This is a genomic window from Bradyrhizobium sp. NBAIM08 (assembly GCF_020193935.1).
Lineage (GTDB): Bacteria > Pseudomonadota > Alphaproteobacteria > Rhizobiales > Xanthobacteraceae > Bradyrhizobium > Bradyrhizobium yuanmingense.
On sequence record NZ_JADYVR010000006.1, the window covers coordinates 1 to 229,075 of the forward strand.

Consider the following 229,075-nt stretch of genomic DNA (forward strand, 5'->3'; position numbering starts at 1 on the left):
AGCCAGATCTCCCGCCCCGCCTGAAATCACCCACGAAACCGGCCTGGCTGGGGAGCTGCTGCGCAGCTCTGCGCTGCACAGGGTGTTTCTCGGCAAAGATTCCGCCGACCGGGCCTTCCCCATGCGAACTATGACCCGCCGCGACAAAGATGGCGACGTTGAGGGGCGAACGGTCTACGACGGTGAGGTCATCTCATGAACGCCACCTAAAACGAGAACAACGTCATGCCGCACTTGGTGATCGAATATTCGGAAGGGGCGCTCGCTCGCGACGACGTAACAGGCTTGATGGAAGCGCTCTTTGAAGCCGCTTGGCGAACGGGCATCATGAAGGCGGAGGACGTCAAGGTGCGCGCGTGCGTCTACAACCATTTCCTGGTTGCCGGGAAGCGTGACAGCTTCGTGCATCTGTCTGTCTATTTGCTCGAAGGTCGATCGCCCGACCAGAAGGTCGAGCTGAGTACGAGCCTTCGACGGACGATGACAGAGCGATGCCCGGATGTGGCCAGCATAAGCGTGGATGTCCGTGACATGGACCCGGTCGCCTACAAGAAACGGCTAGAATGACGGGTGCTCGCCAAAAGACGGCAGCTTCTCAGACGAGCAGGGGCTGCGCGGCGAGGGACATCTCCTTGAGGAGAGGCAGGAAGCGATCGATCATCTCACCGGTCGTGATGCGATCGACATGAGCGCCGATATTTGCGGCCGCGATGACGGCGCCATCGTAGCGGCGAATTGGCACCGATATCGACCGAAAGCCCTCTTCGGCTTCCTGATCGACAAGGCTATACCCTTTGGTGCGGTCGGCGATGATCGTCGCAATCACTGCCGATTTGTCGACCAGCGTCGACTGGGTCAGAGCCGCCAGCTTCATGCCGTCGACCGTTCTCGTCAGCTCGTCGTTTGCCAATCTGCCCAGCAGAACGCGTCCCACCGACGTGCAGAAAGCCGGCAGCCGATATCCTATGTCCAGTCCGGTCGAAAATACCCGCGCCGGACTCGAGCGGGCGATGAAAACGACCTCTTCGCCATCCAGGACCGCAAGGGAGCAGACCTCCCTGGCCTTGCCGGCGACCTCGTCCATCAACGGTTGCATCACGGTGCTGATTTGGTTCGACGTCAAATAGGCCGAAGCCAAAAGCAGCACTCTGGGCGTTAGCGAAAACAACCGCTCGTTGCCCGCGACGAATCCGGATTTTACGAGGGTCATCAGAATCCGGCGCACCGTCGCCCGCGGAAGATTCGCGCTCTTGGAGAGGTCGCTGAGGGTCATTGGACGGCGATCGATACCGAACGACTGTATCACGCGAAGACCCCGGTCCAGGGTCTCGATGAACTCGCTGCCCTCCCGTGCCTTTTCCTCTTCTTCCGTACGCTTCAGCCTCGGCATTCTATTGGGCGGTCCCTCTCAGTGGCCTCTTGAAAGCGAGAACCATCACAAATCCGCGCGCTAGGCGCCAGCCTTGTCTCCGGCTGTCACCAGGGATTTGAGGTCAAAGGAAGGGTCTGCGGCTTGCTCCGGTGCGGGGGAGATCCCCGCCGCAATCAGGCGTCGGGCTGCCATTTGCTCGCCTGGCCGGTTGACGCTGTCCACCGCGACCAATCGGCCCTGGCGATAGTAGAAGACCGAGAATCTTCCGTCGTCGACCGAACCTCGGACCGCCTGCCGATCATATCGTCCGGCCAGCCCGACGATCTGCAGCTTGACGTCGTATTGGTCGGACCAGAACCTCGGCACATTCTCATAGGGCGCGCGAGCGCCGGCGATCGCCAGTCCAGCGGCCCTCGCTTGATCCTGGGCGTTTTGCACCGATTCCAATCTCACCCAGCTTTCGCAAAAGCGGTTGAAGTGGTTGGTGCAGTCACCGGCCGCGAAAATGTCCGATGTTTCGCATTGTCCGTGCGCGTCAACGACAATTCCATTCGTGCATCTAAGCCCCGCCGAGCGCGCGATCTCGTCATTGGCGACACCACCAATCCCCACCAGCACCAGGTCGGCGTGGACAACGGCACCGTTGCCCAGCACGACAGCGGAAACTTTTCGATTGTTTCCTTTGAAGGAAGCAACCGTTTCGTCGAGCATCACGTCGACGCCAGCCCGCAAATGCGTATCAAGAAGAAAGGTCGACAAGACCGGCGAGACGGCACGTTCAAGCAGGCGGCTGCTCGCTTCCACGACGGTGACCTTCTTGCCCAGCTTTGCCGCGGAGGCCGCAACTTCCAGCCCTATGAAGCCGCCGCCGACGATGACAATCTCCGCAGCATTGGCCAGACCTGCCTTCAGGTCGATCGCATCGGTCACCGAACGCAGATAGAAAATTCCATCGAAGTCCGCGCCCTCAACCGCGATGCGCCGCGCGCGCGAGCCTGTGGCGAAGAGGAGTTTTTCAAACTTCAAAGCGTTGCCGCCGGCCAGAGTGACCTGTCGCGCGTGCAAATCGAGCAGCGTGGCGCGCTGCCCAAGAACGAGATTGATCTGCTTGCCTTCGAAGAAAGTCTCGTCGCGCAAGATCAGATTTTGCTCGCTGATGCGCCCGAGAAGGAAGTCCTTGGATAGCGGCGGCCTCTGATAGGGCAGCCACTCTTCGTCGCACACAATGGTGATGGGCTGAGAATAGCCGGCGTCACGAGCCGTGAGAGCGGCTTGAACCCCGGCATATGATGCGCCGATGATGACCAGCCCTGTCATGATTGCCTCGCCGGCACATGGACCGCCAGCTCGTCGAGAGGGGCGGGCACCTTCAGCTGGCAACTCAGCCGACTGTTCGGCTTTCGCTCTCCCGAGACGGCGGACAGCAACTCGAGCTCTTCTTCGCTCGGCTGAGGGAGAGAGCTTGCTTGTTCTTCATCGACGTAGACGTGACAGGTCGCGCAATCGAGGCAGCCGCCGCATTCGCCGTCGATGCCGTGAATACCGTTGCGGACGGCCGCGAGCATCACGCTCACGTCGCGTCCGACCTCGATGGATTTTCCGCTGCCGTCCTGCTGGACAAATCTCACTCGCGGCATCCGACCTCCGTTTCCTAAGTTTGTTCGATCTGAGAACATAAGTTCGTTAAACGGTTACAGCAGCTCTGGCGGACCCTCAATCCCGACTTGCTGGCCGCCGCTGCGGTTCCATTAGGCAAGTTATGCGGAAATATTTTGCTTGCTTGCGCGTCACATTGGAGTCATTCTGAACGATATCGAACTAATGTTCGACTACCGAACGACAGGGCAGGATGCAATGAAGCTGACGACAGCGATCGTGGGAGTGGTGCTGACATCAGGCGCGGCGTTTGCCCAGCAGCAGGAGGCCAATGCTCCCTCGCTTGCCTTGATCAACGGCAAGATTCTCACCATGGACGGTCAGTCAAAGGTTGCGGAAGCGCTTGCCGTTCGCGACGGACGAATCTTGGCCGTAGGAGACGCGGCGACGATCAAGGCGTTGGCCGGAAATCGCACCCGCACGATCGACTTGCAGGGCAAGACTGTCGTTCCCGGGCTGATCGACACGCACGCGCATTTCAAGGCTGCCGGTCTGTCCGACTACGTCGTCAACATGAGCGGCGCCAAGACTGTTGCGGATGCCCTCGCAAGCATCAAGCAGTTCGTGGCGAAGAAAAAGCCCGGCGAGTGGATCATCGGAAGCGCCTGGCATCCCCCGTCACAGCTCGCGGAAAAGCGTTACCTGACACGCCAGGAAATCGACGGCGTCGCGCCGAACAATCCGGTCTATCTCCGGACCGTTGGCCACTTCTCGATGGCCAATTCGATGGCGCTCGAGAAGGCCGGCGTAAACAAGGCCACGCCAAACCCAAGCGGCGGATCGTTTGAGCGCGACAGTGCCGGTGACCTGACCGGCGTTCTGGTCGAGACGGCGATCGATCAGGTCGAAAAGACCGTTCCGGAGTGGACGGCGGACGACGAGTTTCGCCAATTCAAGCTCGCGGAAGGTGTGCTGAACTCGTTCGGGATCACCAGCGCCGTAGAAGGGGCCACCTCGCCCAGGGACATCGCGGCCCTGCAGCGCGTGGCGCAGGCCGGTGAAGCAACGCTACGGGTCGGTCTCATGTGGCGCCCGGAACCCCCCGCCGAGAACGCGGCCTGGGAGGCCATCATGCGAGGCAACGGCGCCTCCTCCGGCTTTGGCGATGACTGGCTGAAGTTCGCCGGAATCAAGATCCTTTACGATGGCGGCATGACGCTCAAGACGGCGCTCATGCGCGAGGCCTATCCAGACTCGCATGATGGCTACCACGGCATTGCCCAGCAATCGCCGCAACGCCTCAAGGAGCTGGTGTCCATTTGCAATCGCCACAATTGGCGCGTGGGTGTCCATGCCGTCGGCGACAAGGGCATCGACCACGTCCTTGATGCATTCGAAGCGGCCGACAAGGAGAAATCGATCAAGGATCGGCGTTTCGTCCTGATCCATGGAAGCTTGATAGTGCCCGAGCAAATGGAGCGCGCAAAGCGCCTCGGTGTCAGAGTCGACCTCCAGAACGTTTTCATGTGGGACAAGGCGGCCACCGTCGAGCGCTTCCTGGGTGCGGCGGTCGCCAATCGGGCCGTGCCCACGAAAACTCTCATCGAGAAGGTGGGGCTGAACAGCCTCGGCGCAGGCACCGACTTCCCGGTGAACACGATCAATCCCTTCATCAACATCTACGTCATGGTAACCCGCAAGGATCTCGCCGGACGCGTTTATGGAGCGAACGAAGCCGTCAGCCGCGAGCAGGCGCTGCGCCTCTACACCAGCGCGGCATCGCACTATATGTTCGAAGAGAACGAGAAGGGGACGATCGAGGCCGGAAAACTCGCGGACCTGACCGTGTTGTCGGCGGACCTCATGACGGTCCCCGAGGAGCAGATCAAAGACATCAAAGCCGACCTGACGATCGTCGGCGGCAAGATCGTGTTTCAGCGTTAGTCCGCGTCCCGATAGCATGAGGACGCATCTCGAAGCCGAGAGAGGAGATCCAAGTCATGATGAGCCAAGAGCAGAACGACCTCATTACCCGCATCGGACCGAAGGCGCCTGCGGGAAAGCTGATGCGGATGTATTGGCAGCCTGCTGCGCTCGTCGACGAACTCGCGGAGGGGCGCCCCATCAAGGCCGTCAAGCTTCTCGGCGAGAACTTCGTTCTGTTCAAGGACGAAACGGGGCGCTATGGCCTGCTCGATCGCGACTGCCCGCATCGGGGCGCCGACCTTGCCTTCGGCCGGCTCGAGAACGGTGGCCTGCGCTGCGCCTTCCACGGGTGGCTGTTCGACGTCACGGGACAGTGTCTCGAGACGCCCGCCGAGCCTGCAAACTCCTCGCTCTGCAAAAATATCAAGCAGCGGTCCTACCCCGTCGTGGAGAAGGGTGGAATCCTGTGGGCGTATTTGGGTGAAGGCGAGCCGCCCGCGTTTCCGGAGATCGACTGCTTCGCGGCGCCGGACGAATACACCTTCGCCTTCAAGGGCCTGATCGAATGCAATTGGCTGCAGGCGCTGGAAGTCGGCATCGACCCGGCCCACGCATCGTTCCTTCACCGGTTCTTCGAGGATGAGGATACATCGGCGGCCTACGGCAAGCAGTTTCGCGGTGCGTCGGCCGACTCGGAAATGCCCATGACGAAGGTCCTGCGCGAGTACGACCGGCCGATCATCAACGTCGAGCACACCGAATACGGCCTGCGGCTCATCGCCTTGCGAGAAATCGACGAGCAGCGCACCCACGTTCGCGTCACCAACCAGCTATTCCCGCATGCGTTCGTCATTCCGATGAGCACGGAGATGACGATTACCCAGTGGCACGTGCCCGTCGACGACGTGAATTGCTATTGGTATGCGATTTTCACCAGCTACGCCGCGCCCGTCGACAAGGCGAAAATGCGCGCGCAGCGCCTCGAGCTTTACGAGTTGCCGGAATACCGCTCGCGGAAGAACAAGTCGAACGACTACGGCTTCGACCCGCACGAGCAGGCGACCGAGACTTACACCGGCATGGGCGCGGACATCAACGTCCACGACCAGTGGGCCGTCGAGTCGATGGGCGCTATTCAGGATCGGACGCGTGAGCATCTCGGCCAATCCGACAAGGCGATCATTCAGTACCGCCGGCTGCTTCGCCAGGAGATCGAGAAGGTGGCCTCCGGGGGCAAGCCGCTGTTGTTCCTCGACGCTGCCAGCGCGCGCAGCATCCAGGGGCCGGCCACAATGGACGGCATCGGTCCGACGAAGGGCTGGGAAACCTACTGGATGGAAGTGGACGTCAAGCGTCGTCGGGGCGCTCCCTGGGCCGCGCCGGTGCCCGCCGAGCTCGCCAAGAAGGTGCCTCACCTGACCGCCGCCGAATAAGCCAGGCCGCCCAGCTCAGCAAAGGAGATGTCGTTGAGTTTCGTCGAAAAGCACGGTCTCTGGTCGTCCGAACAGAAGGAGGCTGCCATCCGCATGCGGCGGATGGCGGAGGAGCAGGAGTTGCATACGATCCGGCTCTCCTTTCCGGACCAGCACGGCATCTTGCGCGGCAAGGCGCTGGTCGCTTCCGAGGCGCTCTCGTCGATCGAGAGCGGCTGCTCGATAACGACGACATTGCTCGCGAAAGATACCTCTCACCGCACGGTGTTTCCCGTCTTCACCGCTGGCGGCGGGTTCGGGATGCACGAGATGCAGGGGGGAGGCGACATCTTGATGGTCGCCGATCCCACCACCTTCAAGCTTCTCCCCTGGGCACCAAAAACCGGGTGGGTGCTTTGCGACCTCTACTTCTCCGACGGACGACCCGTGCCCTTCGCCTCCAGGGGCCTGTACCAATCCGTGCTGGGGCAGCTCAAGGACCGGGGCTATGATTTCAAAGCGGGCCTCGAGGTCGAATGCCACATCTTCAGAGTCGAGAATCCCCGACTGGCGCCTTGGGACGCCGGCAGTCCCGGCCAACCGGGTGAGCCTCCGGAGGTCAGCCTGCTTTCGCAGGGCTATCAGTACCTGACGGAGCAACGTTACGACCAGATGGAGCCTGCGCTCGAGCTGATCAGGCAAAACATCGTGGCGCTGGGCTTGCCGCTTCGGTCGATCGAGTTGGAATACGGGCCGAGCCAGTGCGAGTTCGTGTTCCAGCCCACCGTCGGCATTGAGCCGGCGGACACCATGGTGCTGTTTCGTACGGCAGTGAAGCAGATCTGCAACCGCCACGGCTATCACGCGACCTTCATGTGCCGGCCGCGGATACCGAACGTGATGTCATCGGGGTGGCACCTTCACCAATCGCTGGTCTCCCGAACAGACGGCGTCAACGCGTTCATGACCAGCGAACCGGCCGGCCTGTCGAACCTTGGCAAGCACTATATGGCCGGGCTGCTGGAGCATGCCAGGGCATCCGCGGTCTTCTCGACGCCGACGATCAATGGCTACAAGCGCTACCGTTCCTATTCGCTGGCTCCGGATCGGGCGATCTGGGGACGCGACAACAGGGGCGTCATGATCCGCGTGCTGGGCGGTCCCGACGATAAAGCCACCCGGCTCGAAAACAGGATCGGCGAGCCGGCCGCAAACCCCTATCTTTACATGGCGTCGCAGATTCTGGCCGGCCTCAACGGCATTGATCGCCAGCTCGATCCCGGTCCGTCGGCGGACACTCCCTACGAGACCAAGGCGAACCTCCTGCCGACCTCCTTGCGCGAGGCGGTGTTCGCGTTGCGCGATGACCCCTTCTTCCGCGAGGCTCTGGGAGAGAAATTCGTCGACTACTACGTTTTCATCAAGAACGCGGAAATCGAGCGCTTCCAATCGACGGTCACCGAGTGGGAGCAGCGAGAATATTTCGAAATGTTCTGAAACAGCATCACCGAAGCGGGAGAAGAGAGATATGAGCTTGAGGTTTGGACTTGTTGGGGCCGTCGCGATTGCCACTGCCTGGATGTCGCCGGCGCAGTGCGACACCATCAAGGTGGGGATCATCGGCACCATGTCCGGTCCGTATGCCTTGTTCGGTCAGAACTTCAAGTACGGCATCGACGCCTGGGTGGCCAAGCATGGATCGAAAGTCGGCGATCATCAGATCGAGTTTGTCTATCGCGACGAAGAATCGCCGAACCCCGCCAAGTCGAAATCATTGGCTCAGGAGTTGATCGTCAAGGAGAAGGTTCAGTACATCGCGGGACTGTACTTCACTCCGGACGCCCTGGCCGTCGCTCCGCTTCTCGAGGAAGCGAAGGTGCCTATGATCGTCATGAACGCAGCGACGTCCGCGATCGTGGAGAAGAGCCCCTACATCGTGCGGACGTCCTTTACGATGTGGCAGAACACGGTCCCCGCGGCGAAGGTGGCGAAGGCCAGAGCGGCCAAGAAGGTGGCGATCGCCGTCAGCGATTACGGCCCCGGCATCGATGCCGAATCGGCCTTCAAAAAGACGTTCGAGGCAGATGGAGGCACCATCGTCCAATCGATCAGGATGCCGCTCAATACGACCGACTTCGGCCCGATCATGCAAAGGATCAAGGATTCCGGCGCAGACATGATCTTCACATTCTTGCCGGCCGGTCCACCAACCCTGGGGTTCGTCAAGGCCTATATCGACAACGGGCTGAAAGCGTCTGGCGTGAAGTTGTTGTCCACGGGTGATGTCGTGACCGAGCCCGATCTTCCGACTATCGGTGACAGCGGCGTAGGCATCCTGTCGACCTACCACTACGCGGTCTCGCACGACTCTCCAGAGAACAAAACCTTCCTGGCCGATCTGATCAAGGCCGGCGCCAAGCCTGACGACATCACCATGGCGTCGGTCGCGGCCTATGACGGTGCTCGGCTTATCTACAAGATGGTTGAGGCCACCAACGGTCAAAAGGATCCGGACAAAGCCCTTGCGGCCGTGAAGGGCATGAAATGGGTCAGTCCGCGCGGACCCGTTTCGATCGACCCGGATACCCGGCATATTCGTCAGAACGTTTATCTGCGCGAAGTCGTGAAGCAGGACGGCAAGCTCCTCAACAAGGAACTGCAAACGTTCGATGCGCAGCCGGACTGGGGCCTGGCGAAGAACTAGAGCGGATCGCTCGCGATGTAGATCTCGCGAGCGATCTCTTCATCGTGTCGGAGAAGGGCCCGGAATGAGTGGTCGGTCGCAGTCTATTCGCTTCGTCAACGGTCGCATCTATCGCGATGCCAGCGACCGGATGATACCCGGCTTGACGGACGCGCACATCCACCTGTTCGGGCTGGCTGCCGAGCGGCTCCAGATCCGAAAAGCCGCGGAAGCATTCAACTAATGGCGTGGACGGGTCTCAGCATCGGGCTAGATGCCCTCTCGTACGGCATGGTGCTTTTCATCATCTCCATCGGCCTATCCATTATGATGGGCCTGATGAGGGTAGTGAACCTCGCTCATGGCGCATTTGCGATGATCGGGGGATATCTCGCGTCTTTTGCGCTCAAGAACGCGGGAGTTGGATATCCACTCGCGATTGTCCTGGCGGTCCTCGGCACCATCGCGATCGCCTTTCCGCTCGAATTTCTTCTCTACCGCCGGATTTATCGCAAGTCCGATGAGCTGACCCAGATATTGCTCACGATCGGCATCGCGTTCGTCATCATTGGCGTTGCCAACTACATTCTTGGCCCGACAACCAAATCCATTCCGCTGCCTCCGCTGCTGAGCGGTCCCGTCGATCTCGGCTTCCGAATGATCCCGGCTCATCGGATTTTCGTGATGATTTGCGGAGTGTGCACCGCGGGCTTGCTCTGGCTACTGATCGACCGCACCGAGTTTGGGATCCGGCTGCGTGCCGCGGTCGACAACGGTGACATGGCCGAGTCGCTCGGAATCAAGACGCAGATCCTTTTTTCCGCGACCTTCGCGCTTGCGGTCGGCCTGGCGGCGTTCGGGGGCGTGGTGGGCGCCGAACTGTTGCCCGTCGAACCTTTTTACGCGCTCAGATATATGGTGACGTTCCTTGTCGTCGTCTCGGTCGGCGGGGCAGGATCGATCCCGGGCGCCGTGGCGGCATCGATATTGCTTGGCCTCGCGGACACGACCGGCAAGTATCTTGCACCCGAATATGGCGAGTTCTTCTTCTATCTTGCGGTCATCCTGGTCGTGTTTCTGTTCCCGAACGGCCTTTTGGGCAGGAGGCACTGACGTGACCGATCGAGCCATGGTCGATGGCGTGAGCCCGCCGCGTTTTTCCGTGCCGCTTGAGCTGCGCGCTGTCGCAATCACGCTGGCGCTCGGAGTGCTCGGCTACACGCTGTTTCCGGATGACCTCGCGTTTCTGACGCGACTGATCAGCATCACGCTTCTGGTGCTGTCGCTCGATCTGGTCACGGGGTATTGCGGTGTCGCCACCCTTGGACATGCTGCGATCTACGGTGTGAGCGCCTACGTCGTGGGTAACGCCTGCCTTGCCGGACATTCCGACCCCCTGCTGTTGTTGCTCGTGGGGGCGGTGGCCGGTGCCGTGATGGGGCTGGTCTCAGGCGTCCTTGTCACGAGGTTCAAGGGTCTCCCCCAGCTCGTGCTATCCATTGCCGTCGGACAGCTCGTCGCGGCGCTAGCCAACAAACTGTCCAGCCTGACGGGCGGAAGCGACGGATTGTCCGGCATTTCGCCTGGACGAGTCTTCGGGGTGTATGCGTTCGACATGTACGGTCGCACCGGCTACGTGTTCTCCGTTGCGGTGCTCATGGTCGTGTTCGTGGTGCTGCTTCGAATCGTGCACTCTCCGTTCGGCCTGCTTTGTCAGGCAATCAAGGATGACAGCCTGCGAGCTCGGATGATCGGTGCCCGCGTGTATCCCCGGCTCGTGCTGATGTATGGCGTGTCGGGGGTTGTTGGCGGAATTGGTGGTGCTCTCAATGCCATCAATACGGGCGTCGTGGGACTGGATAGCATCGGATTTGAGCGGTCGGCTGAAGCTCTCGTCATGCTGGTCCTGGGTGGCGCAGGCAGTCTCTGGGGCGCGCTGATCGGATCCATCGTCTTTCAAGTGTTCGAGCACTACGTCTCGGCTGCGAATCCATTCCATTGGATGACCATGGTCGGTGCGTTGCTGATCGCGGTCGTTTTGTTCGCCCCGAAAGGCCTGGTGTCCCTTGGAGGCTTGCTTGCTGGTCGCACCGCCTCGGTGATGAGGAGGCGCCCGTGAGCCGGCCGCTGCTCGAACTGCGAAACGTTTCGATGTCCTTCGGCGGGATGCGGGTCAACGATGATATTTCCTTCAGTATCGGGAAGGGAGAAAGGGTCGCGTTGATTGGCCCGAACGGCGCCGGCAAAACCACGCTCGTCAACGTCATCTCCGGCGACTTGACCCCTTCACAGGGCGCCGTCCACCTCGCCGGGGTTGATGTGACCGCACTACCGATTTCCGATCGCGTCGACGCCGGCTTGATCCGGACATTTCAGATTACGAGGCTCTTCAAGAGCCTGACGGTCGCACAAAACGTCGCGCTCGCCGTGATGCAACGAAAGGGGCTCACGAGAAGCATGTTTTCCTCCCCGATGGATCGGCCGGACGTTCGTCGGGAGTGGGAGCGGGCCCTTGGAACGCTCGGTATCGCCCATCTGGCCGACAGGCAGGTCTCGCAACTGGCGTACGGTCAGCAGCGCCTTCTTGACCTGGCAATCGGGCTTGCTCTCGAGCCGAAGGTCCTGCTCCTGGACGAGCCCGCGGCAGGGGTTCCGTCAGAGGAGTCCTCCAAGATCATCGAGGCGATCGACAGATTGCCATCTGATATCGCGGTCTTGATGATCGAGCATGACATGGACCTGGTGTTCAAATTTGCCCGCCGTGTGCTCGTTCTCGCCAACGGAAAGCTGATCTTCCAGGGCGATCCGGCAGAAGTCACGCACCATCAGGAAGTCCGTCGAGCTTATCTAGGTAGCTACGCAGATGCCCGCCACGCGTCTTGAAGTCAAAGGTCTCAGTGCCGGGTATGGCCCCACCCGTATCATCGATCACATGTCGTTCGAGGTCTTGCCAGGAGGCCGTCTCAGCGTCCTTGGTCGAAACGGAGCCGGCAAGACGACCTTGCTCGCATCGCTGATGGGTCTGACGACCCATCATGGGGGAAAAGTATTCCTGGGCGAGGCTGATCTCACGGATACCAAGGCATCGACACGCGCTCAACGAGGTCTCGGTTACGTACCGCAGACACGCGACATATTTCGGTCGCTGACGGTGGAAGAAAACCTGGTCGCGGGTCTCAAGGATCGAGGTCGAGAGGCACTTGAAGAGGTCTACGTGATGTTTCCGAGGTTGGCCGAACGTCGACGCCATTTCGGGACGCAATTATCGGGCGGCGAGCAGCAGATGCTCTCGCTCGCCAGGACGCTGCTGGGAAGGCCTTCAGTTCTCCTCTTGGATGAGCCGCTCGAGGGGCTCGCGCCGGTGATCTGCGATCAGATCATGGAAATCATCACCGCGCTGGCGAGTTCTGGTGAAATGACCATCGTTTTGGTCGAGCAGCAGATCGAACGAGCGCTGCGCTTTGCCGATCATGTCATGGTGGTTGAACGCGGCAAAGCGGTCTGGAGTGGTGAATGCTCGCACTTGCGCGACGACCCCAAAATGGTCGAGCGCCTGCTCGGTGTTGGGGTGCACTGAGGCATGCGGCGTCCTTGTCATTGAGACAATGGGCAAGCTCGTATCACCCTTGCCCCGTCGGGGCGGCGGGGTTTGGCCGTAGCGCTCGCCCGGAAAGGCGAACCGGCAGCACGATCGCACGCCAAAGGGCCGGACAAGTTGATCCCTTGCCGCAAAGCGCTCAAGGACGACCGCAAGCGCTGTCAGTTCAGCCTTCCAAGCAGTCTTCGGATGATCTTCCGCAAGTTTTCGGCGTACTCATCGACGACCTGACGCCTCTCGGCCGATGGCGGCAGCTGACATTCGTCGTTCCCGTCCGGCGACGGAGGATCCGTCTTGGAACTCCCGCGCATGATCGAGGCGATCGGCTTTGTCACTTTCACGGGAAGTCTGACCTCTGATGCACGACGCGCGTCGTTCAGGCTAGGTGCCAATTCCATCTGCGGCCTTCACACAAGTTAAGTCGCCGGAGCGGGTCGATCTGCATGGCTCGTCGCCGACGCGTGGCGCCGCAACATTTTGCAAATCGCGGCGCGCTAGGTGCACGAGGCGGTCGGATCGCACTTCGGGCAGCGGCCGTCGGCGGCTGCGCCGAGCTGACGGCCGAGCTCGGCCCTGAGAGCCTCCTTGTCCCATTCGGCGCCGTCGCATCTGACGATTCGCTTGGCGCGCTCGAAGGCGTGACTCTCGGCGGCGTCATCGCCGATGCGGACGATCACGTCCCGATGGAACGGGCAGGCCGTCGTCGCGCGGGTCGTCTCCAGGGCGTAGCGCACGACCTCGGTGAGATCGTCGGTGTCAATGTCGGCAAGCATGTCGGTTCTCCTGATCGGCGTCCTCCCTTGTCCAGACCATGCACTGCCTTCGACGAAAACCGGCCTCGGGCTCGATGGGAGCGCCGAGGCCGATTGTTCGCGTCGCTCTTCCATCCAGGGTCTGAACTCGTCCAGCAAACCCGCGCTGCCGATCTTCGTTCCATCGAACTCTTCGGCGGAGCCGCTCTCCGGCCTGCTCCATGTTCGCGGTCTTCTGCACTCTCCGTGAAAGCGGCGCCGGGAAGGCCTCGAAATCCAAACGTCGCTCCGGCAAAGGGGACCTCGAAAAAGCGTCCCCGATGCCGACACAAGACTATCGTCGGCGTCGCAAACATGTCTTGATCCAGCTCAAAGGAGGCGGCGGTATTCGACCGAACGCTTCTCGATCGGCAGCCCGCCCACAAGCGCTGCGCGATGTCTTCACCGCTTCCCGCGTCAATCCGTTCAGGACATCTGCGTAAGTATTGGCCCGCAATTTCTAGCTCGCCGCGCCGGGCGCATATCTCCAGCATGGAGCGCAACGTCATCTTCAAATGCCCCCGCACGGGCATGAACGTGCAGCACTGGCTTCCCGGCACGGCGTCCGACGCTGCGGACACGCACGTTCCCGTCCGGTGTCCCGCTTGCGCTTCGCTGCACTTCGTCAATGTCGCCAGCGGCAAGACCTTGAGCGAGGGCATCGGTCCGCCTCGCGCGACCACGGCGCCAGCCCGTCTCGGCCAGCCTGATCCATCGCGTCCTTGACCTCGTGAGCTTCGCGCGGCCGCGCCCGGATCAGATTTTCCGACTGGATCCTCAAGGCATCTCAGACCCAGCCGCCATCGACGATGTAGTGCTGGGCGGTGCAGGCGGAGGCCTCGTCGGAGGCGAGGAAGACGGTGAACTTCGCAACTTCGTCCGGCATGAGCCGGCGCTTCAGGCATTGTCGCTGCTGCAGCTCGATCTCGCCGGCCGGCGTCATCCATTTCTCGAGCTGCCGCTCGGTCATGATCCAGCCTGGTGCGATCGCATTGACGCGGATGTTGTAGGGGCCGTAGTCGCGCGCCAGCGAGCGCGTCAGCCCGATCACGCCTGACTTGCTCGCGGTGTAGGCGGCCATGCCGCCTTGTCCTGCGATCCACGACACCGAGCCGAAATTGACGATGGCGCCGGCATTGGCCGCCTTCATGTCCGGCAACACGGCCTGCGATGCGAAGAACTGGTGCTTCAGGTTCACCGCGATGCGGTCGTCCCAATAGTCCGGCGTCATCTCCTCGGTGTTGTGCCGCTCGTCATGCGCGGCATTGTTGATCAGGATGTTGATCGGGCCATGAGCCTTGCGTGCCTCGCCGACGCCGGCTCGCAGCGCGGGGATGTCGGTGAGATCGAGGTGCTGGAAATGCGCTGCCAATCCCTGCTCGGACAGCTCACGCGCCAGGCGCTGTCCCTCCTCGACCTTGATGTCGAAGAACACGACCTTGGATTTCTGCTCCGCAAAGCGCCGCACGATCGCAGCGCCGATGCCGGCTGCGCCACCGGTGACGAGCACGACCTTGCCGGCGAGGTCGGAATAGATGGCAGCCATTGGGCACCTCGGTTTGTTGCGGCCGGCGCGGCAGGCCGCGTCGACTCTTTCGCGAACCATAGCCATTCCATTGGTGAGGTGCATAGATCAGAAATTGTGTTGCGCACCTCAAAAATTGAGGGCAGGATTGCGTCAAAGAATAAAAGACGGTCGGGAGGATGTGATGAGATTGCTCGGGAAACTGGGACTCGCCGCTGCCGCATGCCTGCTTTGGGCCAGTTCCGCGTCAGCCGACACCACGGTCAAATGGTTGCACATCGAGGTCAATCCGGCCCAGGTGAAGATCTGGGAGGAGGTCGCACGCAGCTATGAGGCGTCGCACCCAGGTGTGAAGGTCGAGATGCAGTTCCTCGAGAACGAGGCCTACAAGGCCAAGCTGCCGACCATCCTGCAATCGAAGGATCGGCCGCACATCATCTATAGCTGGGCCGGCGGAGTGCTGAAGACCCAGATCGAGGCCGACGTCCTGGCAGACATCACCGATTCCGTGAAAAGCGGCGGCTACAGCGACACGATCGCACCGGCAGCGCTCGCGGCTTTCACCAGCAACGGCAAGGTCTATGGCCTGCCGACCGCGCTCTCGCAGGTCGGCTTCCTCTATAACAAGGACTTGATGGCCAAGGGCAATGTCGACGCGAGCAAGATCAAGACATGGGACGATCTGCTCGGCGCAGTGAAAACGCTGAGGGCCGCGGGCGTGACGCCGATTGTGGTTGGCGGTGCCGACAAATGGCCGCTGCATTTTTACTGGACGCATCTCGCAGTGCGCATCGGCGGCAAGCCGGCCTTCGATGCAGCACTGAAGGGTGAGAATGGCGGGTTCGCCGGCGAGACCTTCCAGAAATCCGGTGAGCTGTTCAAGCAGCTGGTCGATCTCCAGCCCTTCCAGAACGGCTTCCTCGGGTTCAAGAATCCGCAGGCCGTCGGCTATTTCGGCGACGGCAAGGCCGCGATGATCCTGGCGATCTCGTCCTTCTATCACACCCAGCGCGCGCTTGCCGCCGACAAGGTCGGTCTCAGCGACGACAAGCTTGGCTGGTTCGATTTTCCGGTCGTACCCGGCGGCAAGGGCGAGCCGTCAGACACGCTCGGCGGCATCACCGGCTGGTTGATCACCAAGGGGGCGCCCAAGGAAGCCACCGACTTCCTCAAGTTCTTTATCTCCAAGGACGTGCAGACGCGGCTTGCCGCCGGCAACTTCATCGTTCCCGTCGTCAAGGGCGGCGAGGCCGGTCTCAACAGCGCCTTCATGAAGCAGATCGCGGCCAATCTGGCGAAGTCCAACTATCACCAGAACTTCTATGACCAGAGCCTCGGCCCGTCGGTCGGTCGCGTCGTCAACGACGTCACCGCGGAGATCGCCGGCGGCAGCATGAGCCCGCAGAACGCTGCGAAAGCCATCGAAGCGGCGTACAAGCAGGGTAACTGACCGGTGGCGCGACGGATCGCGATGTCGTCGCCGATCGGCGTTGCCGGTGAGGCGGCCCCCCAGGTCGGGACTCGTGGCGCGGTTCGTGGCCCGGGCTGGGATGGCCGCTTCACGGTCCTGATCCTGTTCCTGCCGCCCGCGCTGCTGCTGTTCACGCTGTTCGTGGTGCTGCCGATCGGCGAGGCCGCCTGGTACTCGGGCTTCAACTGGAACGGGTTCGGCAGGCCGACGAACTGGATCGGCTTCGACAATTACCGCTTCGTGCTGGAGACGCGGGCCTTCTGGCTCGCGCTGCGCAACAACGGGCTGATCATCGCCGTTTCGCTCGCCATCCAGCTGCCGCTTGCGCTGACGCTCGCCCTCATGCTGGCCGAAAAGTTTCGTGGCGCCGTGGCGCTGCGCATGCTGTTCTTCATGCCCTATATCCTCGCCGAGATCGCAACCGGGCTGATCTTCAGCTTCGTCTATGACGGCGATTACGGCCTCGTCGCCTCGATCTGGCGCACGTTCGGCGCCGAGCCTCCGCATCTGTTGGCCTCGACCGACACGGCGATGCTGGCGGTGCTGATCGTGGTGGTTTGGAAATATTTCGGCTTCCACATGATGCTGTTCATCGCCGCGCTCCAGAGCCTCGACAAAAACCTGGTCGAGGCCGCCCGTATCGACGGCGCGACGCGGACGCAGACGCTGCGCCACGTCGTGATCCCCTTGCTCTATCCGACGATCCGCCTGTCGGTGTTCTTCGCCATCATCGGATCGCTGCAGCTGTTCGATCTCGTCATGCCGCTGACGCGCGGCGGACCGGCCGATTCCTCCAACACGTTGGTGAGCTTTCTCTACAACAATGGCATCTCGCGCATGCGCGTCGGCTATGGCAGCGCCATCGGCGTCATCCTGTTCGCGATCTGCGTGACCTTTGCCTTCACCTACAAGCGATGGTTCATGCGCGATGAATAGTGTCGGGGCTAGACGCGCATTCGATCCCGCAGCGCTGTTCAAGGCGCTGTTCCTCGGCCTGGTCGCGATCTTCGTCCTGGTGCCGTTGCTCGCGACCCTGCTCGGCGGCTTCAAGTCGCTCGGCGAGCTCCGTGTCAATCCGTTCGGCCTGCCCGCACAATGGGAGTGGCAGAACTACGCAGACATCCTGTTCTCGGCGCGCTACTGGCAGCTCCTGCGCAACTCGTTGATCATCTCGACGCTGGCGGTGGCGCTGACCCTGATCACGGCTTCGATGGCCGCGTTCACCTTCGCCCATGTCAGGTTCTTCGGTTCATCGATGCTGCTCAGCTATCTGACGCTGGGCCTGCTGTTCCCCGCCGCGACCGCCGTGCTGCCTCTGTTCATCAAGGTGCGGGATCTCGGCCTGCTCGATACCTATTTCGGCGTCGCGCTGCCGCAGGTGGCGTTCAGCCTCGCCATGAGCGTGCTGCTGCTGCGCCGCTTCTTCAAGGACATTCCATATGAGCTGCTCGAGGCCGCGCTGGTCGACGGCTGCAGCTACATCAAGTTCTTCCGCTACGTGACGCTGCCCTTGTCGCGGCCGATCCTGGCGACCGTCGGCACCATCACCTTCGTCAACAGCTGGAACGCCTATCTGCTGCCGCTGGTGATGCTGAACACCGACGCGCTGTATCCCTGGCCGCTCGGCATCATGGTCTACCAGGGCGAATATTCGTCCGAATGGCACCTGATCCTGGCCTTCATCACGCTCACCATCCTGCCCACGATCATTCTGTTCCTGCTGGCGCAGAAGCACATCGTGGCCGGCCTCACCGCAGGCGCGGTCAAGGGATGAGCCGTATTCTGAGGAGATAACATGAGAAAAGTCGGCATCGGAATCATCGGCTGCGGGGTGATCAGCACCGCCTATCTCAAGGCGGCCCAGCGCTTTCCGGTCATGGAGGTCAGGGCGCTCGCCGACATGCGCAGCGAGATTGCGGAACGCCAGGGCGCGGCCTTCGGCTTGCCGGGAATGCGGGTCGACCAATTGTTGAAGCGAGACGATGTCGAAATCATCGTCAATCTCACGGTGCCGCTCGCCCACACCGATGTCAGCCTGGCGGTGCTGAACGCCGGCAAGCACGTCCATTCGGAGAAGCCGCTCGGCATCAATGTCGCTGAAGCGCGCAAGGTCATGGAGCTTGCCGCGCAGAAGAACCTGCGCGTCGGCTGCGCGCCCGACACGTTCCTTGGCGGCGGCCATCAGACCGCGCGCAAGCTGATCGACGACGGCGCGATCGGCACGCCCGTCGCGGGCAGCGTTTTCTTCGGCTGCCCCGGCCACGAGCGCTGGCATCCGGCGCCCGGCTTCTATTACCTGCGCGGCGGCGGGCCGATGCTCGACATGGGGCCGTATTACATCACCGACCTCGTGCAATTGCTCGGTCCGGTCGCCAGCGTGATGGGCTCGACCGCGCGCCCTAGGAACGAGCGCCTCGTTACCAGCCAGCCGATGAACGGCGCGCTGATTCCGGTCGAGGTCGCGACCCATGTCGCGGGGACGCTGGAGTTCGAAAGCGGGGCGGTCGTGTCGATCACGATGAGCTTCGACGTGCCGAAACATCGGCATGCGCCGATCGAGATCTACGGCGACAAGGGCAGCATGCTGGTGCCGGATCCAAATCGCTTCGGCGGCGAGGTTCAGGTGGCCAAAACCGGCGGCGAATGGGAGGTGATGCCGCTGACGCACGGCCACGTCGAGGGCGAGTTCCGCTCGATCGGCGTCGCCGACATGGCTGGCGCGATCCTGAACGACCGACCGCATCGCGCCAGCGGCGCGCTCGCCCTCCACGTGCTGGAGGTGATGGAGGCGTTCCAGACTTCCGCCGACGAGGGCCGCCGCGTCAAGATCGAGAGCCGCGTCGAGCGGCCGGCGATGCTGCCGGCGGGACGCGAAACCGGACAGATCGATTGAGGGAATGACCATGCGCAAGGCAATGATTGTATGGGGCGGCTGGCCGGGACACGATCCCGATCTCTGCGCGTCGATGATCCGTGGCTGGCTGAAGGCCGAAGGTTTCGAGGTGCGGATCGAAACCACGACGGCAGCCTTCGCCGATCCCGCGATCCACGATCTGTCGCTGATCATACCGATCTACACGATGTCGAAGATCGAGAAGGCGGAAGCGCTCAACCTCTGCGATGCGGTGCGCAGCGGCGTCGGGCTTGCCGGCCATCATGGCGGCATGTGCGATGCCTTCCGCGAATCGGTCGATTACCAGTTCCTGTGCGGCGGGCAATGGGTCGCCCATCCCGGCAACATCATCGACTACAAGGTCGACTTGACGAAGCCGGACGATCCGATCATGACGGGTCTGAAGAGCTTCGAGCATCGGTCCGAGCAATATTATATGCATGTCGATCCCGCCATCGAGGTCCTGGCAACGACGACCTTCACCGGTGAGCACGCGCCCTGGATCGAGGGCGTGGTGATGCCGGTGGTGTGGAAGAAGCGCTATGGCGCGGGGAGGGTATTCTATTCCTCGCTGGGCCACCGCGCCTACGAGCTCGACGTGCCGGAGATCCGGACGTTGATGACCCGCGGCATGCTGTGGGCCGCGCGCGAATGACTGAAGGCGCGACCCAGCCGGTGATTCGGGCCACGCTCGAGGACGTCGCGCGCGCGGCGGGCGTTTCGCTCGCCACCGTCGATCGCGTCGTCAACCGGCGCGAGGGTGTCCGCGCCAAGACCGTCGCGCGTGTCGAGGCCGCGGTGGCGAAGCTCGGCTATCGCGCCGATGTTGCCGCGGCGCGGCTCGCCCGCGGGCAGACCTTCCGCTTCGCTTTCGTGCTGCCGACCGGCAGCAACAGCTTCATGACCAACCTCAGCGAGCAGGTCGCGCGCACCGCGGACTGGCTCGCCGGCCATCGCGGCTTCATCGACATCCACCATGTCGACGTGTTCGACCCCGATGTCCTTGCCCGTGCGCTGGAGAACCTCTCGCCGGCCTATCAGGGCGTCGCCGTCATCGCGCTCGATCATCCCCGGGTGCGCGCCGCGATCGACGAGCTCGTCGCGCGCGGGGTTGCCGTGGTCACCCTGGTGTCGGACGCGCCGAGTTCGTCCCGGGTGCATTATGTCGGGATCGACAATCCGGCCGCGGGCCGCACCGCCGCCACGCTGATGGGACGCTTCCTTGCCGGGCGCGAGGGCACCGTCGCCGTGATTGCGGGATCGTTGTCGCTGCGCGACCACACCGAACGGCAGTTCGGCTTCCACCAGATCCTGTCGAGCGAGTATGCGAGCCTGTCCGCACTGCCTGTCATCGAGGGGCGCGACGACAGTGACCGCACCCGGGACCTCACGGCCGCGCTGCTCGCCCGCCACGCCGATCTCCGCGGCATCTATTGTTGCGGCGCCGGAAACCGCGGCATCGCCGATGCGCTCGAGGCCTCGGGCCGCGCGCGCGAGGTGGTCTGGATCACCCATGAGCTGACCGAGCACACCAGGCGGTTCCTGGTGCGCGGCACGCTCGACGCCGTCATCAACCAGGATGCCGGCCATGAGGCGCGGTCTGCGGCGCGAGTCCTGCTCGCGCATTGTTCGGGCGAGCCGATCAGCCCCGACCAGGAGCGCATCCGCATCGACATCTTCCTGCGGGACAATTTGCCGTAGCGTGAAGCGCACGGAAGCGCCGCGTGAGGATTATCCCTCGTACTGATCCGGCCCCATCGCCCAGGACGACTCGTCGTGGCCGAAGGCGTAGTTGCGGTTGTTGAGCGCCGGATTGCGATTGACCATCGGCCGCATGAACATCGGATGGGTCGCTGAGCGCACCTCGTGCTCGACCGTGAACAGCGGCTTGCCGCTGTCGAGATCGACGATGTCGCAGAACCGGTACTGGTATTGATTGTCCTCGCGGGAGATCAGCTTGCGCGCGAGCAGCTTGCGGTAGGGGCCGGAGAAGTCGGTGATGTACATCTGCACGTGGTGGCCGTCATAGTCGGCCTGCGGCCGGTCGGTCTCGCGGAACAGCAGATGCTGGTTGCGGCCCGTCTTCACGGCGGCCACAGTGCCATCGCCGTTCCGCAGGCTCGCGGGCATGCCCATGACTTCAGGGTAGAAGGCGCAGATGCCGGCTGCCGATCCCTTGGCACGTCGAACTCGACATAGGGAATGCCGAGCGCGATCCGGCCAAACCGCGCCGCGTCGGGCTCGTAGCAGCGCACGCGGTTACCCCAGGGGCAAACCGCCTCGACATGGTCGTTATGCTCGGTGAATGCGAACGCGGTGCCCTCGAGTTTCTTCGCGACCGTTGCAAGCCGCGCCAGCAGCGCCTCGCGGCCTTCGATGACGAGGCCAATATGTCCGCGCAGCACCTGCGGCCGGCCGCTCGGCAGATGAAACTGGCTCCGCCCGGCATTGATCCACATGTTGGTGTCGGACACCATCAGATAGGGATCGCGGGTGAGCCCGAGCCCGGCGACGTAGAACAGCGTGGCGAGGCGCTGGTCCGGGACCTGGATGTTGACGTGCTCGAAATGGATGGCGTTGCCGAGATCTTCTGCGGACCGATCAAATTGCTGCGGCATGGGTGTGCACTTCTCGCTGGGGACGAACGGGTGCATCTTAGAGCATAGTTTCCGGCCGTCGAGTTTCCGTAGGTGACCGCGCCGCTTCCTCCGCACGGGGCGGGGTGAAAAACCTGGCCCACCAGCCGCCTTTTTGATTTGGCTCAAGATAATTCCGATGACGTTCGGCAAGCTCGTCGGACCGACATCAAGGCCGGAGGAAGCGTCATGCTAGGTCGAACCGTTGCTGCAGCGTTGCTGCTCGCCATCCTGGGCCAGCCAGCTCTGGCTCAATCGCCAGCGGACCATCAAGGTCATCATCCCGGACAGGAGCAGACGCAGGCATCCCCGCAGTCGAGTTCTCCTGCCAACCCATCCGCCGAGCGGCAGAGCCCGATGCGCGGTGGAGACATGATGGGAATGATGGGGCGCGGGATGATGGGACAGGGAATGATGGGACAAGGAATGAAAGGGCATGGCGCGATGGGCGGTACCGCCATGGAGCCGCCGGTCGTCTTCCGCATCGTCTACGCGCTGATGGATGCTGATGGAGACGGGAACGTCTCGCTGCCCGAGTTTCAGGTCGCTCATGAACGCATTTTCAAGGCAATGGATCGCGACAAGGACGGCAAGCTCACTTTCGAGGAGATGATGGCGTTCATGCACAGGAGCAAGGGCTCCGCCCCGCAGCAATAGCGAGCGGGAACCTCAAGGCGGGCACACGAACTGCGGCTTCATCGGGGCCGTTCGCGATGTGACGATGAAAATCGCATGCGCGCTTCCCAACTTGCCCTGGCGGCCAGTCCCTGTAATCTGCAAAAAAACAGGGAAGGGTGTGATGGGAGGAGTCTTGGAGGGCGTGCGCGTGCTCGATTTCGGGCGCTATATCGCCGGGCCCTATTGCGCCACCTTGCTGGCCGAGTTCGGAGCCGAGGTCATCCGGGTCGAGAAGCGCGACGGCAGCGAGGATCGGTTCGTCGCGCCGGTGGGTGAAGGCGGCGAGGGCGCGCTGTTCCTCCAGATCAATCGCAACAAGAAGGGCATCACGCTCGATCCGATGAAGCCGGAAGGCCAGGAGGTGATGCGCCGCCTGATCGCGACCGCTGATGTCGTGGTCGCCAATCTGCCGCCGCAGACCCTGCGCGCGATGAAGCTCGACTACGAATCGCTGAAGGCGATCAAGCCGGACATCATCCTGACCACGGCGACCGCGTTCGGCGGGCCGGGCCCGTGGTCCGACCGCGTCGGCTTCGACGGCGTCGGCCAGGTGATGTCGGGCTCGGTCTACATGACCGGCAGCGGGGATCCGCCGTACCGCGCCGCGGTGAACTGGGTCGATTTCGGCACTGCGCTGCACTGCGCGTTCGGCACGCTCGCGGCGCTGATCGAGCGCGGCAAGTCCGGGCGGGGGCAGATCGTCGAGGGTGCGCTGCTCGCAACCGCTTTGTCCTTCACCAATGCCACGCTGATCGAGCAGGCCGTCATCGACGTCAACCGCGTGCCGACCGGCAATCTCGGCCAGACCGCCGCGCCCGCCGACATCTACCGCACCAAAGACGGCTGGGTGCTGTGCCAGGTCACCGGCCATCCGCTGTTCAAGCGCTGGGCGCGGCTGATGGGCGAGGAGGAGGTGTGGCTGAACGATCCGCGCTTTGCCGACGACATCAGCCGCGGCAATAACGGCCGCATCATCAGCGAGCGGATGGCGCGCTGGTGCGCCGAGCGCACCACGCAGGAGGCCGTCGACACGCTGGGCCAGGCGATGATTCCGACCGGTCCCGTGCTCTCGCCGCAACAGGCGTTGGATCATCCGCACATCCGCGCCGGCGGCTTCATGCAGGACGTCGACTATCCGGGCTTGCCGAAGCAGGCGCCGGTCGCCCGCGCCGCGGTGCGGCTGTCGGAAACGCCGGGGGAGATCGCGCACCGTCCGCCGACGCTCGGCGAGCACACCGACCGCGTCCTCGCCGACCTCGGCTACAATGCAGACGAGATCGCGGCGCTCCGGCAAGGCGGCATCATCTAACTCACAGCAGCTGCTTCAGCGCCTTGGCATCGGCCGGTGCTGCGCTCTTCTGGTCGTTGTCGAAATAGACGTAGACGTCGCAGCCCTGCCGCTTCCACGACTTGATGCGCCTAGCCCATTGCGCCAGCGTGGGTTTGGTATAGTGCCCGTGATAGCGCCCGCTTGGCCCGTGTCCGCGCACATAGACGAAATCCGCCGTGCGCTTCCACGGCGCCGGCGCGTCGTGATGATCGGACAGGCACAGCGAGATGTTCTCCTCAGCCAGCATGCGCAGGATGCGCGGCTGATACCAGCTCGGATGGCGGAATTCGAAACTGTAACGCCGCTTTCGCGACAGCAGCTTGAAGAACGAGGCGAGCCGGTCCGCATTCGCCTCGAATTGCGGCGGCAACTGGAACAGGATCGGGCCGGCCTTGCCGCCGAGCCGGGAGATGCGCTCCTCCAAGAGCTCCAGACTGTTGACGGAGCGGTCCGACAGGCGCTTCCAGTGCGTGATGAACTTGGACGCCTTCCAGGCGAACACGAAATCGCGGCCGGTCTGCTCCCGCCATCCCTTCACCGCCTCCGGCGTCGGCGTGCGGTAGAACACCCCGTTCAGCTCCGTGGTGTCGAACTGCCCGGCATAGTAGCTGAGCTGCTGCTTCAGCGTCACGCCCTCGGGGAAGAACGGGCCGCGCCAGGAGGCGTAGTGCCAGCCCGAAGTTCCGATCAGAACGCGCGCCATGTTTCACGTACCATCCGTTGCCATTTGCCAGAGGGAACGTCCGTGCGGCCGATACGTTTCTCGTGAGCATCAACGGTGAGGACCGGAACCGATGTACGCGCTGTTCGAAGGCGACAAGCAGATCGGCAATCCCTTTCCGACCGAGAAGGAAGTGTGGGAAGCCGCCTTGATCGAGGGCCTCGTCACCGACGTGCCCGTTGCCGACGAGGAGGGCGGCCACCTTCTGCCAGCCGGATATCACGTCGAGCGCGTGGACGAGACATTCGCGCCGCGGCCGGACTGGAAGCTGCCGCGCGAAATCTCCTGAGTTAATTCGTCGCCAGCGCCGCCTTGGCGACTTCGGCCATCCAGCGCGAGGCGACGGGCAGGATCGCGTCGTTGAAATCGTAGCGCGGGCCGTGCAGCTCGGCTCCATCGCGCAACTCGCCATTGCCGATCCAGACGAAGGCGCCGGGCCGCTGCTGCAGATAATGGGCAAAATCCTCGCCGGCCATGCTCGGCGCGAGATCACGCCGCACCGGCGCCTGCACCTTCTCTGCGGCGATGCGCGCGAGGTCGGCCTCATCAGGCGTGTTGATCACGACGCCGACACCCCAGACGATCTCGGGCGTGACCTTGACGCCGAAGCTGGTCGCGATCCCGGCGCAGGTACGCGTGATGCCGTCGAGGATGACGTCCTTGACCGCCTCGCGGTGGTAGCGCAGCGTGCCGCGGATGGTGACGCGTCCGGCGATCTGGTTCGGCGCGGTGCCGCCTTCGATCGTGCAGAGCGACAGCACGGCGGTGTCGAGCGGATCGACGCCGCGCGAGGTGACCGATTGCAGCGCGACGATGAGGTGCCCGGCCGCCACCACGGGATCGCGCGTCAGATGCGGCATGCCGGCGTGCCCGGCGTGGCCCTCGATCGTGATGTTGATGCGCCCGCCGGAGGCCATGACGACGCCGTCGTGCACGGCGATGGTGCCGGCGGCAAGGCCCGGCCAGTTGTGGAAGCCGAATATCCGCTCCATCGGAAAGCGGTCGAACAGCCCGGCCGCGACCATCGCCCGCGAGCCGCCAAAGCCTTCCTCGGCCGGCTGGAAGATGAAATCGACCGTGCCGCTCCAATCGGTATCAGTGGCGAGCAGCGCCGCAGCGCCCAGCAGCGCGGCGGTATGGCCGTCATGGCCGCACGCATGCATCACGCCGGATGTCTTTGAAGCATAGGGCAGGCCGGTATCCTCGGTGATCGGCAGCGCATCCATGTCGGCGCGCAGGCCGACCCGCCTCTGCGCGTGGCCGCGCCTCAAGGTCGCGACGATGCCGTGGCCGCCGATGCCAGCCTGGAAGGGAATGCCGAGCTCTGTGAGCTTGTCCTGCACGAAGGCAGAGGTCTCTTTCTCCTGGAGCGACAGCTCCGGGTGGGCATGCAGATGCCGGCGCCACACGGTCAGTTTCTGGTGCAGTTCGGGGGACAAGGCAGGGGTCTTTCGCAAGGTGTCGGTTGCCGTCAGCATAAAGGATTATCACCGCCATGCACCCTGCGCCTTGGAATGCCTCGCGTGCAGCAATGTGCGCTTTTTCCGTCATTCCGGGGCGCGCCTCTTGGCGCGAACCCGGAATCCATCGTGCAGCGAGCTCCGCGGCCCAACAGATTCCGGGTTCGCGACTTCGTCGCGCCCCGGAATGACGAGCAATGGGTGTTACGCCAGCTTCGCCAGCCCCTTCCAATCGAACCCAATCCCATGACCCGGCCGATCGGGCGCCAGCGCCAGCCCGTCCTTCAGCACCAGCGGATGCTCGATATACTTGTCGAGCCCGAAGCCGTGCGCCTCCAGATAGGATCGGTTCGGGCAGGCCGCGAGCAGGTGCACGGTGATGTCATGCGCGCCATGGCTGGTGACGGGCAGGTTGAACGCCTCCGCCAGCCGCGCGATCTTCATGAAGGCGGAAACGCCGCCGCAATTGGTGACGTCGGGCTCCGGGTAGGACACCGCGCCACTGGCGATGTAGTTCTTGAACTCCCACAGCGAGCGCAGATTCTCGCCCGCTGCGATCGGCACGCCGCCCGCCTGCATGATACGCACATGGCCCGCGACGTCGTCGGGGATGATCGGCTCCTCGAGCCAGGTGAGGTCGAAAGGAACGAAAGCACGCGCGGCGCGGATCGCCTCCTCGACCGTCCATTTCATGTTGGCATCCGCCATTAGCGGAAAGCCGTCGCCGAGATGCTGCCGCATCGCGGAGATGCGCGCGACATCGGACTTGAGGTCGGGCCGGCCGACCTTCATCTTGATGGCGCGAAAACCCTTGGCGAGGTTGCCATCGGTCTGCTTGAGCAGCGCATCGACGGAGAGATCGAGGTCGATGCCGCCGGCGTAGCACGGCACGTGCGCATCGAAGCCGCCGAGCAGGCGGTACAGCGGCAGCTTGGCGCGCCGCGCCTTCAGATCCCACAGCGCGATGTCGAGTGCCGAGAGCGCCAGCACCGCCGGCCCGCCGCGCCCGCCATAATGCAGCCCCCACCAGACATGATGCCAGATCGCCTCGGTATCGTCGGCCTCGCGTCCTTCGACCAGCGGCGGGATCTCGCGCTTGAGAATGTCGGCCACAGCCCCGCCGTTGCGCCCGACCGTATAGGTGTAGCCGACGCCCTCGGCGCCATCGGCATCGCGGATGCGGCAGGTGATCAGCTCGAACGCCGTCATGTCGCCATGCGTGGAGTCCGACAGCGTGATGGGGAGGGGGATCCGGTAGAGCCCGGTCTCGATGTTTGCGATGCGCGGCATGGTGCCTCCCTGTCTTTGGTTCTTCTTCTTCGTAGGGTGGGTTAGCTAGCGGATGCGCGAAGCGCAGTCCGCTGGCGTAACCCACCTCTTCTGTCTCTGCGGATACGAACAGTGGTGGGTTACGCCTAGCGGTTTGCGCTTCGCGCAATCCGCGGGGCTAACCCACCTTACGCTAGACTATGAAGTCCGTCGCCTCCAGCGAGGCCGCATGCACTCCGCTCAGGGTGATGGTGTCATTGGCAGTGAGGTGAATCACCGCATTGCCCGAGCTGTCATCGCTGATGAGGCCGGACAGGGTCGCCCAGTCGGCAAAACCGTAGTCGTGCAGGTTGATCACGTCGAGTTCCCCCGCGGTGCTGCCGACCGCCATGTTGCCTTGATTGAAGTCGTTGATGACGTCGTTGCCGGAGCCGGCCGTGAAGACGAAGACATCGTTGTTCGGCCCGCCCCACAGCTGATCATTACCCGCGCCGCCGTTGAGCGTGTCCGTGCCGCCAGTGATGGAGCCAGGGGTAGATGGCGCATAAGTCCGCGCATCGCCGTAGAGATGATCAGTGAACTCTCCGCCATTGAGGATGTCATTGCCGCCACGCGCACTGCCGGACATGTTCATGGCGTCGCCAATCAGCTGGGAGCCGTAGACGGCCGGCGGCGGCTCGCCGCCATTCGTCACGAAGGTCAGGGTATCGTTGCCACCCTGGGCATTGTCGGTCAATGACGTGAGCGAATCGCCGGCCAGCGTTCCACCTCCGATCGCCATGCCACTGCTGATGCCGAGCGTGAGGTCGTCGTTGCCACCGATTGTATTGCCGGTCATGGCACCGATGGCATCCCCACTGAGGGTCGCCGTGCTTTCGTATGCATATTCGAATACGTTCAGCGTGTCGTTGCCGCCATGCGCGTTGTCGCTCATGGATCCCCCGGCATCGCCACTGAACACGTTCTCGAAGGCCCGCCCACCGGTCACGCCTGTGAGCGTGTCATTGCCGCCTTGCGTGTTGCCCGACATGTCGCCTCCGGCATCTCCGTAAATGGAGATGTTGGAGCGGAAATTGCCGCCGGCGTCGGCGGTGAGCGTGTCGCTGCCGCCTGCAGCATTGCCCAACATGGTCTCGGCGTCGCCCATAATGGTGGCGCCGCTGAAGGGATAATCCACGTTCGCCGTGAGCGTGTCGTTGCCGCCGTGGGAATTGCCCTGCATGACCGTGTCTTCGCCGATCAGCGTAACGAACACGTCCGCGTTGAGGATGGTTGCCGTCACCGTGTCGTTCCCGCCCCAGCCGTCGATCGGGAAGTTGGGATCCCCGACGATGGTCGCGGTTTGGCTGAAGTCCGGAAAGGTGAGAATCAGGGTGTCGTTCGGCATCGTGCGCATGGCGCATCACTCCCATTTCATGTCAGTCACGTGACTCTGAAAACAGCGGAGGTCTCGGCGAGACGCACTGCGGTCACGCTTGGATCTGAATCTACTTGGAGTTGATGGCGGAGGTTTGCTCCTGACTCGGTTTGATTGCGGCCGAGGAACCGCGTGACGGTGCTCGCCATCGATGGCAGCACGGGACAGGCGCGGACTTCACGGAAGCCGCGATCGACCCGTTAGATCAGAGCCGTGTTAAAGCGCTATGACGTGCCGTTTGCCATCTCACCGCATCGTCGCGAGCTGCACCGCCAGCGCGCAGGCGCGGTCGTATTCGTCGAGATTGATCCATTCGTCGACCGTGTGCGCCTCGTTCTGGCCGGCACCGAAGGTCACGGTCGGAACGCCGTGGCGGACCATCCAGTTGGCGTCCAGGCCGCCATTGGCGGCGCGCACGTTCGCCGTTCCGCCCACGGCAGACACCGCCTCGATCGCGCGTTTGACCACCGGCAGGTTCTCCTTCATGCGGAACGGATAATAGTCGGTCTCGGCCTTGAATTTGACCTTGCCGGACTCGCCTTGCGCGTTGGTGACCTTCTTGGCCGCCTTCTCGAACGCGGCCTTGTAGGCCTTGGTGATCTCCTTGAAGAATTTTCCGTCGTGGCTGCGGCTCTCGCCGCGCACATGCACGTAGTCGGTGACGACATTGGTGGCATCGCCCGCGGGGCGGCCTTCGCCGCCGGTGACCGGGCCGACATTGCTGGTGCCTTGCCTCTTGCCCTTCACGACCTTGCCGAACCAGCCGCCGGCCTTCACGTCCGCAAGCGCCAGCGCCATGATCATGGTCGAGGAGATGCCGCGCTCGGGTGCGACGCCGGCATGCGAGGCGCGGCCGAAGATCTCGACGGTCCAGCGGTCGGCGCCGACGGCCCCGATCACGACGTTGGAGGCCGAGCCGCCGTCATAGTTGAACGCCATCACGGGCTTGCCGAGCTCGTCGAGCTTGACGTGCCGCGCGCCATAGAGCCCGCTCTCCTCGCGCACGCAGAACAACAGCGTGATCGGCGGATGATCGAGCTTCTGCTTTTGGAGCTCGGCGGCCAGCGTCACCAGCACGCCGCAGCCGCAGCGATTGTCGCCGCCGAGCGCGGTCTTGGCGTCGTTGACGATCTTGCGCCCCGTCAACTTTGGCTTGGCACCGGCGCACAGCGGCACCGTGTCCATGTGGGTCATGAACATGATGCGTGGATGGTTGTGCAGCGCGCCGCGGCCGGGCAGGTCGACGATGAGGTTGCCGGTCTCGGTCGGCACCGGAATGCGCGTGTTGGCGTCATCGAGCCGGATCGCCTTCGCCGGCACACCGCTCTCCTTCAGCGCAGCCGTGAGCTCCCGCCCGATCGCCGCCTCCTGCCCGGTGACGCCCTCCACGGCGAGGAAGCGCATGAGACGATCGGTGGCGGCTTTGGTGTCGACAGGCATGGACTCGAATTCCCTTGATGCGGATGGCGGCGCAGCATCTCCTGCGCTTCCGTATTTCGCAAGGGGCTCAGACGCGCTGCGTGTAGATCAAGAAAATCAGCACGCCGACCGCCAGTGCCGCCGCCATGAACAGCAGCACCGCCGGCAGCCCCGCGAGTGCGGCCACCGCGCCGGTGACGGATTGCATCAGCGCAGTGCCGAGAAAGAAGGCGAGATTGACGGCCGCAAGCGCCTTGCCGGCGACCTGCGCATCGACGAGTTGCCTGGACATGCCGAACAGCAGCGGCTGCGCCGAGGTGAAGAGCCCGATGAGCACGAACAATGCCAGATCGTAGGAGGGCGGCATGACGTTCACGCCGAACAGCCATGCAACGGCAAAGTGCGGCGCTCCCAGCGCCATCAGCGCGAGCAGTAGCGCCGCGATCGCATGCGTGCCGGCGACCAGCTCGCGGCGGCGGCCGAGCCTGCGGTCGATCATGCCGACGAGCAGCGGGCCTGCGATCATCGCCAGCGTGAACGCGCCGAGCTGGTTGCCGGCCTCGATCCGCGTCAGGCCCTTGATCTCCATCAGCCAGGGTCCTCCCCACAGGCCGCGCAGCACCAGCGTGCTCGCCAGCGACACCATCGCCAGCGCGATCACGCCGCGCAGCGGCCGTGACAGGCCGAGCCTGACCACATCGATCATCTGCGACAGCGGCGAGGACTCGTCCTTGTGCTCGGCCGGCTGGTGCGGCACCAGTACGAACACCGCCAGCGCGACGAGGATGCCGCCGATTGCGGAGATCCAGAACCCGGCGCGCCAGCCGTAAGTATCGATCACGAAAGCGAGCGGGCTCGCCGACAGCAGCATGCCGATATTGCCGATCGAGAGGATGGCGCCCGACCACAATCCGAATCGCGCCGCCGACAATTGCTTGGCTGCGAGCGTCATCGGGCACATCAGCATGCCCGAGGTGGCGACGCCGAGCAGCAGTTGCCCGACGGCGAAGCTCTCGGGCCCCGTCGCAAACCCCGAGGCCATCGCGCCGAACACGGTTCCCGCCAGCAGGGCGAGCGACACCGGCCGCACGCCTAACCGGTCCATCGCCGCGCCGACCGGGATCTGCGAGGCTGCAAAGGCAAAGTGGTAGACCGACGTGAGGCTCGCCAGCGCCTGCGGCTCGATGTGGAAATCCGCCGCCATCAGGTCGAGGCTCACCGCCGGAATGGTGCGCAGCAGGGTCGACAGCATGTGGCCGCAGGCGAGCGCGACCAGCGCGAAGATCAGCGCGCGGGTGGCGGTGCCCGCGTCGTCGTCGGCATTGGTCATGAGCGTCCCGTCCCGAGAAGGTTTTAGGGTGGGTTACAGGATTGAGGGGGCGGGTGCCAATGGCGGCAGCGCGCCCCCCTCATGCCGGAATGTGACCTCGGGCTGGTACTCGACCTCTCGAGCAATGCCATTGCCGAGAGGTTAGCCGCATTGCAACGCACCACCTTTGAGACGGCACGCAGCCTGGTAGGGAGTCATGGCGTTGCGCCGCGGGGATAAAGTGTTGTGGGCGTCTCCGCGGTGCGCGCGACGGTTGCATCATCTTCGCTCTTGGGAGCTTCCGTTGGCGAACGTAGGAACAAAGGAGACATCGTCTCTCTTACCTAGGTTAGGGAGACCTGATCATGCTGTCCTCGAGACCGCCACGGCCCATTCGCACGACGCTCGATCTTGCGAACGCTGAGCAGGTCAAGTCGGTCCGCAGGCGGCTTCGCATCTCCAATGCCGATCTGGTCAGGATCGTCGACAAGATCGGCAACTCTCTGGCGGCCATCGAGAAGGAAGTGGAGCTCGAAAAGCTGGCCGTTCAGCAAGGTAGTGCCAGGGACGCAGCGACGACCCTCGAATGAATCCAACCCATCACGTGGGAAAGGAGAATTGCGATGAACAGTCTGATCTACCTCATAGGGCTCATCGTTGTGATCGCCGTCATTCTTTCGTTCTTCGGCTTGCGATGACCCGCCACGGCCCGGCAGGCGACCGCCGCGCCGGTGAAGTCATTCTTAATGTCGCGTGCAGCAAATGGTTGATGCGCACCAGGTCAATACCATCATAGCGACGACGCTTTGTGCGTTCTTCGAGCGGCTTCCCGACGCTCAAATCGGCACTGAGGAAGCCAAGCTGCTGGCCAAGCAAATCACTGAAGCGCTGAACGCAGCTGGGCTGCAGATTGTCCCTGTGGCTCCGGCGAGCACACGGCCCTAGTTCTATGGCTGCGGCACCGAGCTTTCTGGCTTAAGGCTCCATCAGAGCTTCGTTTTCTTGAGGTCATGTCTCGCGCCGGAATGGCGTCATCCGCGTCGCTCCTGGGCCGCAATCTATTTCAACTCGATCAGCAGCTTCCAAGCGTCCTCCAGCAAGGCCTTCATCCGGTGTCGCTCGGCGCGGGCGTCCGGTGTGCACATTCCATGTTGATATGCATTCCGGTTGCCCTTCGGAGCGCCCGATCTTGGCGCGCCGCCATGCATGCGGCAGCGGCGCTTGCCGTGCACGGCTGGCGCGCGGCACGCGAGACCGCGGCGCGTCTGCGCCCCGCAGCGCGGGCTCGACTGCATTGCATCGGTATGACGGATGTGATCGCCGGTCATACGCAGGCGCCACTCGTATGGACCTCGCGGCCTGCGCCCGTTTCTACATTCGAAGTCGTCTCCATTGCGCCAGCCTCCGCAATGATCATGCTGGCATGCTGCGTGACGTTGCCCACGATCGCCCGTCCGCCGTCCTGCACCGACAAATTCTGCACCGTGATCGCGCGCTCGTCGCTGTTGCGGTGGCGGTTCAGCGCTTCGACCTGGGCGGCGAAGGTGCGGGAGAGCCGGGTCAAGGCGCGGGCGATGCCCTCCTGCTGCGTCAGATCGTCGGTGCAGGCGAGACGGCAGGCACAGCGCATCGCCGCCATGTGCACCGACACCATCTGGGAGACCAGCAAGGCCTCGATGGAATCCTTCGGCGCGATGCTCCTGATGGTCGAGATCATGAAGGCGAGATTGGCCTCATCCGGCTTCTGCCCGACCACGCTGGCCTTGACCAATTGCCTCAATATGCCGTGCATCGCGTCGCGGTCGGCGGCGCCGAGCGCCTCGGCCAGCAGCCGCTCGCCGGTGTGCGGGTCGGGATGGCGGATCGCAATGCGCCGCTTGTAGAGTTTTACGCGCGGGGTCGCGGCGGGAACGCTGCGATCGGATGCCGCGAGCGGCGAGGGGATGTGGCGTTCGAGAGCTGTCGTCATGGGCATGTGTCCTTTGAGCGCGCAAGCGCGAACGGCCGTTCGCCGCTGCGCGCGAATGCGGATTTCGGAATGTCGATGAAGGGTTTAGACGCAACCGCGTCGGCACGGGTCCGGACCGGCAGGCCGTGACGCTCGCGACTGTTGCGATGATGGCATTATGGCACTGTTTTGCCCGACGCGACAGAATTTATTTCGTAAATCCGAAAAATTTCCTCGGCCCTGCGCAAGCCTTTGTTCTGAAAGGGGCGGTCTACTGTGCATGGGGTTGTTTTCGCACTTTTGTATTGGAAGCGGCACGCACGTGCCGTGCGGCGGAATGCCGGCGCTCAAACGCGATTGCGAAATCCGGCACGGCCGCTATTCATGACTTCTACGGCGTCGCACCAACAAGCATGCACAAGCGACGCCAAGAGGTCTGGGAGAGAACGAATGCAACGAACCGCCCGCCTGCTGGCAGTCATCGCAGCTCTATGCGCCTTGGCGCCGGCGACAGAGGCTCTCGCGCAGAAATATCCGTCGCGGCCGGTCAAGATCATGGTCGGCTTCAGTGCGGGCGGCCCGGTCGACGTCGTCGCGCGCATCATTGGCGACCGCTTGAGCAACAAGCTCGGCCAGCCCTTCGTGGTCGAGAACCGCGCCGGCGCCAACGGCATGATCGCGGCCGAAGCCGTCGCGCGCGCCGAGGCGGACGGCTACACCATGCTCGCCTGCAACTCGTCGACGATCACGCTGAACAAGACGCTGTTCAAGGACATCCGCTACGATCCGCAAGTCGACTTTGCGTCGCTCACCACGGTGGTCTCGGCGCCGCTCGTCCTCGTCGTCAATCCCGAGAATCCCAAGACGGCGAACGTCAAGTCGGTGGCCGATCTCGTCGCTGCGGCGAAGGCCGCGCCCGGCGCGCTCGCCTACGGCTCGGGCGGCAACGGCAATCTCGCCCATCTCGCCATGGAGCTGCTCAGCCAGAAGGCCGGCATCAAGCTGATCCATGTGCCCTATCGCGGCGGCTCGGCCGCCGAGGTCGGCATTCTCGCGCAGGAGGTGCTGGCGGTGTTCGATCCGCTCTCCGCCGTGCCGCTGGTCAAGGCCGGCAAGCTGCGCGCGCTGGCGGTGTCCTCGGCCGAGCGGCTGCCGGCGCTGCCCGACGTGCCGACCGTGGCGGAAGCCGGCTATCCCGGATTCGACATCTCGTTCTGGGTCGGCTTCTTCATGCCCAAGGCAACACCCGCGCCGATCCTGGAAACCCTGCACCGGGAGATCGTCGCCGCCGCCAAGGATCCCTCGGCCGAGGAGAAGCTCGGCGCGCAAGGCGTCGTCAGCGTGCTCAGCCCGGCCGACTACGCCGCGAAGATCGCCAAGGAGACCAAGGAGCTCGCAGAGGTGGTCGCGGCGGCGAACATCAAGGCGGAATAGGGCGCGACGCGCTATCTGCCGATCAGCAGCTTAAGCCGGTCGAGCAGCGGACGCTGTCCTGCATTGATCTTCTCCTGCGCCGCGTCGAGCGTGAACCATTCGGCGCGGTCGACTTCCGGAAAGGCCTGCCGCTTGCCGCTGCGCGGCGGCCATTCCATCTCGAACGTGTTGCTGCGAATGCTGCGCACGTCGAGATCGAGCTCGGCCGCGAACGCGGTGACGAGCTTGCCCCCGCGCTGCCTGACCTGGCCCAGCGGGGTCAGCGGCAGGGAAAGCTCCTGTCCCAGCTCCTCGGCGAACTCACGTCGCGCCGCGATCTCCGCGTCGTCCGTGTATTCACCCTTCGGGATCGACCATGCGCCGAGATCCTTGTTGCGCCAGAACGGCCCTCCGGGATGGACCAGGAGCACCTCGATGTTCCCACGCTTGCGATAGGCGATGATCCCGGCACTCTTCGATGGCATTGCAGGTTCCGCAAAAAGAGCCGCGGCCTTCCCTCGGGAAAAAGTGGAACTGCGCGTCCTAGCGCAGGTTAGTAGCCAATGTTCATTTGATGAAAGGGAGTGAACCATGATCCGCCTGTTGGCAACCACCGCATTGGGGGTGGTGCTGGCGAGCGCCGCGTTTGCGCAATCGCCCAGCACGAATCCGCCGTCTCAGCAGACGCCGCAGTCCCAGTCGAACTCGACCGCGCCATCCACGAGCTCGCAGTCGAGCGCGACCGACAAGCAGCAGACCACATCGCAACCGCAGCAATCCCCGTCGTCGGGAACGCCGGCCCAGACCACGCAGACCAACCCACCATCGTCCGGCTCCGGCACCGCCAATACGGGCTCGACTGCGCAGTCGCAGAGCGGTGCGACAAATTCCAATGCAACCGGCAACCAGCCTGCAACGCAGCAGAGCGCCAATCCGCCAGCTGCGAACACCAACCAGGCACAGGACCGGTCCAATCCGCCGCCGGCCAGCAATCAAGCCCAGCAGGCACCGGCCGCATCTGGAACCAACCAGGCCCAGCAGGCACCGACTGCGCCGACGAGCAACCAGGCGGCCGCCCAGGCCGACGTCAACCTCAACAAGCAGCAGGAGACCAAGATCAGCGCGTCGATCTCGCACCTCAACGTGCGGCCGCTGACCAACGTCAATTTCGCGCTGAACGTCGGCACGGTGGTGCCGCGCGACGTGCACCTCTCGACGCTGCCGCCCGACGTCGTCGAGATCGTGCCGCAATATCGCGGCTACAGCTTTGCGCTGGTGAAAGATCAGATCGTCGTGGTCGATCCGGCGACCTACAAGATTGTGACGGTGCTGCCATACTCAGGCCAGTCCACGGCGACAACGACCACGCGCGAGCGCAGCGCCAGCAAGTTCTCGGATCGCGATCGCGAGGTGATCCGCAAGCATGCGAAAACCCGTACCGAGGGGCGCAAGGAAGTGCGGACCACCGGCAGCACGGCGCGCAGTGAGATCCGCGTCGGTGACCGTCTTCCCGAGAGCGTCGAGGTCGAGGAGTTCCCGACCACGGTCTACCGCGATGCGCCGGGCTTGCGTGAATATCGCTACATCCACCGCGACACCCGGACCTATGTCATCGAGCCGCGCGAGCGGCGGGTGATCGAGGAGATCGACTAGGTCGATTTAGGTCGGAGCCGCCGCAAGCGAGCGGCTCCGATCGTTAGCCTGACGTCCGTTCGCGCGATGCGAGACGAACGGCGCGAGCCTTCGCGCTCTTTCCGGCCGCGCGTGCCGCGATCATGCTGCGGGCCTTGGCGGGAGCCGTGACATTCTTCCGCAACAGTGTGGCGAGCCGCTTGCGGGCGCCCTTCGTCGTCACGCGCGCCGCGACTTGCTCCGCCTTGCGAATGATGTTCGCAACCGAAGGCGTCAGGTTCACCGGAACCCAGGCGACGTCCTTGGCCTTCGAAAGACTGCCGATGCCTTCGCATGGCGCTTCGCGCGGCAGGTCGATGCGGATCGCGAGTGCCTCCGACCGTTCGGTCCAGTCTTCGGCCTTGGTGCCGGTGATGATCCGGACATAGTCGCGCGTCTCACGCGGCAGCTCGCTCTGCCTGGCAAGCCATTTCTGGATGCGGCCGGGACCGGCATTGTACGCCGCGGCAGCAAGGCCGAGATTGCCGAAATCGTCGCGCAGCTTGCGCAGGAATTTTGCCGACGCCGGCAGCGCCTTCATCGGATCGAAGGGATCGTCGAGCCCGACCTCGGCGGCCGTCCCCGGCATGAACTGCGCGACGCCCTGCGCGCCAGCATGGCTGACCTCGTTGGACTTGAAGCGGCTCTCCTGCCAGATCAGGCGCGCGAAGAACGGCACCGGAATGCCGCTGGATTCGGCGGCCTCGCGCAGCGCGTGACAAAATCGTTCGGTTGGCGAGGGCTCCGCCTGCACCACCGGCTCGACCGCGCGCGGTGGCTCGATCACCTGCTCGTAAGCCGCGTGCGCGTTGGCAAGCTCGATCGCCTGCACGCTGGCGACGAAGAGCTCGACCACCGGAACAAGTGACGAGGCATGATTGTTCTTGAGAACAGTGGTGTCGAAACGTGATGCTTGGCGGGATGCCGACGGATCGAGATCGCACATCAGAAGCAGAAACGCGGCGCAAGCCGCGACGACAAATCGCATTTGCTGGGAGAACCTCGAACTGTGGGATGAACGGCCAGCGATGCGCCGGCGACAGGAAGTTCTTAACCGTCCGATTGCGGCAAAGCTGCGGTCTCTCGGGTTCCTTCGGTGTTACTACGGTGTTCCCGAAGAGAAACTCTCCGCGGCTTTGCGGGCTGTTTGCGAGTGGGATGCGCGATGACGATGCGATGGATACTAGGCGCGGTGATGTCGCTGTGGCTCGTCGCTCCGGCGCTCGCAGGCAATCTCGAGCCTGCTGCGGTGAATGACGCTGCGCGTCCTGCGAAGCCACCGGCCACCGACAAGCTGAATGCAGCCGTGGTGAAGCTTCAGGTGCTGCTCGATCGCGCGCATTATTCGCCCGGCGAGATTGACGGCAAGCTCGGCGAGAACGCGCAGAAGGCGCTCAAGGCGTTCGCGGAGCAGAACGGCATCGCATCCGACAAGGTTGTGGCGCCGGAGCTCTGGGACAAGCTGACCGCGGCGAGCGAGGGCCCGATCCTCGTCGACTACAAGATCACCGACGCCGACGTGAAGGGACCGTTCTTAAAGAAGCTGCCGGCCAAGCTCGATGACATGAAGTCGCTGGACGCGCTGAGCTACACCAGCCCGCTCGAAGGACTTGCCGAGAAATTCCACATGAGCGCGGATCTGCTCAAGGCGCTCAATCCGGGCAAGACCTTCGACAAGGCCGGAGAGACGATCGTCGTTGCCAATGTTCCGGCGCGGCGCGAGCTGCCGCGCATTGCCCGGCTCGAAGTCGATAAGACCAACGGGACCTTGAAAGCGTTCGACGCAAGCGGCGCTCTGCTGGCGTTCTATCCGGCGTCAGTCGGCAGTCCGGATCGCCCGACGCCAACGGGAACGCTGAAGGTCACCGCCAGCCATGAACTGCCGACCTACCGCTACAATCCCGAGTACAAGTTCAAGAGCGTCAAGTCCAAGAGACCGTTCGACATCAAGCCGGGTCCGAACAATCCGGTGGGCGCATACTGGATCGGCCTGTCGGCGCAGGGCTACGGCATCCACGGAACGGCAGAGCCCGACAAGGTCAGCAAGTCGGCGTCGCACGGCTGCGTTCGCCTCACCAATTGGGATGCGCGGGTGCTCGGCGAGAACGTGAAGCGCGGCATGCCCGTCGTCTTCCTCGATGCGCCGACGGAATCCTCATCGAGGCGGCAGGGTGCGCCCGCTGCGAAGCGTGCCGCGAACTAGTCCTTCGGAAAATCCTTGCGCATCGCGATCTCCGCGGCGTCGCCGGGCGACAGCACGTTTTGATCGAAGGCGGCCTGCGGCGTCGTCATGATGTCGTAGAGCGAGATGCCCTTGATCGGCTTGCCCATGAGCTCGCGGACGCATTCGGCGAGCGTGCCGTTGTAGACGAGATAGGGCGGCCCGCGATCCTTCTGCCGCTCGCCCTTCAGCGACGGCCATTTCTTCAGCTCGGCCGGCGCGTCATAGGCGATCGGCGATCCCTCTTTGAACATGCGTTTGGCCCCGGTGGCTTGATGGCCGGGAAGTCTACAGCCGCCGGGTAAACGCCCGTTAAAGAATTGGTTCAAATCAGCCGGCAATGAAGGCGAGCAGGGTGCCGTTGGCCTTGGCCGGCGGCACGCAGATCGCAGCTGCGCTCCGCACGGCGGCTGGCCCCAGCGCCTTCTCGGTCGCCGCGAGGTCGCCGCTGACCAGCACCAGCGCGGCGCCACCGCGCTCTGAGAGGCCATTCAGCGACACGCCGGGATAGCGCTTGGCGAGCTGGTCCAGCGTCAAATAGACGAAGTCGGCGCGATCGCCGCCGGAAGGCACGATGACGGCGCCGTCCGCGTCGGCCTTCGCCTCGCGGTCGATCAGGCGGGCGAGATGCGCGGCCTCCTTGGCGGGCTCTGGCGTTGCGATCAGCGTCTGCTTGATCCGCTTGGCCGCATTGGCGTGGGTCATCAGCTCGGGGATCCACACGGTCTCGGGGGTCTTGTGCTGGCAGGCGAAGATGCGCACGCCGCCCGGCGCTTCAGCCGTCGGCCACATGAAGGTGCGGAATTTCGCCGCCGAGATCGTGCCATCAGGCAGCGTGACGGGACGTTCGAAATCGGTCGGGCCGATCGGCTCCAGGCCGCGTGCACGGATTTCCCCGGCGCCGGCGGCGCTATCGACTGCGGTGAAAGCGATGCGCTCGATGCCCTCGCCATGGCGCTCGACGAAGGCGCGGGCCGGCGCATTGTGCTCGGTTGCCACGAGCACGCCGAGCAGCTCCATGTAATCGGGGTCGAACATGATGGTGTAATTGCCGGTGCCCATATGCGCGCTGTGGGTGCCGCGCGGCGAGACCGTGAAGCCGAGTTGTCTGTAGTTCTCGGCGGCCTTGTCGAGGTCCTTCACCATGACGACGGCGTGGTCGATACCGATGACGTTCTTGAGGGCCACTGTTGCTATTCCCCGATTGCAAGCTGATTTTGCGCCGCGCCGGCGGCTGCCGGCCATGTCTACGCCGGATGGGCCGTCAAGTCATTTTCAATTCGGCGAGAGATGCGGAATTTCATTCCGCGCGATGCATCCTCCGACGCGCTTCAGCGCGCCTGCTCGAGGTAAGCCGCGAGGACGGCGCGCTCCTCGCCGGTCATTTCCGTGATGTTGCCCGGCGGCATCGCATTCGACCAGGCCGCGACCCGTCCGATCAGGCGGATGTTGCGATGGATGTGCTCGGGCGTGTCGAGCACAATGCCCTTCGGCGCGGTGACGATGCCGGCCCAGACCGGCTCGGCCGCGTGGCACATGCTGCAGCGGGACATCACGATCTCCTCGACATTGGCGGCCGTGACCGGCGCCGACAATGCGCCCGTCTTCACCTCGCGCGGTCCGGCGGCGGAGAGGAGGAGGATCGCAATCACGCCGGCCGCGGCCACGCCCCACACCCACCAGGGTGATTGGCGCCTGGCATGACGCTCGTTGAAGAAGTGGCGGATCACCGGCCCGAGCGCCAGGACGATCGCGACGATGATCCAGTTGAACCGCGTGGCGTAGAGCAGGGGATAGTGGTTGCTGATCATCAGCACGACGACGGGAAGCGTCAGGTAATTGTTGTGGACCGAGCGTTCCTTGCTGGCCTTGCCGAGCTTGGGGTCAGGCGCTTGTCCGGCGATCAGGCTGGCCACGATCTTCTTCTGGTTCGGAATGATCAGCGTGAAGACGTTGGCGACCATGATGGTGCCGATGATCGCGCCGATCTGGTTGAAGGCGCCGCGTCCGCTCAGCACATGGGTGAAGGCGTAAGTGAGTGCGACCAGGAACAGATAGCCGCCGATGGCGAAAGGCAGTTCGCGCTGGGCGAGCCCGGTGCGGCAGGCGGCCTCATAGAGCAGCCACGCCAGCGCCAGGCTGCAGAAGCTGAACAGTCCGGCCTGGAATGATGTGAGGTCGAGGATCGACTTGTCGACCAGGAACAAGTCGGCCTCGAGATAATACACCACCACCATCAGCGCGAAGCCGGACAGCCAGGTGGTGTAGGCCTCCCATTTGAACCAGGTCAGCTCGTCCGGCATCTGGCTGGGCGCGACCAGGTATTTCATGATCCGGTAGAAGCCGCCGCCATGGACCTGCCAGGCCTCGCCCTGCACGCCGCCCGGCAGGTCGGCCTTCGGCTTCAGGCTGAGGTCGAGGGCGATGAAATAGAAGGAACTGCCGATCCAGGCGATTGCGGCCACCACGTGCAGCCAGCGCAGCAGCAGGCTCGCCCATTCCGATATGACGGATCCCCACATGATCTCCTCATCCGGCGCGACCTGGATGCCGTAGCCTCCATGACCGTAACCGGCGATCGCCGCCCTCACAATGTGTCGCACCGTTCAACCGCATTTTCCAGTATGATGGACTGCGGCTGATGCACATCGTGCGGGCATGAACTGACGTGGGATTCGGCAGGCGCCAAACTCGCCGAGAGACCTTTTGCGGGTGATCGGCGTTGACGCACGACACGCCCAAGGCGGAGGACGACGAATTGAGCGACAGGATAAGGTTCGTGGCGATGCTCGCAGCGCTGCTGGCTGCTGCTGCGGCCGGCGCACACGCCGAGCCCGTGTTGCAGGGCAAGGATGCCTATGGCGATTGGCGCGCCGACAAGCCCGGCACGGTCAGGCTGATCCGGCCGCAGGATCTGGTCAGGCCCGGCGCCACGCGATCGGTTGCGAGCTCGTCGCGCGTGGTGCCGCGTCCGCCGGAAGCCCAGCTCCAGGTGCCGGCCGGCTTCAAGATCGAGCTGTTCGCCGAAGGCCTGCGTGCGCCGCGCATCATCCGCGCGGCGCCGAATGGCGATGTGTTCGTCGCGGAAACACGCGCCGGCACCGTTCGGGTGCTGCGCGCGGGCGAGGGCGGCAAGGTCGCGACCAACGAGATCTTCGCCAGCGGCCTGCGGCAGCCGTTCGGCATCGCTTTCTTTCCGAACGGCGACAATCCGCAATGGGTCTATGTCGCCAACACCGACAGCGTCGTTCGCTTTCCCTACAAGGCCGGCGATGTGAAGGCGCGCGGCAAAGCGGAGACGGTTGTCGCAAGCCTGCCGGATGGGGGCCATTCCACCCGCGATATCGTCTTCACGCCCGACAACAAGCGTATGCTGGTGTCGGTGGGTTCGCTCAGCAACGTCGCCGAAGGCATGGGCACGCCGCCCGGCGGGATGGAGGCGTGGGCGAAGACGCAGCCGCTCGGCGCCACATGGGCCAGCGAGCTCGAGCGCGGCGCGGTGCTGGCCTTCAACCCTGACGGCAAGGAGCGAAAGATCCATGCCACCGGTATCCGCAACTGCGTCGGCCTCGCGATCCAGCCGCAGACCGGTCTGCCCTGGTGCTCGACCAATGAGCGCGACGGTCTCGGCGACGACCTCGTGCCCGATTACGTCACGAGCGTGAAGGAAGGCGCGTTCTACGGCTGGCCATGGTTCTATATCGGTGGCAATGAAGACCCGCGCCATGCCGGCGCGCGGCCGGATCTAAAGGACAAGGTGACTGTGCCCGATGTGCTGATCCAGCCGCACTCGGCCTCACTCGGCATGACCTTCTACCAGGGCGCGCAGTTTCCGCCCGAATACCAGGGCGACGCCTTCGCCGCCCAGCACGGCTCCTGGAACAGGTCGAAACGCACCGGCTACAAGGTGATCCGCATCCGCATGAAGGACGGCAAGCCGACCGGCGAGTACGAGGATTTCGTCACCGGGTTCGTCGTGAACGATACGGAAGTGTGGGGCAGGCCGGTGGGAGTGGCGGTGGCGAAGGATGGATCGCTGCTGATCTCGGAAGATGGCAACGGCACGATCTGGCGGGTGACAAGCGCGCCGCGGTGACGCTGCACCCTCTCCCCTTGTGGGAGAGGGTGGCTTCGCGAACGCGAAGCCGGGTGAGGGGTATCTATCGTCACGAGCAGTCTCAGGTGTAGAGAGAACCCCTCATCCGGCGCTTTGCGCCACCTTCTCCCACAAGGGGAGAAGGAAGAAGAGCACCTCATCCCCGTCTCACGCTCGCACCACCATCCACCGGCAGCGTCACACCGGTGATGAAATTCGCCTCATCGCTCGCCAGGAACAGCGCGGCGTTGGCGACGTCCCAGCCCGTACCCATCTTTCTGCGCAGCGGCACCTTGCTGTCGCGTTCGGCTTCGACCTCGGCGCGGGTCTTGTGCCATTCGCGGGCGCGGGTGTCGACGGCCATCGGCGTGTTCATCAGGCCGGGCAGGATGACGTTGGCGCGGATGCCGTATTCGGCGTTCTGGTAGGCGAGCTGTTCGGTGAAGGCGATCATCGCCGACTTCGTCGCTTTGTAGGCGACGTAAGGATAGGTGGTGATCGCGGCCATCGACGAGATGTTGATGATGGCGCCGCTTCTCTGCGCGCGCATGATCGGGATCACTTCCTTCGCGGTGAGGATGCAGCTCTTCAGATTGATCGCGACGACGCGATCGAACGCCTCCTCGGTTATTTGCAGCAGCTCGGCATCGCCACCGGCGAGGCTGACGCCGACATTGTTGTGCAGCACGTCGATACGCTCCCAGCGCGATTGCGCGTCCGCAACCATCGCCTTGATGTCCGCAGCTTTGGTCACGTCCGCCTTGAAGGCCGCCGCCGTGCCGCCTTTCGCGGTGATCATCGTGACCGTCTCCTGCGCCGATTCCAGATGGTGGTCGACACACAAGACCTTGGCGCCCTCGCGCGCGAAGGTGAGCGCGGTCGCGCGGCCGTTCCCCATGCCTTCGCCGGGGCTTTGCCCGGCGCCGACGACGATCGCGACCTTGTCCTTCAAGCGCATCTCGGTTCACTCCCGTCCTTGTCATTATTTTCGTGCAGACTAGCAATCGCGCTCCTGGGAGAGAAGAGCGCGCTTTCCGCGTTCATGTCATTGACATCGCACGGAATTGCATGTGGCGGCCGGTCCATCGCGCATGGCTGGCCGTTGCGGTCGAGGAACCGTTCCGGCCTCGCAGCGTTTGTCGCGGAGCCTTTCCCGCGCTAGGCTCAGTCTCGGGGCTTCCCAACCACCAGTGGCTTGCCGATGAATCTGCTCGATCCGCAAGGGCCCGTGGCTGCGGCCAATAGAACTATTTTGGTCGATTCGGTCTTCATCATGCTCGTGATCGTGGTGCCGACCATTTTCGCGATTCTGGCTTTCGCGTTCTGGTTTCGCGCCTCGAATCCGAGGGCGCGCTACCAGCCGGAGTTCGTCTATTCCGGCCGCGTCGAGATGGTGGTGTGGTCTATTCCGGCGCTCACCGTGATCCTGCTCGGCGGCGTCGCCTGGATCGGCTCGCATCAGCTCGATCCCGCCGCGCCCGTGCCGGGCACCGGCAGCCCAGTGCGGATCCAGGCGGTCTCGCTCGACTGGAAATGGCTGTTCATCTATCCGGACCAGCGCATCGCCACCGTCAACACGCTGACGGTGCCGGCCGGCGCCGAGCTGAATTTCCAGCTGACGTCATCGAGCGTGATGAACACGTTCTTCATCCCGCAGCTCGGCAGCATGATCTACACCATGAACGGCATGGTGACGAAGCTGAACCTGCGCGCCGACAACGAAGGCAAGCTTCAGGGCCTGTCCGCGCATTTCTCCGGCGACGGTTTCCCGGACATGATGTTCGACGTCAACGTGATCTCGCCGCTCGCCTTCCCGGACTGGGTGGCGAATACGGCGAAGACGGACGCGGTGCTGAACGAGGACAGCTACAAGAAGCTGATGCAGCAGGGCATTGAGAAGGGCAGGCCGGTCTACCGCCTCGACGATCCGCGCCTATTCGATTTGATCGCGACCCAGCACATTCCGCCGGGACCCGGGCCGGCCCTCGCGTCCGAAGCAGGCCGGTCGCACAGTGGAGGCCATGATGCTCGGTAAGCTCGATTGGTCGGCCATCCCGCTCGACCAGCCGATTCCGCTCGTCGCCGGCGCGGTGGTGCTGGTCGCGATCCTCGGCGTGCTGGGCTGGGTCGTGGTGAAGGGACATCTGCCCTATCTCTGGCACGAATGGATCACCAGCGTCGACCACAAGCGCATCGGTGTCATGTACATCCTGCTCGCCTCGGTCATGCTGCTGCGCGGCGGCAGCGACGCCATCATGATGCGGATCCAGCAGGCTGTGGCGTATCAATCGCAGGGCTATCTGCCGCCGGAGCACTACAACCAGATATTCTCCGCGCACGGCACCATCATGATCTTCTTCGTGGCGATGCCGTTCGTGATCGGGCTGATGAACCTCATCGTACCGCTCCAGCTCGGCGTGCGCGACGTCGCCTTCCCGACGCTCAATTCGGTCGGCTTCTGGCTGACGGCGACGGGTGCGCTCTTGGTCAATATCTCGCTCGTGGTCGGCGAATTCGCGCGCACCGGCTGGCTCGCCTTTCCGCCGCTGTCGGAACTGTCCTATTCGCCCGGCGTCGGCGTCGACTATTACGCCTGGTCGCTGCAGATCTCCGGCGTCGGCACGCTGGTGGCCGGCATCAATCTCGTCACCACCGTGCTGAAGCTGCGCACCAAGGGCATGAACTACCTGCGCATGCCGATGTTCTGCTGGACCACGCTGGCCTCGAACCTCCTCATCGTCGCGGCGTTCCCGATCCTTACCGCGACGCTGGCGATGCTGCTGCTCGACCGCTATCTCGGCTTCCACTTCTTCACCAACGAGGCCGGCGGCAACGTCATGATGTTCATGAACCTGATCTGGGCCTGGGGCCATCCCGAGGTCTACATCCTGGTGCTGCCCGCCTTCGGCATCTTCTCCGAGGTGGTCTCGACATTCTCCGGCAAGGCGCTATTCGGCTACCGCTCCATGGTGCTCGCGACCATGGCGATCTGTGTCGTCTCCTTCATGGTCTGGCTGCACCACTTCTTCACGATGGGCGCAGGTCCCAACGTCAATGCCATCTTCGGCATCGCCAGCATGATCATTGCGATACCGACCGGCGTGAAGATCTACAATTGGCTGTTCACGATGTATGGCGGCCGCATCCGTTTTGCGACACCAATGTTGTGGTCGGTCGGCTTCATGGTGACGTTTCTCATCGGCGGACTGACCGGCGTGCTGCTCGCGGTGCCGCCGGCCGACTTCATGCTCCACAACAGCATGTTCCTGGTGGCGCACTTCCACAACGTGATCATCGGCGGCGTGCTGTTCGGTGTTTTTGCCGGCTTCGAGTACTGGTTCCCGAAGGCGTTCGGGTTCCGTCTCGACGAACGCTGGGGCAAGGCCGCGTTCTGGTTCACCTTCATCGGTTTCTTCATAACCTTCATGCCGCTCTACATTGCCGGCATGCTCGGCATGACCCGGCGCATGCAGCACTACGACGTCGCGGCCTGGCGGCCCTGGATGATCGTTGCGGCGGTCGGCGTGGCGGTGCTGACGATCGGGGTGATCTGCCAGATCGTGCAGCTCGTCGTCAGCATCCGCAATCGCGAGGCGTTGCGCGACCGCACCGGCGATCCCTGGGACGGGCGCTCGCTGGAATGGGCAACCTCGTCGCCGCCGCCGGCGTTCAACTTCGCCTTCAATCCCGATGTGCGCGGCGAGGACGCCTATTGGGATATGAAGGCGCGCGCGAGGCAGCAATCGCTCGCGCATAAGACGCCGGATTATCAGGATATCGAGATGCCCCGGAATTCCCCGACCGGATTCGTCTGTGCCTTCTTCGCCACCATCATGGGATTCGCGCTGATCTGGCACATCTGGTGGATGGTGATCCTGGGCGGCTTGGGCGCTTGGGCGACCTTCGTCGTGTTCGCCTGGCGCGACCATGACGAATACGTCATCCCGGCCGAGGAGGTCGCCCGCATCGACCGCAGCAACATCGAGGAACGGCGCAACCTCGTCAGCATGGCGGGAGCAGTCTGATGGCGATGACCGCGACCGCAAGCCACGCGCACGCCGATCCCCATCATATCGGCCTCGTCATCGAGCATCCCGGCCCCGCGCCGAAGCGGATCGTGACCGCCTACGGCTTCTGGATCTTCCTGCTCTCCGACATCGTGATGTTCTCCTGCTTCTTCGCGGCCTATGCGGTGCTGTCAGGCCAGACCGCCGGCGGCCCCAAGGGCGCGGAGATCTTCGAGCAGAGGAACGTGGCGATCGAGACGGTCTGCCTGCTGTTGTCGAGCTTCACCTGCGGCATGGCCAGCATCGCCGCCGACGTGCGCAACCGGTTCTGGTTTTATCTTAGCATGACCGTGACCTGCGTGCTCGGGCTGATATTCCTCGTTCTCGAGTTTCGCGAATTTGCCGACCTCATCGCGCGCGGCTATGGCCCGTCACGCAGTGCGTTCCTGACCGCGTTCTTCTCGCTGGTCGGCTGCCATGGCCTTCACGTCTCCGCCGGCGTGCTGTGGCTTCTCACCATGATGGCCCAGGTGTTCGCCAAGGGCTTTCGCGCAGACATCTTGCGCCGGATGACGTGCTTTGCGCTGTTCTGGCACGCGCTCGACATCGTCTGGGTCGCAGTGTTCTCCGTCGTTTACCTGCTCGGGAGCGCGCCATGAGTGAGCAGACGCATGGGATGGTCAAACGCGACCTCGCGCCGGGCGAGGAAGAAGAGCATAGCGTCGGCGCAAGGATCCTCGGTTACGTCGTCGGGCTCGTGCTCGCGCTGCTGCTCACGGCGACGTCGTTCTTCATCGCCGGCACGGACCTGGTCTGGCAGCCCTCGATTCCCGTCGCGCTGATCGTGCTCGCGATCGCACAGATGGGCGTGCATCTGGTGTTCTTCCTGCACATCACTACCGGCCCCGACAACACCAACAACGTGCTGGCGCTCGCCTTCGGGCTGCTGGTGGTGTTCCTGGTGGTCGGCGGCACGGTCTGGATCATGGCGAATCTCAACGCCAACATGCCGCCGATGGACCAGATCATGCGGATGCAGTGACAGCCGCGCAAAAAGAGAGAGCCGCTTGCTAGTGACAAGCGGCCCAAGTCTAGGGAGGAAACGCCCAAGCAAAGACAATCGGCCGGAGCCGGATTGCTGCCAAGGAAACGCTCGCGCAAGGGCGCTTGCGTTGGCATACAAATGCAGCAACCGCCGACGAAGTTCAATTCCGGATCAATACGGTCTCGGATTACCACTCACGGGTGCGTGAGGGAGCTTGCTCACCTTGGCCGGCGGCAATTGTAGGCCATGCGGAAGCCGGCCGCCTGGGCGTCGTCCTCCGAGCAGAACCAGCGATCCGGTGTCGTGGTCGCGGGATAGCTCGGGCATCCCCGCAGATGGTAGATGCCGATATTGCCGGTGACGCGGGCGCGCACCGCGAGCTTGCCCTTGATGCTGCAGTTGGGGGGCATGGTCAGCTCCTCCGGAAACAGCACGGCGCGGATTTCCTTGTCGCGGTCCGGGCGGCAGGCGGTGCCCAGCAGCGCGCCGTCCTTCTTGCCGCTGCGGAAATCTTGCGGTGCAACAAAACAGCCCTTCCAGATCCCCGCCGCCGTCGTCTTGGCCTCGGTGGCTGCCGGCTTGACGTTGGCCTTCATCGGCTCGCGTGCGAGGGCAAAGCCGAGCTTGATCAGCTGCTCGTTCAGGCTGGCCTTGTCGCCTTCGGCCGTGCAGATGGCGCGGTGCCGCTTGCCAAAGCTCTTCTCGGGTCCGACATCGTCGCAGCGCACCGTTCGTTTGTTGATGAGCTTCGCGAGCTGGTCGCGGGCCTCGATGCCGCAGGTCCAGGCATCGGCTTTATTGTCGATGCAGACCTGGTCGAGCTCCGGCGCGTCGACGCCGTCGAGCCGGTAGGTGACGTCGCCGAGCTGGACCGAGTTGCCGTCACGGGCCGTCGCGGCGCCGGTCAGCGCGGAAACTGGTCCGGACGAGGCCAGAAATCCGGACCAGGCGAGAAACGAAACGAGCGCAAAAGCGCGGGTGGCGGCAACGAATTTCTGGAAGGACATACGGTCTCGCTTATCGATGGCTCGTGCGCCCCGTTCCTAGCATCCGGATGTGGCGAGACCAATGGTCTGCGCCTCGCGAAGTGCGACATTCCGGCCCCGCCGCTTTACTCCGCCGGCGCTCTGCCCGTATCGTTTCGCCGGCCTCGCTGACCGCGCAAGGCCGAATCGCCCGGTAAGCGGCGAGGGGGAGGACAAGGTTGCGATGAAAGACCCCGTGGATGTCCTGATCATCGGCGCCGGCGCTTCGGGCGCGGCGGTGGCGTGGTCGCTGGCCGAGACCAAGATGCACATCCTCTGCCTGGAGCAGGGCGGCTGGATGAACCCGGCGGAATATCCCAGCACGGGCCGCGACTGGGAGGCCAAGTTCTACGGCGAATGGTCGTCGAGCCCGAACGTGCGCGGCCGTCCCGAGGACTACCCGATCAACGACGACAACTCTCCGATCAAGGTCGTGAACTACAACGCGGTCGGCGGCTCGACGGTGATGTACACCGCGCACTGGCCGCGGCTGCATCCCTCCGATTTCAAGGTGAAGACGCTCGACGGCGTCGCCGACGACTGGCCGATCGACTACGAGGCATTGACTCCGTTCTTCGAAGAGAACGACCGCATGATGGGCACGTCGGGCCTGTCAGGCGATCCGCTGTCGCCGCTGACGCATCCGCCGATGCCGCAGCAGCCGATGGGCCTGTCCGGCGCCATCATCGCCAAGGCCATGAACAAGCTCGGCTGGCACTGGTGGCCGTCGGACACCACGGTCGCGACGATGGACTACGAGGGCCGGGCGCGCTGCATTAATCTCGGCCATTGCACGCCGGCCTGCGCGCAAGGCGCAAAATCCTCCACCGACATCACCTATTGGCCGCATGCGATCCGTGCCGGCGTCGAGCTGCGCACGCATTGCCGGGTGCGCGAGATCACCACCGATGAGAACGGCATGGCCTCGGGCGTGGTCTATTACGACAAAGACGGCATCGAGCAGTTTCAGCCCGCGCATGTCGTCGTCATCGCCTGCAACGGCGTCGGCACGCCGCGGCTGCTGCTCAACTCGGCATCGGGCCGCTTCCCCAACGGGCTTGCCAATTCGTCGGGTCTCGTCGGCAAGAATTTGATGTTCCATCCCTATGCGCAGATCTACGGCTATGTGAAGGAGCCGACTGACTCCAACCGCGCGCCGCCGACCTGCCTGTGGAGCAAGCAATGGTATGACACCGACCTGTCGCGCGGTTTCGTGCGCGGCTATGGCGTTCAGTTCGTGCGCGGGGCCGGGCCGGTGTTCGAGGCCGTAGTCAGCGAGCAGAAGGGCATCTTGCCGTGGGGCGAGGATCACCACCGCGTGTTCCGCAAGCTGAACGGCCACCGGCTTGGTTTCTCCGCAATCTGCGAGGATTTGCCGGAGGAGCACAATCGTGTCACGCTCGATCCGGTGCTGAAGGACAGTCACGGCATTCCCGCGCCGAAGGTCGACTACACCATCAGCGAGAACAGCCGGAAGATGATGGAGCACGCGCTGGCGCGCGGCCGCGAGTTTCTCGAGACGGCCGGCGCGAGCGACATCTGCGTCAACTCGCCGATCCCCTGGGGCGGCTGGCACCTGCTCGGCACCGCGCGCATGGGCACCGACCCCGAGCGTTCCGTCGTCAACGAATGGGGCCGCGCGCACGACGTGAAGAACCTCTTCATCGTCGACGGCAGCATCTTCGTCACCTCGGGCGGCGTGAACCCGACCTCCACCATCCAGGCCCTCGCGCTCTACATCGCCGACCAGATGAAGCAGCGCCTCGCCAATCTGTTCGATTGAGGGTGTGATGTCCGCAGACAACCAACTGACACGCAGGCAGCGCGACGACCTCCGCGCTGTCGCCGCGATGATCATCCCGGCCAGTGACGAGTACAAGGTGCCGGGCGCCGATGATCCCGCGATCCAGGCCGACATGCTGGCAACGCTCGGTCGCGATACCAAATTGGTGGCGGCGGCGCTGGATCACCTGGCGCGGCTCGCCGGGGGCCCGCTCGCCGAGCTCGATGCCGCCAGACGCGATGCGGTGGTGCAGGAGTTTCGGAAGAGCGGCGGTGCCGCCGCCGCAACCCTCGTCCGTGTCGTGCTGCAATGCTATTACCGCGACGACCGCGTGCTGGGCTCGCTCGGGCTCGAGCTGCGCGCGCCATTCCCAAAGGGCCATGTGCTCCCAGAGGGGGACTGGTCGCTGCTCGATCCGGTTAAGGCAAGAGGTGGCTCGCTGAGGCGCCCGCCCTAGCCATCTGGGCAGTCCGGCCCTGCGCTCCAGGCGGGCCACTTGCGTCGGCGGGTGCAGGCCACCATCTGTGTGAGCCTCAAGGACTCTTGCCATGTTGGACTTCACCTCAGATATCGCCGATGACGCACCGTCATCGCGGACGACGGCGCCTGGCCCGGCCGATGACCGGGCGCTGCTGGACGCCTATTCCAATGCCGTGATCGACGTCACCGATCGCGTCGGCCCTGCGGTCGTGCGCGTCGAGACCGGCCCCAAGGTGCCGAACGGTCGCGAGCGCGGCGGGCTCGGCTCTGGCATCGTGATCTCGCCGGATGGGCTCGTGCTCACCAACAGCCATGTCGTCGGCACGTCGAAGGAGATCCGGCTGCGCGACGTCGAAGGCCATGTCGGCGACGCCCAGGTGCTCGGCGTCGATCCCGACACGGATCTGGCGCTGCTGCGCGCCAATGGCGTGCGGCACTTGCCCTATGCTGCGCTCGGCAATTCCAAGAGCCTGCGGCGCGGCCAGCTCGTGATCGCGATCGGCAATCCGCTCGGCTTCGAATCGACCGTGACGGCCGGCGTGGTCTCCGCGCTCGGCCGCTCGATCCGCTCGGTGAGCGGGCGCACCATCGAGGACGTGATCCAGACCGATGCCGCCCTCAATCCCGGCAATTCCGGCGGGCCGCTGGTGTCGTCGCATGCCGAGGTGATCGGCATCAACACCGCGATCATCAATGGCGCGCAGGGAATCTGTTTTGCGGTCGCCAGCAACACCGCGCAATTCGTGCTGTCGGAGATCATCCGCCACGGCTATGTCCGCCGCGCCTATATCGGTGTCGCCGGGCAGACCGCGCCGGTCCCGCGGCGGCACGCGGTGCTGGCCGGGGTCGAGAACAAGATGGGCGCGCTTCTGATGCAGATCGAGCCGGATGGACCAGCGGCGAAGGCAGGCCTGTTGCCCGGCGACGTCGTGATCAGGCTCGACGGCGTCGAGATCAATGGCGTCGACGATCTGATCCGCGTGCTCGACCGCGACCGGATCGGCCGCCGGCTCGCCATGGACGTGCTGCGCCTCGGCCGCCTCCGGGCGATCGATATCGACCCGATCGAGCGCAAGCCGGCGCGCTGAACCGGGCGATGACAGCGAGTGTGTGGCTGACGCGGAGAGGGGCTGGCGCCTAGCCTCTACTCCGCCGCGGCGGCAAAGCGGCTGTTCTCCAGCTCCGCTTCCAGCCGCGCCGTCTCGGCCGCCGCCAGCCTGATGTTGGCGTCCTTGACGTAGCCGAAGCCGCGGATGGTCTCCGGCACGCGCGCAAGCCTTGCCAGCAGCGGGATTTGATCCGGCTTCAGCCCTGTGATCCGCTGGTCGATCATCGCCAGATAATCCGCGATCAATTTCCGCTCAGTCCGGCGCTCCTCGGTGCGGCCGAACGGATCGAACACGCTGCCGCGCAGGAACTTGAGCCTGGCGAGCACGTGGAAGGCGTGGATCATCCAGCTGCCGAACTCCTGCTTCTGCAGATGTCCGGTCGTCTTGTCGCGCTTGGCGAAGATCGGCGGCGCCAAATGGTACTTCAGCGTGAAATCGCCGTCGAACTTCTCAGACACTTTCTTGGCGAAGCTGCCGTCGGTGTAGAGCCGGGCGACCTCATATTCGTCCTTGTAGGACATCAGCTTGAACAGGTTCTTTGCGACCGCTTCGGTGAGCTCGGTTGACCCGGGCAAAGCCGCGCTCTCCGCCTTGCGCACCTTCGCGACGGCTGCGAGGTAGCGGTCGGCATAGGCCTTGTCCTGATAGAAGGTCAGGAATTCGGCGCGCGTCGCGATGATATCGTCGAGCGATTTCGCAGGCGCGGACGCTCTTGCCTTGAACTGGAGCACGCTGCGCACGCGCGACATGTCGTGGGCAGCGAGCCGGCCCCAGGTGAAGGCGAGCTTGTTCATCTCGATCGCGGCGCCGTTGATCTCGATGGCGCGAAGCAGGGCTTCCAGCGACAGCGGGATCGCGCCCTTCTGGAACGCAAAGCCGAGCATGAAGGGGTTGGTCGCGATGGAATCGCCCATCAGTGCCGCGGCAATGCCTGTCGCGTCGATGATGTCGAGGTTGTTGTCGCCGATAGCGTCGCGGAGCACGGTCTGCATCGCGCCCATCTCGAAATCGAGATCGGGGTTTTGCACGAAGCTCGCGGTCGGCTGCAGATCAGCGTTGATGTAGGCCTTGGTCACACCGCGCTCGGCGCGGCTCAGCGCCGTCGAGCCCGCGGAAACGATCATGTCGCAGCCGAGGATGACGTCGGCGCCGCCCGTGGTGATGCGGACGGCGGAGATGTCCTCCGGCTTTGGGGCGATGCGGACATGGCTCATCACCGCGCCGTTCTTCTGCGACAGGCCGGTGAAGTCGAGCGCCGAGCAGCCGCGGCCGTCGACATGGGCAGCCATGCCGAGCAGGGCACCGATGGTGATGACGCCGGTGCCGCCGATGCCGGTGACGAGGATGTTGTAGGGCCCGTCCAGCTCACGCGCCGGCGGCAGCGGCAGATCCGCGAACAGCTGGCCGGAATCCACAGCCGAGGTCTTCATCCGCTTCAGCGAGCCGCCATGGACGGTGACGAAGCTCGGGCAAAAGCCCTCGACGCAGGAAAAGTCCTTGTTGCAGTTCGACTGGTCGATCTGGCGCTTGCGGCCGAATTCGGTCTCCAGCGGCTGCACCGAGACGCAGTTCGAGGCCTGCGAGCAATCGCCGCAACCTTCGCAAACGAGCTCGTTGATGAAGGCGCGCTTGGCGGGATCGGGATAGAGCCCGCGCTTACGGCGGCGGCGCTTCTCGGCGGCGCAGGTCTGGTCGTAGATGATGACCGTTAGGCCCTTGATATCGCGCAGCTCGCGCTGCACGGCATCGAGCTCGCGGCGGTGGTGGATGGTCGCGCCTTGCGGGAAGTATCCGCCTTGCGGATACTTTGTGGGATCGTCGGAGACGATCGCAAGCCGCTTGACGCCTTCGGCCCAGACTTGATGGGCGATCTGCGCGACGTTGAAGGCGCCTTCGGCGGGCTGGCCGCCGGTCATCGCCACGGCGTCGTTGTAGAGGATCTTGTAGGTGATGTTGATGCCGGCGGCCGAAGCCGCACGAAGGGCGAGCAGGCCGGAATGCGTGTAGGTGCCGTCGCCGAGATTCTGGAAGATGTGATTCTCGTTCGTGAAGGGCGACTGGCCGATCCAGTTCACGCCCTCGGCGCCCATATGCGAGATCAGATCCGTGCGGCGGGTCGGCATGCTCAGCGCCATGCCGTGGCAGCCGATGCCGGCCATGGCGCGGCTGCCCTCGGGCACCCGCGTCGAGGTGTTGTGCGGGCAGCCCGAGCAGAAGAACGGCGTGCGCGCGAGCTTGATCGGCGTGCTGGTCGTCACCGGGTTGTCGAAGGCCTCGAGCCTGGCGAGGCGCTGCTCCAGCACGGGACTGTGATGGCCGAGCTTACGCAAGCGCGCCACCAGCGCGCCAGCGACGATGGTCGGCGTCAGCTCGCCCTCGCTCGGCAACAGCCGTGCGCCGCGCTCATCGCGCTTGCCGGTGACGGTCGGGCGCTTTGAGGCATCGACGTTGTAGAGGATCCGCATCAGCTGGTCTTCGATGAAGCCGCGCTTCTCCTCGACCACCAGCACGTCCTGAAGACCTTCAGCGAAACGTTTCGCGCCGCTTTCCTCCAGCGGCCAGGTCAAGGCAACCTTGTAGATGCGAAGGCCCAGGTCCTGCGCGTCCTTGTCGGTGATGCCGAGATCAACGAGCGCCTGGCGCAGGTCGAGATAGGCTTTTCCAGTCGCGACGATGCCGAGCCGCGCAGGCTTGGAATCGAGCACCATGCGGTCGAGCTGGTTGGCGCGGGCGAAGGCCTGCACCGCGGCCATCTTGGGGCCGAACAGGCGCTTCTCAGCCTCGAGCGGCGGATCGGGCCAGCGGATGTTGAGGCCGCCGGGCGGCATCTCGAAATCGTCGGGCACCACGATCTGGATGCGTTCAGGGTCGCTATAGATCGACGCGGAGCTCTCCACGGTCTCGCTGATCGCCTTGAAGCCGACCCAGCAGCCCGAGAAGCGCGACAGTGCAAAACCGTAGAGGCCGAGGTCGAGATAGTCCTGGAGCGTGGCAGGATTGATCACGGGAATCAGCGCCGCCGCGAACACCTGCTCGCTCTGATGCGCCAGCGTCGAGGACTGGCAGCCGTGGTCGTCGCCAGCGAGCGCCAGCACGCCGCCGTTGCGCGAGGTGCCGGCGGCATTGGCGTGCTTGAGCGCATCGACCGAGCGGTCGACGCCCGGGCCCTTGCCGTACCAGATTCCGAACACGCCATCGACCTTGGCTCCGGGAAACAGGCCGACCTGCTGGCTGCCCCAGACCGCAGTTGCGGCGAGGTCCTCGTTCAAACCAGGGACGAAAGCGACGTCGTGCTGCTGAAGGTGCGACTTCGCCCGCCACAACGCGTGGTCGTACATGCCGAGCGGGGAACCGCGATAGCCCGAGATGAAGCCGCCGGTGTTGAGGCCCTGAAGCCGGTCGCGTTCGCGCTGCAACATGGGCAGGCGGACCAGGGCCTGTGTGCCGGACAAGAAGATCCGCTTCGATTCGAGCCGGTATTTGTCGTCCAGCTCGACCTGCAACAGCGTCATTCGGAAGTCCTCGTCTTTCGTCCGGCGGGAGGTTTGCGCTGCGGGAGGAATCGCGGCTGCGCGATGCGAATTGTGACAGTCAAAAGGATGGGCCAGCGAAGTCAATATCGCTGGCCGCATCCGTGGCGCTCCTGCTAGTCATGGCTTGCACGCGGAGAGCGCCATGACTGCAAACGCATTCGACACCGAGATCACGGAGACGGGCGAGGCCCTGATCGGGCCGTGGCGTCAGCCACGCCAGATGCTGCAGGCGCAGACCTATGACGCGCACGCCTCGATCCATGACGACGCCACCGCGCAGAAGCTCGGCTTCAAGGGCGGCACGATCGAGGGCCCGACGCATTTCAGCCAGTTCGCTCCGCTCGGCGAGCGGCTGTGGGGGCAGGCTTGGTTCGAGATAGGCTGCCTTTCAGCACATTACCGCAGCGTCTGCTATGCGGGCGAAGAGGTGCAGGCGATCCTGGCGAAGCCATTGCCCGGCACCCGCCAGTGCCAGATCCAGATGGTCAAGCGCGACGGCACTGAGGTGCTGCGCGGCACGGCATCAGTCGGCGATTTGCCGGTTGCAACGGCGCTCGAGGCGCGCCTTGGCGAGCTCAAGCCGCTCACTGATCCCGTGATCTTGCGCGATGTGAAGGTGGCGCAGACCAGCAAGCGGCAGTCGGTGCGCATGGCGTTCGACCAGAACATGGGCGACCTCTATCCGTTCTCGCTGAGGCAGAAGCTCGCCGTCATCACCGAAAGCTCGCCGTACTATTCGGGCGCGGATAATCCGTGGGGCAAGCCCATCATCCCGATGGAGATGCTGAGCGTGCTGTTCCAGTACCGCTCCAAGGACGATCCGCTGCCGACCAAGGGCCCGGCCGTCGGCCTGTTCGCCGACCAGGAGATCCGCCTGCTGAAGGGTCCACTTTTCGAGGGCGAGGAATACGAGGTCGAGCGCGAAGTGGTCGCGCTGTCCGGCAGCCGCCGCACCGAAAGCGCCTGGGTCAAGACGCGCGTGTTCGACAAGGCGGGCACGATGGTGGCGGCCATGCTGCTGAACATGGCGACGCTGAAGGAGTCTTACGCCCCGTATGAGGAAGAGCATCGGCAGTTGTATGGGGCGGGGCGGTAGCCTCTGCTCGTCATTCCGGGGCGCGCGTAGCGCGAACCCGGAATCCATTTCACCTCGCGTACCGCGGCCCGATGGATTCCGGGCTCGACGCTGGCGCGTCGCCCCGGAATGACGGAGGAAGCCGCTTATCTCTTAGGCAAATGCACGGCGCGAAGCCGTCGCACAGGGAATAAGCAGACGCCGATCGCCGGCGTAACCTTCTGACCAGACGACAAATTCCCTCGCTACCCGCGCTCAACCGCAATTGTACACAATGGCACGGCGCTTGCAGAACTCCCGGTCAGGAGAGTTCTCGCGGGGCCGTCATGTTGAACTCAGCCAAGCCGACAAGGGGCGTCGTCAGCGCCGAGCCTGAGCCGATCACGCTCGACTGGCCCGCCACCGCGCTCCTCATCATCGACATGCAGCGCGACTTCATGGAGCCCGGCGGCTTCGGCGAGACGCTGGGCAACGACGTCAGCCAGCTCGCGCGCGCGGTGAAGCCGATCGGCGCGGTGCTGACGGCCGCGCGCGACACCGGCATGCTGGTCATCCACACGCGGGAGGGGCATCTGCCCGATCTCTCCGATGCGCCGCCGGCCAAGGTCGAGCGCGGCGCGCCGAGCCTTCGCATCGGCGATCCCGGTCCGATGGGCCGCATCCTCATTCGCGGCGAGGCCGGCCACGACATCATTCCCGAGCTCTATCCGCTCGACAGCGAAATCGTGATCGACAAGCCCGGCAAGGGGGCGTTCTACGCGACCGAGCTCGGCGAGGTCCTGGAAAAATACGGCATCGAGAATTTGCTGGTGTGCGGCGTCACCACCGAAGTGTGCGTCAACACCACGGTGCGCGAGGCCAACGACCGCGGCTATCGCTGCGTCGTCATCGCCGACGGCTGCGCGTCCTACTTCCCCGAGTTTCACGAGATGGGCCTGAAGATGATCAAGGCCCAGGGCGGCATCTTCGGTTGGGTCGCGGATTCAGCCGCAGTTCTGGAGGCAATGAAGGTTTCGACCACATAGGGGTATATCATGAGCACATTGACGGGGGCGGCCGGCAGTTCTGATCTGAACAAGTTCGACTTCAAGCCGGCGCTATGGACGTCGGGCGACTGGAACGCGTTGTTCGGCTTCGGCACCAACATCCTCGTCAACATGTTGGTGCTCACGGGCCTGTTGCGCTTCGTGCTGAAGATGCCCGACAGCCTCGTGTTCGGCCGCATCCTGCCCGCGCTCGGGCTGATGATGTGTCTCTCCACCTTCTATTACGCCTATCTCGCCTATCGCCTGGCCCAGAAGACCGGCCGCAACGACGTCTGCGCGCTGCCGTCGGGCGTCAGCGTGCCGCACATGTTCATCGTGACCTTCGTGATCATGCTGCCGATCACGCTCAAGACCGGCGATCCGCTCAAGGGGTGGTCGGCGGGCCTCGTCTGGGTATTCTTCCAGAGCTTCATCCTGATGATCGGCGGCTTCATCGCGCCGTTCATCCGCAAGATCACGCCGCGCGCGGCGCTGCTCGGCACGCTCGCAGGGGTCTCCGTCACCTTCATCTCGATGCGGCCAGCGTTAGAGATGTACATGACGCCGCAGATCGGTCTCGTCTGCTTCGCCATCATCCTGGTGAGCTGGTTCGGCGGCGTGAAGTATTGGCGCGGCATTCCCGCGGGCCTCGTCGCAATCGCGGCCGGCATGATCATCGCCTGGGGCTCGAACCTGTTCGGGCTCGGCCTCGGCGGCCTGAGCATCGCGGGCGTCGGTGCGGCCTTCGCCAATTTCGGCTTCTCGGTGCCGATCCCGGCGTTTGGCTACGTCTTCTCCGGCTTCGAATTCCTCGGCATCATCCTGGTCACGGCCATTCCGTTCGGCATCTACGACCTCGTCGAGGCCATGGACAATGTCGAGAGCGCGGAAGCGGCCGGCGACGACTATCCGACCACGCGCGTGCTCACCGCCGACGGCGTCGTCAGCCTGATCGGCTGCCTGATGGGCAATCCTTTCATCAACGCGGTCTATATCGGCCATCCCGGCTGGAAGGCGATGGGCGGCCGAATCGGCTATTCGGCTGCGACCGGCATCATGGTGGTGGTGCTGTCCTGGTTCGGCATCATCTCGGTGCTGCTGGCGCTGGTGCCCGTGGTCGCGATCTCTCCGATCCTGCTCTACATCGGCATGCTGATCGGCGCGCAGGCGTTCCAGACCACGCCGGTCAAGCACGCGCCTGCGATCGTGCTGGCACTGACCCCGCACCTTGCCGCCTGGGCCAAGCTCCAGATCGATACGATGCTGGTCTCGACCATGACTGCGGCAGCAACCGTCGGCGGGATGGCGGCCGACAAGGCCGACGCGGTCAAGACCGCAGCGGTGGCGGCGCTGCCGCAGCAGGGCGTGTTCTATCACGGCCTCGAAGTCATGGGCGGCGGCTCCATCCTCGGCGGCCTCATCCTCGGCGCTATCGGTGTCTTCATCATCGAGCGCGATTTCGAGAAGGCCTCCGCCTTTGCGCTGGTCGGGGCGATCCTGACCTATTTCGGCTTCATGCATGGCGAGGCCGTCGGCATCGGCGGCGGCTTTGGCGTGACCCCCGCGGTCGCGCTGGCCTACGCCGTGATGGCCGCCGGCCTGTTCGCGGCCAGCAAGCTCGGCGCCAGCGAACACTATGCCGCGCATCCGGAGATGTCGGCCGCACCGGCGGAGTAGGCCCGGCTTCATTGTTGCGGAACGGCCGGGCGGATGGTCCGGCCGTTGCTGTTTCAGGGCCGCACCGCCGGCGTTTCCATCGGCAGGCCGCGCGCGCGCGACATCAGATAGAGCTCGAGCGCGACCAGCTCGGGCGAGCCGTAATCATAGGCCTGGGCGCGGACACCGCTCATGCAGCTGCGCAGCCGTCGCTCCAGCGACCCCAGCGTCTGCCATTCCAGTCGATACAGCGGATAGCCGGTCGGCTGTCCTTGCGTGATCGGGGCGCCCGCGAGGCGTTTGTCGAAATTGTCGTCATGGCAGTTGGTGCAGGCAAGGTTGAGCTGGCCTTCGCGCTGCATGAAGAGCTCGCGGCCTTGGTCGACAAACGGCTTGAGCTGCGGATCGTCGCCGGCCGTGATCGGATTGCCACGCGACTGGTGGGCGATGAAGGCGGATAATGCCAGCAGGTCGCGGCTCTCGTTAGGTAGCGGCGTTGCCTGCTGATGATTGGCCCGGCAGAGATTGATGCGCTGGTCGAGCGTGACGGGGCGCGCGAGTGCCTTGTCGAAGGCGGGATAACGCGCCGCGACGCCCTTCATGCTGGTGCGCGCATCGCCATGACAATCGGCGCATGCCCTGTCGGCGCTGCCGGTCTTCTTCTTCCACAGCTGCTCGCCGTCGAGCACGAACAGCATGCCGGGATTGGCGGTGTCGTCGTCCTGCATCGCCCGGGTGTCCGGGCCCATGAAGGCATAGCCGGAGCGGCGCGCATCGGGCGGGATCTCTGCGGCGAGCAGGGCTGGGCCCGTGACGAGGAATATCGCCGCCGCCGCTATCGCGCGCCAAGCGATCATTCGACCCTGATCGATGCGGATGCGGTGGACGAATAGCCGTTGTCGCCAATCCACTCGAACTCGAACTTGCCGCTCTCCTTGGCCACCGTGAAGAACGACAAATATGGGTTCGCCGCGATCGCCGGAAACAGGTCGGCACGAAAGATTTCGGCGCCGTTGTAGCGGCAGATGAAGCTCGTGATGATGTCGCGCGGCACGAGCTTGCCGTCCGCGGTATGGCGGAATCCTGTTTCCATGATGTGCGAGGTCAGCGTGCGGATCTCGATGATCTCGCCGCGTTTTGCTTTCGAGGGAACGTTGATGAGGGCGGCCATCAGTTCATCTCCTCGGTGCAGGCCGCCAGCGTCACGACGACATCGGCGGCAACCTGCCAGAACGTGTCGTCGGACAGGCGCGCGATCGCGACCACCTTCTGGGTGTCGGCGAGCCGGATCCGGGTCGAGACCTGGGCGCGGCCGGAGGAGGGACCAAGATAGAAATTGCCGATGTTCGGCTGCGGGTTCTTCTCGTTGAAGACGTGGATGCTCTTGACGTGGTCGTCCGCCGTCATCGGGCTTGCAACGCTGACCGTTATCGGCACCGTATTGCCGTTCTCGACCAGCGGCGGAATGTCGAGCCTGATCCTGCCGCTGCGAAGCTGGGCTTCGCCGACGAGGTTACGGATCGCAGCGTTGAGCATCGCCGGCGTCGCTTGAAGCGGCCGCAGCGTCACGATCGGGACCGTGCCGGCGACTGTCACGCATCCGGCGAGGTTCAAGAATTGTCGTCGCGTGGTTGGCATGAAACCTAGTCCCGAAGCGTTGCAAGAAAAGCCACGATGTCCTCGATCTCCGCAGCCGACAGGATCGGCTTGCCGGCGAAGTTGCGTCCGACGCGGACGAGGCCGTCGTTGCGATAATAGGACGGCATGATGGTGTCCGGATTGAAGCGCGAGGCATCGACCAGTCGAAGCCGCAACTGGCTCGCGGACCACCGGTTCCCGGCACCGGCAAGATCAGGCGCGAGGTCGCCCTGGAACCGCGTTTCCGGAAATGGGCCGGAATGGCAGAGGATGCAGGTCGTCGTGCGTGCGAGCACCAGCGCGCGCCCACGCGTGGCATCGCTGGGCGAGCCGGTGAGCGAGGCGGGAATGCCGTCGCCGACGATTGTGTAGGGCACGAGCTCGTCCGCGCTCGCGCTGCAGGCGAGGCTGGCAGAGATCAGCGCTGCGATATGGATCGGTGCTCTAGCCAAAGGTGTCCGCCGTGATGGTTTCAAACCAGCGCTCGGCCTCGTCCGCCTCGCGGGCGCGCAATTCGCGCGGCGCGTCGACCGGGCTCGTGGTGCCGCCCTCGACCTCGGCGAAGATGTCGCCCCTGGGCTCGTAGTTGCCGGCCAGCGAAAAGCCGTAACCGGGCGCGACGACGTTGTAACAGACGCCTGTCAGGCGTGGCGTCTCCGGCGCGCGGCCTGCAAAGAGATTCACGATCGCTCCAGCACAGGCCTTGCCTTGCGCGCTCGCAGCGGATGCTGATTTGGGAATGCCGCCGCCGAGGCAGGCATCGCCGATGACGTGGACGTTCGAAACGAGTTTCGACTCGAACGTGACGGGATCGATCGGGCACCAGCCCGTCGCGTCCGCAGCGCCCGCGATGGCAGCGATGCGCCCCGCGCGCTGCGGCGGGATGACGTTGGCGACATCAGGGGTGTAGTTGCCGAACTCGGTGACGATGGTTCGCGTCGTCGGATCGACCGAGGTGACGCGGCCGCCTTGCGACAGTGCGATGCGCTCGATCATGTCGCCGTAGAGCTCCTTCCACGCCTTCTCGAACAGCCGCTGCTGCGAGAACGCGTCCTTGGCGTCGAGGATCAGAACTTTCGACCGCGGCTTTCTCGACTTCAGGTAATGCGCGATCAGGCTCGCGCGCTCGTAGGGCGCTGGCGGGCACCGGGAAGGATTGGCCGGGATTGCAATGGCGATCGTGCCGCCGTCCGCCATCGCTTCCAATTGCCGGCGCAGCAAAAGCGTTTGCGCGCCGGCCTTCCAGCCGTGCGGCATCGTCTCCGATGCGGCGTCGTCGTAGCCGGGCAGGGCTTCGAAATGGAAGTCGATGCCGGGCGAGAGCACGAGGCGGTCATAGCCGAACGTGGTGCCATCCCCCGTCGTCACACGACGCGTTTGCGTGTCGATGCCCGTCGCAGCCTGGATGACGATGCGGATGCCCCCGGCGGCAAGCTTGTCATAGCCGAACTGCTGCGCCTCGATCTCGCGCAGGCCCGCGATCACCTCGTTGCTGAAGGGACAGGAGATGTAAGTCTTGTTCGGCTCAATCAGGGTGACCTGCAATTTAGCATCGGCGCGCTTGAGCGCGCGGGCGCAAGCGGCGCCGCCAAAGCCGCCGCCGACCACGACGACGCGGCCCGCCGATTGTGCGCGCAGGATCGAAGGGGCGGCGAGCGATGTGGCTGCGACGGCGATGCCGAGGACGGCATTCCGCCGCGTCACCGGCGCATTCATGAGACCTGTCCGGAAAATGCTGCGGCGGCCGATACGGCCGCCGCGATTTGTCCTTTGAGCATGATCTTTTCGGACAACCGCTCCACACTTCTCCGGATCATGCTTTACGCGAAGGTGATGTTCTGGTCGCGCAGCGGCACATGGCGGATGCGCTTGCCGGTCGCGGCGAAATACGCGTTCAGCACCGCCGGCGCCGCGATGCCGATGGTCGGCTCGCCGACGCCACCCCAGAACCCGCCGCTCGGCACCATCACCGCCTCCACCTTCGGCATCTCGTTGATGCGCATCGAGTTGTAGGTGTCGAAGTTGGTCTGCTCGATCTTGCCGTCCTTCACCGTGCAGCCGCCGTAGAACAGCGCGGAGAGGCCATAGACGAAGGAGCCGGCGACCTGTCGCTCCACCTGCGCCGGATTGACGACGTAGCCGGGATCGGTGGAGGCGACGATGCGATGCACCTTGATCTTGTTGGCGTCGGTCACCGAGATCTCGGCGGCGCCGGCGACATAGCTGCCATAGCCCATCACCTGCGCGATGCCGCGATAGACGCCTTGCGGCGCCGGCGTGGTCCAGCCGATCTTCTCGGCCACCGCATTGAGCACCGCGAGGTGCTTGGGGTGGTTGCCCATCAGCTTGCGACGGAATTCGAGGGGGTCCTGGCCTGCGGCATGGGCGAGCTCGTCCATGAAGCATTCCATGTAGATCGCGTTGTGGTTGACGTTGACGCCGCGCCAGAAGCCGGGCGGGACGTGCGGGTTGCGCATCGCATGCTCGACCAGAAGGTTCGGCACCGAATAGCCGAATGCGGCTTCGCCGGATTGGGCGACGCCCTGGAATGCCGCGGGATCCATGCCGTTCTGCAACGCTTCGGGGCGGAGCGAGAACAGGATCGATTGCCCGGACAGGCGGTAGTGCAGCGCGATCAGGTTGTTGTTGGCATCGAACGCGCCGGTCATCTTGCACTGGGTGATCGGGTGATACCTGCCGTGCGCCATGTCCTCTTCGCGCGACCACAGCAGCTTGATCGGCGTGCCCGGCATCTGCTTGGCGATCATAACCGCCTGGCGGACATAGTCGGTCTGGCCGCGCCGGCCGAAGCCGCCGCCTAACATCACCTTGTGCACGTCGCACTTCTCCGGCGGCAGGCCGGACGCTTCCAGCACCGCTGCAAACGCCGCCTCGCCGTTCTGCGTGCCGCACCAGACCTCGCATCGGTCCGCCGTGTAGAGCGCGGTGGCATTCATCGGCTCCATCGTGGCGTGGTTCTGGTAGGGATAGGAGTAGACGGCCTCGACCTTCTTGGCGGCGCCGGCAATCGCGGCCTTCGCGTCGCCGTTCTTGTTGCCGACATAGGCCGGCTGCGCATTGTCGAGGCCCTCGGCCAGCCATTTCGCAATCGACTCGCTGGAGACCTTGGCGTTGTCGCCTTCGTCCCAGACGATCGGCAGCGCCTCCAGCGCGGTCTTGGCGTGCCACCAGGTGTCGGCAACGACCGCGACCGCGGTATCGCCCACCTTGACCACCTTCTTGACGCCTTTCATGTTGGCGATCTTGGCTTCGTCAAAGCTCTTCAGCTTGCCGCCGAACACCGGGCAGTCCTTGATCGCGGCGTTCAGCATGCCCGGCAGCTTGACGTCGACGCCGTAGATCATCGCGCCGGTGGTCTTGTCGGCGGTGTCGAGCCGATTGACGCCCTTGCCGATCAGCTTCCAGTCCTTCGGATCTTTCAGCTTGACGTCCGCCGGCGGCGTCAGCTTCGCCGCAGCTTCGGCGACCTTGCCATAGGTCGTGGTCCGGCCCGAGGGCGTATGGGTGATGACGCTGTTCTGGGCCCTGCATTCGGAGGCCGGCACCTTCCAGGCGTCGGCTGCGGCCTGGATCAGCATCACGCGCGCGGTGGCGCCGCCCTTGCGGACATAGTCCTGCGAGGAGCGGATGCCGCGGCTGCCGCCAGTCGAGAAATCGCCCCAGACGCGCTTGCGCGCGACGCTCTGGCCGGGCGTCGGATATTCGGTCGTGACCTTGGTCCAGTCGCATTCGAGCTCCTCGGCAACGAGCTGGGCGAGGCCGGTCAGCGAGCCCTGGCCCATCTCCGAGCGGGCGATGCGGATCACCACGGTGTCGTCGGGCCTGACCACGACCCAGGCGCCGATCTCCGGCGAGCCGTCGGCGGCGCGGACCACGGCGGGGCCGCCGAAGGGCAGGTCGAGGCCAATGGCAAGGCCAGCACCGACCGCAGCGGTGCCGATGACGAAGGCGCGGCGGTTGAGCCGCGGCGATATATGCTTGTTCATGTGGGGATTTCCTTACGCGCTCGCGATCGTGTGGATCGCCTCGCGCACCTGCTGGAAGGTGCCGCAGCGGCAGATATTCGTGATGGCCTCGTCGATGTCGGCGTCGGTCGGCTTCGGCTTCTCGTTCAAGAGCGCGGCCACCGCCATGATCATGCCGCTCTGGCAATAGCCGCATTGCGGCACGTCCTGGGCGATCCAGGCCTCCTGCACCTTGTGCAGCGTATTGCCCGAGGCGAGCCCCTCGATGGTGGTGATCTGCTTGCCCTCGGCCTCGCTGACCGAGATGCCGCAGGAGCGCATCGCAACGCCATCGAGGTGAACCGTGCAGGCACCGCATTGTGCAATGCCGCAACCGTATTTGGTGCCGGTCAGGCCGGCATTCTCGCGGATTGCCCAAAGCAGCGGCGTATCCGGCTCGACGTCGAGCGTGAAGGGTTTTCCGTTGATTGTTAGGTTTGCCATCGCAAGTCCCCTGATTGGCCCAATCCACCGATTGAACTCAGGGGCGCAATGTGTGCGGCAAACTGGAACGGTTCAAATCAATAGTCCGAGGTTCAAATCAACAAACCGAGCGCGACCAGGGCGCATGGCCCCCGCTCTGGGTATGGACCGGGACGCCGTTTTGGCTCATCCCTTCGCAATCGATTCGGGTTGAGGGTTCCGAGGGCGCCAATCCGCGGCTTGAGGCGACGTCCGGCTGTGAATGCCGGTTCCAGGGCCCCGCGCGGCTTGCGCTGCGGCGACAGTTTGTCCCTATTGCCGGGGTGCAAGTCGCGGGCGCTTTGGTACACTGCGCCGACGCAAAAGGAGTTCCATGAACGTGCCGAGTCCCTGCAACGTACTGATGCTCTACCCGCTGTTCTCGGCAGAGTCCTTCTGGACCTTCGGCGAATCCTGCAAAGTGCTGGGCGTCAAGCGCCCGGCCGCCCCCCTGGGCCTGATCACCGTCGCCGCGATGCTGCCCGAGAGCTGGACCGTCCGGCTGATCGATTGCAACACCGCGCCGTTCGGGGAGGAGGATCTCGCCTGGGCCGACGTCGTGTTCACCGGCGGAATGTTGCCCCAGCAGGCCGACACCTTGCGTCTGATCGAGCGCTGCCGCGCTGCCGGCAAGCCGGTCGTGGTCGGCGGACCCGACCCCACCTCGAGCCCCCATATCTATGAACGGGCCGATTTCCGGGTGCTCGGCGAGGCCGAGAGCGTCATGAACGAATTCATCGCGGCCTGGGAGAGCGGCGCGCGATCCGGCCTCTTCACCGCACCGAAGTTCCAGGCCGACGTCACCAAGACGCCGGTGCCGCGTTTCGACCTGCTCAAGTTCGAGGACTATCTCTATCTCGGTGTGCAATATTCGCGCGGCTGTCCCTTCACCTGCGAGTTCTGCGACATCATCGAGCTCTACGGGCGCGTGCCGCGGACCAAGACGATCGAGCAGATGTTCGTCGAGCTCGAGACGCTCTACAAGATGGGCTATCGCGGTCATCTCGACTTCGTCGACGACAATTTCATCGGCAACAAGAAGTCGCTACGGCAGTTCCTGCCGAAGCTCGCCGAATGGCAGCGCACGCACGGCTATCCGTTCGAATTCTCCACGGAAGCCTCGGTCAATCTCGCCGACGACCCGGAGCTGTTGGAGCTGATGGGTGCGGCCAATTTCTTCGGCATCTTCGTCGGCATCGAAAGTCCGGACCCGGCGACGCTGGTCGCGATGCGCAAGAAGCAGAACACGCGGCGCAACATCGCCGAGAGCATCCACAAGATCTACGCCGCCGGCATGCTCGTCACCGCGGGCTTCATCGTTGGCTTCGACAACGAGAAGGTCTCGATGGCGGAGGCGATGATCGACTTCATCGAGGAGGCGGCAATCCCCGTCGCCATGGTCGGCCTGCTCTATGCCTTGCCCAACACGCAGCTCACGCGCCGGCTGGAGCGCGAAGGCCGGCTGCATTCCGGGCACGACGTGGCGCCGACGATTGGCGCCGATCAGTGCACGGCGGGCATCAATTTCGATCCGGTCCGCCCGTTGCGCGACATTCTGACGGACTACAAGCGGGTGCTGGAACACATCTACAGCCCGGCGGCCTATGCAGCACGTGTCGACCGCCTGATGACGCTGCTCGACCGGTCGAGGCAGCGTTCCGAGCTTGCCGAAGGCGATATCCGCTCCAAGCTCGGAGCCATGGAGACCGTGCACAAGGTGGTGTCCGCGCTTCCTGAGGCGCGGGGGCCGCTCTGGCAGACCTTCATGAACTGCGCCAAGCGCGACACGTCATCGGCGCGCATCGCCGTGCAGATGATCGCGGCCTATGCACATCTCGGCCCGTACTCCCGCAAGGTCATCGCGGCGATCGACGAGCGCCTGGCCGCGCTGGACAACGAGACCGTCGCTCCGGTGGCTGTCGGCGTGACGGCGGCCTGACAGCTTACTTCACCGCGAGCCGCAGGAAGCTCATCACGCTGCCGAGCGCGGCAAAGCCCGCGCCGAGCGCCAGCGCCAGCGTCGCGCCCTCGTGGCCAGCGAGAGCGAAGCAGGCGGCGGCGAGCGCCGCGCCAGTGGTCTGCCCAGTTAGGCGCGCGGTCGCGACGATGCCGGAGGCGCTGCCGCTGCGGTGCGGCGGCGCGCTTGCCATCACCGCCTTCATGTTCGGCGCCTGGAAGAAGCCGAAGCCCATGCCGCAGATCACCATTCGCCAGATGATGTCGGCAATGGCGGGATTGGGCGGCAGTGTCGCGAGCAGCGCCATGCCGAGACCGAGCAGCACGAGCCCAATGCCGCCGAGCAGGCCGACCGCGTGCCGGTCGGAGAGGCGGCCTGCGATCGGCGCCATGATGCCGACCACCAGCGGCCAGGGCGTCATGAAGAAGCCGGTCTCGACCTGCGAGCGGCCGAGCACATCCTCGAAATAGAACGGCAGCGAGACGAAGGCGAGGCCCTGGACGGCGAAGGCGCACACCGCCGTCGCCGCCGACAGGGCGAACATAGGCCTGGCGAACAGGTCGATCGGCAGCATCGGCGCGGGATGATCGGCGTGGCGGCGGGTCAGGATCACGCCGAGCACGAGGGCGGTGACCAGCTCGATGCCGACCACGAATGGCGACAGATTGTGCGCGGCGCTGCCGATGCCGGTGATGAACAGGCCGAGGCAGGCGGTGGCCAGGATCGCGCCGAGCAAGTCGAAGCCGTGATCGGCGCGCGGAGTCTTCGGCAGCATGGCAAAGCCAATGCCGATCGCGATGAGGCCGAACGGGATGTTGACGGCGAACAGCCACGGCCACGGGCCGAAGGCGAGGATGGCGGAGGCGATCGAGGGTCCGAAGGTGAAGGCGGTCGCGACCACGAGCGCGTTGTGACCGAAACCGCGGCCGAGCATGCGGCCGGGATAGACGAAGCGCACCAGCGCGGTGTTGACGCTCATGATGCCGCTCGCGCCCAGCCCTTGCAGCGCGCGCGCCAGCAACAGGCTGTCGAGCGACCATGCCACCGCGCAAAACAGCGAGGCAATGGTGAATAGGATCAGTCCGCCGAGATAGATGCGCTGGTGCCCGACGATCTCGCCGAGCGCTCCCAGCGGCAAGAGCGTCGCCACCAGCGCGATCTGGTAGACGTTGACGACCCAGACCGACTGCTCCGGCGTGACGTGCAGGTCGGCGGCGATGGCCGGCAGGGCGATGTTGGCAATGGCAGTGTCGAGCGAGGCCATCGCGAGCGCAGTGAAGATCGCGGCAACAGCCCAGCGCCGCTGCGTCGACGGAAGACCGTCGGCGGTGGGATGGTCGGGCTCGCGCGCGGCGGCAGGTAACGTGATCGTCATTTTTGTTGGCGCGCTGCTCCGGCGGCGTAGCCATGGGGGACGTTCGGCATGTACTACGGAGGCGCCGGCTTCCACAGGCGCAAGCTTGCATGCTGTGTATGCGCGAAGGTCGGGCGACGCGCTTGCGCTGCGGGCGCAAGAGCGAGGCCAAAAGAAAAGTCGAAAAACAACCCCATGCACAGTAGGAGGCCCTTTGATCGACAAGGCATTTTCCCGCCAGTCGCAAACGGCGGTCGCAGCCGTGATCAACTTGACCCGTCGGGCAAAACACTGGCAGGATGCCAGCGTGGCAGCGATCAGGCCGGGAGCAGGCCGCATGCGCGTCCTGCGCGCGCCGCCTCCACCACGCCGACGTTGAGACAGATCAACACTCGACCTGCGCGGCCGCCCGAACTTTCCATCAGCGCATCGATGGAAGGGCGGCTACATGCAGATTCTGCTCAGGGAAATCCGGAATACCCCTTTGCTCTGGATGCTGGCCTTCGTGCCCATCGTGCTGGTGGCCGAGGCGGTGGCGCCGCATTCCCACACGCTGCTGTTCGTGCTCGCGGTGCTGGCCATCGTTCCGCTGGCGGCGCTGCTCAGCCACGCCACCGAGGCGGTCGCCGCCAAGACTGGCGATGCCGTGGGCGGATTGCTCAATGCAACGCTCGGCAATCTGACCGAGCTGATCATCGCCATCACGGCGCTGCGCGCCGGCCAGTACATGCTGGTGAAGGCCTCGATCGCGGGCGCGATCGTCACCAACGCGGTGTTCATGCTGGGCGCCTGCCTGTTGCTGGGCGGCCTGCGCTATCATGTGCAGGAATATAACCGCGCCGGTGCGCGGCTCTCGTCCGGCCTGTTGCTGATGGCGACCGTCGCGCTGCTTGCGCCTTCGGCGGTCGCCGATCTCGACCACCTGCCGCAGGGCGAGGGCATCCTCAACAAGCTCAGCCTCGGCATTTCGGTCCTGCTCATCACAGCTTACGGGCTCGGCCTGTTGTTCTCGCTTCGAACGCACAAGGAATTGTTCGCAAGCGCCGGTCACGGCGACGACGACAAGGAGGCGCACTGGCCGATCGGAACGGCCGTCGGCACGCTGCTGGTCGTCACCGTGCTGGTCGCGCTGGTCAGCGAGATCTTCGTGGAATCGGTGCAGAAGGCGGCGGAAACCTTCGGAATGAGCCCGGCCTTCGTCGGCTTCATCGTCGTCTCGCTGGTCGGCGCCGCCGCGGAATTCGCGGTGGCCTTCGCCGCGGCACGCAAGGACCGGCTCGACATGGCCGTCAGCATTGCGCTCGGCAGCGCCTCGCAGATCGCGTTGTTCGTCGCACCCGCTTTGGTGCTGCTCAGCTATGTCGTGGGGCCGAAGCCGATGGACCTGCAGTTCTGGCCGGGCGCGGTCACCATGATGATGATCGCGACGGTGACGTCGGCCTTCATCACGGCCAGCGGGCGCTCGGCCTGGTTCGTCGGCGCCCTGCTGATCTTCATCTATGCCGTGTTCGCGCTGACGCTGTACGTGGTCCCGCCGGCGGGGCAGGGGTGAAGTTCGGTGCCCCTCGATCTCGCTCCGGCAGGCTATTGGTCGTACGAGAAAATGTCGGCTCCAGGCCGCGATCGTCGGCGTCAGCTCGGGTGCATGGCGGCGCGATGCGCAGGGATCAGCAAACCGCGAAGGTTAGGCGTGCCTCGTCGAACCCACCTTACGGCACAAACGTGCTGAGCTCGTAGACGACGACCGCAGCGCCGAGGCAGCGCCGCCAGGGATTCACGCCGCGGATAATCTCATCGGCGCCCCAAATCACTAGTCCGCTTTTAAAGACGATTGTCAGGGCGACGCTGGCTCTTCCCGCGGAAGGCCAGATCCAAAGCAGAAGGCCCGCGACGATCACGATCCATAGAATGAGGTTGGGCCATTGCGCGATGGTGATGGCACCGGTTTCGCGGCTCCTGAAGAACCAATCGAGGAATCGGCGCACGATCACCGCGTCAGTCAGATCACGACCTCACCCTCTTCGCGGCCCGTCCAATAAGTGATGCGCTTGGCTTTGACCTTGATCAGGACGATGCCCGGCGTATCGATTCCGTTTTCGAACCACTTGTCGAGGTCGCTGGTCCAATGCTGTTGGAAGGCGGCCTTGTCGCGGATCAGCTCGGCAGTCCCTTCGACCGCGAGGTAGATTCCCTTCGAGAATAGGCCCGCCTCCGATGAGAATCCGAGCGCTACCTTGGGATTTCGTTGGATGTCCGACACCGTTCGCGCCTGTTCGTAGGTGAAGTAGTACGAGGTGCCGTCGTAGGCGACGTCGCCGTTGTTGCTCATCGGACGGTTGGCAATCTCGCCGTTCTCGGTGTGCGTCGAGAGAATGGCGATGTCGATGCCGGCCATTTCCTTTGAGATTTCGGCGAGCGATTTCTTGGGCATGAACTTTCCTCCAGTGGAGCGGAGGCAACGATTGGATTGGGCCCATGTTCCCCGAAGCCGGGCACGAAGTGCGCGCCCGCGGTTCAGCAATGACTCGCTTATTGCCGGCGGCGGTCTGGCGGTTGGCCGCCATGCTCGCCGAAAATGGCCGCAGGTGCGGCCCTGCGCTGGTTGCCGCGCTCGCCGGCTCGTCAAGACCCGACGTGACGACCGACCTCGACCTGATCCTCCCAGTCCTCCCATTCGACATTGTTGATGTGGAGGTAGCTCGAGACGGCCGAGCCGATGGTCGGAAAGAACTGGGCTTCGCCGACCTGCGCATACAACCCGAACCGCTTCAGCTTGTCCTTCACGGGATCCTTCAGCTCGGCAAAGCAAAGTTCGATGCTCCTGACGTGGAGCGCCTCGTCCAGTTCGGCAATTGTGTCGCAGGCGGTGACGTCGACGCTCGTGACCGGTTCGGCGGCGACGACCAGCCAGCGCACGGGTGTCGGCGATTGCTCGACCGCGGCCAGAATACGTTCCTTGAAGAACTCGGCATTGGCGAAGAACAGCGGCGCGTCCCAGCGGAACAGCACCAGTCCGGGTATCAGGCGGGCATCGGGATATCTCGTGATGTCGTGATAGCCCTTGACGCCCTGCGCCCGCCCGAGAATTGCGGAGTGCGGACGCCAGCCGTCCCACAGAAACTCGGCAATGGCGACCGCGATGGCGAGGCCGATTCCGGGAATTGCGCCGAGCACGGCTACGCCCACGAAGCACAGCACGGTCAACCAGAATTCCCAGCGCTGGATACGGTAGATTCGTTTGAGATCACTGATCTCGATCAGGCCGATTGCGGCTGCGATCACCACGGCGGCCAATGCGGCATTCGGCAGGTGCTGCAACAGGTTTGGCGCAGCCAACAGAAGGAACGCGATCGCAAACGCGCCGACGACACATGTGAGCTGGGTGCGGGCGCCGGCGGCTTCGGCAACGGGCGTGCGCGAGGAACTGCTGCTGATCGGGAAGCCCTGGAAAAAGCCGGTCGCCAAATTGGCCGCGCCGAGGCCCACCATCTCCTGGTTCGGATCGACCTTGTCGCCCAGACGAGCAGCATAGGTTCGCGACAACACGCTGGTATCGGCGAACGAGACCAGAGCGATGGCGCAGCCGCCGGCCAGCACGGGGATCAGATCGCCATAGCCGATCCTGGGAATGGAGAAGGCCGGCAGACCTTGTGGAAGTGGCCCCAAGACTTTCACACCATAACCAGTTCCCAGATCAAGGAGTGAGACGACAAGGGTCGCTCCGACGACGGCAATCAGGATTCCCGGCAGTCGCTTGCTGTCCTTGAGCAGCAGGATGACGATCAACGTACCAAGTCCGACTGCGAATGCGGCCCAATTGATCTTGCCATCACCGATCCCAACGGCGATCGCCCATAGGTCTCTCAGCGGTCCTTCGCTTTCGATCGAGAAGCCGAGCAGCTTTGGCAACTGGCTGATCAAAACGGTCAGCGCGATCCCGTTCATGTAGCCGTACCGTATCGGCTTGGACAGCAGCTCCGTCACGAACCCTAACCGTGCGATGCCGGCCACAATGAGCACCGTTCCCGAAACGAGCGCCATCATGGCGGCAAGCATTGCGGCGCGGACCGGATCGCCGCCGGACAGGGGAACGATGACGCCGAGGATGACAGCTGCCAGCGCCGAGTCCGGTCCGAGCACGATGATGCGGCTCGGACCGAACATCGCGTAGGCCAGAAGCGGGACGATGGTCGCGTAGAGGCCGTGGATGCCCGGCAGACCGGACGCCACGGCATAGGCAATTCCGACCGGGACAAGCATGGTCGCCAGCACGAGACCTGCGAAGACATCATGCCGAAGCCAGGCCGCTTCGTAGTACCGAAGCGTATCGATCCCGAGCACCCAACGCGTCCAAACGTTCACCGCGCGCACTCCAAAGGCCGGTCGCCATGCGAAGCGATCGCCGGTCAACAGACGATCAACACGGATATCTGCAGTCACGTGTCGGCTCGCCGATAGCGCGCGACGATCTCGCAACGACTCGACCACTCGCTTGACGCAAATCAACGTTGCCGTAACCCCGACTATTCCGCGGCGCAGCAATCCTTGGGACGAGAGCCTTCGCTCCTAGACCTGATACCGCAACCCGCCATCCACCGAAGGGCCGAGAGCCTTTTTCTGTGCCATCCTTCGCGACGCCCGCTCAGGCGGGCTCCTGAGCAGGGAGTGTGTGGCTGCAGTCTCGGAAGACACTGACGCCGATTAGCCTCATCCTGAGGAGGCGCGTAAGCGCCGTCTCGAAGGACGAGGCGTGCGCACCGGCCAAGTCATGTGCGATAACCTGGCCATCCCTCACGTTCGTCCTCACCGCACGATCATCGACTCCGGCCAGTTCGGTGCTTGCCACACCGTCGACCACGGCTGGTCACCCCCACAGCCGCGCGCCGTGACATCCACGCGGACGAGCACGAAGCTGCTGGTGCCACTGGTATAGCCTTCGGTCGTTCCCAGGCGGTAGACGTGACGAAGGCGAGAGCTCGGACACATGTCTGTTCCGGTCTCAGCCTCGAACACGCCGGCCTCCTTTCGCCAGGTGATGAGGCCCGGCCGCGGCGTGGTGCCGAACCCGGTGTTCTGTGCGAAGAATGGAAACGCGACGAGCTTCGGATGGCGCGCGTCCTTAAGGTCGAAGACGAGATGACTTCCCACGATCCACTGACAATATACGAGGACGAAACGGCGCTCTCTCTCGACCAAGAAGCGAAGCGGAATCTCTTTCATGCCTTTTTCGACGTCGCAGTTTTCGCGTTGTGCTGCGCGCGCCACCTGCCGTGGGACCTCGGCGAGGGCTGAGACCTGGAAATCCGTTCTGCCTCCAAACCGGATGGGATCGAAGGCGGCAGTCTCATCTCGACTGCCGGCGCTCTGCTTGTCCTCGCCGAACGCGGCGGAGGTCAAGTGAACTGCGGCGAGGAGCATCAAGAGACCGACCCCAACCCTCACGCTCTTCAATGTCGAACGCATCGCATGAATTCCTAGAACTGATACCGCAAACCCCCCATCCACCGGGATCACCGCTCCCGTGATGTATCGCACCCGCGAGGCCCAAAACACTACGAGCGCACTCATGCGGTCAAGCCGGGCCGTTTCGGCGATCTCGAGCCAGCTGTGGTGGCACGAGAACAACTGAAGGGACACGCCTGGGTGTGTAACGGGCATGGGCGCGATGAGGCAAGTGAAGGACCCGCATCCGGGAGTTACGATCCTCGAAATTTGAGGCGCTCCCAACGTGGGCTTGGGCTGTCGACTCGCCTACTGCCAAGATCGGCGCCGCATCGCCAAGCTACCAGTAACTTTTGAACGTTTGCGCATTCGTCGTTCCTCAGCCTTTTCCAGGCGGGTACGAAGGTTCTGAAGCTCCGTCAGTTGAGAGCTGAGCGACAAAACACGTTGACGCAGAATCGCAATACGGTCGCACTGACCACGAGTACTCATGACGCGCCCTAAACTATGACTGTCAGGAAATGAACAGCTGGGCCAAGAAACAGAATGGACTTAAACCTATGGGTGTTGATGACCATAGCAAAGGTTCATGAAATTTGGTTGACACGCGCGGCAGGGACGTCGCCGACCGCGATCGGAACATGCCAAAGATCAAAGCGCCGTTGGATCGGTGATTTTGCGCGACCACCCCAGTTCGATTCCGAGTTCTTACGGAAAACCGCTGCTAGAGCACAAGCCCGAGCACCAACCAGCTGGCAACAGACAAACAGACGCCAATTCCCAAATACGGCAATGCAATGCGCATGGTCATTCCTCCATGCCTAGACGCGACGAGAACATGGTCAGATACGCAGATTCGGGGCGCCAGCCCTATATTCCATGCGATGTATGAGCTGTTTAACGGCATCCGACGAGCATATTTAATTTGACTTTTGAATATGGTCAAAATTATATGTATTTGAGTTAATTGCTATATTTAATTTGGGCGTGTCGCCGCGCCGCAACACATTATCTACGCGTGTTCTGATCGGGTGCCGAAACCATGCGAACAGGCTGGGCGATCGCTCCATTGGAGTTGCTCTTGAGAGAGGCGTGATGCATGCGCCAATCAATCGATACTGCACCCAGGGACCGAGAAAGCACCCGAATAGAAGATGCGGCGGAGGAGCTCGGTCACGGGTCGCCCGAGACGGGCAGATTGGGCGCAAAGGACGGCTCAGCGCTCCGCTCTTCACGGACCCATTGGTGGGGTGAGACCGAGGATATCGATCCGGAGGAGACGGGTAGTTCGCTCATTGCAGCTGTCGTTCTGGTCGCCCTTATCTTCGCTGGGGTGACCCTGCTCGGTGCTTTCGACCCGTTCAACGCACAACCGACTGCCGAAACAACTCGAATCGACGGCGGGAGCGCCGCCGGCCTCGACCAGCGGCCTGACTTCGCGACCGGATCGCCAGCACTCCTTCAGAGCGAAATGTCCGAGGCCCCGATTCAGGCGGTCTCCGCAAGCGCGGCGGGCCCGCCACCACGGCTCGACGCCGACGGGCGCAGTGACGCGCTCTCCGGTGAACTGGCCGGCGCGCGCAGGGAGCTCGAAGAGGCGGTCCAGCGCACGCATGCAGCGGAAATTGCCACGGAGGAGCTGCGGCAGTCTCTTCAAATTGAGCGAGCCCGCAGCGCCGCCTTCGCGGACGAACTTGCCGGAACCCGCCGCGAAGTAGAGGCTCGTATCGCGCAGGCGCGCGAGGCGGACGAGGTGGCCGCACAGCAGAGGGATGCGGCGGCGTGGGAGATCGCTGAACTGCGGCAGTCCCTGCAGCAGGAGCGGGAAAAGAGCGCCGTCCTGGCGAAGCGAGTGAGCGCCGCGCAGGCGATAGCGGCAAGCGCTGAGCAAGAACGCTACGAGGCGCAGTCACGCGCCGCCGCCCTCGCGAGCGAGCTTGCCGGCATGACTGGCGGATCGGCTACGGCCGACGGTGCGACGGCGGAACAAAGCGAGGCGGTGGGCGGGGAGATCGCGGAATTGCGGCAGTCCTTGCAGCAGGAGCGCGAAAGGAACGCAGCCCTCGCGCAACAAGAGGACGCCGCGCGGTCGGCAACGGCGAACGCCGAGCAACAACGCCGTGCCCTCGAAGAGGCCCAGGCTCATGCTGCCGCGCTGGAGAGCAAGCTTGCGCAAACGCGCGGCGTCATCGAATCGCTGAACGGGCATCTGCGCGAGGCGAACGATGCAGCCTCGCAGCAGAGACAGGCAGCGAACCGGGAGATCGCCGAACTGCGACAGTCGCTGGAGCGGGAGCGGAGCAGGACTGAAGCCAGGGAGAGCGAGATCGCCTCGGTATCGCGCCTTATCGATCAGCACGCCCCGGCGGCGCAAAGAAACGGCGGCCCGACCTTGTCGACGGCGCAGAACGTGACCGCAACGGAGCCGCCGACGAATCCAGGCCAGGACGAGGTGGAGGCCCGATTGATCCCGCGTGCCAGAGCGTTGCTCGATCAGGGCAATATCGGTGCAGCGCGGATTGTGCTCGAGCTTGCGGCTGAGAAGAACAGTGCGCAGGCGACCTTCATGCTCGCGGAGACATATGATCCGGCGGTTCTGTCGGCTTGGGGTGCCTATGGAACGCGCGGCGAGGCGGCCAAGGCGCGCGAGCTCTACGCGAAGGCACAGAGGAGCGGCATTCGCGGAGCCAAGGAACGACTGGATGCTTTGCATCACTGAGAGTGGGCTTTGCATTCATGCCGGGAAGAGTGGTGACGGTGGGCAATCCGGAAAGGAACGACATGAACAAGCTGCCAAGGTCGCTCTCGTCGCTCGTGCTCGCCGCGCTGGTGCCGATTGCCGTGCTGCTTCAAACGACTTGCCTGGAAGCACAAACCGCAAGATCCGCCAAGGCCGATGCACAAATGCTCCGACGGCCGCTCCCTCAGGAGAGCGAAAAGGGCCGGATGAACGCCTGGACCGTCGGGCTCGCCGGCGGCCTGCTCGAGGGCGCGCCGATCCGCCTCGCGGCAGAAATGGCCCGTGTCGTCGACGACGGAGCAGAGCTGCATCTCCTGCCGATCGTCACCCGGGGCGCCACCGACAATCTGAATGCGCTGCTCTATCTGCGTGGTGTCGATACCGCGATCATCAATTCCGACGCGCTCGAGGAGTACAAGCTTCAGGTTCCGCAGATCCAAAGCCGCATCACTTATCTGCTCAATCTGTTTCCGTCCGAGTTGCACATCTTCGTGCGGCCGGAGATCACCGGCCTGCAGGACCTTGCCGGCAAGAAGGTCAACTTCAATACTCAGGGCACCGCAGCCGCCTATTCCGGTCCGCTGATCTTCAGCCGCCTCGGCATCGACGTCGACAAGACGTTCATTCCGCATCAGCTTGCCCTGGAACAGATGCGCAAGGGGGAGATGTCGGCCGTCGTGTTCATCACGTCGAAGCCCGTGGACGCCTTCGTGCGAGGCCGCTGGGAAGCTGGATTCAAGTTCCTGCCGGTCCATTACGACAGGAAGTTCGAGGACTATTATCTGCCGGCGACCTTGAACGCCAACGAGTATCCCAATCTGATCAAACAGGGTGAGCGGGTTGCGACTCTTGCCGTGCCGACGGCTCTCGTTGCATTCAACTGGCCGCCACGCTCAAACCGCTATCAACGCGTGGCGCGCCTCGTCGAGTACCTGTTCTCGCGGATTGACCGCCTGCAGGCACCAGGCTTCGATCCGAAATGGCAGTCCATCAATCTCGCGGCGTCCGTCCCCGGGCTCACCCGCTTCCCGGCTGCGCAGGAATGGCTGGATCGCAAGGCACGCAGCGTACAGGCGAGGCCATGAAGAGTGCCGTTCCTCCGTTCGCCGTCGCCTTGAACGTAGCCTGCGGAATCGCTTACGCGCAAGACACGGGCGATGCCGTCGAATCACTTCGGGCTTGTTCGGCGATGGAAGGGCGGGGCCGGCTGGAATGCCTGCAAGAACTGTCACGTAAGATTCCGCCGCCCGGGCGGCGGGCGTCAGACGGCGGCTGGCTGATCAGCGAGACCACCTCGCCGGTCGACTATTCACCCGTCGTCACCGCCACCACCTTTTCGGTTGGCGGCTCGGATGGAGCCACGATGCAACTCGCAATCCACTGCCGCAAAGGCCGAACGGAAGTCACGGTCGTCGGACCGGCGCTGTCACGGAGCGCCAACGAATACGTCATCTCCTTTCGGCTGAATGCGGACACGCCGATGCAACTCGCGGCGGCGTCGCCGTCATTCGGCTCCGGCGTCGCTTTCGGGGGCGACGTCGTAAAGTTGCTGAACGCGCTACCCGACGAGGGTCACATCGTCGTGCGCCTTTTCGCCCGCACTGGTCAGGTGCAAGACGGACAGTTCCTGCTCAGCGGATTCGAGAACGTGCGCAAGAGAATGGCGGCTGCATGCAAATGGCCACATAGCGTCGCCAGACCGGGAAGGTGATGGTCAAGGAACGGGAGACACGAGATGATCAATCCGAAGTTGACGATAGCAATCATCGGCGGCCTGGCGATGGTGCTTCTGGTAGAACCAAGCGCGCAGGCGCAACAGGACAACCAGTTGATCCCGCAGATGAGCGAGAAGAATCAAGCACGCGATCCGAAGCAACCGACTAGACGGATGCACGTGAGCAAGCCGGGGCAGACTCACACGAGCAAGCAAACCGCTGCGACACGGGCGGCGATGGCTCAGGCGACAAAACCCGAGATCGTCAAAAAGCCGCACCAGCTGATATTGCAGGTCAATTCCAACGAACCTGCGATGATGAACCTCACGCTCAACAATGCCACCAATGTCGCGCAATATTACCGCGATCTCGGTGAACCAGTCTCAATCGAGATTGTCACCTTTGGTCCCGGTCTTCATATGCTGCGCGATGATACCTCGCCGGTAAAGCCACGCATCGAGGTGCTCGCGATGAGCAATCCCGAAATCTCCTTCAAGGCCTGCGGCAACACCCAGGAAAATATGCGGAAGGCGGAGAACAAGGACATCAATCTGATTCCGCAGGCGACGGTGGTCAAATCGGGTGTCGTCCGCGTCATGGAGCTGCAGGAACAGGGCTGGAGCTACGTCAAACCGTGAGGTCCGGCGACAATGAGGCTGTCGGATGCGCAGTGAGAGCGGAATGGCTTTAGGTTGAATCGATTGCCACGGGCTCGGTGCAACCTCTCCCGCTCTTGTCAGCCGAAGCCTTGGCGAAGGCGGATGCGGGAGAGGTCACGCCACCGGCTCGCGCCGACGGCGCGCCCGACGACAGGCTCCGGCGCGGGTCAGGGCTTTCTCCTCTCGGGGCTATCCCATTGCGGAAACATTCCCCAGCCCTCTCTCACAAGCGGGAGAGGGAGTGTACTTGCCTTGTAGCAATCTCCTTCACCAGCTCGGCGAGGAGATCGGTACGGCGCGCCACGCCGACGACGCGCACGCCTTCGGCGGCGAGGCCCCTGGCGATGGCGCGGCCGATGCCGATGCTCGCGCCGGCGATGACAGCGGTTTTCGATTTGAGCCCGAGGTCCATGGCCGCACGCTCCCTTGGTCCTGCCTGCTTTTTGTTGTTCGTTTGCCGCTCTGTCCCGCGGGCTTGCGAATTGCCCGACCGGGACGAGCAGTGGTAACCAAGAGGCTTGCCGAAGGACAAGAGCCTTGGCGAGGGAAATACGAAGAACAAAGGCGTCGAAGGATGGTCTGGGATCCGCAGCAATATCTGAAGTTCTCCGGCCATCGGCTCCGGCCGGCCGTCGACCTGTTGATGCGGATTCCCGATTTTGCCCCGCGCGCGATCGCCGATCTCGGCGCCGGCGCCGGCAACGTCACCAAATTGATCAGGGAGCGCTGGCCGGAGGCACGCGTGACCGGTGTCGAGGGCTCGGCGGAGATGGTCGCGGCAGGACGCAAGGCCGCGCCTGACGTGGAATGGTCACATGAGGATCTCGGCCATTGGAGTCCCGCTGGGCAGTACGACTTGATCTATTCCAATGCCGCACTGCATTGGCTGCCCAATCATGCGGCACTGTTTCCCTCGCTGATGGAGAAGGTGACGCCCGGGGGCATGCTCGCGGTGCAGATGCCGCGCAATTTCCTCGCGCCTTCGCATGTGCTGATCGGCGAGACTGCGCTCGACGGCCCATGGCGGTCCAAGGTGGAGCATCTCGTCACCCGGCCGCCGGTGGAAGGGCCGGCCTTCTATCACGATCTGCTCGCGCCGATGTCGGCCAACATCGACATCTGGGAGACCGAATATCTGCAGGTGCTCGAAGGCGACAATCCCGTGAAGGAATGGACCAAGGGCACCTGGCTGACGCGCTATCTCGACGTGCTCCAAGGCGAGGAGAAGGCCGCGTTCGAAGCTGCCTACGGGGTGCGCGTCGCAAAGGCCTATCCGAAGAATGCGGCGGGGCAGACGCTGTTCCCGTTCCGGCGCCTCTTCATGGTCGCGCAACGGAAAGGCTGATGGCGCTGCCGCAACGCGGCATAGCACGCGTTGCCTTGGACACGCGCGGATGCCGGCTTGCGCATCCGGCGGTCATCACGTTAGCTTGGCAGCGCTTAGCTCTCGTTGTTACCGACGGCTGCGGCCCAATAACAACAATACCAACGGTCGGGGGCAATTGCGCTCCCGGCCGTTGCGCTTGAATGATCCAATCCGGGGGGACCAAGTTGCTGCGTGTGCTGAATCGTTTTCTCGATCATCTCGAGGAATGGCTGATCGCGACGATGATCGCGGCTGCGACGTCGCTCATCTTCGTCGCGGTGGTGCACCGTTACGGCGCCGGGCTGTCGATCGACCTCGCCAAATGGGCGGAAGCCCGCAACCTCACCGTCCTCGCCGTGCCCGCGCGCGCGACGTTCGCCTGGCTTGCCGCCCTCGATTTGTCATGGGCGCAGGAGCTCTGCATCTACATGTTCATCTGGATGGCGAAGTTCGGCGCCGCCTATGGCGTGCGGACCGGCATCCATGTCGGCGTCGACGTGCTGGTCAACATCCTGCCCGGCGGCTCGCGCCGCCGCATCATCACCTTCGGCCTCCTGTGCGGCGCGCTGTTCACCGCCATCGTGGGCTATTTCGGAGCCGCCTTCGTCAGCCACATGTGGCACAGCGGCCAACAGTCCAACGACCTCGAGGCGCCGATGTGGGTGGTGTATCTCACCATTCCGATCGGCTCCGGCCTGATGTGCTTCCGCTTCCTGCAGGTCGCCTGGTCGTTCTACCGCACCGGCGAGCTGCCGCATCATGATATGGCGGGCGTCGAGGGCGTCGAGGCGGATCCGGTGCATCCTGCGCCGGTCACGCCCACCCAGGTGGTCCGGGACGAGCGCAGCCCGCTCGGCTGGATCCTGATGCTGCTGCCGGTCCTGATCGTCGCGCTGTGCTTCGCGCATGCGGCCCATGTCATCACCTTGCCGCAGGGCCTGCGCGTCTTCATCGTGTTCGCGCTGCTGCTCTCGCTGATGCTGACGGGCATGCCGATCTCGATCGCGCTGGGTCTGACCGTGCTCAGCTTCATGTTCACGCTGACCGACGTGCGAACCGAATCGGTGGCGCTGAAGCTGTTCACCGGCATCGAGAATTTCGAGATCATGGCGATCCCGTTCTTTATCCTCGCCGGCAACTTCCTGACCCATGGCGGTGTGGCGCGGCGGATGATCACCTTCGCAACCTCGCTGGTCGGCCATTGGTACGGCGGGCTCGCGCTGTCGGGCGTGGTCGCCTGCGCGCTGTTCGCCGCGATCTCCGGCTCCTCGCCGGCGACCGTGGTGGCGATCGGCTCAGTGATCCTGCCCGCGATGGTCGCGCAAGGCTTTCCGAAGCGGTTCGGCGCCGGCGTGATCACGACGTCGGGCTCGCTCGGCATTCTGATTCCGCCATCGATCCCGATGGTGCTCTACGCCGTCTCCACCAACAGCTCGGTAGGCAAGCTCTTCATCGCCGGCATCGTGCCGGGGCTTGCGCTCGCCACGCTGCTCGGCATGACGACGTTCTATCGCGCCTGGCGCAACGACTATCCGCGGATGCCGAAGGCGACCTTCATGGAGCGTCTCGATGCGTTCCGCAAGTCGATCTGGGGCATCCTCCTGATCGTGATCGTGATCGGCGGCATCTACAGCGGCCTGTTCACGCCGACTGAAGCTGCCGCCGTCAGCGCGGTCTACGCCTTCATCGTCGCGGTGTTCATCTACAAGGACCTGAAGCTGCGCGACGTGCCGCGCGTGCTGCTGTCGTCGGCCAACCTTTCGGCGATGCTGCTCTACATCATCACCAATGCCGTGCTGTTCTCGTTCCTGATGACCTACGAGAACGTGCCGCAGGCGCTGGCGCAATGGATGATCGACCAGGGCCTGGGCTGGATCGGTTTCCTGCTGCTCGTCAACATCCTGCTGCTGCTCGCAGGCAATGTGATGGAGCCGTCCTCGATCATCCTGATCATGGCGCCGATCCTGTTTCCGGTCGCGGTCAAGCTCGGCATCGACCCGATTCATTTCGGCATCCTGATGACGGTCAACATGGAGGTCGGCCTGTGCCATCCGCCGGTCGGCCTCAATCTCTACGTCGCCTCGGGCATCGCCAAGATGGGGATCACCGAGCTCACGGTCGCAGTGTGGCCGTGGCTGCTGACGATGCTGGGCTTCCTCGTGGTGGTGACCTATTGGCCGGGCCTGTCGCTGTGGCTGCCGCGGCTATTGGGGATGTAGCGGTGCGACAGGTGTACCCTCTCCCCTTGTGGGAGAGGGTGGCTTCGCGAAGCGAAGCCGGGTGAGAGGTTTCTCTCCTCACGAACAGTTCTGCGAGCGGAGACATACCCCTCATCCGGCGCTTCGCGCCACCTTCTCCCACAAGGGGAGAAGGGAAGAGACCGGCAGCGATGTAGAAAGTCTACTCTGCGCTGCTCACCAGCTTGATCCGCGGTGCCTGCGCCTCGGTCAGGCTGCGATATGCGGCGAGGTAGTCCAGGGCCATGCGCCGCGCGGTGAAGCGCGTTTCGAACTGCTTGCGGATCGCGGCGCGGTCGAGTTGCGGAAGCCGGGTCACCACGCCCGCGGCGCTGATGACGTCCTCGACGATGAAGCCGGTGAGGCCCTCGTCGATGATCTCCGGCACCGAGCCCCGGTTGAAGGCGACGACCGGCGTTCCGCACGCCATGGCCTCGATCATGACGAGGCCGAACGGCTCCGGCCAGTCGATCGGCAGCAAGAGGCCGAGCGCGCCGCTGAGGAAATCCGACTTCTCGTGATCGCTGATCTCGCCGATGAAATCGACCAACGGATTGTTCTCGATCATCGGCCGGATCAGCTCGTCGTAATAATCCTGGTCGGCACGGTCGACCTTGGCCGCGATCTTGAGCGGAATCCCGCAATGGGTCGCGATCTTGATGGCGCGATCGACGCCCTTCTCGGGCGCGATGCGGCCGAGCACGGCGAGGTATTCCTGTTTCGCCGGCTTCGGCGTCAGCAGCTTCTCCGGCAGGCCGTGGTGGATCGTCGTCACCCAGTTCGCCTGCGGCACCGGCCGCCGCTGCGCATTGGAGATCGAGATGACCGGCATCTTGGTGAAGGTGTTGAAGACCGGCTGATGCTCGGGAAGATCGAGCCGGCCGTGCAACGTCGTCACGAACGGGGTCGGCTGGCGGTGGAACAACGACCAGGGATAATAGTCGAGATGGAAGTGGAGGAAATCGAACTCCTCGTCGTCACATTTTTGCCGCACGCGCTCCAGCAGCACCATGTGCAGCGCGTTGGGATCGCGCACGGAACCGTCGAGCCGAAGCGCCCGCGGCCATAATGCATCGAGCTTGGCCGATGTCCGCGAGTCGCCGCTGGCGAAAAGCGTCACGTCATGGCCCAGGGCCACCAGCTCTTCCGTCAACCAATGCACCACCCGCTCGGTGCCGCCATACAGCTTGGGTGGAACAGCCTCCGTCAACGGAGCTACCTGCGCGATGCGCATCTCACCATCTCCTCTGCGATCATGAAGTTTGAAACCCCCGCCTTAACGGCACCGGCAATGCCAGACGAGGGAACGTTCCCGCACCTGCGAAGTTCCTTCCCCCGAACGTTACATATTCGACACGTCGGCGGAGCGTCGCGATGCTGCCACTACATCTTCGCACATCGTCCGCATCCGCATGTCGTGATGGGATTGCCCGGGAACCGAGGCGAAGCGGTCGATGTTCACTCGACCAGTAACGAAACGAAAAATCAGCATAACGGGGCGACAGCCATATGGATCAGCTTTCTGGGTACGCGCGTAGGCCATTTGCCTTTGTCCTGCGCTATCTCCGGCGTCGTCTCGCGTCGCATTTGGTGATCCTGACCGCGGTCGTGGGGGCCGTTGCCTGCTCCGTAGGCACCCAGTATGGCGTCAAAGCTCTGGTTGACGCCTTGTCGGCCGGTCCCTCGTATGGCGGTGGCGTATGGCTGGCATTCATTCTGCTCATGTCACTGATTGCCGCCGACAACTTCCTGTGGCGGATCGCAAGCTGGACGGCGAGCTTCACCTTCGTCCGGGTCACCGGCGATTTACGGCGTGACATATTTCGTCATCTGACCGGGCACGCCCCGAGCTACTTCTCGGACCGGATGCCCGGCATGCTGACGAGCCGCATCACCGCGACCTCGAACGCGGTGTTCACCGTCGAGAACATGTTCGTCTGGAATGTGTTGCCGCCGTGCATTGCCACAATTGCGGCAATCATCCTGATTGGAACCGTCAGTCCCTACATGGCGCTCGGCCTGATCGCGATCGCGGGCGGCATGGTGGTTGCGATGTTTCGTCTGGCCGCGGCCGGCAAGCCGCTGCATGACGATTTCGCCGACAAGGCCGCATTGGTCGACGGCGAGATGATCGACGTCATCAGCAACATGCCGCTGGTGCGCGCCTTCTGCGGCATCAGCCACGAGCATGAGCGGTTCGACGCGACCGTGAACCAGGAGCTGACCGCGCGCAGCCGCAGCCTGCGTTATCTGGAGAAGCTGCGGCTGTTGCATGCCGTCATCACCGTGCTTCTGACCATTGCGCTGATGGCCTGGGCGATCTCGCTCTGGCAGAAGGGCCAAGCGACGACCGGCGACGTCGTGCTGGTCTGTACGCTCGGCATCTCGATCCTGAGCGCGACGCGCGATCTCGCGGTGGCGCTGGTCGACGTCACCCAGCACGTCGCGCGTCTGACAGAGGCGATCGCCACGCTGCTGGTGCCGCACGAGCTCCGCGATCATCCCGAGGCCGAGCCCCTGGTCAAGAGCGGCGCGGCCATCGCGTACAACAACGTCACCTTCGGCTATCCCGGCAGCGACAAGATCTTCGAGCGCTTCAGCCTGCGCCTCCAGCCCGGCCAGCGCGTCGGACTGGTCGGCCAGTCCGGCGGCGGCAAGTCGACGCTGTTCACGCTGCTGCAGCGCTTCTACGACGTCGACGAGGGCAATATCACCATTGACGGCCAGGACATCTCGAAGGTGACGCAGCTGAGCCTGCGCGAGGCGATTTCCGTCGTGCCGCAGGACATTTCCTTGTTTCATCGCTCCATTCGCGAGAACATCCGCTATGGCCGGCCGAACGCGACCGACGACGAGGTGCTGCGCGCGGCGATCGCAGCGCGCTGCGACTTCGTCGAGACCCTGCCCGAGGGCCTCGACACCATGGTCGGCGACCGCGGCGTCAAGATGTCGGGCGGCCAGCGCCAGCGCATCGCGATCGCGCGCGCCTTCCTGAAGGACGCGCCGATCCTGCTGCTGGACGAGGCGACCGCCGCGCTCGACAGCGAATCCGAGGAGGCGATCCGCGAGGCGCTGTCCCGCCTGATGCGCGGCCGCACCGTGATCGCGATCGCTCATCGCCTTGCGACGCTGCGCAATTTCGATCGTGTCGTGGTGTTGAGGAATGGTAAGATCATCGAGGACGGCTCGCCCGAGCGCCTGATGCAGGGTCACGGGCCGTATCGTGAGCTGGTCACGCAGGAAATGAGCCGGCTCGCGCAAGCCGCCGCGTAAACCAACAGTCGCGTTCTCGAGTCGGTCGCGTTTCGAATCAAGCGCAGGGGAGCAGCTCATGTCGGCAGAAGCCGTAACCCAGTTCGTCTCCGTGACGCGGACCCCGGAACAGGTCGCGGAACAGCCCTTCTACATTCCGATGACCGGGCCCTCTGCCCGGCCGCGGCGTTCGCTCAAGCACGACGACACCTTCATCGTGCTCGACAGCCACGGCGACATCGGCGCGTCCGCTGGCGGGCCGGACGGACTGTTCCATCACGACACGCGCTATCTTGCGCGGCTGGAGCTCGTGCTCGACGATCTCCAGCCGCTGCTGCTCGGCTCGAATCTGCGCGACGACAATTCGGCGTTAACCGTCGATCTCACCAATCCGGACATCTACCGGCAGGGCAACCTCGTTCTGCAAAAGGACCTGTTGCACGTCGTGCGCACCATCTTCCTGTGGCGCGGCACCGCCTACCAGCGCATCGGCGTGCAGAACCATGGCGACCGGCGCACCAGCTTCGAGCTGACGCTGCTGTTCGGCAACGACTTCGCCGATCTGTTCGAGGTTCGCGGCGAGCGGCGGCCGCGCCGCGGCGTCGGAACCGGCCGGCTGCTCGGGCCGACCGACGTCCTGTTCGAGTATCGCGGCCTTGACGACGCCGAGCGGACCACCGGCCTGCATTTCGATCCGCGTCCGACGCGGCTCTCGGTCAACGCTGCGACCTGGGAACTCGACCTTGAGCCGCACCAGGCCAAATCGCTGTTCGTGGCCGTGTCCTGCAACCGGCCGCTGACGGAGAAGCCGGTGCGGTTCTTCCCGGGTCTGCTGGCGCACCGCCGCGAGATGCGGCAGTCGACCATGGGCGCGGCCAGCATCGAGACCTCCAACAACATCTTCAACGAGGTGCTGTGCCAGGCCATGGCCGACCTCAACATGCTGATGACCGAGACGCCGCAGGGACGCTATCCCTATGCCGGCATTCCCTGGTACTCGACGACGTTCGGGCGCGACGGCCTCATCACCGCGCTGCAGATGCTCTGGGTCGATCCGCGCATTGCCAAGGGCGTCCTGCGCCGGCTCGCGCATTTCCAGGCCGCGGCGGTCGATCCGCTCGCGGACGCCGCGCCCGGCAAGATCCTGCACGAGATGCGCGGCGGCGAGATGGCGGCGCTCGGGGAAGTCCCGTTCGCGCATTACTACGGCAGCGTCGATTCGACCGCGCTGTTCGTGCTGCTCGCAGGCAGCTATTTCGAGCGCACCGGCGACGAGGCCACGTTGATCGAGCTGTGGCCCGCGATCGAGGCGGGGCTCGCCTGGATCGACGGTCCGGGCGATCCCGATCAGGACGGCTTCGTCGAGTACCAGCGCGCGACCGAGAAAGGGCTGGCGAACCAGGGCTGGAAGGATTCCTATGACGCGATCTTCCATGCCGACGGCCGGCTTGCCGAGGGCAATATCGCGCTCGCGGAGGTCCAGGGCTACGTCTTTGCCGCCAAGCAGCTCGCGGCGCGTTGCGCGCTGCGGCTCGGCAAGCCGGACCGCGTGCGCAAGCTCGAGGCCGAAGCCAGGGCGCTCGCCGAGCGCTTCGAGCAGGCGTTCTGGTGCGAGGAGCTCGGCACCTATGCGCTCGCGCTCGACGGCAAGAAGCGGCCCTGCAAGGTGAGGACCTCGAATGCCGGGCAGATCCTGTTCAGCGGCATGGTCCGCGAGGACCGCGCGCGTCTCGTCGCCGCCGATCTGATGCGGCCGCATTTCTTCTCGGGCTGGGGCATCCGCACCGTCGCGCAAGGCGAGGTGCGCTACAACCCGATGTCCTACCATGACGGATCGATCTGGCCGCACGACAACGCGCTGATCGCGCTGGGGCTGGCGCGCTACGGCCTCAAGCATTCGGTGGCGCATGTCTTCAAGGGTCTGTTCGATGCCGCGACCTACATGGATTTGCGCCGGTTGCCCGAATTGTTCTGCGGCTTCCGGCGCGAGAAGCGGCGCGGGCCGACGCTGTACCCGGTCGCCTGCGCGCCGCAGGCCTGGGCCAGCGCGACGCCGTTCACGCTGCTGGAGGCGGCGCTCGGCCTCGAGTTCGACGTCGCGCGCGGCGAGATTCGCCTGCGCAACCCGCATCTGCCGGCGTTCCTCAACGAGGTGATCCTGCGCGATCTGCGCCTTGGCGAATCCAGCGTCGATCTTCGCGTCAGCCGTCACGGCGACGACGTGGCGCTGGAAGTGTTGCGCACGCGCGGTCAGATCCAGGTCTCGATCGTGCTGGCGCGCTAGAGGCGCGAGGAGGAAGTCATGCGTGCGATCGGAAGGTTGATCTTGGGCGTGGCGATCGTCACGGGCTTGACGGTCGCCGGATCGCGCGCGGCCGAGGAGCCGCCTGCATCCCCGAGCGAAGCAAAGGCACCGGCAAATGTGCAGCCGCCGGCTTCCACGGTGCCCGTCACGCCCAAGGACGCCGCGCCGCCGCCATCGGTGACCATCATCGGCGCGAGCGAGGCCCACGGCGTTCTCGGCCGCGACGTTCGCAGCGCCGCCGGCGAGGACATGGGTCGCATCGTCGACGTCATCGTCGATCGCACCGGTCATGTCCGCGCTGCGGCGATCGATTTCGGCGGCTTCCTCGGCGTCGGCAGCCGCAAGATCGTCGTGGACTGGAACGCGCTGCGCTTCGGCAAGATCGCCAACAAGAAGGACAGCATCACGCTGGAATTGACCAAGGCGCAGGTCGCGGCCGCACCGGAATACAAGGAGGACACGCCGATCGTCGTGCTCGGCGCGTCCGGCAGCCTTCAGCCGCTGCAGGCGATCCAGTGAGGTGCAGGGAGGGCTGACCGCCCGTGCTGTTATCGAGGAAGCCGAACCATGCAGATCGCGGCGGCGTCGTCGAGCAGGACAACGTCGTGGAGCCGGCGGCTGCGGACATTCCGGCGCCCTCGCGGCAGAGCCTGCGCGGCCTCGACTGGTTCATCTTCTTCCTCGCCGACGTGCAGACCGGATTCGGTCCATTCATCGCGGTCTATCTGACGACGCAGAAATGGACCCAGGTCGAGATCGGGTTCGTGCTGTCGATCGGCGGCATCGTCGCCCTGATCGGCCAGATGCCGGGCGGCGCGATCATCGATGCCGCGAAATCGGAGCGCCTCGTCGCTGCCCTCGCGATCGCGACCATCGGCGCCTGCGCGCTGGCCTATGCGGCGATGCCGATCTTCGCCGTCGTGGTGACCGCCGCCACGCTGCATGCGATGGCGAGCTGCGTGCTCGGGCCGGCGATCGCCGCGATCAGCCTCGGCCTCGTCGGCCCGCTCGCGATCGGCGAGCGGCTCGGGCGCAACGCGCGCTTCGCCTCGCTCGGCAACGGCGTCGCGGCGGCGGTGATGGGCACCGCGGGCTACCTGTTATCGAGCCGCTCGGTCTTCCTGGTCACCTTCCTGCTCGTGATTCCAACCCTGATCGCTCTGTCGCGCATCCGCGAGAACGAGGTCGACATCAGGCGCTGTCACGGCGAGCTGCCGCCTGAAGCCGCCGACCGCGGCGATCCCAATATCTGGCACCTGATCCGGCAGCGCCCGCTCATCGTGTTCGCGCTCAGCGTGCTGCTGCTGCAGCTCGCGAACGCCGCGATGATGCCGCTGATGGCGAGCGCGGTGACGGCGCGATCGAGCCAATGGGCGACCGTGCTCGTCGCCTTTTGCATCGTCGTTCCGCAAGCGATCGTGGCGCTGCTGTCGCCGACGGTCGGGCGCAAGGCGCAAGCGTGGGGCCGGCGCCCGCTGCTGCTGATCGGATTCGGTGCTCTGGCGATTCGCGGCCTGTTGTTTGCGACCGTGCGCGATCCGTATCTGTTGGTGCTGGTGCAGGTGTTCGACGGCATCACCGCGGCGGTCTTCGCGGTGATGATCCCGCTGATCGTCGCCGACGTCGCGTTCGGCAGCGGGCATTTCAACCTGGCGCAGGGGATCGTCGGCACCGCAACGGGCATCGGCGCGTCGCTGAGCACGGTGCTTGGCGGCTATGTCAGCGACAAGTTCGGCAATGCCACCGCATTCATCGGGCTGTCCGGCGTTGCCGCAGCGGGGCTCCTGCTGATCTTCTTTGTGATGCCGGAGACGCGGCGCACGGGTCTGACCGCCACCAAAGAAATGGCCGGCTGAACGTATTCAGCCGGCCAAAGTGGGTCGGGAGGAAGATGGAGGATCAGGCGTCGAGATTGTGCAGACGCTGGCGGTTGCGCAGCACGATCTGGCGGGCACCGGAGAAACCGAGAATGCCCTGAGCGTGAAGCTGCGACAGCGCGCGCGACACGGTCTCCAAGGTGAGGCCGAGATAGTCGCCGATGTCGCGGCGGCACATCGGCAGTGCCATCATGCCGGCGACGGCGAGGCGGCGGTCCATTTCGAGCAGGAAGGTCGCGACGCGCTCCATCGCAGTCTTGCGGCCCAGCAGCAGCATGTGGTCCTCGGCATGGCGCAACTCGCCGGCGGTCATGGCCCAGAGCTTGCGGGCGACCTGCACGTCGGTGCCGGCGGCCTTTTCCAGGCTGGCGCGCTTCACGAGGCGGACGGTGGTATCGATGATGGCTTCAGCGGCGAGGCGGTGAGTGGGACCGGATTCGAGGCCGAACACGTCGCCGGGAAGATGGAAGGCGCCGATCTGGCGGCGGCCGTCGGAGAGAAGCTTGTAGCTGCGCACCGCGCCGGTCACGACCTGATAGACATATTCGGCCGCCTCCTCCTCGCCATAGATCTCCTCGTCCTTGCCGTAGGAGAACTCGGTGGCGACCAGGCCGACATGGCCCGCGATCGCGCCGAACTGGTCGGTAACGGGGTGGGCAGGAGCAATCTTGCCACCGATTTGGGTGTTGATCGCCTGGGTGTTGAGCGTCTGGGTCAGCATCTGCGCCATCTCCGTTGTGATGGAGCACTGCTACGATGAAACACGCAATCCGGAAATTTCGCGCGTTATCTTAGGGATGTTTACCTACGTAGAGTCCCTAGGTCACGCTCCGGGGCGGTCCTGGATGGCGTGGCGGATGCACTTGACCAGGTTTTCGTCGAGAAGCGGCTTCAAAACCACGTCCTTGATGCCCGCCATCGCGGCCCGGGCCGAGATGTTCTCGTCGGGATAGCCGGTGATCAGGATCACGGGCGCGTCGCGGTGGGATTTGCGAAGCCGGCCGGTCAAATCGATGCCGTTGATGTCGGGCATCTTGTAGTCGATGACGTAGCAGTCCGGCCCGGGCGCGGCGCCGAGATTGAGCAGCGCCGTGCCACTCCTGAAGGTCCGCACGGCGAAGCCGTCGGTCTCCAGCAGGAACCGCAGGGATCCGAGAACTGCGGCATCATCGTCGACCACAAAGACGGTGGGTTGTGGGGAGGACGACGGCCGCGCACGATGTGGGCTGACCTCAACCATGCTGCCTGGCTAGCACTGCGCCGTGAAGTCGCCTTGACCTGCCTCAATCGTTGAGCATGCCGGCGCGCATCGCGAGGCGAACAAGTTCCGAAAGGCTGCTCGCCTGCATCTTGGTCATGACGTTGGCCCGGTAGACTTCGATGGTCCGTGGGCTGATGTCGTATTCGCGGGCGATCAGCTTGTTGGAGAGGCCCGCGACCAGCCCCTCCATGACCTGGCGCTCCCGCGGACTCAAGGACGCGACGCGGGCGGCGATGTCGTGCGTGACGGCCTCGTTCTTGGCGGCGGGCTCGGCCTGGCGGAGCGCCGACTCGATCATGGCGGTGAGTCGGTCGTCATCGAATGGTTTCTCCAGGAAGTCGACCGCCCCGAGCTTCATCGCCTCGACCGCCAGCGGCACGTCGCCATGACCGGTCATGATCACGATCGGGAACGGGCTTTGCTGCGCCTTCATCCGCTTCAAGAGCTCGATGCCGTCGAGGCCGGGCATGCGCACGTCGGAGACGACGCAGCCGAAACCGAGGCCGGGCAGGGCTTCGAGAAAGGCGAGCGCGTCGTCGAACAGGGTGACGGCGAAGCCGGCGGAATCCAGCAGGAAGTTCAGCGAGTCCCGCATCGCGGCGTCGTCGTCGATGACGTAAACGTTTCCCTTGATCGTCATGGTCAGCTCTCGTCGGTTGCCGGCAGGGTGAAGCGGAACGTCGCTCCGCCCGTTGCGTTGCTCTCGGCCCACATGCGGCCGCCATGGGCCTCGATGATCGAGCGGCTGATGGAGAGTCCCACGCCCATGCCGGTGTCCTTGGTGGTGAAGAAGGTCTGGAACAGGTTTGGAATGATGTCTTCCCGGAAGCCGATGCCGGTGTCGGAGACCTCCACCTCGATCATGCCGTCGGCGACACGGGTGTTGGCGACAACGAGTTCGCGCCGCTGCGATTGCGCCATCGCCTCGAGCGCGTTGCGGAACAGGTTGACCAGCACCTGCTGAATCTGCACCCGGTCGGCGAGAACGAGGTCGGCGTCGGGATCGAGGCTGAAGCGGAGCTGCACGTTCTGCTCGCGCGCGCCGGCGAGCCCGAGCGCGCCGGCTTCCTCGATAAGCTTGGACAGGCTCTCGACCCGCTTCTCGGATTCGCCGCGGGAGACGAAGTCGCGCAGGCGGCGGATGATCTGGCCGGCGCGCAATGCCTGTTCCGCCGCGCGGTCCAGCGCGCTTTCGACCTTCGGCATGTTGGGATCGGTGCTGCCGGCGAGGAGGCGCCGCGATCCCTTCATGTAATTGCTGATCGCCGCCAGCGGCTGGTTGAGCTCGTGGGCGAGCGCGGAAGCCATCTCGCCCATCGCGGTCAGCCGCGACACGTGCACGAGCTCGGATTGCAGCTCCTGGAGCCGCGCCTGGGTCTGCTGGTGCTCGGTGAGGTCGCGGACGAAGCCGGTGAAATGGGGCTCGCCCGCGCGTTGCGTCTTCCCGACGGACAGGTGCATCGGGAAGGTCGTGCCGTCGCGGCGTTTGCCCGTCACGATCCGGCCGATGCCGATGATGTGCGGATCATTGGTCCTGAGATAGCGCGTGAGATAGCTGTCGTGACGCGACTGATCGGGTTCCGGCATGAGAATGCTCACGTTCCGGCCGATCGCTTCCTGCTTGCTGTAGCCGAACAGCCGCTCCGCCGCGCTGCTGAAGAGCTGCATGATGCCGCGTGAATCGATGACGATCATGGCATCGGGCACCGTTTCGAGAATCGAGCGAAGATGATTCTCCTGGGACCGCAGGGCCTCTTCGAGCTGCTTCTCCTCGTTGATGTCGAGGAATATCCCGCTGAGATGACGCGGCATGCCCGCATCGTCCCGGATCACGCCGGCCCTGGCCCGGATCCATTGGCCGTTTCCGGACGCGCCGCTGACCTTGAAGGACAAGTCGAGGCCCCCGCCACCTTCCGATGTGCGCCCGATCGCCTTCAGGAGGTGGTCCCGATCGCCCGGCTCCAACAGGGAAAGAAAGAGATCGTAGCTGACGGCCTGGTCCGGCTGCAGGCCGAACAGCCGTCTGGCCGTGTCCGACCAGTCGAGCTCGCGAGTCTGCAGGTCGAGGTCCCAGGTGCCGACCCCGAATCCCTCGATGCGGACTCGGAAATGCTCGCCCCGACCATCGTCTGCCGGATGGTTCCCGCGGGTCGGCGCCAAGGTTCTGCTCCTATTCTCGGCGGACCGGCAGGATGCCGTTACCGCTTCAGCAATGTCGCCCAAGGCTCGGCCGGAGGCAAGCGCGGACGTTGAATCCACTGCCGGACTCCCCATTCCGGGAGAGTGGGCAGCCAGAGACCTCGATTTGATCTATCTCAGCCTGTTGCGCGGCAGCAGGTCTAGGATTCAAAAAATTCTGTAATGCTGGAGATTTCCCGATGACATACGCCACCGTCATGGTCAGCCTGGCGCTCGATCAACTCAACGAAGCGCGTCTTCAGGTCGCAGGCGAGCTCGCCGAACGATTCGAGGCGGCCATCGTCGGGGTCGCCGCAGCGCAGTTCGCCCCGCCGCTCTATTTCACCGACGGCGCAGAGGCGCAAGCGCTGATCGACGAGGGCGAAGCTTCGATCAAGCGACGGCTGGCCGGCCTCGAAGCGCAATTCCGCGCCGCCGTGAAGAATCGCGGTGGGCATGCGGAGTGGCGCAGCGCGATGGATTATCCGGCCCGCTTCGTCACGGCGCAGGCGCGTTGCGCCGACATCGTCGTCAGCGGCGGGCAGAGCCCGGCCTTCTCCGATGCTTTCTCGCTGGCGAGTCCCAAGGACCTGGTGATGCAGACCGGCCGCCCGCTGCTCGTCGTTCCCGACCGGGCCAACTGGCTCGACCTGCGCAGCGTGCTGGTGGCGTGGAAGGACACGCCGGAAGCGCGGCGGGCGGTGGCGGGCGCGCTGCCGATGCTGCACAAGGCGAAGGACGTCACCATCGTGGAAATCCCGGAGCGGGGCGACGACCGTTCGGCCGTGATGGCCGGTGTCAGCGACGTTGCCGCCTGGCTCGGCCGCCACGGCATCACCGCGACTGCGCGGGTCCTCGAGGCCGCAGGAAACGAAACCCCAGCTGCGCGGTTGGAGAAAGTCGCCGGCGACACCGGCGCGGGCCTGATCGTCGCGGGCGCCTATGGTCATTCGAGATTTCGCGAACTGATCCTCGGAGGCGTCACGCAATATCTGGTGACGCAAACCGTCCGCAGCGTGCTGCTGTCGCACTGACCATCGTCCGGCCAGTTTGAGGAATCGAGGAGGACGCGCCGTGTACCAATTTCTTGAACAGACCGTCGACGGCTACATGACGCGCAACGTCAAGACGGTGCAGCGCGACCTCGATTTGTTCCAGCTCAGCGAGATGTTCGAGACCGACGATTTCAATTCCTATCCGGTCGAAGACGACGGGCAGGTGGTCGGCATCGTGACCAAGTTCGACATCCTGAAGTGCTTCGCCTTTACGCCGAGCCAGATGTTGCCGCGCTACGACGACCTGATGAGCCGCAAGATCGGCGACGTCATGACGCCCGAGTTCATCTATGTCAGCCCCGACACGCGGCTGACGCGCGTGCTCCAGATCATGGTCGAGCACCGCATCAGGAGCATCATCGTGCTGGACGGCACACAGAAGCTGGTCGGCATCATCGCGCGCGAGGACGTCATTGCGGCGCTCAAGGCGACGGCGCGGGGGTGACGTCTGGATCCTTCTGTTCCAACCTCCGTGATTTCACGGAGGTTATCTATCTTTCTTCCCTTCTCCCCTTGCGGGAGAAGGTGGCGCGAAGCGCCGAATGAGGGGTCCGCTTCAACGAAAAAACTTTTCGTGCGGAACCAACCCCTCACCCAAGTGAGTTTGCCGCACCTTTCTCGCTGCCCTCTCCCACAAGGGGAGAGGGCATTTCAACCGGCACTGCATCGGCTCACATTAACAGAAATCCATCTATCTTGATTTCAATCAATTCGCCGCGAGGGTGGATGTGGTTTCTGGCAGCGTGTTCTTTCAGAGAGAATCCGCATGAGCCAGCCCTCCATCTCAAAATCCATGACCATCGGTGAAAGCGGCTTGGCTGTCGTATTCGCAGTCACCGCTTTCCTCTGCGTGATCGCCTCGGCCAAGGCGCTCGATGCGCCCTTCGCGTTCCACGCTGCGCTCAGCGCGGCGGCGAGCCTCGCTGCGGTGTTCTTCATCGTCAACCGCTACTTCGAGCGGCCGGCGGCGCTGCCGGCCCAGGAGATCAACGGCCGCCCGAACTACAGCATGGGGCCGATCAAGTTCTCGGCCTTCATGGCGATGTTCTGGGGCATTGCCGGATTCCTCGTCGGCCTCATCATCGCCTCGCAGCTGGCCTGGCCCGCGCTGAACTTCGATCTGCCCTGGATCAGCTTCGGCCGCCTGCGTCCGCTGCACACCTCCGCCGTGATCTTCGCCTTCGGCGGCAACGTCTTGATCGCAACCTCGTTCTATGTCGTGCAGAAGTCCTGCCGCGCGCGCCTTGCCGGTGACCTCGCGCCGTGGTTCGTCGTGCTCGGCTACAACTTCTTCATCCTGATCGCCGGCACTGGCTATCTGCTCGGCGTCACCCAGTCGAAGGAATATGCCGAGCCGGAATGGTACGCCGATCTGTGGCTGACCATCGTCTGGGTCGTCTATCTGCTCGTCTTCCTTGCCACCATCTTCAAGCGCAAGGAGCCGCACATCTTCGTTGCGAACTGGTTCTATCTCGCCTTCATCGTGACGATCGCGGTGCTGCATCTCGGCAACAACCCGGCGCTGCCCGTTTCGGTGTTCGGCTCGAAGTCCTACGTCGCCTGGGGCGGCATCCAGGACGCCATGTTCCAGTGGTGGTACGGCCACAACGCGGTCGGCTTCTTCCTGACCGCCGGCTTCCTCGCCATCATGTACTACTTCATCCCGAAGCGTGCCGAGCGGCCGATCTATTCCTACCGGCTCTCGATCATCCACTTCTGGGCGCTGATCTTCCTCTACATCTGGGCAGGTCCCCACCATCTGCACTACACGGCGCTGCCGGACTGGACGCAGACGCTCGGCATGACCTTCTCGATCATGCTGTGGATGCCCTCCTGGGGCGGCATGATCAACGGCCTGATGACGCTGTCGGGTGCCTGGGACAAGCTGCGCACCGATCCCGTGCTGCGCATGCTCGTGGTCTCCGTCGCCTTCTACGGCATGTCGACCTTCGAAGGCCCGATGATGTCGATCAAGGTGGTCAATTCGCTCAGTCATTACACCGACTGGACCATCGGCCACGTGCATTCCGGCGCGCTCGGCTGGGTCGGCTTCGTCTCCTTCGGCGCGCTGTACTGCCTGGTGCCGTGGGCCTGGAATCGCAAGGGCCTCTACAGCCTCAAGCTCGTCAACTGGCACTTCTGGGTCGCTACCCTCGGCATCGTTCTCTACATCTCGGCGATGTGGGTGTCCGGCATCCTCCAGGGCCTGATGTGGCGCGCCTACACCTCGCTCGGCTTCCTCGAATATTCCTTTATCGAGACCGTCGAGGCGATGCATCCCTTCTACATCATCCGCGCAGCAGGCGGCGGCCTGTTCCTGATCGGCTCGCTGATCATGGCCTACAATCTCTGGATGACGGTTCGCGTCGGCGAACAGGAAGTCCAGATGCCCGTCGCTCTTCAGCCGGCGGAATGAGGAGCTCAAGCAATGTCGTTCTGGACACGTCACCAAATCTTCGAAAAGAACTCGATCATCCTGATTGTCGGCATCCTGCTGGTGGTCGCGGTCGGTGGTCTCGTCGAGATCACTCCGCTGTTCTACCTCAAGAGCACGATCGAGAAGGTCGATGGGGTCAGGCCCTACACGCCGCTGGAGCTGGCGGGGCGCAATGTCTATGTCCGCGAGGGCTGCTATCTCTGCCATTCGCAGATGGTCCGGCCCTTGCGCGACGAGGTCGAGCGCTACGGCCATTTCTCGCTCGCCGCCGAGAGCATGTACGATCACCCGTTCCAGTGGGGCTCCAAGCGCACAGGCCCGGATCTCGCCCGTGTCGGCGCCAAATATTCCGACGAGTGGCACGTCACCCATCTGGCCAACCCGCGCGCGATCGTGCCGCAGTCGGTGATGCCCGGCTATCCGTTCCTCAGCAAGGCCGAGATCGACCCGGATGCGATCGCCGGCGACATGCGCGCCCTCAGGACCGTCGGCGTCCCCTATAGCGACGAGCAGATCGCCAATGCCGCCGGCGACCTGAAGGCCCAGGCCGATCCGGACAATGCCGGCACCGACGCCTTCACCAAGCGCTACGCCAAGGCCGTCGTACGCAATTTCGACGGCAAGACCGGCACGCCGACCGAGATGGACGCGCTGGTCGCGTACCTGCAGATGCTCGGCACGCTGGTCGACTTCAAGATCTACAACGAGAAAGCCAATCTTCGCTGAGAAGGCATGAACGATGAAAGCCATCCTGACCGTCCATAATCTTGCGTCCGATCTCGTGACGACGATCTGGACACCGGTGTTCGTCGCGATCTTTCTCGCGATCATCGCCTACGCATTTTGGCCCCGTAACAAGGCTGCGTTCGACAAGGCAGCGCACCTGCCCTTGCGGGAGGAGTGAGAAACCATGACCGATCATTCTAGCGACATCGATTCCGTCTCCGGCAAGTCCACGACCGGACACGAGTGGGACGGCATCAAGGAGCTCAACACGCCGCTGCCGCGGTGGTGGGTGATCACCTTCTATCTCACCATCGTCTGGTCGATCGGCTACTGGATCGTCTATCCGGCCTGGCCGCTGATCCAAAGCAACACCACCGGCCTGTTCGGCTACTCCTCGCGCGCCGACGTCGCGGTCGAGCTCGCCAACCTCGAAAAGATCCGGGGTGACAAGATGGCGGCGCTGGGCTCGGCGTCGCTCGCCGACATCCAGAAGGATCCGGCTCTGCTGGCGCTTGCGCGCGCCAAGGGCAAGACGGTGTTCGGCGACAATTGCGCGCCGTGCCACGGCACGGGTGCGACGGGGTCCAAGGGCTATCCCAACCTGAACGATGACGAATGGCTGTGGGGCGGCTCGCTCGACCAGATCATGCAGACCATCCAGTTCGGCGTGCGGTCGGGCCATGCCAAGACCCATGAGGGGCAGATGCTCGCCTTCGGCAAGGATGGCGTGCTGAAGGGCGACGAGATCGTCACCGCCGCCAATTACGTGCGGTCGCTGTCGGGCCTGTCGACCCGCAACGGCTATGACGCCGCCAAGGGCCAGAAGATCTTCGCGGAGAATTGCGCCGCCTGCCACGGCGACGCCGGCAAGGGCAACCAGGAGATGGGCGCACCTGATCTGACCGACAAGATCTGGCTCTACGGCTCCGACGAGGCGAGCCTGATCGAGACCATCGGCCAGGGCCGCGCCGGCGTGATGCCGGCCTGGGAAGGCCGGCTCGATCCCGCCACCATTAAGGCGATGGCGGTCTACGTCCACTCGCTCGGCGGCGGCAAATAGGCCGATCCGCGACCGACGACTTCCGGCGGGGGCGAAGAAAAGCGCCCCCGTTTGCGTTGGATCAACCTGCGCGGCGGTGCCGGGTCTAGGTTTAATCGCACCTTTGAAGAAACTCGAGGCGATGAACAAGACCGTCAATCCGAACGAACTGAAGCCCGCGGACGACGTCGGGCCGCTCTATGCGGCCCGCAAGAAGGTCTATCCCCAGAGCGTCTCCGGTACTTTCCGCCGGATCAAATGGGGCCTGATGGCATTCTGCCTCGGCGTCTACTACTTCCTGCCCTTCGTGCGCTGGAATCGCGGTCTCGGCGCGCCGAGCCAGGCGGTGCTGATCGATCTTCCCAACAGCCGCTTCTATTTCTTCTTCATCGAGCTGTGGCCGCAGGAGGTCTATTACTTCACGGGCCTGTTGATCGTCGCCGCGGTGGCGCTGTTCCTGATGAACTCCATCGGCGGGCGGATCTGGTGCGGCTATCTCTGTCCGCAGACGGTGTGGACCGACCTGTTCTACGCGGTCGAACGCCTGATCGAGGGCGACCGGCGCGAGCGGATGAAGAAGGACAAATCGTCCGATCCGATGAAGCTGGAGCGCATCTCCGAGATCGTGCTCAAGCATTCGATCTGGCTCATGATCGCCTGGTGGACCGGCGGCGCCTGGGTGCTCTATTTCAACGACGCGCCGACCCTGGTGAAGGAGCTCGTCACCTTCCAGGGGCCGATGCTCGCCTATATCTGGATCGGCATCCTCACCGCGACGACCTATCTGCTCGCCGGCTTCATGCGCGAGCAGGTCTGCACCTATATGTGTCCGTGGCCGCGCATTCAGGCCGCACTCACCGACGAATGGGCGCTCAACGTCACCTATCGCTATGACCGCGGCGAGAAGCGCACCTCGGTGAAAAAGGCCGCCGAGCTGCGCGCCCTCGGCCAGCAGGTCGGCGATTGCGTCGACTGCTACCAATGCGTCGCGGTCTGCCCGACCGGCATCGACATCCGCAACGGACCGCAGATGGAATGCATCCAGTGCGGCCTCTGCATCGACGCATGCGACAACGTGATGACAAAGATCGGCCGGCCGAAGCGGCTGATCGGCTACGACAACGACATCAACATCCATCGCCGCCAGGAAGGCAAGGCGCCGATCTACCGGATCGTCCGGCCTCGCACCGTCGTCTATAGTGCCATTATCGCGGCCGTCGGCGGCTTCATGATCTATACGCTGGCGACCCGCAGCCTGCTCGACGTCAACGTGCTGCACGACCGCAACCCGGTCGCGGTCAAGCTGAGCGACGGCTCGATCCGCAACGCCTATACGGTGCGGCTGCTGAACAAGAGCGGCTACGACCGCGTCATCGCGATCGACGTCGAGGGGCCCGTGAACCCCACGATGCACGTCGTCGGCATCGATTCGGTCACGCCGGACCGTCCGATCATCGTGATCCCGCGCGATGCGACCAGCGAGCTGCGGCTGCTGGTCACCGCGCCGGCCGAAAACAATCCGGAGAAATCGATTCCGGTCCGCTTCCACGTCATGGACATCGGGCTCGGCGTCGCCGCGAGTGCCACCGACAATTTTGTCGCGCCGTAAGATCAGGAGACCACCATGTCATCCAAGCCGCTGACCGGAACCAAGGTCTTCCTGATGCTGGTCGCTTTCTTCGGCCTCGTTATCGGCGTCAACGCCACCATGATGAAGCTCGCCATCGCAACGCTGCCCGGCACCGACGTCGACAGCCCCTATGCCGCGGGCCTCGTCTACGATCGCGAGATCTCGGCGGCGCAGGACCAGGCCGCGCGGAAGTGGAAGGTCAACGCCCATGTCGAGCGCCGCAACGACGGCGGCGCCTCGGTCCAGGTCGAGGCCCGCGACGCCGGCGGCCAGCCGATCTCCGGGCTGAAGTTCGGCGGCCGGCTGGAGCGGCCGACCGACAAGCGCGCCGACCTCGCCGTCGAGCTCAGCGAAGCCGGCATCGGCCTCTATCGCGGCAATGCGGCGTCCGTCGCGCCAGGCCAATGGGACCTGGTGATCGAGGGCGAGGCGCGGGGGACGCGCGTGTTCATGTCGCGCAACCGCGTGATCCTGAACTGAAGGATTCCGTCATGCAGGTCACGCGCGATTTCTCTCATTACGTCCGCGATGCGGGCGAGGGCCTCCGGCACATCGATCTCGCCGTCGAGGGCGTTCACTGCGCCGGCTGCATGGCCAAGATCGAGCGCGGGCTCTCGGCCATCCCCGACGTCACCCTGGCGCGCGTCAACCTCACCGACCGCCGCGTCGCGCTGGAATGGAAGGCGGGCACGCTCGACCCCGGCCGTTTCATCGACCGGCTCGAAGAGCTCGGCTACAAGGCCTATCCGTTCGAGACCGAGAGTGCGGAAGTGGCCGAGGTCGCCGAATCCCGCTTCCTGCTGCGCTGCCTCGGGGTCGCCGCGTTCGCCACCATGAACGTGATGATGCTGTCGATCCCAGTGTGGTCCGGCAACGTCTCGGACATGCTGCCGGAGCAGCGCGATTTCTTCCACTGGCTGTCGGCGCTGATCGCGCTGCCGGCGGCGGCCTATGCCGGCCAGCCGTTCTTTCGCTCGGCCTGGCGCGCTCTGTCGGCCAAGACCACCAACATGGACGTGCCGATTTCGATCGGCGTGATCCTGGCGCTCGGCATGTCCGTGGTCGAGACCATCCACCACGCCGAGCATGCCTATTTCGACGCCGCGATCATGCTGCTGACCTTCCTCCTGGTCGGCCGCTTCCTCGACCAGAACATGCGGCGGCGGACCCGCGCGGTCGCCGGCAATCTCGCCGCGCTGAAGGCTGAGACGGCCGCGAAGTTCATCGGGCCCGACGAGATCTCGCAGGTGCCGGTGGCGGCGATCAATCCGGGCGACATCGTGCTGCTCCGGCCCGGCGAGCGCTGCGCGGTCGACGGCACCGTGATCGAAGGGCGTTCCGAGATCGACCAGAGCCTGATCACCGGCGAGACGCTCTATGTCACGGCCGAGCAGGGCACGCCGGTCTATGCGGGATCGATGAACATCTCCGGCAGCTTGCGGGTGCGAGTCTCGGCCGCCTCCGAGGCGACGCTGCTCGCCGAGATCACGCGGCTGCTCGACAACGCGCTCCAGGCGCGCTCGCGCTACATGCGCCTTGCCGACCGGGCCTCGCGGCTCTATGCGCCGGTGGTGCATGCGACCGCGCTCCTGACCATTCTCGGATGGGTCCTCGCCGGTGCGAGCTGGCACGATGCGATCGTGACCGGCGTCGCCGTGCTGATCATCACCTGTCCCTGCGCCCTAGGGCTTGCGATCCCGACGGTGCAGACGGTGGCCTCGGGCGCGATGTTCAAGGCCGGTGTGCTGCTCAATGCGGGCGATGCGATCGAGCGGCTGGCTGAAGCCGACCATGTGATCTTTGACAAGACCGGCACGCTGACGCTGCCCGAGCTCGAAGTGATGAATGCCTCCGACATTCCCGCCGATGTCTTCGAGCTCGCCGGCCGGCTCGCACTGTCGAGCCATCACCCCGTGGCTGCCGCCGTCGCTCAAGCTGCCGGTGCGAAGTCTCCGATCCTCAGTGCGGTGGAGGAGGCCGGGCAGGGCGTCCGTGCGACCGTCGACAGCGTCGAGCTTCGCCTCGGCCGTCCCTCCTTCTGCGGCGCCGAGGCGCTGGTCGCCAGCGCCTTGGTCGATCCCGAAGCTTCCATCGTCGCGTTCAGCAAGGGCAGCGAAAAATTCATCCTCTCGGTTCGCCAAGGCCTGCGACCCGATGCCAAGGCGGTGATCGCGGCTCTGAAGGCGCGCAACATCGGCATCGAGATCCTGTCCGGCGATCGCGAGCCGGCCGTGAAGGCCGCGGCCCAATCGCTCGACATCCCCGAGTGGCGCGCCGGCGTCACCCCGGCCGACAAGATCGCGCGGATCGAGGAGCTGAAACGGCGCGGTGCGAAAGTGCTGATGGTCGGCGACGGCATGAACGATGCGCCATCGCTCGCGGCGGCCCATGTCTCGATGTCGCCGATCTCGGCCGCGCATCTCAGCCAGGCCACCGCCGATCTCGTCTTCCTCGGCCGGCCGCTGGCTCCCGTCGTCGCCGCCATCGACGCCTCGCGCAAGGCGCTGCATTTGATGCGGCAGAACCTCTGGCTTGCGATCGGCTACAATGTGCTCGCGGTGCCGGTTGCGATCAGCGGCGTCGTGACGCCCCTGATCGCCGCTGCCGCCATGAGCGGATCGTCGATCCTGGTGATGCTGAACTCGCTGCGCGCCCGCAGCGCCTCGCGGGAGATCGTGTAATGGAGATACTGGTCATCCTGGTCCCGCTAGCATTGATGCTCGGAGGTGCCGGTCTCGTCGCTTTCCTGTGGTCGCTCAGGAGCGGCCAGTACGACGATCTCGACGGCGCCGCCTGGCGCGCGATCGCCGACGACGAGCCGCCGCAGGAAGCGCCGGCCAAGCGCTAGCGTTTCAGGGCGAATGTAAGCAGGGCTGCGGCAGCGAGCGCCGCGCCCACGCCGAATACGCACGCCTGCCATCCGAAAGCGTCGAACAGGCGCCCGAGCACGGCGGTGCCGACCAGTCCGCCGCAGAAGTAACACGTAAGATAGATCCCGCTGGCGATGCCGCGATTGTCGGCTGCGGCCTGTCCGACGAAACCCGTCGCGGCGGCCTGTGCGAAGAATGTGCCGACCCCGACCAGGACCATGCCGGCGAGCACTTCGCCCAGACGCGGCGACAGCATCAAGGGCAGGCCGAGCCCGGCAACAGCGAGCGCGCCCCAAATCGTCGGCCGCGTTCCCAGCCGCGCGGCCACCCTGCCGGCCAGAAGCGTCGTGACGATCGACGGCAGGAAGACGAAATAGACGAGGCCGAGATCCATCATGCCGAGCGACAGCGGCGGCCGCACCAACACGAAATTGACGTAGGTGAAGGTGCCGATGAAGGCGAACAGGATGCAGAAGCCGATGCCGAAAGAGGCGCGCAGCTGCGGATTGCGCCAATGCGCGATGGTGGCGGCGAGCGGCGAAGCCGCCGGCGTCATCGCATGCATCGGCGGCACGCGGTTGACGGTGAAATAGACCAGCGCCGCGCCGGCAAGATTGAGCGCCGCGAAGAAGTAGAAGTTCCAGGCGAGGCCGAGGCCATCGGCCAATGCGGCCGAGATCAGCCGGCCGACGAGATTGCTGGCGACATTGCCGGTGATGTAGGCGGCAAAGGCGCCGCCGGCGTCCATGGCGCTGCATTGCTCGCCGAGATAGGCGAGGGTGAGCGCGAAGGCGGACGCCATGCACAGGCCCTGCGCGACCCGCAACGCGGTGAAGACGGCAAGAGTGGGCGCGACAGCTAGCAGGCTGGTGGGGACCGCAAGCAGGGCCAGGCTGAGCAGGATGCCCGTTCGCCGGTCGATGCGCGGGCTGAAGAAGCCGACGACGAGGCTGGCTGCGGCCATGCCGAAGGTGCTGGCATTGACGGCAAAGCCCATTGCCGCGGGTGTGACGCCGTAGTGCCGTGTCAGCGAGGGCAGGATCGCCTGCGTCGCGAAGAGATCGACGACCGTCAGGAATGCGGTGAGGCCGATCACGAGCGAGCGAAACGCGAAGCCAGGGGAATGCGCATTCATCGTCGTCGCGATCGGTTTGATCGATGCGGAAAGATCGGTCATGTCGTTGCGCTCCCTCATGCCCCGAGCGCGCGCCTCGTCCTTCGAGACGACCGCGGAGCCTGTCATCGGGCCGCGCTCTGCGCCGACCCGGTGGCGGTCTCCTCAGGATGAGGCTAAGCGACATCGTGGCCGCCGAGGCTGCTGCCGCACACTCCGTCCTCATCCTGAGGAGCCTGCCTGAAGCGGGCGTCTCGAAGTATGGCCGCAGGGAATTACATATGGCGGTCGTTGGGATCCTTGCGGACGTCGCCGACATAGAGAATGACGGTCTCCTTGCCGAGGTTCTTCCACCAGTGCGAGGTGCCGTGGACTTCGGGGCGGATGTCGCCGGCCTTGTGCACGATCGGGTCGACGCAGTTGGAGGCGTATTCGACGATCTCGCCCTGCTGCACGAAGATCAGGGCCGGACGGTCGTCATGGCTGTGCCAGGGCACGATGCCGCCGGGCTCGATGGTCAGCTTGCGGAAGCGCAGCTCGCGGCCCTCAATACGGGCGGGCTGCTTGCCGAGATCGATCGCGCCGAGCGTCACGTCGGTAACGCCGACAGGCTTGTAGTCGACCATCGGCTGCGCATTCGGCTTGGTCTTGCCGGCCGGACATTCGCCGGCGAAAACCGGCGTCGCAAATGTCAGCGCGCCGAGAACGGCAACGCCTGTCCGAACCACGCGCGACATTGTGAGATGGTTAGACATGGAAAGTCTCCTCTGTTGGCCGCGAGCCCTGATGGCCGCAGGCTATGGCAGGAGCTTCGTCGAGACCTTTTCCATGTTGAAATGCCGGCTTGCTTTCGATGCGATAGCCCCGCGCTATGCCGATAGGCGGCAGCTATCGAACCGATTGGGCATCGGCATTTCCGCTTTCGCAGCATCCGGCGTCCGATGCCAGCACGCCCGATTGCGGTCGCCCCTTGCGGGCGGGCGAACCGGGAAACTAATATTCGCCCGCAAGGAAGCCGGAGCAGGAAGATGACGTCTCTCTCGCCAGCCGATGCCGAACAGCTCAGGCTCGCGTTCCAGCGCTGCCGCGACATGGACAGCACGCTGAACGAACAGCTCCGCGCCTATGCAGATGCCAGCCGCGAGGTCTTTCCGGCCTATGGCGAGGCGGTCGATCGCCTGGTCGCGCGATTGAGCGACAACGGCGGCGGCGAGACCGCGCCGCGGCCGGGCGACCCGATGCCGCCGTTCATGCTGCCCGACGAGGGTGGCCGTCTCGTGTCGCTGCCCTCGCTGCTGGAGGGCGGCCCCGTCGCGGTGATGTTCTTCCGCGGCCATTGGTGTCCCTATTGCCGGCTCAATGTCCGCGCCGTGGTCCAGGCGCTGGACCGCATCAAGGCGATGGGGGCGCAGGTCGTCGCGATCGTGCCGGAGACGCAGGAATATACCGGGCAGCTCAAGGCCGAATCCGGCGCGCCGTTTCCGATCCTGACGGATCTCGACAACGGCTATGCGCTGTCGCTCGACCTCGCGATCTGGCTCGGCCCCGAGATCCAGCAATTGCTGTCCTATCAGGACATGGCGAAATTCCACGGCAATGACGGCTGGATGCTGCCGATCCCGGCCGTGTTCGTGGTCGGACGCGACGGCATCGTGAAAGCCCGCTTCGTCGATCCGGATTTCCGCAAGCGCATGGAGATCGACGATCTGATCGAAGCGCTGGAGCGCGCGAGCCAGGAGAATTGAGCTACGCTCTCTTCCTTCTCCCCTTGTGGGAGAAGGTGGCGCGAAGCGCCGGATGAGGGGGGGTACCTCCGCAATCACAAATGAGGATTGGAGTCGCGGAGAGATACCCCTCACCCGTCTCGCCGCTATGCGGCGAGCCACCCTCTCCCACAGGGGGAGAGGGGAAGGGCGGTCGACACTGTAAAGACTACCCCGCGATCTTGCGCCAGTCGGCGCCGCGCAGCATCCGCATGACGGCGTTGCCCACGGCGGTGCGTTGCCGGCCGGCGACCCCATAGAGATTGACGGTGCGGCGGGCGTCCAGCCCCGTGACCGCGGCGCGGGTCAGCCGCTCCGGCACTGGCGAGGTGTGCGGCACCATGGCGATGCCCATCTCGGCCTCGACCAGCTCGATCAAGTCGCGCTCGTTCGAGACCTCATGGCCCTGTTCGATGTCGATGCCGTGCTCGCGCAGGCTCGCGGAGATGCGGCGCGCGTGCTCGCAGAAAGTTCGGCTCAGCAGCAGCTCCGATCGCAGATCGTCCAGTTCGACCGAGCTGCGGCCGGCCAGCCGGTGCCCATCGCCGACGACGAGCTCGAAGCTCTCGGTGAACAGCGGCCAGACATCCAGCCGGTCCCAGGCCTCGTCGATCTCGGCCGCAATGCCGAGCTCGGCTTCGCCCTTCTTCAGGAAGTCGCCGACCTCCCGGCCCGAGCCGCGCACGAAGCGGAATTCGAGCCGGTTGAACTGCCGCTTGATCTCGTTGAGATGCGGAATCAGCAAAGCGAGGTCGATCGAATGCGTCAGCGCAATGCGGAGCGCACCGATCTCTCCGCTCCTGAACGAGGAGGCGAGCGAGCGCGCGCCGATGGCCGCGTCATAGCACTGCTTCAGGAGTGGATGCATGCGCTGGCCGAGCTCAGTCAATTGCGCGGCGGGGCGTTCGCGGCGGAACAGGTCGCCGCCCAGCTCGGCCTCGAGCTGCTTGATCGCTCGCGTCAGCGAGGGCTGCGTGACGTTGCATTCCTCGGCCGCGCGCGTGAAGTTCAAGAGCTGCGCCACCGCGAGGAAATAGCGGACCTGGTGCATTTCCATGGATCGGCTCCCAGCAAAAATCGACCGGAAATCTAGCCGATCAGGGCGAAAAATGACATCCCGCCTGCGATAGCGCGGACGTATCGACTCGGAAGCCAACCGGCATTTCCGCAAATCCCGGAGATCCCGCACATTTCGCTCCAGCCTGGCGCGGTGTCGCGCTGAGAAGAGGTCTGGATCATGAATATTCCCATCAAGACGCAGACGTCCGCTTCATCACGCGTGCTTGCCGGCAAGGTGGCGCTTGTCACCGGGTCGACCAGCGGCATCGGTCTCGGTATCGCGCGGGCCCTCGCCGCCTCGGGCGCCGACATCGTGCTCAATGGCCTTGGTGTCGCCAGCGAGATCGGCCGGACGCGCGAGCAGATCGCCGCCGAGTTCGGCGTCAAGGCCAGCTATTCGCCGGCGGACATGACGAGGCCGAAATCGATCGCCGAGATGATCGCGGCGACGGTGGCCCAATCCGGCCGGCTGGACATCCTGGTCAACAACGCCGGCATCCAGCATGTCGCGCCGCTCGACCAGTTTCCGGTCGAGAAGTGGGACCAGATCCTCGCAATCAACCTGTCCTCGGCCTTCCACACCACGCGGTTGGCCTTGCCGGCAATGCGGCAGCACGGTTTCGGCCGGATCATCAACATTGCCTCCACGCACGGCCTGGTCGGTTCGCCGTTCAAGGCAGCCTATGTCACCGCCAAGCATGGCATCGTCGGCCTCACCAAGGTGACGGCGCTGGAGACGGCGGAGCAGGGCATCACCTGCAACGCAATCTGCCCTGGTTATGTCCATACGCCGCTGGTCGAGGCGCAGATCGACGGCCAGGCCAAGGCCCATGGCATCTCCCGCGATCAGGTGATCCGCGACGTGCTGCTGGCGCAACAGCCGAACAAGCGCTTTGTTGCGGTCGAGGAGCTCGGCGCACTCGCGGTGTTCCTGTCGACGGACGCGGCGGCCTCGATCACCGGCGTTGCGCTGCCGGTCGACGGCGGTTGGACCGCGCATTGACATGGGCCGGCGCAGCAAGTCGAATACTCGAACAGTGCAAGCTCACCAGGAGCGAGACATGGGCACGCAGGACAATTCTCAGCATAAGCAGCACGACCTGCCGGGTCAGGTCGTGCTCGTGCTTCAGGGCGGCGGCGCGCTCGGCTCGTACCAGGCCGGGGTCTACCAGGCCTTGCACGAAGCCGGCATCGAGCCGGACTGGATCATCGGCACCTCGATCGGTGCGATCAATGCGAGCCTCATCGCCGGCAACGCGCCCGAGCACCGGCTCGCGCGCTTGCGGGAGTTCTGGAAGCGGATGGAGCAGAAGCCGGTCTGGGACTGGCGAGCCGCGTTTCCCGGCTTCAACGAGAAGCTGGCCTATTGGTCGACCGTGACCCACGGCATTGCCGGTTTCTTCCGGCCCAATCCGCTGGCCCATGCCGGCGATTCCTATCCGCTGGGCGCCGATTACGCCGGCTATTATTCGACCGCGCCGCTGGAGAAGACGCTGAGCGAGCTCGTCGATTTTGATCTCGCCAACCGCTGCGCGCCGCGTCTGACGGTTGGTGCGGCTCATGTCGGCACCAGCGAAATGCGCTATTTCGACAGCCGCGACGGCGAGCTGACGGTGAAGCATGTGATGGCTTCGGGCGCGCTGCCGCCGGCTTTCCCCGCCGTGCGCATCGACGGCGAGCTCTATTGGGACGGCGGCATCCTGTCGAACACGCCGACCGAAGCCGTGTTCGACGACAATCCACGCAGGAACTCGCTGATCTTCTCCGTGCATCTGTGGAATCCGGTCGGGCCGGAGCCGACCACGATGGCGGAGGTGCTGAACCGGCACAAGGACGTGCAATATTCCAGCCGCATCGCCAGCCAGATCGTGCGACAGCAGCAGGCCCATCGTCTGCGCCACGTCATTAACCAGCTCGCGGCGCGGCTGCCCGAGAGCGAGCGCAACGATCCCGCGGTGAGGGAACTGACGAGCTACGGCTGCCCGACCCGCATGCACGTGGTGCGTCTGCTGGCGCCGCAGCTCGAGCACGAGACCCATACCAAGGATATCGACTTCAGTCCGTCCGGGATCACGCGGCGCTGGCACGCCGGCTATGCGCACACGAAATCGGTGCTGGCGCGCAAGCCCTGGGTCGGCGAATTCGATCCGCTCGCCGGCGTCGTGCTGCACGAGCATATGGACGAGATGCCGATGGCGGCGGAGTGAGGCTCTGTTCGTCATAGCCTCGCACGACGACGATTTTGCAGGCGCGCGGTCCGGAGTATGGTCGCCGTATCTCGTCGCGAGGCTTGCAATTGGTCGCTGAGAAAGATCTGGAGGAGTCGCTCGAGACGCTGCGTGCCAACGCGGCGGGACCGGTCGCGGGCGTATTCGGTCCGGCCTCACTGACCTGGCAGATCGACCGGGAGGCCGTGCTCTTTCTCGGCGCCGGCCGTGCGCTGCTGCTGCAACTGGCCCATCCCTGGGTGGCGGCGGCGATCGCCGAGCATTCGCGCACCCTTGCCGATCCGATCGGCCGCTTCCATCGCACCTTCGACATCGTCTTTACGATGGTGTTCGGTTCGCTGGACCGGGCGCTGCTGTCGTCCCGGCAGCTACATCGGCGTCACAGCATGATCGTCGGCGAGATGCCCGAGACCGTGGGGCCGTTCGCAGCCGGCTCGCGCTACTGCGCCAACGACATCCCCGCGCTGCGCTGGGTCCATGCCACGCTGGTCGAGACCGCGCTTATGGTACATGATCTGGTGCTGCCGCCACTCTCGGCGGAGGAGCGCGATCGCTATTGGAGCGAGGCCAGGCTGTACGGCGCCCTCTTCGGATTGAAGGGGGATGATTTGCCGGCGGACTGGTCCGGCTTCGTCGCCTACACCAAGGCAATGGCGCAGTCGGAGACGCTGACCGTTGGCCCTGCGGCGCGCGAGATCGCCGCGCAGATATTCAGCGGCGCGCGCCCGTGGCTGCGGCCGCCGCGCTGGTATTGCGCGCTCACCGCGAGCATGCTGCCCGAGCGCTTGCGCGCGGGCTTCGGCTTCGAGCTCGACGCGCGTGCGATCCGATCCGCCGATCACGCGCTGCGGTGGATCCGGCGCGTCTATCCGAAATTGCCTGGCCGGCTGCGCTATGTCGGTCCCTACCAGGAAGCGCAGGCGCGGCTGCGGGGCGAAGCGCGGCCCGACTGGATGACGCGGTGTCTTAATCGCGCCTGGATCGGCCGTCCGCAGATGGATGTGCGCGGGAAATAGGGACTCGAGGCAAGCTCGTTGCAGCTTGTCATTCCGGGGCGCGCGGAGCGCGAGCCCGGAATCCATTTCTCCGAGCGTTCCGGCCGCACGATGGATTCCGGGCTCGCGCCAAGCGGCGCGCCCCGGAATGACAGCGGCGCCTCACACCGACGCCAGCTTGCGGTACAGCGCGCTGTAGCTGCCGGCCGAGATGCTCCAGGAGAACGAGCGCCCCATGGCGCTGCGGCGCATCGTGTCGAGCTGGTCGTGGGCCATGAAGGCCGAGAAGGCGCGCCGCACGCCGCCGAGGAAGGACTCGCGCGACGGCCTCGAGAACAGGAAGCCGGTCTCGCCGTCGCTGATGGTCTCGGCGAGGCCGCCGGTCTGGTGACCGATCGGCAGCGAGCCGAAGCGCTGGGCGTACATCTGGCTGAGCCCGCACGGCTCGAACCGCGACGGCATCAAGGTGAAGTCGCTGCCGGCGAAGATGCGCCGCGCCTGGGCGTCGTTGAAGCCGATCGCAACTCCGATGGAGTCGGGGCGGCGGCGGTGCGCGTCGATCAAGGCCTGCTCAAGCGCCGGCTCGCCGGAGCCGGTGACCACGATCTGCCCGCCGGCATCGACGATCTCGTCCGCCGCCGACAGCACGAGGTCGATCCCCTTCTGGTGCACGAGCCGCGCGACGATGCCGAACATCGGCCCGCGCGAGACCGCCAGCCCGAACTGCTTGCGGACGTAATCCGCATTCGCCTTCTTGCCGACCCAGTCGCCGGCGCCGAATTGCTGGGCGAGCTGGGCGCAGGAGCGCGGGTCCCAGCTCTCGTCGATGCCGTTGAGGATGCCGGTGAGCTCGGCGGCGTCCGAGCGCAGGCGGAGCAGGCCCTCCAGGCCACAGCCGAACTCGGCCGTGGTGATCTCCCGCGCATAGGTGCCGCTGACCGTGGTGAGGTGCGAGGCGTAGACGAGGCCCGCCTTGAGGAAGGAGACCTGATCGTAGAACTCGACGCCGTCGATGTGGAAGGAGCTCTCCGGTGCGCCGATCCGCCGCAACGAGTCCTTCGGGAAGAGGCCCTGATAGGCGAGGTTATGGATGGTCAGGATGGACGGCAGCTTGGCGCCCTGCCAGGCGAGATAGGCCGGCACCAGCGAGGCCTGCCAGTCGTTGGCATGGATCAGGTCTGCTGCCCAATTCTTGTCCAGCTTGCCCATGGCGAGCTCAGCCGCGGCCGAGGCCAAGCGCGCGAAGCGGATGTCGTTGTCGGGCCAATCGCGCCCGAGCTCGTCGCCATAGGGGTTGCCCGGTCGGTCGTAGAGCTGCGAGCACAACAGCACATAGACCGGCAGGCCGTCCTTGGTCGCGGCACGGCCGAGCGAGCAGGCCGGCATCTCCGCGAATGCGGGACAGCGGCCAACGACCTGAATATGCGTGAGTTGCTCGATGATGTCGCGATAGCCGGGCAGCATGATCCGGATATCGGCGAAGGAGCGAAGTGCGCGGGGGAGGGCGGCGGAAACGGCGCCCAATCCGCCGACGCGAACGAAGTCGTCCATCTCTGTGGTGACGAACAAGACCCTCAAGAACAACCGCCCTCTTTCGACCCCGCTTGCTGCTATGCAAGAACGGGTCCAGTTGTGCTGGAAATCCAAAGCCCGCCCACGCGGCACGTCTGTTCGGTAAACACTTTCCTACTCAGCCGCCGCCCTCTAGGGTCGCCGCATCAACAACAAAGATCTTCGATGGTTCCACGAGTTCAAGGGCGCAGGCAGGCATGCAGCTAGCAGATAAGCATGAGGGGACGACGACAAAGGCCTTCGCGGGCCTGCGGGTGCTGGATTTTTCGACCACCATCGCCGGGCCCCATTGCACGCGGATGCTCGCCGACATGGGTGCCGAGGTCATCAAGATCGAGACCGACGGCGGGGAGACGATGCGGACCCGGCCTCCCCTCCGCAACGGCTGCAGCACCGCGTTCGGCCAGCTCAATGTCGGAAAGAAGAGCGTGGTCCTCGACCTCAAGTCCGAGGACGGCAAGGAGGCGGTGCGCCGGCTGGCCGCGACGTCGGATATTCTGGTCGAGAACTTCCGTCCCGGCGTGATGCGCCGCCTTCGGCTCCACTACGACAGCCTGCGTCAGGTCAACCCGAGGCTGATCTACTGCTCGATCTCGGGCTATGGCCAGACCGGCCCTTCGGCCGAGCTGCCGGCCTACGCCCCGGTGATCCACGCGGCTTCGGGCTATGACATGGCCCATCTCGCCTACCAGCCGGGCCGCAACCGTCCCGACTATTGCGGTATCTACCACGCCGACGTCGTCACCGGGACCTATGGTTTTGGCGCGATCGCGTCGGCGCTCTATCAACGCAGCGTGACGGGCGCCGGCCAGCACATCGACGTCTCCATGCTGGAAACCATGCTGTCGCTGACGCTGACCGAGCTGCAGAGCTCGCAATTCGCGGTGCCGCCGCCGCCACGCCCGATGTTCGGACCGACCGAGACGGCAAGCGGCTACGTCATGATCACGATCGCCAGCGAGAAGACGTTCCAGGCCCTGATGGGGGTGATCGGCCGCACCGACTGGGTCTCCGATCCACGCTTCGCCACCTATGCCGCGCGGCGCGAGAACTGGGCCGAGTTGATGGACGGCGTCGAAATCTGGTCGCGGCAGCTTTCGACCGATGCGTGCTTGCGCGTGCTTGGCGCTGCCGGCGTGCCGGCCTCGGCCTATCGCAGCGTGTCCGAGGCCTTGGCCGATCCGCAGCTTGCGCACCGCCAGGCACTCTCCGAGGTGCGGGACGAGGGCGGCTCGTTCCAGGTGCTCAACCTGCCGTTTCGGATGTCGGGGGCTGACACGGCGCCGGCCAAGACCGTGTCCGTGCTCGGGGAGCACACCGACGCGTTCCGCCAGGAGATCGGCCTTGCGGACGGCAATTCCGCCAGGCAAAACGGCCGCGACATCCTGAGTCTTATCGCCGCCACATGCGGCGTTCGAACTCTCGTTCGTTCCTCTTGCCGAGGCGGGCATTTGTCGCCAAGCTCGCCTCCGAGTCATTCACGATCCGAAACATCGGACGAGGGATCCCGGGAGGAACCATGACGAACGCGGCGGCCTTGGCACGCAGGCGCGTGCCTATTTTCCTCGTTGCGGCATTTGCACTGGCTACGCCAGCGCAGGCGCAGAAATCGGGCGGCAGCATCACCGTCGGTCAGGAGCTGGAGATCGCAGGCTTCGATCCGCTCAAGGTCGGCGTCTACGACACCTCGACCTTCACCGCTGCCGCCGCGATCTTCGACACGCTGACGACGCTGAATGACAAGGGCGAGGCCGCGCCGAAGCTTGCGGTGTCCTGGAGCCATTCCGAGGACTACAAGACCTGGACCTTCAAGCTCCGCGAAGGCGTCAAATTCCACGACGGCACGCCGTTCAATGCGCAGGCCTTCAAGGAGAATTTCGATCGGCAGAAGGACCCCGCCAACAAGTGCCGCTGCGCCTTCTACATCACCAACGTCAAGGAGGTGCTGGCGCCGGACGAATACACAATCGTCTATAATCTCACCGATCCTTCCGTGAACCTGCCGGCGACGATCACCATCCAGAGCCAGAACAACGTCATCCATTCGCCGACCGCCTGGAAGACCAAGGGCGACGATTACAACCGCAATCCCGTCGGCACCGGCCCTTACATCCTGAAATCATGGACCGCCGGCGACCGCATGGTGCTGGAGAAGAACCCGAACTACTGGGACAAGGGTCGCCCGTATCTCGACCGCATCGTCCTGAAGCCGCTGCCCGACGCGCAGTCGCGCTTTGCCTCGCTGCAATCGGGCGAGGCCGACATCATCTGGGATGACGAGAACGACGCCGACAACATCATGAGGGCGCAGAAGGACCCCAAGCTCACCGTGCACACCTACAAGGGCTCGGGCGCGCAGGTCTACGCCTTCAACACCAAGGTGGCGCCGTTCGATGACGTGAGGGTGCGGCAGGCCCTGGTGATGGCGATCGACCGTCCCAAGATGTCGCAAGCGATCAGCAACGGCCTGAGCCGGCCCGCGAGCAATCCTTACGGCGACGGCTCCTGGGTCAAGTGCAAGGACGACGGGGCGCTGCCGTTTGACGTTGAGAAGGCCAAGGCGCTGATCAAGGAGTACGGCAAGCCGGTCGAGTTCAAGATGCTGGTGACGGCGACGCCGCGCGGCCGCATGGTCGGCCAAGTGCTGCAGCAATTCTGGAAGCGCGTCGGCGCCAACATGGAGATCGAGCAGGTCGACCAGGCCACGATTCCGACGCGCGCCTTCACCCGGCAGTTCCAGCTGACGCCGTGGCGCATCGTCGATCTCGCCGATCCCGATCCGCAGATGTACGCGAATTTCCGCAGCGGCAGCCCGCTGGCGCTCGCCGGATACGCGAACCCCGAGCTCGACAAGCTTCTGGACCATGCGCGCGTCACCGCCGACATCGGCCAGCGCACCGAGGATTATTGCGCCATCAGCCGCCTCATCAACAAGGAGGCGATCTGGTTCTGGACCTTCCAGAATACCTATTACGCGCTGTCCAGCGCCAAGCTGAAGGGCTTTCCGAAGATCTACAACGGCGTGATCGACGTCTCGACCACCTGGCTGGAATGACCGCGCGATGCTGAACTTCGTCGCGCGGCGGCTGCTTGCCATGCTGCCGGTCCTGCTCGCCGTCTCGTTGCTGACGTTCCTGATCGCCTCGCTGCTGCCGGGCGATCTCGCGCTCGTCATCCTGGGCGATCAGGCAACGCCGGAGAACGTCGCGGCGCTGCGCCGCGACATGGGACTCGACCAGCCGCTGTGGTGGCGTTACCTGAGCTGGCTCGGCCACGTGGTGCAGGGCGATCTCGGCCGCTCGTTTCGCACCGGGCAGACGGTGCTGCAGGCGGTGGCCGAGCGCATCCCGGTCTCGCTGCAGCTGATGCTGATGGCCGAGTTCATCGGGCTCCTGATCGGTGTTCCCGTTGCGATCGCCTGTGCCGCGCGCGCCGGCGGTGCGTTCGACCGCTTCATGACCGGCAGCGCTTTCGCGATGCTGTCGATGCCGTCGTTCCTGACTGCGATCCTGCTGATCTATCTGTTCGCGGTCGAGCTGCGCTGGCTGCCGGCGACCGGCTATGTGCCGTTCACCGAGGCGCCGCTGGCCAATTTGCGCTTCTTCGTGCTGCCGGCGCTGACGCTGGCGCTGGCGGAATGGCCGGGCATCATGCGGGTGCTGCGCTCCGACATGATCGCGACGTTGCAGGAGGACTATATCGCGCTGGCGAAAGCAAAGGGTCTCAAGCCATCGCGCATCCTGTTGGTGCATGCGCTGAAGCCTTCTTCGCTGACCCTGGTGACGGTGACGGGCATCAATATCGGTCGCCTGCTCGGCGGCACGCTGATCGTGGAAACGATCTTCGCGCTGCCCGGCATCGGCCGGCTGCTGGTCGGGGCGATCTACACCCGGGACCTCGTCATTCTCCAGGGCGTGGTGCTGCTGGTCGCCTGCGGCTTCGTCATCGTCAACTTCATCGTCGACATGCTCTATGCCGTGCTCGACCCCAGGATCCGCCATGGCCACGCTTGAGCTGTCGATCCAGGACGAGGAGGTAGCTGCGCCGGTCGGCCGCAAGCCCAAGCTCGGCCTGTTGTTCTGGATCGCAAGCGCCTGGGTTGCGATCATCCTTTCGCTAGCGATCCTGGCGCCGGTGCTGCCGCTGCAGAACCCGACCGATATGGACATGCTGGAACGGCGCGCCGCCTTCTCCGGGGAACATTGGCTCGGCACCGACGGGCTCGGCCGCGACGAGCTCGCCCGGCTGATCTTTGGTGCGCGGGTGTCGCTAACGGTCGGGCTGATCGCGCCCATGATCGGCCTCGTCATCGGCGGCGCGCTCGGCCTGCTGGCCGGCTATTTCCGCGGCCGGTTCGAGACGCTGGTGGTCGGCAGCATGGATGTGTTGCTCGCCTTTCCGCCGCTGATCTTCGCGCTCGCGGTGGTCGCCTATCTCGGGCAGTCGGTCCCCAACCTCACTATTGTCCTCGGCGTGCTCGGCATTCCCGCTTTCATGCGCGTGGCGCGCGCGGCGACGCTGACGCTGGCGCGGCGCGAGTTCGTGATCGCCGCCGAGGCGTTAGGGGCGAGCCATGCGCGCATCCTGCTGCGCGAGCTGCTGCCGAACGTCATCCTGCCGCTGCTCGCCTTCTTCCTGCTCGGCGTCGCCGTCACCATCGTGGTCGAGGGCGCGCTGTCCTTCCTCGGCCTCGGCGTGCCGCCGCCGATGCCGAGCTGGGGCAGCATGATCGGGGAGGGACGTGACAGTCTGGACGTCGCGCCGCGCCTCGCCTTTCTGCCGGCGGCAGCACTGTTTGCGACCGTGCTGGCGTTCAACCTCGTCGGCGACACCTTGCGGGCTCTCACCGACCCACGTCAGGGGGCACTGTGACCGCGCCGCTCCTGGCCATCGAGGATGTCGCGGTCGAGCTGCCGACCCCGCGCGGAAACCTGCGCGCGGTCGATCACGTCGACCTTTCGCTGCAGGCCGGCCGCACGCTCGGAATCGTCGGTGAATCCGGTTGCGGCAAGACCATGCTCTCGCGCGCCGTGCTGCAGCTGCTGCCGAAGAAGGCGAAGCTGACGGGCCGGGTGATGTTCGACGGCGAGGATCTGGTGCGGCTCGAGCCTGAAAGCCTGCGGCGGCTGCGCGGGCGCGACCTCGCGGTCGTATTCCAGGACCCCATGACCTCGCTCAACCCTGTGCTCACCATCGGCACGCAGCTGATGGAGACGATCCAGGAGCACCTCGAGCTTGACGCTCCCGCCGCGAAGGCCCGCAGCATCGAGCTGCTCGCCGCCGTCGGCATTCCCGCCCCGGAGCAGCGGCTCGCGCAATATCCGCATCAATGCTCCGGCGGCATGCGCCAGCGCATCGCGATTGCGATCGCACTGTCCTGCGAGCCGAAGCTCCTGATCGCGGACGAGCCGACCACCGCGCTCGACGTCACCATCCAGGCGCAGATCCTCGATCTGCTCGCGCGCGAGCAGCGCCGCCGCCACATGGCGATGATCATCATCACCCACGATCTCGGCGTGGTAGCCGGCCGCGCCGACGAGGTCGCGGTAATGTATGCCGGCCGGGTGGTGGAGCGCGCGCCGACGCAAGCCTTGTTCAAGCGCATGCACATGCCCTACACCGAGGCGCTGCTGGCGGCGATCCCGAAGCTCGATACCGCGCCGCATACGCCGCTGCCGGCGATCTCGGGCCGTCCACCCGATCCGACGCGCCCGCTGAAGGGCTGCTCCTTCGCGCCGCGCTGCAGTTATGCCGGCGGGCGCTGTCATGAGGCCAAACCGGTCCTGACCAGCGCCGAGGTGTCGGGACATCTCTATGCCTGCTTCCATCCGATCCGGATGACGGAGGGGATCGAGGCATGATGCAGCTTGCCGCGCGCCCCGCGCCGCTTCTCAACGTCGACAATCTCGTGGTCGAATACGGCCTCGGCAACAAGATTGTTCATGCCGTTTCCGGTGTCAGCCTCCAGGTCGCGCGCGGCGAGACGCTTGGGCTGGTCGGCGAATCCGGCTGCGGCAAGTCGACGCTCGGGCGCGCGGTGCTGCAACTGCGCCGCGCCAAGTCCGGCCGCGTGATGTTCGACGGCGAGGACCTCACCGCGATGGAGGGCGAGGCGCTGCGCCGGATGCGCCGCCGCGTGCAGCTGATCTTCCAGGATCCGATTGCTTCGCTCAATCCGCGCCGGCGCATCGGCGACATCGTCGCCGAGCCGCTGATCATCGCCGGGATCAAGGATGCCGCCGAGCGCAAACGGCGCGTTCACGAGGTGCTCTCCGCGGTCGGGCTCGACCCCGATCTCGTGGCGACCCGCCTGCCGCACGAATTCTCCGGCGGCCAGTGCCAGCGCATCTGTATCGCGCGCTCGCTGGTGCTCAACCCGGAGTTCATCGTCTGCGACGAGCCGGTGTCGGCCCTCGACGTCTCCATTCGCGCGCAGATCCTCAACCTGCTGGAGGAGATGAAGGCGCGCTTCGGTCTGACGCTGCTGTTCATCGCGCACGACCTCGCGGTGGTCAAAGCGGTCAGCGACCGCGTCGCGGTGATGTATCTCGGCCGGCTCTGCGAGGTCGCCCCCTCCGAGCAATTGTTCGCGCGGCCTGCGCATCCCTACACCGCGCTGCTGTTGCAGGCGATCCCGGTGCCGGATCCGGACGTGCGACCCGCCGAAAGTGTGGCGGCCGGCGAGCCGCCATCGCCGATTGCGCCGCCGTCCGGCTGCCGCTTCCGCACCCGCTGCCCGCGCGCGGATCAGCGTTGCAGCGCGGAGATACCGGAGTTGCGCCAGGTCGCACCCGGCCAGTTCGCGGCTTGCCATCATCCGCTGGCCTGAACTAAGACCGGTTTGTCTGGTCGCGCCGACCATGGCATGGTGGCGCGACAACAAGAAGCATGCGGGAGGACGCCGATGAAGAGTTTCAAGGTTGCCGATTTCAAGGCGCCGCTGCAGGAGGTCGACGAGGCGACGCCGCAGCCCTCGGGCACGCAGGTGCTGATCAAGGTGAAGGCCGCCGGCGTCTGCCACAGCGACCTCCACATCTGGGAAGGCGGCTACGATCTCGGCCATGGCCGCAAGCCGCTCTCGTTGAAGGACCGCGGCATCAACCTGCCGCTGACCATGGGCCACGAGACGGTCGGCGAAGTCCTCGCCTTCGGCCCCGACGTGAAGCCGACCGACCAGGGCGACCTGAAGGTCGGCGATGTCGGGCTGGTCTATCCCTGGATCGGCTGCGGCAGATGTGCAACGTGCCTCGCCGGTGACGAGAACATGTGCCTGACGCCGCGCTCGCTCGGGGTCTATTGCGACGGCGGCTATTCCGATCACATGCTGGTGCCGCATCCGCGCTACCTGCTCAATCTGAAAGGCCTCGATCCTGCAACGACCGCGCCCTATGCCTGCTCGGGCGTCACCACCTACAGCGCGCTGAAGAAGGTCGAGCAGCATTTCGACACGCCGATCGTGATGTTCGGCGCCGGCGGCCTCGGGCTGATGGCGCTGTCGCTGCTCAAGGCGATGGGCGGCAAGGGTGCGATCATGGTCGATATCGACGCGAGGAAGCGCGAGGCGGCGGAGAAGGCCGGTGCGCTTGCGACCGTCGATCCCAAGGCCCCTGACGCGCTGGAGCAGCTTGCCAAGAAGGCGGGCGGCCCTATCCGCGCCGTGATCGACCTCGTCGGCAACGCTGCTACGACGCAGCTCGGCTTCGACTGCCTGACCAAGGGCGGTAAGCTCGTCCTTGTCGGCCTGTTCGGCGGCGGCGCGACCTGGGCGTTGCCGCTGATTCCGATCAAGGCGGTGACGATCCAGGGCAGCTATGTCGGAAACTTGCGCGAGACGCAGGAGCTGCTCGACCTGGTGCGGTCGAAGAAGGTGCCGCCGATCCCGGTGACGCCGCAACCGCTCGCCAAGGCCAACGACGCGCTGCTGCAATTGCAGCAGGGCGCGGTGGTCGGGCGTACGGTGCTGACGCCGTAACGAATGCTCTCTCCCTCGTCATTGCGAGGAGCGAAGCGACGAAGCAATCCAGAATGTCTCCGTGGATGCAGTTCTGGATTGCTTCGCTTCGCTCGCAATGACGACCTGGTTGACACCTCCCTTGAGGCCTTAAATGTCCGCAAACAACGCCTTCCACATTGCCGTGCTCGCCGGTGACGGCATCGGCCCTGAAGTCATGGCGCCGGCGCTGGAGGTGCTGCGCAAGGTCGGCGAGAAGTCCGGCCTCGGCTTCCGCTTCACCGAGGCGCCGGCCGGCGCCAACCATTATCTCGCGACCGGCAAGTCGATGCCGGATAGCACCATCAAGCTCTGCGAGGAGGCGGACGCGATCCTGCTCGGGGCCTGCGGCCTGCCGTCGGTGCGCTACCCCGACAATACCGAGATCGCGCCGCAGATCGAGCTGCGCTTCATCTTCGATCTCTATGCCGGCCTGCGCCCGGCGCGCCTCATTCCGGGCGTGCCGAGCCCGATCGTCGGTGCCGACCAGCGCGGCATCGATCTTGTCGTGATCCGGGAGTCCACCGAGGGCCTGTTCGCCTCGATGGGCAAGGGCGTCGTCACCCATGAGGACGCGCGCGAGACCATGGTGATCACGCGCAAAACCTCCGAGCGCCTGTTCGAGTTCTCGTTCCGCCTTGCCGAGCGGCGCAAGGCGCGCGGCAAGCCGGGCGCACTCACCTGCGTCGACAAGGCGAACGTGTTCAAGGCCTTTGCGTTCTTCCGCGGCATCTTCGACGAGATCGAGAAGAAGCATCCTGGCGTGAAGACCGACCGGCTCTATGTCGATGCCTGCTCGGCGATGCTGGTCAAGCGTCCCTGGGATTTCGACGTGATGGTGATGGAGAACATGTTCGGTGACATCGTCTCCGACATCACCGCAAGCCTGATCGGCGGCCTCGGCATGGCGCCGTCCGCCGACATCGGCGACAAGTATGCGGTGTTCCAGCCGTGCCACGGCACGGCGCCTGACATCATGGGGCAGGGCAAGGCCAACCCCACCGGCATGATCCTGTCCGCCGCGATGATGCTGGATTGGCTCGCCGACAAGCACGGCATCGAGAGCGCTGCGGAAGCCGGCGAGACGATCGAGCGTGCGGTGGACCAGGTCTATGCCGGCGGCATCAAGCCGATGGAATTCGGCGGCGGCAATGGCACGGCTGACATCACGAAAGCGGTGCTGGGAGCGCTGTAGGGGCTGTGCTCCTGGCCTCTCTCCACGACGAAATTACTTCCCCCTAAACTGCGGCTTCCGCTTTTCCATGAAGGCCTGCCGGCCCTCGCGGAAATCCGCGCTGTCCATGCAGGCATTGCCGATCACCTTGATCGCCTCCATGTCGCGCCGGCTCTCGTCCTTCAGCACCTGCGCGATTGTGATCTTGGCCGCCTTGATCGCGAGCGGGGCGTTCTGCGCGATCGTCTCGGCCATCGCCATGGTCTCGCCCCAGAGCTCGCCTTGCGGAAACACGCGCTCGACGAGGCCGATGCGCAGCGCCTCGGCGGAATCGATGCGCATGCCCGTATACATCAGCAGCCGCGCCCAGGACGGCCCGACCAGCGACACCAGATGCCGCAGGCCGTCATAGCCATAGGCGATGCCGAGCTTGGCGGCGGGAATGCCGAACTGGCTTTCATGCGAGGCGAGGCGGATGTCGGCGAGCATGGCGACCTGCATGCCGCCGCCGAGGCAATAGCCGTCGATGCAGGCGATGGTCGGCTTGGGATAATCGGCGAGCAGCGCGCGCTGGGCGGCGCTGCGCTTGGCGTATTGCTCGGATGCCGCCGCATTGTGCCTCACCTTCTCGAACTGGCTGATGTCGGCACCCGAGACGAACGCCTTGCCGCCGGCGCCGCGCAGGATCACGACGCGCACCGTGTCGTCGTCGCGCAAGACCGTCAGCGCCTCGCCAAATCCCTCCCACATCTCCAGCGACATCGCGTTGCGCTTGTCGGGATTGTTGAAGGTGATCACGCCGACGCCATCGGCCGTGTGCGTCAGAATCTTGCCGTCGGCGTAAGGTGTTCCGGTCGTGCTGATAACGTCTGGCATCGCGCGCTCGCTGCTCGGTGGCGAGGCGCAATGTGCGGCGCAGGCACCGCCGCGGTCAACTGGCGCGGGAGAGGAGAGCCTGCATCCGCCCGTGCTGCGATTGCATGGCGCGCGGCGTTCGACGGAGGCGGAAAGGTCGGGGGAAGACCGCCAACAAAAAGGGGCGGCCATGCCGCCCCGAGACCGGCCGCGCGCGGTTGCGCGCAGACATCTTTCGGCCGATCTCGTGCAATCCGGCCGCGCCCCCCGTGACGCGGCGGATTGAACGTCGGCCGTGAAGGCCGGACCGTCGACCGGCCTCAGCTCTCGTTCGCCGCGATCGATTCCATCAGCGAGACGAGCTGACGCTGCACCGTCTGATCCTTGATCTTGCTGTAGGCGCGCAGCAGGCGGAGGCTGAAGGCCGAATCGAGAAAGAGCAGGCTCTCGACTTCGCGGGCCTTGTTGTCGCCGTCGTAGAAGAAGGTCACGGGCACATCGAGGGCGGAGGCGATCTGCTGAAGCCGGGCCGCGCCGACGCGATTGACGCCCTTCTCGTATTTCTGCACCTGCTGGAAGCTGACGCCGAGCTTCTCGCCGAGCTCGGCCTGCGAGATCTTCATCTCGACGCGCCGCAGACGGATCCGCTTGCCAAGCTCGATGTCCGGCTTGCCCGCGCTGCGCTGCTTCATTCTTTTGGCCGCTGCTTTCATCTCTGTTTTCACCTTTGTTCTTCGGTTGAAAATCCCCCGAAGAGCTGGGTCAGGGGTTCGCCCATATACGAGTCCTTGAATTCATGCGGGTGCACGAACTCTTCCTTAAACCACGGGAAGCGGGCCGGATTGAAAGCCTCGATCAGCCAGTCAATCATGTGCCGCACGCGCGGGATACGGCCGCTACCAGGGTGGTAGGACAGCCAGATATCCAGCGGTCGGTTCAGCTCGACCTCCAGTGGAATTAATTTCCCGCCGAGCGCAATGGCGTAGCTCGGGAAGACGCCGATGCCGGCGCCATTCGCGACCGCCCAATAGTTGGCGCTCGAGACGTTGGTCTTCATGACCAGAAGGTCACGTTCGGACACGCCCGGGAAAAAGCTTTCGAAGGATTCCTTGGCGGCGAGCTGGTCGGCGAATTGCAGCACCAGACGATGCTTGATCAATTCCGCCGCCGAGCGCGGCGCGCCATGCTTTGCGATGTATTTCTCCGAGGCCCAGAACATCAGATGCATGCGGCCGAGCCGCACCAGCTTGATGTCCAGCGCCGAGGGACGGGACAGATGAATGGCGACGTCGGCCTCGTGGCGCGAGACGTCGGCCGAGCGCATCGCGCAATGCAGGTCCACCAGGATCTTCGGATAGGCCTGCTGGAATTCGACCAGGCGGGGGGCAAGCCAGAATGTGCCGAGCCCCTCGGTGACGGCGACGCGGACCTCGCCCGACAGCGCGTTGGCCATCGAATCGCTGGCGCGCAGCACGTCGAAGGTGGCTGCCTCCATGCGCTCGACGGCGGAGACCACCAGGGCGCCCTCATCGGTCAGATGGGTGCCGTGGACGTCGCGCGTGAATAACGTGGTGCCGGTCTGGCGTTCGAAATCGTCGATGCGGCGCCGCACGGCGTTGATCGACAGAGACAGGCGCTCGGCCGCCGAGCGAAAGCTTCCGCATCGGACGACTTCCAAGAATATGCGGGCGGCGTCCCAGTCGGAGAGGCCGCTGATATTTGTCTTTGGGCGTTCCTCCAGAGGAACGCCCCTTTCCGCCAAGGAGTGCATACAATTCCCTTTGGAACGCTAAACTGGCAGAATCTGGCGCAAACCACAACCACGACGGGTTGGGGAACGACGAGTTTTGAACGTCATCCTTACTACCTTAGGGCGGTATTTGGATGCTCCCATGGGCTGGGAATTCGGGCGAGGCTAATCGGCTCGAGTGAGGGGTATGACGTGAGTTCCGTTGCGAGCCGCGAGATGGCTGCGGGAGTGCCGGCGCTGACTGCAATGAACGGTCTTGCGCAGGAGTCGGTGCTCTTCGCCGTTGCTGGATCAATCGCACCGCGTCAGGCGTTCGCTCCCGGAGCATTGCGGCGGTCGCCAAAGGCGCCGCATGGCGATGCGAGCGGGAACCCGGTTCCACAGCAGAAACACACTGAAATCAGGTTCGAAGGCGCAGTCGCCTCGTGCTATCTATCGTCTTCCATGGGGGCCGAAGGGGGCGTGACAGATACGTCTCGCAGGCCGAATTAACGGAAAGAACGCCGGTGTCGCATTCAGACGAACAGTTGCAGTCGGTGCTGGAAACGCTCGAGGAGTGCCGCAGGGTTCTCAATGCCTGCAACAGCCGCGAGTCGGCCGAGATGCTGTCCATCGTCATCCTCGACGTCAGGATGAGACTGAAAGGAATCGACAGTGCCGATCTCAAGGCGCTGTGCGACGAAATGCTGCGGAGCGCTGCCAGCGAGCCGCCGCCCCCTTCCAAGCAGACGCAGGACCAGCCCCGGCGTCCGCTGCTCCGCGTGGTGAAGTAGCCGCGCCGCCCAATCTCGCTTTCCGGCGAGGTTTGTGCGCGTCCCGATGCCGCATCTGTGATCACGGAGGGCATCGGGCGGAGCCCTGGCTTTGTGCGCCTCTGTTGCGCATTCTCCGGCATGGGCTACACCAGAGCCGGTTCGGCTCCGGGCCGGGCGCGGTCCCTGCGCGCCCTGACGGGGCCTGAGATGGCTCCGATTGCATCATGCAAAATGTTTCGATTCCGGCCGCACTGATTGCCGGCCTCGTCAGCTTCCTCTCGCCTTGCGTCCTGCCTCTGGTTCCGCCCTATCTGGTTTACCTCACGGGCGCCACGATCGAGCATGTCGAGAGCGACGAGCCAGTCGCGGCCTCCAAGCGCGCGATCATGATGTCGGCGCTCCTGTTCGTGCTCGGCTTCTCCACCATCTTCGTGGCGCTCGGCGCCAGCGCTTCGCTGATCGGCGGGCTGATCCGTGCCTGGTCGGCGGAGCTGTCGATCCTCGCCGGCATCGTCATCATCATCATGGGCCTGCACTTCCTCGGCCTGACGCGCATCGGCTTTCTGATGCGGGAAGGACGCCTGCCGATCCCCAAACCGGTCGGCCTCTGGGGCGCCTATATCATGGGTCTCGCATTCGCGTTCGGCTGGACACCCTGCATCGGCCCGATCCTCGCCGCGATCCTCTCGGTCGCCGCGGCGGAAGCCACGGTGACGAGGGGCGCCGGCCTGCTCGCGGTCTATTCCGCGGGCCTCGGCATCCCATTCCTGATCGCCGCGCTGATGATCGAACAGTTCTCCGCGCTGTTCGCGCGCATGAAGGGCCACCTCGTCAACGTCGAGCGCGCCATGGGCGTCCTGATGGTGCTCACCGGCATCGGCTTTCTCACCGGCGCGGTCTCGAATGTGAGCATCTGGCTGCTGGAGACGTTTCCGGTGCTGCAGACGATCGGTTAGGGCGCGCGGGGACCGGGTTTTCACGGACGAAAAAGTAGAGGAACCGTTGAAAACGGTCAGGCATGCTGCCACGGAACGACGATTCCAAACCTTTCCGGTCCCGAGGCGTTGCATCGGGGGACAACTCGCATGGTGGAGATCACGTGACCAAGACACTGCGCTTAGAACCCCTGTCGGACAACGCGGCGTTGGTTGCCTGGCAATTTTTGGGGCAGCCGTTGCAGGAGTGGCCGAGCTGGGTTCAGTCGAATTGCTCGCTGCAGAAGGATGCCGACGGAAAATTCGAGCTTCGGCACGAGCGGCGCAGCGGCACCCAGATCGTCTATCTCGGCGAGTGGCTGGTGAGAGATCTCGATGGCGGCGTGGACTTCTACACGGACGCTGAGATCTGGTCGCGGTTCGCTGCCAAGCGCTGACGCGCTGAGAGATTCAGCCGACGCGTCGATCGCGCCTTAGTCTTTCCTGCTCGAGCTTCGGACGATCAAAAGCCTGTGTGGCTGGTGGGGCAAAAAGCCTCGCGGTAGGAGCCGCCCAGAGAATGCAATCTGTAGTAATATTTCATCGTACTACACCCTGAGGGGCAATTCTTCTGAACGTATACTGAAACGAGAATTTTGGAAGCGACATCTTCGGCGCCCCTCTCCCCTAAAGCATTTGAGCAGGAGCAAGCGATGGGAACCGACGTGAATGTTCATCCCGGTCACGGCAAGGCCGGACGTCAACCGACGCGACAATTTCTGGATACGCTTTCCGGACACGACGATCCGGGCATGTTTGGCCGGATGTTTCCGACCCTGGAGCCGCTGGCTGTCGACGACGGTCCGCTGCGCGAGCTCGCCGACGCGATGAAGGATCCCGCCCCCGGCGACGCCGCGGGCAACAACCTCAACGTCCCGGCGGGTTTCACCTATCTCGGCCAATTCGTGGATCACGACATCACGCTCGATCTGACCTCCTTCGGCGAGAAGGAAGCCGATCCGACGGCGGTCACGAATTTCCGCACGCCCGCACTCGATCTCGACAGCGTCTATGGTCTCGGCCCCGACGGCAGCCGTCATCTCTACGCGCGCAATTCGGCCAGCGACAGCGGCAAGACACCGGGCCCCAAGCTGCTGATCGGCAAGACCGTCAACGTCGATGACATCACCGGCGATCATCGCAACGACCTGCCGCGCAATCCCGAGGGGTTTGCCCTGATCGGCGATCACCGCAACGACGAGAACCTGGTCGTCGCGCAAACCCACCTTGCGATGCTGAAGTTTCACAACAAGGTCTGCGATCAGCTCGCGGCGTCCGGCAAGCCGGCGGGCGAGATCTTCGAGGAAGCGCGCCGGATCGTGACCTGGCACTACCAATGGATGGTCCTGCACGATTTCGTGGAGCGGATTACCGAGAAGGGGATCGTCGCAAAGATCCTCGAGCAGGGGCGGCGCTTCTATCGGTTCAAGAAGATCCCCTACATGCCCGTCGAGTTTTCGGGGGCGGTCTATCGTCTCGGCCACAGCATGGTGCGCCAGGTCTATAGCCACAACCGGATCTTCACGCCCGGCCCGGGCGGGATTCCTGCAACTCTCGATTTGCTGTTCAGGTTCACGGGACTTTCGGGAGGAATCATCGGAGATCTCGCGCCCAATCCGATTCAGCCGCCGCTCCCGCTTCCGGTGCTTTCGAGCAACTGGATCATCGACTGGCGGCGCTACTTTCAGGTGCTGCCGAGCAACCCTGCGGGCGTGACGCTCAATCCCTCCCGCAAGATCGACCCGTTCATCGTGCCGCAACTCCATACCCTGCCTGGTGACGGCGGCAGCCTGCCGTTCCGCAACCTCAAGCGCGGCGTGTTGCTGGGATTGCCGTCCGGGCAGGACGTCGCCAAGGCCATGAAGATCAAGAATCCGCTGACGCCGGAAGAAATCTCGAAGGGGAGCGACGGCGCCGTGGCGAAAAAGCATGGCCTGCACCAAAACACTCCGCTCTGGTACTACATCCTCAAGGAGGCGGAGCAGCGGGGCAGCGGCGAAAGGCTCGGCCCGGTCGGCGCGACCCTGCTTGCCGAAGTCTTCGTCGGCCTCGTCCATGGCGACCACCAGTCGTATCTCTGGCTCAAGGGCAAGACCTGGAAGCCGACGCTGCCGTCGCAAGTGCCGGGCGAATTCACGATGGCCGACCTGCTGCGTTTCGTCGGGGATGTCAGCCCGATCGACGGCATCTCGACGGTCTAGACCAGACGCCTGCCAGCGTTGCAGACGATGGGCCGGACCGGCGTGCATGGCGCGCCGGTCTGGACGTTTGCAACAATGCTCAGGGCTTGAACACGTAGCCCGGCGTGATCGCCGCCGTCTCCGGGATCGGCGGCAGGTCGGCGAACAGCTGAGGACGGTCTTTCATGACCTTGAGAATGTGCTTCGGCTCAATATGCGCATTGACGTCGAAGGTCGATTTGAGGATGCCGAGCCGGGTGAGCCGGTCCTGGGCGCTCCACAGCGCGCGGTAGTTGTTCGCCGACAGCCGGCGGTCCGCCTGCTGGATGTTGAACTGCATCGCGGCCTCCGCGACCTCCTGCTTCAGGCCTGGAATCCAGCGCGTGGCGACTTGTGCCGCCAGCTTCGGGTTCTTGCGCATCCATTGGTCGGCCTCGGAGACGGCGGCGAGGAATTTCTCGATGGTCTCGCCGTTGGCCTGCACCCATGGGCGCAACGCGACGTTGAAGCCGATATAGGAGATCACGTCGCCGCCCCGAATGATCTCGACGGCGCCCGGCACGTCCTTGCCCGCGACGATCGGCCAGGGGTCCCAGCCCGAGAACGCGTCGATGCCCTTGGCGAGCAGGGCGACGGTCATGTCCGGGGGCGGGGTGTTGACCAATGTTACGTCGTCGGGTTTCAGTCCGGCCTTCTCCAGCGTCGCCAGGATATAGAGATGGTTGATCGTGCCGAACGACGCCGCGATCTTCTTGCCCTTCAACGTCGACAGGTCGCCCTTGACGATGCCCGAGCCTTCGCGCGCGATGATCGCCATCGTGGCATCGGAGCCGGCCTTGGTGGCGTTGCCGCTGTAATTGCCCAGCGCGACGAGGTCCATGCCGCGCAGCACCGCGCCGATCATGGGTACGCCGACCTGCACGATCTCGCTCTCGCCGGCCTGCAACGCGTTCAGCGCGTCGACACCGGTGGCGTAGGGGCGTGCGATCGTGACGTCGAGCCCGTACTTCTCGAAGAAGCCGCGCTCGAGCGCGATAGGCAGGCCAATCTGGTCGATGCCAGTGACCATGCCGGCCTTGAGTTTCGTCAGGGTTTGGGCGCTTGCCGGCACCATGCCGGCGAGAAGCGCCAATCCAAGCAGCAAGAGTCGTTTCATAGTCTCAGCCTCCCTCTTTTAACGGCCCCACCGCCGTCACCCAATAGGGCCGGGCCACGGCATTGAGGTCCGTTCTTTTGACACCGCGCAGCTCGATCGAATGCTCGTCCGTGCCCGAGACGCGTCCGTATTGCTGGAAGGCGAGCACGTGGAAACGCTCCGGCGTGAACGGCAGCTCGATCTGCACGTTCACCTTTTCCGACGTGCCCGTGAGCTGCGGCGAGATCTTTCCGGGCGCCGCGATGGTCAGCCAGAGCTGAAACAGCGCCCATGCCGCAATTGCGCCGAGCGCGATGCGCAGCTTGGGTGATCGCAGGGCTTCGGAGGCGATGCTCATGCTGCGCGCACCATCTGCAGCACGCGCGCCGAGAGCTGCTTGAACTCATCATCCCTGACGAGATCGTCCCAGATGCGAGGACGCGGCAGGTCGACCGCGATCTCGTCGAGCACGCGTCCCTTCGAGAGCACGACCACGCGATTGGCGAGAAACACCGCTTCCGACACGTCATGGGTGATGAAGATCACCGTCGGCTTGCGCTCCTGCCAGATGCGCGTCAGCTCCTCCTGGAGCGTCATGCGCGTCTGCGCGTCGACGCTGGCAAACGGCTCGTCCATCAAGAGGACGTCAGGGTTGTTGGCGAGTGCGCGCACCACGCCGACGCGCTGCTGCATGCCCCCGGAAAGCTCGTTGGGATAGCGGTGCGCCGCATGCGAGAGCCCGGCAAGCGCGAGATATTCATGCGCGATGCGGTCGCGCTCGGCCTTCGGCACGCCGCGCATCTTCGGCCCGAAGCCGACATTGTCGAGCACGGTCTTCCAGGGAAACAGCGCGAACGACTGGAACACGACGCCCCGCTCGGGGCCGGGCCCGTGCACCGGCTTGCCGTCGAGCAGGATGTCCCCCTTCGAATAGGGAATGAAGCCGGCGATCATGTTCAGGATCGTCGTCTTGCCGCAGCCGGAGGGGCCGACCACCGAGATGAACTCGCCGGGCTCGACCTCGAGTGAGACGTCGTGGACGGCGGTGACATGCGCGCCTGCATAAGGGTCGAAATAGGTCTTGCCGAGATTGCGCAGCGAGAGCGTCTTCATGATGTCACTAATCCCCAACGCTGGCCGGTCGCACGCTCGAGCGGGGCGAGAATCCAGGCGTCCACGATGTACCAGAGCAGTCCGAGAATGATCATGCCGAGGATGATCTCGACGGTCGACCCGGCGCGGCGCGCATCGAACATCATGAAGCCGATGCCCGACGTGCCGACGATCATCTCGACCGCGATCAGCGCGCGCCAGCCGTAGCCGAGTCCGTTGCGCAGGCCGGTGATGATGTTGGGCAGGGCGCCCGGCAGCGTCACCTCCCACAGCACGCGCGCCTGCGAAGCCCCGAGGCTCAAGGCGGCGCGTGACAGATCGCGCGGTACCGATTCCACGCCGAGCACGGTGTTGAGCACGACGGGGAACAGCACGGTGTAGACGATGACGAAGGTCATCGTCGTCAGACCGAAGCCGAACCAGATCAGAAGGATCGGCAGCCAGGCGATGTCGCCGATGGCCTGGAAGAACAGCAGCACCGGCCAGCAGATGCGATGCGCCCAGCGGCTGGTGCCGATCAGGATGCCCAAGGGTATGCCGAGCGCCATGCCGACCGCGGCGCCGGTCGCGAGCCGGATCAGGCTGTCCTGGAGATAGTCGGGCAGGATGCCCTTGTAGGTCAGCGTGAAGAATGCGCGGATGACGTCGGCCGGGCCGGGGAAGAACGCGCGTGGAAACAGCCCGGCCTCGCTGACCGCGGTCCACAGCGCCAGCACCGGGATGAAGGGAATGATCGCGGCGATGCCCGGCCAGCGCCGGATCAGGCGGGCATAGCCGGCCCAGATTTGCAGCAGGACGTTCATGCGCGCCTCACCATGCCCCAGCGCTCGATAGTCGCGCGTTCCAGCGGGACCAGCAGCAAACGGTCGATCAGAAGCCAGAGCACGCCGATCACGATCATGCCGAACACGATCACCTCGGTGCGGTAGAAATCGCGCGCGACGAACAGCATGTAGCCGAGCCCGACATTGGTCGCGATCATCTCCGCGGCGATCAGGCCGCGCCAGGCAAAGCCCAGGCCGGTGCGAATGCCAGTGACGATATTGGGCAGCGCGCCCGGCAGCAGTACTTCGGTCAGCAGCGCCCAGCGGCCGGCGCCGAGCGAGGCGGCAGCGTTGCGCAGCGTGTGCGGGATGGTCCTGACGCCGAGAAGCGTGTTGTAGGCGACGACGAAGAATACGGCGTTGAAGATCACGAAGACGATCGCGCCGAAACCGTAACCGAACCACAGCGTCGCGATCGGGATCCAGGCAATGCCGGCGAGCACCGAGAAGAACCGGAACAGCGGCGTGAGAAAGGCCGCGACCGTCGGGCTGACGCCCATGGCGATGCCGAGCGGCACCGCCGTGGCGATGCCGATCAGTGTCCCCAGGCCGACGCGCAAAAGGCTGGCGCCGACATGCGCGAACAACGTGCCGTCCCGGATCGAGTCAAGCGCGGCGGTGCCGACCGCGCCGACCGAGGGAAACACGCGCGGATTGACGTTGAACAGCGGGATCACGGCGGCCCAGACCGCGACCAGCGCAAGCAGCGGCGCGACGAACATTGCAGCGCCGGCCAGCGAGTTGACGCTGCGCATCAGCCGCGACGATCGGCCTTTCAGACTGTCCGTCAGCTGCATTCGACCTCCCTGACGCTCAGCTATGCCTGTACCGGCATTTCCCACTGATCATTGCTGGTATCGTAGCCGCGTCTCGCGCAATCGCATATCTGTATCGGTTGCGACCCTCCTCGCGATCCGCGCGGAGCGGGGATCCGGGCCAAGCCCCTCATGTCACGGTGCATGGCGCTTTCTCTTGCGGTTGAGGCTCGGCTTCCTGACGGCGCGCAGGGTCGATCCATCCGCTTTGCGAGCCGCCGCGGCGATAATGGTCTTTCGGTTCGACAGCTTCGATCGGGTGTAGCCCAGCAGCCGTTCCATCGCGGCGCGCGCCTTCTCCGGGTTGCCGCTCTCGATGGCCCGCGCCGCCATGACGTGGTTCGGCAGATTGTCCTTGAACCAGCCGCCGGGGCCGCCGACGGCAACGGTGAAGACGGTGCCCAGAATGGTATCGATCGCCCCGCGAAAGCCCTGGAGGACCGGATTGTGGGTCGCGTCCAGGATGGCGAGATGGAAAGCCTTGTCGGCAGCGAGGGCGCTGGCCTGGTCCTTTGCAGTCTGCATCGCCGCCAGGGCCGTGTCGATCCGCCAGCGGTCGTTCCTTGTTGCACGCTCGGCCGCAAGCGCTGCGGCAGCGGGCTCGATGATCGAGCGCACCTCCTGGATTGCCAGCAGAAGGTCCCGATCCGGCTCGTCCTGACCGACCAGCCAGCTCAGCACGTCGCGGTCGAGCAGGCTCCATTCATGGCGCGGCAGCACGTGCGTGCCGTGGCGCGGCCGCACGCTGACCAGACCTTTGGCGGCGAGCGTCTTGATGGCTTCGCGCACCACGCCGCGCCCGACTCCGAAGCGGGCTTCGAGCTCAGGTTCCGGCGGCAGGGCTGTCCCGACCGGAATGAGATCCTGCGCGATCTCCCGGCCGAGCGTCGTCAGCACGGCGCGAATGCGGCCGGGCTTGATCGGCTTGTCGACGGGGCTCGGGCGCGCTCTTGCCACTCGTACGTTTCTCCCGTCCGGCCTGTCGCGGCTGGTTCGTTTGTATTTGGCTGCCACGCCCCGGCAGCTGCAATCATCGGATGTTTAACATCGGATGAATGGATGAGGGCAAGCGCAATTGTCGCAGCACACCCCGTGTTGCGTTGCGATATGCGCGTGGACCGCGGATCAAAGCGTCTCCTCCAGCGTGCAGGTCACAGTGCAGACGACGCCGCGCGGCAGGGGCAAGCCCCCGTGATCCGCTGCACCTCGGCATCGAGCACCATGCGCATGCTACGCACCGTTTCCAGCAAACGGCGCGCAGCCTCGCTGCGATCCTGATGGTAGTTGTAATAGGCAAGGCCCACCGCGAAAACGATCAGCGGTAGCGTCGTTCCGGCGACAAGGAGGCGAGCCGAACGGGCAAGGTAAGCTTTGGCGAACGCAGGCGTCCCGGTTCCAGCGCGGCAGCACCGGACAATGATTTTGAAGAGACCATAGGCGCAGGAATTGTGCTGCGCCACGAATTTTCGCCGTCCGTCCAGCGCGCTCCTGATCGCCGGAGACCTCGCGCCTCCGCCGCATACCGAAGCGGCGAGTTGCAGTGCAGCAGGCGTTTACGTGCAGTCCTGCGACGAAGGGGTAGCTCCAGCCCACGCGAAATGACTTCCGTCCCGCCGAGGTTTTTCATACGCTTGCCTCTCGCAAGCCGCATAACGGCTGCGCTCACGGCCCGGCGACAGGGCCGGAGCATCAAAGGGAGGGGAGACGATGAAGCGAAGGTCATTTCTCGCTGGGATCGGTGCAACCACTGCGGCAGCTGCCATCGGCATGCCGTCGATCCTGAGGGCGCAAGCCCCGATCACACTGAACGGTGCCGTGCAGTTCAATGACGACCATGCCTTCAATCGGGCCCTGCTGCGGTTCGAGGAGCTGGTGAAGAAATATTACGGCAAGCCCGTCAACTTCACCCTGCACAGGAACTCCTCGCTCGGCCTCGAGAAGCAGTATTTCGAGTACATGTCGCAAGGCAAGGCAGTCGATTACGGCATCGTCTCGCCGGCTCACATGTCGACCTTCGCCAAGGCCGCCCCGTTCATCGATGCGCCCTTCGTGTTCAAGGGCATCGAGCACATGAACAAGGTGGTCGAAGCCAATATCCTGGCGCCAGTCGCCGACGAGGTCGCGGCCAAGGCGGACGTGGTTCTGATCGGTTATGCCGGCGGCGGCATCCGCAACATCTTCGCCAACAAGCCGCTCAAGAACCTCGCCGACCTCAAGGGCCTCAAGGTGCGCGTGCAGGGCGCGCCGATCTGGTCGAAGACCTTTGCGGCCGTTGGCATGAGCCCCACGGTGATCGCCTATAACGAAGTCTACAACGCGATCCAGAACGGGGTGATATCAGCCGGCGAGAACGAAGCGGCCGGCGTCGAGGCGATGAAGTTCTATGAAGTGGCGCCGCATCTCAACCTGACCCAGCACGCCGTGTCGATCCGGCCGATCTGCTTTTCCGTCAAGACGCTGAAGACCCTGCCGAAGGATCTGCAGGACGCGATCATGAAAGCGGGCAAGGAGGCCGGCGATTACGGCCGCCAGCTCGAGTCGAGCGAGGAGGTCGTCAAGCTCGACACGCTGGAGAAGGCCGGCAAGCTCAAGCGCGTTCCGTTCGAGGAGCGGGACGCCATGAAGAAGCTCGCCGACCCCGTGATGGCCACCTACGCCAAGGAGATCGGCGCGGAGGGCATTTTCGAGAAGATCAACGTCGTCTGAGGCCGCCCTGTCCGCCGACAGCATTCCGGGCAGGCCCCGCTTCCTGCCCGGACATGGCGGATGAGCGCCGTACGGAGCTCCAATGTCCGAAATGCACGTCCCGTCCACACCGTCGCTGTGGCGTCGCGTCACCGCGGCCTATGCGAAATTGTTGGAATTCCTGCTTGCCGCCTGCGTCGGCATCCTGGTCATCCCCGTCACATTGCAGATCGTCTCGCGCTACACGCCGTTCATTCCCTCCTACATCTGGACCGAGGAGATGGCGCGATTCCTGTTCATCTGGACGATCATGATCGGCGCCATGGTCGGCATCCGCGAGGCTCAGCATTTCGAGGTCGACGTGTGGCCCGATTTGTCGCGGCGGTCGGAGGCCGCAGTGCGGATCCTCGCGCGGCTCGGCGTGCTGGCACTGGCCCTCGTGTTCGTGTCGGCCGGCATCGAATTCACACGCTTCGCCTGGAACAGGACGTCGGAGCTGGCCGATCTGCCGCTCTGGCTGATCCACGTCGCCTGGCCGGTGGCCGGCGTGACATGGATTGTGTTTGCGGGCGAACAGATGCTCGATGAACTGCGCGTTCTGGTCGGGGCACAGCAATGAACGGCACCGTACTTTCTGCCGGACAGGCCGCCATGGTGCTGTTCGGGGTCTTCGTCGGCCTGCTGATCGTGCGGGTGCCGGTCGCCTTCGCGCTGGGTCTTGCCTGCGTGCCGATCCTTCTGATCGAGCCGCGCCTGTCGCTGATGACGCTCGCGCAGGAGACTTTCAACGCATACAACTCGTTCATCCTGCTCGCGGTGCCGTTCTTTCTGTTGACGGCGAACCTGATGAGTATAGGCGGTATCACGGATCGCCTGGTGGCGCTGTCGCGCTCGATGGTCGGGCACTGGCCGGGGTCGCTGGCGCAGATCAACGTCGTGCTGTCGGTGTTCTTTGCCGGCATCTCCGGCTCCTCCACTGCGGATGCGGCGAGCCAATCGAAGATCTTCATCGATGCGCAGACCAAGGAGGGCTACGATCTCTCGTTTTCCATTGCCATCACGGCGGCCTCCGCGGTTCTTGCGGTCGTCATTCCGCCCTCGATCCTGATGATCGTGTGGGGCGGTCTGATCTCGACCTCGATAGCGGCGATGTATCTGGCCGGTATCGTGCCCGGGCTGCTGATCGCGGGCGCGCAGATGGCGACGGTGCACGTCTATGCGGTGCGCCGCGGCTACCCGACCTATCCGAAGTCGACCTGGGTCGACATGCGATGCGCCATCTGGCGGTCGATACCCGCGTTAATAACGCCGTTCATCATCGTCGGCGGCATTCTGCTCGGCTGGTTCACCGCGACCGAGTCCGCCTGCGTTGCCGTGCTCTATTCCGTCGTGCTCTCGGCGTTCTTCTACCGCGAGACGGGAATCCGTGAATTGTACAGAGCCTTGCTCGACACTGGGCGCCTCGCCGGCGTGGCGCTGTTCTGCGTCGGCACCGCCAGTGCGTTCGGCTGGCTGCTGGCCTATTACAAGATCCCGCAAGAACTGCTGGCGAACGTTTCGACATGGGGCATGGGTCCCGTCGCGGCCGGCTTCTTCATCGCCTTCTGCTTTCTGGTGGTGGGCTGCTTTCTCGACGCCATCCCCGCGATCATCATCGTCGGCACCGTGCTGGAGCCGCTCGCCAGGTCCGTCGATCTGCATCCGGTCCAGTTCGCGATCATCTCCATCGTCTCGCTGGCCTTCGGATTGGTGACGCCGCCCTACGGCCTCTGTCTGATGATCGCCTGTTCGATCGCGGGCGTGCGGCTGCGCTATGCGCTGAAGGACACGGTCATCATGCTGATCCCGATGCTACTCGTGCTGGCGGCGGTGATCATTTGGCCCAGCGTGTCGCTGTTCCTGCCGCGCCTGATCGTGCCGGAAATGCTCAAGTGAGGGGCGATGGCGTGATCCCGCGGCCGGCGTCGCGGGGTCGTCGCGGTGGACTACAGATTGCTTTCGGTGATCGCGGCGTAGACCATGCTGCGCAGCTCGCGGCGGATCGGATAGGCGCTCGACGGCAGCACTTGCGTCATGAAGATCGCGATCAGGTCCTCGGCCGGATCGATCCAGAACGAGGTCGTGGCGGCGCCGCCCCAATTGTATTCGCCGGGGCTGCCGGCGATCAATGTCTCGGCCGGGCGCATGGTGACGGCGAAGCCGAGACCGAAGCCGATGCCGTTATAGGTCGCTTCCGAGAACAGCGAGCGCGAGACTTCCGGCAGCGCACGGCCGCCCGGAATGTGGTTGGTCGTCATCAGCGCCAGCGTCTTCGGCCCGATCAGCCTGACGCCGCCGAGCTCGCCGCCATTGAGCAGCGCACGGCAGAAGGTCAGATAGTCGGCAACGGTCGAGCACAGCCCGCCGCCGCCGGAGATGAACGAGGGCGGCGACAGGAACGAGCTCGTTGCCGGGTCGTCCTGGAGCGTCAACCCCTCGCGGCGCTGGCCCGCATGGAAGGTCATGCCGCCGCCGGGATCGGCGGAATAGCAGGCGGCGAAGCGATGCGCCTTCGAGGCCGGGACGTGGAAGTCGGTGTCGGTCATGCCGAGTGGATCGAGGATGCGCTGTTTCAGGAACTGCTCGAACGGCATGCCGGAGATCTTGCCGACGAGATAGCCGATCACGTCGGTCGCAACGGAGTAATTCCAGGACTCGCCCGGCGAAAACTCCAGCGGGATCTTGGCCAGGCCCTCGACCATGGTCTGGAGTGTGCCTGATTTTTCGACCTCGCCGATCTTTTCACTGCGGTAGGCGGCATCGACGTTGGAGCGTTGCTGGAAGCCATAGGTTAGGCCGGAGGTGTGGCGCAAGAGGTCGACGATCAGCATCGGCCGCGACGGCGGCCGGGTCAGGAACGCCGGATAGGTGCCGGCGACGAACACGTTGAGGTCCTTCCACTCCGGAATATATTTCGCGACGGGCTCGTCGATGGCGACGAGGCCTTCCTCGACCAGCATCATGAAGGCGACGCTGGTGAGCGGCTTGGTCATGGAATAGATGCGATAGATCGTATCGTCCTTCACCGGCACCTTGCGCTCGACATCGGCAAAGCCCTGCACCGAGCTGTGCGCGACCTTGCCGCGGCGGTAGACCAGAAGATGCGTGCCCGGGAAACGCCCGGCATCGATGTACCGGCGCTTGAGATGCGCATCGACGCGGTCGAGCGCGGCCTTGGACATGCCGACGGATTCGGGCGAAGCGGGGGTGGGGGCGAGCATCAGTTCCTCCGGGGCGTTTTGTCGGAAAGTTGATACCGAAATGACGGCCGCATTCCAAGCCAGTTGCGCTTAACGAGGCCGGGCCGGCTGGTGTAGACTCGGGCTCGGAACGCAAGGAGCCCGCCGGGGCCAACGAGAAGAACGCGAGGGCAAACGCACCATGACTCAGTTCACCGAGACCGAACTCACCGAAGCCGTCGTCAGGAGCTTCGACCACACGCCCGATACGCGCGCGAAATTTCTGCTGCAGGAATTGGTGAGGTCGCTGCACGATTACGTGAGCAAGACCGGTCTCACCTTCGCGGAATGGGAATATGCCATCGATTTCCTGACCCGGACCGGGCAGAAATGCACCGACACCCGCCAGGAATTCATCCTCTTGTCCGACGTGCTCGGCGTCTCCATGTTGGTCGACGCCGTCAATCACAGGGATCGCGACGGTGCCACGGAGACCACAGTGCTCGGCCCGTTCTATGTCGGGGAGCACAAGGTGACTGCGCACGGCACCGACATCTCGCCGAACAACCAGACCGGCGAGCGGATGTTCGTGCAGAGCCGCGTCACCGACCTCGAGGGCAAGCCGCTCGCCGGCGTTCCCGTCGACGTCTGGCACGCCGATGACGACGGCTTCTACGATTCCCAGAAGCCGAACTACGATGAGGTCGGCGCCTCGGCGCGGGCGCGCTTCATCACCGATGACGATGGCCGCTTCTTCTTCCGCACCATCCTGCCGTGCAGCTATCCGATCCCGACCGATGGTCCGGTCGGCGAGATGATCGTGCAGACCGGCCGCCACCCGATGCGCCCGGCGCATGTGCACTTCCTGGTCAATGCCAGAGGCTATGAGCCGCTGATCACGCACGTCTTCATGGACGGTGACAAATATCTCGACTCCGACGTGGTGTTCGGCGTGAAGGACGACCTCGTCGCCAAGGTCGAGCCGCGCAACGACCTTGAGATGCCCGACGGCACCACGGCGAACGGGCGGTGGCATTTGATGACTTACGAATTCCACCTCAAGCCGGGCGGCGGCATGGCGCCGAAGCCGCTCGGGATGAAGGCGACCGAGCCGGCGTGAGGATGCGAAATCTCAGTCATCCCCCGATATAGGCTGCCAACTCGTCGGGCGTTCCCTTTGGAAAGGCGTCTCTCAGATAATCGAGGAAAGCGGAGACGCGCGCACTGAGCAATCGCCGCGAGGGATAGAGCGTCCATAGGGCGATGTCGGCTCCCTCGACGTCGCCCCATCGAACGAGCGTGCCGGCGGCAAGATCGTGGCTGACGAGCGACAGCGGCAGCCTCGCGGCGCCGATACCGGCTCTCACGGCATCGCGAACCATCATCAGGGATGACAGTCGAAGCACGGGATCGATCGCGATGCGCGATGGGCCGCTTGGCCGTCTGATGTCCCAAACCGCAGCTTTGTCATCGCCGCGCACGATGGCCGGAACGGCGAGGTTTCCTCTCGGGTGCTTCAGAGCGGGGCTGGCGACGACCAGCATTCGGTCGCGCAAGAAGATGCGGCCGACCAGGCTTTCATCCGGATCGGGATTGACCCGGATCACGAGATCAAAGCCTTCCTCGATCATGTCGACGTAGCGGTCATCGGTCGTGACTTCGAGCCGGACTTGCGGATGCCGAAGGGCGAAGCCGGCCGCGAGACGGCCCATCGCGGTTTGCGAGAAGAGCAGGGGTGCGCTGATCCGCAACCTGCCCTTTGGCTTGTCCCCGCCCGAGGCGATCGCGGCCGCGGTTTCGTCGAGCTCGGTGAGGAGTGCGCCCGTCCGCTCATAGAGCGCGCGCCCTTCCTGGGTGAGCTTGAGCGTGCGCCCGCCGCGCTCGAAGAGACGCAGATCAAGACTGCTCTCCAGTTCGGACACACGTCGAGACAAGGTCGCTTTCGGACGCCCCGCTGCTCGCGCGGCCTTTCCGAACCCTCCGTGACGGGCGACGAGATTGAAATCGGCGAGCGCAAGCAAATCCATCTGTTCCACCAATGAGACGGTCTGTCCAAATATAACGCCTATCGGCTCGCATGTGGATCATTAGTTTCCGGGTGTCTTCCAATACCCAACCGGAGTGATCCCATGACCATCCTCGTTACCGGCGCCACCGGCACCATCGGCCGCAACGTCGTCGAGCAACTCGTCAAGCGCGGCGCCGATGTGCGCGCACTCGTCCGAAATCCCGAGAAGGCCAACCTTCCGGCAGGTGTTGCCGTCGCCCAGGGCGACTTGCTGGACGTCGATTCCGTGCGCACTGCGTTTTCGGGCGTCTCGACGCTGTTCCTGCTCAACGCCGTGGTGCCGGACGAATTCACTCAGGCGCTGACTGCGCTCAACCTTGCCCGCGAAGCCGGCATCGAGCGGTTCGTCTATCTGTCGGTCATTCACAGCGACCTCTACGTGAATGTGCCGCACTTCGCCGGCAAGTTCGGGGTCGAGCGCATGATCGAGCAGATGGGCTTCAAGGCGACCATCCTGCGGCCCGCCTATTTCATGAACAACGAACTCATGATCAAGGATGCCGTGACCGGATATGGCGTCTACCCGATGCCGATCGGCAGCAAGGGCCTTGCGATGATCGACGCGCGCGACATCGGCGAGATTGCTGCGATCGAACTGATCCGCCGCGAGACATCCGCAGCGCCGCTTCCGCTCGAACGCATCAATCTTGTTGGCCCTGAGACACTCACTGGCGCGAAGGCCGCCGCGATCTGGTCGGAGGTGCTCGGCCGCGCGATCGCCTACGGCGGAGACGACACCGCGGGGTTCGAGAAGAACCTCAGGCAGTTCATGCCGCCCTGGATGGCTTTCGACATGCGGGTGATGGGCGAGCGTTTCCTCACCGAGGGAATGATCCCTGAGCCCGGCGACGTCGAGCGTCTGACCGGCATGCTGGGCCGTCCCTTGCGCTCCTATCGCGACTTCGTCGCCGAGATCGCGGCCCCCGTTTGAGGCTTGCCAGAGCAGAAGCGCAGGCGGGCTGGCTGCGCCGCTCGCTATTAATCATGTGGCGAGCGGCAATCTCGATCAGCGCGCATGCAGCAAGGCCAGCAGCACGACGACGGCGCAGGCGAGCGCCGCCGTTGTCAGCTTCCAGAACATCAGCGGGCTGCGCTCCAGGAGCGGTGTGATGCGCGTGTCGAGATAGGCCGGGTTGGGCGTGCGAAGCTCGAAGATGAATTCCGAGAGATCCTCGTGCCGCTTGTAGGGATCGGGATGGAGCGCGCGCCGGAGCGCGCCGTCGACCCAGGCGGGGACGTTGCGGTCATCGTCGGCGGCGCGATATTTAAGCTTTCGCACATCCGCCTTGCGCCGGATTTTGGCGATTTGGGTGCCGTAGGGCAGCTTTCCCGTCAGCATCTGGTAGCAGATCACGGCCAGAGAAAACATGTCGGAGCGCGGCGAGCCGCCTTGCCCCAGGAAATATTCCGGCGCCGTGTACTGGACGGTGCCCAGGATTTCGTCGGCCTCCCCTGGCGGCGCCGCCTCGGCCACGCCGGCGACCCTGACCGATCCGAAGTCGATGATCTTGGCGGTGCCGGTCTTGTCGATCAGGATGTTGTCGGGCCTGAGGTCTTGATGCAGCATCTCCATGCGATGGAAGGCGCGTAGGCCTGCGGCGATCTGCTCGATGAGGCCGCGCACGGTTTCGAGATCGGGCCGCGGATTGTCGGTCATCCACTGCTTCAAGGTCTGCCCCTCGACGAACTCTGTCGCGACGTAGAGATAGCCGCGTCGCCGCGACTGCGACAGCGGCTTGAGCACATGCGGGCTGTCGATCCGGCGCGCGATCCACTCCTCCATCAGGAAGCGCTTGAGATAGGCGGCGTTGTCGCGTAGGTCGACCGACGGCAGCTTGAGCGCGACCGGCTGCTCGGTCTCGGTGTCGACGGCGAGGTAGATATGGCTGCGGCTGCTGCCGTGGATCTCGCGGACGATCCGGTAGCCGTCGAAGATCGCCCGCGGTTCCGGCAGCGTCGGCAGCGGCAATTCCGAGCTCTGATTGAAGATGCCGGCCGGATCGCGCTGCGGCACCGCATCGATCCGCAGGATCTGCACGGTGATGTTGTCGTCGCTGCCGCGCCGATAGGCTTCCTCCACGATCGCCTTCGCCGCCCCGTCCAGCTCGGCTGCATGCTCGCTTAGCGCGCTCGTGATGAAACGGGCGTCGACGAATTCATAGGCGCCATCGGTCGCCAGCAGGAAGGTGTCGCCGGCCTCGATTTCGATCGCCTGATAGTCGATCTCGAGCTGCGGATTGATGCCGAGCGCGCGGCCGAGATAGGTCTGCTCGGACGAGACGATGATGCGGTGATCGTCGGTCAGTTGCTCCAGCGCCTTGCCGGCGACGCGATAGACGCGGCAATCGCCGACATGGAAGATGTGCGCGGTGGTTGCCTTGATGACCATGGCGCTGAGGGTGCAGACATAGCCCTTGTCGCGGTCATAGGCATATTGGCTCTTGCGCGTCTGCGCATGCAGCCAGGAATTGGTCGCCTCCAGCACGCGGCGGGCGGAGGTCTTCACCGTCCACGATTCCGACGTGCAGTAATAATCCATCAGGAAGCTCTTGACCGCCGACTCGCTGGCGATCTGGCTTACCGTGCTCGAGGAAATGCCGTCGGCGAGAACCGCCGCGATGCCCTTCAGGCTGAGCAGCGGCTCTTCCGGAATCAGGACGCCGTGAAAGTCCTGGTTGATGGGCTTGCGGCCCCTGTCCGAGTGCTGGCCGACCGAGATCTGGAGTCCGCGGGGCATCGTCATCACCGGGAGAAGGGAGCCTCACCGTGCTTGGGCGAGGCTCCCCTGTCGAGACCTATTCGATCAGGCCGCGACGCGGGGCTTCGCGGGCTTCTCTGCCTGGCGCTTCGGCAGGGTCATGACATGGGTGGCATAGAGGGTCATGCCGGTGAAGGCGAGGCCGCCGACGAGGTTGCCGAGCACGGTCGGGATCTCGTTCCAGATCAGATAATCCATGATCGAGAACTTCGCGCCGAGCAGCAGGCCCGACGGGAACAGGAACATGTTCACGACGGAATGCTCGAACACCATGTAGAAGAACACCAGGATCGGCATCCACATCGCGATGACCTTGCCGGGGACGGAAGTCGAGATCATGGCGCCGACGACGCCGGTCGAGACCATCCAGTTGCAGAGCATGCCGCGCAGGAACAGCGTCGCCATGCCGGCCGCGCCGTGCGCGGCATAGCCAAGGGTTCGGCCCTCGCCAATATTGCCGATGGCGGCGCCGACCTTGTCGGGCGCCTGCGTGAAGCCGAAGGTCGTGACGAAGGCCATCATGAAGGCGACGGTGAAGGCGCCGGCGAAATTGCCGACGAAGACGAGACCCCAATTGCGCAGCACGCCGTTGAGCGTAACGCCCGGGCGCTTGTCGATCAGCGCGAGCGGCGAGAGCACGAACACGCCGGTCAGGAGGTCGAAGCCCAGGAGATAGAGCATGACGAAGCCGACCGGGAACAAGAGCGCGCCGACCAGCGGCTGGCCGGTGTTCACGGTGATCGTGACGGCAAACCAGGCTGCGAGGGCCAGGATCGCGCCGGCCATGTAGGCGCGGATGATGGTATCCCGGGTGGACATGAAGATCTTGGACTCGCCCGCATCCACCATCTTGGTGACGAATTCCGAAGGCGCGAGATACGACATCAATGGTTCCTTTTGCTTGGTAAGTGAGATCGACACGCCCCCGACGAGGGCGCGGCTGAACGTCATCGGCCGTGCGGGCAGCCTGCCGCGCACGAGGGCTATGGAAAGTCTGGAAGCCTTGGGAATCGCGTCACGAGGACTCTGAAGCCGGAGACCGCGAAGCAGGTGAGCTTCCGGGATGCAGCCGCCAGAGGCTGCATCAATGCGGCCAAGCCGCAGTCGTCGTTGACGCAACCTTAGAAGCAATTTGTGTGCCGTGGCGCGTCGATCGAAAAAGGTAGCAAATTCAGCTGGATGTCAGCTGCAGGGGGATGATTGGCAGAACTGCACCGCCTCTTGCTTGAGCGACTGCACAACGTTTGTGCGACGCACAAGGATTGAGCAGACCGCAAATTTCGCGTGCGGAACAGGGCTGCGTTAGTCAGGCGCGGAATTACCAAGCATCTGATTATCCATCATTTTTGGCGGTGGCGGGCTTGGCATGAAGCTTGAATAGTTCCAAGCCGACGCCATTGAAGCCGTCCCGCGAGACTTCTCATCCGAATTGCTGACGCACCCAAACGGGGTCTCCCCGTCGCGCGTTCGCATGCGCCTTTTTCTGGCGTCACGGACGGACGGGCTGCTCGTGCGCACTGACGCAATCATTCCGCAACGACGCAAAAGGACGACACGACCTATGACCAAGCGCATTCGCCGGCCCTCCGAGACTGGCCTCAGCCGCCGTCAATTGTTGAAAGCCACCGGCTCGACCGCCGCACTGCTCGCCGCCGCCAAGCTGAATTTCCCCGCCGGCGCCTTCGCGCAGGACGCAGGCCCCGAGGTCAAGGGAGCCAAGCTCGGTTTCATTGCGCTCTCCGATGCCGGCCCGCTGTTCGTCGCCAAGGACAAGGGCCTGTTCGCCAAGCACGGCGTGCCTGACACCGACGTGCAGAAGCAGGCGTCCTGGGGCACCACGCGCGACAACCTCGTGCTCGGCTCCGAAGGCAACGGCATCGACGGCGCGCACATCCTCACCCCGATGCCGTACCTGATCTCGGCCGGCAAGGTGACGCAGAACAACCAGCCGACGCCGATGTACATCCTGGCGCGGCTCAATCTCGATGCGCAGTGCATCTCGGTCGCCAAGGAATATGCCGACCTCAAGCTCGGCACCGATGCGGCGCCGTTCAAGGCGGCGCTTGAGAAGAAGAAGGCGTCCGGCAAGGCCGTGAAGGCTGCGATGACCTTCCCCGGCGGTACCCACGATCTGTGGATCCGGTACTGGCTCGCCGCCGGCGGCATCGATCCCGACAAGGACATCGAGACCATCGTGGTGCCGCCGCCGCAGATGGTGGCGAACATGAAGGTCGGCACCATGGACTGCTTCTGCGTCGGCGAGCCCTGGAATCTCCAGCTCATCCACCAGGGCATCGGCTACACCGCCGTCAACACCGGCGAGATCTGGAATAAGCATCCGGAGAAGTCCTTCGGTATGCGCGCGGCCTTCGTCGACAAATACCCGAAGGCCAGCAAGGCGATCCTGATGGCCGTGCTGGAAGCCCAGCAATGGGCCGACAAGGCGGAAAACAAGCAGGAGCTGGCCGCCATCATGGCCAAGCGGCAGTGGATCAACTGCCCGGTCGAGGACGTCTACGATCGCACCGCCGGCAAGTTCGACTATGGCATCCCCGGCAAGGTGGTCGAGAACTCGCCGCACGTCATGAAGTACTGGCGCGATCATGCCTCCTATCCGTTCCAGAGCCACGATCTCTGGTTCCTCACCGAGGACATCCGCTGGGGCAAGTATGAGCCGAACTTCGATACCAAGGCGCTGATTGCCAAGGTCAACCGCGAGGACATGTGGCGCGATGCGGCCAAGACCCTCGGCGTCGCGGCCGCCGACATTCCGGCCACCACCTCGCGCGGCAAGGAGACCTTCTTCGACGGCAAGGTGTTCGATCCTGAAAATCCGGCCGCCTATCTGAAGTCGCTCGCGATCAAGCGCGTCGAAGTCTGATGGAGCCCTGCGGCCGCCTTTAGGGGCGGCCGCATCGTCCCTGCCACGCCGGAGAGAGATAGCGATGAACATGACTGCCACGAAGATCGAGGTTGAGACCGCGACGCCTGCTGCAACGATTGCGCCGGTCGTCACGCTGACGCCGAAGCGTCCCCCGCGTACTGAGACTTACGCACGCATGGCACGCGAGACCGCCGTGCGCGTGATCCCGCCGCTGGTCGTGATCGCTCTGCTGACGCTGGTGTGGGAGCTGGTCTGCCGCAGAGCCGGCTCGGCGCTGCCGCCGCCCTCAAAAGTGTTTGCGGATACGAAGGAGCTGATCTTCGATCCGTTCTTCGACCGTGGCGGCATCGACAAGGGCCTGTTCTGGCATCTGTCCGCCAGTCTCCAGCGCGTCGCCTTCGGCTATTCGCTCTCGGCCATCGCCGGCATCGCGCTCGGCGTGCTGGTCGGGCAGTCGGTCTGGGCGATGCGCGGGCTCGATCCGCTGTTCCAGGTGCTGCGCACGATTCCGCCGCTCGCTTGGCTGCCGCTCTCGCTCGCGGCCTTCCGCGACGGCCAGCCTAGCGCGATCTTCGTCATCTTCATCACCTCGATCTGGCCGATCATCATCAACACCGCGGTCGGCATCCGCAACATCCCGCAGGACTATCGCAACGTCGCCGCGGTGGTGCAGCTCAATCCGCTGGAATTCTTCGCCAAGATCATGATCCCGGCGGCGGCGCCCTACATCTTCACGGGCCTGCGCATCGGCATCGGCCTGTCGTGGCTCGCGATCGTCGCCGCCGAAATGCTGATCGGCGGCGTCGGCATCGGCTTCTTCATCTGGGACGCCTGGAACTCCTCGCATATCAGCGAGATCATCCTGGCGCTGTTCTATGTCGGCATCATCGGCTTCGTGCTTGACCGCCTGATCGCGGGGCTCGGCAAGGTCGTCACCCGCGGCACCGCGCAGAACTGAGGAGAGGGGACATGACCGCCTACCTGAAACTCGACCACATTGACAAGGTCTTCACCCGCGGCACCGCCACCACGGAGGTGCTCAAGGACATCAATCTGACGATCGAGAAAGGCGAATACGTCTCGATCATCGGCCATTCCGGCTGCGGCAAGTCGACCCTGCTCAACATCATCGCAGGGCTGACCGGCGCCACGATGGGGGGCGTGCTGCTGGAAAACCGCGAGGTGAACTCGCCAGGGCCCGATCGTGCCGTGGTGTTCCAGAACCACAGCCTGCTGCCGTGGCTGACCGTCTACGAAAACGTCAGGCTTGGCGTCGACAAGGTCTTCGCCAAGACCAAGTCCCGTGCCGAGCGCGACGCCTGGGTGATGCACAATCTCAACCTCGTGCAGATGGCCCATGCCAGGGACAAGCGTCCATCGGAGATCTCCGGCGGCATGAAGCAGCGCGTCGGCATCGCGCGGGCGTTGGCCATGGAGCCGAAGGTGCTGCTGCTCGACGAGCCGTTCGGCGCGCTCGACGCGCTGACCCGCGCCCACTTGCAGGACTCGGTGATGGCGCTGCATCAGAAGCTCGGCAACACCATCCTGATGATCACCCACGACGTCGACGAGGCCGTGCTGTTGTCCGACCGCATCGTGATGATGACCAACGGACCGAGCGCGCGCATCGGCGAGGTGCTGGAAGTGCCGCTGGCGCGGCCGCGCAAGCGGCTCGACCTCGCGACCAACGCCACATATCTGAAGTGTCGCCAGCGCGTGCTCGAATTCCTCTACGAGCGTCATCGCTTCGTCGAAGCCGCGTAAGTCACGCGTTCACGCGAGATCTGCCCGCGCCCAATTAATCGACATCAAGCTCAATCCTTGTGCGTCGCACAGGGATTGAGCGAAACGCAAATTTTGCGTGCGGAAAAGCCCTGCAAACAATTCGGGCAATACGAATAACATCCTGAAATCCCAGTGTTTCCCGTATGCGCGCAACTGGCACGGAAATTGAAACGTCTTTGCGCGACGCCAACGACGACGTCCCTCAACATCATCAATCAGCATCGTGATCTCGCCACCGGGGGTGAAGCCTCGGAGCGCGCCTCTGTGACCGGAGGCAGAGCCTGCAACGACGCAGCGGTGAGCCTGGAAGGGATACGCAATGACGAAGAATCCGACCCCGAACTCCAGCTGGATTTCAGACTGGCGTCCCGAGGATGAGGCGTTCTGGAACACGACCGGCAAGTCGATCGCGCGGCGCAACCTGATCTGGTCGATCGTAGCCGAACATATCGGCTTCTCGGTCTGGCTGATTTGGAGCATCGTCACCACCAAGCTGCCGCAGGCCGGCTTCCACTACACCACCGACCAGCTGTTCCAGCTCGTCGCCGTGCCGGGCCTGATCGGCGCCTTCATGCGCTTTCCCTACACTTTCGCGGTGACGACGTTCGGCGGCCGCAACTGGACCATCTTCAGCGCGGCGATCCTGTTCATCCCGACCTTGTCGCTTGCCTATTTCGTCAGCCAGCCCGACACGCCGTTCTGGCTCATGCTGCTGGTCGCCTCGACCGCGGGTCTCGGCGGCGGCAATTTCGCCTCCAGCATGACCAACATCTCCTTCTTCTTTCCCGACCGGATGAAGGGATGGGCGCTCGGCCTCAACGCGGCCGGCGGCAATATCGGTGTCTCCAGCGTGCAGCTCCTGACCCCGATCCTGATGACGCTCGCCGCCTTCAACCTATATCAGGCGACGCCCGTCGACGGCATCTTCCTGCAGAATGCCGGCCTGATGTGGGTGCTGCCGATCGGCATCGCGGTGTTCGGCGCGGTGTTCTTCATGAACAACCTCACCACGGCGAAATCGTCGGTGAAGAACCAGCTCGCGATCGTCAAGCGCAAGCACACCTGGATCATGGCGTATCTTTATATCGGCACGTTCGGGTCCTTCATCGGCTATTCGGCGGCGTTTCCGCTGCTGCTGAAGACGCAATTCCCCACCGTGACGATCTCGATCGCCTTCCTCGGCCCGCTGGTCGGCTCGCTGTCGCGTCCGCTCGGCGGCTGGCTCGCAGACCGGGTCGGCGGCTCCATCATCACGTTCTGGAATTTCATCGTGATGGCGGGCGCCACGGTCGGCGCGCTCTATTTCGTCGGACACAAGGATTTCATCGGCTTCCTGTCGATGTTCCTGATCCTGTTCGTGACGACGGGCATCGGCAACGGCTCGACCTACCGCATGATCCCCTCGATCTTCCGCGAGGAGAACCTGTTCAAGGTGCGCGGCAAGGGCGATGCGGCACGCAGCGCTGCCCTGAAGACCGCGAGCATCGAGAGCGGCGCGGCGGTCGGCTTCATCGGCGCGGTCGGTGCCGTCGGCGGCTATCTGATCCCGAGCGGCTTCGGCAAGTCGATCGCCATGACCGGCGGGCCGCAGCTCGCGCTCGTGGTCTATCTCGCCTTCTACGCCTCCTGCCTCGCTCTGACCTGGTGGTTCTACCTGCGTCGCAGCCCGCAGGGCGAAGGCGCGCCAAGCCTCGCCGAGGCGCGTGTGTGAGCACGACAAACTGGCACGAATGTCGCTTCTCCCCGTACGCGGGGAGAAGTCTCTCTGATGACGTTTGATCCATGAACTTTGTCCGCAATGGCGCGGACGAAGGCAGACCGAAACAGACAGGAGAACATTATGACGCCCGAGCAGATTACTCTCATTCAGCAGAGCTTCGCCAAGGTCGCCCCGATTTCGGAAGCCGCCGCGGTGCTGTTCTACGACCGACTGTTCGAGGTGGCGCCGTCCGTGCGCGCGATGTTTCCCGAGGACATGACCGAGCAGCGCAAGAAGCTGATGGGCATGCTCGCCGCCGTAGTCGGCGGCTTGTCGAACCTGGAATCGATTCTTCCCGCGGCCTCCGCGCTCGCCAAGCGTCACGTCGATTATGGCGCCAAGGCCGAGCACTACCCCGTGGTCGGCGCCACCTTGCTGTGGACCCTCGAGAAGGGCCTTGGCGAAGCCTGGACGCCTGAACTCGCCGCAGCCTGGACCGACGCCTATGGCGTGCTGTCCGGCTACATGATGTCCGAGGCCTACGGCGCGCAAGCGCAGGCCGCCGAATAGGAGATGCGTTGTGAGTGAACCACTGGTCATCGTCGGCAACGGTATGGCGGCCGCGCGTCTGGTCGACGAGCTCGCCAAGACCGCGCTCGGCCGCTATGCGGTCGCCGTGATCGGCGAAGAGCCGCGGCTCGCTTACAATCGCGTGCTCCTCTCCTCCGTGCTGGCGGGCGAGACCGGCTCGCACGAGATCGAGCTGCGGCCGGCCGGTTGGTGGCGAGACCGCGGCGTCACGGTGCGCTACGGCTATCGCGTCAGCGAGATCGATGTCGGCCGCCGTGAGCTCAAGATCGCGGGCGAGGAGAGCATGGAATATTCCAAGCTCGTGCTCGCCACGGGATCGACGCCGCTGCGGCTCAACGTGCCAGGCGCCGATCTTGCCGGCGTGCACACGTTTCGCGACACCCGCGACGTCGACCTGCTGCTGACACTGGCCGCGGCCAGGAAGCGCGTCGTCGTGGTCGGCGGCGGCCTGCTCGGGCTGGAAGCGGCCTACGGTCTCGCCAAGGCCGGCGCGCCGGTGACGCTGCTGCATCTGATGGATCGACTGATGGAGCGTCAGCTCGACGCGCCCGCGGCCGACCTGCTCAAGACGCTGGTCGAGCGCAAGGGTATCCGCGTCATGCTCAATGCCGCGACGGCCCGCATCCACGGCGAGGGCCAAGTCCAGGCCGTCGAGCTCGCCGATGGCAGCCGCATCGAGGCCGATGCGGTGATCTTCGCCGCCGGAATCAAGCCGAACGTCGCGCTGGCGAAAGAGGCGGGGATCGCGGTCAACCGCGGCGTCGTCGTCAACGACGTGATGCAGACCTCCGCGTCCGACATCTTTGCGCTTGGCGAATGCGCCGAGCATCGCGGCACCTGCTATGGCTTGGTCGAGCCCGCCTACGAGCAGGCGCGCGTGCTGGCGCGGCATCTGGCCGGCCGGCCCGCCGCCTATCAGGGCAGCGTGGTCTCGACCAATCTGAAGGTCTCCGGCGTCAGCGTGCTCTCCGCTGGCGACTTCATGGGCGGGGAGGGCAGCGAGAGCCTCGTGCTGTCGGATCGCAGGCGCGGCACTTACAAGAAGCTCGTCATCGCCGACGGTCGGCTCACCGGGGCGGTGCTGATCGGCGATACGATCGATGCGCTCTGGTACCTCGAGCTGATCCGCAATCGCGACAAGGTCGCTTCGATCCGCACCGACATGATGTTCGGCCGCGCGCTGGCGCAGCCTTCGAAAGCGGCGTGATATGACGGCGATCGATCCAAATCTCCGCACCACCAAGACCACCTGTCCCTATTGCGGCGTCGGCTGCGGCGTACTCGCAACGCCCGACGGTAAGGGTGGTGCAGCAATCGCGGGCGACCCCGATCATCCCGCCAATTTCGGCCGGCTGTGCTCGAAGGGCTCGGCGCTGGGCGAGACCGTCGGCCTGGAAGGGCGGCTGCTCTATCCCATGATCCGCTGCAAGGGCGTGCTGGAGCGCGTTGCCTGGAGCGATGCGCTGGACCACGTCGCCCACCGCATGCAGCACATCGTGGCGCGCGATGGCGCCAACGCGGTCGCGTTCTATCTCTCCGGCCAGCTCCTCACCGAAGACTATTACGTCGCCAACAAGCTGATGAAGGGGTTTGTCGGCACCGCCAATGTCGACACCAATTCCCGGCTCTGCATGTCGTCCTCGGTTGCGGGCCATCGCCGCGCTTTCGGCGCCGACACGGTGCCTGGCTGCTATGAGGATCTCGACCAGGCCGATCTGCTCGTCTTCGTCGGCTCGAACGCGGCCTGGTGCCATCCGGTGCTGTTCCAGCGCATGCTGAAGAATAGGCAGGAGCGCGGCGCCCGCATGATCGTGATCGATCCGCGCCGCACCGATACCGCCAGCGATGTCGACCTTTTCCTCGGCCTCAAGCCCGGCACCGACACCGCGCTGTTCTCCGGCCTGTTCGTGCATCTCGCCGACAATGGCGTGCTGGACCAGGATTACATCGCGCAGAACACGTCTGGCTTCGATGATGCGCTGGCGCGCGCGCGCAACATTGCCGGCAGCGTCACTGCGACCGCGCTCGCCACGGGCCTCTCCGAGCAGGACGTCGCCGCCTTCTTCAGGATGTTCCGCGACACCGAGAAGGTCGTCACGCTGTATTCGCAAGGGGTCAACCAGTCGGCGCAGGGCACCGACAAGGTCAACGCCATCCTGAACTGCCATCTCGCCACGGGCCGCATCGGCAAGCCGGGCTCCTCGCCGTTCTCGCTGACCGGCCAGCCCAACGCGATGGGCGGCCGCGAGGTCGGCGGCCTCGCCAACATGCTCGCCGCCCATATGGGCTTTACGCCGCCCGACATCGACCGTGTCAGGCGGTTCTGGAAGGCGCCGCGCATCGCCACCCATGAAGGCCTGAAGGCGGTGCAGCTGTTCGAGGCCATCAACCGCGGCGAGGTCAAGGCGCTCTGGGTGATGGGCACCAATCCCGCGGTGTCGCTGCCCGATGCCGACATGGTGCGCGATGCCCTGAAGAAGCTCGAGCTGTTCGTGGTGTCCGAGAACGTGCTCTCCAACGACACCGTCGCGGCCGGCCCGCACGTGCTGCTGCCGGCGCTGGCCTGGGGCGAGAAGTCGGGCACGGTGACCAATTCCGAGCGGCGCATCTCGCGCCAGCGCGCGTTCCTGCCGGCGCCGGGGGAAGCGCGTCCTGACTGGTGGATCCTGAGCGAGACCGCAAAGCGCCTCGGCTTCGGCGACAGCTTCAATTACAAATCGGCCGCCGATATCTTCCGCGAGCATGCCGCGCTCTCGGCGTTCGAGAACAATGGTAGCCGCGATTTCGACATCGGCGCGCTGACCTCGCTGTCGGACGATGCCTTCGATGGTTTGAAGCCGGTGCAATGGCCGGTGCGCGAGGGCGGGACGCCCGGCGAGCGCTTCTTCGCTGCTGGCGGCTTCTTCACCAATGACGGCAAGGGCCGCTTCGTTGCGCCGGAGGTGCCGGCGCTGCGCGGCGAGACCGGTCCGTCGCGCCCCTTAAGGCTGAACACCGGGCGCATCCGCGACCAGTGGCACACCATGACGCGCACCGGCCTGAGCCAGCGCCTGGGCGCGCATCTGCCCGAGCCTTTCGTCGAGATCCATCCCGACGACGCCGGCAAATACGGCATCGTCCATGACGGCTATGCCCGCATCACCACCGATTACGGCCAGTGCATCCTGAAAGTCGTCGTCAGCGAGTGGCAGCAGCGCGGCACGCTGTTCGTGCCGATCCACTGGAGCGCGATGAACGCCTCGCACGGCCGCGTCGGGGCGATGGTAGCACCGTTCACCGATCCGTTCTCGGGACAGCCGGAAGCCAAGGCGACGCCGGCCGCGATCGCGCCTTACGAATTCGTCTTCCGCGGCTTTGCATTGTCGCGCAAGCCGCTCGATCTGCCGCAGAACCTGTTGTGGACGCGCGTGACCGTCAGCGGCGGCTTCGGCTATCTCTTCGCCGACAATGCCGATCTCGCCCGCTGGCCCGCCTGGCTCGAGAGCGTCGCCGGCGAGGACGTTGCCGAATATCGCGATTTCGGCGGCGGGGTTTTTCGCGCAGCTTCGTTCGTAGGCGATCGCATCGAGACCTGCCTGTTCGTCGGCCCCGCGCATGATGCCGGCGACTGGGAGGTGGTGAAGAGCCTGTTCGTGGCCGATCAGGTCACGGACGAACAGCGCCGCATGCTGCTGTCGGGCAAATCCTGTGAAGGCGCGGCCTCGACCGGCCCGATCGTCTGCGCCTGCTTCGGCGTCGGCCGCGGCACCATCTGCGACAGCATCGCTGGCGGCGCGCGCACGACCGCCGACATCGGCGCCAAGCTCAAGGCCGGCACCAATTGCGGCTCCTGCATTCCCGAGCTGAAACGCTTGATTGCGATGACGGAAGTGCCTGCACAGCAGGCGGAGGTCGCGAGCGCGGCGGGATAGGTCTCGTAGGGTGGGTTAGCGCAGCGTAACCCACCACTCTTCGTCAATGCGGAAGCGAAAGAGGTGGGTTACGCCAAGGGACTGCGCTTCGCGCAGCCCCGGGGCTAACCCACCCTACGCAGCGCCCGCACCATTGCAATGTGGACCACCCCAATCGACGCGCCGGCTAATGTGCCGTATGGTGCCGCGCTCCTTTCAACATCCACAACAACCATGATGTACCTGGAAACGCCGCCGCGCCTGATCGAGACCAGGCTGTTCACCGCCATGCCCGAAAAGTTTCGCCGCAAGGGCGTGCGAACCGATTGGGCCGATGCCAATCGGCCGAACATACCGACCGAGAGCTTCATCGAGGGGCCGTCATTCGACAAGGACGGTAATCTCTATATCGTCGACATTCCGTTCGGCCGCATCTTTCGCATCGCGCCCCATGGCGAATGGTCGCTCGTGATCGAATATGAGGGCTGGCCGAACGGGCTGAAGATCGCATCCGACGGACGCATTCTGGTCGCCGACTACAGGCATGGCATCATGGAGCTCGATGCCGAAGCCGGCCGCGTCAAGCCGGTCGTGACCGGGCGCAATTCGGAATCGTTCCGCGGCTGCAACGATCTGCATCTCGCCTCAAACGGCGATATCTATTTCACCGATCAGGGCCAGACCGGCCTGCACGATCCAAGTGGCCGGGTCTATCGGCTGGGATCGAACGGCCGGCTCGACTGCCTGCTCGACACCGGCATCAGTCCGAACGGCCTGGTGCTCGACCCAGCCGAAACCGTGCTGTTCGTCGCGATGACGCGCGACAACGCGGTGTGGCGGCTGCCGTTCATGAAGGACGGCAGCGTGTCCAAGGTCGGCCGCTTCTGCTCGCTGTTCGGCACCAGCGGCCCCGACGGCTTGACCATGGATGCCAAGGGCCGCCTGTTCGTCGGCCACCCCTCGCTCGGCCACGTCTTCGTGTTCGCGCCGAACGGGGAACTGATCGCGCGCATCAAATCGTGCGCGGGACCGAACTGCACCAATGTCGCGATCGGTGGCGAAAACAAGGATCGGCTCTATATCACGGAGTCCGCGACCGGCAGCGTGCTGGTGGCGGATATCGGGGGATTGTAGCGCGGACTCTTCGCCTCTCCCCGCTTGCGGGGAGAGGCCGACGCGCAAAGCGCGGCGGGTGAGGGGGGCCTCCGCGAGTCTCTTTGCTATCGAGTTTGCGGAAGCAGCCCCTCACCCCGACCCTCTCAGCGCGAGCGAAGCTCGTCGCGGCCCCGTAAGAACGGGGAGAGGGAAAAATAACAGCGGAGATCGGAGCGACCATGAACAAGAAACCCTTCGGCAAGATCGGCGCCAGCGTCTCCGTCATCGGGCAGGGCACCTGGTATCTCGACCACGGCGACCGCAAGCGCGCGATCGCGGCGCTGCAGCGCGGGCTCGATCTTGGCATGACCCACATCGACACCGCCGAGATGTACGGCGATGCCGAGCTCGTCATTGCGGATGCGATCGCAGGCCGGCGCGATGAAGTGTTCCTCGTTTCGAAAGTGCTGCCCAGCAACGCCTCGCGCCGCGGCACCATCACCGCCTGCGAGCGCTCGCTGAAGCGGCTGAAGACCGACCGGCTCGACTGTTATCTGTTGCACTGGCGCGGCTCCTATCCGCTGGAGGACACCGTCGCTGCGTTCGAGGAGCTGGTGCAATCAGGCAAGATCAAGTCCTGGGGCGTCTCCAATTTCGATGCCGACGATCTCGATGAGATTCTCGACGTCTCCGGCGAGGGGCGGATCGCCTGCAACCAGGTGCTCTACCACCTGAAAGAACGCGCGATCGAGCATGCGGTGATCCCGTGGTGTGAACGGCATAATGTTGCCGTCGTTGCCTACTCCCCTTTCGGCCACGACGATTTCCCCGCAGGCAGCAGCAAGGGCGGTGCCGTGCTGGCGCGCATCGCAGAAGCGCATCGTGCGACGCCGCGTCAGGTCGCGCTGAGCTTCCTCACCCGTGCGACTACGGTGTTCGCCATTCCGAAGGCCTCGTCTGCGGAACATGCCGGCGAGAATGCGGCGGCAGGCGACCTCGTGCTGACGAAGGACGAGATTGCCGCGCTCGACGCGGCGTTTCCGCGCGGGCCGAAGCCACGCGGCCTGCCCATGCTGTAGTGCACAACGGGCAAGATTAACGGAGCATTGACGCGCGCGGCGGCTCGCGCATATCGGCATCCTGTTTTCGGAAGTTGTGAATGCGGAGCAGATGTCGTTTTTTACGGCTGTTCTCGATTCGCATTTTGCCCGGGTTCCAGCCGTGACACCGCCGCCCGCCGCAGCCGCAAGGCTCGACAGTATTCCCATGCCCGTTCCGGAGAAGAAGCAGCAGGCTCGCCGCGCGCCTGCGCGCGTCGATCATCCCTTCAAGGGCATTGCGCTGGTGTTGCTCTCGACGATCTTCCTCGGCTGCTCCGACGTCACCGCGAAATATCTGTCGACCAGCCTGCCTTCGATCGAGATCACCTGGATCCGCTTCGTCACGTTCGCGCTGCTATTCACGCCCGTGATGCTGCCGGGCTCGCCACTGCATGCGATGCGCACCGAGCGGCTCGGTCTGCAATTGATGCGCGGCGCCGCACTGCTCGGCTCGTCGCTGTTCTTCATCACCGGCCTTGCATTTCTGCCCATCGCCGAAGCCTCCGCCACCGGCTTCGTCTCGCCGCTATTCGTCACCGCACTGTCGATCATCTTCCTGAGCGAGAAGGTCGGCATGCGGCGCTGGATCGCGACCGCGATCGGCTTGACGGGCGTTCTGATCATCCTGAGGCCCGGCACGAGCGCGTTCCATGCCGCCGCATTCTTCCCGATCATCTCGGCGTTCTGCTGGGCCGCCGCGCTGATCCTGACGCGGATGATGAGCGGTCGCGAAGCGGTGCTCACCACCATGGCCTATTCCGCGCTGACCGGCGTTGCGATCCTCAGCGTCATGGTGCCGTTCGTCTGGGTCACGCCGAGCTGGACCGCGATCGGGCTGGGCATCGTGATCGGCGTCGCCTCGACCGTGGGCCAGTGGATCATCGTGCTGGCCTATCGCTACGGCGATGCCTCGGTGCTGGCGCCGTTCTCCTATACGCAGTTGCTCTGGGTCAGCATTCTGGGCTTCTTCATCTTCGGCGAGGTCCCGGATATCTGGACGGTCGTCGGCGCCGCCTTCATCGTCGCCAGCGGTCTTTATATCGCCCATCGCGAGCGGGTGCGCCGCGCCCAGCTGCTGGTGCTGGAAGAGCGGTCCCCGAACCCCTGACGCAAGTTTGCACGTCCTGCTTCGTGCTATCACTCGCTCCAAAGGGGAGGAGCCGGATGCGCGCCGCGATTTTCAGGAACGGTGAGATTGTCGTAGGTCGGATGGCCGAGCCGACGCCGGGCCCCGGCCAGGTTCTGGTCAAGACGCTCGCCTGCGGCATCTGCGGCTCCGACCTGCACGCGCGCCAGCACGCCCATCGCATGGTGGAGATGGCGCGGAAGACCGGGCGCAAGCCGATGGACCTCAGCCGCGACGTCGTGTTCGGCCACGAATTCTGCTGTGAGATCGTCGATTACGGCCCCGGCACATCGCGCAAGCTGAAGCCGGGAACCCAGGTCTGCTCGCTTCCCGCGCTGGTGACGCCGCAGGGCATCGAAGGGATCGGCTATTCCAACGACAATGTCGGTGGCTATGCCGAGGCGATGCTGCTGAGCGAAGCGCTGCTGCTCGAAGTGCCCAACGGCCCCGCGCCGGAGCATGCCGCGCTGACCGAGCCGCTCGCCGTCGGCGTTCATGCCGTCGCCAAAGCCAATATCCGTGGCGGCGAGGTGCCGCTCGTGATCGGCTGCGGCCCGGTCGGACTCGCGGTGATCGCCGCGCTGAAGCTCAAACGGCTGCATCCGATCGTCGCGGCCGACTATTCGCCGGCGCGGCGCGCGCTCGCCGCAAAGCTCGGTGCCGACATCGTCGTCGATCCCCGCACGTCGCAGCCTTACGCGACCTGGGCTGAGCACGCGCAGATGTCGGAGGCTGAGAAGGCGGCGCGGCCGCCGTTCCAGGCCATGCTGCCCGCGCTGAAGCCCGCGATCATCTTCGAATGCGTCGGCGTGCCCGGCCTGTTGCAACAGGTGTTCGAGGGTGCCCCGCGCGATGCACGCATCGTCGTGGTCGGCGTCTGCATGGAGAGCGACAGAAGCGAGCCCATGCTCGGCATCATGAAGGAGCTCAACGTCCAATACGTGCTCGGCTACACCCCGGAGGAGTTTGCTGCGTCGCTGCGCCTGATCGCCGAAGGGCAGGTGGACGCGGCCGCGATGGTCACCGCCGAAGTCGGCCTCGACGGCGTCGCAAAGGCCTTCGCCGATCTCGCCAACCCCGAAGCCCACACCAAGATCATCGTGCAGCCGTGGCGGTAGGAGTGTCAATATTTCGCCGGCACGTACATCTCCGGCGGGACCGGGCCTCGCTGATAGTCGGGATGTCGCACGCGCGGCGGCAGCGTCACCGGAGCCCGCACGACCTCCTGGTACGGGATCTGAGTCAATAGGTGTGCGATGCAGTTGAGCCGGGCGCGCTTCTTGTCCACGGCATCGACGATCCACCACGGGCTATCCGGCAGATGCGTGTGCTCCAGCATCGTCTCCTTGGCCTTGGTGTACGCCTCCCAGCGACTGCGGGACTCGACGTCCATCGGGCTCAGCTTCCACTGCTTCAGGGGATCCTTGATGCGCATGGTGAAGCGGAATTGCTGCTCGTCGTCGGTAATCGAAAACCAGTACTTGACGAGGATGATGCCGGATCGGATCAGCATGCGCTCGAATTCCGGCACGGTCTTGAAGAACTCCTGGTACTCCTCCTCCGAGCAGAAGCCCATCACGCGCTCGACGCCGGCGCGGTTGTACCAGCTGCGATCGAACAGCACGATCTCGCCGCCGGCCGGCAGGTGCGCGACGTAGCGCTGGAAATACCATTGCGTGCGCTCGCGCTCGTTCGGCGCCGGAAGCGCCGCGACGCGGCAGATGCGGGGATTGAGGCGCTGCGTGATGCGCTTGATCACGCCGCCCTTGCCGGCGGCGTCGCGGCCCTCGAACAGCACCACGACCTTCTTCCTCTCGCTCTGCACCCAGTCCTGGAGCTTGATCAACTCGCCCTGGAGGCGGAGCAGTTCCCGGAAATAGAGCCTGCGATCGACCATCGGCCTCAGGGTTCCGGTCTCGTCGAGGAGCTCGTCGAGACGGGTATCATCCATCTCCATCTCCAGTTCCTCGTCGAGATCGTCGGCCATTTCCTGGATGATGCGCTCGCGCTTGGAGATCTCGGATTTGCGATCGGCTGCGGTCATGGGTTCTTCTCTCGGCTCGGATACCAGCACAACGACCATCGGCGGGGTTTGTTGCGCCCATGTGACAACATGCAATCCGGCGGACGCTTGGTTACACCGGCAGCGCGATCGAATATTTCACTTGGCTCAGCGCAAAGCTCGATTCGATCGAGGCAATGCCGTCGAGCCGGGTCAGCTTGGTCTTCAGGAACGCCTCGTAGGAGGCGAGGTCGGCGGCGACGACGCGGAGCAGATAATCGCGGTTCCCGGTCATCAGATAGCATTCCAGCACCTCGTCCCATTTCGAGATGGCGCGGGCAAAGCGGTTGAGATCCTCCTCCTTCTGCCGTGCCAGCTTGATCGAGATGAACACGCTGACATGCAGTCCCAGCGCCTTCTGGTCGACGGTCGCGACATAGCGCGAGATGACGCCGCGCTCCTCCAGGAGCTTGACCCGGCGATGGCAGGGCGAGACCGAGAGGCCGACCTTGTCGGCGAGCTCCTGCATGGTCAGGCGGCTGTCGTTCTGAAGGTGGCTGAGGATCTTGCGGTCGATGGCGTCGAGCTCGGGCATTGGGATGAAACCTGCATTTTGTCCGCTACGTTGGTAAAGTATCCCAATATCGGCGGGTATGGCGCGAAAAATTGAGAAGTTTGACGCACCGCGCAGGCGTATGATCGGTGCATATTTTCCGGAGCATCGCCATGCCCGTTGACCCCGCCCGTCTCGACATCCTGACCGCCCTCAGCCGCAAGGCGCTGTGGCTGTCGTCCTGGACCATCCACCACGCCAACCACATCCGCTCCAATGCGGATGGCCTCAAGGTCGGCGGCCACCAGGCCTCGTCCGCCTCGCTAGCCACCATCATGTCGGCGCTGTACTTCCACGTGCTGCGCCCTGAGGACCGCGTCGCGGTGAAGCCGCATGCGAGCCCGGTGTTCCACGCCATCCAGTATTTGTTCGGCCGGCAGAGCCGCGAGAAGCTGGAGAATTTTCGCGGCTTCAAGGGCGCGCAGTCCTATCCCTCGCGCACTAAGGACGTCGACGACGTCGACTTCTCCACCGGCTCGGTCGGCCTCGGCGTCGCGCAGACGCTGTTCTCTTCGCTGGTGCAGGATTACGTCAAGGCGCATGGCTGGATGAAGGATCGCCGCGAGGGGCGGATGATCGCGCTCGTCGGCGACGCCGAGATGGACGAAGGCAACATCTTCGAGGCGCTCGCGGAGGGCTGGAAGCACGGCCTGCGCAACACCTGGTGGGTGGTCGACTACAACAGGCAGTCGCTCGATGCCGTTGTGCGCGAAGGTCTTTGGGAAAAGTTCGAGACCATGTTCCGCAATTTCGGCTGGGACGTCGTCATCGTGAAATACGGCCGCCTGATGCGCGACGCCTTCGCCGAGCCCGGCGGCGAGGCGCTGAAGACGTGGATCGACAATTGCCCGAATGCGCTCTACGCGGCGCTGTGCTTCCAGGGCGGCGCGGCCTTCCGCAAGCACCTCCATGACGAAATCGGCGACCAGGGCCCGATCACAAAACTGATCGACAAGCGCAGCGACGAGGAGCTGCTGGCGCTGATGTCGAACCTTGGCGGCCACGACATGGCGAGCGTGCTGGAGGCGTTCGATTCCATCGACCACGACCGCCCCGTCTGCTTCATCGCCTACACGATCAAGGGCGTCGGCTTGCCTTTCCAGGGCCACAAGGACAATCACGCCGGCCTGATGACGGTCGCGCAGATGGAGAAATATCGCGACAGCCAGAACATCCGGCCGGGCCACGAATGGGACAAGTTCGAAGGGCTGCCGCAGGATGCGGCCGAGCTCGAGGCCTTCCTCGCGCGGGTGCCGTTCAATCAGGATGGCCGCCGGCTCACGGCGCCCGTCGTCGAGGTGCCGCAACAGCTCGCCTTCAAGCCGTCGCCGCAGATGTCGACCCAGCAGGGCTTTGGCCTCGTGCTGAACGAGATCGCGCGCAGCGACAGCGAGCTCGCCAGGCGCATCGTCACGACCTCGCCGGACGTCACCGTCTCCACCAATCTCGGCCCCTGGGTCAACCGCCGCGGCCTGTTCGCGCGGGCCGAGAAGGCGGACTTGTTCCGCAGCGAGAAAATTCCCTCGACCTACAATTGGGACGCTTCGCCAAAGGGCCAGCATCTGGAGCTCGGCATCGCCGAGATGAACCTGTTCATCATGCTCTCGGCGCTCGGCCTGTCGCACCAGATCAACGGCGAGCGGCTCTTGCCGGTCGGCACGCTCTACGATCCCTTCATCGAGCGCGGCCTCGATGCGCTGAACTACGCCTGCTACCAGGACGCGCGCTTCATGGTGGCGGCGACGCCGTCCGGCATCACGCTCGCGCCCGAAGGCGGCGCGCATCAGTCGATCGCAACGCCCTTGATCGGCATGGCGCAGGACGGCCTGGCCTCGTTCGAGCCGGCCTTCGTCGACGAGCTCGCCGTGATCATGGCTTTCGGCTTCGAGCACATGCAGCGCGAGCCGGGCGAGGGCGGTTCGGTCTATTTGCGCCTCTCCACACGCGCCATCGAGCAGGCGCAGCGGATCATGACACCGGAGCTGCGACAGGGCATCACCGACGGCGCCTATTGGCTGCGCAAGCCGGGCCCGAATGCCGAGGTCGTGATCGCCTATACGGGCGCGGTCGCGCCCGAGGCGATCGAGGCGACCGGCTTCATCGGCGAGAGCCGCCGCGACGTCGGCCTGCTCGCGATCACTTCGGCCGACCGTCTGCATTCGGGGTGGACCGCGGCGCGGAAATTACGGCGCGACCGCCGCGGCGTGCAGCATCTCAGCCACATCGAAAAGCTGCTCGCGCCGCTGCCGCGCGACTGCGGCATCGTGACCGTGATTGACGGCCATCCGTCTGCGCTCGGCTGGCTCGGCAGCGTCCGTGGCCATCGCGTCGAGGCGCTCGGCGTCGAGCAGTTCGGCCAGACCGGCAGCATCGCGGACCTTTATCGGCACTATGGCATCGACGCCAACGCCATCATCGATGCGGCCGAAAGCCTCACCACCGGCGCGCCGGTGCTGCACCGGAAGATGGCGGTGTAGCGGAGGTAACTGCCTCGTCATTCCGGGGCGACGCGCAGCGTCGAGCCCGGAATCCATAACCACGATCGGGAGTATGGATTCCGGGCCCGCGCCAAAAGGCGCGCCCCGGAATGACTGCGGGGCCACCTTGCCACGTTCCCGCCATCGGCTCATATAACCTCCGCTCGCCGCAACGCTGGCCCCGCATATGGCGGGTTCAATTGCCGGCGCTTTCGTGCAAGGATGCTTGCCGAAACGCCCCCTCCAAGCCCCCAAAGAAGAGGTTAACGATGGTCAATCGCATGCAATTCTACATCGACGGCGCCTGGGTCGACCCCGCCGTCAAGAAGTCCACCGCCGTGATCAATCCGGCGACGGAAGAGGCGATGTACGAGGTTGCGCTCGGCTCCAAGGCCGATGTCGACAAGGCGGTCGCCGCCGCCAAGCGCGCCTTCGCGACCTTCTCCCAGACCAGCCGCGAGGAGCGCGTCGCGCTGCTCAGCAAGGTCATCGAGGTCTACAAGGGCCGCCTCAAGGAGATCGGCGCCGCCGTCTCCGACGAGATGGGCGCACCGCTGCCGATGGCGGAGAAGCTGCAGGCCGGCGCCGGCCTCGGCCATCTCATGACCACGCTCGACGTGCTCAAGAACTATCATTTCGAGGAGCCGGTCGGCACCGCCATGGTGCTGCGCGAGCCGATCGGCGTGGTCGGCATGATCACGCCCTGGAACTGGCCGCTGAACCAGATCGCCTGCAAGGTCGCGCCCGCGCTCGCCGCCGGCTGCACCATGATCCTAAAGCCCAGCGAGTTCACGCCGACCTCGGCGCTGATCTTCGCGGAGATCCTCCATGAAGCCGGCGTGCCCAAGGGCGTGTTCAACCTCGTCAACGGCCTCGGCCCCGAGGTCGGCGCCGCCATGAGCGAGCACCCCGACATCGACATGATCTCCTTCACCGGCTCGACCCGCGCCGGCATCGACGTTGCGAAGCGCGCAGCGCCCACCGTGAAGCGCGTCAGCCAGGAGCTCGGCGGCAAGTCGCCGAACGTCATCCTCGAAGGCGCCGACCTCACGAAGGCGGTGACCGGCGGCGTGATGCACATGTTCAACAATTCCGGCCAGTCCTGCAACGCGCCATCGCGCATGATCGTGCCGCTGTCGAAGATGAAGGAAGTCGCCGCGATCGCCAAGGCCGTCGCCGACAAGACCAAGGCCGGTGATCCCCGCGCCGAAGGCACCACCATCGGCCCGGTCGTCAATCGCGGCCAGTGGGACAAGATCCAGGGCCTGATCAAGAAGGGCATCGACGAGGGCGCAACGCTCGTTGCCGGCGGTCCTGGCCTGCCCGAAGGCGTCAACAAGGGCTTCTATGTCCGCCCGACCATCTTCGCCGACGTCACGCCTGACATGACGATCGCGCGCGAAGAGATATTCGGGCCGGTGCTGACCATCATCGGCGCCAAGGACGAGGCCGACGCGGTCAAGATCGCCAATGATACGCCCTATGGCCTCGCCGGTTACGTCACCGGCCCGACGGTCGAGGACGCCAAGCGCGTCGGCCGCCAGATCCGCGCCGGCAACGTCAACCTGCAGGGCGTACCCAACGACCGCACCGCGCCGTTCGGCGGCTACAAGCAGTCCGGTAACGGCCGCGAATGGGGCAAGTTCGGCCTCGAGGACTTCCTCGAAGTGAAGGCGGTCGCGGGCTTCAATGCGGCGTAGTTGATACGGCGCTTGCGCCGCGAGGGGATGCCGGCTTCCAGGGAAGCCGGCATCTTTGCTGTGAGACCAGCCGCTTTACGGCGACAACAGCCCGTCAAATCAAGAAAAGCAAAGGGACGGAACGTGAGAAAACTGATCATCGCATTCGTTGCGCTGCTGGCGCTGTCAGGCGCTGCGCAGGCCCAGACGGTGAAGGATCTGCTCAACACGCTCAGGGCGAAATGGAACGAACCGACCGAGCCGTTCAAGATCATCGACAACGTCTACTATGTCGGCACCAACGGCCTCGCGTCCTACCTGATCACATCGCCACAGGGACATATTCTGGTCGATACCGTGATGCCGGAATCGACGTCGCAGATCAGGACGAGCATCGAGAAGCTCGGCTTCAAGATCAGCGACATCAAGTATCTCATCAACACCCACGCCCATATCGACCACACCGGCGGCTTCGCCGAGTTGAAGCGGGCGAGCGGCGCGCAGATGGTCGCGGGCGAGGCCGACAAGCCGTTGCTCGAAGGCGGCTATTATCCGGGTGCGCAGGAGGAGAAGGCGCTCGACTTTCCGCCGGTGAAAGTCGACCGCACGGTGCGTGAGGGCGAGACCGTCGCGGTCGGCAGCGTCACGCTAACGGCGCGCGAGACGCCCGGCCATTCGCCGGGCTGCACCAGCTGGGCATTCTCGGTGAAGGATGGCGATGCAACACGCTCGGTGTTGATCTTCTGCAGCGGCACCGTCGCGCTGAACCGGCTTGTCGGCAGGCCGACCTATGCCGGCATCGTTGACGACTATCGCAAGACCTTTGCGCGTGCCAAGGACATGAAGGTCGACATCCTGCTGGCTCCTCATCCCGAGATGTACAAGATGGCCGAGAAGCGCGCCAAGCTCGCCGGCGGCGGACCCAATCCGTTCGTCGACCCGGGCGAGTTCAAGGTCTATGCGGCATCGCTGGAAAAGGCGTTCGAAGAGGCGCTCGTCAAGCAGACCGCGGCGGTACAGGAGAAGAAGGGGTAGAGGCGGTCGGTGGTTGGGCGCGCTGTATGTAAAACCTATCCCCCCACAGCACCTTGCGTGTTCACATACAGCGCGTAGATCGACTGGCTCGCGGCCATGAACAGGCGGTTGCGCTTGACGCCGCCGAAGCAGACGTTGGCGCAGCGCTCGGGCAGGGCGATGCGGCCGATCATGACGCCGTCGGGCGCGAACACCACGACGCCATCGAGCTCGGGATCGCCCATGCCCCAGCCGCACCAGAGATTGCCGTCGATGTCGCAGCGCATGCCGTCGGGCGTGCCCGGCCCGGCATCGATATGGATACGCTTGTTCGAGATCGTGGTGCCCTCGGGCGAGACGTCATAGGCGAGGATCTTTCGGTTCGGAACGCCCCGCGATTCCACGACATAGAGGATCTTCTCGTCCGGAGAGAAGCACAGCCCGTTCGGTCCGAGCACACCCTCGGCAACGATCGTCGCCTTGCCGGTCGATGGATCGAGCCGATAGACGTTGGGCTCGATCTCGGGCTCGGCCTTGTAGCCCTCGTAATTGCCGAGCAGGCCGAAGGTCGGGTCGGTGAACCAGATCGAGCCGTCCGATTTGACAACGACATCGTTCGGCGAGTTCAACCGCTTGCCGTTGAATTGATCCATCAGCACGGTGATGCTGCCGTCATACTCGGTGCGCACCACGCGCCGGCCGCCGTGCTCGCAGGTGATCAGCCGGCCCTGCCGGTCTCGCGTGTTGCCGTTGGCAAAATTCGAGGGTTTGCGGAACACGCTGACCGCACCGGTCTCTTCCTCCCATTTGAGGATGCGCTGGTTGGGGATGTCGCTGCACAGCAGATAACGCCCATCGCCGAACCACACCGGCCCCTCGGCCCAGCGCAGGCCGGTCGCCAGCCGCTCCACCGCCGACAGTTTCAGCCAGTATTTTTCGAAGCGGGGATCGAGCGCTTTGATCGCGGGATCGGGGTAATAGGTCGCCGGCCGCCAGCCTGGCCGTTCCTCGGTGTGGGACGATGCCTCATTCATGCCGGTTCTCTCGTTTCGTTCCCTCTGGACAATCCTGCTATCATTAGAGACACGTGACCGCAAATTCGATCACCAACGGCGAGGGACGACATGGCGCGTATTTTGATGACGGGAGCTTCGGGCGGAATCGGCACCAGCCTGCGGAAGCTGTTGCCGCCGATCTACCCGGATCTCCTTCTGTCCGATATCAAGCCGCCGGCCGATCTCGGCCCCGATGAAAAATTCAAGGCCGCGGACCTTGCCGATCTCGCGCAATGCGAGGCGATCTGCGAGGGCGTCGACGGCATTCTCCATTTCGGCGGTTATTCGGTCGAAGGCACCTGGGATCAGATCCTCCAGGCCAACATCATCGGCGGCTACAATCTGTTCGAGGCGGCGTACCGCAAAGGCGTCAAGCGCGTGGTGTTCGCCTCGTCGAACCACGCCGTCGGCTTCTATCCGCGCCATCACAAGATCGGCACCGACGTCACTGCGCGGCCCGACAGTCGCTATGGCGTCAGCAAGGTGTTCGGCGAGGCCGTCGGCGCGCTCTACGCCGACAAGCATGGGATGAAGGTGACGTGCCTTCGCATCGGCAATTTCGGCGACATGCCGCTGGACAAGCGCCGGCTCTCGATCTGGCTCAAGCCGGACGATCTCGTGCAGCTCTGCCGCATCGGGCTCGAGCATCCCGACATCCATTTCGAGATATTCTACGGCGCCTCCTTCAACGAACGCGCCTGGTGGGACAACCATCGCGCCTACGAATTCGGCTATCGCCCCACCGGCCGCGCCGAAGATTTCCGCGAGCACGCCATGGCCGAGCAGGCCAAGCTGAAGCCGGATCCGGTCGGCGATTATTTCCAGGGCGGCACGTTCTGCAGCATGGAGTTCGACGCCGATCCGGGTCGTGTGATCGACTGGAATAAGCGGTAGAGATCGTTCACCGGCCGAGCGTCAACAGCGGCTTGCCGGTCTCGACAATGTAGGTCGCAAGCTCCGCGGCGTTGCCGCTGCCGACATTCTTCACGGCGTGATGCACTCCGTGAGGAATGAGCAGCACGTCGCCGGCTTTCAGGATGACGGGCGGCCTGCCGTCGAGCCGATATTCCAGCTCGCCTTCGATCAGATAGACGAGCTCTTCGCCCGGGTGGCCGTGCCTGACGGCAACGACGCCCGGAGGAAAGTCGACGCGAACCTGGATGACCTCGCGCCCGGGCGCACTCAGCGCTTCCTTCATGAGATGTGTGCGCTTGATGTCGCCCAGTCGTGGCTCTTCGGATCGTGCCGAGAGTGAAGCCAGGCTGATTGCGGCGATCAGCGCCGCCGCAACCACGATTCCACGTTTCGTCATGTGAATGTCCTTTCGGATTGTGCAGGATGTTGTCGGTGAGCGCATCAACCGGCGGCAGCCGCCGGCGTTGCGCGAAAGCTGATGGCCATGCGGTTGTAGGCGTTCATCAGGCTGATCGCGATCGTGAGGTCCACGAGCTCACGTTCTTCGAACACAGCGCGTGCGGCCTGGTATGCCTCGTCGGGCACGCCGGTCTCGGCAACCCGCGTCACCGTCTCCGCCCAGGCCAGGGCAGCCTGTTCGCGTTCGTCAAAGAGATTTCCGGCCTCGCGCCATGCCTGCAGCAGCGCAATCTTCTCGACCTTTTCTCCCTTCTTGAGCAGGTCGCGGGTGTGCATGTCCAGGCAGTAGGCGCAATTGTTGATCTGAGAGATCCGCAGATAAACCAGCTCGATCAGCGTGGCGGAAAGCCGGCTCTGCAGGACGTAGCCGTAGACGCCGCCGAGCGCCTTGATCCCTGCCGGGGCGATCTGGTTATAGTCGAGACGCTTACTCATGTTTCTCTCCTTGACGATGATTCTGCTGGACGGCGGTGGTCGGATCCTTCTCGCTGCTATCGATGGCGAACACCGCGAGCAGCGTGAGCCCCGCCGAGGTTGAATCGTATTTTCATGGCGGGGCTCCTGTTCGAGTTCGGCTATTGCGCTGTGGTGTGAGCTCTCACCTGCGGATGACGGCCTTCAGCGAGTCCGTGAACACCCAGAAGGAAGTGGCGAGCAGGCCGACGTCCTTCAGCAGGAACTGTCCCGGAGCGACCGTGATCGCGGGGGCCCCGAGCTCCGGCACGACGACGCCGGGCGTCGAGATCATGAAGCTCAGCGTGGTGACGAACAGCCCGGCCGACAACAGGCCGCCGGCCGCGGAGTAGATCGGACTGGACAGGCGGAGCGCGATCAGAACCCCGATGCTGAGTTCGACGAAGCCGAGAAAGTTCGAGAAGCCGCGCACCGAGAACAGCGTGTAGAACCACCGCAGCAGCGGGCTGTTCTCGACCAGGGGCACCAGTCCCTGTGCTTCGTAGTCGGTGAATTTCATCCCGCCGAACCAGGCGTAAATGATTGCGAGCGAGGCGTAGAGACCGATCCGGCTGATCGGTTCGGCGTAAGCGAGCAGGCGTTCAGACTGTTCGCGCCAACTGATCGTGCGGCGCAGGGCGATGGATAAGGTGGACGATTGGCTGATGATGCGTGACATGGTGATCTCCGTTTGATGCCGGTTGTTCGCTCACGCATTCACGTGCGTGTGCAGGTTGTAGCGGGGGGCGGGAATGGTGCTCGAGAGCTTGTTCGTCATGGCAAGCCGCGCGCTCTCGTGGCGATCCCACTCCGACTTGTCGGCCAGCGCCGGGATCGTCACGATTTCGCCGAGATCGAGACCGGCGAGAGCGGCGTCGACCAGGTCGTCGGCCGACATGACGATCTCTGCCGGAAGCTGGTGAACCGGCGTGCCCGCGATGTCCCAAAACTCCGTCGCAGTGGCGCCCGGCAGCACGGCCTGAATGCGGATGCCCTTCCCGGCGAGCTCGTGAACGAGTGACTGGGTGAATGCGAGCACGAAAGCTTTCGAGCCGCCGTAGACGCCGTTGAGCAGCTCCGGCGCGATCGCGACGATGGAAGCGATGTTGATGATCGTGCCGTGGCCGCGGGCGATGAATCCGGGCACCGCTGCGTAGGTCAGGCGCGTCAGTGCACCGACGTTGAGACGGATCATGTCTTCCATCTTGTCGATGTCGGAATCGATCAGCGGGGCCGAGGCGCCGACGCCGGCGTTGTTGACCAGCACCGAAATGTCGCCGTTGGTTCTGATGAGTTGCTCGACGCGGCGGAGGTCGGCAGGGGATGTGAGATCGGCTTCCACCGTTTCCACCTTGCGGCCAGTTTCGTTGCCGAGCCTGCGCGCGAGCGATGCGAGCCGCTGCCTGTTGCGCGCAACGAGGATGAGGTCGTGGCCGCGCTTCGCCACGCGATCGGCGTAGATCGCGCCGATTCCGGTCGAAGCTCCGGTGATGAGGGCAGTGCCTGTTCTGGTCTGGGTCATTTTCGTCTCTCCTTCGGATTGGGTGCGGAGAGGAATAGGCACTTCCGGAAATGGTGGGTATCTGGCAAAATCGGGATCTTTCCTTCCAGAATATGGAAGTGTCCCATGGATCGTCTCGAAAGCATGTCGGTGGTCCTGGCGGTGGCGGAGGCGGGCAGCCTGTCTGCCGCCGCGCGCCGTCAAAAAATGCCGTTGGCAACGGTGAGCCGGAAGGTTTCGGAGCTCGAGGAGCACCTCCAGACCAAGCTGTTTCATCGCTCGAGCCGCGCGCTCGTCCCAACGGACGCCGGTCGCTCCTACATCGCCGCGGCCAAGCGAATTCTCGCCGATCTCACCGAAGCCGAGCGCGTTGCCTCCGGCGAATACACCACGCCGCGTGGCGATCTCAGCATCACGACGCTGGTCGCGCTCGGTCGGCTATGCTTGCAGCCGATCCTTGCCGAGTTTCTTGCGGCATTTCCGGAGGTGGATGTTCAGCTCATCTTGCAGGACCGGACGCTTAACCTTCTGGACGAGAACATTGACGTCGCGCTTCGTGTCGGCGATCTCGCCGACAGCGGCCTGATCGCCGTGCGCGTGGGGGAAATTCACCGCGTCGCCTGCGCCAGCCCGTCCTATCTGAAGCTGCGGGGAACGCCGAAGGCTCCCGATGATGTCTCCGCCCACGACTGCATCAGCTATCCTCCGCTTCAATCGCCGGGCACGTGGAGATTCAAACGAGGGCAGACCGAGTATGCAGTGCCGGTGCGGTCGCGCTTCATTGCAAGCAATCTGGAATCGGCCATCGATGCCGCGCGCGCAGGCATCGGGATCACCGTCGTGTTCTCCTATCTGGCGTCGGATGGGCTGAGGTCTGGAGAGCTCGTTGCGGTCCTGCAGGACTTTCAACCGCCGCCGCAGCCGGTCAGCTTCGTCTACTCGCCCAACCGCTTCATGCCGGCGAAGCTGCGAGCGTTTCTCGACTTCGCAGGGCCGCGCCTGAGGGCGCGCTTGGCCGACAGTCCCGGAAAGGTTGCGCCGCGGAGGCCGCGGGCGTAACTGCGGGCCCGCACATCAGAAATGCAGGTTGAGCCGCAACAGCGCTTGGTGCCGCTCGAACTGATCGAGGTTGAGGCTGCGAACGTCGCCGATCGCCTGGCCGGCAACCTGCATCTGCCAGGTGCCGGAGATGCCGACCTGCTTCGAGATGTTGTAGGAGAAGGTTGGGCCAGCAAAGACTGCGTCTCCCAAAAAGCGGTCGAGGCCGCCGCCGTCATAGGCCCGCGCGTAGCGTACGCCGAGGCCGAGCACGAGGTCGGGATGCACTGCGTACGAGATCGCGGCCTGGAGCTGCATCTCGGAATCGTGTCGCCAAAGATTGGTTAGGGTCTCGCGGGTTCCGCCGGTCCCGTACCAGACGTTGAAGGCGGCGAACAGCCTGTCCTTGACCAGCTCGCGATCGAACAGGGCGGCAAATTCTGCGCCATATTGCGCGATGTGCATGCCGCTGCCGTCGTCGATCCGGCTCCAGCCGGGCTGCGCATGGAGAGTCAGCCCAAAGGGCGCGACGGCACGATCGAGCAGCTTGTAGCGCAGTTCGAGCGCCACCCCGCCGAAAGCGAGGTCGCGATGATCGGCAAGTCCCGGAACGCCATTGATGTGATGTCCGGTCAGTGCAAATCCTGGCGCGATCCGGAAGTTGTCCGAGACCGTGTATTTGACCTGATTGAGATTGGCCCAGGCTGCGTAAGTGCCGGAGCGCTTGCCGAATGCGCCGACATTCTCGAACTCGATCTCCATTTCGCCGGGCTTGCCGATGTCGGAGCCCATGCTGAAACCGAAGATGTGCTCGGTGTCGATGTCCGAATGAGCCGACGACAGGTTCTGCGCGGGCTTGGAGGCGGCGTGACTGAACGGGGCGGGAGGCGTACCAGATGTGCGTCCCCGCTTGTCGTCGGCGATGGCCAAGGCGCAGCTCGCCAGCTGACTGGCCACGATCGTTGCCGCCGCTAGGGCGCGCGGGAAGCTCAATATTCCAGACACGAACAAGTCACCTCTAAGCCGAGACCCGCTGATTGGTGGAAGGTCTCGGGCACATACGCCGACCCCTGCAAATGCAAGTCATTCGCAAAAGATTCCACGCAATCGCCGTCGATGCAATTCTTGCGACTCATTCTTAGTTGCGTTCAAATGTCGCAGCTGGACTGAGCTCCAAGGCTGTTGCTGGGTGGGAGGCGGGCCTGGCCGGCATTCGAGGGGGCCAGGACCCAATTGATACCAGACCAGCTGGCGGCACCGACCATGCGAGACCAGTCGGGATCGCGTGCGGTTGACGATGGAGCGGTGCTCGCGCTTGGCGACCGCACGTACCCGCCAGAGCTGTCGACCGCGCTGGCTGCAAGAGGCTGCGAAAAGGACGACCGCCGGGCCGGTCAAGCCGTCGAATCAACCTCTGGCGATGTCCCGGCTCATTTTCTGCAATCGTGCAAAGGCGGCCCACGCGTTTGGATATTGGGCGTCTTTTGAATCGATCGTGAGCAGCGCGCGGCAGGCCTCGTCGATGTCGTCCGCTGAAGGACGCAGGGAGATGTCGCCCGATGATTCCGCCCGCTTCCAGCGATCCTCGACCTGTTTCGCCAGGGCCAGTGCTTCCGAGGCGGTTCGCTTCCGGGTTGGCTTCGCCAGTGCGTGGTCCGGCGGGAATGCGGGCCAGGCGGTGGGAGGCCGATCGGCGCGCCAGTCGCCTTCCTTGGCGGCCTCTCGCCTCGCGGGCGCATTTGCCTGTCCAGGTGCGGCATCAGGCGGAACGGTCCGGCCGGCCAGCTCGCGGATCTGCTGCTCCATTGTCCCGCCGGACGACGATCCCCCCGCCGAGGCCGCAGGCGCTGTCAGGACCGGCGCAATCGACGTCTGCACGTCGGGAGCAATCTTCTGGACGGTCTTGACGACCGCCGACGCGCCGGGCGACAGACCCGGCCGCCGTTGCGCGACCTTGTCGTCCTCAGTGGGGCAGGGCCGGTATCCCGAACGCTGATGCGTCATGCGTCCGTCGTCATCGATGCGGGCAAAATCGATGGCCACGCTGTAGACGAAGGGGGCGTCGATGAACTGTCCGGACTTGTCCCTTGCCTTGACGCCGCCGCAAACATACCTCGCAGCGCCGGCCTCGACTGAACGCAAGGCGCCGAATGTGGCCGTGCCTGGATCGATCAGCGCATGTCGAACGGCTGCGCGAGCTTTCATGTGTTCAGTGGAGAGCGCGCTGATCAGGGCGTCAGGGTTGATGAAATCAGGCTGGTAGTACCACACATACTCGGCGGCAAAAAAAGCTGCGCCGAAAGCCGCTGCGATCAAGACACCGGGTACGTTCATGCTATTTCTCCGGGCAACGGACCCGGCATGGTTGTTATTTTTTTGAGAACCATTTGCGCTAGAGACTTCTAATAAGTCGTTAATCGGTTGTGCGATCGAGGGGGATCTACCAGACGATGGTCCTCGGGGACGGATGAGCCTCGCCGGGTTCATTTGCGCGCCTTGTTGACAATACGGGGCGAGGCGGTACCACCACGACAAAAGCTGAAGGGAGCGCCCTGATGACGAGTGGCTTGCGCAAGGGTCTGACGAGCTATGGCGATGCCGGTTTCTCGCTGTTCCTGCGCAAGGCGTTCATCAAGGCCATGGGCTATTCTGACGACGCGCTGGAGCGCCCGATCGTCGGCATCACCAACACCTATAGCGACTACAATCCCTGCCACGGCAACGTCCCTGACATCATCGAAGCCGCCAAGCGCGGCGTGATGCTGTCGGGCGCGATGCCCTTCGTGTTCCCGACCATCTCGATCGCGGAGAGCTTTGCGCATCCGACCTCGATGTACCTGCGCAATCTGATGGCGATGGACACCGAGGAGATGATCCGCGCCCAGCCGATGGATGCGGTGATCGTGATCGGCGGCTGCGACAAGACGCTGCCGGCGCAGGTGATGGCCGCGATCAGCGCCGACCTGCCGACCGTGGTCATCCCCGTCGGGCCGATGGTGGTCGGTCATCACAAGGGCGAGGTGCTGGGGGCCTGCACCGATTGCCGCCGCCTCTGGGCGAAATATCGCGCCGGCGACATGGACGATGCCGAGATCGAGGCGGTGAACGGCCGGCTGGCGCCATCGGTCGGCACCTGCATGGTGATGGGCACGGCCTCGACCATGGCCTGCATGATCGAGGCGATGGGCCTGTCGCTGCCGATGAGCGCGACGATTCCCGCGCCGCATGCCGAGCGCTTCCGTCTCGCCGAGGCCAGCGGCAAGGTTGCCGCGGAGATGGCCAAGACCAAGGGTCCGAAGCCGAGCGAAGTGTTGACGCCGGCCTCGTTTAGGAACGCGCAAGTCGTGCTGCAGGCGATCGGCGGCTCGACCAACGGCCTGATCCATCTCACCGCAATGGCGCATCGCTCGCCGCACCGGCTCGACCTCGCAGCGTTCGACCAGATCGGCCGCGAGGTGCCGGTGCTGGTCGATCTCAAGCCGTCCGGCGAGCATTATATGGAGCACTTCCACCACGCTGGTGGCGTGCCGAAGCTGCTGGCGCAGCTCGGCGATCTCGTCGACCTCGATGCCAAGACCATCAGCGGCCAGACGTTGCGGGAGATCGCGGCGAATGCGGAGGACGTGCCGGGCCAGGATGCGATTCGTCCGCGTGATAATCCGATCAAGAAGGAGGGCGGCCTCGCCATCCTGCACGGCAATCTCGCCCCGCGCGGCGCGGTCATCAAGCAATCCGCCGCCAGCCCGAAGCTGCTGCAGCACACCGGGCGCGCCGTCGTGTTCGAATCCGTCGAGGACATGACCTTGCGGGTCGACGATCCCGATCTCGACGTCAACGCCGACGACGTGCTGGTGCTGCGCAACGCCGGCCCGAAGGGCGCGCCGGGCATGCCGGAAGCCGGTTATCTGCCGATCCCGAAGAAGCTCGCGCGCGGCGGCATCAAGGACATGGTGCGCATCTCGGATGCGCGCATGAGCGGCACCGCGTTCGGCACCATCGTGCTGCACATCACCCCGGAATCCGCCGTCGGCGGGCCGCTGGCGCTGGTTGAGAACGGCGACATGATCCGCCTCGATGTGGCCAAGCGCAGCATCGAGCTCTTGGTTGACGCCGCCGAGCTGGAGCGGCGCCGCGCTGCGTTGAAGCCGGTGGCCGCGCCGGAAGAGGCGCGGCGCGGCTACGCCTGGCTGTTCAACGAGACCATCCTGCAGGCCGACGAGGGCTGCGATTTCGACTTCATGCAGAGGAATGGCCCCGCGAAGGGCTGAGCCACCGACCGCAGGGGTATCGCATTTGAGAGCTTTCCCTGCGGCCATCCTTCGAGACGCCCGCTTTAGGCGGGCTCCTCAGGATGAGGACGGAGTGCGCGGCTACAGTTTCAACGGGCGCTGACGCTGATTAGCCTCATCCTGAGGAGGCGCGTCAGCGCCGTCTCGAAGGATGAGGCGTGCGCGCAGGCCGCCGCCCTGCCACCGATCGTGTGGCCGCTACTTGCTCTTGCTCGTGAACTTCTTCACGGCGGTGCGGAACGCTTCCGTGTTCATTGCCATGATGATCTTGTGCTCCTCGGCATCGAGCTGCTGCTTCACCGGCGTGGTCGCCGCTTGATAGACCAGCTGCTTGGTGCCGGCGATTGAAGCCGGCGGGTTCTGCGCGAGACGCTCGGCAAGTTTTCGCGTCGCGGTCTTCAGCTCGGCGGCAGGAGCGACCTTCGCGACCAGGCCCCATTCATAGGCCTGCTGCGCGGTAAAATTATCCTCGGCGAGAAAGATCTGCAGCGCCCGGCGGGAGCCGACCGTGCCGACGATGCCGACCGTCGAGCCGCCGTCCGGCGACACCCCGATCTTGGCATAGGCCGGCGTGAACTTGGCATCGTCAGCGGCGATGCAGAGATCGGTGACGAAAGCGAGGCCCATGCCGGCGCCGGCCGCCGAGCCGTGCACGCTCGACAGCGAGATCTTCGGCATGCGCCTGATGATCTCGATGAAGGCGTGATAGTGCTTCAATAGCTCGCCGACGACTGAAGTCACCGTGCCGGCTTCGGCGGCGGCCCCGATCGTCTGCAGATCACCGCCGGCGCAGAACGCGCGGCCTTCGCCTTCGAGCACCACGACGCGGATGTCGTCGGCTCCTTCGAGATAGGCCGCGAGCTGCTCGAGCTTCTGCGCAATCGCAAGGTCGATTGCGTTGAACGCGGCAGGGCGGTTCAGCGTGATGGTCGCGATCGGGCCGTCGACCTTGAGCAGGGCGGGATCGTCGGGCTTTGAGACGGGAGCGGTCATCTTAAATTCTCCGGCAGGAGGTCGAGGCTCGAACTAAATCGCAGAAGGGCAGGGGTGACAATCCCCGAACCACCGCTCTTGCGCCGGGCGGAACGATAGGCTCAAATGGAGCCGCTTTCGCCAAGGGACGGACACGAGCGCCGGCTCCTCGCAAGGCCAGCAAGCAAAATCAGCGAGAGAGGAGGCGGCATGGGTCACGCTCGTGTCTTCCGGAAATGGGCTGTCCGATGACTGGCCCGGTGATCATCGTCGGTGCCGGCCATGGCGGCTACCAGATCGCGGCATCGCTGCGCCAGGCCGGCTTTGCCGAGCGCATCTGCCTGATCAATGACGAGCCGCATCTGCCCTATCAGCGGCCGCCGCTGTCCAAGGCCTACATCAAGGGCTCCGCGGGCCCGGAGAGCCTGATGTTCAGGCCTGAGAAGTTTTACCAGGACCAGAGCATCGAACTGATCGCCGGCCGCGCCGCCTCGATCGACCGCGCCGCGCGTAAGGTGCATCTCGCATCCGGCGAGACGCTGGACTATTGGCACCTCGTGCTGGCGACCGGCGCGCGCAATCGCCTGCTCGATTTGCCCAATGCCAATCTGCCCGACGTGAAATATCTGCGCATTCTCGATGACAGCGAGGCGCTGCGCGCGATCATGCCGTCGAAGACGCGCGCCGTGATCATCGGCGCCGGCTTCATCGGCCTCGAATTCGCCGCGACCGCCCGCATCAAGGGCCTCGAGGTCGACGTGCTCGAGCTCGCCCCGCGTGTGATGGCGCGGGCGGTGACGGCGGAGGTCTCCGAATATTTTCAGGCGCGCCACCGCGAGGCCGGCATCCGTATCCATCTCGGTGTGCAGGCGACCTCGATCGAAGCCGAGGCCGGCAAGGTCACCGGCGTGTCCTTGAGCGACGGGCGGCATCTGCCGGCCGACCTCGTCGTGGTCGGCGTCGGCGTGCTGCCGAACATCGAACTCGCGGCCGAGGCAGGGCTGCCGGTCGCCGCCGGCATCATCGTCGATGAATATCTGTCGACGGCTGATCCCAACATTTCGGCCATTGGCGATTGCGCGCTGTTCGCAAGCCCGCGCTTCGGCGGATCGCTGCGGCTGGAATCGGTGCAGAACGCCACCGATCAGGCCCGCTGCCTCGCAGCAAAGCTGACCGGGGATAAGAAACCGTACGACAGCCATCCCTGGTTCTGGAGCGATCAGGGCGACGACAAGCTCCAGATCGCGGGGCTGACGACCGGCTACGACCGCGTCGTGCTGCGCGGCGATCCCGCCAAGAAGGCATTCTCGGCGTTCTGCTATCACGGCGACAAGCTGCTCGGAATCGAATCCATCAACCGCGCCGGCGATCACATGTTCGGCCGGAGATTGCAGGCTATGGACCGCTCCATCACGCCGGAGCAGGCCGCGGACGAGAGCTTCGACCTCAAGAGCGCGCTGGCATGAAGTTCTTCTCCCTCTCCCCGTTCTTACGGGGAGAGGGCTGGGGTGAGGGGCTTTCTCCGCGCATAGGATGGCAGTCGGACTCGCGGAGAGTCCCCCTCACCCGGAATTTGCTCTCGCAAATTCCGACCTCTCCCCGCAAGCGGGGAGAGGCGAAGAGGCCTCTACAGTATCGCCGCCACTTCCGCCCCCGTCGGCATCGACGGTCCGGCGCCCATGCGCTGCACACTGATCGAGGCGGCGGCATTGGCGAACGTCAGCGCCTCACGCAAGGGCGCGCCATCAGCGAGTTGCGCGGCGAGCGCGCCGACGAAGCAGTCGCCGGCGCCGGTGGTGTCGAGTGCCTTCACCACACGGCCGGCCACCGAGATCTCCTCGTGCCCGGCGAGCGCGAGCACGCCGCGCTTGCCGAGCGTGACGCAGATGGTCTGGTCCTCGCGCGCCTGAAGTTTTCGCGCGACATCGATGATGCGGTCGGCCGCGTCGCTCTCGGAGAGCTCAACGCCGGCGAGGAAGCCGAGCTCGGTTTCGTTCAGCACGAGGATGTCGACCAGCGCCAGCAGCTCGCCCGGCATCTTCTGCGCCGGCGCCGGGTTCAGCACGGTCACTGCCCCCGCCGCGCGGGCGCGGTGGAAGAAGGCAGCGATCGTCGGCAGCGGAATCTCGAACTGGCTGACGGCGACGTCGCCCTTCAGCAGCGGCACGACCTTGACGTCATCAGCGCCGACCAGCCCGTTCGCTCCGGGAACGACGACGATGGTGTTGTCGGCCTCGGCCACCGTGATGATGGCCGTCCCGGTGTGCGCCTCGGCCGTCTCCACGACATAGCCGAGGTCGATGCCCTGGTCGCCGAGAAAGGCCTTCAGCTCAGCGCCCAACGAATCCCTGCCCAGCCGCCCGATCAGCGTGGTCCGCGCCCCTAACCGCGAGGCCGCGACCGCCTGGTTCGCGCCCTTGCCGCCTGGGAAATACAGGACCTGGCGGCCGGCGACGGTCTCGCCGACGCGCGGATGGCGATCGGCCGTGGCCACCACATCCATGTTGATGCTGCCGGCAACGAAGACCCGCCCCATCTCTTTCTAGACCCTGACCTCGAACTCGTGCCTGACCTTGGCGATATCGACCAGCGTCGGCAAGCCGGCCTCGTTGCCGAGGCGCTGGATCTTGTAGGTCGAGGCGGCGCGGGCAAAGTCGAAATGCTCGCGCCAGCTTTTGCCGGGATGGGCGAGGTAGGAATAGACATAGGCGCCGTGGAAGACGTCGCCAGCGCCGTTGGTGTCGATCACGCGCTCGCGCGGGATCGGCATCGCCGGCATCACTTGCACCGTCCCGGTTTCGTCGTACCAGAACAGGCCCTTCTCGCCCATGGTGACGCCGCCGATCTTGCAGCCGCGGCTCTTGAGATAGTCGAGCATCTTCTCCGGCGTCAGATCCATCTGCTCGCACAGGCGCTCGGCGACGATGGCGACGTCGATGAATTCCAGCAGCTCATGGGTGTTGGTGCGCAGGCCGCCGCCGTCGAGCGAGGTCAGGATGCCGGCCTCGCGGCACACTTTGGCGTAGTGGATGGCGGCATCCGGCTGGTGGCCGTCGATATGCAGCGCGCGGCAGCCGCCGAGATTGAGCATCGGAAAGGGGTGGATGTGCTCGTCGTCGCGGCAGCGGACGATGGCGCGCTTGCCGTCCTTGGGCATGATGAAGGAGAGCGAGGACTGGTTGACCTTGCGCCCATGCAGCGAGATGCCGTACTTCGCGCACATGTCCTGGAACATGCGCCCCAGCCAGTCATTGGCTGCGGTCGCGATCAGGTCCGGCACGATGCCGAGCTTGGCGCAGCAGAACGCCGCCGTCACCGCATTGCCGCCGAAGGAGACCGCGTAGTCACGCGCCACGTGCTTCTCGTCGCCGGTCGGCATGTGGTCGGTGATGAAGACGACGTCGATATAGGTCTGTCCGATGAAGAGAGCCTGCATTGCTTGTCCGTAATGCGCTTGTGGTCCCGGCCGGCGAGATTACTCTAGCACCGGTTCCGCTCCGGAGGGACGCTGAAATTATTCGCAAAACTGCCGCCCGAAGCGCTTGAGGTCAGCATGGTCCGGGAATACGACCATCACTGGCCCATGCCAAGCCCGGACAAACGCCGTCTTTCGCTCCCGGGGTTCCCGGTCCACAAAAAGGGTGCAGAATGATCACCGGCCTCGATCACATCGTCGTTCTCGTAGGCGATATCGGCGCGGCCAAGGCGGCCTATCAGACGCTGCTCGCCCGCGCGCCGGCCTGGCAGAACTCGGGCGAGGGCGCCGACCGGGTGCTGTTCACCCTCGACAACGTGACCGTCGAGCTGATGGCCCCTCACGGCTTCAGCGTCACCGCCGACCGCATGCGCGCACTGCTCAGCGACCAGGAAGGCATCCTCGCCAGCCTGTGCTTTCGTGTCGCCGACATCGGCAAGATGCACCGGCGGCTGGAGCGGGTGGCCCTGAGGCCTGATACGGTCGCCGAGGTCGAGAGCAGCGACGCCGCCACCAACGCCGTGCTGCACTGGAAGCGCACGCGGGCCGCCACCGAGCTGACGCGCGGCGTGCGCATGTTCTTCCTGGAACTGGCCGACGAGCGTCCGAAGTCCGCCGTGACCGACATCGCGCCGATCGAGGGGCTCGACCACGTCGTCGTCACCACGGAGGATTCCGAGCGCGCCGCCGCGCTCTACGGCGCCCGGCTCGGTCTTGATCTCGCGCTCGACCGCTCGCACCAGGACTGGGGCCAGTTGATGTTCTTCCGCTGCGGCGACCTCATCGTCGAGGTGGTGCGCCGCCCGGTCGCGGGCGGCGATGCCGCGCATGACCGGCTCTGGGGCCTGAGCTGGCGGGTCGGCGACATCGACGCCACCCGCGCCCGCCTGATCGCGAGCGGACTCGACGTCAGCGAGGTGCGCACCGGCCGCAAGCCGGGGACGCGCATCATGACCGTGCGCAACGGCACCTGCGGAATCCAGACCGTGCTGCTGGAGCGTTCGCCGAAGCCGGTGGAGTGATTCTGTCATTCCGGGGCGATGCGTAGCATCGAACCCGGAATCCATTTCGCGGCTGACTCTGCCGCCCAATGGATTCCGGGCTCGCGCCAAGAGGCGCGCCCCGGAATGACGAACATTCTCAAACTCACGCTCGCGTGCTACACGCGTCTTGTCGGCACCCAGCGAGCACCCGGTTTGGCGAAGGCAAAGCGAACTCTGAAATGGCAGCGTGACCCCGAGGGGATGCGGCTGCGCATTCTCGAAGCCGCCAAGCAGGAGTTTTCCGCCCATGGCCTTGCCGGCGCGCGCGTCGACCGCATCGCCGCCAAGGCCGGCGCCAACAAGCGCATGCTGTACTATCACGTCGGCAACAAGGACGAGCTCTATCTCGCGGTGCTCGAAGGCGCCTATGACAAGATCCGCAGCGAGGAGCGGGGGCTCGACCTCGAACATCTCGATCCGCCCGAGGCGATCCGCCGCCTGATCGAGTTCACCTGGAACTACTTCCTGCGCAATCCCGAATTCCTCTCGCTGCTGCAGACCGAGAACCTCGCGCGCGCCAAGCACCTGAAGAAATCGACCAAGGTCAAGTCGATGCACTCGCCCTTCGTCGAGATGATCCGCACCGTGGTGCGCCGCGGCGTCGACAGCGGCGACTTCCAGGTCGCGGTCGACCCCGTGCAGCTCTACATCTCGATCGCAGCGCTCAGCTTCTTCTATCTCTCCAATTCGGCAACGCTGAGCGTGATCTTCGGCCGCGATCTCCTGGACAAGAAGGCCAAGGAGGAGCGGTTGGCGCATATGGTGGGCCTGGTGCTGGCCGCGCTGACGGGGCAATCCGCGGCGCTGTTCGAGATCGCGAAGACGCCGAAGTCGCGCGCCGCGGTCGTGCAGGCGGTGTAGCCCGTAGCCATGATGGGGCGCCTTGCTCCGTCATTGCGAGCGCAGCGAAGCAATCCAGACTGTCTCCGCGGAAAGATTCTGGATTGCTTCGCTGCGCTCGCAATGACCACGTGGAGGCGCGTGCACCTCACTCCGCCCCCGTGCCCCGACGCAGCGCAGCAACGCTTACATTGCAGCGCGTCCGGGACACGGAAGGCGATAGTCCCGTCCCAAAAGCTCCCGGAACCCCGAGCACAAAACGTCACAGGGAAAGCTCTGGACAGTATTTATCCAACGGGTTAATTTCTCCCCATAACGAAGAAGACTGCCGGGAGTGAAAATTGGCCGAGCCGAAGCCGCAAAACGCTGTTTCCAAGCTGCTGAATGCAGCCTGGGTTCGGCCGTTCTTGTTCCTGGTCTTCATCGTCGTCGCCTGGGATCTCGCGATCCGGCTGTTCAGAATCCCGGCCTACCAGATCCCGGCGCCGCTCGATCTCGTCGCCGTGCTGCGCACCGAATGGCCGGAGCTGCTGCGCCAGTCCTGGCCGACCACCTATGCGACCGTCTGCGGCTTCCTGCTGTCGGCGCTGTTCGGCATTCCCGTCGCGATGCTGATCGCGGGCTCGAAGACGGTGGAGAGCTACGTCTATCCACTGCTGGTGTTCTCGCAATCGGTGCCGAAGATCGCGATCGCCCCACTGTTTGTGGTGTGGTTCGGCTTCGGCATCATTCCCAAGGTGATCTCGGCGTTCCTGCTCGGCTTCTTCCCGGTCGTGGTCTCCGCGGTGCAAGGCTTCAAATCGGTCGATCCCGACATGGTCGATCTCGCCCGTGCCATGCAGGGCAGCCGCCTGCAGGTGTTCCGCGCGGTGAACCTGCCGCATGCGCTGCCGGCGATCTTCTCCGGTCTCAAAGTGTCGGTGACGCTGGCCGTGGTCGGCGCGGTGGTCGGCGAGTTCGTCGGCTCCAATTCCGGCATCGGCTACGTGATGCAGCGCTCGATCGGCACTTTCGACCTGCCGACGATGTTCGCGGCGCTGGTGATCCTGGCGCTGCTCGGCGTGGTCCTGTTCTGGATCGTCGACCGGGTCGAGAAGCTGGTCATTCCCTGGCATGTCAGCCAGCGCGAGGACATGATCTTTGCATCCTGACTAAAGCAACGAGCGGCCACCAACGGCCGACGCAACCAACGGCAAGGGAGAGAAACGATGAAGCGGTTGATTGGAGCTGCATCCGTAGCACTGATGGCGTTCGCAGCCATGCCGGCGCAGGCAGCCGACAAGGTCGTGCTGATGCTGAACTGGTACGTCTATGGCGAGCACGCGCCGTTCTATTACGGCAAGGCCAAGGGCATCTACGCCGCCGAAGGCATCGAGCTCGAGATCCAGGAAGGCCGCGGCTCGGCTGCGACCACGCAGGCGGTTGCCGCCAAGACCGCGGACTTCGGCTATGTCGACGTCCCCACCATGATGCGCGCCGCGATCAAGGGCGCGCCCGTGGTCGCAACCGGCGTGCTGCTGCAAACGAGCCCGATGTCCGCCATGGGCTTCGCCGACAAGAACATCAGGAAGCCTGAAGACATCAAGGGCAAGACGGTGGCGATCACGCCGGCCGATTCCATGACGCAGATCTGGCCGCTGTTCCTGAAGAAGACCGGCCTGAAGGAAAGCGACTTCAAGACCGTCGCCGGCGACGGCCAGACCAAGCTCAACGCCGTCATCAACGGCCAGGCGGATCTGTTGCTCGGCTACGTCATGGACCAGTCGATGAAGATCAAGGACGCCACCGGCAAGGATGTCTATCCGATCAAGTTCGCCGACTACGGCATCAACATGGTCTCCTCGGGCGTCATCGCCAACACCGACTACGTGAAGGCCAATGCGGACCTCGTCCGCCGCTTCATGTCGGCGACGACCAAGGCGGTCGAAGCTGCCGAGAAGGAGCCGAAGGCGGCGGCGCAATCGATCCTCGATGCCAACCCCAAGGGCGGCAAGATCGACACGCTGACGCAGGGTTTTGAGCTGACCATCCCGCTCTACCGGACCGCGGAGACCAAGGGCAAGCGTCCGTTCCAGGTCACCGAGCAGAACATGACCGAGACCGTCAACCTGCTGGTGGAATATGGCGGCCTAGACGCCAAGGCCAAGGAGAACCCGAAGGCCTTCTACACCAACGACTATCTGCCGAAGAGCGGCTCGTGAAACCTGCGACTGTCATGAGTGAAAACGCGCAGTCGGCCGCTCATCTGAGACTGGTGAGCGACCGGGCTGCCGGCGATGCGTCGGGCATCAAGCTGTCGGGCGTGTCGAAGACCTACCGGACGCGCGACGGCGATGTGCCGTCGCTGCGGCCGCTCGACTTCCACATCAATGACGGCGAGTTCTTCGTCGTGGTCGGCCCTTCCGGCTGCGGCAAGTCCACGTTGCTCAAATTGATCTCGGGCCTGCTGGCGCCGACCACGGGCGAGATCCTGGTCGAGGGCCAGAAGGTGACGACGCCGCACGGCAATGTCGGCATCGTGTTCCAGAACGCGCTGCTCTTGCCCTGGCGCAACATCCTCTCCAACGTGATGCTGCCGATCGACATGAAGCGCCTGCCGCGCCAGGAATATCTCGACCGCGCCAAGTCGCTGCTGAAGCTGGTCGGCCTCGAAGGCTTCGAGAAGAAGCTGCCCTGGCAGCTCTCCGGCGGCATGCAGCAGCGCGCCTCGATCTGCCGCGCGCTGGTGCACGATCCGAAGATCATGCTGATGGACGAGCCGTTCGGCGCGCTCGACGCGCTGACACGCGAGCGCATGAATGTCGAATTGATGCGGATCCAGCGCGAGACGAAGAAGACCGTGCTCCTGATCACGCATTCGATTCCGGAGGCCGTGTTCCTCGCCGACCGCGTGCTGGTCATGACCGAGCGCCCCGGCGCGATCGCCGCGATCTACGACGTGCCGCTGCCGCGCCCGCGCTCGCTCGACGCGATGGCCGACCCGGTGTTTACGGAGCTGGTGCAGCGCATCCGCAAGCATTTCTTCTCGCAAGGGGCGTTGGACTGAAACCATGTCCCCCCGCCTGAAGCTGCGAGACATCGCCTTCTTCGAACGTCCCGTGCAGTTCGCGCGGCCGTTCCGCTTCGGTGCGATCACGATCAACGCGACGCCGCAGCTGTTCGTGCGGGCCGAGATCGAGGTCGAGGGCCGGGGCACCGCCGTCGGTGCCAGCGCCGAGCTGCTGGTACCAAAGTGGTTCGACAAGCGGCCGGAGCTGTCCCCAGCGCAGACGGTGGACGAGTTGCGTCGCTCGCTGGAGATCGCGCGCGGACTCTATCTGGCACGGACCGGCTTCCAGACGGCGTTCGATCTGCATGCCTCCTGCATCGGTGCCCAGATCGCGACCTGCGCGAAGAAGAATATTCCGGCGCTGGCTGCGACTTATGGCACCGCGGAAATCGACAAAGCGATCCTCGACGCGCTGCTCCGCGGCGTGGAGAGCAGTTTCTTTGACGGGATGGCCGCGAACATCCCCAGCATCGATGCGGGGCTTTCTCCTGACCTGAGCGAGCGGGACATCAGGACGTTTCTCTCCGGACGGATGCCGCTGCAGCGTGTTGCCATAAGGCATACGGTCGGCCTTGACGACGTCGTAGAAGGCGAGGGCGGCGTTGTCGACCCGCGCGAGAATACCGGTGCGCGCTACTTCAAGCTCAAGCTGTCCGGCGATCCGGCTGCCGATGCGGCGCGGCTCACCCGGATCGGCAAGGAGCTCGACGCGCTCGGGCGCGACTACAAGGTGACGCTCGATGCCAACGAGCAATACGCTGATCTCGCCGCGTTACAGGCCCTGATGGACCGGCTCGATCATGACGCCACGCTGCGCCCGATCTCAACGCGCCTGCTCTATGTCGAACAGCCGATGCCGCGCGACATCACGCGGCAATCGCCGCTCGGCTCGCTCGCCGCGCGCGGCTTCATCATCGACGAGGCCGACGATTCCTATGACGCGTTCCCGGCAGCACGGGCGCTCGGCTATCGCGGCATCTCCTCGAAATCCTGCAAGGGACTTTACAAGTCCATCATCAACGCCACGCGTGCGGCGAAATGGAGCGCGGAAGGCGAAGCCTTCTTCATCACTGGTGAGGACCTCACCTGCCAGGCCGGCCTTGCCGTGCAGCAGGATCTTGCGCTCGGCGCCTTCCTTGGCGTCACCCACGCCGAGCGCAACGGCCACCATTACGTCGATGGCTTTGGTGAAACGCCCATAGCAGAAGCTCAGGCCTTCGCCGCCGCGCATCCCGATCTCTATGCCGATGCCGGGCGGGGTATCCGCCTCTCCATTCACGACGGCGATCTCCTGACGGGATCGCTTCATTGCGCGGGCTTCGCCTCGTCGGTCCATCCTGAATGGTCGACACTGCATCCGCTCGCACAGCCAACACCAATTCAGGAGCAATTGGCATGACCACCCAACGCCTCGGCCTCATCATGAACGGCGTCACCGGCCGCATGGGGCTCAATCAGCATCTGATCCGCTCCATCGTCGCAATCCGCGACCATGGCGGCGTCCGCCTGAAGAACGGCGACCGCGTCATGCCAGATCCGATCCTGGTCGGCCGCAGCGCCGACAAAGTCGAGGCGCTGGCCAAGCGCTACAACATTACCCGCTGGACCACCGATCTGGATGCCGCGCTCGCCGACAAGAACGACACCATGTTCTTCGACGCCGCGACGACGCAGGCGCGGCCCGGCCTGCTGACCCAGGCTATCAACGCCGGCAAGCATGTCTATTGCGAGAAGCCGATCGCGACGAATTTCGAGGAGGCGGTCGAGGTCGTGAAGCTCGCCAATGCCAAGGGCGTCAAGCACGGCACGGTGCAGGACAAGCTGTTTCTGCCGGGGTTGAAGAAGATCGCTTTCCTGCGCGATTCCGGCTTCTTCGGCCGCATCCTCTCGGTGCGCGGCGAGTTCGGCTATTGGGTGTTCGAGGGCGGCTGGCAGGAGGCGCAGCGGCCGTCCTGGAACTATCGCGACGAGGATGGCGGCGGCATCATCCTCGACATGGTCTGCCACTGGCGCTACGTGCTCGACAACCTCTTCGGCAACGTCCAGAGCGTCAGCTGCATCGGCAACACCGACATCCCCGAGCGCTATGACGAGCAGGGCCAGAAGTACAAGGCGACCGCGGACGATTCCGCCTACGCCACGTTCCAGCTGGAGGGCGGCATCATCGCCCACATCAACATGTCCTGGGTGACGCGGGTCTATCGCGACGACCTCGTCACCTTTCAGGTCGACGGCACGCTCGGCTCGGCGGTCGCGGGCCTCTCCGACTGCATGATCCAGGCGCGGCAGGCGACCCCGCGGCCGGTGTGGAATCCCGACGAGAAGCGGCTGCACGACTTCTACGGCGACTGGCAGAAGCTGCCGGATAACGTCACCTACGACAATGGTTTCAAGGAGCAGTGGGAAATGTTCATCCGCCACGTCTACGAGGACGCTCCTTACAAGTTCACGCTGCTCGAAGGCGCCAAGGGCGTGCAGCTGGCCGAATGCGCGCTGAAGAGCTGGAAGGAGCGCCGCTGGATCGACGTCGCGCCCATCAAGGTGTGACATTCCGATGCTCATGATTTCGTCATTGCGAGCGAAGCGAAGCAATCCAGACTGCCTCCGCGGAAAGACCCTGGATTGCTTCGTCGCTTCGCTCCTCGCAATGACGGAGAGAGGACCAAAATGAACAAGCCCGTCCAACCAATGTCATCCCTGTCGCTGAAGCTGCCCAAAGCCGATCGCTCGATCGAGACCTATCGGCTCGCGGCCTCGCGCACGTTCCCCGCAAAGCTCGAGGGGCCGCTGAACCGCATCGCCTTCTCGGCCGTGCACACGGTCGCCGATCCCTTCGCCGACAACGATCCCTGGCTGTCGGTTGCGGTCGACTGGGACAAGACTATCGCCTTCCGCGAGCACGTCTGGGACCTCGGCCTCGGCGTTGCCGAAGCCATGGACACCGCGCAGCGCGGCATGGGGCTGGACTGGCCGACCTCGCTGGAACTGATCACTCGCTCGGTCTCCGCCGCCAAGCGCCGCAACGCGCTGGTGTTCTCCGGTGCAGGCACGGATCATCTCGCGGTGGAGGACGCGAGAAACCTCGACGACGTCATCCGTGCCTATGAAGAGCAGATCTCGGCGGTGGAGAAAGTCGGCGGCCGCATCATCCTGATGGCCTCGCGCGCCCTCGCAAAACTCGGTCGCAATGCCGACGATTACGCCAAAGTCTATGACCGCGTGCTTTCGCAGGTCCGTGAGCCTGTCATCATCCACTGGCTCGGCGACATGTTCGATCCGGCGCTGGCGGGCTATTGGGGCACCAACGATCTCGACAAGGCCATGGACATTGCCGTCGCCATCATCAACGGCAACGCCGCCAAGGTCGACGGCGTCAAGGTTTCGCTGCTCGACAAGCAGCGCGAGATCGACATGCGTCGCCGCCTCGACAGCCGCATCAAGATGTACACCGGCGACGATTTCAACTACGCGGAGCTGATCGCCGGCGATAGCGAAGGTTTTTCACACGCGTTGCTCGGCATCTTCGATGCCATCGCGCCGGCGGCGTCCTACGCGCTGTCGCGGCTGGCGGCAGGCGACGAGGCCGGCTTCCACGACGTGCTTGGCCCGACGGTCCCGCTGTCGCGTCACATCTTCAAGGCGCCGACGCGCTTCTACAAGACCGGCGTCGTGTTCATGGCCTATCTCAACGGACACCAGGATCACTTCACCATGGTCGGCGGACAGCAGAGCACGCGTTCGACGTTGCATCTCGCCGAGCTGTTCCGTCTGGCCGACCAAGCCGGTCTGCTCGCCAACCCTGAACTCGCGACGCAACGGATGAAAACCGTGCTCGCCACCCACGGTATCGAATCCTGATGCGCGATTTTTCGTCCGACCACCGCTGGCTGTCGCTGAACACGGCGACCGTCCGGAAGCAGGGTGACCTCGTCGCCATCATCGAGGCCTGCGCGAAGCACGGCATCCGAGCCATCGATCCCTGGCGCGACCAGGTCGCGAACGTCGGTCTCGACCGCGTCGCGCGCGCGGTGCGCGAGGCTGGCCTTGATCTCTCAGGCTATTGCCGCGGCGGCATGTTCACCTCGGATGTCTCGCGCCGGGGCGAAGTGCGCGACGATAACAGGCGCTGTGTCGATGAAGCCAAGGCACTGGGCGCGCCCTGCATCGTCCTCGTTGTCGGCGGCCTGCCGCAATATTCGCGGTTGGGCAGTGAGGCTTCGAAGGATCTGGTGGCAGCGCGCGGGCAGGTCGAGGAAGCGCTCGCTGACATGCTCGACTACGCGAGGCAAGCCAAGCTGCCGTTGGCGATCGAGCCGTTGCATCCGGCCTATGCGGCCGACCGCGCCTGCGTGAACACAACCAAGCAGGCGCTCGATATCTGCGACCGGCTCGACCCCGGCCGCACCGGCATGCTCGGCGTCGCGCTCGACGTCTATCACATCTGGTGGGACCCGGAGCTGATGGACCAGATCGCACGCGCCGGCCGGGACCGCCTGCTGGCGTTCCATGTCTGCGACTGGCTGGTGCCGACCAGGGACATCCTCAACGACCGCGGCATGATGGGCGACGGCGTCATCGACATCAAATCGGTGCGTGCAGCGGTCGAAGCGCAGGGCTTTGCCGGCTATTCCGAGATCGAGATCTTCTCCAACGAATGGTGGGGCAAGCCGATGGACGAGGTGCTGAAGACCTGCATCCAGCGACATCGGACGGTGGTGTAGTTGCCTCGAGTGTCTCGTGAAAAGTCAGACGATTGCGCTATCATTGATTTTACCGTCGAATCCCGGACTATCACTCGTCAATTCGATCTGCGAAGCTCTGCCGACACAAATGCGCTTGCGACCAAGCAGGCGCGGAGGGAGGTTCGCAGTGGAGAAAGTGCGACGCTTGCGTGCGATGAGCTCACTCTGCCGTCAACAGGCCGCGTACCACAGCATGAACAAATGGAAGCTGCTCGCAGAGGCAGAATACTGGGATCATCTGGCTGACCTCGAGCTATCTTCCCATTTTCAACAATGCAACGCCATCGTCTTGAATGAGGTAGAGCAGCCTCAAGCGATCGCAGATGCGAAGTGCTGAGCGGAAGACGATTTCCGCCGCGTGAGGACAGAAAGGCCGTGTACTCATAAAAGGAAGTCGGGCTGATCGTCCAGAGCAGCACTGCTTGTGACCCACAGCGGAATTGCCTCGTGTTCAGATCCAATAACGCAAGTACAGGGTTGCCGTATCATCTGTGTGCTCGCTGTGCGGCAACGTCTGAAGCTTGAAAAGGCGCGCGATCATGATCGGGAAAGCTCCTCCATGAGCGCCTTGGCGGAACGAAGGTCCGGCGTTTCGAAGCCTTCCGTAAACCAACCGTAAACCGAGCCAAGAAGGCACCGCGCGTCGGCTATCCTACCCTGGTCGTGCCAAAGCCGAGCCAAACTCATTGCAGCACGTAATTCAAAGGACTTTGCGCTCTGGCTTTGGGCGACCTTGAGTGCAGTTTGCAAATACCCCTCGACCTCGTCAGCTGGAGCACCACCAATCCGGTGCAGTTCGCCATCGATGCATGCAAGTTCTGCCTCCCACATATGCTCGTCACTGCGCGCGGCAAGGACCTTTGCTTCGGCAAGGGCAGCGACGCCGTTGTCGTAGTCACCTAAGTGGAGGTAGGTGGCCGCGAGCATCCATAAGTACCGAACCTGGTACCAACTGGCTCCGAGCCTGTTCCGCTCGTTCAGACTGAGGCGCATGAGCGCCAGGCCGCCCTCCACGTTGCCCTCTTGGGCCATGGCCCAGCCCCGCAGGATGAGGCCGCTCTCGCGCCAATAGTTCAAGCTGTTCTGATCGGCGAGATCGATGATGGACTCGGCGTGCGCTTTGACGGCCGCCACGTCACCCATTAGCTCCGCAGTGGCCGCCCCGGCATAGACCTGCACATGCGCGGTAAGGTTCGTCTGATTCAACTCAATAGCGTATTGAGATGCGGCACGGCTAGTCCGCTGAGCCTGTTCGGGGTAACCCAGAATCCAAAGCACAATCGCCAAGTAGGGTAGCGCCGAGGCCTTTGGGTCATGTACGTAGTGCACAGGTGGCGGCCGATGCGCCTCCGGCTGATAGCGACTCAAGATCGTTTCGAACTCCGAGCGTGCGGTCAGAAACTCACCGGCATGCATGGCGGTGAGCGCAGCCAGACGATGCGCAGCTAGTTCCAGTGCTGTGTCCCTGGTGCGCTCGGCGGCGCGCTGCGTTTCGGCAACGAGGCTCTGCATGGCAGCAAAGTCGCCGCGCACGAAGTGGAAGATGAATTTGCCGCTAAGGGTGGAGAACAACGCACCCGTGTCATCGAGTTCATAGCAGAGCGCATGAGCCCTGTTGAAGGCTGTGCCAAGCTGCGGGGCCGTGTATCCGTGGATGGCAATCAGTGGACCTCCGATTGCTGTTTGCAAAGCGAGTTCCTGACGATCGCGCTCCGGGCCTGGTGGATTGGACTTGAGCGCCTCCAGCCCCCTTGTGAGATGAGTGATCGCTTCGAGATTTGCGGAACGCCCAGCCGCAATGCGGCCGGCCCGCAGCCAATAATCCACCGCCTTTCCTGCCAGTCCACCCTCGGTGAGATGCAGAGCGATCGTCTCCGGCTCCGCCTCCGCACGGGCAGGGTAATGTTGTTCGAGAGCTGCAGCTATGCGGGCATGGATCTGCTGCCGCTTGCTCTTTAAAAGACTCTCGTGCGCGATGTCCTGCACCAGCGCATGTTTGAAGCTGTAGCCAACATTCGGAGGCACGCCACGACGGAATATCAGTTCCGCCGCCAATAGATCATTGAGAGCATGCTGGAGCGCGTGTTCGTCGAGCGCCGTTACGGAGCGGAGAAGATCGTGTCCGAATTCGCGTCCGATGCAAGCTGCAATCTGGGCAACCTCCTTGACCGGCGCCAACCGATCAAGGCGGGCCATCAACGAGTCCTGCAGCGTCGTCGGAATCGCTAGCGGCGGCAGCGGGCCGATCAATTCATAGCGGCTGCCGTGGTCTTTGAGCAGTCCGGATTCGACGACGGCTTTGGTGAGCTCCTCGACGAACAACGGCACGCCGTCGGTCTTGGCCAGAATCTGCTCAAGCACCTCCTGAGGGAGTGTTTTGCCACCCGTGATCCGGTCAACGACTGCCGCCCCTTGCCGACGTCCCAGCCGGCTTAGAAAGAGCGCTGTCACATGTCCATGACCCGTCCAGCGCGGAATGAACTCGGGCCGGAAGGTAACGATCATCAAAATTGGAAGTCGCTGCACCTCGTCGACGAGCCGATCGAGGAATTCGAGCATAGTAGGGTCCGCCCAATGGACGTCCTCGTAGACGGCAAGCACTGGCTGTCTTGCCGCTAAGCCTTGTATCTGTTCCAGAAGGGCCTGGAAGGTTCGCTCCTTCTTCTGGTGCGGACTGAGTGCAAGAGGCGGGTATCTCTCCCCGGTCGGGATTGCCAAGAGATCCGCGAGAACCGGCGCGCTCTCATGCACATCGTCCGCACCAAGCGCGAGCATGGCCTCGAGTTTATCGAGCTGTTCGTCGGAAGCGTCCTCCCGCCGTATTGCCGCTGCCCGTTCAAGGAGGCCAACGACGGGATATAGAGCGGTGTTGGTATGAAATGGTGAACAGAAATGACTCAGCGGCGTGTGCGGCACACGGGCGACCTGGTCGCGTAAGGCTCGCACGAGCCGCGACTTGCCAATGCCGGCTTCGCCGCCGAGCAGGACGATCTGTCCTTCCCGCTCTTTCGCCCGCTCCCAGCGATCCAGGAGCAATGCAAGTTCTTCATTCCGTCCGACCAGTGCGGTCGTTGCCAAGCCATGCCGAGCCTCGAACCTGCTCTCTGCCGCGCCTTCACCAATGACAAGCCACGCCTGCACCAGTTCCGGGAAACCTTTGAGAGGCACCGTGCCGAGGTCGCGGTACGTGAAAGCTTCGCCGAGTAGGCGGCGGGTCGATTCCGCAATCACCACATCACTTGGGTTGGCCAGATCTTGCAGTCGGGCTGCTAGGTTTGGTGTTTCGCCGATGACTGCACGCTCGCGAGCCTCTCCCTCGCCAATCAACTCGCCGACGACGACCAGACCGGTTGCGATGCCGACGCGAGCGGCGAGCGTTGCACCACTCGGTTCGGTAAGCGATGCGACCGCCTTGGTCACTCGAAGCCCAGCGCGAACGGCGCGCTCCGCCTCATCTTCGTGCGCCCGCGGCCAGCCGAAATAAGCGAGAACGCCATCGCCCAAGAACTTGGCTATGTGGCCTTCGAATCGGTCGATCTCGCCGACCACGGTGTTGTGGTAAGCCTGCAAGAGGTCACGCAGCTCCTCGGGATCGCGCCCTGAAGCAAGTGCCGTCGAGCCGACCAGGTCGACGAACATGACCGTGAGCTGTCGACGCTCCGCGTCCGAAGGGATCGATGGCTTCACGTAGTTGGCAGGTCGATTGGCCTCGACCGCCACCGGGGTGATCGGTGGAGCGAGTGCATGGATTGCTCTTAGCACAGCCTTGCGCGGGCCGAGTGGCAAGCCAAGCTCCCGCAGGTCGGCTTCAGTCAGTTCTGGCAAAACCTCGGACGTGATTTCAGCGTCACAAAAGGTCTTTATGTAGCGCTCCAGCCCGAGACCGCGAAGCCATTGCGCGATATCCACGAGAAGCCTCCTCGTGCCGGATCAGGCGACGGTCAGCTCAATTGAAAGTATGCAACTTCAGCTTCAGCGAACCATCTGCCTGACGCTCAAACACGTGGGTTGCGATCCCGCCTGCAGGTTGGCTGGCGCCATCCGCTGTCTTACCGTTGGCGCTCCAATGGGCCGTGCCGTAGACGATCTTCTCATCTCCGCCGGCGTCGATGACGACCAACCTGTGATCGGTGAATCCGCTTGAAAACAGCCCAGCAAAGAAGCTCTCGATCTCTGTCGGACCGGATATCACCTGATGCGTTGGCGGCAACAATTTGGCGTCTGGCACGTAAGTCGCCGCGATAGCCCTGGCATCTGCTTTGTTGAATGCTGAATCCCACGCGGCGTACGCCGCAGCAATGTCGTGTCTTATGGAGGAAGCTAAGGCTGTCATGATCCCTCCCTCAAACGCGGGCTTGCTTTCGTTGGAGAACGATAACGTCACCTGACGTCGTTCGACCGCTGCAAACTGCAACGAGGGAACGCGACGCCTTCATTGGGCTGCGACCTGTTGCAGTCTGTTGAAGCGCGCCTTCTGCTCGCTGCTCAGCGTGGCATAGAACTCGTCCAGGGCGGGTTCGACCAGCTTGGCGGCCGTCAGCATGGCCTCGAGCCGATGCTGCATCGTCTCCAGCCGTCCGACAGGTGTCAGCGGCGCATCGTTCGGACAGGCCGCCTGTAGGCCCTCAACGCCCTTCGCCGTCGCTTCGCTGAGGCGGTCGAGCGCCTCCTTCTGCTTGCCGGCTGGGTGGAGCACAGCCTCGATCCTCTGGATCGGCAACTGCGTCAGCCCGGACTTCGGATCGCCACAGCCCTCGCTACTCGCCTCCTGCTGCTGCGGCGAGCGCTCGCCGACATTGGGGCCAAGCGCGTTGAAGCGGGCCTGCTGCTCGTCACTGAGCGAGTTGTAGAAATTCTCCAGTGCCGGTCGAACGATCTTGACGGCTTCAAGCGTCGCGCTGATGCGGTTCATCATCGCGCGCAAGCGGCCAGGGGGAGTCAGTGCATAAGTCTCCGCGCAGGAATCCTTGAACACACCGGCAGCGTTGGCCGCCGCCGTCTTCAGCTCGTCCAACAATGCGCGTTGCTCCGGCGTCGGCCGCACCGCCTGTGCGATATCGGCAAGCGGCCAGGCGGTCACGCCCTTGTCCGGCGTGGCACACAATTGCTGAAGCGTCTGCGGGCTCACGCTGGCACGCTGGCGCGCGCGGTAGCCGCCGCCGGCTTGAGGGTAGTCATACGAGTTGGTGCTGGCATAAGCGGAGTAGGGGCCGTCACCGCCCCAGAACACGGTGTCGACGAAGTCGTCATAGGCGTACGCCCAATATCCGGGCTCGTAGCCATAGGACCAGAATGTGTAGTTGAAGATGTCGGAATAGGCGTAAGGCCAGAACACGGGCCCAAGCCAAGCCACGAACACCGCGGGATGACGGTGACGCCAGGCCTGCCGGGGTGCCCAGCCGCTTTGGCGCGTGACGAGAGCCGCTTGGGTCAGCGCAGTGGACTGCTCGCGGAAGCGTTCCGCAAACCGTCCGCGCTCGGCGGCCTGCGCAGCGGCTGCAAGTGCCGGAGCGCGCTCCGCCGGAGCCTGCAGCCCAAGCCGCTGCTGGCGCGCCAGGTCAATTTGCTGCGCGCGCTGCTCTCGGCCAAGCAAGCGGTTTTGCGCCTGGAGCATTCGCTGCTGCGCCCGTTGCGCTTGCACGCCTTCGGGCTTTTGCGACTGCAATTGCTGCACCCGCTGCTGCAGGCGTTCGATGCGGGCCTGGCGCTCCGTCGTCTGGCGCGACAGCATGTCGCGCTGCCGCTGCTCGACGTGCTGCGAGCGCTGTTGCACGCGTTGCTCGCGCTCAAGAAGACGGCTCTGCGACTGCAGCAGCCGTTGCTGCTGTTGCTGCGCACTTGCGCCTTCCGGTTTCTGCGATTGCAGTTGCTGCACGCGCTGCTGCAAGCGGTCGATGCGGTCTTGGCGTTCCGCGGATTGGCGCGAAAGCATCTCACGCGGCGGTCCCGAACGCTCGCTCACGGCCGGGGGTGCACTTGGGCGGGAAGGGGCGGCGATCTGCGGCGTCGGCCGCGGCGCCATGGCCGGACGTTGCGGCGCTGCCGGCGGGCGATGGATTTCGCGCCGGGGCGCTGCCACCTGCGGGGCGGCTCGGGGGGCACTGATTTGTGGGGTCGGACGCGGTGGCGGTGAGGCGATGTGGGGCGCCGGACGTGGCGCCATCGCCGGTCGCTGCGGCATGGCTGGCGGCGCGGCGGGACGCGCCATGGCTGGCGGAGCCGCCGGACGCGCCATGGCTGGCGGAGCGGCCGGACGTGCCATGGCTGGCGGTGCTGCTGGCGGTGCGGCTGGACGAGCCATAGCCGGTGGTGCTGCCGGGCGGGCCATGGCCGGTGGTGCTGATGGCGGCGCTGCGGCTGGTCCTGGTGGTCCTCCACCCCGTCCGTGTCCGAGAGGTCCCTGGGCTGGCGCGCTCGTCGTCAGCATCGAGACGCCAACCAAAACAGCCGTCAGGCAAACGCCACGCGGAAGCATGATCCTAGCTCCCAACTCGTAATCGCCCACGACTTTCAACGCACAGACTGTGGAATCGTTCGTCCTGGGCCACGGCCGGCGTTGCGATCTTCCGACGCAGCCAGTCTCAAGAGAAATCCTGCGTCAGGATCGCGGCGAACCGCTCCAGCGCCCAGTCGACCTGGTCGCTTGTGATCACCAGCGGCGGGGCGATGCGGATCGTATGCTCATGGGTATCCTTGGCGAGGATGCCCTTGGCCTGGAGCGCCTCGCAATAGCGGCGTGCCAGCCCGGCCTCGGGATGCAGCTCGACCGCCAGCATCAGGCCGCGCCCGCGCACCTCGCGGATCGTATTGGCGCGAATGTCCTTCAAGCCCTCCAGAAAGCGCGCGCCTTGCCTCGCCGCGTTCTCGATCATGCCTTCCTCGACCAGCACGCGCATCGCCGCGCGGGCCACGGCGCAGGCAAGCGGGTTGCCGCCGAAGGTGGAGCCGTGCTGCCCGGGTCGCAATGTCCCGAGCACGTCGTTGTTCGAGAGCACGGCCGAGACAGGATAGAAGCCGCCGGACAGGGCCTTGCCGAGCAGCGTCACGTCCGCCTCAATTCCCTCGTGCTGTTCGGCGAGCAGCTTGCCGGTGCGGCCGAGCCCGGTCTGGATCTCGTCGAGCACCAGCATCACGTTGTTGGCGGTGCAGAGCTCCCGGACCTCAGTGAAATAGCCGGCCGGAGGAATGACGACACCGGCTTCGCCCTGGATCGGCTCGACCAGAAAGGCGACCGTATTTGGGGTGATTGCTCCCGCAAGCGCCGCGGCGTCGCCGAACGGGATGACCTTGAAGCCCGGCGCGAACGGCCCGAAGTGTCCGCGTGTCTCGGGGTCGGTTGAAAAGCCGACGACGCCCAGCGTGCGTCCGTGGAAATTGTTGGCACAGACGATGATCTCGGCCTGGCCGTCCGGCACGCCCTTCACCTCGTAGCCCCATTTGCGGACCGACTTGATCGCGCTTTCCACCGCCTCGGCGCCGCTGTTCATCGGCAGCACTTTGTGGGAACCGGTGAGCGCGGCGATCTCCTCGTAGAACAAGGCGAGCTGGTCGTTGTGGAAGGCACGCGAGGTGAGCGTCAGCCTGTGCGCCTGTTCGACCATCGCCGCCAGGATCTTGGGATGGCAGTGGCCCTGGCTGACCGCCGAATAGGCCGAGAGGCAATCGAGGTACCGGTTGCCTTGGGTGTCCCAGACCCAGACACCTTCGCCGCGCGACAGGACGACCCCGATCGGCTCGTAATTACGGGCCCCGAAGCGCGCTTCTGTCGCGATGAAATCAATGACCGACGAGCTCATCTGCCGTCACTCCATTGCTGCGCGCGGGGGCGTCAATCGACTGCACCAGCGGGTCGCGCCCAAATGAATGTGGGTATCGGTTTGTCAGCTCGGAAGCCTTGATGCGCCGATGGCGCGGCGCGGCCTGATAGTCCCGAAATGTCAGGTGGTTCTGCCGGGCCACAGGGCACCGTTCCGCGACCCAGGCTCTACTGTGCATGGGGTTGTTTTCGCAGTTTGGTTGCCGGCCCCTCAGCCAAGCGCGCAGGGCACGCTCAAAAAGCCGCGGAACCGGACCCGTCCGCCGCGCACTGGCGGGCCGCTGACGGCATAGTTCGGAAAGCGCGCCAGGAAGCGCGAGATCGCAATCGCCCCCTCCAGCCGCGCCAGCGCCATGCCCGCGCATTGATGCGCGCCGGTGGCGAAGGCGAGGTGCCGGTTCGGCGTGCGCGCGATGTCGAAACGCTCGGGGTCGGGAAACTGCGCGGGGTCGCGATTGGCAGCCCCGATGCACAGCGTCACCGACGTGCCGGCATCGAGCATGACGCCGCCGAGCTCGACCTTCTCGGTGGTCATGCGGTTGCCGAGCTGGTTGGAGCTCTCGTAGCGCAACATCTCCTCGACCGCAGTCTTGATCATGTCCGGGTTCTCGATCAGGCGCTGCTTCTGGTCGGGATGGCGGTCGAGCGCCACGAGGCCGTTGCCGATCAGGTTGGTGGTGGTCTCGTGGCCGGCATTGAGCAGGAAGATGCAATTGTGCAGCAGCTCCTTCTCGGTCAGCCGCTCGCCGTTCTCTTCCCCCTGGATCAAACGCGTCAGCACGTCGCGCTCGGGATTGCCCGGCTTCGCGCGCCGCCGCGACACCAGCGTCTGCAGATAAGCGAGGAAGTCCGCCACCGCCTTGTTGCCGCGCGCAGCTACTTCGGGCGACACTACGGGTTCGAGAGCACCCAGGATCGCCAGCGACCAGTCGCGCAGCGGCCCGCGCTCCTCGTGAGGCACGTCGAGCAGGTTGCCGATCACCTCGATGGGAATCGAAGCGGCAAAATCCTCGATCAGTTCGCAAGCGCCCTTGGTTTCGATGGCATCGAGCAGGCCGTCGACCAGCTTGATCAGGTCCCCCTCCATGCTGGCGATCGCGCGCGGCGACAGCGCGCCCATGATCAGGCGGCGGACGCGGGTATGGGACGGCGGATCGTTGAACACGAGGCTCGTGGTGTGGTGCTCGTAGAGCGGGGTGTCGCCGTATTTCGGCGCGAACTCGCGCTTCTTGTCCGAGCTGAACGACTTAGTGTTCTTGTAGGTGGTGACGAGATCATCGTAGCGGGTCAGGAACACGGTGCCGTTGCGCAGGCGCTTGACCGGCTCGTTCTCCCGCAGTGCACGATAGGTCGGATAGGGGTTGTCGTAGAACTCCGGCGTCAGCTTCTCGAGGTCGAAGCTTGCGGCCAGCGCCTTCGCATCTGCGTTCATCCCGTTATACTCGCCGGTTAAAGCCGATATGCCGTTTTTGTTGTTCTGGTCGGCGCATGCATGCGTCTACAGTCTTTCTACCTTGCTAGCCGACCGGACAGGAAAATGCACGCACGCGCTGACGCTGCCGACACGGCGCCGAACTGGCCCGACGATATTTTCGCGACCCTCCAGCGCTTCGACGTTCGGCAGGTGCCTTATGTTCCGGACGCCGGTCATTCCAAGCTGATCCAGCGCGTATTGGCCTCCTCCACCATGCGCGGCATTGCGCTGACGACGGAGGAGGAAGGCGTGGCGCTGCTCGCCGGCGCCTGGGCGGGCGGACAGCGCGGCGTGCTGCTGATGCAATCGAGCGGCGTCGGCAATTGCATCAACATGCTGTCGCTGATCCCGATCCTGCGCTTTCCGTTCCTCACGCTCGTGACGATGCGCGGCGAGTGGGGCGAGTTCAATCCGTGGCAGGTGCCGATGGGCTCGACCACGCAAGGCGTGTTCGAGCTCTCCGGCGTCAAGGTGCTGCGCGCCTCGCACGCTGCCGAGGTGCCTGCCGTCTTGGAAGCGGCCGCGGCGCAGGCCTACAACGCGTTGACGCCAACCGCCGTCCTTCTGTCGCAGCGCCTGATCGGCGCCAAGGTTTTCACCAAATGAGCAAGGCCAATCTCCTCGACCGCCGGCAGGTGGTGTCCACGTTGCTGGCGAACCGCAAGAACGTCGTCGCGATCGGCGGCCTTGGCGCTTCCACCAACGACATGTGCGCCGCCGGCGACCACGCCCGCAACTTCTACCTCTGGGGCGGCATGGGCGGCGCCGCGATGATCGGGCTGGGTCTGGCGCTGGCGCAGCCGAAGCTGCCGGTATTGGTCATCACCGGCGACGGCGAGATGCTGATGGGCATGGGCAGCCTTGCCACCATCGGCCTGCAGAAGCCGGCCAACCTCTCGATCGCAGTGCTCGACAACGAGGCCTATGGCGAGACCGGCGGCCAGACCAGCCACACCTCCGCCGCCGCCGACCTCGTCGGCATCGCCAGGGCTTGCGGCATTAAGGACAGCCGGGCTGTCACGACCATGGCCGAAGTCGAAGCCTTCGCCAAAGCCGTCCACGACGTCTCTGCGGGTCCGCGCTTTGCCAATGTGAAGATCGACAGCGCCGGCCTGGAGCGGATTCTGCCGACGCGGGACGGGACCTACATCGTCAACCGGATCCGTGCTGACCTGGGCTTCCAGCCGATCTAGGCGGTCCGGCAATCCCTTGCTGAACGTCTGCACGCGGGCCGTGCAGGCTCGGCCAATTTCCATTGATTCTAGGTCGCACGCAGGTTGCGATGCAACATAGTGCTTGACTCCTGCGTGGGTGAGTGCTTACTCACCCAGCATGAGCTCATTGCGTATGACGAGCGACCTGAGGCGTCAATTGATCCTCGGCGCCGCAAAGCGCTGCTTTGCCCGACACGGCTATAACGGCACCACGACCAAGAGCGTGGCGGCCGCCGCTGCCATTTCTGAAGCGCTGCTGTTCAAGCATTTCCCGTCCAAGGCGGCGCTCTACGCCGAGATCCTCAGCGACGAATGCGAGGCGGATCCCGCTCTGATGGAGCTGCTCGAGCGCGAGCCGTCGACGGCTACGCTGGTCGAGGTGATCCGCGGCATGGTCGAACACTTCCTCCAGATCGCTGACGGTCCCGATCAGGAAGAGGCCCAGCGCCTGCGGCTAATGGCCACGAGCCATTTGGATGACGGCGAATTCGCCCGATTGCTGTATGCCAAGATCGAGACGCTGATCGGCGCTGTCTTCGTCGCCTCGCTCGAGCGTGCGGTTGCGAGCGGTGACGCGCGGCCCTGCGCTGGCGATCCGCTCAACCTGTTCTGGTTCGCGCATCATGCGGTGATGACCGCGGCGCTGACCAGGCTGCCGGCCACGCCCTGTCTTGCTTACGGCAGGGCGACCGACCTGGAGCGGCAGCTCTGTGAGTTTCTCCTGAGGGGTATCGGACTTAACGACGCCGCAATTGCTTCGCATCTGGGCCGCAATCAGGCCGCGGATGCGAACCGGGCGGCGATTGCAGAAAGTGCATGACATGAACATCGTGGCCGAAAACAAGATTTCGGGGCAACCGATCGACAACAAGGCTCCCAAGCGTCCGGTCCGGCCAGTGCGCTGGTTCATCATAGTTGGCACGCTTCTGGCCGTGCTCGTCGGAGGGCTCGTCTGGTTCAATTACTTCCGCGGCCAGATGATCAAGCAATTCTTCGCCAACAACAAGCCGCCGCCGACCGCTGTCAGCGCGGCCGAGGCGAAGTCCGAGGTGGTGCCGAACCTGCTCACCGCGGTCGGCAGCCTCGTCGCCGTGCATCAGGTCGACGTCAGCGCCGACGTCAACGGCCGTGTCACCGCCATCAAGTTCGAGCCGGGCACGCGCGTCGAGGCCGGCACGCCGCTGGTGCAACTGTTCGACGCGCCCGAGCAGGGCGATCTCGCCAATTACAAGGCGCAAGCGACCGTCGCGCAGCTGTCGCTTGAACGCGCCAAGCAGCTGGCCTCGCGCCAGTTCGGTCCGCAGGCGACCGTCGATACCGCGCAGGCTGCCTATGACCAGGCCCAGGCGGGCATCGCCAAGACCGAGGCGTTGATCTCGCAGAAGCTGGTGCGCGCGCCGTTCGCCGGCGATCTCGGCATGCGCAAGGTCGAGGTCGGCCAGTATCTGACCGCCGGCACGGCGATCGTGTCGCTGACCGATCTGTCCGAGCTGTGGGCCAACTTCACGGTGACGGAAAAGGATTCCGGCAGCCTCAAGGTCGGCCAGGTCGTGCGGTTGAAGGTCGACGCCTATCCGGGCCGCACCTTCGAGGGCAAGATCACCACGATCGAGCCCCAGATCTCGACCGATACTCGCAACATCCGCGTGCAGGCCACGATTGCCAATCCGGAGAAGATCCTGAAGCCCGGCATGTTTGTCACCACGACCGTGGTGCTGCCGGAAAAGCCGGCCGTGATCACGGTGCCTGAAACGGCAGTCGATTACACGCTGTACGGCGACTCGGTGTTCGTGATCACCGAGAAGAAGGAAGAAGACGGCAAGACCAGCCTGTCGGCGGTGCGCACCTTCGTGCAGACCGGCAACCGGGTCGAGGGTCGCGTCGAAATCGTCAAGGGCCTGAAGGTAGGCGACAAGGTCGTCGCTCTCGGCCAGCTCAAGCTGCAATCAGGCGCGCCGGTATCGATCTCGACCGATCCGGCCCCGCAGATCCCGGCGCAGCCGCCGCGCTACTGACAATATCCTCGCGTGATCCGGCCCGGCCGGATCACGCGTCTTGAAAAAAGAAATCGAGATCGCCCGCGATGGCCTTTACCGACATTTTCATCAAACGACCGGTCCTGTCGGTCGTCGTCAGCCTGCTGATCCTGCTGATCGGCCTGCGCGCGGCGATGGTGCTGCCGATCCGGCAATATCCGAAGCTGTCGAACACGGTCATCAACATCACGACCGTCTATCCCGGCGCGTCCGCAGACCTGATCCAGGGCTTCATCACCACGCCGATCGAGCAGGCGGTCGCGTCCGCCGAGGGCGTCGACTACATCACCTCGTCCTCGGTGCTCGGCACCTCGACGATCCAGGTCTACATCAAGCTGAATTTCGATCCGAACCAGGCGCTCACCGAGGTGCTGGCGAAGACGAATTCGGTGAAGTACCTGATTCCGAAGGAATCCAACGACCCGATCGTCACCAAGACCACCGGCCAGACCACGGCCGTGATGTATCTCGGCTTCTCCTCGGACGAGCTGTCGGGCTCGGCCATCTCCGACTATCTGACGCGCGTGGTGCAGCCGGTGCTGTCGACCGTCGACGGCGTCGCCTCGGCCGACATTCTGGGCGGCCAGACCTTTGCCATGCGGCTGTGGCTCGATCCGGTGAAGATGGCGGGCCGCAACGTATCGCCGGCTGACGTTGCGGCGGCGATCCAGGCCAACAACTTCCAGTCCGCGGCGGGCCAGACCAAGGGCTATCTGATCGTCTCGAACGTCTCGACCAACACGGGCCTGACCAACGTCGATCAGTTCAAGAAGATGATCGTCAAGGCCAAGGACGGCGGCTTCGTGCGGATGGAGGACATCGCCACCGTCGAGCTTGCAGCCCAGAGCACGGATGCCAGCGTCGCCTTTAACGGCGAGCGCGCGATCTTCATTGGCGTGCAGGCGACGCCACAGGGTAATCCGCTGACGCTGGTCAAGGGTGTGCGCGCTCTGTTCCCCGAGCTCGAACGCAACCTCCCGCCTTCGATGAAGATGAAGGTCGCCTACGACTCGACCAAGTTCATCCAATCTTCGATCGACGAGGTGCGGAATACATTGGGCGAAGCCGTCATCATCGTGATCGTGGTCATTTTCCTGTTCCTGGCCTCGCTGCGCTCCGTCATCATTCCCGTCGTCACCATTCCGTTGTCGATGATCGGCGTCTGCACGATGATGCTGGCGCTGGGCTTCAGCTTCAACCTGCTGACCCTGCTCGCGATGGTCCTGGCGATCGGCCTCGTCGTCGACGATGCCATCGTCGTGGTGGAGAACATCCATCGCCATCTGGAGGAGGGCAAGACGCCGGTCCAGGCCTCGCTACAAGGCGCGCGCGAAATCGTCGGGCCGGTCATCTCCATGACCATCACGCTCGCAGCCGTGTACGCGCCGATCGGGTTCCTCGGTGGCCTCACCGGGTCGCTGTTCCGCGAATTTGCCTTTACCCTCGCAGGCTCGGTCATCGTATCAGGCGTGATCGCGCTGACGCTGTCGCCCATGATGTGCTCGGTGCTACTGAAGAACACCGAAGAGGGCCGCTTCGCCAAGTTGGTGAACCGGGTGTTCGGCGCCATGACGCGGTGGTATGGCCGCAAGCTCGACCGCTCGCTCGACTACAAGGCCATCACCGGCCTGTTCGCCGTGACGATCCTGGGACTCGTCGGCTTCCTCTACATGAACACTTCGAAGGAGCTGGCGCCCGAGGAAGATCAGGGCATCGTGTTCGCGGTGACCAAGGCGCCGAAATACGCCAACATCGACTATGTCGATTTCTACGGCGAGAAGCTCGACAAGGAATTCCAGAAATTCCCCGAGACCGATCTGCGTTTCGTGCTGAACGGCATCAACGGCCCGCAGGGCGGCATTGCCGGCATGCTCTTGAAGCCCTGGGACGAGCGCACACGCTCGTCGATCGCCTTGAAGCCGCTGGTGCAGGCCGAGCTCTCCAAGATCGAGGGCGTGCAGGCGTTCGCGTTCAACCTGCCGCCATTGCCGGGCGGACCCGGCGGTCTGCCGATCCAGATGGTGATCAATTCCACGGCCAGCTTCCAGACCGTCTATGAGCAGATGGAGAAGCTGAAGGAGGCTGCACGCAAGAGCGGCATGTTCATCGTCTCCGATAGCGACCTCGCCTACAACCAGCCGAACGTCGAGGTGACGATCGACCGCACCAAGGCTCAGGACCTCGGCGTCAACATGCAGAACCTCGGCTCGACGCTCGCGGTGCTGCTCGGCGGCAATTACATCAACCGGTTCAACCTCGAGGGCCGCTCCTATCAGGTGATTCCGCAGGTGCCGCGCGGCAAGCGGCTGTCCCCGGAATCGCTCGGTGGCTACTATGTGACGACCAACACCGGGCAGCAGCTTCCGTTGTCGACCGTGGTCTCGATCAGGACCAAGACCGATCCGAATTCGCTGACGCACTACAACCAGCTCAATTCGGCGACGTTCTCCGCCGTGCCGATGCCCGGCGTGACCGTCGGCGCTGCGGTCGACTTCCTCGAAGGCGAGGCCAAGAAGCTGCCGCAAGGCTTCAGCCACGACTATCTGGCTGACTCCCGGCAATACGTGCAGGAAGGCAATCAGCTTGCCATCACCTTCGGCTTCGCGCTGATCATCATCTTCCTGGTGCTGGCGGCCCAGTTCGAGAGCTTGCGCGACCCGCTGGTCATCATGATCTCGGTGCCGATGGCAATCGTCGGTGCGCTGATCCCGCTGTTCTTCGGCATGGCGACCATAAACATCTACACCCAGGTCGGTCTGCTCACCCTGGTCGGCCTGATCACCAAGCACGGCATCCTGATGGTGGAGTTCGCCAACGAGCTCCAGGTTAACGAGCGGCTCGACCGCCGCTCGGCCATCGAGATGTCGGCCCGCATCCGTCTGCGGCCGATCCTGATGACCACGGCCGCGATGGTGACCGGCCTGATCCCGCTCCTGACCGCGACCGGCGCGGGCGCGGCCAGCCGCTTCTCGATCGGTCTCGTTGTCGTCGCCGGCATGTCGATCGGCACGCTGTTCACGCTGTTCGTGCTGCCGGCAGTCTATGTGGTGCTGGCGACCGACCATCGCGCGGCGGCCGATTCGGAGCGGAACAAGCAGATCGGCGAGCTGGACCTCGATTCAAAGGCGCTACGGCCGACCTGAGGCCGCCGGCAGGCTAGTCCCGAAAGGGCGGCAGCGGTGATCCGCTGCCGCCCTTTTCGTTGGATCTCGGGCGAGCTCCTTGCCGCGCTTGCGAGAGACAAGGTCCGGTCTTCTTGCTAGGTTCCGTGGAATGAGCCTGTCCCTCCACCCCGATACACCTCGAGCCGGGACATTGCCGAGCGCGGCCCCAGGCGAGGTCGCCTCCGGCGACACGGCGGGGCGCGGAATCCGGACCCGGCTCTTCGCCAAATACGTCGCGCTTTTCGTGGCGGTCGTCGCCATTGCGCTGCTCGCCAATGGCCTGTTCGAGGTCTACTTCTATTATCGCGAGCACAAGGCCGCTCTGATCCGGGTCCAGCACGAGCAGGCCGAGGCGGCCGCTGCCAAGATCGGCCGGTTCGTCAAGGAGATCGAGAGCCAGCTCGGCTGGACCACGCAGCTGCCCTGGTCGGGCGGCTCGATCGAGCAGCGCCGGTTCGACGCGCTGCGCCTGTTGCGCCAGGTCCCTGCGATCACCGAGCTGGCCCAGGTGGATTCGACTGGCAAGGAGCGGCTGCGGGTCTCGCGGCTGGCGATGGACGCGCTCGACAGCGGGATCGACCTGTCGAGCGATCCGAAGTTCACCGAGGCGGTCGCGCGCAAGGTCTATTACGGGCCGGTCTATTTTCGCCGGGAGTCCGAGCCCTACATGACGCTGGCGCTTGCGGGCGCACGCAAGGATGCCGGCGTTAGCATCGCCGAGGTCAATCTCAAGCTGATCTGGGACGTCGTGTCCCAGATTAAGGTCGGCGAGCACGGCAACGCCTACGTGGTCGGCCCGGAGGGCCGCTTGATCGCGCATCCCGACATCAGTCTCGTGCTGCGCAACACCGACATGTCCGGCCTTGCGCAGGTACGCGCCGTGCAGGCCGGCGGCGCCATGCCTGACGTGCTTTCCGAAGCCCACAACATCCAGGGGCAGAAGGTGCTGACCGCATCGGCCCCGATCGAGCCGCTGCGCTGGACCATGTTCGTCGAGCTGCCGGTCGAGGAAGCCTATGCCGCGCTCTATGCTTCGCTGCAGCGCCTTGCAATCGTGCTGCTCGCGGCATCCATCTTCGCGGTGCTGGCCGGGATCTTCCTGGCGCGCCGCATGGTCGGGCCGATTCAGGCGCTGCGGAGCGGCGCGGAACGAATGGGCGGTGGTGATTTCTCCCAGCGCATCTCGATCAAGACCGGCGACGAGCTCGAAGGGCTCGCCGACCAGTTCAACGACATGGGCGCGCGCCTGCAGGAATCCTATGCGGACCTCGAGAACAAGGTCGAGAAGCGGACCGCCGAATTGCGGGAGTCGCTCGAGCAACAAACGGCGACGTCGGAGGTGCTCGAAGTCATTAGCTCCTCTCCGGGAGAGTTAGAGCCGGTGTTTCAGAAGATGTTGGAGAATGCTACCCGCGTCTGCGGTGCGAATTTCGGCACGATGAATCTGTGGGACGGCCAGAAATTCAACATCGTCACCGACTACAACATTCCGCCCGATTTCTCCGCCTTCCGTAAGCGGACTCCGATCTTCCCACATCCAGGAACGACGCTGGCTGCAATCATCGCGACGCATCAGCCCGCGCAGATCAATGACTTGAGGGAAAGTCCTGGGTACAAGGCCGGTGTTCCCTTTGTCGTCGGAATGGCCGACGTTGCCGGCGCCCGAACCCTTCTCTCCGTACCCATGCTGAAAGAGGATGATCTGATCGGCGCGATGACGATTTTTCGACAAGAGATTCGCGGCTTCACGGACAAACAAGTCGCGTTGGTGGAGAACTTTACCAAGCAAGCCGTCATCGCGATCGAGAATACGCGCCTGCTGAAGCAATTGCGCGAGCGTACGACCGAGCTATCGCAATCGCTCGACAATCTGCGCACCGCGCAGGACCGCCTGATCCAGACCGAAAAGCTCGCTTCCCTCGGCCAGCTCACCGCCGGCATAGCCCACGAGATCAAGAATCCGCTCAACTTCGTCAACAACTTCTCCGCGGTCTCGACCGAGCTGATCGACGAGCTCAACGAGATCCTGCAATCGGCCGCGCTCGACGGCAAGACGAAGAAGGAGGTCGACGAGCTAACCGGCATGCTCAGGGCCAATCTCGAGAAGGTGGTGCAGCACGGCAAGCGCGCCGATTCCATCGTCAGGAACATGCTGCTGCATTCGCGTCAGGGTTCCGGCGAGCATCGCGCCGTCGACATCAATGCGGTGGTCGAGGAGAGCCTCAATCTCGCCTATCACGGCGCGCGCGCCGAAAGGCCCGCCTTCAACGTCACGCTCCAGCGCGATTTCGACCCGGATGCCGGCATGATCGAGGTGTATCCGCAGGAGATCACGCGCGTCTTGCTGAACCTGATCTCGAACGGCTTCTATGCCGCGGCCAAGCGCAAGGAGAGCGAGGGCGATGCATTCGAGCCCACTTTGCGCGCGGCAACGAAGAATCTCGGCGACAGGGTCCAGATCCGGATTCGCGACAACGGCACCGGGATTCCAGCCGAGGTGAAGGAAAAGATGTTCAATCCCTTCTTCACCACCAAGCCGGCCGGCGAGGGCACGGGACTCGGCCTTTCAATGAGCCACGACATCGTGGTGAAACAACACGGCGGCACGATCGACGTGGACACCACACAAGGTGTATTCACCGAGTTCATCATCACGCTGCCGCGGACGATGGCAGCGGGCGACACTTCCGGAGGAAAGTCTTGAACGTTTACATCCTGGTCGTCGATGACGAGCCCGACGTCGAGGCACTGTTTCGGCAGCAGTTCCGGCGCGACCTGCGCGCCGGCCGGTTTCAGATGGAGTTTGCGCTCTCGGCCCCCGAGGCGCTCGAGCGCGCCGCCGAAGTCCGTGATCCCTCGCTGATCCTGATCCTGTCGGACATCAACATGCCCGGCATGAGCGGGCTCGACATGCTGCCGAAGGTGCGTGCCGCACATCCCGATGTTCCCGTCATCATGATCACGGCCTATGGCGATGCGGAGACGCGCCGCAAGGCGATCGAACGGGGCGCCGTCGGGCTCCTCACCAAGCCGATCGACTTTGCGCTGCTGCGGCAGGAGATCGACACGAGGCTCGAGCAAGCCGCATGACTGCGACCATCCTCTTCGTCGACGACGAGCCGGATCTCGAGGCGCTGATCCTGCAGAAATTCCGCAGGCAGATCCGCGATGGGCAGCTCGCGCTGATCTTCGCGCGCGACGGCCTGGAGGCGCTGGAAGCGCTGGAGCAGAATCCGCATGTCGACATGGTGGTCTCCGATATCAACATGCCGCGAATGGACGGCCTGTCGCTACTCGCGAAGCTCCAGGAGGCCGAGGAGAAGAAGTCGACCATCATCGTCTCGGCCTACGGCGACATGAGCAACATCCGCACCGCCATGAACCGCGGTGCGTTCGACTTCCTGACCAAGCCGATCGACTTCGCCGACCTCGAAGCCACGATCGAGAAGACCGTCCGCCATGTGGAGATGCTGCGCGAGGTGCGGCGGCGCCAGATGGAAGCCGAGCGCGCCCATGCCTCGCTGTCGCGCTTCTTCTCGCCGGAGATTGCAAGGCGACTGGCCGCGAACGTCGATGGCGACGGCATTGAGGTGCAGTGGCGCGATGTCGCCACCCTGTTCACCGATATTACAGGCTTCACCTCGCTGGTCGAGACCGCGCCTCCGCAGACCCTGGGCGAGCTCCTCAACGAATATGTCGGTGGCATGACCGAGATCGTCTTCGCCCATGAGGGGACGGTCGCCAAGATCATCGGCGATGCGATCCAGGTGCTGTTCAACGCTCCCGGCGACCAGCCGGACTATGCAACGCGCGCGGTCGCCTGTGCCCATGCTCTCGACGCCTGGGCGGAGGACTTTTCGGCGCGCTGGAAGGCAAGAGGCGTGAATTTCGGAGCTACCCGCATCGGCGCTCATGCCGGTCCGGCGCTGGTTGGCAATTTCGGCGGCAACCGCTTCTTCGACTACACGGCCTATGGCGACACCATCAATATTGCGGCCCGGCTTGAGGCGGCGAACAAGCACCTGGGAACGCGCATTTGCGTTAGTGCCAGCGTTGCGAATGGGGCCGAAAACTTTCGTGGCCGTCCCGTGGGCGACCTGATGCTGCGCGGACGCAGCGAGCCGCTGCGCGCATTCGAGCCGCTGCCGCAGGCGAGGTTCGAGGCGCCAGCGACGGCGCAATATGCCGAAGCGTTTGCCAAGATGGAGGCCGGCGATGCCGCGGCCATGCCGTCCTTCGCCGCGCTGGTCGGCATGCACGCCGACGATCCGCTGGCCGGATTTCACCTGAAGCGCCTGCTCAACGGCGCCAAGGGCACTCGCATGCAACTGGAATAGGAGTCCGTCATGACGCGCGAATTCTCGGCCGGCAACTATCGTTTCATCCCGTCCGTGTTCCAATATTCCGCCGGTGCTGCCGCGGATGAGGGCTACGAGATCGAGCGGGTCCGGTTCGACCGCCTGGTGCCGCTCGCGGAAGGGTTTGCGCTGGCCGCAAAGTTCATCCAGGAGGCGGGGCGTCCGCTGACGGCATTCTGTGCCTGCGAGCTGCGCTCGCCCGCGGCCTTCAGCGAGGAAGGCTTTCGCGCGTTCAATCTGCACTATGTGAAGACGCTGTCCGAATGGGGCATCTTCGACGGCAGCACCAACCCGGTGGCGCGCAGCAATGTCTGCCCCGAGATCGATCCGCCGTCCGAACCGTCGTTCTATGCGTTCTCCTTCACGCGTCCGACGCGGTCAGATTTGCCGAGCTTCGTCATCGCCGGCGGCGCCGAGGCGCGCGAGGGCAGCGGCTCCTATGTCGAGCGCACGGTGCGCTACCGCGATCTCAGCCCGGAGGGGCTGCGCGAGAAGGTGCGCTTCACCACCACGTCGCAGATGGAAAACCGGATGGCAGCCTTCGGCTTCGGCTGGAAGGATACAACCGGGGTGCAGGCCTATTCCGTGCACGACTTTCACCATGCGCTGGTGGACGAGTTGGTCCGTCGCGGCGCGCTCCGCTCCGGGCTGACCTGGCATTTCGCCCGTCCGCCGGTGGTCGATCTGGAATTCGAGATGGATTGCCGCCGCGTGCTGCGGGAGGTGGTGGTCTGAGCTCCTCACCAAGAGGAATAATCAGCGCTGCCTTGGGTCGAGTGCGTCGCGCAGCCCGTCGCCGAGCAGGTTCAGCGACAGCACGACGAGGAAGATCGCAAGGCCCGGCCAGATTGCCATCCAGGGCGCCTGGGTCAGGAAGCGTTGTGCCGCGTTGAGCATGCTGCCCCAGGACGGCGCCGGCGGCTGCTGGCCGAGGCCGAGGAAGGAGAGGGCGGCCTCGGCGATGATGGCGGCAGCGATCGAGAGCGTCGCCTGCACCAGAAGCGAGGGGAGGATGTTCGGCAGGATGTGCGAGAGCGCGATCCGCCACGGCGGATTGCCGAGTGCGCGCGCGGCCTCGACATAGTCTTCGGCTTTGACGACGAGCACCTGGCCGCGGGTCAGGCGGATGAAGATCGGCGTCGCCGAGATGCCGATCGCAATCATGGCATTGCCGAGGCTCGGGCCGAGGAACGCGGCGAGCGCGATCGCCAGGATCAGGAACGGGCAGGCCAGCATCGCATCGGTGATGCGGCTGATCAGCGCGTCGGTGAAGCCGCCGCGGTAGCCGGCGAGGAGACCGAGCGGCACGCCGATGCCGAGCGCGATCGCGACCGAGATCAGGCCTGCGAGCAGCGAGGCGCGCGCGCCGTAGACGACGCGGCTGAGGATGTCGCGGCCGAGCTCGTCGGTGCCGAACCAGTGGGCCGAGGTCGGCGGTTTGCGCACTAGGCTCCAGCTCGTCGCGATGGGATCATAGGGCACGATGAGCGGAGCGAGCACGGCAAGGGCGATGAACATCGTGAGCACGACGAGCCCGAACACCGCTGCCTTGCGCTTGAACAGCCGCCGACGCGCGCGGCGGGCCGGGCTATCCAGCTCGTCGGCTCGCGTGAGAGGGCTCGGCAGCGCGGCGTCGGTCATGGATCAGCCCCGGAGCCGCGGATTGACGAGGATGTAGGCGATGTCGGCCACCAGATTCAGCGTGATGTAGACCGTGGCCGTCACCAGGACGACGCCCTGCACCACGGCATAATCGCGGTTGAATACGGCATCCACGATCAGCTTGCCGAAGCCGGGAATGGAGAAGATCTGCTCGGTCAGGACCGCGCCGGAGAGCAGCGTACCGAGCTCGAGCGCGCCGAGCGTGATGACGGGGGTCAGCGCATTGCGCATGGCATGCTTGAGGATCACCGTGCGCTCCAACAGTCCTTTGGCGCGCGCGGTGCGCACGTAGTCGCTTTCCAGCACCTGAAGCATGGCGCTGCGCGTATGCCGCATCAGGATCGCGGCGATCGCATTGCCGAGCACGAAGGCCGGCATGATGGTGACGGCCAGGCTCGCGCGCCAGTTCTCGGTGAGCGGCACGTAGCCGGAAGCCGGCAGCCATCCAAGCTCGATCGAAAACAGGAAGATCAGCATGATCCCGAGCCAGAAGTTCGGCGTCGAGATGCCCCACAGCGCAAACAGGTTCGCGCCGTAGTCCCAGGCCGAACCTTTCTTCACGGCCGCGACGATGCCCGCGGGAATGCCGATCAGCAACGCGATCAGGATCGCCATCGAGCCGAGCTGCAGCGTCACCGGCAGCTTCTGTGCGATCAGCTCGCGCACCGGCATCTTGTTGCGCAGCGACTCGCCGAAATCGCCAGAGAGCACGCCCTTGATCCAGTAGGCGTACTGCACCGGGACGGGCTGATCGAGCCGGTATTGGCGGCGGATCTGCTCGATCACGGCGGGATCGCGCTCCTCGCCCGCCATCACCAGCGCGGGGTCACCCGGCAGCAATTGCTGCAGCGAGAAGATCAGCACCGAGACGAAGAACAGCGTCGGCACGATCTGCACAAGTCGGCGGGCGAGGAAGTTCAGCATCCTCGCAGCGTCACTTCAGCTTGAGGCCGACAACGCGGACGAGGCCGTCCGGCATTTGCCTATAGCCTTCGAGCTTGGTCGTGTGCGCGATGATGATGCGGCGGTGATAGAGGTAGAGCAGCGGCTCTTCCTCCCGGACCAGCTTGGCCAGGACCTCGTAGCTCGCCTTGCGCTTGGCGGGATCGGTGACGAGCCGCGCCTCCTCCAGCGCCTTGTCGGCCTGTGGATTGTTCCACCCACCATAGTTCTGGGGTGCGCCGTTGTGCAGGAACACGAAAGTGTTGCCGTCGGGATCGACGCGGCCGCTCCAGGCGAGCATGTAGGCCTGATAGTCGCCCGTCTCCGCCTGCTTCAACCCGGTTGCGAATTCTGTGAGGCGTATCTTCATGTCGAATCCGGCTTCCGCTGCCATCGACTGGATCACCTGCGCCGGTGTTTCGGTTTCCGCGCCCTTGGGCACCAGGAAGTCGACGCTGATCGGCGGCGTCACGCCGGCCTCCTTCAGCAGCGCCTTGGCCTTCTCGACGTTGCGGGGACGGATCGGAAGCGATTTCTGATAATAGGGATGATTAGGATTGACCCATTGATTGCCGACCTGAAACTCGCCGTTGAACACGACCTGATTGATCGCCTCGCGGTCGATGGCAAGATCGAGCGCCTGCCGCACCTTGGCCGATTGGCTGAGCGGGCCCTTGGCCTTGTCCTTGCCGATGTTGAGCGTGATGCCCTGATAGCCGAGCTCGATGGCGGTCGCGACCTTCAGCCGGGAGTCGGCGCGCACCTCCTTGAGGTCGGTGGCGAGCACGCGCTCGATCAGATCGAGGCCGCCGGATTTCAGGTTTGCGAGCCGCACGGTGGCATCGACGATCGGCTGAAACACGATCTTGTCGATGAAGACGTTGTCCTTGTTCCAGTAGTCGGCGAATCTCTCGAACACAATGCGGTCCTGCTGCACGCGCTCGACGAACTTGTAAGGGCCGGCGCAGACCGGGCGGAGGCCGAACTTGTCGCCGGCCTCCTTGGCAGCCTTCGGCGACATCATCATGCCGGCGCGGTCGGTGAGCTGAGCGAGCAGCGGCGAGAACGGCGACTTCAGCACCAGCTTGACCGTGAGGGGATCGACGATTTCGACGCGATCGACCGAGGCGAGCTCCGGCTTGCGGAACGAGCCGGGGAACGTCAAATGCCGTTCCAGCGAGAATTTTGCGGCCTCGGCATCGAACGGCTCACCGTCGTGGAATTTCACGCCGGGCCGCAGCTTGATGACAAGCGCCTTGCCGTCGTCGGCGGTTTCGCTCGAGAGCGCCAGCTGCGGCACGATGTTGAGCTTCTCGTCGATGTCGAACAGCTTGTCGCAGAAGGAGGAGAACACAATGCGGCCGACATAGGTGCGCGCCATCGTGGGGTCGAGGATATCGGGGTCCTCGGCTAGACCGATGCGCAACGTGGTCTGGGCTTGCGCGGCTCCAATCGACACCAGGACAGCGGCGGCCGTTGCGGCCAGGCGAAACATCTTCATCGGATAATCCCCATTGCTTCGGCTATTTCGTTGCGGACGCGGCGCACTGTATACCAACCCCGGCGGAGCTGCTGCCTTTCGTCTTTTGGCTGAAGGCCGCGACCAGCTTTGCAAGCGCCGGAGAAAACCCGCCGGCGGTGGGTAGAATGGCGTCGGCAGACGGCAGCTCCGCGGTGCGGTGACAGGCGGTGGCATGGCCGGTGCGGTCAGCTAGAAGCGCAGGCGCCTCATTGCGGCAGCGCTCGATCACGAACGGGCAGCGGGTGTGAAAGCGGCAGCCGGCGGGCGGATTGAGGGCGCTCGGGATTTCGCCCTCCAGCAGCACCGTCGTCCGTTTCGCCTTCGGCTGCGGCAGCGGGATCGCGGACAGCAATGCGCGGCTGTAGGGATGGCGCGGCGCGGCGAACAGCGCGTTAGCTTCGGCCGTCTCGACGATCTGGCCGAGATTCATCACCGCGACGTGGTCGGCGATGTGCTTGACCACGGCAAGGTCGTGCGAGACGAAGATGTAGGCGAGGCCAAGCCGGTCCTGGAGCTCGCGTAGCAGATTGAGGATCTGCGAGCGGATCGAGACGTCGAGCGCCGAGACCGGCTCATCGCAGATGATGAGCTTCGGCTCAACCGCGAGCGCGCGGGCGATCGCGATGCGTTGGCGCTGGCCGCCGGAGAATTCATGCGGATAGCGCCGGGCGAGGCGCGGCTCCAGCCCGACCAGCCGCAGCAGTTCGGCGACGCGCTCGGCCCGCCGCGCCGGCGGCACCAGATCGTGCAGCGCCAGCGGCTCGGTCAGGATCTGGCCGACTGTCATGCGCGGATTGAGCGAGGCGTAGGGATCCTGGAAGATGATCTGCGCCTCGCGGCGGAAGGCGCGCAAGGTCCCGGCGTCGAGCGCCAGCAGGTCGCGGCCGTCGAAGCGAATCATACCAGCGTCTGGCTCGATCAGCCGCAGCACCAGGCGGCTGACGGTGGACTTGCCGCAACCGGATTCGCCGACCAGGGCCAGCGTCTTGCCGGCCTCCAGCGAGAAGGACACGCCATCGACCGCCTTGACGTGCGCCAGCGCGCGGCCGAGCAGCGAGCGCTGAGCGACGAAATGCTTGACCAGGCCTTCGACTTCGAGGAGCGCCATCACGACACCAGCAATTCGAGCGGCGCGCGGATGCAGCGCGAGAGGTGGCCGTCGCTGAGTTCGACCAGTGGCGGCGGCACCTTGGTGCAGGCGTCGAGCACGAAGGGGCAACGCGCGGCGAAGCGGCAGCCGGCGGGCGGCTGTGCCATGTTCGGCACCATGCCTTCGATCGTCGCAAGCTGCTCGGCGCGGTGGTCGAGCCGCGGGATCGAGCCGAGCAGGCCGACCGTGTAGGGATGCTGCGGCGCGGAGAACAACTCGTCGACCGGCGCCCGCTCGACGATCTCGCCGGCGTACATCACCGCGACCTCGTCGCAGACCTCGGCGACGACGCCGAGATCGTGGGTGATCAAGATGATCGCGGCGCCGCTCGCGGCCTTCAGCTCGCGCATCAGCTCCAGGATCTGGGCCTGCAGGGTGACGTCGAGCGCGGTGGTCGGCTCGTCCGCGATCAGCAGCCGCGGGTCGCAGGCGAGTGCCATCGCGATCATGACGCGCTGGCGCATGCCGCCGGAGAGCTTGTGTGGGTAGTCGTCAATGCGACGCTCAGGCGAAGGGATATGGACGCGGCGCAGCAGCTCGATCGCGCGCTCGCGCGCGCTCCTCCGCGAGCCGCCCCGGTGACGCAGGATCGTCTCGATGATCTGGTCGCCGATCGTAAAGCTCGGATTGAGCGAGGTCATCGGCTCCTGGAAGATCATCGCCAGCCGGTTGCCGCGCAGATCGCGCAACGTCTGGTCCGGCGTGGTCAGCAGGTCGAAGCCGTCGAAGCGGATCGCGCCACTTATTTCCGCGCTCTGCTTCGGCAGCAGGCCCATGATCGCCAGCGACGTCACGCTCTTGCCACAGCCGGATTCGCCGACCAGGCCGAGCGTCGCGCCATTGGCGACGCTGAGATCGACGCTGTCGACCGCGTGGGTGATGCGGCCGTCGTCGCCATGAAAGCGGATACGCAGATCCTTGATCTCGATGAGGGGGCTGGCGCTCATGATCGTCTCGCGCGCGCCGCTTCGATGCTGGCGTCGATGACGCTGCGATCGGTGTTGCCGGCCGGGTTCTGCCGCGTCGGCATGGAGGCGCGGAAATGCACCCAGAGCTCGTGGCTGACGCGCTCGAGCCGTTCGAGCTCACCGAGCGGATCGGAATGGTCGTCGGCGCGAATGTCGAGGGCCGGCCATTCCTCCTCGCCGTGGATCACGAGCGCGGCCGATTGCTTGCCGCGCTTGTCGCCGCCGGCGGCTTCGCCGGCGCGCATCGCTGCGAGCAGACGGCGCGGGAACGGCAGGCTGTCGCTGGCGATATAGGTCTTCGCCGTCTCGTCGAGCACGTCGGCCTCGGTGAGCATGTTGCCGGCGATCGAGAAGCCGCTGCCCGCGACGTGGCCGCACCAGTCAACGCAGTCGCGCCCGGTATGCGCGGCGATTGCGCCGCTGGCATCCATGATATGGACCTGGCGGCTCTCGCGGCCGGCATCGGTCGCCAGCAGCGTGGCGAGCACGTCGTGCGCGTTGAGGCCCTCGCGCAACAGCTTGACGCCGTCAATGCCGTAATAGGGATTGACGAAGGCCTGCGTCGCGATCGCGCCGAGGCCGGCGGCGATGTAGGGCACGCGCGCGCCGACGGCGAAGAAGCGGGTCGCAACCGCGATGCCGAACTGGCCGGTGGCAGGATCGCGCGCGATGATCGACCAAGTCATGTGCTGCCTTCAGCGTCCCGCCGCGTAGCCCTGCATGCCGCGCGGATTGGCGGCGGCGCGCCGGCGCGGACCCACGCGTGAGGCCGCGGTCAGGCGTCCCTCGGACCAGTCGGGACCGATCTCGACGATATGCCCTCGCTCGCGCAGGTTCTCGATCGTTGCCTTCGGCACACGGTTCTCGACCACGAGCACGCCGGGACGCGCGGTGCGCGGCCAGAACGAGATCGGGAAATGCTCGGAATGCCAGGCCGGCGCGTCGATGGCTTCCTGGAGATTGAGGTTACAATGGACGTGGCGCAGGAAGAACTGCGTGATCCACTGGTCCTGCTGATCGCCGCCCGGCGAGCCCCAGGCGAGGTAAGGCTCGCCGTCGCGCAGCGCCATGGTCGGCGAGAGGGTGGTGCGCGGCCGCTTGCCCGGCGCGAGCGCGGCGGGATGACCTTCCTCCAGCCAGAACATCTGAGCGCGGCTGCCGAGGCAAAAGCCGAGCTCGGGAATGATCGGCGAGGATTGCAGCCAGCCGCCCGACGGCGTCGACGACACCATGTTGCCGTCCCTGTCGATGATGTCGAAATGCACGGTGTCGCCGCGCACCTCGCCGAAGCGGCCCACGGTCGGCTCGCCGGCGCCGAGCGCGCCGACCGCCTCGCGCTGGCCCTCCGCGCGGCGCAGCTTGACGACACCGCCGAAGCCCTCGACAGAACCAGGGATGAAATCGAGCGAAGCCTTGTCGGTGACGAGCTTGCGGCGCTCGTCGTTATAGGTATCCGACAGCAGCGTTTCGATCGGGATCTCGTTGAACTTGGGATCGCCGTAGAATTTTTCGCGATCAGCAAAGGCGAGCTTGGCGCATTCGATCTGGAGATGGATGAACTCCGGCCCTGTCGGGTCGAGGCCGTCGAGCGCAAAGCCCTTCAGCAGCGCGAGCTGCTGCAGCGTGACCGGGCCCTGGCTCCATACGCCGGCCTTGCAGACCGTGTAGCGGCCGTAATCGTAGGTGAGCGGCGCCTCGACTGTCGGCTGCCAGCGCGCCATGTCGTCGGCGGAGAGCACGCCGCGATGTGGCGAGCCGCTGACGTCCATCACCTCCTGGGTTCGGCAGAACTTGTCGACGGCTTCCGCGACGAAGCCTTGCGACCAGGCTTTGCGCGCGCGCTCGATCTCCGCATCGCGGCCACCGCCGCCGCTTTCCGCCTCGCTCAGGATCCGGGCGTAGGTCGCAGCCAGTGTCTTGTTGGTGAACAGCGTGCCTGGCTTCGGCACTTCACTGTTCGGGAGGTAGACCGCGGCGGACGTCGGCCAGTGCTTGCGGAACAGCTGCTCGACGGTCTGGATCGTGGCGCAGGCGCGCTCGACCAGCGGATAGCCGTCGCGGGCGTAGGAGATCGCCGGCTCCAGCACGTCGCGCAGGCGCATCGTGCCATAGTCGCGCAGCAGCATCATCCAGGATTCGAAGGTGCCGGGAACGCAGGCGGCGAGCAGGCCCGTGCCCGGCACCATGTCGAGGCCTTCGCTTCTATAATGCGCGATGGTGGCCCGCGCCGGCGCCGGGCCCTGACCGCAGATCACCTCGGTACGGCCGCGCTTGACGTCATGCACGATGATGGGCACGTCGCCGCCGGGACCGTTCAGATGCGGCTCGACCACCTGGAGCGTGAAGGCGGTGGCGACGCCGGCATCGAAGGCATTGCCGCCCTTTTCCAGGATGGCCATGCCCACGGCCGTCGCAATCCAGTGCGTGGTGGCGACGACCCCGAACGTGCCCTCGATCTCGGGCCTCGTCGTGAACGGATCGGGATTGATATTACTGCCCATGGGACTTCACCACCTTATTTCCGGCGCGTGCAATTGATCACAGGGCCACGCCGCTTCCAAATGCGCAGGCTGCATGGCACGCGCGCGTCACGCCGGGACCGGCGCGGTGTTGACCGCATGGCAGGCGACGCCGTCGATCAGTTCCGGAGTCTCCTTGCGGCAGAGATCGAACGCCAGCGGACAGCGCGGATTGAAGGCGCAGCCGGAGGGCGGATTGATCGGGTTGGGGATCTCGCCCTTGACCGGAATGCGCTGGCGGCCGCTCATGGCAAGATCAGGCACGGCGCCCAGCAGCATCTTGGTGTAAGGCATGCGCGGATTGGCGAACAGCTCGCGTCCGTCCGCAATCTCGACGATACGGCCGAGATACATCACGCCGACGCGGCTCGCCATGTGGCGCACCACGGCGAGGTTGTGGCTGATGAACATGTAGGTCAGGCCGAACTTGTCCTGGAGGTCGCGCATCAGGTTCAGGATCTGCGCCTGCACGGAGACGTCGAGCGCCGAGGTCGGCTCGTCGCAGACGATGAATTCGGCGTCGGACGCGAGCGCGCGCGCGATCGCGATGCGTTGGCGTTGGCCGCCGGAGAATTCGTGCGGATATTTCAGCCGGTCGTCCGGATGCAGGCCGACGAGGCTGAGCAGCTCGCCGACGCGAGCCTGGATGTCGCGCTCGCCCTGGATCAGGTCGAAGGCACGGATCGGCTCGGAGATGATGGCATCGACCCGGAAGCGCGGGTTCAGGCTCGCATAGGGATCCTGGAAGATCATCTGGATGCGCCGGCGCAGCTTCCGCCGCGCTGGCGCCTGCCGCGGGTCGGTCATGGAGACGCCGTCGATCAGCACGTCGCCGGCGCTTGGCGGCAGCAGGCCGACGACCATGCGTGCCACCGTGGTCTTGCCGGAGCCGGACTCGCCGACCAGGGCAAACGTCTCGCCCTTCCTGATGTCGAAGGTAACGTGATCGACTGCCTTGAGATATTCGAGATGTCCGCCTTCAAGCACGCGGTTGAGCCAGGGTTTCGAGACGTCGAAGACGCGGCGCAGGTTTGTGGCCTGGACGAAGGGAGCACTCATGCCACGCTCTCCGCCGGCACGTCGTCATAGAGGTGGCAGGCCACCGATTGCGCGCCGCGCGGCAGCGGCTCCGGCCGATCGACACGGCAACGATCGAAGGCGAAGGCGCAGCGCGGATTGAACGAGCAGCCGCGCGGGATCGCCGACAGGCGCGGCATCGAGCCCGGGATCTGCACCAGGCGCTTGTCCTCGCCCGCAAGCGTCGGGATCGCGCCCATCAGGCCCTTGGCATAAGGATGCAGCGGATTCTTCACGACGTCCTGCACCGGGCCGATCTCGGCGACGCGGCCGGCATACATCACCGCGACGCGGTCGGAGGTTTCGGCGATCACGCCCATGTCGTGCGTCACCAGCATCACCGCGGTGCCGTGGTCGCGTCCGAGCCGCTTGATCAGCGAGATGATCTGGGCCTGCACGGAGACATCGAGCGCGGTGGTCGGCTCGTCCGCGATGATCAGCTCGGGCTCGGCACAGATCGCGAGCGCGATCACGACGCGCTGGCGCATGCCACCAGAAAACTCGTGGGGATAGCCGTCGATACGCTTTTCCGGCGCGGGAATGCCGACTTCGGCGAGCAGGTCGATGGCGCGGCGGCGGGCGGCCGACTCGGACAGATTGAGGTGGGTGCGGATCGTCTCCACGATCTGGTCGCCGACCTTGTACAGCGGATTGAGCGACGTCAGCGGATCCTGGAAGATCATGCCGATGCGCTTGCCCCTGATGCGGCGCATCTCCTCCGGCGGCAGATTGTCGATGCGCAGGCCCGCGAGACGAATCTCGCCGCCGGCAATGCGGCCGGGCGGATCGATCAGGCCGATCACCGCTAGGCCGGTGACGGACTTTCCGGCTCCGGACTCGCCGACGACGCCGAGCACCTCGCCCTTGGCAATGTCGAAGGAGACGCCGTCGATGGCGCGCAGCGTGCCGCGGCGGGAGGCAAACTCCACGTGAAGATCGCGCACGGAAAGGACGGGTTCGGTCATGGACGAGGCGTATTCATCGAAGCTTCGGATTGAGCGCGTCGCGCAGCCAGTCGCCGAGCAGATTGATCGATAGGATCAGCGTTGCGAGCGCGAGCCCCGGGAAGGCGACGATCCACCATTCGCCGGCGAACAGATAATTGTTGCCGATGCGGATCAGCGTGCCGAGCGAGGGCATGGTGTCGGGCAGGCCGACGCCGAGGAAGGACAGCGTCGCCTCGGTGATGATGGCGAGCGCAAGGTTGATTGTGGCGATGACCAGAATCGGGCCCATCGTGTTCGGCAGCACGTGCCGCAGCATGATCTTCGGCGCCGGCAGGCCGATCAGCTGTGCGGCGGCGACGTAGTCCTTGTTCTTCTCGACCATCACGGAGCTGCGCACCGTCCGGGCATAGCCGACCCAGAAGCTCAGGCCGATCGAGATCACCAGCACCACCAGCATGCTGGTGGCGTCCAGCCGGTTGCCGAGGATCGACTTCGCGATTCCGTTGACCAGCAGCGCGATCAGGATCGCAGGGAAGGTCAGCTGCACGTCGGCGATCCGCATGATCACGCCGTCCACTGCGCCGCCGAAATAGCCGGCGATCAGGCCGAGGGCGATGCCGAGCGCGCCGGCGAAGATCACGCCGGCGACGCCGACGGCGAGCGAGATGCGCATGCCATAGAGAATCGCGGAGAACACGTCGCGGCCTTGCTCGTCGGTGCCGAGCAGGAACGGGCTCTGGCCGTCCGCGGTCCACAGCGGTGAAATCCGCGAATTCATCAATTGCAGCTGTGCCGGATCGAACGGGTTCTGCACCGCGAGCACGGATGCAAAGATCGCAAGCAGGAAGAACAGGACCGTGATGGCCGCAGCCACCATGGTGAGCTTGGAACGGCGGAACGAATAGAACAAGTCGCTGTCGAGCGTGCGGCTGAACCAGCCATGGGCGGCGTGCACCGGTTGTGCGCTTTGCTTGTCGGAATTGGAGACGACTGCGTCGGACATGCAGGTTGTCCTATGCGGCGCGACCGACGGTCGAGCGCAAGCGCGGATCGACCACCGTGTAGAGAATGTCGACCACCAGATTGATGGTGACGAAGATCAGTGAAACCATCAGCAGGTAGGCGGCCATGATCGGAATGTCGACGTTTTGCACGGCCTGGACGAACAGAAGCCCCATGCCCGGCCATTGGAACACCGTTTCGGTGATGATCGAAAATGCAATAACCGAGCCAAACTGAAGCCCGGCTACGGTAATCACCGGAATCAGCGTGTTCTTCAGCGCGTGGCCGAAATGGATGGCGCGCGTGGTCAGCCCCCTGGCGCGGGCGAAGCGGATATAGTCGGTCCGCAACACTTCCAGCATCTCCGCGCGCACCAGCCGCATGATCAGGGTCATCTGGAACAGGCCGAGCGTGATCGAAGGCATGATCAGTGCCTTCAGTCCCGACACCGTGAGCAGGCCGGTCGTCCACCAGCCGAGCTTGACCACCTCGCCGCGGCCGAACGAGGGCAACCAGCCCAATGTCACGGCGAACAGGTAGATCAGGAGAATGCCGATCAGGAAGGTCGGCAGCGAGATGCCGATCAGCGAGATCGCCTGGAATAATTTGGCCAGCACGGTATCGCGCTTGAGCGCCGAATAGACGCCCATGAGGATGCCGAAGACCATGGCAAACACGGTCGCACAGATCGCAAGTTCCAGCGTCGCGGGCATGCGCTCCATCAACAGCGTCGCGACCGGCTGGCGGAACTGGTAGGAGACGCCGAACTTGAACTGCGCCGCATCGGCGAAATAGCGCACGAACTGCACCGGCACGGGGTCGTCGAGGCCGAGCGACTTGCGCACGATCGCGCGTTCGGCGGCCGAGGTGTCGATCGAGACGATCTGGTTGACGGGGTCGCCGGCGAAGCGGAACATCGAGAACGCGATGATGCCGACGGCGAACATGACGCCGATGGCCTGAACGGCGCGGCGAAGCGTGAAAGCGAGCATGCCTTCCACTGTCCTTGGGTGAGCGTACGGCCGACGTCCTTGGCGGCCGGAAAAGAAAAGGTCCCGGAAGGCGGATGCCGCCGGGACCTCGTGTTCAACCGATCCTATTCCTTCTTGGTTGCCCAGTGGAACATGACGAGATTGTCGGCGCGCTGCGGCAGGTTCACCTTCTTCGAAACGCCCCAGGCCAGCGCCTGCTGGTGCAGCGGGATGTAGGACCAGTCCTTCATGCCGATTTCGTAGGCCTGCTTGATCAACTGGTTGCGCTTGGTGGTGTCGGCTTCGACCAGCACCTTGTCGGTGATGGCGTCGAACTCCTTGTTGCAATAGCCGCCGAGATTGGCCTCGCCGCGCGAGGATTTCGCATCGTCGCGGCAGCCCATGATGTCGTAGAGCACGTTGTGGGAATCCATCGTGCTCGGAGTCCAGCCCAAAAGGTAGAACGAGGTCTGGTAGCCGCCCTGCTTCAGCACCTTGGCGAAGTACTGCGCCTTCGGTTGCGCCAGGAGATTGATCTTGACGCCGATGCGGGCGAGCATGCCGACCACGGCCTGGCAGATCGCGGCGTCGTTGACGTAGCGATCGTTCGGGCAGTCCATGGTGACCTCGAAGCCGTCGGGGTAACCGGCTTCGGTCAGGAGCTTCTTGGCGCCGTCAGGATCGAATTTCGGCCGCGTGAACTCCTTGGACAGCACGAACAGTTCCGGCGCGATCATCAGCGCGGACGGCGTCGACAGCCCGCGCATCACGCGCGTCTTGATCAGCTCGATGTCGATCGCCTTGTAGAAGGCCTCGCGGACGCGGACGTCCTTGAACGGGTTCTTGCCCTTGATGTTGGAGTAGAGCAGCTCATCGCGCATCTGGTCGAAGCCGATGAAGATGGTGCGCAGCTCCGGCCCCTTCAGCACCTGAGCGTTCGGGCTGGAATCGACGCGGGAGATGTCCTGGATCGGAACCGGCTCGATGACGTCGACTTCGCCCGAGAGCAGGGCGGCGACGCGGGTGGCGTCGGAAGCGATCGGGGTAAAGATGATCTCCTTGAGATTGCCCTCGACCTTGCCCCAGTAATTGGGATTGGCCTTGAACACCGTCTTCACGCCGGGCTGATGGCTTTCAATGATGAAGGGACCGGTGCCGTTCTCGTTCAGTGAGGCATAGCTCGGCGTGGTCGCCGCCACCGGCGTCGGATCGACGACGTTGTTCTCCTCGGCCCATTTCTTGTTCATGATGTACCAGACATCCCACGCGTTGTGCAGGATGGGATTGGGCGAGGGCAGGACGAAGTCGACCGTGTAGTCGTCGACCTTCACTACCTTGACGTCGGGCGCAAGGCGGGTCTGCATGTTCGACCCCTTCTTGCGGACGCGATCGGCCGAGAACACCACGTCGTCGGCGGTGAATGGGTTGCCGTTGTGGAATTTCACGCCCTTGCGCAAATGGAAGCGCCAGCGGGTCGGCTCCGGGGTTTCCCAGCTTTCCGCCAGTGCCGGAATGATCTTGAGATCCTTGTCGCGCGCGGTGAGGCCCTGATAGACGTGGCCGAGATGGGCGTGGGTGGTGCTCTCGTTCAGGGTATAGGGGTCGAGCGACTTCAGGTCACCCTGGTTGGCATAACGTAGCGTCTGGCTGGTCGCTGGCGAGACCGCCAACGCAAGCGTACCTGCGAGCGTCGCCGCAAACAGACTTTGACCGATTGACATTCTTGACCCTCTCCACACTGCCGCGCCGGTGATTTTTGATTGTTCGGCGGGGCTGACCGATCCATGTTGCCCAGAGTTCTCGACCCGTGCAAGCGTCATTCCAGCAAGGAACGCGCCAAGTTGCACCGCTGTGCAGCAATGCTGCCCGGCGTCCCCCGGGGCCGGCCGGCGAGCTTCTGCGCGGGTCGCGGGCCAGCCAATTTGATTGATTGACCATACGAGCCGATTGGGGAAGCCGATCCCAGCGGCTTCCCCTCAGGTCGCTTGCCTTGCAGACCTTCTCGCGGTGATACTCCGACGGGCCGCTCGAATCTCATCTGGAGGGGACATGAAGGTTAACATCGAAATCGACTGCACCCCCCTTGAGGCCCGCCAGTTCTTCGGTCTGCCCGATGTGGGGCCGATGCAGACGGCCGTGATGGACAAGCTGCAGCAGCAGGTTCTCAGCAACATCGAGAAGGTCTCGCCGGAATCGCTGATCCAGAGCTGGTTCACCTTCGATCCCAAGATCGCCGAGCGGTTTCAGGACATGTTCGTCGCGATGGCCGGCCTCGGCGGCACCCGCAGCGGCGACAAGAAAAAATAGTGCCGCCCGAGCCGGACGGGGCGCTTCAAGAAGGCCGGCTTCGTCCGCCGAGTCTCGGCCTGCTGCTCGCCGAGGCCCGTGGGCTATTCGAGTTGAATGCGAGCCTCTTGCTGTCGCCGCTCCTGATGCGGGCGCCGCGGGGCGATGGCCATCCGGTGCTGGCGCTGCCGGGCTTTCTCGCCAGCGACCTCTCCATGGTGCCGATACGGCGCTATCTCAGCGAGCTCGGTTATGCGGCGCATGCCTGGCGGATGGGCCGCAATCTCGGCGGGCTCGGGCGAATGCGGGATTCGCTGCGCATGCGCTTGGCCGAAATCCATGCCGCCACGGGACGCAAGGTCAGCCTGGTCGGGTGGAGTCTCGGCGGCGTCTATGCCCGCGATCTCGCGCTTTGGGCGCCGGACAAGGTCCGCTACGTCGTCACGCTCGGCAGCCCTTTTGCCAACGATGTGCGGGCGACTCACGCGACGCGGCTCTATGAGACGTTATCCGGCGAGAAGGTGGAGGACTATGCGGAAGCGCGCGAGGCGATTGCCGGCGATCTGCCGGTGCCGGCAACGTCGATCTATTCGCGCGCCGACGGCGTCGTGAACTGGCGGACCTGTGTGCTGCGCCCCTCCGACCGTGCCGAGAACATCGAGGTGCACCTGGCGAGCCATATTGGGCTTGGCGTGAACCCGGCGGTGCTGTGGGCCGTGGCGGATCGCCTGGCGCAACCGGAGGGAGACTTCCGGCCATTTGACCGGGCGGGGCCGTTTGCCATTGCATATGCCCCGCCGGACCGGGCAGTATCGGCCTGACGAGAAGCGCCGCCAAGGCGCCCGTCGAATACTCGGGAGGGAACCATGGCTGACGGTAAGAAGCTGTCGTCGCTTGACGCGTCGTTTCTCTATCTGGAAACACCGGAGATGCCGATGCATGTCGGCAGCATGGCGATCTTCCGCCTGCCTGACGACTACAAGGGCGATTTCTTCGAAGAGTTCAAGGCGATGATCGTCTCGCGCCTGCACATCGCGCCGATTCTCAAGGCGCGGCTGGAGAAGGCGCCGCTCGACATCGATCATCCCTCCTGGGTCGAGGACGACCAGTTCGACATCGACCGCCACATCTTCCGGGCAAGCCTGCCGCAGCCGCGCGACCGCGCCACGCTCGAGCGCATCGTCGGCTGGATGCATGCCAAGCTGCTCAACCGCGCCCGTCCGCTCTGGGAGTTCTACGTGTTCGAGGGCATGAAGGACAACGAGGTCGGGCTCTATTCCAAGATGCACCATGCCGCGATCGATGGCGGCGCCGGTGCGGCGCTGACCAACATGATCTACGACATCTCGCCGATCCCGCGGAAGGTCGATCCGCCGACCGCGGGCAGCAAGCCCGGGCAGGAGCCGCGCGACATCGCCGCCAACCTGCTCGACTCCTATCAGCAGCTGTTCAGCCAGCCGCTGGAGGCTTCGCAAGCGGCGAAGAACCTGCAGCTGCCCCGCACCGGCAAGAGCGATATCGGCTCGATCCTGTTCGACAACGCTATGTACCAGATCGAGAGCGCGGTGCGCTTCGCCGGCAACATCCCGACCGTGCTCAAGAGCGTCTCCGACGTGCTCGGCAAGATCGCCGATCCGAAGTCGCGCGAGAGCCTTGCCAGCATGGTGTCGCCGCCGACCATGCTCAACAAGACGATCTCCTCGGAGCGGAGCTTTGCCGGCGTATCGATCCCGCTGTCGCGGGCGAAGGCGCTGGCCAAGCAGGCCGGCGGCAAGCTCAACGACGTGGTGCTGGCGCTCGCCTCCGGCGTCGTCCGCCGCTATCTCCTGCGATACGGCACGCTGCCGGCGAAATCCCTGACCGCAGCGGTGCCGATCTCGCTGCGGGAGGAGGGCAACACCGAGGCCAACAACCAGGTGTTCGGCATGATCTGCTCGATCGCCACCAACATCGAGGATCCCAAGGCGCGGCTGGAAGCGATCATCGCGCAATCAACCAAGTCCAAGGAGATGTCGCATCCTTTGCGGGCTTTGATGCCGCAGGTCTCCAACATCTCGATGCTGGGCGCGCCGATCATGGTGCAGATTCTGGCGCTGCTCTACAGCCGCTCGAACCTCTCCGACGTGCTGCCGCCCGCGGCCAACATCACCGTGTCCAACGTGCCCGGGCCGCGGCAGACGCTCTATGCCGCCGGTGCCGAGCTCTTGCACATCTTCCCGGTGTCTATCTCGACCCACGGGCAGGCACTCAACATCACCGTGCAGAGCTATCGCGACCAGCTCGATTTCGGCTTTATCGTCGGTGCCAACATCATTCCGCATGTGCAGGTGATGTGCGACATGCTGCCTGAGGAATTCGCCGCGCTGGAGGCGGCGTACACGCCGCCGGCCGCTGATATCAAGGGCGCCGCCGAGTAAGGACTTTGCAATGATTGAAATGCCGCCGCTCAAGTTCGCGACGACGAACGGAATCCGCATGGGCTATTACGAGGCGGGCCCGTCCGATGACAAACCGCCGGTCGTGCTGTGCCACGGCTGGCCGGAGCTCGCATTCTCCTGGCGTCACCAGATCAAGGCACTAAGCGAGGCCGGCATCCGCGTGGTCGCGCCCGACCAGCGTGGCTACGGCGCGACCGACCGGCCCGAGCCGGTCGAAGCCTATGACATGGAGCACCTGACCGGCGATCTCGTCGGTCTGCTCGATCATCTCGGGATCGACAAGGCGATCTTCGTCGGCCACGACTGGGGCGGCTTCGTCGTCTGGCAGATGCCGCTGCGGCATCCCACGCGCGTCGCCGGAGTCGTCGGCGTCAACACCCCGCATTGGGACCGCATGCCGATCGACCCGATCGCGCTGTTTCGCCAGCGTTACGGTGACCAGATGTACATCGTCCAGTTCCAGGATCCCGCGCGCGAGCCGGACAAGATCTTCGGCAGCCGCGTCGAGCAGACCTTCGACGCCTTCATGCGCAAGCCGCTGGCAAAGCCGGCGGCGAAACCGGACGAGCCGCCGATCGCGGGTGTCGGCGCCTCGTCGAAGACCAACCTGGCTTTCCCGCAGATGATTGCGGCGTACGACGCCAAGGTCGATCCGCGCACGCCGATCCTGTCGGCTGATGAGAAGAAGGTGTTCGTCGACACCTTCACGAAGACCGGCTTCACCGGCGGCATCAACTGGTACCGCAACTTCACCCGCAACTGGGAGCGCGCCGAGGGGCTGGACCACCACATCCACGTGCCCTCGTTGATGATCATGGCGGAGAATGATGCCGTGCTGCCGCCCTCGGCGGCCGACGGCATGGAGAAACTGATCGATGACCTCGAGAAGTATCTGGTGAACGACAGCGGCCATTGGACGCAACAGGAGAAGCCGGAGGAGGTCAGCGCCAAGCTGATCGAATGGCGGAGAAGGCGGTTTGGCTAGCGCTCGTCATTGGGAACGCGTCATTGCGAGGAGCGAAGCGACGAAACAATCCAGACTGCCTCCACGGATACATTTCTGGATTGCTTCGCTTCGCTTGCAACGACGACATTGAGGCAGGGGGACTACATTTCGATGTCATCCAAGAACCGTCTGGACCCGATTCCGCAGCCGCCGACCAAGCCAGTGGTCGGCAATATGCTGTCGCTGGACGCGGCCGCTCCCGTGCAGCACCTGACGCGGCTTGCCAAGGAGCTCGGGCCGATCTTCTGGCTCGACATGATGGGCTCGCCGATCGTCGTCGTCTCCGGCCACGATCTCGTCGACGAGCTCTCCGACGAGAAGCGGTTCGACAAGACGGTGCGCGGCGCGCTGCGGCGCGTGCGTGCGGTCGGCGGCGACGGCCTCTTCACCGCCGACACCCGTGAGCCGAACTGGAGCAAGGCGCACAACATCCTGCTGCAGCCTTTCGGCAACCGCGCCATGCAGTCCTATCACCCGAGCATGGTCGACATCGCCGAGCAGCTCGTCCAGAAATGGGAGCGGCTCAACGCCGACGACGAGATCGACGTCGTCCACGACATGACCGCGCTGACGCTGGATACGATCGGCCTGTGCGGCTTCGAGTACCGCTTCAACTCGTTCTACCGGCGCGACTACCATCCTTTCGTCGAGTCACTGGTACGATCGCTCGAAACCATCATGATGACGCGCGGCCTGCCGTTCGAGCAGCTCTGGATGCAGAAGCGGCGGAAGACGCTGGCCCAAGACGTCGCTTTCATGAACAAGATGGTCGACGAGATCATCGCCGAACGCCGCAAGAGCGCGGAAGGCATCGACGACAAGAAGGACATGCTGGCCGCGATGATGACCGGCGTCGACCGTTCCACCGGCGAGCAGCTCGACGACGTCAATATCCGCTACCAGATCAACACCTTCCTGATCGCGGGGCACGAGACGACCAGCGGCCTGTTGTCCTACACGCTCTATGCGCTGCTCAAGCATCCGGAGATTCTCAAGAAGGCCTATGACGAGGTCGACCGCGTCTTCGGCCCCGACGTCAACGCCAAGCCGACCTATCAGCAGGTGACGCAGCTCACCTACATCACGCAGATCCTGAAGGAGTCGCTGCGGCTGTGGCCGCCGGCGCCGGCCTACGGCATCTCGCCGCTGAACGACGAGACCATCGGCGGCGGGCAGTACAAGCTCAGGAAGGGAACGTTCGTCACCATCCTGGTGACGGCGCTGCATCGTGATCCCAGCGTGTGGGGTCCCAACCCCGACGCCTTCGACCCCGAGAATTTCAGCCGCGAGGCGGAGGCAAGACGGCCGATCAATGCTTGGAAGCCGTTCGGCAACGGCCAGCGCGCCTGCATCGGCCGCGGCTTCGCCATGCACGAGGCAGCGCTCGCGCTCGGCATGATCCTGCAGCGCTTCAAGCTGATCGACCACCAGCGCTACCAGATGCACCTGAAGGAGACGCTGACCATCAAGCCGGAAGGCTTCAAGATCAAGGTGCGGCCGCGCGCCGATCGCGAGCGCGGCGCTTATGGCGGGCCCGTTGCGGCTGCGTCCTCGGCGCCAAAGGCGCAGCGTCCGCCCACCACGCGGCCCGGCCACAACACGCCGATGCTGGTGCTCTACGGCTCCAATCTCGGCACCGCCGAGGAGCTCGCAACGCGCATGGCCGATCTTGCCGAGATCAACGGTTTTGCCGTGCATCTCGGCCCGCTCGACGACTATGTCGGCAAGCTGCCGCAGGAGGGCGGCGTGCTGATCATCTGCGCCTCCTATAACGGCGCGCCGCCCGACAATGCGACGCAGTTCGTCAAATGGCTCGGCGAGGATCTGCCGAAGGATGCCTTTGCCGGTGTGCGCTACGCCGTGTTCGGCTGCGGCAACAGCGACTGGGCCGCGA

General features: G+C 64.4%; 205 protein-coding genes and 5 pseudogenes (1 of these 210 cut by a window edge). 122 read left to right on the top strand and 88 right to left on the bottom strand.

All coding sequences use genetic code 11. From position 1 onward, the window contains the following. Both I6F37_RS20980 and I6F37_RS20985 read left to right on the top strand, forming a co-directional pair. Positions 1-199: hypothetical protein (locus I6F37_RS20980; RefSeq protein WP_225152535.1), on the top strand; the 199-nt coding region annotated here is incomplete at its 5' end. Positions 200-225: 26 nt separating this feature from the next. Next, positions 226-567: a 5-carboxymethyl-2-hydroxymuconate Delta-isomerase gene (locus I6F37_RS20985; RefSeq protein ID WP_225152537.1), complete on the top strand. Its 342-nt coding sequence runs from the start codon at positions 226-228 to the stop codon at positions 565-567. Positions 568-595: 28 nt separating this feature from the next. Here the strand turns inward: I6F37_RS20985 and I6F37_RS20990 are convergent, their stop codons facing one another. From I6F37_RS20990 to I6F37_RS21000, 3 genes are read right to left on the bottom strand one after another with little or no spacing between them, the layout of a single operon-like run. Next, on the bottom strand, positions 596-1,390 hold the full coding sequence (locus I6F37_RS20990) for an IclR family transcriptional regulator C-terminal domain-containing protein (protein ID WP_036026095.1): 795 nt from the start codon (positions 1,388-1,390) through the stop codon (positions 596-598). 60 nt (positions 1,391-1,450) lie between these two features. Further along, on the bottom strand, positions 1,451-2,689 hold the full coding sequence (locus I6F37_RS20995) for an NAD(P)/FAD-dependent oxidoreductase (protein WP_225152539.1): 1,239 nt from the start codon (positions 2,687-2,689) through the stop codon (positions 1,451-1,453). Continuing rightward, complete coding sequence (locus I6F37_RS21000; RefSeq protein WP_306469142.1) at positions 2,686-3,048, bottom strand: 2Fe-2S iron-sulfur cluster-binding protein; 363 nt, start codon at positions 3,046-3,048, stop codon at positions 2,686-2,688. The genes I6F37_RS20995 and I6F37_RS21000 overlap by 4 nt, the downstream gene beginning before the upstream one ends. Positions 3,049-3,226: 178 nt before the next feature. On the opposite strand from I6F37_RS21000, the gene I6F37_RS21005 reads away from it, so the two are divergent. The 9 genes from I6F37_RS21005 to I6F37_RS21045 all read left to right on the top strand — a co-directional run bounded on the left by I6F37_RS21005 (position 3,227) and on the right by I6F37_RS21045 (position 12,566). After that, positions 3,227-4,912 carry an amidohydrolase gene (locus tag I6F37_RS21005; RefSeq protein ID WP_225152543.1) on the top strand — a complete coding sequence of 562 codons (1,686 nt, stop codon included), beginning with the start codon at positions 3,227-3,229 and terminating at the stop codon, positions 4,910-4,912. 56 nt (positions 4,913-4,968) lie between these two features. Beyond that, positions 4,969-6,327, top strand: a complete 1,359-nt coding sequence (locus I6F37_RS21010) for an aromatic ring-hydroxylating dioxygenase subunit alpha (RefSeq protein WP_036004148.1) — start codon at positions 4,969-4,971, stop codon at positions 6,325-6,327. A gap of 33 nt (positions 6,328-6,360) precedes the next feature. Further along, positions 6,361-7,803, top strand: a complete 1,443-nt coding sequence (locus tag I6F37_RS21015; protein WP_057027000.1) for a glutamine synthetase family protein — start codon at positions 6,361-6,363, stop codon at positions 7,801-7,803. Between the two features lie 82 nt (positions 7,804-7,885). Beyond that, on the top strand, positions 7,886-9,010 hold the full coding sequence (locus I6F37_RS21020; RefSeq protein WP_225152806.1) for an ABC transporter substrate-binding protein: 1,125 nt from the start codon (positions 7,886-7,888) through the stop codon (positions 9,008-9,010). 64 nt (positions 9,011-9,074) lie between these two features. After that, positions 9,075-9,233: a hypothetical protein gene (locus I6F37_RS21025; RefSeq protein WP_157783994.1), complete on the top strand. Its 159-nt coding sequence runs from the start codon at positions 9,075-9,077 to the stop codon at positions 9,231-9,233. Then, complete coding sequence (locus I6F37_RS21030) at positions 9,233-10,102, top strand: branched-chain amino acid ABC transporter permease (RefSeq protein WP_109144605.1); 870 nt, start codon at positions 9,233-9,235, stop codon at positions 10,100-10,102. The genes I6F37_RS21025 and I6F37_RS21030 overlap by 1 nt, the downstream gene beginning before the upstream one ends. Before the next feature lie 16 nt (positions 10,103-10,118). Further along, entirely contained in the window at positions 10,119-11,108 is a 990-nt protein-coding gene (locus I6F37_RS21035; protein ID WP_036026083.1) for a branched-chain amino acid ABC transporter permease, read from the top strand. Positions 11,109-11,140: 32 nt separating this feature from the next. Further along, positions 11,141-11,872: an ABC transporter ATP-binding protein gene (locus I6F37_RS21040; RefSeq protein ID WP_225112739.1), complete on the top strand. Its 732-nt coding sequence runs from the start codon at positions 11,141-11,143 to the stop codon at positions 11,870-11,872. Then, positions 11,853-12,566, top strand: a complete 714-nt coding sequence (locus tag I6F37_RS21045; protein ID WP_225143603.1) for an ABC transporter ATP-binding protein — start codon at positions 11,853-11,855, stop codon at positions 12,564-12,566. The genes I6F37_RS21040 and I6F37_RS21045 overlap by 20 nt, the downstream gene beginning before the upstream one ends. A gap of 515 nt (positions 12,567-13,081) precedes the next feature. Here the strand turns inward: I6F37_RS21045 and I6F37_RS21050 are convergent. After that, positions 13,082-13,360 (bottom strand): hypothetical protein, encoded by a 279-nt coding sequence (locus tag I6F37_RS21050; RefSeq protein WP_036038021.1) that lies wholly within the window; start codon positions 13,358-13,360, stop codon positions 13,082-13,084. A gap of 805 nt (positions 13,361-14,165) precedes the next feature. Continuing rightward, a complete protein-coding gene (locus tag I6F37_RS21055) occupies positions 14,166-14,924 on the bottom strand; it encodes an SDR family NAD(P)-dependent oxidoreductase (protein WP_225152545.1) in 759 nt (252 codons plus the stop codon). Positions 14,925-15,087: 163 nt separating this feature from the next. On the opposite strand from I6F37_RS21055, the gene I6F37_RS21060 reads away from it, so the two are divergent. The 6 genes from I6F37_RS21060 to I6F37_RS21085 are packed head-to-tail and all read left to right on the top strand — an operon-like array spanning position 15,088 to position 20,968. Next, positions 15,088-16,353, top strand: coding sequence for an extracellular solute-binding protein (locus tag I6F37_RS21060; protein ID WP_225152547.1), 1,266 nt, complete (start codon positions 15,088-15,090; stop codon positions 16,351-16,353). A 3-nt stretch (positions 16,354-16,356) separates the two neighbouring features. Continuing rightward, a complete protein-coding gene (locus I6F37_RS21065) occupies positions 16,357-17,310 on the top strand; it encodes a carbohydrate ABC transporter permease (RefSeq protein ID WP_036004167.1) in 954 nt (317 codons plus the stop codon). Then, positions 17,303-18,148 carry a carbohydrate ABC transporter permease gene (locus tag I6F37_RS21070; protein ID WP_036004169.1) on the top strand — a complete coding sequence of 282 codons (846 nt, stop codon included), beginning with the start codon at positions 17,303-17,305 and terminating at the stop codon, positions 18,146-18,148. The genes I6F37_RS21065 and I6F37_RS21070 overlap by 8 nt, the downstream gene beginning before the upstream one ends. A 21-nt stretch (positions 18,149-18,169) precedes the next feature. Then, positions 18,170-19,267 carry a Gfo/Idh/MocA family protein gene (locus I6F37_RS21075; RefSeq protein ID WP_225152549.1) on the top strand — a complete coding sequence of 366 codons (1,098 nt, stop codon included), beginning with the start codon at positions 18,170-18,172 and terminating at the stop codon, positions 19,265-19,267. Between the two features lie 10 nt (positions 19,268-19,277). Next, positions 19,278-19,922 (top strand): ThuA domain-containing protein, encoded by a 645-nt coding sequence (locus tag I6F37_RS21080; protein WP_036004213.1) that lies wholly within the window; start codon positions 19,278-19,280, stop codon positions 19,920-19,922. Then, positions 19,919-20,968 (top strand): LacI family DNA-binding transcriptional regulator, encoded by a 1,050-nt coding sequence (locus I6F37_RS21085; RefSeq protein WP_225152551.1) that lies wholly within the window; start codon positions 19,919-19,921, stop codon positions 20,966-20,968. The genes I6F37_RS21080 and I6F37_RS21085 overlap by 4 nt, the downstream gene beginning before the upstream one ends. A 30-nt stretch (positions 20,969-20,998) precedes the next feature. Here the strand turns inward: I6F37_RS21085 and I6F37_RS45765 are convergent. Further along, a pseudogene (locus I6F37_RS45765) lies at positions 20,999-21,885 on the bottom strand (VOC family protein). A gap of 207 nt (positions 21,886-22,092) precedes the next feature. Between I6F37_RS45765 and I6F37_RS21100 the strand changes: the two are divergent. Next, positions 22,093-22,560, top strand: a complete 468-nt coding sequence (locus tag I6F37_RS21100) for an EF-hand domain-containing protein (protein ID WP_225134200.1) — start codon at positions 22,093-22,095, stop codon at positions 22,558-22,560. Between the two features lie 142 nt (positions 22,561-22,702). Beyond that, positions 22,703-23,890, top strand: a complete 1,188-nt coding sequence (locus I6F37_RS21105; RefSeq protein WP_225152557.1) for a CaiB/BaiF CoA-transferase family protein — start codon at positions 22,703-22,705, stop codon at positions 23,888-23,890. A 1-nt stretch (position 23,891) separates the two neighbouring features. Here I6F37_RS21105 and I6F37_RS21110 read toward each other — a convergent pair whose 3' ends face one another. Continuing rightward, positions 23,892-24,614: a DUF72 domain-containing protein gene (locus I6F37_RS21110; protein WP_225152559.1), complete on the bottom strand. Its 723-nt coding sequence runs from the start codon at positions 24,612-24,614 to the stop codon at positions 23,892-23,894. Between the two features lie 91 nt (positions 24,615-24,705). Here I6F37_RS21110 and I6F37_RS21115 point away from each other — a divergent pair, with 91 nt between their 5' ends. Further along, positions 24,706-24,921 carry a hypothetical protein gene (locus tag I6F37_RS21115; RefSeq protein ID WP_036004204.1) on the top strand — a complete coding sequence of 72 codons (216 nt, stop codon included), beginning with the start codon at positions 24,706-24,708 and terminating at the stop codon, positions 24,919-24,921. A gap of 1 nt (position 24,922) precedes the next feature. Here I6F37_RS21115 and I6F37_RS21120 read toward each other — a convergent pair whose 3' ends face one another. The 5 genes from I6F37_RS21120 to I6F37_RS21140 all read right to left on the bottom strand — a co-directional run bounded on the left by I6F37_RS21120 (position 24,923) and on the right by I6F37_RS21140 (position 31,527). Next, the gene (locus I6F37_RS21120) at positions 24,923-26,071 is read right to left on the bottom strand and encodes an amidohydrolase (protein ID WP_225152808.1); all 1,149 of its coding nucleotides are present in this window, start codon (positions 26,069-26,071) and stop codon (positions 24,923-24,925) included. A 225-nt stretch (positions 26,072-26,296) separates the two neighbouring features. Next, entirely contained in the window at positions 26,297-27,382 is a 1,086-nt protein-coding gene (locus I6F37_RS21125) for a mandelate racemase/muconate lactonizing enzyme family protein (RefSeq protein ID WP_225152561.1), read from the bottom strand. Between the two features lie 172 nt (positions 27,383-27,554). After that, on the bottom strand, positions 27,555-28,757 hold the full coding sequence (locus I6F37_RS21130; RefSeq protein ID WP_225146169.1) for a calcium-binding protein: 1,203 nt from the start codon (positions 28,755-28,757) through the stop codon (positions 27,555-27,557). Between the two features lie 267 nt (positions 28,758-29,024). Then, entirely contained in the window at positions 29,025-30,218 is a 1,194-nt protein-coding gene (locus tag I6F37_RS21135) for a M20/M25/M40 family metallo-hydrolase (protein WP_225152563.1), read from the bottom strand. Between the two features lie 67 nt (positions 30,219-30,285). Further along, positions 30,286-31,527 carry an MFS transporter gene (locus tag I6F37_RS21140; protein WP_225152565.1) on the bottom strand — a complete coding sequence of 414 codons (1,242 nt, stop codon included), beginning with the start codon at positions 31,525-31,527 and terminating at the stop codon, positions 30,286-30,288. A gap of 344 nt (positions 31,528-31,871) precedes the next feature. Between I6F37_RS21140 and I6F37_RS21145 the strand changes: the two genes are divergently transcribed. Both I6F37_RS21145 and I6F37_RS21150 read left to right on the top strand, forming a co-directional pair. Beyond that, entirely contained in the window at positions 31,872-32,096 is a 225-nt protein-coding gene (locus I6F37_RS21145; protein WP_036026050.1) for a DUF3606 domain-containing protein, read from the top strand. 172 nt (positions 32,097-32,268) lie between these two features. Next, positions 32,269-32,451 carry a hypothetical protein gene (locus I6F37_RS21150; protein WP_036004233.1) on the top strand — a complete coding sequence of 61 codons (183 nt, stop codon included), beginning with the start codon at positions 32,269-32,271 and terminating at the stop codon, positions 32,449-32,451. Between the two features lie 113 nt (positions 32,452-32,564). Here the strand turns inward: I6F37_RS21150 and I6F37_RS45570 are convergent, their stop codons facing one another. Both I6F37_RS45570 and I6F37_RS21155 read right to left on the bottom strand, forming a co-directional pair. Further along, complete coding sequence (locus I6F37_RS45570; protein ID WP_036026046.1) at positions 32,565-32,834, bottom strand: HGGxSTG domain-containing protein; 270 nt, start codon at positions 32,832-32,834, stop codon at positions 32,565-32,567. Beyond that, the gene (locus I6F37_RS21155) at positions 32,831-33,475 is read right to left on the bottom strand and encodes a hypothetical protein (RefSeq protein WP_225152567.1); all 645 of its coding nucleotides are present in this window, start codon (positions 33,473-33,475) and stop codon (positions 32,831-32,833) included. The genes I6F37_RS45570 and I6F37_RS21155 overlap by 4 nt, the downstream gene beginning before the upstream one ends. A gap of 429 nt (positions 33,476-33,904) precedes the next feature. On the opposite strand from I6F37_RS21155, the gene I6F37_RS21160 reads away from it, so the two are divergent. Next, positions 33,905-34,888 carry a tripartite tricarboxylate transporter substrate binding protein gene (locus I6F37_RS21160; protein ID WP_225112708.1) on the top strand — a complete coding sequence of 328 codons (984 nt, stop codon included), beginning with the start codon at positions 33,905-33,907 and terminating at the stop codon, positions 34,886-34,888. Between the two features lie 11 nt (positions 34,889-34,899). Here I6F37_RS21160 and I6F37_RS21165 read toward each other — a convergent pair whose 3' ends face one another. Further along, positions 34,900-35,352 carry an NUDIX domain-containing protein gene (locus I6F37_RS21165; RefSeq protein WP_225152568.1) on the bottom strand — a complete coding sequence of 151 codons (453 nt, stop codon included), beginning with the start codon at positions 35,350-35,352 and terminating at the stop codon, positions 34,900-34,902. A 106-nt stretch (positions 35,353-35,458) separates the two neighbouring features. Here I6F37_RS21165 and I6F37_RS21170 point away from each other — a divergent pair, with 106 nt between their 5' ends. After that, entirely contained in the window at positions 35,459-36,520 is a 1,062-nt protein-coding gene (locus tag I6F37_RS21170) for a DUF1236 domain-containing protein (protein WP_225152570.1), read from the top strand. A 43-nt stretch (positions 36,521-36,563) separates the two neighbouring features. Here the strand turns inward: I6F37_RS21170 and I6F37_RS21175 are convergent, their stop codons facing one another. Continuing rightward, positions 36,564-37,526 carry a lytic transglycosylase domain-containing protein gene (locus tag I6F37_RS21175; protein WP_225152572.1) on the bottom strand — a complete coding sequence of 321 codons (963 nt, stop codon included), beginning with the start codon at positions 37,524-37,526 and terminating at the stop codon, positions 36,564-36,566. 183 nt (positions 37,527-37,709) lie between these two features. Here I6F37_RS21175 and I6F37_RS21180 point away from each other — a divergent pair, with 183 nt between their 5' ends. After that, positions 37,710-38,741, top strand: coding sequence for a L,D-transpeptidase family protein (locus tag I6F37_RS21180; protein ID WP_225152809.1), 1,032 nt, complete (start codon positions 37,710-37,712; stop codon positions 38,739-38,741). On the opposite strand, the gene I6F37_RS21185 is transcribed toward I6F37_RS21180, so the two are convergent. The 3 genes from I6F37_RS21185 to I6F37_RS21195 form a co-directional block, all read right to left on the bottom strand. Next, a complete protein-coding gene (locus tag I6F37_RS21185; protein WP_036004252.1) occupies positions 38,738-39,013 on the bottom strand; it encodes a hypothetical protein in 276 nt (91 codons plus the stop codon). The genes I6F37_RS21180 and I6F37_RS21185 overlap by 4 nt on opposite strands. A 76-nt stretch (positions 39,014-39,089) precedes the next feature. Next, positions 39,090-39,947, bottom strand: a complete 858-nt coding sequence (locus tag I6F37_RS21190) for a VOC family protein (RefSeq protein ID WP_225152574.1) — start codon at positions 39,945-39,947, stop codon at positions 39,090-39,092. A 143-nt stretch (positions 39,948-40,090) separates the two neighbouring features. Then, a complete protein-coding gene (locus I6F37_RS21195) occupies positions 40,091-41,281 on the bottom strand; it encodes a urate hydroxylase PuuD (RefSeq protein WP_225152811.1) in 1,191 nt (396 codons plus the stop codon). Between the two features lie 263 nt (positions 41,282-41,544). Between I6F37_RS21195 and I6F37_RS21200 the strand changes: the two genes are divergently transcribed. Beyond that, on the top strand, positions 41,545-42,855 hold the full coding sequence (locus I6F37_RS21200; RefSeq protein WP_057026994.1) for a sorbosone dehydrogenase family protein: 1,311 nt from the start codon (positions 41,545-41,547) through the stop codon (positions 42,853-42,855). Between the two features lie 157 nt (positions 42,856-43,012). Here I6F37_RS21200 and I6F37_RS21205 read toward each other — a convergent pair whose 3' ends face one another. Beyond that, positions 43,013-43,813 carry an SDR family NAD(P)-dependent oxidoreductase gene (locus tag I6F37_RS21205; RefSeq protein WP_128263582.1) on the bottom strand — a complete coding sequence of 267 codons (801 nt, stop codon included), beginning with the start codon at positions 43,811-43,813 and terminating at the stop codon, positions 43,013-43,015. Positions 43,814-44,056: 243 nt separating this feature from the next. On the opposite strand from I6F37_RS21205, the gene I6F37_RS21210 reads away from it, so the two are divergent. The 4 genes from I6F37_RS21210 to cyoD are packed head-to-tail and all read left to right on the top strand — an operon-like array spanning position 44,057 to position 47,904. Then, positions 44,057-44,890 carry a ubiquinol oxidase subunit II gene (locus I6F37_RS21210; protein ID WP_036026020.1) on the top strand — a complete coding sequence of 278 codons (834 nt, stop codon included), beginning with the start codon at positions 44,057-44,059 and terminating at the stop codon, positions 44,888-44,890. Beyond that, positions 44,880-46,880 carry a cytochrome o ubiquinol oxidase subunit I gene (gene cyoB, locus I6F37_RS21215; protein ID WP_225139723.1) on the top strand — a complete coding sequence of 667 codons (2,001 nt, stop codon included), beginning with the start codon at positions 44,880-44,882 and terminating at the stop codon, positions 46,878-46,880. Before I6F37_RS21210 ends, cyoB begins: the two co-directional genes overlap by 11 nt. After that, entirely contained in the window at positions 46,880-47,521 is a 642-nt protein-coding gene (locus I6F37_RS21220) for a cytochrome (ubi)quinol oxidase subunit III (protein ID WP_036037890.1), read from the top strand. The genes cyoB and I6F37_RS21220 overlap by 1 nt, the downstream gene beginning before the upstream one ends. Further along, entirely contained in the window at positions 47,518-47,904 is a 387-nt protein-coding gene (gene cyoD, locus I6F37_RS21225) for a cytochrome o ubiquinol oxidase subunit IV (protein WP_036026014.1), read from the top strand. Before I6F37_RS21220 ends, cyoD begins: the two co-directional genes overlap by 4 nt. Before the next feature lie 221 nt (positions 47,905-48,125). Here the strand turns inward: cyoD and I6F37_RS21230 are convergent, their stop codons facing one another. Then, the gene (locus I6F37_RS21230) at positions 48,126-48,914 is read right to left on the bottom strand and encodes a thermonuclease family protein (RefSeq protein WP_225152576.1); all 789 of its coding nucleotides are present in this window, start codon (positions 48,912-48,914) and stop codon (positions 48,126-48,128) included. A 202-nt stretch (positions 48,915-49,116) separates the two neighbouring features. Between I6F37_RS21230 and I6F37_RS21235 the strand changes: the two genes are divergently transcribed. From I6F37_RS21235 to I6F37_RS21245, 3 genes are all read left to right on the top strand, one after another. Next, complete coding sequence (locus I6F37_RS21235; RefSeq protein WP_036037888.1) at positions 49,117-50,715, top strand: GMC family oxidoreductase; 1,599 nt, start codon at positions 49,117-49,119, stop codon at positions 50,713-50,715. A gap of 7 nt (positions 50,716-50,722) precedes the next feature. Further along, positions 50,723-51,172: a gluconate 2-dehydrogenase subunit 3 family protein gene (locus I6F37_RS21240; RefSeq protein WP_225152577.1), complete on the top strand. Its 450-nt coding sequence runs from the start codon at positions 50,723-50,725 to the stop codon at positions 51,170-51,172. Between the two features lie 91 nt (positions 51,173-51,263). Further along, complete coding sequence (locus I6F37_RS21245) at positions 51,264-52,283, top strand: S1C family serine protease (RefSeq protein WP_225149967.1); 1,020 nt, start codon at positions 51,264-51,266, stop codon at positions 52,281-52,283. 56 nt (positions 52,284-52,339) lie between these two features. Here I6F37_RS21245 and I6F37_RS21250 read toward each other — a convergent pair whose 3' ends face one another. Next, positions 52,340-55,816 (bottom strand): indolepyruvate ferredoxin oxidoreductase family protein, encoded by a 3,477-nt coding sequence (locus I6F37_RS21250; RefSeq protein ID WP_249795325.1) that lies wholly within the window; start codon positions 55,814-55,816, stop codon positions 52,340-52,342. Between the two features lie 163 nt (positions 55,817-55,979). On the opposite strand from I6F37_RS21250, the gene I6F37_RS21255 reads away from it, so the two are divergent. From I6F37_RS21255 to I6F37_RS21265, 3 genes are all read left to right on the top strand, one after another. Continuing rightward, positions 55,980-56,933 (top strand): hypothetical protein, encoded by a 954-nt coding sequence (locus I6F37_RS21255; protein ID WP_225152581.1) that lies wholly within the window; start codon positions 55,980-55,982, stop codon positions 56,931-56,933. 305 nt (positions 56,934-57,238) lie between these two features. Beyond that, positions 57,239-57,937, top strand: a complete 699-nt coding sequence (locus I6F37_RS21260; RefSeq protein WP_225139651.1) for a cysteine hydrolase family protein — start codon at positions 57,239-57,241, stop codon at positions 57,935-57,937. Positions 57,938-57,946: 9 nt separating this feature from the next. Then, entirely contained in the window at positions 57,947-59,614 is a 1,668-nt protein-coding gene (locus tag I6F37_RS21265; RefSeq protein WP_225152583.1) for a regulator, read from the top strand. 53 nt (positions 59,615-59,667) lie between these two features. Here I6F37_RS21265 and soxA read toward each other — a convergent pair whose 3' ends face one another. From soxA to I6F37_RS21300, 7 genes are all read right to left on the bottom strand, one after another. After that, the gene (gene soxA, locus I6F37_RS21270) at positions 59,668-60,450 is read right to left on the bottom strand and encodes a sulfur oxidation c-type cytochrome SoxA (protein ID WP_225146152.1); all 783 of its coding nucleotides are present in this window, start codon (positions 60,448-60,450) and stop codon (positions 59,668-59,670) included. Next, positions 60,447-60,764, bottom strand: a complete 318-nt coding sequence (gene soxZ / locus I6F37_RS21275) for a thiosulfate oxidation carrier complex protein SoxZ (RefSeq protein WP_036004317.1) — start codon at positions 60,762-60,764, stop codon at positions 60,447-60,449. The genes soxA and soxZ overlap by 4 nt, the downstream gene beginning before the upstream one ends. Continuing rightward, positions 60,764-61,231 (bottom strand): SoxY-related AACIE arm protein, encoded by a 468-nt coding sequence (locus I6F37_RS21280; RefSeq protein ID WP_225152585.1) that lies wholly within the window; start codon positions 61,229-61,231, stop codon positions 60,764-60,766. The genes soxZ and I6F37_RS21280 overlap by 1 nt, the downstream gene beginning before the upstream one ends. 5 nt (positions 61,232-61,236) lie before the next feature. Then, positions 61,237-61,683: a sulfur oxidation c-type cytochrome SoxX gene (gene soxX, locus I6F37_RS21285; RefSeq protein ID WP_036004323.1), complete on the bottom strand. Its 447-nt coding sequence runs from the start codon at positions 61,681-61,683 to the stop codon at positions 61,237-61,239. After that, positions 61,676-62,947 (bottom strand): NAD(P)/FAD-dependent oxidoreductase, encoded by a 1,272-nt coding sequence (locus I6F37_RS21290; protein ID WP_225152587.1) that lies wholly within the window; start codon positions 62,945-62,947, stop codon positions 61,676-61,678. Before I6F37_RS21290 ends, soxX begins: the two co-directional genes overlap by 8 nt. A gap of 104 nt (positions 62,948-63,051) precedes the next feature. After that, positions 63,052-65,238, bottom strand: coding sequence for a xanthine dehydrogenase family protein molybdopterin-binding subunit (locus tag I6F37_RS21295; protein ID WP_225152589.1), 2,187 nt, complete (start codon positions 65,236-65,238; stop codon positions 63,052-63,054). A gap of 12 nt (positions 65,239-65,250) precedes the next feature. Continuing rightward, a complete protein-coding gene (locus tag I6F37_RS21300) occupies positions 65,251-65,700 on the bottom strand; it encodes a (2Fe-2S)-binding protein (protein ID WP_036004329.1) in 450 nt (149 codons plus the stop codon). A 352-nt stretch (positions 65,701-66,052) separates the two neighbouring features. Between I6F37_RS21300 and I6F37_RS21305 the strand changes: the two genes are divergently transcribed. Beyond that, the gene (locus tag I6F37_RS21305) at positions 66,053-67,657 is read left to right on the top strand and encodes a B12-binding domain-containing radical SAM protein (protein WP_225152591.1); all 1,605 of its coding nucleotides are present in this window, start codon (positions 66,053-66,055) and stop codon (positions 67,655-67,657) included. Positions 67,658-67,661: 4 nt separating this feature from the next. Here I6F37_RS21305 and I6F37_RS21310 read toward each other — a convergent pair whose 3' ends face one another. Beyond that, positions 67,662-69,050 (bottom strand): MFS transporter, encoded by a 1,389-nt coding sequence (locus tag I6F37_RS21310; RefSeq protein ID WP_225152593.1) that lies wholly within the window; start codon positions 69,048-69,050, stop codon positions 67,662-67,664. A gap of 427 nt (positions 69,051-69,477) precedes the next feature. Between I6F37_RS21310 and cax the strand changes: the two genes are divergently transcribed. After that, on the top strand, positions 69,478-70,581 hold the full coding sequence (gene cax, locus I6F37_RS21315) for a calcium/proton exchanger (RefSeq protein ID WP_225152595.1): 1,104 nt from the start codon (positions 69,478-69,480) through the stop codon (positions 70,579-70,581). Positions 70,582-70,738: 157 nt separating this feature from the next. Here cax and I6F37_RS21320 read toward each other — a convergent pair whose 3' ends face one another. From I6F37_RS21320 to I6F37_RS21335, 4 genes are all read right to left on the bottom strand, one after another. Continuing rightward, positions 70,739-71,014: a hypothetical protein gene (locus I6F37_RS21320; RefSeq protein WP_225127481.1), complete on the bottom strand. Its 276-nt coding sequence runs from the start codon at positions 71,012-71,014 to the stop codon at positions 70,739-70,741. A gap of 14 nt (positions 71,015-71,028) precedes the next feature. Then, positions 71,029-71,460 carry a pyridoxamine 5'-phosphate oxidase family protein gene (locus I6F37_RS21325; RefSeq protein WP_109144574.1) on the bottom strand — a complete coding sequence of 144 codons (432 nt, stop codon included), beginning with the start codon at positions 71,458-71,460 and terminating at the stop codon, positions 71,029-71,031. Positions 71,461-71,651: 191 nt separating this feature from the next. Continuing rightward, a complete protein-coding gene (locus tag I6F37_RS21330) occupies positions 71,652-73,391 on the bottom strand; it encodes a sulfate permease (RefSeq protein ID WP_225152597.1) in 1,740 nt (579 codons plus the stop codon). Between the two features lie 441 nt (positions 73,392-73,832). Beyond that, positions 73,833-74,492: a hypothetical protein gene (locus I6F37_RS21335; RefSeq protein ID WP_225134175.1), complete on the bottom strand. Its 660-nt coding sequence runs from the start codon at positions 74,490-74,492 to the stop codon at positions 73,833-73,835. 1,177 nt (positions 74,493-75,669) lie between these two features. Between I6F37_RS21335 and I6F37_RS21340 the strand changes: the two genes are divergently transcribed. The 4 genes from I6F37_RS21340 to I6F37_RS21355 all read left to right on the top strand — a co-directional run bounded on the left by I6F37_RS21340 (position 75,670) and on the right by I6F37_RS21355 (position 79,564). After that, entirely contained in the window at positions 75,670-77,190 is a 1,521-nt protein-coding gene (locus tag I6F37_RS21340; protein ID WP_225152599.1) for a hypothetical protein, read from the top strand. Between the two features lie 62 nt (positions 77,191-77,252). Then, positions 77,253-78,296: a TAXI family TRAP transporter solute-binding subunit gene (locus I6F37_RS21345; RefSeq protein ID WP_225152601.1), complete on the top strand. Its 1,044-nt coding sequence runs from the start codon at positions 77,253-77,255 to the stop codon at positions 78,294-78,296. Further along, entirely contained in the window at positions 78,293-78,922 is a 630-nt protein-coding gene (locus I6F37_RS21350) for a hypothetical protein (RefSeq protein WP_225152603.1), read from the top strand. The genes I6F37_RS21345 and I6F37_RS21350 overlap by 4 nt, the downstream gene beginning before the upstream one ends. A gap of 24 nt (positions 78,923-78,946) precedes the next feature. Then, complete coding sequence (locus I6F37_RS21355; protein WP_081494513.1) at positions 78,947-79,564, top strand: hypothetical protein; 618 nt, start codon at positions 78,947-78,949, stop codon at positions 79,562-79,564. A 280-nt stretch (positions 79,565-79,844) separates the two neighbouring features. Here the strand turns inward: I6F37_RS21355 and I6F37_RS21360 are convergent. Next, positions 79,845-79,997, bottom strand: a pseudogene (locus tag I6F37_RS21360) (SDR family NAD(P)-dependent oxidoreductase); the annotation flags it as partial. Positions 79,998-80,159: 162 nt separating this feature from the next. On the opposite strand from I6F37_RS21360, the gene I6F37_RS21365 reads away from it, so the two are divergent. The 3 genes and pseudogenes from I6F37_RS21365 (at position 80,160) to I6F37_RS45775 (ending at position 83,170) form a co-directional block, all read left to right on the top strand. Then, entirely contained in the window at positions 80,160-80,930 is a 771-nt protein-coding gene (locus I6F37_RS21365; protein WP_225152605.1) for a methyltransferase domain-containing protein, read from the top strand. Positions 80,931-81,193: 263 nt separating this feature from the next. Then, positions 81,194-81,670 (top strand): annotated as a pseudogene (locus tag I6F37_RS45770) (TRAP transporter small permease); the annotation flags it as partial. A gap of 219 nt (positions 81,671-81,889) precedes the next feature. Then, on the top strand, positions 81,890-83,170 hold the full coding sequence (locus tag I6F37_RS45775) for a TRAP transporter large permease (RefSeq protein ID WP_036025977.1): 1,281 nt from the start codon (positions 81,890-81,892) through the stop codon (positions 83,168-83,170). A gap of 181 nt (positions 83,171-83,351) precedes the next feature. Here the strand turns inward: I6F37_RS45775 and I6F37_RS21380 are convergent, their stop codons facing one another. Next, positions 83,352-84,422 carry a glycosyltransferase family 4 protein gene (locus I6F37_RS21380; RefSeq protein ID WP_225146144.1) on the bottom strand — a complete coding sequence of 357 codons (1,071 nt, stop codon included), beginning with the start codon at positions 84,420-84,422 and terminating at the stop codon, positions 83,352-83,354. A gap of 275 nt (positions 84,423-84,697) precedes the next feature. Here I6F37_RS21380 and I6F37_RS21385 point away from each other — a divergent pair, with 275 nt between their 5' ends. The 4 genes from I6F37_RS21385 to I6F37_RS21400 are packed head-to-tail and all read left to right on the top strand — an operon-like array spanning position 84,698 to position 90,601. Continuing rightward, positions 84,698-86,461: an ABC transporter ATP-binding protein gene (locus I6F37_RS21385; RefSeq protein ID WP_036025953.1), complete on the top strand. Its 1,764-nt coding sequence runs from the start codon at positions 84,698-84,700 to the stop codon at positions 86,459-86,461. Positions 86,462-86,519: 58 nt separating this feature from the next. Then, a complete protein-coding gene (locus I6F37_RS21390; RefSeq protein WP_036004384.1) occupies positions 86,520-88,724 on the top strand; it encodes an amylo-alpha-1,6-glucosidase in 2,205 nt (734 codons plus the stop codon). 18 nt (positions 88,725-88,742) lie between these two features. Then, positions 88,743-89,264 carry a PRC-barrel domain-containing protein gene (locus I6F37_RS21395; protein WP_225152607.1) on the top strand — a complete coding sequence of 174 codons (522 nt, stop codon included), beginning with the start codon at positions 88,743-88,745 and terminating at the stop codon, positions 89,262-89,264. 23 nt (positions 89,265-89,287) lie between these two features. After that, on the top strand, positions 89,288-90,601 hold the full coding sequence (locus tag I6F37_RS21400; protein WP_225152608.1) for an MFS transporter: 1,314 nt from the start codon (positions 89,288-89,290) through the stop codon (positions 90,599-90,601). 43 nt (positions 90,602-90,644) lie between these two features. On the opposite strand, the gene I6F37_RS21405 is transcribed toward I6F37_RS21400, so the two are convergent. From I6F37_RS21405 to fixL, 4 genes are all read right to left on the bottom strand, one after another. Further along, positions 90,645-91,343: a helix-turn-helix domain-containing protein gene (locus tag I6F37_RS21405; protein WP_036004466.1), complete on the bottom strand. Its 699-nt coding sequence runs from the start codon at positions 91,341-91,343 to the stop codon at positions 90,645-90,647. A gap of 102 nt (positions 91,344-91,445) precedes the next feature. Beyond that, the gene (locus I6F37_RS21410) at positions 91,446-91,862 is read right to left on the bottom strand and encodes a response regulator transcription factor (protein ID WP_225127469.1); all 417 of its coding nucleotides are present in this window, start codon (positions 91,860-91,862) and stop codon (positions 91,446-91,448) included. A 43-nt stretch (positions 91,863-91,905) separates the two neighbouring features. After that, positions 91,906-92,523 (bottom strand): response regulator FixJ, encoded by a 618-nt coding sequence (gene fixJ, locus I6F37_RS21415; protein WP_036037810.1) that lies wholly within the window; start codon positions 92,521-92,523, stop codon positions 91,906-91,908. Positions 92,524-92,525: 2 nt separating this feature from the next. Then, positions 92,526-94,043, bottom strand: a complete 1,518-nt coding sequence (fixL, locus tag I6F37_RS21420; protein ID WP_225152610.1) for a sensor protein FixL — start codon at positions 94,041-94,043, stop codon at positions 92,526-92,528. Positions 94,044-94,261: 218 nt separating this feature from the next. On the opposite strand from fixL, the gene I6F37_RS21425 reads away from it, so the two are divergent. The 10 genes from I6F37_RS21425 to ccoS all read left to right on the top strand — a co-directional run bounded on the left by I6F37_RS21425 (position 94,262) and on the right by ccoS (position 103,796). Beyond that, positions 94,262-95,095 carry a universal stress protein gene (locus tag I6F37_RS21425; RefSeq protein ID WP_225152612.1) on the top strand — a complete coding sequence of 278 codons (834 nt, stop codon included), beginning with the start codon at positions 94,262-94,264 and terminating at the stop codon, positions 95,093-95,095. A 40-nt stretch (positions 95,096-95,135) separates the two neighbouring features. Further along, entirely contained in the window at positions 95,136-95,561 is a 426-nt protein-coding gene (locus tag I6F37_RS21430; RefSeq protein ID WP_036037783.1) for an HPP family protein, read from the top strand. 321 nt (positions 95,562-95,882) lie between these two features. Beyond that, positions 95,883-97,532 carry a cytochrome-c oxidase, cbb3-type subunit I gene (gene ccoN / locus I6F37_RS21435; RefSeq protein WP_036004408.1) on the top strand — a complete coding sequence of 550 codons (1,650 nt, stop codon included), beginning with the start codon at positions 95,883-95,885 and terminating at the stop codon, positions 97,530-97,532. 12 nt (positions 97,533-97,544) lie between these two features. Beyond that, on the top strand, positions 97,545-98,279 hold the full coding sequence (gene ccoO / locus I6F37_RS21440; RefSeq protein ID WP_225143671.1) for a cytochrome-c oxidase, cbb3-type subunit II: 735 nt from the start codon (positions 97,545-97,547) through the stop codon (positions 98,277-98,279). Between the two features lie 13 nt (positions 98,280-98,292). Then, positions 98,293-98,457, top strand: coding sequence for a cbb3-type cytochrome c oxidase subunit 3 (locus tag I6F37_RS21445; protein WP_025034779.1), 165 nt, complete (start codon positions 98,293-98,295; stop codon positions 98,455-98,457). Between the two features lie 6 nt (positions 98,458-98,463). Further along, positions 98,464-99,339, top strand: coding sequence for a cytochrome-c oxidase, cbb3-type subunit III (gene ccoP, locus I6F37_RS21450; RefSeq protein WP_225143672.1), 876 nt, complete (start codon positions 98,464-98,466; stop codon positions 99,337-99,339). A 121-nt stretch (positions 99,340-99,460) separates the two neighbouring features. After that, positions 99,461-100,927 (top strand): cytochrome c oxidase accessory protein CcoG, encoded by a 1,467-nt coding sequence (ccoG, locus tag I6F37_RS21455; RefSeq protein ID WP_036037795.1) that lies wholly within the window; start codon positions 99,461-99,463, stop codon positions 100,925-100,927. Positions 100,928-100,942: 15 nt separating this feature from the next. Next, positions 100,943-101,428 (top strand): FixH family protein, encoded by a 486-nt coding sequence (locus I6F37_RS21460; RefSeq protein WP_057026793.1) that lies wholly within the window; start codon positions 100,943-100,945, stop codon positions 101,426-101,428. An 11-nt stretch (positions 101,429-101,439) separates the two neighbouring features. Next, positions 101,440-103,629 carry a cation-translocating P-type ATPase gene (locus I6F37_RS21465; protein WP_225152614.1) on the top strand — a complete coding sequence of 730 codons (2,190 nt, stop codon included), beginning with the start codon at positions 101,440-101,442 and terminating at the stop codon, positions 103,627-103,629. Then, positions 103,629-103,796, top strand: coding sequence for a cbb3-type cytochrome oxidase assembly protein CcoS (ccoS, locus tag I6F37_RS21470; RefSeq protein ID WP_008550618.1), 168 nt, complete (start codon positions 103,629-103,631; stop codon positions 103,794-103,796). The genes I6F37_RS21465 and ccoS overlap by 1 nt, the downstream gene beginning before the upstream one ends. Here the strand turns inward: ccoS and I6F37_RS21475 are convergent. After that, entirely contained in the window at positions 103,793-104,995 is a 1,203-nt protein-coding gene (locus I6F37_RS21475; RefSeq protein WP_225152814.1) for an MFS transporter, read from the bottom strand. The genes ccoS and I6F37_RS21475 overlap by 4 nt on opposite strands. Before the next feature lie 212 nt (positions 104,996-105,207). Beyond that, entirely contained in the window at positions 105,208-105,687 is a 480-nt protein-coding gene (locus I6F37_RS21480) for a cupin domain-containing protein (RefSeq protein WP_225152616.1), read from the bottom strand. 273 nt (positions 105,688-105,960) lie between these two features. Between I6F37_RS21480 and I6F37_RS21485 the strand changes: the two genes are divergently transcribed. Then, positions 105,961-106,677, top strand: coding sequence for a peroxiredoxin-like family protein (locus I6F37_RS21485; protein ID WP_109144558.1), 717 nt, complete (start codon positions 105,961-105,963; stop codon positions 106,675-106,677). A gap of 187 nt (positions 106,678-106,864) precedes the next feature. Here I6F37_RS21485 and I6F37_RS21490 read toward each other — a convergent pair whose 3' ends face one another. Beyond that, a complete protein-coding gene (locus tag I6F37_RS21490; RefSeq protein WP_225152618.1) occupies positions 106,865-107,752 on the bottom strand; it encodes a LysR family transcriptional regulator in 888 nt (295 codons plus the stop codon). A gap of 180 nt (positions 107,753-107,932) precedes the next feature. On the opposite strand from I6F37_RS21490, the gene I6F37_RS21495 reads away from it, so the two are divergent. From I6F37_RS21495 to I6F37_RS21505, 3 genes are all read left to right on the top strand, one after another. Further along, entirely contained in the window at positions 107,933-108,757 is an 825-nt protein-coding gene (locus tag I6F37_RS21495) for a 3-hydroxybutyrate dehydrogenase (RefSeq protein ID WP_074447564.1), read from the top strand. Between the two features lie 58 nt (positions 108,758-108,815). Further along, a complete protein-coding gene (locus I6F37_RS21500) occupies positions 108,816-109,961 on the top strand; it encodes a patatin-like phospholipase family protein (RefSeq protein ID WP_225146133.1) in 1,146 nt (381 codons plus the stop codon). Positions 109,962-110,050: 89 nt separating this feature from the next. Further along, entirely contained in the window at positions 110,051-110,998 is a 948-nt protein-coding gene (locus I6F37_RS21505) for an oxygenase MpaB family protein (protein WP_036004442.1), read from the top strand. Positions 110,999-111,139: 141 nt separating this feature from the next. Here the strand turns inward: I6F37_RS21505 and glgA are convergent, their stop codons facing one another. Then, positions 111,140-112,555, bottom strand: coding sequence for a glycogen synthase GlgA (gene glgA, locus I6F37_RS21510; protein ID WP_036004476.1), 1,416 nt, complete (start codon positions 112,553-112,555; stop codon positions 111,140-111,142). A 191-nt stretch (positions 112,556-112,746) separates the two neighbouring features. Between glgA and I6F37_RS21515 the strand changes: the two are divergent. The 8 genes and pseudogenes from I6F37_RS21515 (at position 112,747) to I6F37_RS21550 (ending at position 121,734) form a co-directional block, all read left to right on the top strand. After that, positions 112,747-113,938, top strand: a pseudogene (locus tag I6F37_RS21515) (CaiB/BaiF CoA transferase family protein). A gap of 130 nt (positions 113,939-114,068) precedes the next feature. Beyond that, the gene (locus I6F37_RS21520; RefSeq protein WP_109144553.1) at positions 114,069-115,604 is read left to right on the top strand and encodes an ABC transporter substrate-binding protein; all 1,536 of its coding nucleotides are present in this window, start codon (positions 114,069-114,071) and stop codon (positions 115,602-115,604) included. A 7-nt stretch (positions 115,605-115,611) separates the two neighbouring features. Further along, complete coding sequence (locus I6F37_RS21525) at positions 115,612-116,562, top strand: ABC transporter permease (protein ID WP_036025925.1); 951 nt, start codon at positions 115,612-115,614, stop codon at positions 116,560-116,562. Then, positions 116,549-117,421 carry an ABC transporter permease gene (locus I6F37_RS21530; protein ID WP_036004454.1) on the top strand — a complete coding sequence of 291 codons (873 nt, stop codon included), beginning with the start codon at positions 116,549-116,551 and terminating at the stop codon, positions 117,419-117,421. Before I6F37_RS21525 ends, I6F37_RS21530 begins: the two co-directional genes overlap by 14 nt. Further along, complete coding sequence (locus tag I6F37_RS21535) at positions 117,418-118,410, top strand: ABC transporter ATP-binding protein (protein ID WP_057026784.1); 993 nt, start codon at positions 117,418-117,420, stop codon at positions 118,408-118,410. The genes I6F37_RS21530 and I6F37_RS21535 overlap by 4 nt, the downstream gene beginning before the upstream one ends. Further along, positions 118,407-119,378, top strand: a complete 972-nt coding sequence (locus I6F37_RS21540; protein ID WP_074447511.1) for an ABC transporter ATP-binding protein — start codon at positions 118,407-118,409, stop codon at positions 119,376-119,378. Before I6F37_RS21535 ends, I6F37_RS21540 begins: the two co-directional genes overlap by 4 nt. A gap of 75 nt (positions 119,379-119,453) precedes the next feature. Beyond that, complete coding sequence (locus I6F37_RS21545) at positions 119,454-120,521, top strand: alcohol dehydrogenase (protein WP_225152620.1); 1,068 nt, start codon at positions 119,454-119,456, stop codon at positions 120,519-120,521. Between the two features lie 133 nt (positions 120,522-120,654). Next, entirely contained in the window at positions 120,655-121,734 is a 1,080-nt protein-coding gene (locus tag I6F37_RS21550) for an isocitrate/isopropylmalate dehydrogenase family protein (RefSeq protein ID WP_225152622.1), read from the top strand. Positions 121,735-121,767: 33 nt separating this feature from the next. On the opposite strand, the gene I6F37_RS21555 is transcribed toward I6F37_RS21550, so the two are convergent. The 3 genes from I6F37_RS21555 to I6F37_RS21565 all read right to left on the bottom strand — a co-directional run bounded on the left by I6F37_RS21555 (position 121,768) and on the right by I6F37_RS21565 (position 124,339). Next, positions 121,768-122,589: an enoyl-CoA hydratase gene (locus I6F37_RS21555; RefSeq protein WP_225152624.1), complete on the bottom strand. Its 822-nt coding sequence runs from the start codon at positions 122,587-122,589 to the stop codon at positions 121,768-121,770. A gap of 299 nt (positions 122,590-122,888) precedes the next feature. Next, the gene (locus I6F37_RS21560; RefSeq protein WP_020608151.1) at positions 122,889-123,260 is read right to left on the bottom strand and encodes a helix-turn-helix domain-containing protein; all 372 of its coding nucleotides are present in this window, start codon (positions 123,258-123,260) and stop codon (positions 122,889-122,891) included. Positions 123,261-123,289: 29 nt separating this feature from the next. Further along, positions 123,290-124,339, bottom strand: coding sequence for a LysR family transcriptional regulator (locus I6F37_RS21565; RefSeq protein WP_036025896.1), 1,050 nt, complete (start codon positions 124,337-124,339; stop codon positions 123,290-123,292). 515 nt (positions 124,340-124,854) lie between these two features. On the opposite strand from I6F37_RS21565, the gene I6F37_RS21570 reads away from it, so the two are divergent. From I6F37_RS21570 to I6F37_RS21585, 4 genes are all read left to right on the top strand, one after another. After that, on the top strand, positions 124,855-125,091 hold the full coding sequence (locus I6F37_RS21570) for a hypothetical protein (protein ID WP_225152816.1): 237 nt from the start codon (positions 124,855-124,857) through the stop codon (positions 125,089-125,091). Between the two features lie 206 nt (positions 125,092-125,297). Further along, entirely contained in the window at positions 125,298-126,029 is a 732-nt protein-coding gene (locus I6F37_RS21575; RefSeq protein WP_036004503.1) for a cytochrome c biogenesis CcdA family protein, read from the top strand. Between the two features lie 143 nt (positions 126,030-126,172). After that, positions 126,173-126,445 carry a hypothetical protein gene (locus I6F37_RS21580; protein WP_036025895.1) on the top strand — a complete coding sequence of 91 codons (273 nt, stop codon included), beginning with the start codon at positions 126,173-126,175 and terminating at the stop codon, positions 126,443-126,445. 255 nt (positions 126,446-126,700) lie between these two features. Further along, positions 126,701-128,248: a heme peroxidase family protein gene (locus I6F37_RS21585; protein ID WP_225152626.1), complete on the top strand. Its 1,548-nt coding sequence runs from the start codon at positions 126,701-126,703 to the stop codon at positions 128,246-128,248. Positions 128,249-128,327: 79 nt separating this feature from the next. On the opposite strand, the gene I6F37_RS21590 is transcribed toward I6F37_RS21585, so the two are convergent. From I6F37_RS21590 to I6F37_RS21620, 7 genes and pseudogenes are all read right to left on the bottom strand, one after another. Further along, on the bottom strand, positions 128,328-129,383 hold the full coding sequence (locus tag I6F37_RS21590; RefSeq protein WP_036004511.1) for an ABC transporter substrate-binding protein: 1,056 nt from the start codon (positions 129,381-129,383) through the stop codon (positions 128,328-128,330). 4 nt (positions 129,384-129,387) lie between these two features. Further along, complete coding sequence (locus tag I6F37_RS21595; protein ID WP_036004514.1) at positions 129,388-129,720, bottom strand: hypothetical protein; 333 nt, start codon at positions 129,718-129,720, stop codon at positions 129,388-129,390. Then, a complete protein-coding gene (locus tag I6F37_RS21600) occupies positions 129,717-130,475 on the bottom strand; it encodes an ABC transporter ATP-binding protein (protein WP_036004517.1) in 759 nt (252 codons plus the stop codon). The genes I6F37_RS21595 and I6F37_RS21600 overlap by 4 nt, the downstream gene beginning before the upstream one ends. Further along, positions 130,472-131,278, bottom strand: coding sequence for an ABC transporter permease (locus tag I6F37_RS21605; RefSeq protein ID WP_225143697.1), 807 nt, complete (start codon positions 131,276-131,278; stop codon positions 130,472-130,474). Before I6F37_RS21605 ends, I6F37_RS21600 begins: the two co-directional genes overlap by 4 nt. Next, positions 131,275-132,096 (bottom strand): ABC transporter permease, encoded by an 822-nt coding sequence (locus tag I6F37_RS21610; protein ID WP_225143699.1) that lies wholly within the window; start codon positions 132,094-132,096, stop codon positions 131,275-131,277. Before I6F37_RS21610 ends, I6F37_RS21605 begins: the two co-directional genes overlap by 4 nt. Before the next feature lie 153 nt (positions 132,097-132,249). Next, positions 132,250-133,071, bottom strand: a complete 822-nt coding sequence (locus I6F37_RS21615; RefSeq protein ID WP_225127427.1) for a FadR/GntR family transcriptional regulator — start codon at positions 133,069-133,071, stop codon at positions 132,250-132,252. Positions 133,072-133,301: 230 nt separating this feature from the next. Beyond that, positions 133,302-133,549 (bottom strand): annotated as a pseudogene (locus I6F37_RS21620) (hypothetical protein); the annotation flags it as partial. Between the two features lie 272 nt (positions 133,550-133,821). Between I6F37_RS21620 and I6F37_RS21625 the strand changes: the two are divergent. The 3 genes from I6F37_RS21625 to I6F37_RS21635 all read left to right on the top strand — a co-directional run bounded on the left by I6F37_RS21625 (position 133,822) and on the right by I6F37_RS21635 (position 136,734). Continuing rightward, entirely contained in the window at positions 133,822-134,820 is a 999-nt protein-coding gene (locus I6F37_RS21625) for a TRAP transporter substrate-binding protein (RefSeq protein ID WP_036004529.1), read from the top strand. Between the two features lie 82 nt (positions 134,821-134,902). Continuing rightward, entirely contained in the window at positions 134,903-135,418 is a 516-nt protein-coding gene (locus I6F37_RS21630) for a TRAP transporter small permease (RefSeq protein WP_057026775.1), read from the top strand. Beyond that, positions 135,415-136,734, top strand: a complete 1,320-nt coding sequence (locus I6F37_RS21635; protein WP_036025880.1) for a TRAP transporter large permease — start codon at positions 135,415-135,417, stop codon at positions 136,732-136,734. The genes I6F37_RS21630 and I6F37_RS21635 overlap by 4 nt, the downstream gene beginning before the upstream one ends. 50 nt (positions 136,735-136,784) lie before the next feature. Here I6F37_RS21635 and I6F37_RS21640 read toward each other — a convergent pair whose 3' ends face one another. Further along, a complete protein-coding gene (locus I6F37_RS21640) occupies positions 136,785-138,059 on the bottom strand; it encodes a serine hydrolase (RefSeq protein ID WP_225152628.1) in 1,275 nt (424 codons plus the stop codon). Between the two features lie 160 nt (positions 138,060-138,219). Between I6F37_RS21640 and I6F37_RS21645 the strand changes: the two genes are divergently transcribed. Further along, positions 138,220-139,137 (top strand): dioxygenase, encoded by a 918-nt coding sequence (locus I6F37_RS21645; protein WP_225127421.1) that lies wholly within the window; start codon positions 138,220-138,222, stop codon positions 139,135-139,137. 16 nt (positions 139,138-139,153) lie between these two features. Here I6F37_RS21645 and I6F37_RS21650 read toward each other — a convergent pair whose 3' ends face one another. Continuing rightward, on the bottom strand, positions 139,154-140,044 hold the full coding sequence (locus tag I6F37_RS21650; protein ID WP_225152630.1) for a LysR family transcriptional regulator: 891 nt from the start codon (positions 140,042-140,044) through the stop codon (positions 139,154-139,156). Between the two features lie 102 nt (positions 140,045-140,146). On the opposite strand from I6F37_RS21650, the gene I6F37_RS21655 reads away from it, so the two are divergent. Then, complete coding sequence (locus tag I6F37_RS21655) at positions 140,147-141,016, top strand: SDR family oxidoreductase (protein ID WP_057026771.1); 870 nt, start codon at positions 140,147-140,149, stop codon at positions 141,014-141,016. 75 nt (positions 141,017-141,091) lie between these two features. On the opposite strand, the gene I6F37_RS21660 is transcribed toward I6F37_RS21655, so the two are convergent. Further along, entirely contained in the window at positions 141,092-142,828 is a 1,737-nt protein-coding gene (locus I6F37_RS21660; protein ID WP_036004550.1) for a bifunctional protein-serine/threonine kinase/phosphatase, read from the bottom strand. A gap of 60 nt (positions 142,829-142,888) precedes the next feature. Further along, positions 142,889-143,728, bottom strand: a complete 840-nt coding sequence (locus I6F37_RS21665; RefSeq protein ID WP_036004575.1) for a formate/nitrite transporter family protein — start codon at positions 143,726-143,728, stop codon at positions 142,889-142,891. Positions 143,729-144,404: 676 nt separating this feature from the next. Between I6F37_RS21665 and I6F37_RS21670 the strand changes: the two genes are divergently transcribed. From I6F37_RS21670 to I6F37_RS21680, 3 genes are all read left to right on the top strand, one after another. Continuing rightward, positions 144,405-145,724 carry a CmpA/NrtA family ABC transporter substrate-binding protein gene (locus I6F37_RS21670; protein WP_036004553.1) on the top strand — a complete coding sequence of 440 codons (1,320 nt, stop codon included), beginning with the start codon at positions 144,405-144,407 and terminating at the stop codon, positions 145,722-145,724. A gap of 64 nt (positions 145,725-145,788) precedes the next feature. Continuing rightward, entirely contained in the window at positions 145,789-146,685 is an 897-nt protein-coding gene (gene ntrB, locus I6F37_RS21675) for a nitrate ABC transporter permease (protein ID WP_036004556.1), read from the top strand. Between the two features lie 11 nt (positions 146,686-146,696). Further along, positions 146,697-147,491: an ABC transporter ATP-binding protein gene (locus tag I6F37_RS21680; RefSeq protein ID WP_036004558.1), complete on the top strand. Its 795-nt coding sequence runs from the start codon at positions 146,697-146,699 to the stop codon at positions 147,489-147,491. A gap of 9 nt (positions 147,492-147,500) precedes the next feature. Here the strand turns inward: I6F37_RS21680 and I6F37_RS21685 are convergent, their stop codons facing one another. Beyond that, on the bottom strand, positions 147,501-147,734 hold the full coding sequence (locus I6F37_RS21685) for a hypothetical protein (protein ID WP_157783997.1): 234 nt from the start codon (positions 147,732-147,734) through the stop codon (positions 147,501-147,503). 97 nt (positions 147,735-147,831) lie between these two features. Between I6F37_RS21685 and I6F37_RS21690 the strand changes: the two genes are divergently transcribed. From I6F37_RS21690 to I6F37_RS21725, 8 genes are all read left to right on the top strand, one after another. Further along, positions 147,832-149,223, top strand: a complete 1,392-nt coding sequence (locus tag I6F37_RS21690) for an MFS transporter (protein ID WP_036004561.1) — start codon at positions 147,832-147,834, stop codon at positions 149,221-149,223. Positions 149,224-149,352: 129 nt separating this feature from the next. Next, the gene (locus tag I6F37_RS21695; RefSeq protein WP_036004577.1) at positions 149,353-149,781 is read left to right on the top strand and encodes a globin family protein; all 429 of its coding nucleotides are present in this window, start codon (positions 149,353-149,355) and stop codon (positions 149,779-149,781) included. A 10-nt stretch (positions 149,782-149,791) separates the two neighbouring features. Beyond that, positions 149,792-151,009 carry an FAD-dependent oxidoreductase gene (locus tag I6F37_RS21700; protein ID WP_225152632.1) on the top strand — a complete coding sequence of 406 codons (1,218 nt, stop codon included), beginning with the start codon at positions 149,792-149,794 and terminating at the stop codon, positions 151,007-151,009. Between the two features lies 1 nt (position 151,010). Next, positions 151,011-153,713, top strand: coding sequence for a nitrate reductase (locus I6F37_RS21705; protein WP_036004564.1), 2,703 nt, complete (start codon positions 151,011-151,013; stop codon positions 153,711-153,713). Positions 153,714-153,929: 216 nt separating this feature from the next. Further along, on the top strand, positions 153,930-154,826 hold the full coding sequence (locus tag I6F37_RS21710) for an SMP-30/gluconolactonase/LRE family protein (protein WP_225112734.1): 897 nt from the start codon (positions 153,930-153,932) through the stop codon (positions 154,824-154,826). A 200-nt stretch (positions 154,827-155,026) separates the two neighbouring features. Continuing rightward, a complete protein-coding gene (locus tag I6F37_RS21715; protein ID WP_036004591.1) occupies positions 155,027-155,866 on the top strand; it encodes an aldo/keto reductase in 840 nt (279 codons plus the stop codon). Between the two features lie 187 nt (positions 155,867-156,053). Beyond that, positions 156,054-156,995: a DMT family transporter gene (locus tag I6F37_RS21720; protein WP_057027221.1), complete on the top strand. Its 942-nt coding sequence runs from the start codon at positions 156,054-156,056 to the stop codon at positions 156,993-156,995. A gap of 56 nt (positions 156,996-157,051) precedes the next feature. Continuing rightward, complete coding sequence (locus tag I6F37_RS21725; RefSeq protein WP_036004594.1) at positions 157,052-158,131, top strand: zinc-binding dehydrogenase; 1,080 nt, start codon at positions 157,052-157,054, stop codon at positions 158,129-158,131. A gap of 5 nt (positions 158,132-158,136) precedes the next feature. Here the strand turns inward: I6F37_RS21725 and ppk2 are convergent, their stop codons facing one another. Continuing rightward, positions 158,137-159,057: a polyphosphate kinase 2 gene (ppk2, locus tag I6F37_RS21730; RefSeq protein WP_036004675.1), complete on the bottom strand. Its 921-nt coding sequence runs from the start codon at positions 159,055-159,057 to the stop codon at positions 158,137-158,139. Between the two features lie 91 nt (positions 159,058-159,148). Further along, on the bottom strand, positions 159,149-159,610 hold the full coding sequence (locus I6F37_RS21735) for an Lrp/AsnC family transcriptional regulator (protein ID WP_036004597.1): 462 nt from the start codon (positions 159,608-159,610) through the stop codon (positions 159,149-159,151). A gap of 131 nt (positions 159,611-159,741) precedes the next feature. On the opposite strand from I6F37_RS21735, the gene I6F37_RS21740 reads away from it, so the two are divergent. The 3 genes from I6F37_RS21740 (at position 159,742) to bla (ending at position 164,819) form a co-directional block, all read left to right on the top strand. After that, complete coding sequence (locus I6F37_RS21740; RefSeq protein WP_036004600.1) at positions 159,742-162,105, top strand: transketolase; 2,364 nt, start codon at positions 159,742-159,744, stop codon at positions 162,103-162,105. A gap of 269 nt (positions 162,106-162,374) precedes the next feature. Then, entirely contained in the window at positions 162,375-163,805 is a 1,431-nt protein-coding gene (locus I6F37_RS21745) for an aldehyde dehydrogenase family protein (protein WP_025034832.1), read from the top strand. Positions 163,806-163,928: 123 nt separating this feature from the next. Further along, positions 163,929-164,819 (top strand): subclass B3 metallo-beta-lactamase, encoded by an 891-nt coding sequence (gene bla, locus I6F37_RS21750; protein ID WP_036004611.1) that lies wholly within the window; start codon positions 163,929-163,931, stop codon positions 164,817-164,819. A gap of 35 nt (positions 164,820-164,854) precedes the next feature. On the opposite strand, the gene I6F37_RS21755 is transcribed toward bla, so the two are convergent. Then, positions 164,855-165,832 (bottom strand): SMP-30/gluconolactonase/LRE family protein, encoded by a 978-nt coding sequence (locus I6F37_RS21755; RefSeq protein WP_036004614.1) that lies wholly within the window; start codon positions 165,830-165,832, stop codon positions 164,855-164,857. Positions 165,833-165,922: 90 nt separating this feature from the next. Between I6F37_RS21755 and I6F37_RS21760 the strand changes: the two genes are divergently transcribed. After that, entirely contained in the window at positions 165,923-166,747 is an 825-nt protein-coding gene (locus I6F37_RS21760; protein ID WP_036004617.1) for an NAD(P)-dependent oxidoreductase, read from the top strand. A 7-nt stretch (positions 166,748-166,754) separates the two neighbouring features. On the opposite strand, the gene I6F37_RS21765 is transcribed toward I6F37_RS21760, so the two are convergent. The 4 genes from I6F37_RS21765 to I6F37_RS21780 form a co-directional block, all read right to left on the bottom strand. After that, positions 166,755-167,165: a cupin domain-containing protein gene (locus I6F37_RS21765; RefSeq protein ID WP_225152634.1), complete on the bottom strand. Its 411-nt coding sequence runs from the start codon at positions 167,163-167,165 to the stop codon at positions 166,755-166,757. 44 nt (positions 167,166-167,209) lie between these two features. Beyond that, a complete protein-coding gene (locus I6F37_RS21770) occupies positions 167,210-167,662 on the bottom strand; it encodes a carboxymuconolactone decarboxylase family protein (RefSeq protein WP_225152636.1) in 453 nt (150 codons plus the stop codon). Between the two features lie 163 nt (positions 167,663-167,825). Beyond that, complete coding sequence (locus I6F37_RS21775) at positions 167,826-168,359, bottom strand: YkgB family protein (RefSeq protein ID WP_225152638.1); 534 nt, start codon at positions 168,357-168,359, stop codon at positions 167,826-167,828. 30 nt (positions 168,360-168,389) lie between these two features. Continuing rightward, positions 168,390-169,202, bottom strand: a complete 813-nt coding sequence (locus tag I6F37_RS21780; RefSeq protein WP_225152640.1) for an SDR family oxidoreductase — start codon at positions 169,200-169,202, stop codon at positions 168,390-168,392. Between I6F37_RS21780 and I6F37_RS21785 the strand changes: the two genes are divergently transcribed. Further along, positions 169,110-170,240, top strand: a complete 1,131-nt coding sequence (locus I6F37_RS21785) for a LysR family transcriptional regulator (RefSeq protein WP_368736792.1) — start codon at positions 169,110-169,112, stop codon at positions 170,238-170,240. The genes I6F37_RS21780 and I6F37_RS21785 overlap by 93 nt on opposite strands. Before the next feature lie 15 nt (positions 170,241-170,255). Here I6F37_RS21785 and I6F37_RS21790 read toward each other — a convergent pair whose 3' ends face one another. Further along, positions 170,256-171,176 carry a transporter gene (locus tag I6F37_RS21790; RefSeq protein WP_368736793.1) on the bottom strand — a complete coding sequence of 307 codons (921 nt, stop codon included), beginning with the start codon at positions 171,174-171,176 and terminating at the stop codon, positions 170,256-170,258. Positions 171,177-171,626: 450 nt separating this feature from the next. Further along, complete coding sequence (locus I6F37_RS21795) at positions 171,627-172,553, bottom strand: hypothetical protein (protein WP_225112651.1); 927 nt, start codon at positions 172,551-172,553, stop codon at positions 171,627-171,629. A 221-nt stretch (positions 172,554-172,774) separates the two neighbouring features. Between I6F37_RS21795 and I6F37_RS21800 the strand changes: the two genes are divergently transcribed. Next, on the top strand, positions 172,775-174,487 hold the full coding sequence (locus tag I6F37_RS21800) for an IlvD/Edd family dehydratase (protein WP_225139604.1): 1,713 nt from the start codon (positions 172,775-172,777) through the stop codon (positions 174,485-174,487). Positions 174,488-174,706: 219 nt separating this feature from the next. Here the strand turns inward: I6F37_RS21800 and I6F37_RS21805 are convergent, their stop codons facing one another. Further along, positions 174,707-175,501, bottom strand: a complete 795-nt coding sequence (locus tag I6F37_RS21805; RefSeq protein WP_225152643.1) for an enoyl-CoA hydratase/isomerase family protein — start codon at positions 175,499-175,501, stop codon at positions 174,707-174,709. 227 nt (positions 175,502-175,728) lie between these two features. On the opposite strand from I6F37_RS21805, the gene I6F37_RS21810 reads away from it, so the two are divergent. Further along, entirely contained in the window at positions 175,729-176,946 is a 1,218-nt protein-coding gene (locus I6F37_RS21810; protein ID WP_036004678.1) for an NAD(P)/FAD-dependent oxidoreductase, read from the top strand. A 161-nt stretch (positions 176,947-177,107) separates the two neighbouring features. Here I6F37_RS21810 and I6F37_RS21815 read toward each other — a convergent pair whose 3' ends face one another. Together I6F37_RS21815 and I6F37_RS21820 are read right to left on the bottom strand one after the other, a co-directional pair. Further along, the gene (locus tag I6F37_RS21815) at positions 177,108-178,016 is read right to left on the bottom strand and encodes a ribokinase (protein WP_036043086.1); all 909 of its coding nucleotides are present in this window, start codon (positions 178,014-178,016) and stop codon (positions 177,108-177,110) included. A gap of 6 nt (positions 178,017-178,022) precedes the next feature. Then, positions 178,023-178,916, bottom strand: a complete 894-nt coding sequence (locus tag I6F37_RS21820) for a sugar kinase (protein ID WP_036025837.1) — start codon at positions 178,914-178,916, stop codon at positions 178,023-178,025. Positions 178,917-179,128: 212 nt separating this feature from the next. On the opposite strand from I6F37_RS21820, the gene I6F37_RS21825 reads away from it, so the two are divergent. The 9 genes from I6F37_RS21825 (at position 179,129) to I6F37_RS21865 (ending at position 188,608) form a co-directional block, all read left to right on the top strand. Continuing rightward, positions 179,129-179,977 (top strand): VOC family protein, encoded by an 849-nt coding sequence (locus I6F37_RS21825; RefSeq protein ID WP_225152645.1) that lies wholly within the window; start codon positions 179,129-179,131, stop codon positions 179,975-179,977. Between the two features lie 174 nt (positions 179,978-180,151). Beyond that, positions 180,152-180,859: a TetR/AcrR family transcriptional regulator gene (locus I6F37_RS21830; protein ID WP_193375190.1), complete on the top strand. Its 708-nt coding sequence runs from the start codon at positions 180,152-180,154 to the stop codon at positions 180,857-180,859. Between the two features lie 320 nt (positions 180,860-181,179). Further along, the gene (locus tag I6F37_RS21835) at positions 181,180-181,989 is read left to right on the top strand and encodes an ABC transporter permease (RefSeq protein ID WP_225152647.1); all 810 of its coding nucleotides are present in this window, start codon (positions 181,180-181,182) and stop codon (positions 181,987-181,989) included. A 57-nt stretch (positions 181,990-182,046) separates the two neighbouring features. After that, the gene (locus tag I6F37_RS21840; protein WP_225152649.1) at positions 182,047-183,039 is read left to right on the top strand and encodes an ABC transporter substrate-binding protein; all 993 of its coding nucleotides are present in this window, start codon (positions 182,047-182,049) and stop codon (positions 183,037-183,039) included. Positions 183,040-183,053: 14 nt separating this feature from the next. Then, the gene (locus I6F37_RS21845; RefSeq protein ID WP_197424383.1) at positions 183,054-183,884 is read left to right on the top strand and encodes an ABC transporter ATP-binding protein; all 831 of its coding nucleotides are present in this window, start codon (positions 183,054-183,056) and stop codon (positions 183,882-183,884) included. Between the two features lie 4 nt (positions 183,885-183,888). After that, a complete protein-coding gene (locus I6F37_RS21850; protein WP_225152650.1) occupies positions 183,889-185,286 on the top strand; it encodes a hypothetical protein in 1,398 nt (465 codons plus the stop codon). Next, positions 185,283-186,434 carry a Gfo/Idh/MocA family protein gene (locus I6F37_RS21855; protein WP_225152652.1) on the top strand — a complete coding sequence of 384 codons (1,152 nt, stop codon included), beginning with the start codon at positions 185,283-185,285 and terminating at the stop codon, positions 186,432-186,434. The genes I6F37_RS21850 and I6F37_RS21855 overlap by 4 nt, the downstream gene beginning before the upstream one ends. Positions 186,435-186,554: 120 nt before the next feature. Next, positions 186,555-187,745, top strand: a complete 1,191-nt coding sequence (locus tag I6F37_RS21860) for a dihydrodipicolinate synthase family protein (protein WP_225152654.1) — start codon at positions 186,555-186,557, stop codon at positions 187,743-187,745. Beyond that, on the top strand, positions 187,745-188,608 hold the full coding sequence (locus I6F37_RS21865) for a sugar phosphate isomerase/epimerase (protein WP_225127391.1): 864 nt from the start codon (positions 187,745-187,747) through the stop codon (positions 188,606-188,608). The genes I6F37_RS21860 and I6F37_RS21865 overlap by 1 nt, the downstream gene beginning before the upstream one ends. Before the next feature lie 558 nt (positions 188,609-189,166). On the opposite strand, the gene I6F37_RS21875 is transcribed toward I6F37_RS21865, so the two are convergent. From I6F37_RS21875 to I6F37_RS21885, 3 genes are all read right to left on the bottom strand, one after another. Next, entirely contained in the window at positions 189,167-192,538 is a 3,372-nt protein-coding gene (locus I6F37_RS21875) for an adenylate/guanylate cyclase domain-containing protein (protein WP_225152658.1), read from the bottom strand. Positions 192,539-192,575: 37 nt separating this feature from the next. Beyond that, positions 192,576-192,962 (bottom strand): DUF4440 domain-containing protein, encoded by a 387-nt coding sequence (locus I6F37_RS21880; RefSeq protein WP_051056878.1) that lies wholly within the window; start codon positions 192,960-192,962, stop codon positions 192,576-192,578. Positions 192,963-193,061: 99 nt separating this feature from the next. Then, complete coding sequence (locus tag I6F37_RS21885; RefSeq protein WP_036004698.1) at positions 193,062-194,651, bottom strand: Spy/CpxP family protein refolding chaperone; 1,590 nt, start codon at positions 194,649-194,651, stop codon at positions 193,062-193,064. 107 nt (positions 194,652-194,758) lie between these two features. Between I6F37_RS21885 and I6F37_RS21890 the strand changes: the two genes are divergently transcribed. Further along, positions 194,759-194,932 (top strand): hypothetical protein, encoded by a 174-nt coding sequence (locus tag I6F37_RS21890; protein ID WP_158284420.1) that lies wholly within the window; start codon positions 194,759-194,761, stop codon positions 194,930-194,932. 278 nt (positions 194,933-195,210) lie between these two features. On the opposite strand, the gene rocD is transcribed toward I6F37_RS21890, so the two are convergent. Both rocD and I6F37_RS21900 read right to left on the bottom strand, forming a co-directional pair. After that, positions 195,211-196,425, bottom strand: coding sequence for an ornithine--oxo-acid transaminase (gene rocD / locus I6F37_RS21895; RefSeq protein ID WP_036004707.1), 1,215 nt, complete (start codon positions 196,423-196,425; stop codon positions 195,211-195,213). 231 nt (positions 196,426-196,656) lie between these two features. Further along, entirely contained in the window at positions 196,657-197,877 is a 1,221-nt protein-coding gene (locus I6F37_RS21900) for a cytochrome P450 (protein ID WP_036004710.1), read from the bottom strand. Positions 197,878-197,982: 105 nt separating this feature from the next. Here I6F37_RS21900 and I6F37_RS21905 point away from each other — a divergent pair, with 105 nt between their 5' ends. The 9 genes from I6F37_RS21905 to I6F37_RS21945 all read left to right on the top strand — a co-directional run bounded on the left by I6F37_RS21905 (position 197,983) and on the right by I6F37_RS21945 (position 209,426). Beyond that, positions 197,983-198,525 carry a phosphonopyruvate decarboxylase gene (locus I6F37_RS21905; protein ID WP_036004713.1) on the top strand — a complete coding sequence of 181 codons (543 nt, stop codon included), beginning with the start codon at positions 197,983-197,985 and terminating at the stop codon, positions 198,523-198,525. Next, entirely contained in the window at positions 198,522-199,112 is a 591-nt protein-coding gene (locus I6F37_RS21910) for a thiamine pyrophosphate-dependent enzyme (protein WP_109144521.1), read from the top strand. The genes I6F37_RS21905 and I6F37_RS21910 overlap by 4 nt, the downstream gene beginning before the upstream one ends. Before the next feature lie 139 nt (positions 199,113-199,251). Further along, positions 199,252-199,953 carry a TetR/AcrR family transcriptional regulator gene (locus I6F37_RS21915; RefSeq protein WP_063822469.1) on the top strand — a complete coding sequence of 234 codons (702 nt, stop codon included), beginning with the start codon at positions 199,252-199,254 and terminating at the stop codon, positions 199,951-199,953. Between the two features lies 1 nt (position 199,954). Beyond that, entirely contained in the window at positions 199,955-201,148 is a 1,194-nt protein-coding gene (locus I6F37_RS21920; protein ID WP_036004727.1) for an efflux RND transporter periplasmic adaptor subunit, read from the top strand. Between the two features lie 68 nt (positions 201,149-201,216). Then, complete coding sequence (locus tag I6F37_RS21925; protein ID WP_036025801.1) at positions 201,217-204,312, top strand: MexW/MexI family multidrug efflux RND transporter permease subunit; 3,096 nt, start codon at positions 201,217-201,219, stop codon at positions 204,310-204,312. Positions 204,313-204,442: 130 nt separating this feature from the next. Next, positions 204,443-207,037 carry an ATP-binding protein gene (locus I6F37_RS21930; RefSeq protein ID WP_225152659.1) on the top strand — a complete coding sequence of 865 codons (2,595 nt, stop codon included), beginning with the start codon at positions 204,443-204,445 and terminating at the stop codon, positions 207,035-207,037. Beyond that, positions 207,034-207,423 (top strand): response regulator, encoded by a 390-nt coding sequence (locus tag I6F37_RS21935; protein WP_025034870.1) that lies wholly within the window; start codon positions 207,034-207,036, stop codon positions 207,421-207,423. Before I6F37_RS21930 ends, I6F37_RS21935 begins: the two co-directional genes overlap by 4 nt. Next, positions 207,420-208,670, top strand: coding sequence for an adenylate/guanylate cyclase domain-containing protein (locus tag I6F37_RS21940; protein ID WP_057027044.1), 1,251 nt, complete (start codon positions 207,420-207,422; stop codon positions 208,668-208,670). The genes I6F37_RS21935 and I6F37_RS21940 overlap by 4 nt, the downstream gene beginning before the upstream one ends. 9 nt (positions 208,671-208,679) lie before the next feature. After that, the gene (locus I6F37_RS21945) at positions 208,680-209,426 is read left to right on the top strand and encodes a hypothetical protein (protein WP_225127385.1); all 747 of its coding nucleotides are present in this window, start codon (positions 208,680-208,682) and stop codon (positions 209,424-209,426) included. Between the two features lie 21 nt (positions 209,427-209,447). Here I6F37_RS21945 and I6F37_RS21950 read toward each other — a convergent pair whose 3' ends face one another. The 12 genes from I6F37_RS21950 to I6F37_RS22005 form a co-directional block, all read right to left on the bottom strand. Continuing rightward, complete coding sequence (locus I6F37_RS21950) at positions 209,448-210,332, bottom strand: ABC transporter permease (protein WP_057027046.1); 885 nt, start codon at positions 210,330-210,332, stop codon at positions 209,448-209,450. Between the two features lie 3 nt (positions 210,333-210,335). Further along, positions 210,336-211,277: an ABC transporter permease gene (locus tag I6F37_RS21955; RefSeq protein WP_025034874.1), complete on the bottom strand. Its 942-nt coding sequence runs from the start codon at positions 211,275-211,277 to the stop codon at positions 210,336-210,338. 10 nt (positions 211,278-211,287) lie between these two features. Then, positions 211,288-212,796: an ABC transporter substrate-binding protein gene (locus I6F37_RS21960; RefSeq protein ID WP_225152661.1), complete on the bottom strand. Its 1,509-nt coding sequence runs from the start codon at positions 212,794-212,796 to the stop codon at positions 211,288-211,290. Between the two features lie 22 nt (positions 212,797-212,818). After that, positions 212,819-213,925, bottom strand: coding sequence for an ABC transporter ATP-binding protein (locus I6F37_RS21965; RefSeq protein ID WP_225152662.1), 1,107 nt, complete (start codon positions 213,923-213,925; stop codon positions 212,819-212,821). Beyond that, positions 213,925-214,914 (bottom strand): ABC transporter ATP-binding protein, encoded by a 990-nt coding sequence (locus tag I6F37_RS21970; RefSeq protein WP_225146104.1) that lies wholly within the window; start codon positions 214,912-214,914, stop codon positions 213,925-213,927. The genes I6F37_RS21965 and I6F37_RS21970 overlap by 1 nt, the downstream gene beginning before the upstream one ends. Continuing rightward, positions 214,911-215,621 (bottom strand): DUF1028 domain-containing protein, encoded by a 711-nt coding sequence (locus I6F37_RS21975; RefSeq protein WP_225127381.1) that lies wholly within the window; start codon positions 215,619-215,621, stop codon positions 214,911-214,913. Before I6F37_RS21975 ends, I6F37_RS21970 begins: the two co-directional genes overlap by 4 nt. Before the next feature lie 9 nt (positions 215,622-215,630). Further along, entirely contained in the window at positions 215,631-217,436 is a 1,806-nt protein-coding gene (locus I6F37_RS21980) for a gamma-glutamyltransferase family protein (RefSeq protein WP_225152664.1), read from the bottom strand. An 87-nt stretch (positions 217,437-217,523) separates the two neighbouring features. Then, complete coding sequence (locus I6F37_RS21985; protein ID WP_036025780.1) at positions 217,524-218,513, bottom strand: ABC transporter ATP-binding protein; 990 nt, start codon at positions 218,511-218,513, stop codon at positions 217,524-217,526. Continuing rightward, on the bottom strand, positions 218,510-219,496 hold the full coding sequence (locus I6F37_RS21990; RefSeq protein ID WP_225129402.1) for an ABC transporter ATP-binding protein: 987 nt from the start codon (positions 219,494-219,496) through the stop codon (positions 218,510-218,512). The genes I6F37_RS21985 and I6F37_RS21990 overlap by 4 nt, the downstream gene beginning before the upstream one ends. 13 nt (positions 219,497-219,509) lie before the next feature. Further along, positions 219,510-220,481, bottom strand: a complete 972-nt coding sequence (locus tag I6F37_RS21995; protein WP_225152667.1) for an ABC transporter permease — start codon at positions 220,479-220,481, stop codon at positions 219,510-219,512. 10 nt (positions 220,482-220,491) lie between these two features. Further along, positions 220,492-221,472, bottom strand: a complete 981-nt coding sequence (locus I6F37_RS22000; RefSeq protein ID WP_036004888.1) for an ABC transporter permease — start codon at positions 221,470-221,472, stop codon at positions 220,492-220,494. Positions 221,473-221,576: 104 nt separating this feature from the next. Continuing rightward, positions 221,577-223,172, bottom strand: a complete 1,596-nt coding sequence (locus tag I6F37_RS22005) for an ABC transporter substrate-binding protein (RefSeq protein ID WP_225152669.1) — start codon at positions 223,170-223,172, stop codon at positions 221,577-221,579. A gap of 328 nt (positions 223,173-223,500) precedes the next feature. On the opposite strand from I6F37_RS22005, the gene I6F37_RS22010 reads away from it, so the two are divergent. The 5 genes from I6F37_RS22010 to I6F37_RS22030 all read left to right on the top strand — a co-directional run. After that, entirely contained in the window at positions 223,501-223,758 is a 258-nt protein-coding gene (locus tag I6F37_RS22010; RefSeq protein ID WP_036004778.1) for a DUF6489 family protein, read from the top strand. After that, entirely contained in the window at positions 223,758-224,558 is an 801-nt protein-coding gene (locus I6F37_RS22015; protein WP_225152671.1) for an alpha/beta fold hydrolase, read from the top strand. The genes I6F37_RS22010 and I6F37_RS22015 overlap by 1 nt, the downstream gene beginning before the upstream one ends. A gap of 45 nt (positions 224,559-224,603) precedes the next feature. Continuing rightward, a complete protein-coding gene (locus I6F37_RS22020; RefSeq protein ID WP_036025769.1) occupies positions 224,604-226,154 on the top strand; it encodes a wax ester/triacylglycerol synthase family O-acyltransferase in 1,551 nt (516 codons plus the stop codon). 10 nt (positions 226,155-226,164) lie between these two features. Continuing rightward, complete coding sequence (locus tag I6F37_RS22025) at positions 226,165-227,160, top strand: alpha/beta fold hydrolase (protein WP_225152673.1); 996 nt, start codon at positions 226,165-226,167, stop codon at positions 227,158-227,160. Between the two features lie 132 nt (positions 227,161-227,292). Beyond that, on the top strand, positions 227,293-229,075 hold the 5' portion of the coding sequence (locus tag I6F37_RS22030; protein WP_225152675.1) for a bifunctional cytochrome P450/NADPH--P450 reductase. The gene runs 1,454 nt beyond the window's last position; 1,783 of the gene's 3,237 nt are visible here — the first part of the coding sequence; its start codon is at positions 227,293-227,295; its stop codon lies off the right edge, out of view.

Bases quoted from the DNA above. Each gene is read 5' to 3' on its own strand.
- I6F37_RS21685 (WP_157783997.1), bottom strand. From the start codon at position 147,734: ATGCTGATTGATGATGTTGAGGGACGTCGTCGTTGGCGTCGCGCAAAG.
- I6F37_RS21575 (WP_036004503.1), top strand. From the start codon at position 125,298: ATGCAAAATGTTTCGATTCCGGCCGCACTGATTGCCGGCCTCGTCAGC.
- I6F37_RS21910 (WP_109144521.1), top strand. From the start codon at position 198,522: ATGAGCAAGGCCAATCTCCTCGACCGCCGGCAGGTGGTGTCCACGTTG.
- ccoO (WP_225143671.1), top strand. From the start codon at position 97,545: ATGTCGTTCTGGACACGTCACCAAATCTTCGAAAAGAACTCGATCATC.
- I6F37_RS21125 (WP_225152561.1), bottom strand. From the start codon at position 27,382: ATGCCGCGCATCGCAAACATCGAGACCGGGCTCTACCGGATCCCCCTC.
- I6F37_RS21780 (WP_225152640.1), bottom strand. From the start codon at position 169,202: ATGACCCAGACCAGAACAGGCACTGCCCTCATCACCGGAGCTTCGACC.
- I6F37_RS21905 (WP_036004713.1), top strand. From the start codon at position 197,983: ATGCACGCACGCGCTGACGCTGCCGACACGGCGCCGAACTGGCCCGAC.
- I6F37_RS21115 (WP_036004204.1), top strand. From the start codon at position 24,706: ATGTACGCGCTGTTCGAAGGCGACAAGCAGATCGGCAATCCCTTTCCG.
- I6F37_RS21590 (WP_036004511.1), bottom strand. From the start codon at position 129,383: ATGAAACGACTCTTGCTGCTTGGATTGGCGCTTCTCGCCGGCATGGTG.
- I6F37_RS21460 (WP_057026793.1), top strand. From the start codon at position 100,943: ATGTCATCCAAGCCGCTGACCGGAACCAAGGTCTTCCTGATGCTGGTC.
- I6F37_RS21130 (WP_225146169.1), bottom strand. From the start codon at position 28,757: ATGCGCACGATGCCGAACGACACCCTGATTCTCACCTTTCCGGACTTC.
- I6F37_RS21165 (WP_225152568.1), bottom strand. From the start codon at position 35,352: ATGCCATCGAAGAGTGCCGGGATCATCGCCTATCGCAAGCGTGGGAAC.
- I6F37_RS21195 (WP_225152811.1), bottom strand. From the start codon at position 41,281: ATGTGGGGATCCGTCATATCGGAATGGGCGAGCCTGCTGCTGCGCTGG.
- I6F37_RS22020 (WP_036025769.1), top strand. From the start codon at position 224,604: ATGGCTGACGGTAAGAAGCTGTCGTCGCTTGACGCGTCGTTTCTCTAT.
- I6F37_RS21745 (WP_025034832.1), top strand. From the start codon at position 162,375: ATGGTCAATCGCATGCAATTCTACATCGACGGCGCCTGGGTCGACCCC.
- I6F37_RS21850 (WP_225152650.1), top strand. From the start codon at position 183,889: ATGTCCCCCCGCCTGAAGCTGCGAGACATCGCCTTCTTCGAACGTCCC.
- I6F37_RS21630 (WP_057026775.1), top strand. From the start codon at position 134,903: ATGTCCGAAATGCACGTCCCGTCCACACCGTCGCTGTGGCGTCGCGTC.
- ntrB (WP_036004556.1), top strand. From the start codon at position 145,789: ATGAACATGACTGCCACGAAGATCGAGGTTGAGACCGCGACGCCTGCT.
- I6F37_RS21755 (WP_036004614.1), bottom strand. From the start codon at position 165,832: ATGAATGAGGCATCGTCCCACACCGAGGAACGGCCAGGCTGGCGGCCG.
- I6F37_RS21150 (WP_036004233.1), top strand. From the start codon at position 32,269: ATGGTTGATGCGCACCAGGTCAATACCATCATAGCGACGACGCTTTGT.
- I6F37_RS21235 (WP_036037888.1), top strand. From the start codon at position 49,117: ATGAAAGACCCCGTGGATGTCCTGATCATCGGCGCCGGCGCTTCGGGC.
- I6F37_RS21680 (WP_036004558.1), top strand. From the start codon at position 146,697: ATGACCGCCTACCTGAAACTCGACCACATTGACAAGGTCTTCACCCGC.
- I6F37_RS21640 (WP_225152628.1), bottom strand. From the start codon at position 138,059: ATGCTCGCCCCCACCCCCGCTTCGCCCGAATCCGTCGGCATGTCCAAG.
- I6F37_RS21800 (WP_225139604.1), top strand. From the start codon at position 172,775: ATGACGAGTGGCTTGCGCAAGGGTCTGACGAGCTATGGCGATGCCGGT.
- I6F37_RS21555 (WP_225152624.1), bottom strand. From the start codon at position 122,589: ATGCCAGACGTTATCAGCACGACCGGAACACCTTACGCCGACGGCAAG.
- I6F37_RS21525 (WP_036025925.1), top strand. From the start codon at position 115,612: ATGCTGAACTTCGTCGCGCGGCGGCTGCTTGCCATGCTGCCGGTCCTG.
- I6F37_RS21920 (WP_036004727.1), top strand. From the start codon at position 199,955: ATGAACATCGTGGCCGAAAACAAGATTTCGGGGCAACCGATCGACAAC.
- I6F37_RS21695 (WP_036004577.1), top strand. From the start codon at position 149,353: ATGACGCCCGAGCAGATTACTCTCATTCAGCAGAGCTTCGCCAAGGTC.
- I6F37_RS21365 (WP_225152605.1), top strand. From the start codon at position 80,160: ATGGTCTGGGATCCGCAGCAATATCTGAAGTTCTCCGGCCATCGGCTC.
- I6F37_RS21855 (WP_225152652.1), top strand. From the start codon at position 185,283: ATGACCACCCAACGCCTCGGCCTCATCATGAACGGCGTCACCGGCCGC.
- I6F37_RS21100 (WP_225134200.1), top strand. From the start codon at position 22,093: ATGCTAGGTCGAACCGTTGCTGCAGCGTTGCTGCTCGCCATCCTGGGC.
- ccoP (WP_225143672.1), top strand. From the start codon at position 98,464: ATGACCGATCATTCTAGCGACATCGATTCCGTCTCCGGCAAGTCCACG.
- I6F37_RS21520 (WP_109144553.1), top strand. From the start codon at position 114,069: ATGACGAACGCGGCGGCCTTGGCACGCAGGCGCGTGCCTATTTTCCTC.
- I6F37_RS21475 (WP_225152814.1), bottom strand. From the start codon at position 104,995: ATGACCGATCTTTCCGCATCGATCAAACCGATCGCGACGACGATGAAT.
- I6F37_RS21550 (WP_225152622.1), top strand. From the start codon at position 120,655: ATGTCCGCAAACAACGCCTTCCACATTGCCGTGCTCGCCGGTGACGGC.
- I6F37_RS21635 (WP_036025880.1), top strand. From the start codon at position 135,415: ATGAACGGCACCGTACTTTCTGCCGGACAGGCCGCCATGGTGCTGTTC.
- I6F37_RS21245 (WP_225149967.1), top strand. From the start codon at position 51,264: ATGTTGGACTTCACCTCAGATATCGCCGATGACGCACCGTCATCGCGG.
- I6F37_RS21650 (WP_225152630.1), bottom strand. From the start codon at position 140,044: ATGGATTTGCTTGCGCTCGCCGATTTCAATCTCGTCGCCCGTCACGGA.
- I6F37_RS21260 (WP_225139651.1), top strand. From the start codon at position 57,239: ATGTTGAACTCAGCCAAGCCGACAAGGGGCGTCGTCAGCGCCGAGCCT.
- I6F37_RS21350 (WP_225152603.1), top strand. From the start codon at position 78,293: ATGAAGAGTGCCGTTCCTCCGTTCGCCGTCGCCTTGAACGTAGCCTGC.
- I6F37_RS21545 (WP_225152620.1), top strand. From the start codon at position 119,454: ATGAAGAGTTTCAAGGTTGCCGATTTCAAGGCGCCGCTGCAGGAGGTC.
- I6F37_RS21915 (WP_063822469.1), top strand. From the start codon at position 199,252: ATGAGCTCATTGCGTATGACGAGCGACCTGAGGCGTCAATTGATCCTC.
- I6F37_RS21145 (WP_036026050.1), top strand. From the start codon at position 31,872: ATGCTGTCCTCGAGACCGCCACGGCCCATTCGCACGACGCTCGATCTT.
- I6F37_RS21200 (WP_057026994.1), top strand. From the start codon at position 41,545: ATGCTCGCAGCGCTGCTGGCTGCTGCTGCGGCCGGCGCACACGCCGAG.
- I6F37_RS21955 (WP_025034874.1), bottom strand. From the start codon at position 211,277: ATGCTGAACTTCCTCGCCCGCCGACTTGTGCAGATCGTGCCGACGCTG.
- cyoD (WP_036026014.1), top strand. From the start codon at position 47,518: ATGAGTGAGCAGACGCATGGGATGGTCAAACGCGACCTCGCGCCGGGC.
- I6F37_RS21305 (WP_225152591.1), top strand. From the start codon at position 66,053: ATGAACGTGCCGAGTCCCTGCAACGTACTGATGCTCTACCCGCTGTTC.
- I6F37_RS21810 (WP_036004678.1), top strand. From the start codon at position 175,729: ATGACTGGCCCGGTGATCATCGTCGGTGCCGGCCATGGCGGCTACCAG.
- I6F37_RS21960 (WP_225152661.1), bottom strand. From the start codon at position 212,796: ATGAAGATGTTTCGCCTGGCCGCAACGGCCGCCGCTGTCCTGGTGTCG.
- I6F37_RS21385 (WP_036025953.1), top strand. From the start codon at position 84,698: ATGGATCAGCTTTCTGGGTACGCGCGTAGGCCATTTGCCTTTGTCCTG.
- ppk2 (WP_036004675.1), bottom strand. From the start codon at position 159,057: ATGACCGCAGCCGATCGCAAATCCGAGATCTCCAAGCGCGAGCGCATC.
- I6F37_RS21465 (WP_225152614.1), top strand. From the start codon at position 101,440: ATGCAGGTCACGCGCGATTTCTCTCATTACGTCCGCGATGCGGGCGAG.
- I6F37_RS21110 (WP_225152559.1), bottom strand. From the start codon at position 24,614: ATGGCGCGCGTTCTGATCGGAACTTCGGGCTGGCACTACGCCTCCTGG.
- I6F37_RS21295 (WP_225152589.1), bottom strand. From the start codon at position 65,238: ATGAACAAGCATATATCGCCGCGGCTCAACCGCCGCGCCTTCGTCATC.
- I6F37_RS21075 (WP_225152549.1), top strand. From the start codon at position 18,170: ATGAGAAAAGTCGGCATCGGAATCATCGGCTGCGGGGTGATCAGCACC.
- I6F37_RS21805 (WP_225152643.1), bottom strand. From the start codon at position 175,501: ATGACCGCTCCCGTCTCAAAGCCCGACGATCCCGCCCTGCTCAAGGTC.
- I6F37_RS21900 (WP_036004710.1), bottom strand. From the start codon at position 197,877: ATGAACGCAGATGCGAAGGCGCTGGCCGCAAGCTTCGACCTCGAGAAG.
- I6F37_RS21845 (WP_197424383.1), top strand. From the start codon at position 183,054: ATGAGTGAAAACGCGCAGTCGGCCGCTCATCTGAGACTGGTGAGCGAC.
- I6F37_RS21230 (WP_225152576.1), bottom strand. From the start codon at position 48,914: ATGTCCTTCCAGAAATTCGTTGCCGCCACCCGCGCTTTTGCGCTCGTT.
- I6F37_RS21600 (WP_036004517.1), bottom strand. From the start codon at position 130,475: ATGAAGACGCTCTCGCTGCGCAATCTCGGCAAGACCTATTTCGACCCT.
- I6F37_RS21445 (WP_025034779.1), top strand. From the start codon at position 98,293: ATGAAAGCCATCCTGACCGTCCATAATCTTGCGTCCGATCTCGTGACG.
- I6F37_RS21155 (WP_225152567.1), bottom strand. From the start codon at position 33,475: ATGACGACAGCTCTCGAACGCCACATCCCCTCGCCGCTCGCGGCATCC.
- soxA (WP_225146152.1), bottom strand. From the start codon at position 60,450: ATGATCGCTTGGCGCGCGATAGCGGCGGCGGCGATATTCCTCGTCACG.
- I6F37_RS21070 (WP_036004169.1), top strand. From the start codon at position 17,303: ATGAATAGTGTCGGGGCTAGACGCGCATTCGATCCCGCAGCGCTGTTC.
- I6F37_RS21540 (WP_074447511.1), top strand. From the start codon at position 118,407: ATGATGCAGCTTGCCGCGCGCCCCGCGCCGCTTCTCAACGTCGACAAT.
- cax (WP_225152595.1), top strand. From the start codon at position 69,478: ATGCAGATTCTGCTCAGGGAAATCCGGAATACCCCTTTGCTCTGGATG.
- I6F37_RS21965 (WP_225152662.1), bottom strand. From the start codon at position 213,925: ATGGCGCTCCTCGAAGTCGAAGGCCTGGTCAAGCATTTCGTCGCTCAG.
- I6F37_RS21105 (WP_225152557.1), top strand. From the start codon at position 22,703: ATGGGAGGAGTCTTGGAGGGCGTGCGCGTGCTCGATTTCGGGCGCTAT.
- I6F37_RS21495 (WP_074447564.1), top strand. From the start codon at position 107,933: ATGAATATTCCCATCAAGACGCAGACGTCCGCTTCATCACGCGTGCTT.
- I6F37_RS21985 (WP_036025780.1), bottom strand. From the start codon at position 218,513: ATGAGTGCTCCCTTCGTCCAGGCCACAAACCTGCGCCGCGTCTTCGAC.
- I6F37_RS21290 (WP_225152587.1), bottom strand. From the start codon at position 62,947: ATGAATGCGCCGGTGACGCGGCGGAATGCCGTCCTCGGCATCGCCGTC.
- I6F37_RS21990 (WP_225129402.1), bottom strand. From the start codon at position 219,496: ATGACCGAACCCGTCCTTTCCGTGCGCGATCTTCACGTGGAGTTTGCC.
- I6F37_RS21335 (WP_225134175.1), bottom strand. From the start codon at position 74,492: ATGCGTTCGACATTGAAGAGCGTGAGGGTTGGGGTCGGTCTCTTGATG.
- I6F37_RS21925 (WP_036025801.1), top strand. From the start codon at position 201,217: ATGGCCTTTACCGACATTTTCATCAAACGACCGGTCCTGTCGGTCGTC.
- I6F37_RS21585 (WP_225152626.1), top strand. From the start codon at position 126,701: ATGGGAACCGACGTGAATGTTCATCCCGGTCACGGCAAGGCCGGACGT.
- I6F37_RS21880 (WP_051056878.1), bottom strand. From the start codon at position 192,962: ATGACAGCCTTAGCTTCCTCCATAAGACACGACATTGCTGCGGCGTAC.
- I6F37_RS21950 (WP_057027046.1), bottom strand. From the start codon at position 210,332: ATGACCGACGCCGCGCTGCCGAGCCCTCTCACGCGAGCCGACGAGCTG.
- I6F37_RS21710 (WP_225112734.1), top strand. From the start codon at position 153,930: ATGTACCTGGAAACGCCGCCGCGCCTGATCGAGACCAGGCTGTTCACC.
- I6F37_RS21005 (WP_225152543.1), top strand. From the start codon at position 3,227: ATGAAGCTGACGACAGCGATCGTGGGAGTGGTGCTGACATCAGGCGCG.
- I6F37_RS21380 (WP_225146144.1), bottom strand. From the start codon at position 84,422: ATGCGCATCGCGCAGGTAGCTCCGTTGACGGAGGCTGTTCCACCCAAG.
- I6F37_RS21765 (WP_225152634.1), bottom strand. From the start codon at position 167,165: ATGACGAAACGTGGAATCGTGGTTGCGGCGGCGCTGATCGCCGCAATC.
- ccoS (WP_008550618.1), top strand. From the start codon at position 103,629: ATGGAGATACTGGTCATCCTGGTCCCGCTAGCATTGATGCTCGGAGGT.
- I6F37_RS21565 (WP_036025896.1), bottom strand. From the start codon at position 124,339: ATGCACTCCTTGGCGGAAAGGGGCGTTCCTCTGGAGGAACGCCCAAAG.
- I6F37_RS21395 (WP_225152607.1), top strand. From the start codon at position 88,743: ATGCGTGCGATCGGAAGGTTGATCTTGGGCGTGGCGATCGTCACGGGC.
- I6F37_RS22025 (WP_225152673.1), top strand. From the start codon at position 226,165: ATGATTGAAATGCCGCCGCTCAAGTTCGCGACGACGAACGGAATCCGC.
- I6F37_RS21820 (WP_036025837.1), bottom strand. From the start codon at position 178,916: ATGCAGGCTCTCTTCATCGGACAGACCTATATCGACGTCGTCTTCATC.
- I6F37_RS21770 (WP_225152636.1), bottom strand. From the start codon at position 167,662: ATGAGTAAGCGTCTCGACTATAACCAGATCGCCCCGGCAGGGATCAAG.
- I6F37_RS21655 (WP_057026771.1), top strand. From the start codon at position 140,147: ATGACCATCCTCGTTACCGGCGCCACCGGCACCATCGGCCGCAACGTC.
- I6F37_RS21530 (WP_036004454.1), top strand. From the start codon at position 116,549: ATGGCCACGCTTGAGCTGTCGATCCAGGACGAGGAGGTAGCTGCGCCG.
- I6F37_RS21040 (WP_225112739.1), top strand. From the start codon at position 11,141: ATGTCCTTCGGCGGGATGCGGGTCAACGATGATATTTCCTTCAGTATC.
- I6F37_RS21940 (WP_057027044.1), top strand. From the start codon at position 207,420: ATGACTGCGACCATCCTCTTCGTCGACGACGAGCCGGATCTCGAGGCG.
- I6F37_RS21930 (WP_225152659.1), top strand. From the start codon at position 204,443: ATGAGCCTGTCCCTCCACCCCGATACACCTCGAGCCGGGACATTGCCG.
- I6F37_RS21500 (WP_225146133.1), top strand. From the start codon at position 108,816: ATGGGCACGCAGGACAATTCTCAGCATAAGCAGCACGACCTGCCGGGT.
- I6F37_RS21010 (WP_036004148.1), top strand. From the start codon at position 4,969: ATGATGAGCCAAGAGCAGAACGACCTCATTACCCGCATCGGACCGAAG.
- I6F37_RS21860 (WP_225152654.1), top strand. From the start codon at position 186,555: ATGAACAAGCCCGTCCAACCAATGTCATCCCTGTCGCTGAAGCTGCCC.
- I6F37_RS21175 (WP_225152572.1), bottom strand. From the start codon at position 37,526: ATGCGATTTGTCGTCGCGGCTTGCGCCGCGTTTCTGCTTCTGATGTGC.
- I6F37_RS21645 (WP_225127421.1), top strand. From the start codon at position 138,220: ATGACTCAGTTCACCGAGACCGAACTCACCGAAGCCGTCGTCAGGAGC.
- rocD (WP_036004707.1), bottom strand. From the start codon at position 196,425: ATGAGCTCGTCGGTCATTGATTTCATCGCGACAGAAGCGCGCTTCGGG.
- I6F37_RS21705 (WP_036004564.1), top strand. From the start codon at position 151,011: ATGACGGCGATCGATCCAAATCTCCGCACCACCAAGACCACCTGTCCC.
- I6F37_RS21390 (WP_036004384.1), top strand. From the start codon at position 86,520: ATGTCGGCAGAAGCCGTAACCCAGTTCGTCTCCGTGACGCGGACCCCG.
- I6F37_RS21975 (WP_225127381.1), bottom strand. From the start codon at position 215,621: ATGACTTGGTCGATCATCGCGCGCGATCCTGCCACCGGCCAGTTCGGC.
- I6F37_RS21715 (WP_036004591.1), top strand. From the start codon at position 155,027: ATGAACAAGAAACCCTTCGGCAAGATCGGCGCCAGCGTCTCCGTCATC.
- I6F37_RS22010 (WP_036004778.1), top strand. From the start codon at position 223,501: ATGAAGGTTAACATCGAAATCGACTGCACCCCCCTTGAGGCCCGCCAG.
- I6F37_RS21885 (WP_036004698.1), bottom strand. From the start codon at position 194,651: ATGGCGCCGCGGCCGACGCCGCAGATCGCCGCCCCTTCCCGCCCAAGT.
- I6F37_RS21170 (WP_225152570.1), top strand. From the start codon at position 35,459: ATGATCCGCCTGTTGGCAACCACCGCATTGGGGGTGGTGCTGGCGAGC.
- I6F37_RS21815 (WP_036043086.1), bottom strand. From the start codon at position 178,016: ATGGGGCGGGTCTTCGTTGCCGGCAGCATCAACATGGATGTGGTGGCC.
- I6F37_RS21480 (WP_225152616.1), bottom strand. From the start codon at position 105,687: ATGTCTAACCATCTCACAATGTCGCGCGTGGTTCGGACAGGCGTTGCC.
- cyoB (WP_225139723.1), top strand. From the start codon at position 44,880: ATGCTCGGTAAGCTCGATTGGTCGGCCATCCCGCTCGACCAGCCGATT.
- I6F37_RS21280 (WP_225152585.1), bottom strand. From the start codon at position 61,231: ATGCCAACCACGCGACGACAATTCTTGAACCTCGCCGGATGCGTGACA.
- I6F37_RS20985 (WP_225152537.1), top strand. From the start codon at position 226: ATGCCGCACTTGGTGATCGAATATTCGGAAGGGGCGCTCGCTCGCGAC.
- I6F37_RS21030 (WP_109144605.1), top strand. From the start codon at position 9,233: ATGGCGTGGACGGGTCTCAGCATCGGGCTAGATGCCCTCTCGTACGGC.
- I6F37_RS21220 (WP_036037890.1), top strand. From the start codon at position 46,880: ATGGCGATGACCGCGACCGCAAGCCACGCGCACGCCGATCCCCATCAT.
- I6F37_RS21135 (WP_225152563.1), bottom strand. From the start codon at position 30,218: ATGCCTGTCGACACCAAAGCCGCCACCGATCGTCTCATGCGCTTCCTC.
- I6F37_RS21865 (WP_225127391.1), top strand. From the start codon at position 187,745: ATGCGCGATTTTTCGTCCGACCACCGCTGGCTGTCGCTGAACACGGCG.
- I6F37_RS21660 (WP_036004550.1), bottom strand. From the start codon at position 142,828: ATGACGATGCCCCGCGGACTCCAGATCTCGGTCGGCCAGCACTCGGAC.
- I6F37_RS21970 (WP_225146104.1), bottom strand. From the start codon at position 214,914: ATGAGCGCCAGCCCCCTCATCGAGATCAAGGATCTGCGTATCCGCTTT.
- I6F37_RS21595 (WP_036004514.1), bottom strand. From the start codon at position 129,720: ATGAGCATCGCCTCCGAAGCCCTGCGATCACCCAAGCTGCGCATCGCG.
- I6F37_RS21725 (WP_036004594.1), top strand. From the start codon at position 157,052: ATGCGCGCCGCGATTTTCAGGAACGGTGAGATTGTCGTAGGTCGGATG.
- I6F37_RS21160 (WP_225112708.1), top strand. From the start codon at position 33,905: ATGCAACGAACCGCCCGCCTGCTGGCAGTCATCGCAGCTCTATGCGCC.
- I6F37_RS21205 (WP_128263582.1), bottom strand. From the start codon at position 43,813: ATGCGCTTGAAGGACAAGGTCGCGATCGTCGTCGGCGCCGGGCAAAGC.
- I6F37_RS21050 (WP_036038021.1), bottom strand. From the start codon at position 13,360: ATGCTTGCCGACATTGACACCGACGATCTCACCGAGGTCGTGCGCTAC.
- I6F37_RS21045 (WP_225143603.1), top strand. From the start codon at position 11,853: ATGCCCGCCACGCGTCTTGAAGTCAAAGGTCTCAGTGCCGGGTATGGC.
- I6F37_RS21720 (WP_057027221.1), top strand. From the start codon at position 156,054: ATGCCCGTTCCGGAGAAGAAGCAGCAGGCTCGCCGCGCGCCTGCGCGC.
- I6F37_RS21180 (WP_225152809.1), top strand. From the start codon at position 37,710: ATGCGATGGATACTAGGCGCGGTGATGTCGCTGTGGCTCGTCGCTCCG.
- I6F37_RS21795 (WP_225112651.1), bottom strand. From the start codon at position 172,553: ATGAACGTACCCGGTGTCTTGATCGCAGCGGCTTTCGGCGCAGCTTTT.
- ccoN (WP_036004408.1), top strand. From the start codon at position 95,883: ATGAGCCAGCCCTCCATCTCAAAATCCATGACCATCGGTGAAAGCGGC.
- I6F37_RS21625 (WP_036004529.1), top strand. From the start codon at position 133,822: ATGAAGCGAAGGTCATTTCTCGCTGGGATCGGTGCAACCACTGCGGCA.
- I6F37_RS21025 (WP_157783994.1), top strand. From the start codon at position 9,075: ATGAGTGGTCGGTCGCAGTCTATTCGCTTCGTCAACGGTCGCATCTAT.
- I6F37_RS21035 (WP_036026083.1), top strand. From the start codon at position 10,119: ATGGTCGATGGCGTGAGCCCGCCGCGTTTTTCCGTGCCGCTTGAGCTG.
- I6F37_RS21980 (WP_225152664.1), bottom strand. From the start codon at position 217,436: ATGGGCAGTAATATCAATCCCGATCCGTTCACGACGAGGCCCGAGATC.
- I6F37_RS20995 (WP_225152539.1), bottom strand. From the start codon at position 2,689: ATGACAGGGCTGGTCATCATCGGCGCATCATATGCCGGGGTTCAAGCC.
- I6F37_RS21775 (WP_225152638.1), bottom strand. From the start codon at position 168,359: ATGTCACGCATCATCAGCCAATCGTCCACCTTATCCATCGCCCTGCGC.
- I6F37_RS21250 (WP_249795325.1), bottom strand. From the start codon at position 55,816: ATGACGCTGTTGCAGGTCGAGCTGGACGACAAATACCGGCTCGAATCG.
- I6F37_RS21345 (WP_225152601.1), top strand. From the start codon at position 77,253: ATGAACAAGCTGCCAAGGTCGCTCTCGTCGCTCGTGCTCGCCGCGCTG.
- I6F37_RS21405 (WP_036004466.1), bottom strand. From the start codon at position 91,343: ATGCTGACCCAGACGCTCAACACCCAGGCGATCAACACCCAAATCGGT.
- I6F37_RS21670 (WP_036004553.1), top strand. From the start codon at position 144,405: ATGACCAAGCGCATTCGCCGGCCCTCCGAGACTGGCCTCAGCCGCCGT.
- I6F37_RS21825 (WP_225152645.1), top strand. From the start codon at position 179,129: ATGATCACCGGCCTCGATCACATCGTCGTTCTCGTAGGCGATATCGGC.
- I6F37_RS21410 (WP_225127469.1), bottom strand. From the start codon at position 91,862: ATGGTTGAGGTCAGCCCACATCGTGCGCGGCCGTCGTCCTCCCCACAA.
- I6F37_RS21185 (WP_036004252.1), bottom strand. From the start codon at position 39,013: ATGTTCAAAGAGGGATCGCCGATCGCCTATGACGCGCCGGCCGAGCTG.
- I6F37_RS21060 (WP_225152547.1), top strand. From the start codon at position 15,088: ATGAGATTGCTCGGGAAACTGGGACTCGCCGCTGCCGCATGCCTGCTT.
- I6F37_RS22000 (WP_036004888.1), bottom strand. From the start codon at position 221,472: ATGCTCGCTTTCACGCTTCGCCGCGCCGTTCAGGCCATCGGCGTCATG.
- I6F37_RS21355 (WP_081494513.1), top strand. From the start codon at position 78,947: ATGATCAATCCGAAGTTGACGATAGCAATCATCGGCGGCCTGGCGATG.
- I6F37_RS21255 (WP_225152581.1), top strand. From the start codon at position 55,980: ATGACTGCAAACGCATTCGACACCGAGATCACGGAGACGGGCGAGGCC.
- I6F37_RS21605 (WP_225143697.1), bottom strand. From the start codon at position 131,278: ATGAACGTCCTGCTGCAAATCTGGGCCGGCTATGCCCGCCTGATCCGG.
- I6F37_RS21080 (WP_036004213.1), top strand. From the start codon at position 19,278: ATGCGCAAGGCAATGATTGTATGGGGCGGCTGGCCGGGACACGATCCC.
- I6F37_RS21300 (WP_036004329.1), bottom strand. From the start codon at position 65,700: ATGGCAAACCTAACAATCAACGGAAAACCCTTCACGCTCGACGTCGAG.
- I6F37_RS21240 (WP_225152577.1), top strand. From the start codon at position 50,723: ATGTCCGCAGACAACCAACTGACACGCAGGCAGCGCGACGACCTCCGC.
- I6F37_RS20990 (WP_036026095.1), bottom strand. From the start codon at position 1,390: ATGCCGAGGCTGAAGCGTACGGAAGAAGAGGAAAAGGCACGGGAGGGC.
- I6F37_RS21000 (WP_306469142.1), bottom strand. From the start codon at position 3,048: ATGTTCTCAGATCGAACAAACTTAGGAAACGGAGGTCGGATGCCGCGA.
- I6F37_RS21610 (WP_225143699.1), bottom strand. From the start codon at position 132,096: ATGCAGCTGACGGACAGTCTGAAAGGCCGATCGTCGCGGCTGATGCGC.
- I6F37_RS21490 (WP_225152618.1), bottom strand. From the start codon at position 107,752: ATGGAAATGCACCAGGTCCGCTATTTCCTCGCGGTGGCGCAGCTCTTG.
- I6F37_RS21760 (WP_036004617.1), top strand. From the start codon at position 165,923: ATGGCGCGTATTTTGATGACGGGAGCTTCGGGCGGAATCGGCACCAGC.
- I6F37_RS21560 (WP_020608151.1), bottom strand. From the start codon at position 123,260: ATGAAGCAGCGCAGCGCGGGCAAGCCGGACATCGAGCTTGGCAAGCGG.
- I6F37_RS21020 (WP_225152806.1), top strand. From the start codon at position 7,886: ATGTCGCCGGCGCAGTGCGACACCATCAAGGTGGGGATCATCGGCACC.
- I6F37_RS21140 (WP_225152565.1), bottom strand. From the start codon at position 31,527: ATGACCAATGCCGACGACGACGCGGGCACCGCCACCCGCGCGCTGATC.
- I6F37_RS21485 (WP_109144558.1), top strand. From the start codon at position 105,961: ATGACGTCTCTCTCGCCAGCCGATGCCGAACAGCTCAGGCTCGCGTTC.
- I6F37_RS45570 (WP_036026046.1), bottom strand. From the start codon at position 32,834: ATGACCGGCGATCACATCCGTCATACCGATGCAATGCAGTCGAGCCCG.
- I6F37_RS21995 (WP_225152667.1), bottom strand. From the start codon at position 220,481: ATGTCCGACGCAGTCGTCTCCAATTCCGACAAGCAAAGCGCACAACCG.
- soxZ (WP_036004317.1), bottom strand. From the start codon at position 60,764: ATGGCCGCCCTCATCAACGTTCCCTCGAAAGCAAAACGCGGCGAGATC.
- I6F37_RS21665 (WP_036004575.1), bottom strand. From the start codon at position 143,728: ATGTCGTATCTCGCGCCTTCGGAATTCGTCACCAAGATGGTGGATGCG.
- I6F37_RS21740 (WP_036004600.1), top strand. From the start codon at position 159,742: ATGCCCGTTGACCCCGCCCGTCTCGACATCCTGACCGCCCTCAGCCGC.
- I6F37_RS21085 (WP_225152551.1), top strand. From the start codon at position 19,919: ATGACTGAAGGCGCGACCCAGCCGGTGATTCGGGCCACGCTCGAGGAC.
- I6F37_RS21735 (WP_036004597.1), bottom strand. From the start codon at position 159,610: ATGCCCGAGCTCGACGCCATCGACCGCAAGATCCTCAGCCACCTTCAG.
- I6F37_RS21945 (WP_225127385.1), top strand. From the start codon at position 208,680: ATGACGCGCGAATTCTCGGCCGGCAACTATCGTTTCATCCCGTCCGTG.
- I6F37_RS21325 (WP_109144574.1), bottom strand. From the start codon at position 71,460: ATGCCCAAGAAATCGCTCGCCGAAATCTCAAAGGAAATGGCCGGCATC.
- I6F37_RS21265 (WP_225152583.1), top strand. From the start codon at position 57,947: ATGAGCACATTGACGGGGGCGGCCGGCAGTTCTGATCTGAACAAGTTC.
- fixJ (WP_036037810.1), bottom strand. From the start codon at position 92,523: ATGACGATCAAGGGAAACGTTTACGTCATCGACGACGACGCCGCGATG.
- I6F37_RS21055 (WP_225152545.1), bottom strand. From the start codon at position 14,924: ATGGCTGCCATCTATTCCGACCTCGCCGGCAAGGTCGTGCTCGTCACC.
- I6F37_RS21210 (WP_036026020.1), top strand. From the start codon at position 44,057: ATGAATCTGCTCGATCCGCAAGGGCCCGTGGCTGCGGCCAATAGAACT.
- ccoG (WP_036037795.1), top strand. From the start codon at position 99,461: ATGAACAAGACCGTCAATCCGAACGAACTGAAGCCCGCGGACGACGTC.
- I6F37_RS22005 (WP_225152669.1), bottom strand. From the start codon at position 223,172: ATGTCAATCGGTCAAAGTCTGTTTGCGGCGACGCTCGCAGGTACGCTT.
- I6F37_RS21840 (WP_225152649.1), top strand. From the start codon at position 182,047: ATGAAGCGGTTGATTGGAGCTGCATCCGTAGCACTGATGGCGTTCGCA.
- I6F37_RS21690 (WP_036004561.1), top strand. From the start codon at position 147,832: ATGACGAAGAATCCGACCCCGAACTCCAGCTGGATTTCAGACTGGCGT.
- I6F37_RS21310 (WP_225152593.1), bottom strand. From the start codon at position 69,050: ATGACGATCACGTTACCTGCCGCCGCGCGCGAGCCCGACCATCCCACC.
- I6F37_RS21425 (WP_225152612.1), top strand. From the start codon at position 94,262: ATGACATACGCCACCGTCATGGTCAGCCTGGCGCTCGATCAACTCAAC.